The organism is Thioalkalivibrio sp. ALD1 (assembly GCF_000381245.1).
Taxonomy (GTDB): Bacteria; Pseudomonadota; Gammaproteobacteria; order Ectothiorhodospirales; family Ectothiorhodospiraceae; genus Thioalkalivibrio.
The window spans coordinates 1-225254 of record NZ_KB906241.1 but is presented as its reverse complement, the minus strand read 5'-3'; the positions used below and the strand labels follow the sequence as shown (position 1 = coordinate 225254).

Annotated in this window: 220 protein-coding genes, 4 tRNA genes and 1 riboswitch (1 of these 225 running past the window's edge); of the genes, 104 read left to right on the top strand and 120 right to left on the bottom strand. The window is 65.6% G+C overall.

Going from position 1 to position 225254, the window contains the following annotated elements:
* Positions 1-140 carry the 3' end of a pyridoxal-dependent decarboxylase, exosortase A system-associated gene (locus tag F623_RS0101120; RefSeq protein ID WP_018868145.1) on the top strand. 1066 nt of this gene lie to the left of the window's left edge, so only the last 140 of its 1206 coding nucleotides appear in the window; its start codon lies beyond the left edge, outside the window; it ends in the stop codon at positions 138-140.
* 8 nt (positions 141-148) lie between these two features.
* Here the strand turns inward: F623_RS0101120 and F623_RS0101115 are convergent, their stop codons facing one another.
* Positions 149-1948: an ABC transporter ATP-binding protein gene (locus F623_RS0101115; RefSeq protein ID WP_018868146.1), complete on the bottom strand. Its 1800-nt coding sequence runs from the start codon at positions 1946-1948 to the stop codon at positions 149-151.
* Positions 1949-2515: 567 nt separating this feature from the next.
* Between F623_RS0101115 and F623_RS0101110 the strand changes: the two genes are divergently transcribed.
* Positions 2516-4123 carry an amino acid adenylation domain-containing protein gene (locus tag F623_RS0101110; protein WP_018861137.1) on the top strand — a complete coding sequence of 536 codons (1608 nt, stop codon included), beginning with the start codon at positions 2516-2518 and terminating at the stop codon, positions 4121-4123.
* Positions 4124-4166: 43 nt separating this feature from the next.
* Positions 4167-4880: a class I SAM-dependent methyltransferase gene (locus F623_RS0101105; protein ID WP_018861138.1), complete on the top strand. Its 714-nt coding sequence runs from the start codon at positions 4167-4169 to the stop codon at positions 4878-4880.
* On the opposite strand, the gene F623_RS0101100 is transcribed toward F623_RS0101105, so the two are convergent.
* The 4 genes from F623_RS0101100 to F623_RS0101085 are packed head-to-tail and all read right to left on the bottom strand — an operon-like array spanning position 4877 to position 7847.
* Positions 4877-5878 carry a glycosyltransferase gene (locus F623_RS0101100; RefSeq protein ID WP_026278620.1) on the bottom strand — a complete coding sequence of 334 codons (1002 nt, stop codon included), beginning with the start codon at positions 5876-5878 and terminating at the stop codon, positions 4877-4879. The genes F623_RS0101105 and F623_RS0101100 overlap by 4 nt on opposite strands.
* Before the next feature lie 8 nt (positions 5879-5886).
* Positions 5887-6771, bottom strand: coding sequence for a hydrolase 1, exosortase A system-associated (locus F623_RS0101095; RefSeq protein WP_018868147.1), 885 nt, complete (start codon positions 6769-6771; stop codon positions 5887-5889).
* Positions 6768-7595, bottom strand: a complete 828-nt coding sequence (locus F623_RS0101090) for a hydrolase 2, exosortase A system-associated (RefSeq protein ID WP_018868148.1) — start codon at positions 7593-7595, stop codon at positions 6768-6770. Before F623_RS0101090 ends, F623_RS0101095 begins: the two co-directional genes overlap by 4 nt.
* On the bottom strand, positions 7596-7847 hold the full coding sequence (locus F623_RS0101085; RefSeq protein ID WP_018861142.1) for an acyl carrier protein: 252 nt from the start codon (positions 7845-7847) through the stop codon (positions 7596-7598).
* Between the two features lie 427 nt (positions 7848-8274).
* Between F623_RS0101085 and F623_RS0101080 the strand changes: the two genes are divergently transcribed.
* Positions 8275-9987 carry an asparagine synthetase B gene (locus F623_RS0101080; protein ID WP_026279345.1) on the top strand — a complete coding sequence of 571 codons (1713 nt, stop codon included), beginning with the start codon at positions 8275-8277 and terminating at the stop codon, positions 9985-9987.
* Here the strand turns inward: F623_RS0101080 and F623_RS0101075 are convergent.
* From F623_RS0101075 to F623_RS0101010, 14 genes are all read right to left on the bottom strand, one after another.
* Positions 9981-11327, bottom strand: a complete 1347-nt coding sequence (locus tag F623_RS0101075; RefSeq protein ID WP_018868150.1) for a phenylacetate--CoA ligase family protein — start codon at positions 11325-11327, stop codon at positions 9981-9983. The two genes, F623_RS0101080 and F623_RS0101075, sit on opposite strands and share 7 nt — an antisense overlap.
* 2 nt (positions 11328-11329) lie before the next feature.
* Positions 11330-12565, bottom strand: coding sequence for a glycosyltransferase (locus F623_RS0101070; RefSeq protein WP_018868151.1), 1236 nt, complete (start codon positions 12563-12565; stop codon positions 11330-11332).
* Complete coding sequence (locus F623_RS0101065; RefSeq protein ID WP_018868152.1) at positions 12555-13772, bottom strand: TIGR04063 family PEP-CTERM/XrtA system glycosyltransferase; 1218 nt, start codon at positions 13770-13772, stop codon at positions 12555-12557. Before F623_RS0101065 ends, F623_RS0101070 begins: the two co-directional genes overlap by 11 nt.
* Entirely contained in the window at positions 13769-14716 is a 948-nt protein-coding gene (locus F623_RS0101060; RefSeq protein ID WP_018861147.1) for a methyltransferase domain-containing protein, read from the bottom strand. Before F623_RS0101060 ends, F623_RS0101065 begins: the two co-directional genes overlap by 4 nt.
* Before the next feature lie 2 nt (positions 14717-14718).
* Positions 14719-16650, bottom strand: coding sequence for an XrtA/PEP-CTERM system amidotransferase (locus F623_RS0101055; protein WP_018868153.1), 1932 nt, complete (start codon positions 16648-16650; stop codon positions 14719-14721).
* Between the two features lies 1 nt (position 16651).
* On the bottom strand, positions 16652-17887 hold the full coding sequence (locus F623_RS0101050; protein ID WP_018868154.1) for a TIGR03088 family PEP-CTERM/XrtA system glycosyltransferase: 1236 nt from the start codon (positions 17885-17887) through the stop codon (positions 16652-16654).
* A complete protein-coding gene (gene xrtA, locus F623_RS0101045; protein ID WP_026279346.1) occupies positions 17884-19428 on the bottom strand; it encodes an exosortase A in 1545 nt (514 codons plus the stop codon). The genes F623_RS0101050 and xrtA overlap by 4 nt, the downstream gene beginning before the upstream one ends.
* Entirely contained in the window at positions 19425-20666 is a 1242-nt protein-coding gene (locus F623_RS0101040; RefSeq protein WP_018861151.1) for a TIGR03087 family PEP-CTERM/XrtA system glycosyltransferase, read from the bottom strand. The genes xrtA and F623_RS0101040 overlap by 4 nt, the downstream gene beginning before the upstream one ends.
* Positions 20667-20756: 90 nt before the next feature.
* Positions 20757-21827, bottom strand: coding sequence for a FemAB family XrtA/PEP-CTERM system-associated protein (locus tag F623_RS0101035; RefSeq protein WP_018861152.1), 1071 nt, complete (start codon positions 21825-21827; stop codon positions 20757-20759).
* Entirely contained in the window at positions 21811-22728 is a 918-nt protein-coding gene (locus F623_RS0101030; RefSeq protein ID WP_018861153.1) for an XrtA system polysaccharide deacetylase, read from the bottom strand. Before F623_RS0101030 ends, F623_RS0101035 begins: the two co-directional genes overlap by 17 nt.
* 17 nt (positions 22729-22745) lie before the next feature.
* On the bottom strand, positions 22746-23828 hold the full coding sequence (locus F623_RS0101025; protein WP_018868156.1) for an XrtA/PEP-CTERM system-associated ATPase: 1083 nt from the start codon (positions 23826-23828) through the stop codon (positions 22746-22748).
* A gap of 2 nt (positions 23829-23830) precedes the next feature.
* Positions 23831-25261 carry a TIGR03016 family PEP-CTERM system-associated outer membrane protein gene (locus F623_RS0101020; protein WP_018861155.1) on the bottom strand — a complete coding sequence of 477 codons (1431 nt, stop codon included), beginning with the start codon at positions 25259-25261 and terminating at the stop codon, positions 23831-23833.
* 94 nt (positions 25262-25355) lie between these two features.
* Entirely contained in the window at positions 25356-26246 is an 891-nt protein-coding gene (locus tag F623_RS0101015) for an XrtA-associated tyrosine autokinase (RefSeq protein ID WP_018868157.1), read from the bottom strand.
* A 120-nt stretch (positions 26247-26366) separates the two neighbouring features.
* Complete coding sequence (locus F623_RS0101010) at positions 26367-27920, bottom strand: XrtA system polysaccharide chain length determinant (RefSeq protein ID WP_018861157.1); 1554 nt, start codon at positions 27918-27920, stop codon at positions 26367-26369.
* Positions 27921-28275: 355 nt separating this feature from the next.
* Between F623_RS0101010 and F623_RS0101005 the strand changes: the two genes are divergently transcribed.
* The 4 genes from F623_RS0101005 (at position 28276) to F623_RS0100990 (ending at position 31635) form a co-directional block, all read left to right on the top strand.
* Positions 28276-28869: a PilZ domain-containing protein gene (locus F623_RS0101005; RefSeq protein ID WP_018868158.1), complete on the top strand. Its 594-nt coding sequence runs from the start codon at positions 28276-28278 to the stop codon at positions 28867-28869.
* Between the two features lie 40 nt (positions 28870-28909).
* On the top strand, positions 28910-29728 hold the full coding sequence (locus F623_RS0101000) for an acyl-homoserine-lactone synthase (protein ID WP_026278623.1): 819 nt from the start codon (positions 28910-28912) through the stop codon (positions 29726-29728).
* A complete protein-coding gene (locus tag F623_RS0100995) occupies positions 29718-30488 on the top strand; it encodes a PEP-CTERM/exosortase system-associated acyltransferase (protein WP_018861160.1) in 771 nt (256 codons plus the stop codon). The genes F623_RS0101000 and F623_RS0100995 overlap by 11 nt, the downstream gene beginning before the upstream one ends.
* A 271-nt stretch (positions 30489-30759) precedes the next feature.
* Positions 30760-31635: a ThiF family adenylyltransferase gene (locus F623_RS0100990; RefSeq protein ID WP_018861161.1), complete on the top strand. Its 876-nt coding sequence runs from the start codon at positions 30760-30762 to the stop codon at positions 31633-31635.
* A 128-nt stretch (positions 31636-31763) separates the two neighbouring features.
* Here F623_RS0100990 and pepA read toward each other — a convergent pair whose 3' ends face one another.
* Entirely contained in the window at positions 31764-32600 is an 837-nt protein-coding gene (gene pepA, locus F623_RS0100985; protein WP_018861162.1) for a flocculation-associated PEP-CTERM protein PepA, read from the bottom strand.
* A 229-nt stretch (positions 32601-32829) separates the two neighbouring features.
* Between pepA and F623_RS0100980 the strand changes: the two genes are divergently transcribed.
* Positions 32830-33498 (top strand): class I SAM-dependent methyltransferase, encoded by a 669-nt coding sequence (locus F623_RS0100980; protein ID WP_018868160.1) that lies wholly within the window; start codon positions 32830-32832, stop codon positions 33496-33498.
* Between the two features lie 90 nt (positions 33499-33588).
* Here F623_RS0100980 and prsT read toward each other — a convergent pair whose 3' ends face one another.
* The 5 genes from prsT to F623_RS0100955 all read right to left on the bottom strand — a co-directional run bounded on the left by prsT (position 33589) and on the right by F623_RS0100955 (position 42007).
* Positions 33589-36369: an XrtA/PEP-CTERM system TPR-repeat protein PrsT gene (gene prsT / locus F623_RS0100975; RefSeq protein ID WP_018861164.1), complete on the bottom strand. Its 2781-nt coding sequence runs from the start codon at positions 36367-36369 to the stop codon at positions 33589-33591.
* Positions 36370-36403: 34 nt separating this feature from the next.
* Complete coding sequence (prsR, locus tag F623_RS0100970) at positions 36404-37741, bottom strand: PEP-CTERM-box response regulator transcription factor (RefSeq protein ID WP_018861165.1); 1338 nt, start codon at positions 37739-37741, stop codon at positions 36404-36406.
* A gap of 26 nt (positions 37742-37767) precedes the next feature.
* Positions 37768-39834 carry an XrtA/PEP-CTERM system histidine kinase PrsK gene (gene prsK, locus F623_RS0100965; protein WP_018861166.1) on the bottom strand — a complete coding sequence of 689 codons (2067 nt, stop codon included), beginning with the start codon at positions 39832-39834 and terminating at the stop codon, positions 37768-37770.
* A 3-nt stretch (positions 39835-39837) separates the two neighbouring features.
* Positions 39838-41232 (bottom strand): TIGR03013 family XrtA/PEP-CTERM system glycosyltransferase, encoded by a 1395-nt coding sequence (locus F623_RS0100960; protein ID WP_018861167.1) that lies wholly within the window; start codon positions 41230-41232, stop codon positions 39838-39840.
* A gap of 136 nt (positions 41233-41368) precedes the next feature.
* Positions 41369-42007: an XrtA/PEP-CTERM system exopolysaccharide export protein gene (locus F623_RS0100955; protein ID WP_018861168.1), complete on the bottom strand. Its 639-nt coding sequence runs from the start codon at positions 42005-42007 to the stop codon at positions 41369-41371.
* A 494-nt stretch (positions 42008-42501) separates the two neighbouring features.
* Here F623_RS0100955 and F623_RS0100950 point away from each other — a divergent pair, with 494 nt between their 5' ends.
* A complete protein-coding gene (locus F623_RS0100950) occupies positions 42502-43083 on the top strand; it encodes a YdcF family protein (protein ID WP_018861169.1) in 582 nt (193 codons plus the stop codon).
* Between the two features lie 59 nt (positions 43084-43142).
* Positions 43143-44195: a UDP-glucose 4-epimerase GalE gene (galE, locus tag F623_RS0100945; RefSeq protein WP_018868162.1), complete on the top strand. Its 1053-nt coding sequence runs from the start codon at positions 43143-43145 to the stop codon at positions 44193-44195.
* Positions 44196-44346: 151 nt separating this feature from the next.
* Here galE and def read toward each other — a convergent pair whose 3' ends face one another.
* Positions 44347-44883 (bottom strand): peptide deformylase, encoded by a 537-nt coding sequence (gene def, locus F623_RS0100940; protein ID WP_019572131.1) that lies wholly within the window; start codon positions 44881-44883, stop codon positions 44347-44349.
* A gap of 92 nt (positions 44884-44975) precedes the next feature.
* Here def and F623_RS0100935 point away from each other — a divergent pair, with 92 nt between their 5' ends.
* Positions 44976-45257, top strand: coding sequence for a type II toxin-antitoxin system mRNA interferase toxin, RelE/StbE family (locus tag F623_RS0100935; protein WP_018863439.1), 282 nt, complete (start codon positions 44976-44978; stop codon positions 45255-45257).
* A gap of 1 nt (position 45258) precedes the next feature.
* Entirely contained in the window at positions 45259-45519 is a 261-nt protein-coding gene (locus tag F623_RS0100930) for a helix-turn-helix transcriptional regulator (RefSeq protein ID WP_019572130.1), read from the top strand.
* A gap of 127 nt (positions 45520-45646) precedes the next feature.
* Here F623_RS0100930 and F623_RS0100925 read toward each other — a convergent pair.
* From F623_RS0100925 to moaC, 5 genes are all read right to left on the bottom strand, one after another.
* Positions 45647-45722 (bottom strand) — tRNA-Phe (locus F623_RS0100925).
* A gap of 92 nt (positions 45723-45814) precedes the next feature.
* Positions 45815-46090, bottom strand: coding sequence for an oxidative damage protection protein (locus F623_RS0100920; protein WP_038040088.1), 276 nt, complete (start codon positions 46088-46090; stop codon positions 45815-45817).
* A complete protein-coding gene (gene mutY, locus F623_RS0100915) occupies positions 46074-47129 on the bottom strand; it encodes an A/G-specific adenine glycosylase (protein WP_018868165.1) in 1056 nt (351 codons plus the stop codon). Before mutY ends, F623_RS0100920 begins: the two co-directional genes overlap by 17 nt.
* 70 nt (positions 47130-47199) lie before the next feature.
* Positions 47200-49425 (bottom strand): AsmA family protein, encoded by a 2226-nt coding sequence (locus tag F623_RS0100910; RefSeq protein WP_018868166.1) that lies wholly within the window; start codon positions 49423-49425, stop codon positions 47200-47202.
* Positions 49425-49913 (bottom strand): cyclic pyranopterin monophosphate synthase MoaC, encoded by a 489-nt coding sequence (moaC, locus tag F623_RS0100905; protein WP_018861185.1) that lies wholly within the window; start codon positions 49911-49913, stop codon positions 49425-49427. The genes F623_RS0100910 and moaC overlap by 1 nt, the downstream gene beginning before the upstream one ends.
* Positions 49914-49958: 45 nt before the next feature.
* On the opposite strand from moaC, the gene moaD reads away from it, so the two are divergent.
* Positions 49959-50192: a molybdopterin converting factor subunit 1 gene (moaD, locus tag F623_RS0100900; protein ID WP_018861186.1), complete on the top strand. Its 234-nt coding sequence runs from the start codon at positions 49959-49961 to the stop codon at positions 50190-50192.
* A 1-nt stretch (position 50193) separates the two neighbouring features.
* Positions 50194-50631, top strand: a complete 438-nt coding sequence (locus tag F623_RS0100895) for a molybdenum cofactor biosynthesis protein MoaE (RefSeq protein ID WP_018861187.1) — start codon at positions 50194-50196, stop codon at positions 50629-50631.
* Positions 50632-50710: 79 nt separating this feature from the next.
* Here F623_RS0100895 and F623_RS0100890 read toward each other — a convergent pair whose 3' ends face one another.
* The 5 genes from F623_RS0100890 to F623_RS0100870 form a co-directional block, all read right to left on the bottom strand.
* On the bottom strand, positions 50711-52063 hold the full coding sequence (locus F623_RS0100890) for a DegQ family serine endoprotease (RefSeq protein WP_018868168.1): 1353 nt from the start codon (positions 52061-52063) through the stop codon (positions 50711-50713).
* A 23-nt stretch (positions 52064-52086) separates the two neighbouring features.
* Positions 52087-53001 (bottom strand): DnaJ C-terminal domain-containing protein, encoded by a 915-nt coding sequence (locus tag F623_RS0100885; protein WP_018868169.1) that lies wholly within the window; start codon positions 52999-53001, stop codon positions 52087-52089.
* 242 nt (positions 53002-53243) lie between these two features.
* Positions 53244-53675 (bottom strand): Hsp20/alpha crystallin family protein, encoded by a 432-nt coding sequence (locus tag F623_RS0100880; protein WP_018861190.1) that lies wholly within the window; start codon positions 53673-53675, stop codon positions 53244-53246.
* Between the two features lie 99 nt (positions 53676-53774).
* A complete protein-coding gene (locus F623_RS0100875) occupies positions 53775-54002 on the bottom strand; it encodes a DUF2835 family protein (protein WP_018861191.1) in 228 nt (75 codons plus the stop codon).
* A gap of 13 nt (positions 54003-54015) precedes the next feature.
* The gene (locus F623_RS0100870) at positions 54016-54879 is read right to left on the bottom strand and encodes a YicC/YloC family endoribonuclease (RefSeq protein WP_018868170.1); all 864 of its coding nucleotides are present in this window, start codon (positions 54877-54879) and stop codon (positions 54016-54018) included.
* 154 nt (positions 54880-55033) lie between these two features.
* Between F623_RS0100870 and rph the strand changes: the two genes are divergently transcribed.
* The 5 genes from rph to F623_RS0100845 are packed head-to-tail and all read left to right on the top strand — an operon-like array spanning position 55034 to position 58027.
* Positions 55034-55753, top strand: coding sequence for a ribonuclease PH (gene rph / locus F623_RS0100865; protein WP_018868171.1), 720 nt, complete (start codon positions 55034-55036; stop codon positions 55751-55753).
* Positions 55754-55755: 2 nt separating this feature from the next.
* Complete coding sequence (rdgB, locus tag F623_RS0100860) at positions 55756-56367, top strand: RdgB/HAM1 family non-canonical purine NTP pyrophosphatase (protein WP_018861194.1); 612 nt, start codon at positions 55756-55758, stop codon at positions 56365-56367.
* Between the two features lie 21 nt (positions 56368-56388).
* On the top strand, positions 56389-57588 hold the full coding sequence (gene hemW / locus F623_RS0100855; RefSeq protein WP_018861195.1) for a radical SAM family heme chaperone HemW: 1200 nt from the start codon (positions 56389-56391) through the stop codon (positions 57586-57588).
* Positions 57588-57782 (top strand): CPXCG motif-containing cysteine-rich protein, encoded by a 195-nt coding sequence (locus tag F623_RS0100850; protein ID WP_018861196.1) that lies wholly within the window; start codon positions 57588-57590, stop codon positions 57780-57782. The genes hemW and F623_RS0100850 overlap by 1 nt, the downstream gene beginning before the upstream one ends.
* A complete protein-coding gene (locus F623_RS0100845; RefSeq protein ID WP_018861197.1) occupies positions 57779-58027 on the top strand; it encodes a transcriptional antiterminator, Rof in 249 nt (82 codons plus the stop codon). Before F623_RS0100850 ends, F623_RS0100845 begins: the two co-directional genes overlap by 4 nt.
* Before the next feature lie 88 nt (positions 58028-58115).
* Here F623_RS0100845 and rho read toward each other — a convergent pair whose 3' ends face one another.
* Entirely contained in the window at positions 58116-59375 is a 1260-nt protein-coding gene (gene rho, locus F623_RS0100840) for a transcription termination factor Rho (RefSeq protein ID WP_018861198.1), read from the bottom strand.
* A gap of 210 nt (positions 59376-59585) precedes the next feature.
* Positions 59586-59912 carry a thioredoxin TrxA gene (gene trxA, locus F623_RS0100835; protein ID WP_012983830.1) on the bottom strand — a complete coding sequence of 109 codons (327 nt, stop codon included), beginning with the start codon at positions 59910-59912 and terminating at the stop codon, positions 59586-59588.
* A 106-nt stretch (positions 59913-60018) separates the two neighbouring features.
* On the opposite strand from trxA, the gene rhlB reads away from it, so the two are divergent.
* The gene (gene rhlB / locus F623_RS0100830; protein ID WP_018861199.1) at positions 60019-61359 is read left to right on the top strand and encodes an ATP-dependent RNA helicase RhlB; all 1341 of its coding nucleotides are present in this window, start codon (positions 60019-60021) and stop codon (positions 61357-61359) included.
* A gap of 38 nt (positions 61360-61397) precedes the next feature.
* Here rhlB and F623_RS0100825 read toward each other — a convergent pair.
* The 3 genes from F623_RS0100825 to F623_RS0100815 form a co-directional block, all read right to left on the bottom strand.
* Positions 61398-61473, bottom strand: a tRNA-Thr gene (locus tag F623_RS0100825).
* Between the two features lie 107 nt (positions 61474-61580).
* Positions 61581-62018 carry a Fur family transcriptional regulator gene (locus F623_RS0100820; protein ID WP_018861200.1) on the bottom strand — a complete coding sequence of 146 codons (438 nt, stop codon included), beginning with the start codon at positions 62016-62018 and terminating at the stop codon, positions 61581-61583.
* 73 nt (positions 62019-62091) lie between these two features.
* Positions 62092-62165 (bottom strand) — tRNA-Gly (locus tag F623_RS0100815).
* Between the two features lie 66 nt (positions 62166-62231).
* Between F623_RS0100815 and thiS the strand changes: the two genes are divergently transcribed.
* Genes thiS through trmB form a run of 3 tightly spaced genes read left to right on the top strand, consistent with a single transcriptional unit; the run spans position 62232 to position 64012 of the window.
* The gene (thiS, locus tag F623_RS0100810; RefSeq protein ID WP_018861201.1) at positions 62232-62438 is read left to right on the top strand and encodes a sulfur carrier protein ThiS; all 207 of its coding nucleotides are present in this window, start codon (positions 62232-62234) and stop codon (positions 62436-62438) included.
* Positions 62439-62480: 42 nt separating this feature from the next.
* The gene (locus tag F623_RS0100805) at positions 62481-63287 is read left to right on the top strand and encodes a thiazole synthase (RefSeq protein ID WP_018868173.1); all 807 of its coding nucleotides are present in this window, start codon (positions 62481-62483) and stop codon (positions 63285-63287) included.
* 2 nt (positions 63288-63289) lie between these two features.
* On the top strand, positions 63290-64012 hold the full coding sequence (gene trmB / locus F623_RS0100800; RefSeq protein WP_018868174.1) for a tRNA (guanosine(46)-N7)-methyltransferase TrmB: 723 nt from the start codon (positions 63290-63292) through the stop codon (positions 64010-64012).
* 6 nt (positions 64013-64018) lie between these two features.
* Here trmB and F623_RS0100795 read toward each other — a convergent pair whose 3' ends face one another.
* The 9 genes from F623_RS0100795 to F623_RS0100755 all read right to left on the bottom strand — a co-directional run bounded on the left by F623_RS0100795 (position 64019) and on the right by F623_RS0100755 (position 72626).
* On the bottom strand, positions 64019-65359 hold the full coding sequence (locus F623_RS0100795; RefSeq protein ID WP_018868175.1) for an MFS transporter: 1341 nt from the start codon (positions 65357-65359) through the stop codon (positions 64019-64021).
* A gap of 133 nt (positions 65360-65492) precedes the next feature.
* A complete protein-coding gene (locus F623_RS0100790) occupies positions 65493-66563 on the bottom strand; it encodes a homoserine O-succinyltransferase (protein ID WP_018861205.1) in 1071 nt (356 codons plus the stop codon).
* Positions 66563-67414 (bottom strand): hypothetical protein, encoded by an 852-nt coding sequence (locus F623_RS0100785; RefSeq protein WP_018868176.1) that lies wholly within the window; start codon positions 67412-67414, stop codon positions 66563-66565. Before F623_RS0100785 ends, F623_RS0100790 begins: the two co-directional genes overlap by 1 nt.
* 10 nt (positions 67415-67424) lie before the next feature.
* Positions 67425-67565: a hypothetical protein gene (locus F623_RS13455; protein WP_196799362.1), complete on the bottom strand. Its 141-nt coding sequence runs from the start codon at positions 67563-67565 to the stop codon at positions 67425-67427.
* A gap of 30 nt (positions 67566-67595) precedes the next feature.
* A complete protein-coding gene (locus tag F623_RS0100775; protein ID WP_018868177.1) occupies positions 67596-68159 on the bottom strand; it encodes an isochorismatase family protein in 564 nt (187 codons plus the stop codon).
* Positions 68156-69508 carry a TolC family outer membrane protein gene (locus F623_RS0100770; protein WP_018861208.1) on the bottom strand — a complete coding sequence of 451 codons (1353 nt, stop codon included), beginning with the start codon at positions 69506-69508 and terminating at the stop codon, positions 68156-68158. The genes F623_RS0100775 and F623_RS0100770 overlap by 4 nt, the downstream gene beginning before the upstream one ends.
* Before the next feature lie 118 nt (positions 69509-69626).
* Positions 69627-70283: a protein-L-isoaspartate O-methyltransferase gene (locus F623_RS0100765; protein WP_018868178.1), complete on the bottom strand. Its 657-nt coding sequence runs from the start codon at positions 70281-70283 to the stop codon at positions 69627-69629.
* A 131-nt stretch (positions 70284-70414) separates the two neighbouring features.
* Positions 70415-71647 carry a multifunctional CCA addition/repair protein gene (locus tag F623_RS0100760; protein WP_018868179.1) on the bottom strand — a complete coding sequence of 411 codons (1233 nt, stop codon included), beginning with the start codon at positions 71645-71647 and terminating at the stop codon, positions 70415-70417.
* Between the two features lie 16 nt (positions 71648-71663).
* Positions 71664-72626, bottom strand: a complete 963-nt coding sequence (locus F623_RS0100755) for a complex I NDUFA9 subunit family protein (RefSeq protein WP_018861211.1) — start codon at positions 72624-72626, stop codon at positions 71664-71666.
* 369 nt (positions 72627-72995) lie between these two features.
* Between F623_RS0100755 and F623_RS0100750 the strand changes: the two genes are divergently transcribed.
* The gene (locus F623_RS0100750) at positions 72996-74363 is read left to right on the top strand and encodes an NAD-dependent succinate-semialdehyde dehydrogenase (RefSeq protein ID WP_018861212.1); all 1368 of its coding nucleotides are present in this window, start codon (positions 72996-72998) and stop codon (positions 74361-74363) included.
* A gap of 32 nt (positions 74364-74395) precedes the next feature.
* Here F623_RS0100750 and F623_RS0100745 read toward each other — a convergent pair whose 3' ends face one another.
* The 12 genes from F623_RS0100745 to F623_RS0100690 all read right to left on the bottom strand — a co-directional run bounded on the left by F623_RS0100745 (position 74396) and on the right by F623_RS0100690 (position 85669).
* Positions 74396-74809 (bottom strand): HIRAN domain-containing protein, encoded by a 414-nt coding sequence (locus F623_RS0100745; RefSeq protein WP_018861213.1) that lies wholly within the window; start codon positions 74807-74809, stop codon positions 74396-74398.
* 90 nt (positions 74810-74899) lie between these two features.
* Complete coding sequence (locus F623_RS0100740; RefSeq protein WP_018868180.1) at positions 74900-76009, bottom strand: sugar-transfer associated ATP-grasp domain-containing protein; 1110 nt, start codon at positions 76007-76009, stop codon at positions 74900-74902.
* 262 nt (positions 76010-76271) lie between these two features.
* Positions 76272-77231: a YafY family protein gene (locus F623_RS0100735; protein WP_018868181.1), complete on the bottom strand. Its 960-nt coding sequence runs from the start codon at positions 77229-77231 to the stop codon at positions 76272-76274.
* Between the two features lie 281 nt (positions 77232-77512).
* The gene (locus tag F623_RS0100730) at positions 77513-78283 is read right to left on the bottom strand and encodes a metal ABC transporter permease (RefSeq protein ID WP_018868182.1); all 771 of its coding nucleotides are present in this window, start codon (positions 78281-78283) and stop codon (positions 77513-77515) included.
* Positions 78273-78881 (bottom strand): ABC transporter ATP-binding protein, encoded by a 609-nt coding sequence (locus tag F623_RS0100725; protein WP_018868183.1) that lies wholly within the window; start codon positions 78879-78881, stop codon positions 78273-78275. The genes F623_RS0100730 and F623_RS0100725 overlap by 11 nt, the downstream gene beginning before the upstream one ends.
* Positions 78882-78970: 89 nt before the next feature.
* Positions 78971-79897 (bottom strand): metal ABC transporter substrate-binding protein, encoded by a 927-nt coding sequence (locus F623_RS0100720; RefSeq protein WP_018868184.1) that lies wholly within the window; start codon positions 79895-79897, stop codon positions 78971-78973.
* Positions 79898-79980: 83 nt separating this feature from the next.
* Positions 79981-81309, bottom strand: coding sequence for a hypothetical protein (locus F623_RS0100715; RefSeq protein ID WP_018868185.1), 1329 nt, complete (start codon positions 81307-81309; stop codon positions 79981-79983).
* A gap of 127 nt (positions 81310-81436) precedes the next feature.
* On the bottom strand, positions 81437-81949 hold the full coding sequence (locus F623_RS0100710; RefSeq protein WP_018868186.1) for a DNA-deoxyinosine glycosylase: 513 nt from the start codon (positions 81947-81949) through the stop codon (positions 81437-81439).
* Positions 81950-81959: 10 nt separating this feature from the next.
* Positions 81960-82427 carry a transcriptional repressor gene (locus F623_RS0100705; protein WP_018861227.1) on the bottom strand — a complete coding sequence of 156 codons (468 nt, stop codon included), beginning with the start codon at positions 82425-82427 and terminating at the stop codon, positions 81960-81962.
* A 95-nt stretch (positions 82428-82522) separates the two neighbouring features.
* Positions 82523-83578, bottom strand: a complete 1056-nt coding sequence (locus tag F623_RS0100700) for an alpha-L-glutamate ligase-like protein (protein WP_018861228.1) — start codon at positions 83576-83578, stop codon at positions 82523-82525.
* 1 nt (position 83579) lies between these two features.
* The gene (locus F623_RS0100695; protein WP_018861229.1) at positions 83580-85130 is read right to left on the bottom strand and encodes an inactive transglutaminase family protein; all 1551 of its coding nucleotides are present in this window, start codon (positions 85128-85130) and stop codon (positions 83580-83582) included.
* Positions 85127-85669 (bottom strand): RimK/LysX family protein, encoded by a 543-nt coding sequence (locus tag F623_RS0100690; protein WP_051074679.1) that lies wholly within the window; start codon positions 85667-85669, stop codon positions 85127-85129. Before F623_RS0100690 ends, F623_RS0100695 begins: the two co-directional genes overlap by 4 nt.
* Before the next feature lie 104 nt (positions 85670-85773).
* Here F623_RS0100690 and ppsA point away from each other — a divergent pair, with 104 nt between their 5' ends.
* The 4 genes from ppsA to F623_RS0100670 all read left to right on the top strand — a co-directional run bounded on the left by ppsA (position 85774) and on the right by F623_RS0100670 (position 90233).
* Positions 85774-88134 carry a phosphoenolpyruvate synthase gene (ppsA, locus tag F623_RS0100685; protein WP_018861231.1) on the top strand — a complete coding sequence of 787 codons (2361 nt, stop codon included), beginning with the start codon at positions 85774-85776 and terminating at the stop codon, positions 88132-88134.
* 3 nt (positions 88135-88137) lie between these two features.
* The gene (locus tag F623_RS0100680) at positions 88138-88962 is read left to right on the top strand and encodes a pyruvate, water dikinase regulatory protein (protein ID WP_018861232.1); all 825 of its coding nucleotides are present in this window, start codon (positions 88138-88140) and stop codon (positions 88960-88962) included.
* Between the two features lie 108 nt (positions 88963-89070).
* Positions 89071-89634, top strand: a complete 564-nt coding sequence (locus tag F623_RS0100675; protein WP_018861233.1) for a YggT family protein — start codon at positions 89071-89073, stop codon at positions 89632-89634.
* Between the two features lie 146 nt (positions 89635-89780).
* Entirely contained in the window at positions 89781-90233 is a 453-nt protein-coding gene (locus F623_RS0100670; RefSeq protein WP_018861234.1) for a DUF4426 domain-containing protein, read from the top strand.
* Positions 90234-90263: 30 nt separating this feature from the next.
* On the opposite strand, the gene F623_RS0100665 is transcribed toward F623_RS0100670, so the two are convergent.
* Together F623_RS0100665 and F623_RS0100660 are read right to left on the bottom strand one after the other, a co-directional pair.
* Positions 90264-90926 (bottom strand): sulfite exporter TauE/SafE family protein, encoded by a 663-nt coding sequence (locus F623_RS0100665; RefSeq protein WP_018868187.1) that lies wholly within the window; start codon positions 90924-90926, stop codon positions 90264-90266.
* Between the two features lie 15 nt (positions 90927-90941).
* A complete protein-coding gene (locus tag F623_RS0100660; RefSeq protein WP_018861236.1) occupies positions 90942-91415 on the bottom strand; it encodes a TerB family tellurite resistance protein in 474 nt (157 codons plus the stop codon).
* A gap of 44 nt (positions 91416-91459) precedes the next feature.
* Between F623_RS0100660 and F623_RS0100655 the strand changes: the two genes are divergently transcribed.
* Together F623_RS0100655 and F623_RS0100650 are read left to right on the top strand one after the other, a co-directional pair.
* Positions 91460-92113 (top strand): 7-cyano-7-deazaguanine synthase, encoded by a 654-nt coding sequence (locus tag F623_RS0100655; protein ID WP_018868188.1) that lies wholly within the window; start codon positions 91460-91462, stop codon positions 92111-92113.
* Positions 92110-92349, top strand: coding sequence for a hypothetical protein (locus F623_RS0100650; RefSeq protein ID WP_018861238.1), 240 nt, complete (start codon positions 92110-92112; stop codon positions 92347-92349). The genes F623_RS0100655 and F623_RS0100650 overlap by 4 nt, the downstream gene beginning before the upstream one ends.
* Here F623_RS0100650 and F623_RS0100645 read toward each other — a convergent pair.
* Positions 92342-93025 carry an HAD family hydrolase gene (locus F623_RS0100645; protein WP_018861239.1) on the bottom strand — a complete coding sequence of 228 codons (684 nt, stop codon included), beginning with the start codon at positions 93023-93025 and terminating at the stop codon, positions 92342-92344. The two genes, F623_RS0100650 and F623_RS0100645, sit on opposite strands and share 8 nt — an antisense overlap.
* A gap of 89 nt (positions 93026-93114) precedes the next feature.
* Between F623_RS0100645 and F623_RS0100640 the strand changes: the two genes are divergently transcribed.
* The 3 genes from F623_RS0100640 to cysQ are packed head-to-tail and all read left to right on the top strand — an operon-like array spanning position 93115 to position 95270.
* Positions 93115-93828, top strand: coding sequence for a hypothetical protein (locus F623_RS0100640; RefSeq protein ID WP_026278628.1), 714 nt, complete (start codon positions 93115-93117; stop codon positions 93826-93828).
* A 7-nt stretch (positions 93829-93835) separates the two neighbouring features.
* Positions 93836-94381, top strand: a complete 546-nt coding sequence (nudE, locus tag F623_RS0100635; protein ID WP_018868189.1) for an ADP compounds hydrolase NudE — start codon at positions 93836-93838, stop codon at positions 94379-94381.
* A gap of 55 nt (positions 94382-94436) precedes the next feature.
* Positions 94437-95270 carry a 3'(2'),5'-bisphosphate nucleotidase CysQ gene (gene cysQ / locus F623_RS0100630; RefSeq protein WP_018861242.1) on the top strand — a complete coding sequence of 278 codons (834 nt, stop codon included), beginning with the start codon at positions 94437-94439 and terminating at the stop codon, positions 95268-95270.
* Between the two features lie 628 nt (positions 95271-95898).
* Here cysQ and proC read toward each other — a convergent pair.
* Together proC and F623_RS0100620 are read right to left on the bottom strand one after the other, a co-directional pair.
* The gene (gene proC, locus F623_RS0100625; protein WP_018861243.1) at positions 95899-96717 is read right to left on the bottom strand and encodes a pyrroline-5-carboxylate reductase; all 819 of its coding nucleotides are present in this window, start codon (positions 96715-96717) and stop codon (positions 95899-95901) included.
* Positions 96714-97445 (bottom strand): YggS family pyridoxal phosphate-dependent enzyme, encoded by a 732-nt coding sequence (locus F623_RS0100620; RefSeq protein WP_018861244.1) that lies wholly within the window; start codon positions 97443-97445, stop codon positions 96714-96716. Before F623_RS0100620 ends, proC begins: the two co-directional genes overlap by 4 nt.
* A gap of 143 nt (positions 97446-97588) precedes the next feature.
* On the opposite strand from F623_RS0100620, the gene F623_RS0100615 reads away from it, so the two are divergent.
* From F623_RS0100615 to F623_RS0100605, 3 genes are read left to right on the top strand one after another with little or no spacing between them, the layout of a single operon-like run.
* A complete protein-coding gene (locus F623_RS0100615; protein WP_018861245.1) occupies positions 97589-98623 on the top strand; it encodes a type IV pilus twitching motility protein PilT in 1035 nt (344 codons plus the stop codon).
* Between the two features lie 42 nt (positions 98624-98665).
* Complete coding sequence (locus F623_RS0100610; RefSeq protein ID WP_018861246.1) at positions 98666-99838, top strand: PilT/PilU family type 4a pilus ATPase; 1173 nt, start codon at positions 98666-98668, stop codon at positions 99836-99838.
* A gap of 27 nt (positions 99839-99865) precedes the next feature.
* Positions 99866-100984 (top strand): PilT/PilU family type 4a pilus ATPase, encoded by a 1119-nt coding sequence (locus F623_RS0100605; protein WP_018861247.1) that lies wholly within the window; start codon positions 99866-99868, stop codon positions 100982-100984.
* Between the two features lie 106 nt (positions 100985-101090).
* On the opposite strand, the gene F623_RS0100600 is transcribed toward F623_RS0100605, so the two are convergent.
* The 11 genes from F623_RS0100600 to gshB form a co-directional block, all read right to left on the bottom strand.
* Positions 101091-101996, bottom strand: a complete 906-nt coding sequence (locus tag F623_RS0100600; protein WP_018861248.1) for a dihydroorotate dehydrogenase electron transfer subunit — start codon at positions 101994-101996, stop codon at positions 101091-101093.
* 292 nt (positions 101997-102288) lie between these two features.
* Positions 102289-103584: a dihydroorotase gene (locus F623_RS0100595; protein ID WP_018861249.1), complete on the bottom strand. Its 1296-nt coding sequence runs from the start codon at positions 103582-103584 to the stop codon at positions 102289-102291.
* Positions 103581-104603, bottom strand: coding sequence for an aspartate carbamoyltransferase catalytic subunit (locus F623_RS0100590; RefSeq protein WP_018861250.1), 1023 nt, complete (start codon positions 104601-104603; stop codon positions 103581-103583). The genes F623_RS0100595 and F623_RS0100590 overlap by 4 nt, the downstream gene beginning before the upstream one ends.
* The gene (pyrR, locus tag F623_RS0100585; RefSeq protein ID WP_018861251.1) at positions 104600-105124 is read right to left on the bottom strand and encodes a bifunctional pyr operon transcriptional regulator/uracil phosphoribosyltransferase PyrR; all 525 of its coding nucleotides are present in this window, start codon (positions 105122-105124) and stop codon (positions 104600-104602) included. The genes F623_RS0100590 and pyrR overlap by 4 nt, the downstream gene beginning before the upstream one ends.
* Positions 105121-105513: a Holliday junction resolvase RuvX gene (gene ruvX / locus F623_RS0100580; protein ID WP_018861252.1), complete on the bottom strand. Its 393-nt coding sequence runs from the start codon at positions 105511-105513 to the stop codon at positions 105121-105123. Before ruvX ends, pyrR begins: the two co-directional genes overlap by 4 nt.
* A gap of 19 nt (positions 105514-105532) precedes the next feature.
* The gene (locus F623_RS0100575) at positions 105533-106111 is read right to left on the bottom strand and encodes a YqgE/AlgH family protein (protein ID WP_018868190.1); all 579 of its coding nucleotides are present in this window, start codon (positions 106109-106111) and stop codon (positions 105533-105535) included.
* A 366-nt stretch (positions 106112-106477) separates the two neighbouring features.
* Positions 106478-107410: an energy transducer TonB gene (locus F623_RS0100570; RefSeq protein ID WP_018868191.1), complete on the bottom strand. Its 933-nt coding sequence runs from the start codon at positions 107408-107410 to the stop codon at positions 106478-106480.
* A complete protein-coding gene (locus F623_RS0100565) occupies positions 107385-107930 on the bottom strand; it encodes a Gx transporter family protein (protein WP_018868192.1) in 546 nt (181 codons plus the stop codon). Before F623_RS0100565 ends, F623_RS0100570 begins: the two co-directional genes overlap by 26 nt.
* A 7-nt stretch (positions 107931-107937) precedes the next feature.
* Complete coding sequence (locus F623_RS0100560; RefSeq protein ID WP_018868193.1) at positions 107938-108312, bottom strand: NusG domain II-containing protein; 375 nt, start codon at positions 108310-108312, stop codon at positions 107938-107940.
* Positions 108309-109361, bottom strand: a complete 1053-nt coding sequence (locus tag F623_RS0100555) for an FAD:protein FMN transferase (RefSeq protein ID WP_018868194.1) — start codon at positions 109359-109361, stop codon at positions 108309-108311. The genes F623_RS0100560 and F623_RS0100555 overlap by 4 nt, the downstream gene beginning before the upstream one ends.
* Before the next feature lie 18 nt (positions 109362-109379).
* On the bottom strand, positions 109380-110321 hold the full coding sequence (gshB, locus tag F623_RS0100550; protein WP_018861258.1) for a glutathione synthase: 942 nt from the start codon (positions 110319-110321) through the stop codon (positions 109380-109382).
* A 204-nt stretch (positions 110322-110525) separates the two neighbouring features.
* Here gshB and F623_RS0100545 point away from each other — a divergent pair, with 204 nt between their 5' ends.
* From F623_RS0100545 to F623_RS0100520, 6 genes are read left to right on the top strand one after another with little or no spacing between them, the layout of a single operon-like run.
* Entirely contained in the window at positions 110526-110945 is a 420-nt protein-coding gene (locus tag F623_RS0100545; RefSeq protein WP_018861259.1) for a PleD family two-component system response regulator, read from the top strand.
* A 37-nt stretch (positions 110946-110982) separates the two neighbouring features.
* On the top strand, positions 110983-111348 hold the full coding sequence (locus tag F623_RS0100540; RefSeq protein WP_018861260.1) for a PleD family two-component system response regulator: 366 nt from the start codon (positions 110983-110985) through the stop codon (positions 111346-111348).
* Positions 111345-111923, top strand: a complete 579-nt coding sequence (locus F623_RS0100535; protein ID WP_018861261.1) for a chemotaxis protein CheW — start codon at positions 111345-111347, stop codon at positions 111921-111923. The genes F623_RS0100540 and F623_RS0100535 overlap by 4 nt, the downstream gene beginning before the upstream one ends.
* A gap of 35 nt (positions 111924-111958) precedes the next feature.
* Positions 111959-114037, top strand: coding sequence for a methyl-accepting chemotaxis protein (locus F623_RS0100530; RefSeq protein WP_038040085.1), 2079 nt, complete (start codon positions 111959-111961; stop codon positions 114035-114037).
* Positions 114038-114052: 15 nt separating this feature from the next.
* Positions 114053-119455, top strand: coding sequence for an Hpt domain-containing protein (locus F623_RS0100525; RefSeq protein ID WP_018861263.1), 5403 nt, complete (start codon positions 114053-114055; stop codon positions 119453-119455).
* The gene (locus tag F623_RS0100520; protein ID WP_018861264.1) at positions 119452-119943 is read left to right on the top strand and encodes a hypothetical protein; all 492 of its coding nucleotides are present in this window, start codon (positions 119452-119454) and stop codon (positions 119941-119943) included. The genes F623_RS0100525 and F623_RS0100520 overlap by 4 nt, the downstream gene beginning before the upstream one ends.
* 327 nt (positions 119944-120270) lie before the next feature.
* On the opposite strand, the gene F623_RS0100515 is transcribed toward F623_RS0100520, so the two are convergent.
* From F623_RS0100515 to metK, 4 genes are all read right to left on the bottom strand, one after another.
* Positions 120271-121029 carry a 16S rRNA (uracil(1498)-N(3))-methyltransferase gene (locus F623_RS0100515; protein WP_018862619.1) on the bottom strand — a complete coding sequence of 253 codons (759 nt, stop codon included), beginning with the start codon at positions 121027-121029 and terminating at the stop codon, positions 120271-120273.
* A 6-nt stretch (positions 121030-121035) separates the two neighbouring features.
* The gene (gene metF, locus F623_RS0100510; RefSeq protein ID WP_018862620.1) at positions 121036-121890 is read right to left on the bottom strand and encodes a methylenetetrahydrofolate reductase [NAD(P)H]; all 855 of its coding nucleotides are present in this window, start codon (positions 121888-121890) and stop codon (positions 121036-121038) included.
* A gap of 95 nt (positions 121891-121985) precedes the next feature.
* Positions 121986-123398 carry an adenosylhomocysteinase gene (gene ahcY / locus F623_RS0100505; RefSeq protein ID WP_018862621.1) on the bottom strand — a complete coding sequence of 471 codons (1413 nt, stop codon included), beginning with the start codon at positions 123396-123398 and terminating at the stop codon, positions 121986-121988.
* A gap of 18 nt (positions 123399-123416) precedes the next feature.
* A riboswitch (S-adenosyl-L-homocysteine riboswitch) is annotated at positions 123417-123496 on the bottom strand.
* A 32-nt stretch (positions 123497-123528) separates the two neighbouring features.
* Positions 123529-124701 carry a methionine adenosyltransferase gene (gene metK / locus F623_RS0100500; protein WP_018862622.1) on the bottom strand — a complete coding sequence of 391 codons (1173 nt, stop codon included), beginning with the start codon at positions 124699-124701 and terminating at the stop codon, positions 123529-123531.
* A gap of 358 nt (positions 124702-125059) precedes the next feature.
* Here metK and tkt point away from each other — a divergent pair, with 358 nt between their 5' ends.
* The 6 genes from tkt (at position 125060) to F623_RS0100470 (ending at position 132922) form a co-directional block, all read left to right on the top strand.
* A complete protein-coding gene (gene tkt / locus F623_RS0100495) occupies positions 125060-127060 on the top strand; it encodes a transketolase (protein WP_018868696.1) in 2001 nt (666 codons plus the stop codon).
* 50 nt (positions 127061-127110) lie between these two features.
* Positions 127111-128109, top strand: a complete 999-nt coding sequence (gap, locus tag F623_RS0100490; RefSeq protein ID WP_018862624.1) for a type I glyceraldehyde-3-phosphate dehydrogenase — start codon at positions 127111-127113, stop codon at positions 128107-128109.
* Between the two features lie 136 nt (positions 128110-128245).
* Complete coding sequence (locus tag F623_RS0100485) at positions 128246-129424, top strand: phosphoglycerate kinase (protein WP_018862625.1); 1179 nt, start codon at positions 128246-128248, stop codon at positions 129422-129424.
* 38 nt (positions 129425-129462) lie between these two features.
* Complete coding sequence (gene pyk, locus F623_RS0100480) at positions 129463-130893, top strand: pyruvate kinase (protein WP_018862626.1); 1431 nt, start codon at positions 129463-129465, stop codon at positions 130891-130893.
* A 69-nt stretch (positions 130894-130962) separates the two neighbouring features.
* Entirely contained in the window at positions 130963-132027 is a 1065-nt protein-coding gene (gene fba, locus F623_RS0100475; protein WP_018862627.1) for a class II fructose-bisphosphate aldolase, read from the top strand.
* A 91-nt stretch (positions 132028-132118) separates the two neighbouring features.
* On the top strand, positions 132119-132922 hold the full coding sequence (locus tag F623_RS0100470) for a lipid-binding SYLF domain-containing protein (protein WP_018862628.1): 804 nt from the start codon (positions 132119-132121) through the stop codon (positions 132920-132922).
* Here F623_RS0100470 and bioD read toward each other — a convergent pair.
* From bioD to rimO, 3 genes are read right to left on the bottom strand one after another with little or no spacing between them, the layout of a single operon-like run.
* Positions 132850-133563, bottom strand: a complete 714-nt coding sequence (gene bioD, locus F623_RS0100465; protein WP_018862629.1) for a dethiobiotin synthase — start codon at positions 133561-133563, stop codon at positions 132850-132852. The genes F623_RS0100470 and bioD overlap by 73 nt on opposite strands.
* Complete coding sequence (locus tag F623_RS0100460) at positions 133560-134456, bottom strand: phosphoribosylaminoimidazolesuccinocarboxamide synthase (protein WP_018868697.1); 897 nt, start codon at positions 134454-134456, stop codon at positions 133560-133562. The genes bioD and F623_RS0100460 overlap by 4 nt, the downstream gene beginning before the upstream one ends.
* Before the next feature lie 27 nt (positions 134457-134483).
* Positions 134484-135839: a 30S ribosomal protein S12 methylthiotransferase RimO gene (rimO, locus tag F623_RS0100455; RefSeq protein WP_018868698.1), complete on the bottom strand. Its 1356-nt coding sequence runs from the start codon at positions 135837-135839 to the stop codon at positions 134484-134486.
* 337 nt (positions 135840-136176) lie between these two features.
* Here rimO and rpmE point away from each other — a divergent pair, with 337 nt between their 5' ends.
* The 9 genes from rpmE (at position 136177) to F623_RS0100410 (ending at position 144702) form a co-directional block, all read left to right on the top strand.
* Entirely contained in the window at positions 136177-136380 is a 204-nt protein-coding gene (gene rpmE, locus F623_RS0100450; RefSeq protein ID WP_012983743.1) for a 50S ribosomal protein L31, read from the top strand.
* A 99-nt stretch (positions 136381-136479) separates the two neighbouring features.
* Positions 136480-137256 carry a thermonuclease family protein gene (locus F623_RS0100445; RefSeq protein ID WP_026279400.1) on the top strand — a complete coding sequence of 259 codons (777 nt, stop codon included), beginning with the start codon at positions 136480-136482 and terminating at the stop codon, positions 137254-137256.
* Entirely contained in the window at positions 137253-138110 is an 858-nt protein-coding gene (locus F623_RS0100440; protein ID WP_018868700.1) for a M48 family metallopeptidase, read from the top strand. Before F623_RS0100445 ends, F623_RS0100440 begins: the two co-directional genes overlap by 4 nt.
* Before the next feature lie 79 nt (positions 138111-138189).
* Positions 138190-139410 (top strand): malic enzyme-like NAD(P)-binding protein, encoded by a 1221-nt coding sequence (locus F623_RS0100435; protein ID WP_018862634.1) that lies wholly within the window; start codon positions 138190-138192, stop codon positions 139408-139410.
* A gap of 33 nt (positions 139411-139443) precedes the next feature.
* Positions 139444-140367, top strand: coding sequence for a malate dehydrogenase (gene mdh / locus F623_RS0100430; protein ID WP_018862635.1), 924 nt, complete (start codon positions 139444-139446; stop codon positions 140365-140367).
* Positions 140351-141298: a 5'-3' exonuclease H3TH domain-containing protein gene (locus tag F623_RS0100425; protein ID WP_018862636.1), complete on the top strand. Its 948-nt coding sequence runs from the start codon at positions 140351-140353 to the stop codon at positions 141296-141298. Before mdh ends, F623_RS0100425 begins: the two co-directional genes overlap by 17 nt.
* Complete coding sequence (locus tag F623_RS0100420) at positions 141295-141957, top strand: DUF1007 family protein (RefSeq protein ID WP_018862637.1); 663 nt, start codon at positions 141295-141297, stop codon at positions 141955-141957. The genes F623_RS0100425 and F623_RS0100420 overlap by 4 nt, the downstream gene beginning before the upstream one ends.
* Positions 141957-142499: a pseudouridine synthase gene (locus F623_RS0100415; RefSeq protein WP_038040077.1), complete on the top strand. Its 543-nt coding sequence runs from the start codon at positions 141957-141959 to the stop codon at positions 142497-142499. The genes F623_RS0100420 and F623_RS0100415 overlap by 1 nt, the downstream gene beginning before the upstream one ends.
* A 142-nt stretch (positions 142500-142641) precedes the next feature.
* On the top strand, positions 142642-144702 hold the full coding sequence (locus tag F623_RS0100410) for a transglycosylase SLT domain-containing protein (RefSeq protein ID WP_018862639.1): 2061 nt from the start codon (positions 142642-142644) through the stop codon (positions 144700-144702).
* Between the two features lie 879 nt (positions 144703-145581).
* Here the strand turns inward: F623_RS0100410 and F623_RS0100405 are convergent.
* Positions 145582-145962: a group III truncated hemoglobin gene (locus F623_RS0100405; RefSeq protein ID WP_018862640.1), complete on the bottom strand. Its 381-nt coding sequence runs from the start codon at positions 145960-145962 to the stop codon at positions 145582-145584.
* Between the two features lie 71 nt (positions 145963-146033).
* Here F623_RS0100405 and F623_RS0100400 point away from each other — a divergent pair, with 71 nt between their 5' ends.
* The 13 genes from F623_RS0100400 to trpC all read left to right on the top strand — a co-directional run bounded on the left by F623_RS0100400 (position 146034) and on the right by trpC (position 158001).
* Positions 146034-146945 carry a fructosamine kinase family protein gene (locus tag F623_RS0100400; RefSeq protein ID WP_018862641.1) on the top strand — a complete coding sequence of 304 codons (912 nt, stop codon included), beginning with the start codon at positions 146034-146036 and terminating at the stop codon, positions 146943-146945.
* Positions 146946-147048: 103 nt separating this feature from the next.
* A complete protein-coding gene (gene purE, locus F623_RS0100395) occupies positions 147049-147564 on the top strand; it encodes a 5-(carboxyamino)imidazole ribonucleotide mutase (protein WP_018862642.1) in 516 nt (171 codons plus the stop codon).
* Positions 147561-148724 (top strand): 5-(carboxyamino)imidazole ribonucleotide synthase, encoded by a 1164-nt coding sequence (locus F623_RS0100390; protein WP_018862643.1) that lies wholly within the window; start codon positions 147561-147563, stop codon positions 148722-148724. Before purE ends, F623_RS0100390 begins: the two co-directional genes overlap by 4 nt.
* Positions 148721-149338 carry a class I SAM-dependent methyltransferase gene (locus F623_RS0100385; RefSeq protein WP_018862644.1) on the top strand — a complete coding sequence of 206 codons (618 nt, stop codon included), beginning with the start codon at positions 148721-148723 and terminating at the stop codon, positions 149336-149338. The genes F623_RS0100390 and F623_RS0100385 overlap by 4 nt, the downstream gene beginning before the upstream one ends.
* Before the next feature lie 2 nt (positions 149339-149340).
* Positions 149341-150006 (top strand): energy-coupling factor ABC transporter permease, encoded by a 666-nt coding sequence (locus tag F623_RS0100380; protein ID WP_018862645.1) that lies wholly within the window; start codon positions 149341-149343, stop codon positions 150004-150006.
* A 127-nt stretch (positions 150007-150133) separates the two neighbouring features.
* A complete protein-coding gene (locus tag F623_RS0100375) occupies positions 150134-150457 on the top strand; it encodes a cytochrome c (protein ID WP_018862646.1) in 324 nt (107 codons plus the stop codon).
* Positions 150458-150637: 180 nt separating this feature from the next.
* Positions 150638-151327 (top strand): ribulose-phosphate 3-epimerase, encoded by a 690-nt coding sequence (gene rpe / locus F623_RS0100370; protein ID WP_018862647.1) that lies wholly within the window; start codon positions 150638-150640, stop codon positions 151325-151327.
* Between the two features lie 23 nt (positions 151328-151350).
* Positions 151351-152034, top strand: a complete 684-nt coding sequence (locus tag F623_RS0100365; protein WP_018862648.1) for a phosphoglycolate phosphatase — start codon at positions 151351-151353, stop codon at positions 152032-152034.
* A 93-nt stretch (positions 152035-152127) separates the two neighbouring features.
* Positions 152128-153615: an anthranilate synthase component I gene (gene trpE / locus F623_RS0100360; RefSeq protein ID WP_018862649.1), complete on the top strand. Its 1488-nt coding sequence runs from the start codon at positions 152128-152130 to the stop codon at positions 153613-153615.
* 114 nt (positions 153616-153729) lie between these two features.
* Entirely contained in the window at positions 153730-154323 is a 594-nt protein-coding gene (locus F623_RS0100355) for an aminodeoxychorismate/anthranilate synthase component II (RefSeq protein ID WP_018862650.1), read from the top strand.
* Positions 154324-154624: 301 nt separating this feature from the next.
* Positions 154625-155824 carry a multidrug effflux MFS transporter gene (locus F623_RS0100350; RefSeq protein ID WP_018862651.1) on the top strand — a complete coding sequence of 400 codons (1200 nt, stop codon included), beginning with the start codon at positions 154625-154627 and terminating at the stop codon, positions 155822-155824.
* A 333-nt stretch (positions 155825-156157) separates the two neighbouring features.
* On the top strand, positions 156158-157195 hold the full coding sequence (trpD, locus tag F623_RS0100345; RefSeq protein WP_018862652.1) for an anthranilate phosphoribosyltransferase: 1038 nt from the start codon (positions 156158-156160) through the stop codon (positions 157193-157195).
* Complete coding sequence (gene trpC / locus F623_RS0100340) at positions 157195-158001, top strand: indole-3-glycerol phosphate synthase TrpC (RefSeq protein ID WP_018862653.1); 807 nt, start codon at positions 157195-157197, stop codon at positions 157999-158001. Before trpD ends, trpC begins: the two co-directional genes overlap by 1 nt.
* A gap of 78 nt (positions 158002-158079) precedes the next feature.
* On the opposite strand, the gene crp is transcribed toward trpC, so the two are convergent.
* Positions 158080-158718 carry a cAMP-activated global transcriptional regulator CRP gene (crp, locus tag F623_RS0100335; protein WP_018862654.1) on the bottom strand — a complete coding sequence of 213 codons (639 nt, stop codon included), beginning with the start codon at positions 158716-158718 and terminating at the stop codon, positions 158080-158082.
* A gap of 223 nt (positions 158719-158941) precedes the next feature.
* Here crp and F623_RS0100330 point away from each other — a divergent pair, with 223 nt between their 5' ends.
* The 6 genes from F623_RS0100330 to F623_RS0100305 all read left to right on the top strand — a co-directional run bounded on the left by F623_RS0100330 (position 158942) and on the right by F623_RS0100305 (position 164150).
* Positions 158942-159370 (top strand): OsmC family protein, encoded by a 429-nt coding sequence (locus F623_RS0100330; RefSeq protein ID WP_018862655.1) that lies wholly within the window; start codon positions 158942-158944, stop codon positions 159368-159370.
* 111 nt (positions 159371-159481) lie between these two features.
* Positions 159482-160291: an adenosylmethionine decarboxylase gene (gene speD / locus F623_RS0100325; RefSeq protein ID WP_018862656.1), complete on the top strand. Its 810-nt coding sequence runs from the start codon at positions 159482-159484 to the stop codon at positions 160289-160291.
* Positions 160292-160398: 107 nt separating this feature from the next.
* Positions 160399-160791, top strand: coding sequence for a PH domain-containing protein (locus F623_RS0100320; protein WP_018862657.1), 393 nt, complete (start codon positions 160399-160401; stop codon positions 160789-160791).
* On the top strand, positions 160788-161111 hold the full coding sequence (locus tag F623_RS0100315; RefSeq protein WP_018862658.1) for a hypothetical protein: 324 nt from the start codon (positions 160788-160790) through the stop codon (positions 161109-161111). Before F623_RS0100320 ends, F623_RS0100315 begins: the two co-directional genes overlap by 4 nt.
* Positions 161112-161154: 43 nt before the next feature.
* Positions 161155-162708, top strand: coding sequence for a bifunctional GNAT family N-acetyltransferase/carbon-nitrogen hydrolase family protein (locus tag F623_RS0100310; RefSeq protein ID WP_018862659.1), 1554 nt, complete (start codon positions 161155-161157; stop codon positions 162706-162708).
* Positions 162709-162851: 143 nt separating this feature from the next.
* Positions 162852-164150, top strand: a complete 1299-nt coding sequence (locus tag F623_RS0100305) for a response regulator (protein ID WP_018862660.1) — start codon at positions 162852-162854, stop codon at positions 164148-164150.
* Between the two features lie 79 nt (positions 164151-164229).
* On the opposite strand, the gene F623_RS0100300 is transcribed toward F623_RS0100305, so the two are convergent.
* Complete coding sequence (locus F623_RS0100300) at positions 164230-165009, bottom strand: dienelactone hydrolase family protein (protein WP_018862661.1); 780 nt, start codon at positions 165007-165009, stop codon at positions 164230-164232.
* 159 nt (positions 165010-165168) lie between these two features.
* Between F623_RS0100300 and F623_RS0100295 the strand changes: the two genes are divergently transcribed.
* From F623_RS0100295 to F623_RS0100280, 4 genes are all read left to right on the top strand, one after another.
* A complete protein-coding gene (locus F623_RS0100295; protein ID WP_018868701.1) occupies positions 165169-166050 on the top strand; it encodes an HDOD domain-containing protein in 882 nt (293 codons plus the stop codon).
* Between the two features lie 37 nt (positions 166051-166087).
* Complete coding sequence (locus tag F623_RS0100290) at positions 166088-166660, top strand: Slp family lipoprotein (protein ID WP_026278779.1); 573 nt, start codon at positions 166088-166090, stop codon at positions 166658-166660.
* Positions 166641-167156 (top strand): Slp family lipoprotein, encoded by a 516-nt coding sequence (locus F623_RS0100285; protein ID WP_081616607.1) that lies wholly within the window; start codon positions 166641-166643, stop codon positions 167154-167156. Before F623_RS0100290 ends, F623_RS0100285 begins: the two co-directional genes overlap by 20 nt.
* Positions 167157-167228: 72 nt before the next feature.
* Positions 167229-168227: a zinc-binding dehydrogenase gene (locus F623_RS0100280; protein WP_018862665.1), complete on the top strand. Its 999-nt coding sequence runs from the start codon at positions 167229-167231 to the stop codon at positions 168225-168227.
* Positions 168228-168235: 8 nt separating this feature from the next.
* Here the strand turns inward: F623_RS0100280 and F623_RS0100275 are convergent, their stop codons facing one another.
* The 4 genes from F623_RS0100275 to F623_RS0100260 form a co-directional block, all read right to left on the bottom strand.
* Positions 168236-169450 (bottom strand): TraB/GumN family protein, encoded by a 1215-nt coding sequence (locus F623_RS0100275; RefSeq protein ID WP_018862666.1) that lies wholly within the window; start codon positions 169448-169450, stop codon positions 168236-168238.
* A 131-nt stretch (positions 169451-169581) separates the two neighbouring features.
* The gene (locus tag F623_RS0100270; RefSeq protein ID WP_018862667.1) at positions 169582-170736 is read right to left on the bottom strand and encodes a hypothetical protein; all 1155 of its coding nucleotides are present in this window, start codon (positions 170734-170736) and stop codon (positions 169582-169584) included.
* Positions 170736-172100: an adenylate/guanylate cyclase domain-containing protein gene (locus F623_RS0100265; RefSeq protein WP_026278781.1), complete on the bottom strand. Its 1365-nt coding sequence runs from the start codon at positions 172098-172100 to the stop codon at positions 170736-170738. Before F623_RS0100265 ends, F623_RS0100270 begins: the two co-directional genes overlap by 1 nt.
* A gap of 26 nt (positions 172101-172126) precedes the next feature.
* Positions 172127-172960, bottom strand: coding sequence for an inositol monophosphatase family protein (locus tag F623_RS0100260; protein WP_018862669.1), 834 nt, complete (start codon positions 172958-172960; stop codon positions 172127-172129).
* Between the two features lie 60 nt (positions 172961-173020).
* Here F623_RS0100260 and F623_RS0100255 point away from each other — a divergent pair, with 60 nt between their 5' ends.
* Together F623_RS0100255 and F623_RS0100250 are read left to right on the top strand one after the other, a co-directional pair.
* A complete protein-coding gene (locus F623_RS0100255) occupies positions 173021-173374 on the top strand; it encodes a DUF3301 domain-containing protein (protein WP_019572126.1) in 354 nt (117 codons plus the stop codon).
* A complete protein-coding gene (locus F623_RS0100250) occupies positions 173371-174312 on the top strand; it encodes a hydrogen peroxide-inducible genes activator (protein ID WP_018862671.1) in 942 nt (313 codons plus the stop codon). Before F623_RS0100255 ends, F623_RS0100250 begins: the two co-directional genes overlap by 4 nt.
* Positions 174313-174361: 49 nt before the next feature.
* Here F623_RS0100250 and F623_RS0100245 read toward each other — a convergent pair whose 3' ends face one another.
* Positions 174362-175285: a GGDEF domain-containing protein gene (locus F623_RS0100245; protein ID WP_018868702.1), complete on the bottom strand. Its 924-nt coding sequence runs from the start codon at positions 175283-175285 to the stop codon at positions 174362-174364.
* Positions 175286-175545: 260 nt separating this feature from the next.
* Between F623_RS0100245 and F623_RS0100240 the strand changes: the two genes are divergently transcribed.
* Positions 175546-177453 carry an ABC-F family ATP-binding cassette domain-containing protein gene (locus F623_RS0100240; protein ID WP_018868703.1) on the top strand — a complete coding sequence of 636 codons (1908 nt, stop codon included), beginning with the start codon at positions 175546-175548 and terminating at the stop codon, positions 177451-177453.
* A gap of 76 nt (positions 177454-177529) precedes the next feature.
* Complete coding sequence (locus F623_RS0100235; RefSeq protein ID WP_018862674.1) at positions 177530-177826, top strand: hypothetical protein; 297 nt, start codon at positions 177530-177532, stop codon at positions 177824-177826.
* A 105-nt stretch (positions 177827-177931) separates the two neighbouring features.
* Here F623_RS0100235 and fliL read toward each other — a convergent pair whose 3' ends face one another.
* The 3 genes from fliL to F623_RS0100220 all read right to left on the bottom strand — a co-directional run bounded on the left by fliL (position 177932) and on the right by F623_RS0100220 (position 179972).
* Positions 177932-178330: a flagellar basal body-associated protein FliL gene (gene fliL, locus F623_RS0100230; protein ID WP_018862675.1), complete on the bottom strand. Its 399-nt coding sequence runs from the start codon at positions 178328-178330 to the stop codon at positions 177932-177934.
* Positions 178327-179163 (bottom strand): zinc-dependent peptidase, encoded by an 837-nt coding sequence (locus tag F623_RS0100225; protein ID WP_018868704.1) that lies wholly within the window; start codon positions 179161-179163, stop codon positions 178327-178329. The genes fliL and F623_RS0100225 overlap by 4 nt, the downstream gene beginning before the upstream one ends.
* A 161-nt stretch (positions 179164-179324) precedes the next feature.
* On the bottom strand, positions 179325-179972 hold the full coding sequence (locus F623_RS0100220) for an outer membrane protein (protein ID WP_018868705.1): 648 nt from the start codon (positions 179970-179972) through the stop codon (positions 179325-179327).
* 169 nt (positions 179973-180141) lie between these two features.
* Here F623_RS0100220 and F623_RS0100215 point away from each other — a divergent pair, with 169 nt between their 5' ends.
* Positions 180142-180504 (top strand): hypothetical protein, encoded by a 363-nt coding sequence (locus tag F623_RS0100215; RefSeq protein WP_018862678.1) that lies wholly within the window; start codon positions 180142-180144, stop codon positions 180502-180504.
* 36 nt (positions 180505-180540) lie between these two features.
* Here F623_RS0100215 and F623_RS0100210 read toward each other — a convergent pair whose 3' ends face one another.
* From F623_RS0100210 to budA, 6 genes are all read right to left on the bottom strand, one after another.
* Complete coding sequence (locus F623_RS0100210; RefSeq protein ID WP_018862679.1) at positions 180541-182226, bottom strand: alpha/beta-hydrolase family protein; 1686 nt, start codon at positions 182224-182226, stop codon at positions 180541-180543.
* Positions 182227-182332: 106 nt separating this feature from the next.
* The gene (locus F623_RS0100205; RefSeq protein WP_018862680.1) at positions 182333-182725 is read right to left on the bottom strand and encodes a hypothetical protein; all 393 of its coding nucleotides are present in this window, start codon (positions 182723-182725) and stop codon (positions 182333-182335) included.
* Between the two features lie 188 nt (positions 182726-182913).
* On the bottom strand, positions 182914-183381 hold the full coding sequence (locus tag F623_RS0100200) for a DUF302 domain-containing protein (RefSeq protein WP_018862681.1): 468 nt from the start codon (positions 183379-183381) through the stop codon (positions 182914-182916).
* A gap of 19 nt (positions 183382-183400) precedes the next feature.
* Positions 183401-183757 (bottom strand): group 1 truncated hemoglobin, encoded by a 357-nt coding sequence (locus F623_RS0100195; protein WP_018862682.1) that lies wholly within the window; start codon positions 183755-183757, stop codon positions 183401-183403.
* Between the two features lie 74 nt (positions 183758-183831).
* Positions 183832-184734, bottom strand: coding sequence for a helix-turn-helix domain-containing protein (locus F623_RS12780; RefSeq protein ID WP_051074687.1), 903 nt, complete (start codon positions 184732-184734; stop codon positions 183832-183834).
* Positions 184735-184863: 129 nt separating this feature from the next.
* The gene (budA, locus tag F623_RS0100185; protein WP_026278782.1) at positions 184864-185676 is read right to left on the bottom strand and encodes an acetolactate decarboxylase; all 813 of its coding nucleotides are present in this window, start codon (positions 185674-185676) and stop codon (positions 184864-184866) included.
* A 147-nt stretch (positions 185677-185823) separates the two neighbouring features.
* On the opposite strand from budA, the gene gshA reads away from it, so the two are divergent.
* The 4 genes from gshA (at position 185824) to F623_RS0100165 (ending at position 192913) form a co-directional block, all read left to right on the top strand.
* Positions 185824-187416: a glutamate--cysteine ligase gene (gene gshA, locus F623_RS0100180; RefSeq protein ID WP_018868706.1), complete on the top strand. Its 1593-nt coding sequence runs from the start codon at positions 185824-185826 to the stop codon at positions 187414-187416.
* 133 nt (positions 187417-187549) lie between these two features.
* Entirely contained in the window at positions 187550-188566 is a 1017-nt protein-coding gene (locus F623_RS0100175; RefSeq protein WP_026278783.1) for a glutathione S-transferase family protein, read from the top strand.
* A 76-nt stretch (positions 188567-188642) separates the two neighbouring features.
* Positions 188643-189758, top strand: a complete 1116-nt coding sequence (locus F623_RS0100170) for an efflux RND transporter periplasmic adaptor subunit (protein WP_018868707.1) — start codon at positions 188643-188645, stop codon at positions 189756-189758.
* Positions 189755-192913, top strand: coding sequence for an efflux RND transporter permease subunit (locus F623_RS0100165; protein WP_018862688.1), 3159 nt, complete (start codon positions 189755-189757; stop codon positions 192911-192913). The genes F623_RS0100170 and F623_RS0100165 overlap by 4 nt, the downstream gene beginning before the upstream one ends.
* Before the next feature lie 66 nt (positions 192914-192979).
* Here F623_RS0100165 and F623_RS0100160 read toward each other — a convergent pair whose 3' ends face one another.
* Together F623_RS0100160 and msrB are read right to left on the bottom strand one after the other, a co-directional pair.
* Positions 192980-194179 (bottom strand): MFS transporter, encoded by a 1200-nt coding sequence (locus F623_RS0100160; RefSeq protein WP_018868708.1) that lies wholly within the window; start codon positions 194177-194179, stop codon positions 192980-192982.
* A 30-nt stretch (positions 194180-194209) separates the two neighbouring features.
* Positions 194210-194605: a peptide-methionine (R)-S-oxide reductase MsrB gene (gene msrB / locus F623_RS0100155; protein WP_018868709.1), complete on the bottom strand. Its 396-nt coding sequence runs from the start codon at positions 194603-194605 to the stop codon at positions 194210-194212.
* Between the two features lie 106 nt (positions 194606-194711).
* Here msrB and F623_RS0100150 point away from each other — a divergent pair, with 106 nt between their 5' ends.
* On the top strand, positions 194712-195791 hold the full coding sequence (locus F623_RS0100150) for an EAL domain-containing protein (RefSeq protein WP_018868710.1): 1080 nt from the start codon (positions 194712-194714) through the stop codon (positions 195789-195791).
* Here F623_RS0100150 and F623_RS0100145 read toward each other — a convergent pair.
* The 4 genes from F623_RS0100145 to F623_RS0100130 are packed head-to-tail and all read right to left on the bottom strand — an operon-like array spanning position 195786 to position 201138.
* Positions 195786-198881, bottom strand: a complete 3096-nt coding sequence (locus tag F623_RS0100145; RefSeq protein ID WP_018868711.1) for an efflux RND transporter permease subunit — start codon at positions 198879-198881, stop codon at positions 195786-195788. The two genes, F623_RS0100150 and F623_RS0100145, sit on opposite strands and share 6 nt — an antisense overlap.
* Positions 198878-200017, bottom strand: a complete 1140-nt coding sequence (locus tag F623_RS0100140) for an efflux RND transporter periplasmic adaptor subunit (protein WP_018868712.1) — start codon at positions 200015-200017, stop codon at positions 198878-198880. The genes F623_RS0100145 and F623_RS0100140 overlap by 4 nt, the downstream gene beginning before the upstream one ends.
* Positions 200018-200024: 7 nt before the next feature.
* A complete protein-coding gene (locus F623_RS0100135) occupies positions 200025-200480 on the bottom strand; it encodes a cytochrome c (protein WP_018868713.1) in 456 nt (151 codons plus the stop codon).
* A 31-nt stretch (positions 200481-200511) separates the two neighbouring features.
* Positions 200512-201138 carry a TetR/AcrR family transcriptional regulator gene (locus F623_RS0100130; RefSeq protein ID WP_018868714.1) on the bottom strand — a complete coding sequence of 209 codons (627 nt, stop codon included), beginning with the start codon at positions 201136-201138 and terminating at the stop codon, positions 200512-200514.
* Between the two features lie 114 nt (positions 201139-201252).
* Between F623_RS0100130 and F623_RS0100125 the strand changes: the two genes are divergently transcribed.
* Both F623_RS0100125 and F623_RS0100120 read left to right on the top strand, forming a co-directional pair.
* Positions 201253-202650, top strand: coding sequence for a glycoside hydrolase 100 family protein (locus F623_RS0100125; protein WP_018868715.1), 1398 nt, complete (start codon positions 201253-201255; stop codon positions 202648-202650).
* A gap of 13 nt (positions 202651-202663) precedes the next feature.
* Positions 202664-204844 carry an HAD-IIB family hydrolase gene (locus tag F623_RS0100120; RefSeq protein ID WP_018868716.1) on the top strand — a complete coding sequence of 727 codons (2181 nt, stop codon included), beginning with the start codon at positions 202664-202666 and terminating at the stop codon, positions 204842-204844.
* 16 nt (positions 204845-204860) lie between these two features.
* On the opposite strand, the gene coq7 is transcribed toward F623_RS0100120, so the two are convergent.
* On the bottom strand, positions 204861-205499 hold the full coding sequence (gene coq7, locus F623_RS0100115; RefSeq protein ID WP_018868717.1) for a 2-polyprenyl-3-methyl-6-methoxy-1,4-benzoquinone monooxygenase: 639 nt from the start codon (positions 205497-205499) through the stop codon (positions 204861-204863).
* A gap of 55 nt (positions 205500-205554) precedes the next feature.
* The gene (locus F623_RS0100110) at positions 205555-206739 is read right to left on the bottom strand and encodes a (Fe-S)-binding protein (protein WP_018868718.1); all 1185 of its coding nucleotides are present in this window, start codon (positions 206737-206739) and stop codon (positions 205555-205557) included.
* A 106-nt stretch (positions 206740-206845) separates the two neighbouring features.
* Between F623_RS0100110 and F623_RS0100105 the strand changes: the two genes are divergently transcribed.
* The 5 genes from F623_RS0100105 to F623_RS0100085 all read left to right on the top strand — a co-directional run bounded on the left by F623_RS0100105 (position 206846) and on the right by F623_RS0100085 (position 210868).
* Complete coding sequence (locus F623_RS0100105; RefSeq protein WP_018862700.1) at positions 206846-207580, top strand: YdiY family protein; 735 nt, start codon at positions 206846-206848, stop codon at positions 207578-207580.
* A gap of 54 nt (positions 207581-207634) precedes the next feature.
* Positions 207635-207940, top strand: a complete 306-nt coding sequence (locus F623_RS0100100; RefSeq protein ID WP_018862701.1) for a ferredoxin — start codon at positions 207635-207637, stop codon at positions 207938-207940.
* A gap of 60 nt (positions 207941-208000) precedes the next feature.
* Positions 208001-208077 (top strand) — tRNA-Met (locus F623_RS0100095).
* 139 nt (positions 208078-208216) lie between these two features.
* Positions 208217-208426, top strand: a complete 210-nt coding sequence (locus F623_RS0100090) for a hypothetical protein (protein ID WP_018862702.1) — start codon at positions 208217-208219, stop codon at positions 208424-208426.
* Between the two features lie 210 nt (positions 208427-208636).
* Positions 208637-210868, top strand: a complete 2232-nt coding sequence (locus F623_RS0100085) for a hypothetical protein (protein WP_026278786.1) — start codon at positions 208637-208639, stop codon at positions 210866-210868.
* Positions 210869-210913: 45 nt separating this feature from the next.
* Here the strand turns inward: F623_RS0100085 and F623_RS0100080 are convergent, their stop codons facing one another.
* The 3 genes from F623_RS0100080 to F623_RS0100070 are packed head-to-tail and all read right to left on the bottom strand — an operon-like array spanning position 210914 to position 213818.
* A complete protein-coding gene (locus F623_RS0100080) occupies positions 210914-211927 on the bottom strand; it encodes a M14 family metallopeptidase (protein ID WP_018862704.1) in 1014 nt (337 codons plus the stop codon).
* Between the two features lie 8 nt (positions 211928-211935).
* Positions 211936-213372, bottom strand: coding sequence for a glutamate--cysteine ligase GCS2 (locus F623_RS0100075; RefSeq protein ID WP_018862705.1), 1437 nt, complete (start codon positions 213370-213372; stop codon positions 211936-211938).
* Positions 213373-213374: 2 nt separating this feature from the next.
* On the bottom strand, positions 213375-213818 hold the full coding sequence (locus F623_RS0100070) for a hypothetical protein (protein WP_018862706.1): 444 nt from the start codon (positions 213816-213818) through the stop codon (positions 213375-213377).
* Positions 213819-213963: 145 nt separating this feature from the next.
* Between F623_RS0100070 and F623_RS0100065 the strand changes: the two genes are divergently transcribed.
* The 3 genes from F623_RS0100065 to F623_RS0100055 are packed head-to-tail and all read left to right on the top strand — an operon-like array spanning position 213964 to position 215858.
* Positions 213964-214524 carry an RNA polymerase sigma factor gene (locus tag F623_RS0100065; protein WP_018862707.1) on the top strand — a complete coding sequence of 187 codons (561 nt, stop codon included), beginning with the start codon at positions 213964-213966 and terminating at the stop codon, positions 214522-214524.
* A complete protein-coding gene (locus F623_RS0100060; RefSeq protein WP_018862708.1) occupies positions 214517-215332 on the top strand; it encodes a hypothetical protein in 816 nt (271 codons plus the stop codon). Before F623_RS0100065 ends, F623_RS0100060 begins: the two co-directional genes overlap by 8 nt.
* A gap of 40 nt (positions 215333-215372) precedes the next feature.
* Positions 215373-215858 (top strand): DsrE family protein, encoded by a 486-nt coding sequence (locus F623_RS0100055; protein WP_018862709.1) that lies wholly within the window; start codon positions 215373-215375, stop codon positions 215856-215858.
* On the opposite strand, the gene murU is transcribed toward F623_RS0100055, so the two are convergent.
* From murU to F623_RS0100040, 3 genes are read right to left on the bottom strand one after another with little or no spacing between them, the layout of a single operon-like run.
* The gene (gene murU, locus F623_RS0100050; protein WP_018862710.1) at positions 215843-216535 is read right to left on the bottom strand and encodes an N-acetylmuramate alpha-1-phosphate uridylyltransferase MurU; all 693 of its coding nucleotides are present in this window, start codon (positions 216533-216535) and stop codon (positions 215843-215845) included. The genes F623_RS0100055 and murU overlap by 16 nt on opposite strands.
* Positions 216535-217521 carry an aminoglycoside phosphotransferase family protein gene (locus tag F623_RS0100045; protein WP_018868719.1) on the bottom strand — a complete coding sequence of 329 codons (987 nt, stop codon included), beginning with the start codon at positions 217519-217521 and terminating at the stop codon, positions 216535-216537. The genes murU and F623_RS0100045 overlap by 1 nt, the downstream gene beginning before the upstream one ends.
* Complete coding sequence (locus F623_RS0100040) at positions 217518-218315, bottom strand: phosphodiesterase (protein WP_019572124.1); 798 nt, start codon at positions 218313-218315, stop codon at positions 217518-217520. The genes F623_RS0100045 and F623_RS0100040 overlap by 4 nt, the downstream gene beginning before the upstream one ends.
* Before the next feature lie 141 nt (positions 218316-218456).
* Here F623_RS0100040 and dksA point away from each other — a divergent pair, with 141 nt between their 5' ends.
* Together dksA and F623_RS0100030 are read left to right on the top strand one after the other, a co-directional pair.
* Entirely contained in the window at positions 218457-218882 is a 426-nt protein-coding gene (gene dksA / locus F623_RS0100035; RefSeq protein WP_012983659.1) for an RNA polymerase-binding protein DksA, read from the top strand.
* 45 nt (positions 218883-218927) lie between these two features.
* A complete protein-coding gene (locus F623_RS0100030) occupies positions 218928-219806 on the top strand; it encodes a sterol desaturase family protein (RefSeq protein WP_018862713.1) in 879 nt (292 codons plus the stop codon).
* Between the two features lie 27 nt (positions 219807-219833).
* On the opposite strand, the gene argA is transcribed toward F623_RS0100030, so the two are convergent.
* The 3 genes from argA to F623_RS0100015 form a co-directional block, all read right to left on the bottom strand.
* Positions 219834-221204: an amino-acid N-acetyltransferase gene (argA, locus tag F623_RS0100025; RefSeq protein WP_081616609.1), complete on the bottom strand. Its 1371-nt coding sequence runs from the start codon at positions 221202-221204 to the stop codon at positions 219834-219836.
* 78 nt (positions 221205-221282) lie between these two features.
* On the bottom strand, positions 221283-221753 hold the full coding sequence (locus F623_RS0100020) for a DUF192 domain-containing protein (RefSeq protein WP_018862715.1): 471 nt from the start codon (positions 221751-221753) through the stop codon (positions 221283-221285).
* 15 nt (positions 221754-221768) lie between these two features.
* Positions 221769-222041: a heavy-metal-associated domain-containing protein gene (locus F623_RS0100015; RefSeq protein WP_018862716.1), complete on the bottom strand. Its 273-nt coding sequence runs from the start codon at positions 222039-222041 to the stop codon at positions 221769-221771.
* An 82-nt stretch (positions 222042-222123) separates the two neighbouring features.
* Here F623_RS0100015 and ilvD point away from each other — a divergent pair, with 82 nt between their 5' ends.
* Positions 222124-224028 (top strand): dihydroxy-acid dehydratase, encoded by a 1905-nt coding sequence (gene ilvD, locus F623_RS0100010; RefSeq protein ID WP_018862717.1) that lies wholly within the window; start codon positions 222124-222126, stop codon positions 224026-224028.
* Positions 224029-224066: 38 nt separating this feature from the next.
* On the opposite strand, the gene F623_RS0100005 is transcribed toward ilvD, so the two are convergent.
* Positions 224067-225059 (bottom strand): IS110 family transposase, encoded by a 993-nt coding sequence (locus F623_RS0100005; protein WP_018862131.1) that lies wholly within the window; start codon positions 225057-225059, stop codon positions 224067-224069.
* Between the last annotated feature and the right edge of the window lie 195 nt (positions 225060-225254).

The window sequence follows — 225254 nt, the reverse complement described above, 5'->3', positions numbered from 1 at the left end:
ACGTCCTTGGCCAGCAGGTGGAACTGCCCCGCGCGGAGATTGGCGATCTGGTGGTGGTTTTCCAGTCCGGTGCCTACGGGTACACGGCCAGCCCCAGAGGCTTTCTTAGCCACCCGGAACCCGCGGAGATCCTGGTCTGAGGCAGCCGTCAGGCGTGACCGGCGGCCAGTTGCTGGAAGTGCGTGCTGCCATCGGCGAGCATCTCCCAGCTGCCCTGGTCGACCAGCCGTCCGTCCTTGAGCACGTAAATACGGTTGCAGGGCTTGACGGTGCTGAGCCGGTGCGCGACCAGGATGATCGTTTTGTTTCCGCTCAGGTTGTGGATGGCGTCCATCACGGCACGCTCCGTGGCGTTGTCCAGGGCGCTGGTCGCCTCGTCGAAGAACAGCACCGCCGGGTCGCGGTAGAGGGCCCGGGCGATGCCGATCCGCTGGCGCTGCCCGCCGGACAGGCGTGTCCCGCGTTCGCCGATCAGGGTGTCGTAACCCTGCGGGAGGTCGTTCACCACGAAGTCATGCAGGTTCGCCAGGCGTGCGGCCCGCTCCACCGCAGCATGATCAATCTCGGCCTCCGGTACGCCCAGAGCGATATTGGCGGCGACGCTCTGGTCGGCCAGAAAGATGTGCTGCGGAACATACCCGAGCGCCGCCTGCCATTGGCGCACGCTCGCTGCGGTTAGTGGCTGGCCGTCGACGAGAATCGTGCCCTCGTCGGGTTCCAGCAGTCCCAGCAGCAAGTCCACCAGTGTGCTCTTGCCGGCCCCGGATGATCCCACCAGGCCAATGGTCGTGCGGGCGGGGATTTCCAGCGAGAGTTTGTCCAGCGCGGGGCGGTCATGCTGTGGATAGCGATACGTCACGCCCTCGACCCGAATCGCCCGTTGCAAGGCCAGCGCAGGAGCGGCCCCGTCGTGCAGGGGCAGGACGTCGCCGCCGCGGTCGCCCAGATCCTTAAGGATGTTGTCGACGGCCGCAAAGTTGAAGCGCAGGGCCGCCACGTTCTGAAAGACCTTCTGGAAAGCGGGAATCAGCTGCTTGCCCGCCAGCGCATACAGGCCGAGCAGGGGGAGGGCCTGGGCCAGCCCCCCGTCGCCTGCCATCAGGTACAGCACGAGCAGCAGTACGCCGCCGAAGGCGATCGCCTCGATTGCGTATTGCGGGGTGTCCTGCAGGAGCACCGCATTCGCCTGGTGCCGGGCATAGCGCCTGGACGGGTGGCGGTAGCGTTCCAGGTAGTCACGCTCGCGTCCCAGCAGTCGGATCTCCTTGGCGCCCGCGAAGGCCTCGGCCGCTGCGGTGAAGCGTTCGCGGTTGGCCTCTACCCGGTCTTGCCCGATCCGGTTCAGCCAGATCCGGGCCACGACGTAGATGGCCGCATAGACGCTGCCCAGGCCCAGGGCCACGGTGAGCGCGAGCCACGGCTCCACCAGGATGAGCAGGACGATAATCGAGAGCGCCAGGAGGCCCTGACTGACCAGACGCATGGCCGGCATCAGCGCGCCACTGATCGCGTGCGTGGTCTCCTGCAGGATCGTCTTGGCCAGATCGCCGGAATTGCGGTGCAGAAAGAAGGTAAAGGGCCGCCGCAGGTAGTCGCCCATTAGGCGGCGCGACAGCTCGTATTGCTGCATGTGGGAGAAGCGGGTGATCGACCACTGCGTCAGCGCTTGCAGCAGCGTCCCGAGCATGAACATTACAAATGCTGCCACGCCCAGAAAGTAGAGGAACTCTCCGGTCGACCCGAACCCGAGGGTGCTGTACGCCTGACTCAAGAGTGCGTGTTCATGAACCATGTCAGGGTCCGACAACACGGCGAGAAACGGCATGATCGCAGCGACACCCACGGTCTGCATGAATGCCGTGATGATCATCAGGATCACCAGGAGCCCTACCTTGCGCCGATCCCGGGGGTGCAAAAGTGCATTCAGCTTGCGCAAGGTCCTGAACATGAATCAACCGGTTTTCGTTGTCGCGATCCTTACGACGTATAGCGTTTTTTTGCCGTCGAGGAAACGGAAAAGTCGGGTCTGGCGGGGTGGAATGGACTGTAAATTAAAAAACTCATGCAACTGTCCGGTCCGGATCATCAGGTAAATCCCTCGCACTCGGGATTGCGTGATTTCACGGGTTTTTGGATCCTCCAGTTAGGGAAACACTGATTAATGTACACACTCGCGTTGGTACCCCAGGTTTTCCGAGACAAGGCGCGTCGTGCAGCGGGTAGTGGTTCTACCCGCAAGGGGCGCAACGCAGGATCGGGGAACCTGGGGTACCAACCCCAAGGGGCTCGGCCGCTTTTGCGCGGGAACGGCGTTGCGGCTCCCTTGTGCAGAGTGACTGCACGGCGGGCGCCGCGCCTTGTTCGCACGCAAAAGCGACTCGAGCGCGAGTGTGTACATTAATCAGTGTTTCCCTAGGGGATGGACAGACAGGTGCCGGCGATCAGGTTGCATGGAGTCTCGCCACAAGCCGCGACTGCCACCCCATGCCTGTTTACGATTTCAAGGGGTGGTCGGATGGCCATGGACGCGTTCGGTTTGCATGCCGGGTTCCTGAGTTCGGCAAGGGGGTTCCCGGAACGTCCGGCGCTGGATGTGGAGGGTAGTGCCACTTCCTACCGGGATCTCTACGCCGCCAGTGCAAACCTGGCCTCGGATCTGCAAGCCGTTTTGCCCGCGGGCGGGCCGCACACGATCGGGATCCTGGCACAGCGCTCGCGGATCATGTACCAGGGGCTGCTCGGGGTTCTGATGGCCGGTCACACGGTGGTTCCGCTGAATCCCTCGTTCCCCTCCGACCGCACGCGCCGGATGATCGAGCTGGCGGAGCTGGCGGCCCTGGTCGTGGATGCCACGGGGGTGGAGTCACTGGATGCCCTGCTGGGGCCGGAGATCTCCGATTGTGCGATCTGGCTCCCTACCCTGGAGGATTGCAAGGCCTTCGGGCCCCGCTGGCCCGGCCATGCGTTCCATGCCCTGGACGAGAGCTCGCGGCCCGAGGAGTGGGCTCCCGCCGAGGTCAACCCCGATGATCTCGCCTGTCTGTTCTTCACCTCGGGCAGTACCGGCGTGCCCAAGGGCGTGGGCGTGCGCCATCGCAATGCGGCGCGGTTCGTGGCCATGTCGCGGGAGCGCTACGATGCGCTCGGCCTGAGTCAAGAGGATCGCTTTTCGCAGTTCTACGACATTACGTTCGACTCCTCGATGTTCGACCTGTATGTGGGCTGGGCCTACGGGGCATGCCTTTGCTGCCCCTCCGCTCGCGAGTGGTTCAACCCCAACCGGTATATCGTCGACAAGGCCCTGACCGTCATCGACATCACGCCTTCGGCCGGCCATGGCATGAGTCGCCGCAACGGCTGGGCCCCTGGCCGGTTCCCCCAACTGCGGCTTTGTCGCTTTGGCGGCGAGGCCCTGTCGGCGGAACTGGCAAGGATCATGGAGAGCGCGGCCCCCAACGCTGCGATCGACAATGCCTACGGGCCGACCGAATGCACCGTCGATGCCTGCTTTTACCGCTGGGATCCCGAGCGGTCGCCGGCGGAGTGCATACACGGGATGGCCCCCATCGGCTATCCGGGCAATCAGGTCGGGGTTCTTGTGGTCGACGAGGCCTTTCACGAGGTACCGGAAGGGGGCGAGGGCGAACTCCTGATCAGCGGGCCGCAGGTCAGCGCCGGGTACTGGAAGGACCCGGAGCGCACCGCGGCCGCATTTATCCGGCTCGGGGACGACAGCACCCTGTATTACCGCACGGGTGATCTCGTGCGGTGCCCGTATCCCGGAGAGCCCCTGCAGTTCCTCGGGCGCTTCGATCACCAGATCAAGATTGGCGGCGTGCGCATCGAGCTGGGAGAAATCGAACAGGCCCTGCGCGAGGCTGCGGCGACCGACCAGGCTGTTGCGATCGGCTGGCCGCGTACCGCGAGTGGGGCCTCCGGCATCATCGCGTTCGTGGTGGCCGAACACGCCGACGTCGAGGGGATTCGGGAAAAACTGAGGCAGCGGCTCCCCACCGTGATGGTGCCACGGGAGATCCATCTTCTGGACGAGCTGCCACTGAATGCGAATGGCAAGGTCGACCGCAAGATGCTCGTCGAGACGCTGCAGGCGGCCGAAGCGTGAATAGCTCAGTGCTTTCAGACTCTGCCACTGCGGGTACCGCGAGATGATGGATGCGCTGGTTCAGTTGCGCTCCTCCCTGCACCGGCACGGCTGGTGGCGCACCCTGGCCCTCATCCCGCGGAACATCCTGTTCCGGCTGACGGACTTCGACCGCAAGCATGGCACCAATACCGGCATGCAGGCCGAAGACGATGCGGGCCTGCCGCAGGAGCACGAGGGCTACGAGGGCGCCCCACCGCGCTTGTTCCATCGGATCATCTGGTCCCTGGATATTGCCCCGGCGCGCTACGCGTTCATCGATCTGGGGTCGGGCAAGGGCAAGGCGCTGCTGCTGGCCTCCCACCATCCGTTTCGCCGGATCATCGGAGTCGAGTACAACGCCCGTCTGGATGCGATCGCCGCCGCGAATGCGCGGATCTATCGGCACCCCGAGCGCTGCATGCACCGGATCGAAACCGTCTGCGGTGACGCCGGTGCATTCGAGTTGCCGCCGGGCGACCTGCTGATCTACCTGTTCAATCCCTTCAAGGCCGTGATCATGGAGCGCGTGCTGGCGAACCTCGAGAGCGCCCTGCAGGCCGACGCCGAGCGGGACGTGCTGGTGGTGTACCAGAACCCGACCCAGAGAAGGCTGCTGGACGAGGCGCCGTTTCTGGAGCGGGTGGCCTACCGGGAATACCGCACCAGGCGGCTGCGAAAGATGCCGATCGGCCGTGTCGCGGTTTATCGAAATCGCTGGAGCCCTGCTCGCGCTTAGCTACGCGCGAGCAGGGCCTTCACCGTACTGGCCCCCAGATACCCCCAGGTCTTCATGCGTCCCGGTCGGCGGACCAGGGCCTGAAAGAACGCGCGCCGGGCGATCCGTGCGTCTCCCTCCCAGTAGTGGTGGTAGCCGAAGGTGAAACAGGCATCGCCCAGGCGCTCGCGGACCCGGGACCAGGGGGTCGTTTCGCCATTGGGTCCCACCAGACCCCAGCGGCCCAGCGCCCGCTGGACCACTTCGACCTCGTAGTTCACATCCGGGTACTTGGTCATGCAGCCACGCCCGTGCAGGCGATAAAGGGCGGTGACCCGGTCCAGCTGGCGGTATTCGGTCAATCGCGAGGCTCGAATCCAGTAGTCATAGTCCTGGCCGCGTTTGAGCTGCGGATCGAACGAGCCGACCTGTTCCACCAGCTCCCGCCGCATCATTACCGTGATGGTATGCGGCAGGGATTCCATCAGCAGCTGGTTGTACACCCAGCCCGAACCCTCCGGGACAATTCCCGGCGCCTCGGTCACCGGGACCGGGGGGTCGGCCAGGGTATGGGCCGGGGCGAACTGCCCGCTGGCATCCGGCTTCCACGCCAGAAAATCCGTGTGCACCAGACCGATCTCCGGGTGCTGCTGCATATACAGCACCTGGGCTGTGAGCTTGCCGGGCAGCCAGACATCGTCGGAATCGATAAAGGCGATGAAGTCGCCCCGCGCCATTGCGATGCCGGCATTGCGGGCCACGGCTGCCCCCTGGTTCTGCTGGGTCAGCAGCGTCAGGCGGTTGCCATACCCGCGCAGGATTTCGATCGTTCCGTCGGTCGAGCCGTCGTCCACCACGATCAGTTCGATGCTGGGGTAGTCCTGATCCAGAACGCTGTCGACGGATTCCGCAATGTAGGCCGCCGTGTTGTAGGCCGGCATGATCACCGACACCAGTGGCTTGTGCAGGCGGGTCTCCGGTTCGGCCGGGACTGTACTGTGCGCCAGGGACGTTTCCACGGGTGACATCATCCCGCGCTGCGCTCTGGCGACCGGTGCAGCCAGTCATGCGTCCATATGGCCACCTGGTCGCGCCATTCGCGGCGGGCAAAGGTGTGGTTGGCGTCGGGCAGTTCGCGCAGGGTAACCCGTGGTTGTCGCAGCAGGCCGCTCCATGCCGGTGCGCTGGTGGCGACATCTCGAAATTCGGCGGCTGTCAGGTCTTCTCCACTCAGAATCACCAGGATCGGCCCCTGGAAGCGGCGCCACCCCTCGGCCATACGGTCCGGCAGGGGGGCAGGCTGGATACCGTTGGTGTCATGGTCGCCCGAGTCTCGGGAGCCCCCCGCACGAGGGCCCACGACCGTACCGACCATTCGTCCCAGAGAGCGCAAGGATACCCAGGGGTTGAAACGCCCCTTCAGGGCGCCCGACCAGAAGTCGCGCGAGAACAGTCGCTGGAGGTAGTAGGTCTTCAGGTAGGCGCGGGCCAGCCCCTCGTCGGTGCGGACCCAGGGGTTGGCCAGCACAAGGCCCGCTACGCGAGGGTCCCGCCAGGCATAGAACAAGGCCGCAGAGGCCGCACCGCACAGGCCCCAGATCGTCACCTCGCTCATCTCCGGCACCTCGGACGAGAAGGTATCCATCGCCGCGCGCAGGTCATCGTGCACCGCTTCGTAGTCGCGCTGGGGGCCGGAAGAGTCGCCCATGCCGCGGAAGTCGAAACGGAATACCGGGATCCCCTGGGCCGCCAGGTAGCGGGCCAGGAGCAGAAACTGGCGATGACTGCCGACGCGATACTGCGGGCCGCCCACGGCGATCAGCACACCTCGCGTGGCCCCGGCGGCACCGGGGTGGAGGATGCCGAGCAGCTCATCCTCGCCCAGCCGGAAGGTGACGGCCCGTTCGCTCATGCCGCACGTCCCAGACTGGCCGAACGCCGCAGGCAGCCCATGGTGTGGTCCAGCAGTTCCGGGGCCTCGAGGATGTCCGGCGCGTTCCAGAAGGGCTCGCCGGCTATGACCGATGCGTGGACCTCGACGCCCTGCTGGCGCCACGCCTCCAGCACTCGAGTACTCGCCGGCGACAGGGCGGCGCCTTCGATGTCGTTGATCTCGCACCAGTGCAGCGGTCCATTCTGCGGTGGTGCCAGGCGGGCCTTCGCCAGGGCGGCCGCCAGCTCCGGCGCGAGGGTATAGCCGGCGACTTCGACGGCTTCTCCGGATTCCAGGCGGGCGCGCAGCTGTCCCGTGCTTTCCTTGTCACCACCCATCATTGCGGCCGCCATGCGCAGGCGAAGGAACTGGGTCAGGTGCTGCTCGCCGTTGGTGATCGGTTGCCACAGCACGGTGGCCGCCACGGGCGGGGCGTGTGTGGCCAGAAGGTCGCTGATCAGCAAAGCGCCCGCGCGCAGTCCCCAAAGGATCACAGGACTCTCGTCGCCCGATGCGGACTCCAGGTGATCCAGGCAGCAAGTGAGGTCATCGAGCCAGATCTCCCAGCGCGCATCGCTGAAGTCGCCGCCGCTGTCCCCGCAGCCGTACAGGTCGGGCAGCAAGACCGCGAACCCCTCGTGGGCCATGCGCCGTGCCTGCAGTGCCACCATGCGTCGTGCCTTGTTCAGTTCCTCGGCGAACGGGGGGACAAACAGAACCCGTCCACGGACCGGGGTCCGGGATGCCGGGTGCAGTACATAAAAGATCGGGCTGGCGCAGCCCTGCAGGAAACCGGCTTCCACCTAGCCACCATTCTTGTGTTCAACGAAATCGACCAGGGCGCCGACGGTCTCGAAGGTCTCCGCACTGACGTCGTCATCATCGATCACGATGTCGAACTGTTCCTCCATCTCGTTGATCAAGGAAACCACCGCCATGGAGTCCAGCTCGGGGACCCCGCCCAGCAGAGGTGTGGAGCGGTCAAAGTTCTGGGCGCGGCCGTTCAGGCCGAGGGCGCTGTCAAGCAAGGCCTTGATGTGCTCGAGCGTCGACATGATGCAGATCTCCTGTTCCCTGGGGGCGCAATCCGTACAAAATCCGGAATCCCTATTCTGAAAGCATATGGCCGACAACTGGAGGCCTTCTGGGTACCAAATAATCAATACTTTAAAGTGGTCGGCAGCCCCTCCATCATTGAGTTTTACCTTTTGGCGGCATTTCTTTGCTGGAGGGTAAACGCGGAAACTTGTATATCGGCATGCCCACGGGAGCCATCACAGGCGGGCACTTGCTGCTGTTTCCTTAACGCCACTTCAGGCGACAGGAAGGCCAATGGCGGGACTATGTGGATGGTTTGGTGCGCCCAGGGAGGCGACGGGCGATATTCTCGGCCTGCAGGAGGCCGGGCTCCCTTCGGTCCCGGGTGAGTCCAGCGCGCGCTGCGATGGCCCCCGGGGCGGGTGTCTGGTCCAGGGCGGCTGGGTGGCCCAGGCCCCGGATGGGCTGATCGCGGGCATCACCGGCCATCCCCGGTGGCGGGAACAAGGCCTGCAGCGCCTGGCGCTGGAACAGTCGCCCGCGCATGCCTTGCTGGATGCCTATCGGCGTTTTGGCGAGGCCCTGTTCAGTCAGCTCGCGGGCGATTTTGTCGTGGCGATCCTGGACCCGGAGCGGCCGCGCCTGCTTGCGGGCGTAGACCGCATGGGACAGGCCTCGCTGCACTGGGCGGCGGTGCCGGGCGGGGTCGTCTTCGGGACAACGGCCGGCAGTGTGGTTCGCTATCCCGGTCTGAGTCGCGAGCCGACCCCTTCGGGGCTTTATCACTACCTCTTCTTCCATATGCTGCCCGCACCGGTCAGTGTGTTCGCGGGCGTCGAGAAGCTGCGCGCCGCGCACTACCTGGAACGCCAGGCGGACACAATCCGCGTGAAGCCGTACTGGCTCCCGCATTTCCGCGAGGCGCGCATGGGCAATGCCGCCGAGATGGGGACGGCCCTGCGGGATCAGCTGCGCAATGCCGTCAAGCAGCAGCGGGAGACGCCGAAGCCTGGGGCTTTTCTCAGCGGAGGGCTGGACAGCTCGACCGTGGCCGGGCTCCTGGCCGAGACCACCCCCGAGCCGCCGCCGACATTCAGCATCGGTTTCGATGCCCCGGGTTACGACGAGATGGAGTATGCACGCATCGCGGCCCGGCACTTTGCGACCCAGGCGAACGAATATTACGTGACGCCGGACGATGTCGTCGCCGCCGTGCCCCTGATTGCCGGCAGTTACGACGAGCCCTTTGGCAACTCCTCGGCACTTCCCGCCTATTTCTGTGCACGCATGGCGGCACAGGCGGGCGTGACCCGGATGCTGGCTGGCGATGGTGGTGACGAGCTGTTTGCCGGCAACGCGCGTTATGCCAAGCAGGGCCTGTTCGAGCACTGGCAGCGTCTGCCGCGCCCATTGCGCCAGGGCATGCTGGAGCCCCTGATGACGCGCATCCCGCAACAGGCGGGGTGGCTGGGCAAGGCGCGTCGCTACGTGGAGCAGGCGCGTATCCCGCTGCCCGATCGGCTGCAGACCTACAACTACCTGTATCACCTGTCGCCCACGAGCATGTTCGAGCCGGAGTTTCTCGCGGCGGTGGACACGCGGGCGCCATGGGATTTGATGCGCGAGATCCACGATCAGCCGGCGCACGCCTCGCCGCTCAATCGCATGATGTACCTGGACTGGCAGCAGACCCTGGCCGACAACGACCTGCGCAAGGTGACGCGCATGTGCGAGCTGGCCGGCGTGGATGTCGTCTTTCCGATGCTGGATGACGACGTGGTGGAGTTCTCTCTGGGCATCCCGTCCGACCAGAAACTGCGCGGGCAGCGGCTGCGCCACTTCTACAAGGAGGCGATGCAGGGGTTCCTGCCCGACGCCATCATCGACAAGAAGAAGCATGGCTTTGGTCTGCCCTTCGGGGTGTGGATGCACGACCACGCGCCGCTACGCGAACTGGCCTATGACAGCCTGCTGCGGCTCAAGGGGCAGGGCTTTCTGCGGCCGCAGTTCATCGACGAACTCATTTCGCTGCACCGCGACGGACACGCGGCCTACTACGGCGACATGGTGTGGGTGCTGATGATGCTGGATCTCTGGCTGCACGCCCCGTCGAGCGAGATGCCAGCCGAAGCGCGCGCCCAGGCGGGCGGTTACTGAACCCGACAGACCACGTGCCGGTGCTTGCCACCGGCTTCCGGGGCGATCGCCTCGACTTGGCGGACCTCCACCGTCAGGGGGTCCCCCAGGGTCTGCGTGAAGGCGCGCCGCAGGCGCTGCTCCACGGCCTCGGGCAGTGGCTTGTCGAGGACCAGCAACAGCTCGATCCGGTCCGGCGCGTGCTGGATGATCTTGTAGGAGCGCAGGCCCGCGATCTCGCGCAGGCAGTAATTGAAATGACTGCCGTGTACCCAGCGGCCATCGAGCGCGATCAGGCCGTCGTTGGCCCGCCCCTCGATCTCCCGCAACAGGGGCAGGCCGCGGCCGCAGGGGCAGGGCGCCGGGTCCAGCGCGCCACGATCATCGGTGCGGTAGCGGATGAAGGGATACTCCGGACCCATCAGATTGGTGACCACGATCTGCCCGGTCTCGCCGGCCGGAAGTGGTCGCCCGGCATCGTCCAGGATCTCGACGATCAGTGCCTCGGCGGTCAGGTGCAGCCCGCCATGCGGGCATTCGCGTGCGATCAGGCCGGCATCCCGGCCACCATACTCGTTCGCGACCCCACAACCCAGTACGTCGGTAATGATCGCTCGCCACTCCGGGCGCAGGACCTCCGACGTGGTAAAGGCCACCCGAATGCCCAGGTCATCCAGGCGCCGGCCCTGTTCCCGCGCGTGCGCGCAGACCCGTGCCAGCACGGAGGGATAGCCGAAGATCATGCGCGGGCGGAACTCGCGAATCTGGTCAATGATGGCATCGACCCGTGCCCGGTCGAGGTCGCGGGCCGGGACCAGGCGCGAGCGCAGCACGCGGTCGCGCCAGGACCGCAGGCGATTCTGCGCGTCGGTCTCGTTCGGCGCGCCCCACAGGACCAACTCGCGATCGCCAATGTCGACATCCCACCACCGGGTCGCGCGCCACTTGGCGGCGATGTCCATCGCAATGCGCTCGCGCCCCAGCCAGAAGGCCAGCGGTTCGCCGGTCGAACCGCTGGTACGTTGCGCGACCAGGCCTTGTGCCCCGTCCGCTCGCCACTCATGGCCTGCCTGGCGCAGCACGGCCTTGTCGATGACCGGCAGGCGCTCAAGATCCGCAAGGCACGTCAGCGCGCGGGGTGACCAGTCCTGGTCGGCGAACCACTGGCGATAGAACGGAATCTGTTGTGCCACGCGTTCGAGCAGGATCTGCAGGCGGGTCAGCTGCAGGTTCTCCAGCGCCTCGGGCGTCCACCACTGGGTCGCCTCCAGCGCCTTGCGCAGGGGCACCGTCGGGTGCCCCTTCAGCCGTTCGTGCACGGGAAAGGCGCCATGTGCGACCAGCGATGTGTACAGCCCCATCTTCAGGCGCGCCGTGGCAGGCGATGTCCGACGGGTCCGGCGATCGTTTCGAAGGCCGCGACCAGTTCCGGAATCCGCACCCGCCAGTCATTCGCCCGTGCATGGGACAGGATCACCGAGCGGTCCCATTCGCGACCCAGGGCCTCGTGGATCGCTGAGCGCAGTGCGTCATGATCCCCGTACGGGACGATCAGCCCCACCTGCTCCGAGGCGACCACCTCGGCGTTGCCTCCCACATCCGTGGTGACGATGGGCAGCCCGCAGGCCGAGGCCTCCAGGAAGACATTCGCCCAGCCTTCAAAACGCGTGGCAAGCACGAACAAGTCCCCTGCGGAGTACACGAACCGCAGCTCGTCGGGCGCGACGGGCCCGAGGAACCACACCCGGTCCTGCAGCCCCAGTGACTGGACCTGCTGGCGCAGCTCGGGCTCGTTGTTTCCCTCGGGGGTGCCGCCTCCGGCAATCACCAGATGCAGGTCCGGGTGCTGTTGCAGCAACTCCGGCAGGGTCGCGATCACCCGGTGAAAGCCCTTGCGCTCGGACAGCCCGCCGACGGAGATCAGGAATTGCCCCTCAGCGGGCAGGCCCAGGCGCTTCCGGGCCTGGGCCCGCTCCTCCGGCTTGAAGCGGTCGAGATCGGCCCCGTTTCCCACGACCTGCACGTGGTCGGGCTCGATGCCCCAGTCCAGTGCCTCGTCGCGCAGCGCGCCGGCCACCGAGAACACTCGCGCTGCATCCTCCAGCGCCCGGCGAATCTGCACCCGGTGCAGCGGCCGGTTGCGGAAACGGTTCAGGCTGCCGCGCAGGGTGATGGTATAGGGGCGGTGCAACCAGCGTGACAGCCAGCGCGCGGCGACCCCGTCGGGATAGATGAAATGGGCATCGATCACGTCGAAGCCGAACTCGCGCTGCAGCCGGCGCATCAGGCGCAGACTGCCGAGCGCCTGAAAGAAACCGTCGGTCCACTTGAACAGGCCCGGGATACACAGGAAACGGGGGTGGTAGACGCGAATCGACCCCTGCATCTCGAAGGCCGGCAGCGGCGGTCGGGCGTGCGGACGCAGGCGTCCCAGCCAGTTCTGGAACGGGAACCAGGGCGCCGGGGCGACGACGACCAGATCGAGATGTTCGGCGACACGGCGCATGCGCTCGCGCACGAACAGCCCCAGATTGGGCTGCGCCGCGCTCGGGTACACGCGGGTGTAGACCACCAGACGTGGGCGCCCGTCATCCGGCACGCAGCACCTCCGGCCGGGCCCGCAGCCCGTCGTAGACCGACTGGTAGCGCGCGACACTCGCCGCCCAGGTGCGCTCCTGCTCCACGAAGCGCCGCCCGTTCTCCCGCACCCGTGGCCAGTGTTCCGAGTGCTCCAGCGTTTCCAGCACTCGGGCGGCCAGGGCCTCCGGGTTGTCGGCGGGGAACAGCCAGCCGGTCTCGCCATCCCGGATCAGTTCCCGGTGTCCGCCCACGTCCGATGCCACCAGCAGGCGTCCCTGGGCCATTGCCTCCAGTGGTTTCAGCGGCGTGACCAGATCGGTCAGGCGCATCGAATGGCGCGGATACACGAGCAGGTCGACCAGGTCGTAGTAGCGCTGCACCTGGTGATGCGGGACGCGCCCGGTGAAGATGACACGATCCTGGATGCCGAGGTGTTCGGCCCGGGCCTTCAGGCGCTCGGCTTGCGGCCCGCCCCCGACCAGCAGGATGCGGACATCGGGCGCTCGGGCCCGGATGCGCGGGTAGGCCTCGAGCAGGATATCGAGCCCCTCGTAGGCATAAAAGGACCCGAGAAAGCCGAGCACACGGGCGTCGCCCAGACCCAGTTCGGCCTTCAGGGCGGGATCGGGCTCACCGCCCAGGTGGAAGTCATCCGCGTCCACCGCATTGGGGATCACAGTGACCCGCTCGGCCGGGATGCCGCGCGCGATGATGTCGCGGCGCAGCCCCTCGCAGATGGTGGTGACATGTCCCACGCGCTTCAGGGCATAGGTCTCCAGCTCCCGCGTCAGGCGGTAGCGCAGGCCATGTTCGCGGGCGGTGCCATGGTCTACCGCGGCGTCCTCCCAGAATGCCCGCACCTCGTAGACCACCGGGATCCCCAGCCGGCGACCGGCACGCAGGGCCGGCAGGGCATTCAGTGCGGGCGAGTGGGCATGGATGATGTCGGGCGCGACCTGGCAGGCGACGCGGGTCAGCCGCTGGGTCAGTGCCTGCATCAACCCCCATTGTTCGATACCCGGGATCGCACTCGCGTTGTGGGCCGTTCGGTAAAAGTGCAGGCCGTCGATCGTCTCCTCGTCCGCCTGGGCCACCGTGTGCTTGGGGCTGGTCAGGTGAAAGGTCCGCCAGCCCCTGCGGCGTTGCTCGCGCAGGATGGCCGCGGTGCGAAAGGTGTACCCGCTGTGCAGTGGTATGGAGTGATCGAGGACGTGGAGGATTTTCATGCCGCAGCCCTCGCTTCGCCGCCCGGCACTGGTCGGGTCACTACGAGCCAGAATCCCAGGCAGCGTAGTGTGTCCGCGTCGAGCCGGCGAAACGGCTCGGCCAGATAAGGCGTCACTGCCGCCACATCCTCGTCCAGTGCCTCGGCCGTGGATTCGAAATGCCGTATCACCAGCCCTGCGTTCTTGATTGCATGCTGGTAGCGGTCCAGACGCCAGCGGTTCGGTACACCCTTGCCGGCATACATCCAGTGCCACAGACCGACCGGCCAGGTGAGAAAGTCGAGTGGGTTCTCGCGGTGCAGGCCGTGGCTCTTGAGGTCCACCTGGTGGACCGCCAGCCCCCCCGGTTTCAGGGCCGTCGCCATGTCGCGGAAGGTCGCGTCCAGGTCGTTGACGTGTTCCAGCACCGCGCGCGAATAGATCAGGTCGACCTCGGAGTTCAGGCCCGAAAGTCCATCCCGGGTCACGCGATATTCCAGTCGCTCGCTGCGAAAACCCGAGGCCGGATCGCCTGGGCGCTCAAAGCACGCGGCCGCCCGTTCATGGGCCTCGGGATCCAGGTTGTCCAGCAGGCACTGCAGGACCTCCAGCTGAAAGGGGCTGCGCTGCGACAGGGCAAAGCGGTCGACACAGGTCACCCGGGCCGCGCCATGGGCCAGCATCAGCAGCGCCACGCCGGGTACATCGCCGGGCCCGTACTCCAGCAGGTACTTGTCGCGAAGGCTGCCCTCGATCGCCTCGGGCGGGACCGCCAGCTGATCGAAGTAGTCGAAGAAACAGGTGGTGAAGTACTGCGCCACGGATTCCGCCGTCTCCGCGCCCCGACCACGGCCGGTCTCGTGGGTCAGTCGCACATAGAGCCCCGGGGCCCCTCGGGCCAGGAGGTTGCTGAGGATGGCGCGGGTGGCACGCGAGGCATCGGCAACGGGACGACGTCCATACATGGCTAGGCTCCAGGCAGGACACAGCCGCTGCGCGGGCTGGTCGGTTGCACCTTTTCCAGAAAGGTCTGGAACATCATCAGTGACCACAGCGCCGCGCTGTGATCGCGTGCGCCCCGGCCGTGCTCGTCGACCAGACGCCTGAGGGTGTGCTCGTCGAACAGCCCGGAATCACGCATCTGCTCGCCCAGCACCCGCTCGTGCATTGCCTCGCGCAGTGGCCCCCGGAACCAGTTGGCCAGGGGTACGGCGAAGCCCCGCTTGCGCCGATAGAGAATCGAGTGGGGCAGGTAGGGTTCCATCGCCTTTTTCAGGACCGCCTTGCCTTCGCCATCGCGCAGCTTCAGTTCCGGTGCGAGCGTGGAGGCCCACTCCACCAGCGGGTGATCCAGCAGTGGTACGCGAACCTCCAGTGAGTGCGCCATGCTGGCGCGGTCGACCTTGGTCAGGATGTCGCCCGGGAGGTAGGTCTTGAGGTCCAGGTACTGCACCAGCGAGAGCGGGTCATCGGTCGGGGCCCGCCCGGCATGGGCACGCAGCACCTCGACCGCCCCGTAGCCCTGCAACTCGCGCCGGAACGCCGGCGAGAATAGTGTGCTGCGCTGCTCGTCGCGCAGCACCGACACACCCTGGAAGTAGCCCTCGACCGCATCCCGCGCCAGTGCCTGGAAGGTGGCTCGGGCGCGCAGCGGACGCGGGGCCCAGTCCGCCTTGGGGTAGACCTGGGCCAGGCCGCCGAACAGCACGCGTCGCAGGCCCAGGGGCAGCGGGTTGCGCAGGCGTTCCTCGGCCAGGTGATGCCGATACCGGCGATAGCCCGCCAGGTTTTCGTCGCCCCCGTCGCCGGACAGCGCGACCACGACCTGTCGGCGCGCCTGCTCGCAGACGCGGTAGGTCGGCAGGGCCGAGCTGTCGGCAAACGGCTCGTCATAGAGATCGCCCAGGCGTTCCAGCAGCGCAAAGTCATCGGGGTCGACCTCGCGGTTGTGATGGTCCGTCGCGTAGCGCTCGGCGACCTCCCGGGCATAGCGCGACTCGTCATATACGGGGTCGGAAAAGCCGATGGAACAGGTGCGCACGGGCTCGGTGGAGAGCCCGGCCATCATCGCCACCACGGCGCTGGAATCCACGCCCCCCGACAGGAAGGCGCCCAGTGGCACCTCGGCAACCATGCGGATGCGTACGGCCTCGCGCAGGCGTTCGGTCAGCTCCTCTGCCGCCTCCGACATACCGATGGGGGCGGCTGTCGCAAAGGGGACATCCCAGTACGCACGCGGGCTGGCGGCGGAGCGCTGGTTGCGGCGTACGGTCAGCGTATGCCCCGGTGGCAGTTTGTGGACGCCGGCCAGAATGCTGCGCGGCTCGGGCACATAGCCAAAGGCGAAGTACTCCTCTACCGCGCAGGGGTCGAGCTCACGCGTCTGCCCGGGGTGGGCCAGCAGGACCTTCAGCTCGGAGCCAAAGATCAGCTGGTCATCTGGCAGCTCGCTGTAGTAAAGCGGTTTGATGCCCAGGCGATCGCGTGCCAGAAACAGGGTTTGGGTGTGGCGGTCCCAGAGGGCGAAGGCGAACATCCCGCGAAAGCGCTGCACGCAGTCTTCGCCCCATTCCTCCCAAGCGTGCACGATGACTTCCGTATCGCAGTGGGTACGAAAGCGATGGCCTGCCCGCTGGAGTTCGTGGGTCAGCTCCGGGAAGTTGTAGATCTCGCCGTTGTAGGTGACGACGACGCTCCCATCCTCGTTGAACAGCGGCTGCTGGCCACCTTTGAGGTCAATGATGGACAGGCGTCGATGCGCCAGCCCGACCCCCGGCTCCAGGTGGATACCGCCCTCGTCCGGGCCCCGGTGGAACTGGGTGGCGTTCATGCCCTCCAGGCAGGCGCGATCAATCGGGCGCCGTCCATGCAGATCGAAAATGCCTGCGATACCACACATGTCAGCGCCCCATCGTTCCGTGTTGTCGCCGGCGGCTCCCTGCCCGAACCGAGGGGGTCCGGGCGTTGGCCTTGTCCAGCAGGTTGTCGTAAACCCCGAGATAGCCCTCCACCATGGCATCCATGCTGAACTGCGCCTTGGCACGGGCGCGGGCCGCCTGACCCATGCGCTCGCGGGCATCGGGACTGGCGAGGCCGTCAGCAATGGCGTCGGCGAGGGCGGCAGGCATCCCAGCGGGCACCAGGGTCCCCGTTTCCCCCGGGGCCACCAGGTCGGGATTACCGCCCACCTTGGTCGCAATCACCGGCAGCCCGGAGGCCATGGCCTCGAGAATGGTGTTGCAGATGCCTTCGGCCAGTGACGGGAGGATAAAGAGGTCCATGGCTCGCAGGCACTGCGGAATATCCTCGCGGGCACCCGGTAGCCATGCCTGTTGCGCGACACCGGCGGCTTCCAGGCGCTGGAGGGCGCTTTCCCTCAAGGGACCCTCACCCACGATCACCAGGCGAAGGCGGTCGAAAGGCACAGGAGCGTTTTCGCGCAGGGCAATGAACGCCTCCACGAGATCCAGCGGGGCCTTCACCGCCTGCATCCGCATTACACTCCCGATCACGATGTCCTCGGGTCCGGCAAAGTTCGAGGGCCAAGGTCCGGTGCGCACACCCTCGCGTGGGTGGAAGCGCCGGGTATCCACCCCGTTGTAGATGTGCGTCAACCGCTCGGGGCTGACACCAATCCTCTGTTGCAGGTAGTCCATCTGGTGTCGCGACAAGGCGATATACCGGCCGACCAGGGGCCGCACCAGCCTTCGCATGTGGCGATGCTTGTCGCGGGAGCCGTCCAGGTCCGCGATATCCCATCCATGCTCGCCATGCACCCGGGCACGCACTCCGGCGAGCGTAGCGATGACCTGTGCCTCCAGCGTGGCGAGATTGCGGGTATGGACGATCGCCGGGCGCAGCTCGCGCAACAGCCGCCAAAGGCGCCGGTGCACGCCAAGGTCCTTGCCTTCGCGCTTGTGCAGGGCGTGCAGGGTGACGTCCTCGCGTTGCAGACGTTCGCTGAACCGCGTGTAGTCGGTCATGCAGATGATCGCGTGTCGGTAGCGCTCGGCCGGCATGTGGTTAAGCAGGTTGACCAGACCGTTCTCCATGCCGCCGACATCCAGGCGATGGATGACATGGGCCACGCATGGGCGCAGGTCAGAGGGGCTGTCCTGGGAGGCGCGGGCGTTCATCGCTGGTTGACGTCCTGCAGCTGTTCCAGCATCTGCGGCATTGCGGCTTCCACATAGGCCCGCATCGCGTCCTCGGCCGGCTGCGGGTCGTCGCGGTACTCGGCATAGATCACAATGAGTGCGGCATCGTCACGCCCGCCCAGCACGCGGCTGATGGCCTCGCGCGCCTTGACTTCGAAGGGACGGGTGGTGAGGTGCCCGTTCACCCAGTACCACTGCCAGGCCACCATTTGCTGGTGGCGGCCGCGCAGCAGGACTCGTTGCGGGTCGGGATATCCCGCCACCTCCGCATGGCCGCGGCGGGCCTGGCTCCATTCCGCCCGCTCGCGGCCTGCCAGCGTGTTGTGCCAGCCAAGCATGTTTCCGTGGCGTGCCTGTTCGCGGTAGAAGCCCAGGTGCATGCCGACCACCGCCCGAGAATCGTTCACGACCCAGCCGCCGCGCTCGGCGCGCATGAACTGATAGCCGGGCTGCCAGCCGGGCCGGTCCTGAGTGGGCACCGCGGCCCATCCCGATGGCACCACCGGTCCGCTGCCCAGCCCCTGCACCGGGCCGAGGTCCCGAGTGTCCATCCAGTAGGTGTATACAGGGCCCAGCGTGACCACCAGTGCGGCGATGACCGCCACATGGGCAAAGCTCATGGCTCCGGCCTGCGGGGTGTTCGCAGGGGCCCGGCGAGCGGGTTTTGTGGCTGCCCCATCCTCGCGCCAGATCGCGCCGATCCAGAACATCAGGAAGATCACGATGCCAAAGAAGACCCACCCGTAGATCAGGTGATCGGCGCCCGCGGCATACTCCATGCCGCTCAGGTGGCCCACCATTACGATCATGTATGCGCGCAGGCCATTGGCGACGATCGGCACGATGATCGCGACACCGACGAAGGCGAGCCGCCGCCAGAGGCTGCGGTACATCAGGTAGGCATACAGCGTCCCCAGCGCGACCGAGGCGATCAGATAGCGCACGCCGCTGCAGGCCTCGACCACCGACCAGCGTCCGGTCGGCAGCTCGAAATGCAGGCCGTCTCGGTAGATCGGTATCCCGGACAACTGCACGGCTGCAACGGTGAAATTCGCGGTGAAGTCCATCAGCGGGGGCACCAGAAATTCGCCAAAGGGGACGGCGAACAGCAGGTAGGCCAGGGGAAACTGCAGTACACGCACTACCGCGGTGCCCATCACGAGCCACACCAGGAAAGGGATCACCAGGGTCGCGGAGAACTGGCGTACCGAGGTGACATCCACCAGCTCGCCCATCACCCAGGCCAGCCCAAGCAGCACGATGGGGATCAACGCCAGGGGAAAGGGGTGGGGGGATGCAGCCGCCAGGTCATCACGCTTGAGATACATCAGAAACAGCACGATCGGCACGATCAGGAACCCGTGCGCGAAGGTGTCCGAACGCGCCCAGGTATCCACCATCGAGAGATAAGTGGGTGCGAACACGATCAGCACGATGGTGATCAGGGCAGTCAGGGCCAGCGCGGGCGCCCACCAGCGCTGTGCTTGTGGCCGGGTCATTACGGCAGGCGGTGCGCTCATGCATCCCCCCGGGAGGCGATGGCCTCGCTCTCGGGTGCCAGCCCGCTCTCGAGATAGTCGCGCAGGCGAGCGAGATTGTGCCCCCAGTCGTAGTCCGTAGTGATGCGTCGGCGGGCACGAGCGGCCATCTGGGGATCGGGCTGTTCCAGACACTGCAGGACCGCACGGGCGAAAACGTCGGGATCGGTCTCGGCCTCGATCACCTCGTCATTGCGTACGGCGGTGATTCCCTCGAGCGCCTGCGGGGAGGCGACGACCGGGCGTGCCAGGGCCATGGCTTCCAGCACCTTGTTCTGGACGCCGCGCGCAATCCGCAGGGGCGCCACCGAGACCGCGGCACCGCCGACCCAGGGGCGCATGTCCTCCACCGGCCCCACGACCTCGACGCCCGGCTGGCGTTCCAGTTCGCGGACCTCCGGCGCGGGCCGGCTGCCGACAATATAAAAACGCACATCCGGGTGTACCTGGCGAATGCGTGGCAGGACGGATTCCGCGAACCAGACCACCGCCTCCACGTTCGGCCAGTAGTCCATGGCCCCGCTGAACACGATCGGCTGGAAATGATCCGGATAGGGGCTCTTGTTCGGTAGCTGCTGTGGGTCGAAGTACGCCGCGTCCACGCCGTTGTTCAGTGCATGTACTCGATCGGCGCTTTCCGGTGCCAGGGCCCGGAACGCCGCGGCCTCGTCGGGAGACACAAACAGGCTGGCCTCGCTGCGCGCCGCGACCTGCCGTTCATAGCGCAACAGCTGGCGGCCCTCGCGGCGGTAGATCGCGCTCATTGGCCAGGGCTTGCTGGCGGCGTACTGGGTCCACTTGTCGGAGTCGACATCCACGAAGTCCACCACGCGCGTCAGGTCGGCCCGGTGCGGCAGGTATTGCGCCATCGCCGAGGAGAACACCAGCGCACGGGTGATCTCGTGCTGCCCCAGCACCTGGTCGACCCAGCGCTGCAGCTCCGCATCGCGATACCAGGGCAGGGTCAGTGGTTGCTGTGTCAGCAGGCCCCGCAGCGCACGCCATTTTGCGCGCCCCGGCGAGAGCGGCCGAACGCAGACGCCCTCGCAGCAGCGCTCCAGCTCTTCGACGTAAGCAGCGTCGGCCGGATCATCGATAAAGGTGCCCAGGTAGACCCGATAGCGCCGCGTCAGATCGCGCAGGATATGGTGCGAGCGAATCTTGTCGCCTTTGTTGGGCGGCCACGGGATTCGATGGGTCAGATAAAGTACGGCATCCATTACAAACTCACCCGCTGCTGCGGTCGAAACGGAAGCCCCAGTGCGACCCTTCCCCGGGTGTGCTGGGGTGTTGACTAACGATCACGAGCACTACCCGAGATTGCGGGACAGCCAGGGCCCCACGCGGTTGGCCACGCCCAACGGCAGTCGCTGCCACGCCTGGATGAAGTAGCGGTACTTCGGGTTGAGCGGGTTCACGTCGGGCATGGCCCGGGCACGCACCAGGTCGTACTCGTAGTACAGGGGCTGCGGTTCGAAGCCCCAGTTCTTCTTGAAGCTGAACGACCCGGTATCGCGCTTGCTGCGGCCAAAATCGAAGATGCGCCGCCCCGACTCGCAGGCTCGCCGCATCACCTCCCAGTACATGAAGTCATACCCGGCCACCTCGCGGGCGCGCGGTGTGCCGCCGCCGTAGTAGGGCAGGACCTGGTCGCGGAAGTAGAAGTTGAGCACGCTGGCCACAGGGGTCCCCGCGTCGGTGATCGTGAGAATCTGGCAGTCGTCGCCGAACACGGTGCGCAGGATGCGGAAGTAGCGCCGGCTGAACACGGGCGTCCCCATGCGGTGCACGTTGGCCGCATAGATCGGGAAGAAGCGATCGATGTCCTGGTCGATCTCGCTGACCAGGCCGGCCTTGATGCCCTTGCGCACCATGCGCCGCTGTTTGCGCGGTATCGCCTCCAGGTTCTCTTCGACCTCTTTCGCCATCTCCTTGCGAAAGGTCACATACAGGTGCTTGGTCGGCCGATCCGGGTGGTAGGGCGCCATATGGCGGTACTCGAGATAATCCACCTTGTACTGCCGCGCGAGCTCCCGGGCCCGGTTGTCCAGGGCCAAGAATGCCTCTTCCGTACGTGCGGCGATGCCGCCATACACGCAGAAGGGCAGCGAAACCAGGGAATGGCCGAAAAACAGACTGCGTACGCGCGCCAGGGGCAGGACCCCTTCGATCCCGTTCGGGCCCTCGGCAAACAGGAAGTGCGTCGAGTGTCCGAAGGCCCGTTCGATCACCGTCTGCCAGCCCGCTCGGTGGAAGAACGTCGCCACCGGACAGGTCTCGACGAAGGCGTCCCAACGCGCCACATCGGCGGGTCCGAGTTCCTGGACCCGAATCGTGGATGCGGGCGCCACCGTGGGATGCTGGTCAGTGGACTTGAGCATGGCTTTTCGCTGTCGTTGGGGTTGGTGCTGGCGCCGGCGTCGGGCGGGCGAGCAGATGGGCAAAGACTTGATCCATGCGATCCCAGCGGAAGTCCTGCAGCAGCCGTTGCAGCCGTTGCTCCGTTCGTCCCAGGTTGAGGTAGTGACGAAAGCGGGTCTTGACACTGACCCCGGGGATACGCGGCTGCCCCGGGTCGATCTCCCAGGGGTGGAAGTAGAACACCCCGGACAGCCCGTCCCGGGTGTTGATCCTCCGCAATGCCTGCCGCGAGACGGCATACGGCAACAGCCGAAAGTAGCCACCTCCGGCCGCCGGCAGATTGCGGCCGGCCACGCGCAGGGTGGCCGGTGGGAGTTCCAGCACGCCTTGGGGCCCCCGCGGACGGTAGGGGTGGCGCGGCGCGGTCGGCGTGCCGTAGTGGTCGTGCTGCACCGGATAGATGCTCGAACTGTAGGTGTGTCCCGTCTCGGCCAGCAGGTCGAGTGCCCAGAGGTTGTCCTCGCCGATCGAGAAGCTGGGGGCGCGGTAGCCACGCACCTCGACTCCGGCGATGTCCTCCAGGATGGCCTTGGCGCGGACCACGTCTTCGCGAAACGTCTGGGGCCCCAGCTCGGTCACCCGCTGGTGGCCGTATCCGTGGCTGGCCAGCTCGTGTCCGGCGTCGACGATCCGGCGAACCGCCTGCGGGTAGCGCTCGGCGATCCAGCCAAGGGTAAAGAAGGTCGCGCGCACCTGGTGATGATCGAACAGCGCCAGGATCCGCTCGAGGTTGTATTCCACACGGCACTCCTGGTTCTCCCAGCAATGCCTCGGGAAATGCGGCGCCAGCGCCGAGACCTGAAAGTAGTCTTCTACATCGACGGTCAGGGCATTGGATACGGGAGGCTGCGCGGACGACATGGCGGATTCCCCGGGCACTAGTGCCGGGCGACCTCCTTGTGATTGAGGTCCGAGAACTTGTTCAGCGAGTCCAGCGTGTCGAGGATGCGCTGGGACTGCCGGAAGCTGATCGCCAGGGCGTGTTCGATCCGGTCCAGGCGTTTTTCCATGACCTCGAAGCTGTCTTCCAGGCGAATCAGGGTCAGTTCGTTGGCAACGGCTCGGTCGGGATCGACAGCACCATTGAGGGCCCCGGTGGCGGCCCCGGTGGCGGCCCCGTTCGGTCCTGTTGCGGCGGCTTCTTCCCTACCGAAGTCTTCCTCGATCTCTTCGATCACCCGGTGTGCTTCGTCGGCGTCGAGGTCGTAGCGCTCCTCGAGATAGCCCATCAGCAACAGGCGGTCGCACAGGGTGTTCACCTTGCGCGGGATGCCGCCGGTGAACTCGTGAATCACAGGCCAGATATCGGTGGCGAAGTGGGGCGTTCCCTCCCATCCCACGCGCGACAGGCGGTGTTCGACGTAGGCGCGGGTATCGCCCTCGTCCATCGGGCCCAGGTGATAGGTGGCGATCACCCGCTGGCGCAGCTGCTGCATGTTTTCGCTGCGAAGGATGTCGCGAAACTCCGGCTGGCCCAGCAGGAAGCTCTGCAGCAGCGGCCCGTCAATGCCCTGAAAATTGGACAGCATCCGCAGCTCTTCCACTGCATCCATGCTCAGGTTCTGCGCCTCGTCCACCACCAGCAGCGCCCGCTGCCCCCGTGAACGCGTGTTCAGCAGGAAGCGTTCCATGTGGCGCAGCTGGCTGGCCTTGTCGTCGCCGGTTCCTTCCAGGCCGAAGGCCAGACACACCGAACGCAGCAGGTTCTCGGCATCGAGCTGGGTGCTGACCAGTTGTGCCGCGAGTACCCGCTTGGTGCCGAGTGTCTCGAACAGACTGCGCACCAGAGTCGTCTTGCCGGCCCCGACCTCGCCGGTGATGACGATGAATCCCTCTTCCTGCTGCACGCCGTATTCGAGGTAGGCCATGGCACGGCGATGGCCCTTGCTGGCGTAGAAGAATTTCGGGTCCGGGCTCAGGGCGAATGGTTTGCCCTGCAGCCCATAGAAGTTCTCGTACATGCTCAGAACTCCTTAGTGATCAGCGCGAGAATCGAGTTCTCCCGGTATTCGTTGACCCGGCTGTTCGAATCCCGCTGCTGGTAGCGGTACGCCAGACTGCCCCGCAGGTCGGGGGCGAACTGGCGGTTCAGGCTGGCGCGGAAATAGAAAAAGTCGTCTTCGCGGTCGCTGCCAAGAAACTCCGTGCGCGAGATCCCGGAGCTCAGCTCCGTGGTGGTGCGCGGTCCCAGCGTCAGCTCCCAGAACGCAATCACGCCGGTGCGTCGGTGGTCGTCCTCGAACAGCCCTTCTCCGACCTGAAATTCCGCCTCGCGTCGGGTCTGGTAGCCGGTAACTCCGACCACACTGCGACCGGTGTCGTAACGCCAGTTCGCGCGCACGCTGCGCGTCAGGTAGAAGCCCTGGACGAGCGCCTCCTGCGTGATGATCGGGTTGTTCAACAGAAAGGCGATCTCCTCCAGTGTGTACTGGTCAAAGAGTTCATCGATGGTCATCCCCTCGAGTGCCGCCAGTTGGTTGAACTGGAATTCGCGACGATCGCGGGTCGAGGTAATGCCTTCGGTGTAGCTGATCCCGTAGCTGTGGCGGCGACTGCGATGCGTCGCGCTGAGGGCGCGTGTCTTGCCGAAAAAGCGCTCGCCATAGCGGGCCTCGACCGAAGTCACTGGCGTCGGGGTCCAGCCCACACCCACTTCCCAGAAGCTGCCGTCGTTCTCGTCGCGCAGGGTTTCGTAATCGTTGAATTCCTCGCCCACGACTCCGAATACGCGCACGGTGCGCCCGATGTGGTAACCCAGAGTCGCGCTGATCTCGCTGAACTCGCCCTCCAGACCGTCCTCGTACTTCAGCCGGTCGTAGAAGCCCGCCAGCTGCCAGAACACCTGATCGAACAGCGGACCGCTGTCCAGGGTGTACTCGGCCCGGTTGCCGGTGCTGCTGGCGCGGTTGCTTCGGTGGTAATGCCGTTCGTCGTAGGTGTAGCGAATGTCCTGGCGGGCAAAGGTGCCGAACTCGTTTTGCAGGTTGGGCGACACGCTGTAATAAGAGGTCTCTTCGATGTTGCGGCGCGGGGTGCTGCCGCCAACGCCGACCGGATCCAGCAGCGAGGTGGCCTGTTCCCGGCGCGAGGCGGTCACATCGACGAAGAACGTGTCCTGTATGACTTCGGTCTGGTTGTGAGCGCGCAGCATGTGCGTCGTGCGGTCTTCGCTCGACTCGGACAGGTGCCTGCGGTGGTTGAGCTGATAATCCACTCGGGTGTCATTGCGTACGCCGTCCCGGCGCAGGGTAAAACCCGGGCGTGCATGCCCGATCAGGTCGGCATCTTCCTGTCCCCGCGGCGCCAGGCGGACGTTGTCGGTGACCTCCGCCCCCACGGTTACCCGTGGCGTAAAATCCCATCCGGTCGCCAGGGCCGTGGTGGGCAGTGCCATCGAACTCCCGCCCAGTGCGGCCAGAAGGCAAACGGCACGGCCTCGCCGCTGTATCGAGGTCCCTTTCGCAGTCGCAGAATGTACCCATCCCTGGTTAGTGCTCATGACTCACCTCTCCATACGGGCGGTCGTGGTAGTAGCCGCCATCGCCAAAGCCCGGAGTGGAGGGCGCCCGGTTGAGCGCGGTCAGCACCACGTCGCAGCCAGCAAGCTGCTGCATCGCGTTTTCCACCGAGGCGGCCGGCGTGCGGTCGGCGTCGACCACCATCACGACCTGCCCCATCCCGGCAGCCAGCACACCCGGTTCACTGGTGGCCAGCAGCGGCGGGGAGTCGAAGAGGATGATGCGGTCCTGATAGCGATCGTGGAGTTCATCGAGCAATGTCCGCATGGCATCGCTGGCCAGGATCTCGGTGGACCGACCGTGCGGGCGACCGGCGGGCAGTACGCTGAGGTTCTCGATGCTGGTCCGCAGAAGGACATCGGGGATGGTCAGATCCGGGTCGGTGAGGACATCCATCAGCCCGCGATCGGCCTCGAATCCGAGGACCCTGGGGATCGATGGGTGGGCCACGTCGGCATCCACCAGCAACACCGTGCGATCGATCTCCATGGCCATGCTGATCGCCAGGTTGGTGGCCAGAAAGGTCTTGCCCTCGCGGGGTAGCGCACTGGTCATCATGATCAGCCGGCCGCGAGGAATCCGCATGGCCGAATGACGCCCGAACGCGTTGTTCAGCAGTGGCCGTTTCATCATCCGAATCTCTTCGGCCAGATTGGAACGCTGGTCGCCGGGCACGATCAGTCCCTGCCGTCGCAGGTGTCCAAAATCGATACGCGCCGATACCGGGTGTTCGCCGTGCGCGGGTGTCGGGGTGGCGGGGCTGCCCGCGTCCTGGTCCGGGTGTTCGGGTTGAGCTCCGGCGGGCGAGGGACGCAAGGGCGCCGATCGGTTCTTGTCCAGGGCTTTTTCAATGATGCTCATGTTTGTCTGGCTCCCCTTGCCGTGCGCCGGTCCCGGTCCGCAGGACCGGCGCCTCCATGGAACAAATGCATCCCACTCCCCGATGCCCCGCATGCAGTGCCGGGCCGGCGTCGTGGCTGCTCATCGCAGCAGGCTCAGAAGTTCGTCGAGAACACCGGCCGACCCGGTGAGGTAAAGGGCCATTACCACCGCGTACACCAGAAGGAGTGTCGCCAGGGCCATCGTGAAGGCCGACAGTTCCAGTCTGCGACGGCGCCGTGTCTGCGGAGTGCGCACGGGGGATACCGTGCCCAGCACCGGGCGCCCGGCGATTTCCGCGAGCTGCCGGCGATTACTGATCGTCCGCCGTAATTGCGAAAGCAGGAAGGCGAACCCGGTGCCTGCGCCCAGCCCGACCAGCAGAATGCCGGTGGCCAGCAGCGGACGGTCGGGTGCGGAGGGCGCGGCCGGTCGGCGCGGTGGCTCGAGCACGCGGAAATCGACCGAGTCGGTCTCCGACTCCACCGCACCCGACATGATCGCCTGCTCGCGCCGGCTCTGGAGCTGACGATAGGAATCGCGAAGGACGTCATAATTGCGCGTCAGGGCGGTGAGTTCGGACTCCACGGCTGGTGCCCGATCGACGTCCTGTTCCAGTCGCGCGACACGCGCCTGGAACTCCTCGATGCGGGTCTCGAGCATCGCGATTTCACTTTCGGTATCGGTAATCGCGGCTTGCAGGGCGTCGTTTCCGCCGCCGGCGATGGGTACCATCGACGGGTTGCGGGCATGTTCGGCGGCTTCGCGTGAACGGCGTTCTTCCAGCTCGGACAGGATGCGCCGTGCGGCGACGATGTCCGGGTGGTCGTCGGTATACCGATGCCGCATGGAATCGATGTTTTCCTGCAGGTCGTTGATCCGCCGGTCCAGTTCCGGGTTGCGGTATTGCGCTCTCACCGTGCCTCCGCCCGATCGGTTCTCCTCGGCGCGGCGTTGCAATGCGGCCAGACGGCTGTGCGCTTCGCGCAGTTGCAGTTCCGCCTGCGCCACCTGATCGCGGGTACGTTCCAGACGCGAGTAGAAGTTGCCGTCGCCGCTGATAAAGCGCGCGTTCTGCCGCTTGAAGTCCTCGATCTCGGCTTCCTTGCTTCGCAACTGACGCTCGTAGGTCTCGATCTGACGTTCGATAAAACGCTGCGAAGTGCTCAGATCGAGCCGTGAATCGCCCAGTCCGCGCTCCATGAACAGATTTACCGTCTCGCGTACGACACGCTCGGCGACTTCCGGGTTGCTGTGCCGAAAACGCACGGTGTAGATGTTTTCGCGCCGCTCACCATCAAGGGACAGCCTGCTGCGCAGCAGATTGACTTGCGCGTCGAGGTTGGAGCCCCCCATGTACACGTCCAGGTCGCTTTGCTGGGCGATGGTCTCCAGGTTGTCGCGACTGAGCAGGGTGCGCGTCACCATGCGCAGCCGTTCTTCCGTATCCGGGCGCACGGTCATTCCGCGCAGCAGGGGATTGAGAACGGATTGGGTGTTTACAAACACCTGGGCATCGGCCTGATAGGTGTCAGGGAGGCTCTGGATGTAAGCCCATCCGCCTAGGCACACCACCCAGGCGATCGGAAGAATCCACCAGCGACGGCGCCAGGTGGCACGCGCCCGCTGTACGAAATCCTGAACAACTTTTTCCATCTTTCGTAGCCCCCTGTTAAACCCATTGACGCTTATCTTGACGCCCGCTGGGTCTTTCAAACGGAGTAACACTCGGCCGGGTAAAGAGGGTGCCTGGACAGCGGTTTTAACCGCTTTCCTTGGCCCCCACCCGGGAGACGTCTAGGGCTATTGAAGATGGTTTATTTCGGCTTGTCTACACGTGTCGAGAATGTTTACACCTCAGAAGATTTCATTGCTGAGTTTTCTAATAAATTTTCGTGGTTTTTTAACGGATCAGGGGGTTACGTTAACTGGTACGCAGTTTGCTGGGGTTTGTTCGATTAGGATCGAAACCGGCCGCGAGGGGGAGTGGCTGGATGGGAGAGATTCTCAAATGGACGACGATCTAAGCCAGAAAAGCCTCGCGCAGAATCTCGCGGATTTTTGGCATCCCGCCATGCTCAAGCGCAGCTGGGGCGAGAGGCTCGACTTGATGAACGACATCTACCAGCAGCTTCACCGGTTCAGCGCGAATGACGAGGAATACGAGTCTTGGGCCGGACAAGTGGTGGCGGCAGTCATCGAACGGCTGGGAGAACCCCCCATAACGGATCCGGATCAGGCCGATCTCTATGCCTGTTCGCTGGAGCCAAGGCACTGGTCCGCTGCGTTTGCCTGGCGGTACGGGCGCAAGTCACCCAACAGGCCTGACCAACGCTGCTGGCCACGATACGCGGTCAATCTTTTGACGGAGATCGGTATACGAAAGGAGTGGCACAAGTGTCGTCTGATCGACCTGTCAAGGGGGGGTGCGCGGATTGCACTGGTCAGACCATTTCCGTACCTGTCGCCCGATACCGCCCTGCAGCTGCTGATTCCCACCGCCGGGACCTTCGATGCCGTTGTGGTATCCGATCGCCGGGTTGGCCTGGGTCTTCGGTTCCTCAGGCGCAGTGGTCCCGGTCACCGCATCAACACGACGGCCTGAACCCGTGTCTCCCCGGCCGACCTTGTTACTCAAATGCGCAATGGAGGACGAACGTTTGTACACACATGCCGGCGTCGAGACTGGATGCCCCACTTCAGAACTTTGCCCGTCGGGCGAGGCCTCCCCGTCCTATCAGGTGTATCTCGCGACGGGTGCGCGGGCGCGCCACATTCACTACCGCATGCGCTATGCGGTGTATTGCCTGGAAACAGGCTTCGAAGCGGCCGAACAGTATCCGGGGGGCTTCGAACGCGATATCTATGACGAGCACGCCGCACATTTTCTGGTACGTCTGGGAGGACTGTACGCAGGTGGTCGCTGGGTCGGCGCCATGCGCCTGATCCGGCCGGACACGATGCCGCTCCCTACGATCGCCACCGGGCATCTGTTTCCGGATGCCTTCGCCAGGCCGCAGGCCGAATCCCCGCGGGTGCTCGAGGTCTCCCGCCTGATTGCCCGTGGCGCTCCGGACCGTGGTTCGCCGCTCCTGTTGTATCACCTTTGCCAGGCTGCCCAGTCGTATGCCAGGAATCATGGCTATGATTTTTTGTTGTTCATGATTCGGCCGGCACTTGCACGGCTGCTCCAGCGCCACCACATCCCGATTGAATTGTGTGGCGAGAAGTGTGATCACCGGGGGGTGCGTTTGCCGTTCCGGGCGCCCACCGACGAGTCGGGGGTAGCCCTTTCTGCCTGGCGCCGCCGTCTGGGACTGGGCGATGCATCGGAGCACTCCCACTATGCAGAGTTTGCCGGGAATCCGCCGTTCTCCAGCCGTGCGAAACCGGTTTACAAGCGTTGCTGGCGCAGGCGTCCGTATCGCGCCCCTGGGGCTATGGAAGTGCCCTGTGCAGGATGACCCGCTCATTACGGCCTTTTGTCGCTACTTCTCTCTGGTGCAGCCGGATGAGGAGCAGATGGAAGCCGTTTACCGGCTGCGCTACGAGGTCTACTGCCGCGAGTTCGGTTACGAATCCGAGGAAGACTGCCCTGACGAGCGCGAGATCGACGAATATGACGCCCAGTCGACACACTGCCTGCTGCAACATGTGGTGAGCGGTACCAGCGCGGGCTGTGTCCGCGTGGTGCATGTCGACGACGCCCGCCGGAAGTTGCAAGAACTGCCGATGGAACGGCATTGCCAGAACAGTTTTTACGAGACCGAGTATCGTCCGGACCGGATGGAGCGGGGCGACATATGCGAGGTTTCCCGGCTGGCGGTCAATGGCCTGTTCCGGCGACGTCTGGGTGAATCGGTCACCCCGGTGGGGGACCTTCACCTGTTGAATGTGCCCTTGGAACAGGCGCGCACCTTCCCGCTACTGGCGTTGAGCCTGTTCATGAGTGCGGTCGCGATGATGGAGATCCAGGGCCGTTCGCATGCCTTTGCCATGATGGAGCCATCGCTGGCGCGAATCCTTCGTCGCCATGGGCTGAAGGTCAAGCAAATCGGCACGGTCCAGAATTACCATGGTCGCCGCGCGCCGTTTCATATCAGTCTGCTCACGGCCCTGGCCGGGATTCACCGTTCGCCGTCGATGAGCCAGCTCTATGCGCACTCCTATGTGAACCTCTCCGATCCCCATCCCTCCGACTCTCTCTGGGATGCGGCTGCTTAACCAACGCCGATCAAGGCGCATGCCCGCGTAGGCCGTTCCTGTCTTTCCAGACGAGCGCGCCCGGAGCTTACGCACACTGCGCAGCGGGTAGCGGGTTCTGTTTGGCCGCTATGGATTGACTCGGCGTGCAACGCAGGACCGAAGCAGGGCGGACATCAACCCCGGAGCCATTCAACGGAAACCGGCTTGGCCAGCCACTGCGCCTTGTTCGTTCGCAATCGCGACGAAGCCGTGAACGTGTACACTGAATGGCGTTCCCGGGGGCGGCCTGATGCCTGAGTTCGACTATCACACGGCCTTTCGACGCACTCACGGCTGGGTCACCTGGCCCGAGCTGGAGCGCCTGCGTGGCTCACGGGTGGCCATTGCCGGCCTCGGCGGTGTTGGCGGGGCCCACCTGCTGACGCTGGCTCGTCTCGGGATCGGCCGGTTTCATATCGCAGATTTCGACTCCTTCGAGTTGCACAACCTGAACCGTCAGGCGGGGGCGGGTATGTCTCGCCTGGGCAGGCCCAAGGTCGAGGTCCTGCGCGAGATGGCGCTGGACATCAATCCGGAACTCGAGATCACCACATTCCCGGAAGGCATTGACCGCCACAATCTGGATGCCTTCCTGCAGGACGTCGATCTGTACGTCGACGGGCTCGACTTTTTCGTGTTTCAGGCGCGCCGCGAGGTCTTCGCCGCATCTGCCGACCGGGGCATCCCTGCGATCACCGTTGCCCCGCTTGGCATGGGGGCGGCCTTGCTGAATTTCCGCCCCGGCGGGTTGTCGTTCGATGATTACTTCGATCTGCGCGATGGGTTGCCCGACGAGGAGCTGGCCCTGCGTTTCATGATGGGGCTGGCCCCTTCGATGATGCAGATGGGGTACCTGGCCGATCCCGCGGCCGTTGACCTGGCGGCCCGGCATGGCCCGTCGACCGTGATGGCCTGTGAACTGTGTGCCGGAGTTATGGGCACCGAGGCCCTGAAGATCCTGCTGGGGCGGGGTCGCGTCGCCTGGGCGCCGCATGGAGTCCACTTCGATGCCTATCGCCAGCGCCTCGCCCGCACCTGGCGCCCTGGCGGCAATCGCAATCCCCTGCAGCAACTGTTTCTGGCGATCGGGCGTCGCCGGATGGCGCACCTCCGGGCAAAGGTCTAGAAAGCTTCTGTCCGGTCGTTCTTGTTGTAGTGCATGGTCCAGACACAAAAAAACCCCTCGTCCGAAGACGAGGGGCCGGGAGAGGACTTCCACCCAGGGGGGAGCAGAAGGCCCAACCACAAGGGCTGCTAGGCTTCCAGACCGGTCTCGCGGCGGCGTCGCGTGGCGACGAAGCCGAGCAGTACCAGCCCGGTTCCCAGCAGAAGCAGCATGGCCGGTTCCGGCACTTCCTGCCGTTCGGACCAGCGGGCGTCGGCCGAGCCGACCACCTCGAAGGTGGTGCGCTGGTCGACTTCCTCGAAGCCTTCGATGAAGTCGAACTGGCCGGTTACACGAACGTTCATGTAGAACGGCTCCGGACTGGTGAAGAATTGCTTGCCGTCGTCCGAAAGCATCCATTCGTTGAAGATCAGCGCGAAGCTGCCGATATCGTCCGAATCGGGATCGAAGGAACCCGCGCCCCGTTCGAACACGTCGGACCAGCCGACAAGGATGTCATCACCCGTGTTGCCAAGGGCGACACCGTCTGCGGCATCGTTCGAGTTGAACCCGAAGGAGGTATCCAGGTTCGGGTCCAGATAGAGCGCGATCGAGCCGCTTGCCCCGGTGAACTCACCTGTGGCTGCGTTGTAGTTGCCCGAGGACTCGAACACGGCATACAGGCCGTAGAACAGATCGGCATCGTCTCCCGAGGAACCCAGCCGGTTGCTTACTGACGTGCCTCCAAGGAAGTACTGACCGACGTTCCAGTAGGCCGCCGCATCGAAGGAGCCGTCGGCATCGAGGGTCAGCAGTTCCTCATAGCCACCGGTAATACGGTCGACCTGACGCTCACCTACCGGGATGTTCGTCAGCCCAAGCTGCGAATCATCAATGGTAAAGACGCCGGCGTGGGCGGTACCTGCAAGCCCCAGGCTGGCAACTGCCAGTACCGCGCCCAGCGCTGTTTGCTTGAACCTTTCCATGTTGAAATCCTCCACCTGTTAGTGTCTACGTGTTTGAAATTGCGTTTGCTTTCACTTTGGCTTGCTAGCCTTCCTGTCCTGCACTCGAAGTAAAGCAGGCTGCGTGCCAATCGATATAACTAACGGATAAATTTGGTATTTTTTGTTTTTTGTGCTGACTCGAGAAAGGCCCGTGTAAAAAAACCGGACAGCCGGGCAACGAGGCGCTTGAGTCGTTAAGGAGATGCTCATGTCCAAGCGCGCCAAGACCCGAGACGAGATTGCCGAGGCCTACAAATCGCCACCGTGGTGGTACGACGCTCGCGGCTTCCTGATCCTCACTTTTGCCTACAACAGCACGCTGGGCGCCCAGGTCCGGTTTTTTGGCCGAAACATGGGGGCCCGGCACCTGGAGATCGGCTGTGGCACGGGGACGCTGCTGGAAATGGCGATCAAGTGGCGCTGGCGGCGGAAGCTGCCGGAGAGCGAGGTGGTCGGTGTGGATTACGCCGAGTCCATGCTGGCGGGCGCGCGTCATCGTTTCGCAAAGGACGAGCACGTGACTGTCAAACACGCCGACGCCGCGGAGCTGCCGTTCGCCGACGGCGAGTTCGATACGGCCAACATCGCCAACTCCGTGCACTGCTTTCCGGATGTGGATGGCGCCATCCACGAGGCCCTTCGGGTGCTCAAGCCCGGGGGTACGCTGGCCGCGAACGTATTGCTGTATCCACGCACGCCCCAGCCGCTGAAGGTCATTGCCGAACGCATCAATCGCTGGGGCATGCGCAAGGGCATCCTGCACACGCCGTACGAGGCAAGGGATATCCTGAGCCGGTTCACCAGTGCCGGATTCCAGGTGGTCGACTCCTCGATCTCGGGCAACTGCTACAACCTGCTGTTAAAGCGACCGCAGTAGCCCCGGCGTCGATTTCATCGCTGGCTGGAAAAGCGAAAGCCCACGCGAACGTGGGCTTTCGCTCGGTATGTCGTTCTTGCTGTTCCGGCTTTACAGCGACTCGTGCAGCGACTGGGCCTGCTCGCGTTCCGGGAAGTCCTCGTGGGCGTCCAGTAGCTCCGTCAGCAGGGCGCGCGCCTGTTCGGTTTCGCCGCTGGCCTGGTAGGCCTGCGCCAGATGGAACCCGATATCCGGTGCCTGTGGGCTCATCCGATACGCCCGTCGCAGGGTCTCCAGGGCGCTTTCGGTATCACCACCCTCCAGCAGTACTACCCCCAGAGTGTCGAGAACGGCGGGTTGGTCCGGGGCCAGCTCGACGGCCCGCTGGGCGTACTCGCGGGCGCGGCGATTATCGGACTCTCGGGCCAGCCACGCCGCATTGTTCAGCGCGATGACATCGTTGGGGCGTTGTTCCAGCAAGGTTTCGTAGGTGTCCAGTGCCTCGGGCTCCCGTCCCGAGTTGATTTGCGCAGAACCGAGCAGGTGTCGTGCGGCCGTATCTTCGGGGTGATCCTGCAGCCAGCCCTGGAGGGTCTCGATTGCCGCCTCGGTCTGCCCGGCCCGTTGCTGCACCTGGTATTTCTCCACCAGCCAGTCGCGCCGGACTTCGCGTTCGAGTGCGCGTTCATAGCCCTCGATCGCCTGTTCAAGTTCACCGGCTTGTGCGTCGAACCATGCCTGTTGCGCGATGACCTGGGCCGCCTCGGGGGCACGCTCCGCGACAGGCTCGAAGACGCTGCGTGCCTCGTCTATCTCGCCGGCCAGGCTGAGGTGTCGGGTCAGCACCATGCGCGCACTCATGTGGCTGGAGTCGATCGACAACGTCTCGCGCAGGGCCGTGACGGCCTGCTCGGTCTCGCCCAGGGCGGCGAGGTTACGTGCCAGCCGGAAACGTACTTCCGCGGCCTCCGGCCGCAGCACGGCCAGATGTGCGAGCACTTCCGCCGCGCCCGCGAAATCCCGTTCGCGTTCCTGCAAGTCGACCAGCAGACCGAGTACGCGCGTGTCGTTGGGGTGGTGTGCGCGCGCCTTCTCCAGGGTGGAGCGGGCGGCTGAATAATCCTCCTGCTGGTTCTGCGCGCGGGCCAGCATCAGGTAGGGTTCGATCCGGTCAGGGTGTTCCTCGATCGCGCTTTGCAGCCAGCGCTTGCCGGCCTCCATCTCGCCCTGCTGAAAGTGCAGCGTTGCCAGCCGGATGGCCGAGGTGGGGTGCCCGGGCTCGCGTTCCTGCAGGTCCTCGAGAATCTCGCGGGCGGTGTCCAGGTTGCCCTGGCGTACCTCAAGCGAGCTCAGATTCAGGGCCAGGGGACTGTTGTCCGGATGGAGCGACAGACCTTCCTGATAGACCAGACGTGCTTCGTGGATTTCGCCGAGGCCCAGCAGGGCTGCCCCCATCAGGTTGTATCCCTGTGGGTTTTCCGGGTCCTTTTCGCGCAGGCGTTCGGTTGCCTCGAGCGCCTTGTCGTACTGCCCGTCCCGAATATGGGCCAGGGCAACCGAGTAGTCGGCCAGCCGTACATCGGTGCTCTCGATGGCGACACGTTGCAGGAGTTCCATCCCCTGTTCGTGATCCCCGTGCCGTACGAGGGCAATCCCCAGCATCTCCTGCAGTTCCGGCCGGTCGGCACGGTTGGCCAGTGCCTCGCGCAGGATTTCGATCCCGCTTTCGGTGTCCCCCTCGCCGATGTAGAGCGCGGCCAGCTGGTCCCCCAGGGCCTCGACCAGATCGGGTCGCTCGCTCAACGCGTCGGCCAGGATGCGTCGAGCCTCCTGGGGACGCCCTTGCTCGATGCGCAACTGGGCCAGCAGCCGATAGCTCATCGCGCTTGGTGGGCCCAGCGCATGGTGGCGCTCGAGCAGGCGCTCGGCCTGGGACCAGTTGCCTTCTTCCAGGCGAATGGCCGCCAGATAGGGCATCGCGAGGCGATAGTTGCCGGCTACCGCCAGCGTTTCTTCCAGATGGGGGCGAGCCGCCGCAGGCTCGCCGCTCTCGAACTCGACCAGGCCCAGCAGGAAGTGGCCGCCGGGGTTGTCCGGGGCGCCTTGCTGGAGAAACTTGCCGTCCTCGCGGGCCTTGTCGAAGTGCCCCAGTTCGACATGCATGAGCCCTCGTTTCAGGCGCTCGGCGATGGCGTCCGGACGCAGTTCAACGGCACGGTCGAATGCCTTGAGTGCGGCTTCGGGGTCGCCCTGCACCCGTTCCAGGTCGCCCTTGAGGGACCAGGCTGGCGAGAACTCGGGGTCGGCCTCCAGGGCCGCATCGGTCATCTTCATCGCCTGCTCGGCGTCTCCATCGGACATGGCCTTGTAGGCGCGCGCCAGGTGAATCTCCACCAGGTCGTCGCGTTTTTCCTCTGCCGCCGCCAGGTACTCCGCGCCGGTGGTGGCCTCCCCGGCCTGGAATGCCGCCAGCGCGCGGTAAGCCTGCAGGCGCGCGGCATCTTCGCCTTCCAGGTCGTCGGCCTCAGGGATCTCGCTGATCGCGCCACTGCCCCCCAGGGTGAACAGGAGCTGCGCCAGAGGCAGCGCATAAACGTTCGGGTCGGCTCCAGATTCCAGTGCTCGTTGCAGGTGGCGTACGGCTGGCTGAGGCTGCTGGTCGCGCAGATACGCGAGCCCCAGGCGGCCGCGCATCTCGGGGTCCGGATTGTGCTGCAGCGCATTGCGGTACTCGATGGTGGCCGCGGCGTATTCGCCTGCCTCCATATGGCGCTCGGCACGTTCCCGGTGTTCGGCCTCGGTCGGGGTGCCCAGGGCATCGCAACCGACGAGGGTCAGCGCCATCAGCAGCGGGGCCAGGCGTGGAAGGGTACGGCGGGGCGAGCCCACCACATGGCGTACAGGACGGAGAGTCTTCATGGCGGGTTTACCTCAGGCCAAATTTGTCGAGCAGGCTGTAGAGAGTGGGCCGCGTGATTCCGAGTTGATCCGCGGCCTGGGCAATGTTGTTCTTGCTGCGGGCCATCGCTTTCAGGATGGCTTCGTGTTCCGCGTGTTCGCGGATGTCGCGTAGTCGCACTGCCGGGACGTCGCCATGGGGGGGCTCCAGGCCCAGGTCCTTGGCGGTAATCATCTGGCCGTCGGCCATGATCACGGCGCGGCGGATCAGGTTTTCCATCTCGCGCACGTTGCCTGGCCAGTCGTAGGCCTCGATCGCGTTGGTGGCGTCCAGCGTGAAACCGCGTCGCGGTCGCCGCTGATCTTCGGTAAAGCGGTCGAGCAGATAGTGCGCCAGCAGGGTTGCGTCTCCCTTGCGCTCGCGCAGGGGAGGGATGGAGACCGAAATCTCGCTGATGCGGTAGTACAAGTCCTCGCGAAACTCGCCTTCCTGAATCAGTGCCTTCAGATCCTGATTCGTGGCGCCGATGATGCGGACGTTGACCGGGATCTCGGCGCGGCCGCCGAGGCGTTCGACCTTGCGCTCCTGCAGAAACCGCAGCAGCTTGGCCTGCAGGCTGTGTGGCAGGTCGCCGATCTCGTCCAGGAACAAGGTGCCGTTGTTGGCGTGCTCGATCTTGCCGATGGTCTGGCGCGAGGCCCCGGTGAAGGCACCTTTCTCGTAGCCGAACAGCTCGCTTTCCAGCAGGTTCTCCGGGATCGCGGCGCAGTTGATCGCTACGAAGCGCTCGTTCGCGCGACCGCTCAAGTCGTGCACTGCACGCGCCAGAACCTCCTTCCCTGTGCCGCTCTCGCCCAGCAACAGTACGGTGGCATCGGAGGGCGCGACACGCTCTACAACCCGACAGACATCCAGCATGCCCGGGTCGGCGGTGATGACTCCGCTAAGGGAGGCCCCAGGCCTGCGCGCCAGCTGGCGGTTTTCCGCCTCGAGTTCATACAGGTGCGCGGCGCGATCGACGATCATCCGCAGGAGGTCCGACTCGACTGGCTTGATGTAGTAGTCGTAGGCGCCCATGGCCACGGCCTTGAGCGCGTTCTCGCGATCATCGTTTCCGGTCACGACGATCACCTTGGTCTCGGGATCCATCGCCAGGATGTCCTGCAGCAGCGCCAGACCCTCGGAGGCGTTGGCCGGGTCGGGCGGCAATCCCAGGTCCAGCGTCACCAGTTCCGGCTGGTGGCGTCGTATCCTGGTCATGGCGCTTTCCCGGTCTTCCGCCTGCAGGATTTCGTATCCCTCGAAGCACCAGCTCAGCTGGCTGCGCAGACCCTGGTCGTCTTCAACGATGAGAAGCTTCAACATAGAACCCTCGCAATCACCAGCGGTCCTCATGACGGCTCGGCCAGCGCCGGAGCCACCTGCAAGGGGAGCTTCAGGGTAAACGTCGTTCCAACGCCGGCCTCGCTGTCCACCGAAATACGACCGCCCATGCGCGAAATGCGGTCTCGTGCCTCATATAAACCAATCCCCATCCCCGCGTTTCCCTTGGTGGTCTGAAAGGGTTTGAAAAGCCGATTCTTGAGAAATGCCGGGTCCATGCCGCTACCCGTGTCTTCGATTTGAACAATAGCCCAACCCTCTTCGGTGTAAAGATTGAGATTAATTGAGCCATCATCCGGCGTAGCTTCTTGAGCATTTCTTACAAGATTGAGTAGGACATTTTTAAGTCCTTCCTGGTCGCCTGTTACAGCGGCGGGTTCGCGAAGATCGAGCCGGGGCAGGGGCGAACGATGGCGGCTGGCCTCGGAGACCTCGGCCAGTAGTCGGTCCAGTGGGATGATGCGGCTCGGCGTCTCGGGTGTGGCCTGGGCATGGCGCAACTGGGCCAGTGTCCGTTCGAGCCGGTCGCGGGCATTGCCCACCGTGCGCAGGGCATCGCGGACAAAGTCCGGATTGGACAGATGTCGTTCCGCGTTGGAGCACACCAGGGACAGCTGGGCCGATACATTCTTGAGGTCGTGCACCAGAAACGCCGCCAGTCGGTGAAACGCCTCGAACTGACGGGCCTCCAGCAGGGCCTCGTCGGTTTGCACCAGCGCGACATAGATGGCGAGCTGGCGTCCGGCGGTCTTCAGGAGGTCACGCTCCTCCCAGTCGATCTTGCGCGGTGCCCGCGGGTGGGCGAGCACAACAAACCCCTGCAGCAGATCCCCCTTGAGCAGTGGCACCACCACCCACAGGCGCGCGTTGCCAACCAGCCATTCGGGCAGTTGCAGGCCCTGATACAACTCGGGATCCCGGCGGTATTCGTTGAGGTCGATCACCCACCCGGTGCGCGCCACGAACTCCACCAGCGCCCCGTCGGGCTCTTCCGGCGGGTAACTGGGGTCGCCCAGGTTCAGGACCCCCTCCAGGGCATAGGTGCCGTTGCGGTCGCGCACCCATAGCAGGCCTCCGGGGCTGTCCACCAGCTCGCCGATGGCCTGTATGGCGCGTTGGCGGAACGGGATCTCGTCGTCCTCGGCCGACAGGGTGCCGGTGAAACGCAGCCATTCCTGTCGATAGTCGAACGAGTAGCGAAAGAAATGCTTGGCCAGAAACACTCGCAGGCGGGAGCGCAGGCTGCCCGATGCGACGATGACGGCTAGCAGCAAGGCGGCGCCGAACAGGAAGACCACCTGCAGGAAGGCGCCCAGGTCGCCCCCAACATGCTGCAGGTAGTAGGCGGCCGCGCCGATGGCGAGCAGGTATAGCCCGGCCCCGATCAGCGCCGCGGTATGGAACAGGAGGTGCCGCGAGACCACCGGTGCCTCGCGTGCCTGTAGCGGCCGGCGGGCCAGCGAGATCGCGAGCAATGGTACGACCAGGGCATTCACCAGGCCGCGCGCCTGCCAGACCGGGCTGTTGATGGCCCCGAACAGCACGAGATCGGCATACAAGAACAGATCGAAGGCAAACATCGCCCCGAGGCCCAGGCTCAGAAACTTGATCTCCCAGCGCCGTTGCAGGGGCGTATTGCGAAAGACCTGTTCGACCAGCACCAAGCCCAGCACCACCATACCGAGCATCGCAATGCCCACCCAGGCGCCGAGGGGCAGGGCAACCGGCAGGGCAAGAGCCACGAACAACCCCGCCATCAGCGCCGCCGTGGCGATCATCGCCGCGCGCAATGGAGCCGGAGGCCTCGAGCCGGACTCGCCGCGACGAACCAGCAGGGCGAACAGGACTGCAAACCACCCGGCATTGCGCAGGACCTCGAAGGCCCCTCCGGAGACCGGGGTCTCGCCAATCTCGTGGGCCACGAACGCCATGTGCAGGGCCCAGATCACCGACAGCAGCGCCGCGACCGCGATCCACAGACTCCCCGGACGTTGTCGCCAGGTCCACAAGGCCAGCACCACCAGCACCAGGAAGGCGAGGGCAGCCAGCAGATAGCTTGGGGCGGCGAGGTTCATCGCTCAGCGGGCGCCGCGGCCAAACAGGACCACGCGGACCGTCTCGAACAGGATCATCAGATCCATGAACAGGCTGTGGTTCTTGACGTAGTACAGGTCGTACTGGAGTTTCTGGCGTGCATCCTCGACCGATGCGCCGTAGGCGTAGCGCACCTGGGCCCAGCCGGTAATGCCGGGGCGGATGCTGTGGCGGGCGAGGAAATACGGGATCTGCTCGCTGAGCTGTTCCACGAACACCGGGCGCTCCGGGCGCGGACCCACGAACGACATCCGCCCCTGAAACACGTTGATGATCTGCGGCAGTTCGTCGATGCGCAGCTTGCGTATCACGCGACCCACCCGCGTGATGCGGTCATCGTCGCCACTGGCCCAGCGGGCGACTCCGTCCCCTTCGGCGTCATCGCGCATGCTGCGGAACTTGCAGATCTCGAACGGGACATTGCCCAGGCCGATCCGGGTCTGCCAGTAGAGAACCGGCCCGGGGCTGTCGAGCTTGATCGCAATGGCCGTGATCAGCATGACCGGGAAGGTCACCACCAGCAGGGCGGTGCTCGCCAGCAGATCAAAGCCGCGCTTCACCACGGTGCGCGGCCAGTACTGGCGGAAACCATCGCCAAATACGAGCCAGCTGGTGTTGATTCCGTCCAGCTGGAGCTGTCGGTCCTCGCGTTCGAAGAACGACGACAGATCCGTAACGCGGATACCGTTGAGCTTGCACTCCAGAAGCTGATTGAGCGGCAGGTTCTCGCGGCGCTCGCGCATCCCCACCACGATCTCGTCCGCGCGCAGGGAACGTGCCACGTCCAGAAGGCTGGTCTGGGCATCCAGCACCCAGAGCCGCCGGTTGTCGACCAGCCGGTCGGTCTCGCGCTCGGTCGCGACATATCCCACGATCTGGTAGGTGGCGTCGCCCGCGCCGGGGTCTGACTGGCGTGCCTCCAGCGACCGGGAACGGCTCCCGGTGCCCAGAACCAGCACACGGCGCTTGAAGGCGTCGGTCTCGGACAAGCCGCGGAACAGGCTGCGTTCGGCTGTCAGACTTGCCAGCAGGATGACCGCGCTGCTGCCCACGATCGTGGGTGTAACGAGGCTGCTCGCCGTAAGCATCCCGAGGATCGCGAGCGCGACGCCGGCCAGGATCAAGGCACCGCCAAGGCGTACCACGGCAGAGCGCAAACTGAAGGTCGCCAGACACTCCTGCTCGTAAAGGCCCACCAGCATCACCGCGAACAGAACGACCGCCACCGCGATCAGGAGCTCCGGCATCCAGGGGTCCATCGCGCCCAGCGACAAGGTGAACAGGGCAAGTGTCAGATAGAGCGCGATGTAAATGGCGAGCAGCTCAAGCCCAACCAGCGCCAGAATCCGCCGCGATACATAGTGTCCAAGTATTCGCATGCTCAAAATGCCCCCCGGTCACCTCCCCAGCGATCAGGGAGATGATCGATGCCTGTTCCTTTCCCGAATATCCGGCCCGTTCACCCGAATGGTGGCTGGCGAGTGGGGCGAGTCGCCTCGCCGCACCCGTAGCCAGTCAGAAGCGGCGTTCCGGAATGATCAGGATGTCGCCCGGCAACATGGCCACGTTCGCCGAGATGTCGCCGCCGTAGATCAGGTCGTTCAGGCGGACCCGGTACTGCTTGCGTTCACCGTCTTCGTTACGTACCAGCACGGCCCGGTTGCCGGCTGCGAAATCGGTGATTCCGCCGACCGCGATCATCACGTCCATCACGGTCATTTCTTCGCGGTATTGCAGGGCCTGCGGCTCGGCGGCCTGCCCGATCACGCGCACCTGGCGGTCGTAGGGCCCGGCAAAGCTGGTCACCATCACTGTCACGATCGGGTCGCGCAGGAAGTCGGACAGCTTGTCTTCCATATCCCGTGCGAGTTGGCTGGGGGTCCTTCCGCTGGCCTGGACGTCCTCCACCAGGGGCGTGGTGATCTGGCCATCCGGCCGCACTGCCACCGAGGTGGACAGATCCGGGTTGTTGCGCACCGCGATGGTCAAGGTGTCGCCGGGCCCGATGATGTACTGGTCAATCGTGGTTTGTTCGACCGTGGACGGGGCATCCGGGTGAGGTGTGGTCGTGCATGCGCTGGTGGTCACCACGACAAATGCCACGGTCAAAATGAAAACAACAAAAGTGCTCTGTGGGCCGGTCTTGAGGGTCATCGCTCGTCTCCCCTTTTAGGCGTTGAGTCAGTCCAATTTGACACCGCCGACTTCGTTGTCCGGCGAAACCCGGACCAGGCCCGATCGTGCCCGGACCTGCTTCCGCTTAGCCTCGGAGCGGTGCGGGCAATAGCAACCACTTATTAGTATTGGCTATTCCCCTGGATAATCGATGGTAGACGTGCCCCACGCCCCGGGCTATCAGTCTTTAGACTGACGATGGGGTGTTTTTCGTTCGGTTTATTTGGTTCTTCTAAACCCGGTTGGTGGGCCCAAAATAGGGTCCTCGATTTTTCATCTACTACCGGGCAAAAACATTGGACCCCATTCCTCTGCGTCTGCTAGCCAATTGGCTTCTGCTACCTCCTTCTGGTCCTCTAATACTCGCCATTGTCGGGTGGGCCATTTACCGCACAAATGTTGGAAAAGGGCTGTTGGTAATCGGCCTTTTATTGAGCTATTCCTTTTCTACTCCAGCGGTCAGTTATGCGCTCATGAAGCCTTTACAAGAGGGCTTTTCGCCGCCCAGCGATGACCAGCTGACGGGCGTGCAGGCGATTGTGGTGCTGGGGGCGGGGTATCGCACTGGAGCCGAGGAGTTCTCGGGCGAGACCGTCCATGACCTCGCGCTGGTGCGCCTTCGTTATGCGGCGTATCTGCACAACCGCACCGGGTTGCCCGTGATGGTTTCGGGGGGTGGCCCGGAGGAGCGAGCTCCAGAAGCCGACTACATGGCAGAGGTACTAAAGGAATATGGCGTCCACCCGATCCTGCGGGAGCCCAATGCGCGCGACACCTGGGGCAATGCCCAGCATTCGGCGAAACAGCTGCGCGCAGAGGGGATCGAGCGCGTGGCACTCGTGAGCCATACCCACCACATGCCGAGGGCCACCTGGTCGTTCGAGCGTGCGGGGCTGGACGTTATCCCGGCCCCGACCGGTGCCTTTGTGCCACGTCATCCGCGTTGGTCCCTGGAGGCGTTCCGCCCGCAGGCCAGCGCGCTTTGGGCCAGCTGGCTGGCGCTTCACGAGTACTGGGGCATGGCCTGGTACCGCTGGCAGTACGGGCCGGGATAGCCCGGCGCGCCACCCATTTATTACAGCCGTTCGATTCAAGGCGAGGCGAAGGTTCGATTATGAAAATCCTGGTAACCGGTGGGGCGGGCTACATTGGTTCACACGTCGTGCGCCAGCTGCTGGCGGAAGGTCACGACGTCGTCGTCTACGACAATCTCAGTACAGGGCACCGCTGGGCCATCGGTCATGCCGCGCTGATCGTCGGCGACATGGCCGATCGACAGCGCCTGCAGACGGTCCTTGCGGAATACGCGTTCGACGGAGTTCTGCACTTTGCCGCCAGGATCGTGGTCCCGGAATCGCTGGCCGATCCACTCGGCTACTACGGCAGCAACACCCGCAACACCCTGAACCTCCTGGAGGGATGCCAGCGAACAGGGGTTCGCTTCCTGGTCTTTTCCTCGACGGCCGCGGTGTATGGCATCCCGGCGAAAAACCCCGTGGACGAAACCAGCCCACTGGCGCCGATCAACCCCTACGGCGCTTCCAAGGTCATGTCCGAGCGAATGATTGCCGACTTCGCCCAGGCGAGCGATCTGCGATATGTCTGCCTGCGCTACTTCAATGTGGCTGGCGCGGCCCCCGACGGCACGCTGGGCCAGGCCACCCCCAACGCGACCCACCTGATCAAGGTGGCCTGCCAGGCAGCCTTGGGCGAACGCGAAAGCATTACCGTGTTCGGGTCCGATTACCCAACCCGCGATGGCACCTGCGAGCGCGACTACATCCATGTCGAGGATCTTGCCGCAGCACATTTGCGGGCCATGGACTACCTGGTGGCCGGCGGCTCCTCGCAGGCGCTCAACTGTGGCTATGGTCACGGCTACAGCGTGCTGCAGGTCCTTGAATCCGTGCAGCGCATCAGCGGCTCCCGGTTCCCCGTCATCCATGGCCCCCGCCGAGCCGGCGATCCGCCCGCCCTGACTGCAGACGCATCGCGCATCCGCCAACTGCTGGACTGGTCCCCCGAATACGACGACCTGGACCTCATCGTCCGCCACGCCCTCACCTGGGAACGCCGCATGACCACCGCTGCCGCACCCCCTCTGGCCGTCCGACTCCACCCCCTGCCCATGCCGGAAACCACCGCCCACGCCTACGGCGCCCCCTGACCGGCGATGGATGGGGTTACGGACTCTTCGGTGGCCTGTGACTCGCATCCCACCACCAGGCGTAGCGCCTAATCCCAACCAACCGGCCGGGAGTGATGTCGCTGCGTATCGAGTCCCGGAGTGTCAGAGGTCTTTCGAGTGGGAGTAAGGGTCACGCCGGCGCATGGAACTCGCGATATTCGTCGAGGAAGGCGAGGCGGGTCGGATCGGTGACGCGATCAATGTAAAGCGTGCCGTCGAGGTGGTCGATCTCGTGCTGGAAGACGGTGGCGAGGAAGCCTTCGGGTTCCAGGTGGCGGTGCGTGCCGTCCGGTTCGCGGTAGTCGACAGCGATGTGGCGAGGGCGGGCGACTTCGCCGCGCAGGCCGGGGACGGAGAGGCAGCCTTCCCAGTAGCACTGCGGGGTTGCGTCCAGCACGGTGACCACCGGATTCACGAGGATCAGGCGGCCGGTCGGCACGGCGCCGGGGTAGCGGGTATTGCCCGGCTGGATCTCGATCACGGCAACACGTTTTGCCACGCCAATCTGGGTAGCCGCCAGACCAAGCCCTTCGCTGGAATGCATGGTATCGACGAGGTCGTCCACCAGGGCGTAGAGCCCGGGACTGTCAAAGTCCGAGTCGGGTACCGGGTCGCAGACGCGACGCAGGTCGGGGTGCCCCATGCGCAAAATACGGCGAACGCTCATCGGAAGGATGATGCCACGATGCCGTATCTTCCGCCCTCGCGTCGGGATGCCAAAGTTGACATACCATATTTGGCATACATACTCTATTTGGTATGTGGGATGTCTTTGAACACAAGAGGGTAGAAAAGAACCTGGCGGCCGCGCCTGCTGAAGTTCAGAAGCGGTACGAGAAGTGGAAGGACATCGTCACCATCTCCGGTCCGCAGGGGTTGCGGCATATTCGGGGCTTCAACGACGAAGCCTTGTCCGGTAAGTGGAAAGGCTTCCGATCGTCGCGACTGAATATCCAGTACCGCGTTATTTACCGGGTGGAGAAGGATAAGGTGCTCGTAGAAGTCGAGAAGATAACTCCCCACGATTACGGGAGGGCGTGACATGAGTGATTATCGCAAGGCAGACAGGAGGGTCGAGGTGTCGGTTGGCGAATCGGTCCGGATCCTGCGTGAGCTTCAGGAAATGAGCCAGAACGATCTGGCGAATGCCTCCGGGATCCCCCAGTCGACCATTTCGGCCATTGAGAATGACCGCGTACGACTCGGTGTTGATCGTGCCAAGGTCCTGGCAAGGGCATTGCGCTGCCACCCCGCCGTACTCGTATTCCCGGGCTGGGATGTCGAGCATGAGTCGGCCGCATAGCCATCAAGCCATTCGGGGACATTCAAAGTCGGATCAGGTACCAGGCCGAAGGCACGACGCACATCGGGGGTCCACGCGCAGGATACGGCGAACGCTCATGGGAAAGATGGTGCCACAGGAGAGATAATGGTGGCCGGGGACGGAATCGAACCGCCGACACGGGGATTTTCAATCCCCTGCTCTACCGACTGAGCTACCCGGCCATTTTTCGGAGGGATTCGCCCTTCGGGCGAAGGGCGGTATTAAAGCGGTCCGGGGCGTCCACGTCAAGCAAACGCGGCCGAACCGCCCGCAATCAGGACTGGTTCGGGTCGACGAAGCCTTCCGGCTTTTCCGAGCCATCTCCGAACAGGAATTTTTCCATTTCCTCTTCGAGGAACTTGCGCGCCTTGGGGTCGACCGGGGTCAGGCGGTATTCGTTGATCAGCATGGTCTGGTGCGCCAGCCAGGCATTCCAGGCTTCCTTGGAGACGTTCAGGTAGATCTTCTTGCCCATCTCGCCCGGGTAGGGCGGGTAGTCGAGGCCATCGGCCTCCTGGCCAAGCTTCACGCAGTTAACGGTTCGTGCCATTGCCGGAATCCTTGTAGTCGTGCAGGTAACGCTGGATGGGGGCCGGGATGCCGACCGCCCGTGATGTGCCGGGTTTATACCAAATCGCCCTCTCGCCTTCCATGATCCCACACGCGTTCGGCGGGAGGTGGTAGCGGTGGATACGCAGATCAAGGTGATAGTGGCTGAAGGTGTGACGCAGCCCGGTCGTGTCGTTTGCCTCGGCCTGGGGCCACTGGCTGAGTACCCACTGGTCCAGCTCGGGCGCATCCGCGGCTTCCGGGAGGCTGTACAGCCCGCCCCAGATGCCCTGTGCCTCGCGCTGCACGAGCAGGCTGCCGTGTTCGGTCTGCAGGTGGGCAGCGTGGCGGATGCGTGTGGGCAGGCCCTTGCGCGGGCGCTGCGCGGGTAACTGTCCGGTCCGATCCTGGGCCAGTGCCTGGCAGTCGCCGGCCACGGGACATTGCGGGCAATCGGGGCGGGAGCGGGTGCACAGCAGTGCGCCCAGATCCATGATGGCCTGGGTGTAGTCGGCGCAGCGTGTAGTCGGGGTGCGTGCCTCGGCCTCGACCCATAGCTCGCGTTGAACGGCGGGGCTGCCAGGCCAGCCTTCGATCGCCGCATGTCGGGCGAGGACGCGCTTGGCATTGCCATCCAGGATGGGTTCCGGGCGGTCGTGGGCCTGGGCGATGATGGCAGCGGCGGTGGAACGGCCGATGCCGGGGAGCTGTTCCAGGGCCTCGCGCGTATCCGGGAAGGCCCCGCCATGCTCGCTGACGACCTGCTGTGCTGCGCGATGCAGGTTGCGGGCTCGGGCGTAGTAGCCCAGGCCGGACCACAGGTGCAGGACCGTGTCCTGGTCGGCGGCCGCGAGTGATTCGACGTCGGGGAAGCGCTCCATGAAGCGCTGGAAGTACGGGATCACCGTCTCCACCCGCGTTTGCTGCAGCATGATCTCGGAGACCCAGACGCGATAGGGCGTGCGCGGGTGCTGCCAGGGGAGGTCACTACGCCCGTGCTGGTCGAACCAGCCGAGCAGGCGTTCGGCAAAGGGGGTCATCGCGGGGGTGTCGAAACGAAGCGGCCGGCCCCGAAGGCCGGCCGCTTGAATCCCGGGAGCACCGACACGATTAACGCAGGCGTTCGCGCAGGCCGCGCTCCAGCTCACGGCGCAGGTCGCGCTCGCCGGACTCTTCGGTGTCGCCTTCCGCATCGTCGCTGCTGCTGTCGAGGCGCTGCATCAGGCGGTCCCGCAGGCGGTCTTCTTCTTCGCGCAGGCGGTCGCGGACATCGCCCTCGAAGCGTTCGCGCAGGATGTCTTCCAGGTCGAGGCGAAAGCTCGGGTCGCTGAAGGTTCCGGTAATGCGGATCGGCAGGCGAATACCGCTCAGGTCTTCCAGGGGGCGGCCGCCCTGGCCCTCGATGGTGCCCACGATGGTGGTGTTCAGGAGGTAGTCGAGGGTGTCGTCCGTCAGGTCCGCGCTGCCTTCGCCACGCACGCGCAGGAGAGGGGAGTTGCCCTCCAGGTCGTCGCTGTTCACGACGCCGTCGCGAATGTCGAAGGTAGCGGTCAGATCGCTGAAGTCGGTCTGGTTGGGTTCGTCCTCTTCCAGGCGTTCGCCACGCAGGCGCGCCTCTGCGCGACGGATCACCTGGGCGACGTTGATACCGCGCACGGCACCGTCGGAGAACGCCAGGGAGCCGGAGCCGTTCAGCGCACTGCGCAGGGCATTGACGGTGTTGCCCCGGGTGGCGATGTCCAGCTCCAGGTCACCAATGCCCATAAGTCGTGCCTCGTCGCCCTGCATGTCTTCCAGCAGCGCGCCGATGTCCAGCTCGGACAGATCCGCCGCGAGTTCGTAGCGTGGCGTATCCTCGCGCACGTCCACCCGCACGCGACTGGTCAGCTGGCCGTCGTAGGCCTGAGCCTCCAGGGGGTCGATACGCCAGTCGCCTTCGTTGGCCCGGATCTCGAGCTGGATATTGCGCATCACCATGCCCAGGGCGTCCAGACGCTCCAGCGCCATCTCGCCCCGCACGTCGATCCCGCGCAGCAACTCAACGGGAAGCTCGATGGCGATGTCGTCATCGTCGTCGCGTTCGCCATTGGAGGGGCCCCCTTCGGTACGGGCCTGCTCCACCTCCGGTGGCAGGTAACGGTCAAGATTGAATTCGTTGCCGCTCAGGTCGAAGTCGAACAGCGGACGTTCGCCACTGGTATCCCAGCGGGCGTTGCCGGTCAGCCGGGTGTCGTCGATGGTCACCAGGAAGGGCCGCAGCTCCAGCGAGGTGAGGCTTCCCGTCGCTGACAGGTCCAGGGCGACGTGCTTGAGGGCGTCCGGATCGTTGGTTTGCGGCGGCTCGTAGCCCAGGTCTTCCATCAGGGCTGGCAGCGAGAAGGTATTGCTGCGCAGTTCGCTGCGTACGGCAAGGTCTTCGCTGGCGTCCAGACCCGTCAGCTCGGCAAAGCCGGTCACGCGCATATCTGCCAGGCCCACCGTCACGCGTTCGAAGCGCATGCTGGTCTTGTCGGCCAGTTCGAGTGCCACGTCGGTTTCCAGCGTGAAGCCGACAGGGCGCGGCAAGCCCGCCCCTTCCACGCCGAAGGTCGCGTTCAGTCGACGGATCGAATAACGATTACTCAGAAGGTCCACATTCAGCAGGCCTTCCAGGTCCATCGCGAATTCCACCGGCTCGTCCAGGTTGCCGCCTTCGGCATTGACCACGGCCTCCATCTCCAGCGGCGTTTCTACGCCGGGCCGGAAGCGCCCGACTTGCAGGCGGAACGGATCCAGCGTGGCTTCCAGCCCGGTCATGCGGTCATCCCAGTTCACCCGGGTGTTGGTCAGGGTGACGCCGGCAATGCCGATGCGCTCCATCGCCAGGCGGGATTCGGTGGTGGTGCGTTCCTCGCCATTGTCGCCGGTAACGGCTTCGTCGCGGGCCTGCTCGGCGCGCTCGGTAAGGTCGTCCCAGTTGGTGCGCCCGTCTTCGTCACGTGCCAGGTTCAGGCGGACGCCATCGCCTTCAATGTGCTGGACATCCAGCTCGCGGCGCAGCAACGGCAGCACAGCGACCGACACATCTACTACGTCAAGTTCGGCGAACGGCTCGTCGCCGAAGCCTTCGGCATTGCCGAAGCGGACCTCTTCCAGGCGCAGGCCGAGGTTGGGGAAGAACGTCAGGCCGATTGGGCCCTCCAGAGTCAGTTCGCGACCGGTAGCATCGCGGACTTCAGCCTCGATGCGCTCCTTGTAGTCGTTGGCGTCGAAAGTCGCGACCAGGTAGACGGCGACAATCACGGCCAGTAGCAACAGGATCGCGATCAGGGCCAGCAGGCGCTTGATCCATTTCATCAGGTGTCTCCTTGCGTCGTGTCCGCCCTCCAGGTGCCGCTGCGGCCGCCGCGCTTTTCCAGCAGGCGCACGCCATCGATCACCATGCCGCGGTCCACGGCCTTGCACATGTCATACACCGTCAGCAGCGCGGTGGAGACCGCGGTCAGGGCCTCCATCTCCACACCGGTCTTGGCGTGGACCTCGCAGGTCGCCTGCACGCGGACGGCGGTACTCTCGATATCCAGTTCCAGGGCCACCCGCGTCAGGCCGATCGGGTGGCACAGGGGGATCAGCTCACCGGTACGTTTGGCCCCCATGATACCCGCGACGCGGGCGATCCCCAGAACATCCCCCTTGGTATGACGGCCTTCGCGGATGCGCTGGAGCGTCTCCGGTTGCATGTGAATGCGGCCTTCGGCAATCGCCACCCGGTGAGTGACCGACTTGTCGCCGACGTCGACCATATGCGCATGGCCTTCGTCATCGAAGTGAGTGAGATCGTTCATCGTCGCTATAATGCTTGACTTGAACCCGTGATGACAGGGGCCCGCATGACCGTAACTGTTCACTACTTTGCACGTCTGCGCGAGGAAATGGGCCGCGCCGACGAGACCGCAGAGCTGCCTACCGAATCGATCTCCGTGGGCGATCTCTGGCGGCATCTGCATGGTGATGCGCCGCCGGAACGCCTGATGGTGGCGGTCAACCAGGAGCAGGCCGCGCTGGATACGCTTGTGCGGGATGGTGACGAGGTCGCGTATTTCCCGCCGGTGACCGGGGGCTAGGGTGGCCGTCGAACTCTACAGCGAAGACTTCGACCCCTGGGCGCTGGTCGCCCGTGCCGAGCGGGACATCCCGGCCCAGGCGCGCGGCGCGGCCAGCGTGTTTGTCGGGCGCATGCGCGACTTCAACGAGGATGACACCGTGACCGGGCTGTTCCTGGAGCACTATCCCGGCATGACCGAACGCGAACTGGAACGCATCGTCGCCGAGGCCGAGTCGCGCTGGCCGCTGCTGGGCTGCCTGGTCGCGCATCGTGTAGGGGACGTGCGACCCGGCGATGCCCTGGTCCTGGTGGCCACCTGGTCCGCGCACCGGATCGCCGCGCGCGATGCCTGCTCCGACATCCTGGAGCGCCTCAAGCACGAGGCCCCGTTCTGGAAGCGCGAACGCCTCGCCGACGGCAGCGACCGCTGGGTCGAGAAAAACACTCCCGGCTTCTGATCCTTCCACCGCACGCGGCGGAAGAACCCTTGTGGGAGCCCGCCTGCAGGCGAAGCTCTGCCAAAGCCGGAAGGGGGCTTTAGCGCAGAGTCAGGTAGAGCGTCTGGTTGCCGCGGCGCAACTGCAGCTCCAATGCCTGATGCGGCGATAGTTGGCGTGGCAGATCGGCCAGGTGCTCAACGCGCTGGCGGTTGACGGCCAGCAGCACGTCGCCGGGGCGAAGCCCCGCTCGGGCGCCCGGGGTGCCCGCCTCCACGTCGATGATCACGACACGGCTGCGGCTGGCACCGGGCGGTGTGTGCTCCGCCAGGCGCACGCCCTCCAACCGTGGGTGAATCGCCGCGCCCTCGGCCTGACGGACCTCGGGGCGTTCCAGGCGCGCGGTCAGGGTGCGCTCGCGCCCGTCGCGCAGGATATCCAGTCTCACCTCGCTTCCCACACGCAGCAGGCCCAGACGATTGCGCAGGTCGGCCGCATTGCGTACCGCTTGTCCGTCGACTTTCAGCACCACGTCGCCGGCCTCCATGCCGGCGCGGCTCGCGGCGGAGTCAGGTTGCACGTCGGTAATGACCGCGCCCTGGCTGACGTCGAGATCGAAGGCCTGCGCCAGCGCTGGCGTCAGGTCCTGGAAACCGACGCCCAGCGCGCCGCGCTCGACGCGGCCGTCGGCCACCAGCAGGTCCTGGATCTGGCGCGCCATGTTGGTCGGGATCGCGAAGCCGATACCGATGTTGCCGCCACCACGCGCCAGGATGGCGGTGTTGATGCCGACCAGTTCCCCGCGCAGGTTCACCAGCGCCCCGCCCGAGTTGCCTGGGTTGATGGAGGCGTCGGTCTGGATGAAGTCCTCGAAGCCGGAGCCGCCGAGTCCGCTGCGCCCCAGCGCGGAGACGATGCCGCTGGTGACCGTCTGGCCGAGGCCGAACGGGTTGCCGATCGCGACCACGAAGTCGCCGACGCGCAGGGCATCGGAGTCCGCCAGCGGGATGGCGCGCAGGTTCTCGGCGTCGATGCGGATCACGGCCACATCGGTCGCCGGGTCGGTACCGACCACCTCCGCCTCGTACTGGCGGCCGTCATACAGGGTGACGAGGATCTCGTCCGCGCGCGCGATCACATGGCTGTTGGTCAGGATGGTGCCTTCGGCCGCATCCACGATCACGCCTGAACCGAGCCCCTGGCGCTCGCGTTCACGCTGGCGCTCCGGCAGGTCGAAGAAACGGCGGAAAAAGGGATCGTCGAACAGCGGGCTGACGGACTCCACCACGCGGGCGCGGGTGGCGATATTGACGACGCCGGGGATGGTGCGCTCCAGCATCGGGGCCAGCGAGGGCAGGGGCTGGCCGTCGACTTCGGCGGGGAGCTGTGCCAGCGCCGGGCCGGTCCAGGCCAGGGTCGACAGCAGAATCAAAAAAGAGACCAGCCGACGCATGCGCGCTCCTTGGTGTTCGCTTGTTACGGGGTCAGCCCCGCGCGCGGCGCAAACGAGGACTGTTCCGCCATCTTGCGGTACCAGTCACCGGCTTCGTCCTCGGGCGGGGCCTGGATCATCAGCTTCAGGTACAGGTCGCCGGGCGGTTTGCCGGGCAGGCCCTTGCCCTTCAGGCGCATCTGCTTGCCGGATTGCGAACCCGGCGGAACCTTCAGGTTGACCCAGCCGTGCGGGGTGGGCACCTCGATGGTGGCCCCCAGTGCGGCCTCCCAGGGGGTGATCGGGATGTCGCGATAGAGGTTGCGGCCGTCGACGCGGTAGCGGCTGTCGGGCTTGATACGGATCTCCAGCAGCAGGTCGCCAGAGCCGCCGGTTCCCACGCCAGGATCGCCCTGACCGCGCACGCGCAGGCGCGAGCCGTCCTTTGCGCCGGCCGGGATGCGCACGCGCTGCACGCGCCCGTCGGCGTCGTTGACGGAGATCTCGGTGCCCTTCAGCGCCTGATCGAGCGTGATCTCGACCCGACCCTCGCGGTCGGCACCGCGCATGTTGAAACCACCCGAACCGCGGCGTCGGCCCGCGCCGCCCATCCCGGCACCGCCGAAGATGGACTCGAAGAAGTCGGAGAAGCCGCCGAAGTCGGCCCCGCCTCCCGGGCTGGCGCCACGGTGCTGGGTCCAGCCGTCCCATCCGGGCGGTGGACGAAAGTCCTGCCCCTGGCGCCAGTTGGATCCCAGCTGGTCGTAGGCCTTGCGCTTCTCCGGGTCACCGAGGGCCTCGTAGGCCTCGTTGACCTCCTTGATGCGCGTCTCGGCGTCCGGGTCCTTGCTGACGTCCGGGTGATACTTGCGCGCCAGCTTGCGGTACGCCTTCTTGATGGCGTCCTGGCTGGCGTCGCGGCTGACGCCGAGGATTTTGTAATAATCCTTGTATTCCATTGCACTCCCGGAGTTGCCTCTGTCCGATCCTCGGGGGACACCCGGATCCCTCCGTGGGCAATCGGTTCGTGTCCGATCCTTACCATCATAGCCGGGATCCGGCTGTCACCCGTGTATCGGTCTTGTGAATCGCCTCGCATGCATCCTTTGGTGACTTCCAAAAAACCGGGCGCCGCCCGCTCGCGCCGGCAGCGCCCGAATCGTCCGCAGCCAAGGCGGTTGCGGACGGGTATGGTGCCGGATCAGCTGGCGATCTCGATCCGCCGCGGCTGTACACGCGCCTGTTTCGGGATGCGGACCTCCAGCACCCCATTCTCGGAGCGTGCGGAGATGTTTTCGGCATCCGCCGTGTCCGGCAGCGAGAAGCGGCGGAAGAAGGTGCCGCGCACCCGCTCGATCCGCTTGTACCCGTTCTGCTCCTCTTCGCTTTCGTGCCTGCGCTCGCCCCGCAGGGTCAGCACGCCGTTTTCCATGTTGAGCTCGATGTCCTTCGGGTCCACGCCGGGGATGTCGGCGTGCAGTACGTAGGCATCGGTCTCTTCGCGGATATCCACAGCCGGCGCCCAGTCGGACGTCGCGGCGGAGTCGTCCGTGCCGGGCATATCCGGCATGCGGCCGAGTTCGCGCGACAGCTGACCCAGCAGGCTCCACGGTTCGTAACGCATCATTGTCATGGCTTTACCCTCCTCTTCCGGGTGTCAACTCTGACTCATCCATGGAGATAGGGGCCACGGAAGGAATTTCAAGAGGGTAAAGAACGCAATACGCCAACGTTATCGGTGCTCCAGTCGGCGAAAATCCAGCAGGCGATGCTGGTCGTCGGTGATTAGCTCGAACACGCCATAGACACCGCGCTGATCGAGGTGCTTGCGCAGCAGTCGGGCCGGAAACTGCACGCTGACCCCGCCTTCGGATTCGGCGTAGACGACCGCCGCGCGCCCGGTGTAGTAGTCCTCCATCTCGTGGCGCGAGATGGCCAGGTGCACCCGGTAGCGACGCATCGACGTTTCCGGGCTATTCGAGGTTCTGGACCTGTTCGCGCATCTGCTCGATCAGGACCTTCATCTCGACCGTGGCACGGGTGATTTCCAGATCATGCGACTTGGAGGCCAGGGTGTTGGTCTCGCGGTTGAACTCCTGCATCAGGAAATCCAGGCGGCGTCCACTGGGGCCGTCATTCGTCAGGATGTCGCGCACCGCCTTTACATGGCCTTCGATACGGTCGAGTTCCTCGGCGATGTCCAGCCGCTGCGCCAGCAACGCAACCTCCTGCTCCAGTCGCTTCGGGTCCAGGCTCAGGTCCAGCTCGTTGATGCGGGCAAGGGTGCGTTCACGCTGCTCGGCCAGCATGGGCTCACGCCGCTCGCGGATGAAGCCGACGTGCTCGGCTACGGCCTCCAGCCGTTCGCGCAGGCCATTGGCCAGCTCCTGGCCCTCGGTTTCGCGCATCGCGACGAGGGCATCGATCGCGGTATCGAGACCGGCAAGAACAGGAGCAGCGAGGCGGTCGGGATCGACTTTGGCGCCCTCCAGCACACCCGGCCAGGCCAGGATGTCCAGCGGCGACACGCTGGCATCGTGCTTCATGATGTCGGCGATCGACTCGGTTGCATCGATGAGTGACCGCACGCGGTCCGCATCAAATGCGGTGGGCGAGGCACCCGACTGGCCACGGTCGCGCAGCACTACATCGATCTTGCCGCGCGCCAGGTGCTTCTTGAGACGACTGCGCACCTCGGGCTCCAGCGCACGCAGGGCCTCCGGCAGATGGATGCGCAACTCAAGATAACGGTGGTTGACGCTTTTCAGCTCCCAGTCGTAGGCCCCCTCGTCCAGCGTCATTGGCTGCCGGGCAAAGCCCGTCATGCTCGCGATCATAAAGTCCCCTTGTGATAGCCCTGCGCGTGGATGTTTCGTCGGAGCCCGCCACCGCGCCTGGTCGCGACAACCCCCTCGCCGGGAAGACGCTCATATCAGAGCCTCCCTCGTCTCCCGTATACTGCGCGCCTCCCCAATCTAGCAAGGATGAAGCATGCGACCCAGTGGCCGACAAGCCGACGAGATGCGTCCGGTGCGTTTTACCCGCCATTTCACCCGGCACGCGGAGGGCTCCGTGCTGGTGGAATTCGGCGACACGCGGGTGCTGTGCAACGCGACCATCGAGTCGCGCGTGCCGCCGTGGCTGAAGAACAAGGGTCGCGGCTGGGTGACGGCGGAATACAGCATGCTGCCCCGCTCGACGCACGACCGCATGGTGCGCGAGGCCGCGCGCGGCAAGCTAGGTGGACGCACCATGGAGATCCAGCGCCTGATCGGCCGTTCCCTGCGCGCCGTGGTTGACCTGGAGGCCCTGGGCGAGCGCCAGATCATTGTCGACTGTGACGTGATCCAGGCCGATGGCGGGACCCGTACCGCCTCGATCAGCGGTGCCTATGTCGCCCTGCGCGACGCGATCCGCAAGGCGCGCGAGCAGGGCATGATCCGCAAGGACCCGCTGCACGGGCACTTGGCGGCGATCTCCGTGGGCATCTTTAACGGCACGCCGGTACTCGATCTCGATTACGACGAGGACTCCCAGGCGGAGACTGACCTGAACCTGGTGATGAACGAGGCCGGTGGCGTGATCGAGATCCAGGGGACGGCCGAGGGCCATGCCTTCCGCCGCGACGAGCTCAACCAGATGCTGGATCTCGGCGAGAAGGGCATCCAGCAGATCGTCGAGGCCCAGCGGGCGGCGCTGGCCGAGGGCTGATCATGGACTCCTCCCGTCGCGTCGTCCTCGCCACCGGCAATCCCGGCAAGCTGCGCGAGATCCGGGCCCTGCTGGAACCGCTGGGGCTGGCGATCGAGCCGCAGTCGGAACACGCGGTGCCCGAGGCCGACGAAACCGGGCTGACCTTCGTCGAGAACGCGATCCTCAAGGCGCGCAACGCCGCGCAGCATACCGGCCTGCCCGCGATTGCCGATGACTCCGGCCTGGAGGTCGATGCCCTGCGTGGCCAGCCGGGCATCTACTCCGCACGTTATGCAGGGCCGGAGGCGGACGATGCCGCGAACAACGCCAGGCTGCTGGAGGCGCTCGCGGGCGTTCCCGAGGCGCAGCGAACCGCGCGGTTTCGCGCGGTTGTTGTGTTTCTGGACCACGCCGAGGACCCTTCTCCGCTGATCGCCGAGGGTGTCTGGCCGGGCCGCATCGTCGAGCAGCCCAGCGGTGCCAACGGGTTCGGCTATGACCCGCTGTTCTTTGTACCGGAGGAGGGCTGCACCTCGGCCGAATTGCCCCCGGAGACGAAGAATCGCCTGAGCCATCGCGGTCAGGCCCTGGCCAAACTGGTGACGCAACTGCGGGAACGTGCCGATCACTGAGCCGGCACCTATGCTCCCGGGATGAACATATCCCCGATCCCGCTGGCCCTGTACGTGCACCTGCCCTGGTGCGTGCGCAAGTGCCCGTACTGCGATTTCAACTCCCACGAGCCGCGGGGCGAGGCCCCGTTCGACGCGTATGTCGAGGCGCTGATGCGCGACCTCGAGTCGCAGCTGCCGGATGTCTGGGGGCGGCGCGTGGACAGCGTGTTCATCGGCGGCGGCACGCCCAGCCTGTTCCCGCCCGAGGCGCTGGCCGATCTGCTCTCCGGAATGCGTGCGCGGCTGCCCCTGCGCGCGGATGCCGAGATCACGCTGGAGGCCAACCCCGGGACCGCGGACCGCGCCTACTTCCGTGGTTACCGCGAGGCCGGGGTCAACCGGCTGTCGCTGGGCATCCAGAGCTTCGACGACGTCATGCTCGAGCGCCTGGGACGCATCCACGGCGGGGCCGAGGCCCATGCCGCGGTCGAGCATGCCCGCGGCGCGGGGTTCGACAACATCAACCTGGATCTCATGTTCGGCCTGCCGCAGCAGTCTGTCGAGGCAGGGCTGGCGGATCTCCGGGCCGCGATCGAACAGGAACCCGAGCACATTTCCTGGTATCAGCTGACCCTGGAGCCGAATACCTATTTCGCGGCCCGGCCTCCGGTGTTGCCACCGGATTCCACGATCGAGGAATTGTTCACACAAGGACAATGTGTGCTCGCTGCGGCTGGCTATACTCGATACGAGGTTTCCGCGTATGCCACGAGGGGGCGGGAATGCCGGCACAACCGCAATTACTGGACGTTCGGCGACTACCTCGGTATCGGGGCCGGGGCGCACGGCAAGCTGACGTTGCCGTCCCAGGGGCGGGTGCTGCGGCGGACCAAGCCGCGCCAGCCCGCGGCCTACCTGGAGACGCCCGACCAGCACCGCGACCAGGCGGTCCCCGAGGCCGAGCTCCCGTTCGAATTTATGCTCAATGCGTTGCGTCTGGTGGAGGGGGTGTCCGCGCATCGCTTCGAAGAACGCTGCGGTCTGGACCTGACTACGCTGGAACCGGCACTGGGCGCGTTGCGGACGGAGGGTCTGCTGGTATCCGATCCGCAGCGCCTGCAGCCGACGGAACAAGGGCTGGCCTTTCTCAATGAGATTCTGGAGCGGTTTTTGCCGACGGATGCGGCGGATGTGACAGCCGGGACCCAGGTAATTGTGGGTCCGGAGGAGGTGCGGTGATGCGACCGGTGGAGTTTGTCGGCTTTACCTGCCCCTGGTGTGGCGAACCGGGCGAGACGACGGTGGACATGGTCAGCGCGGACGGTGAATGGATCGAAGACTGCGGGGTGTGCTGCGCGCCGATCGTGTTTCGGCGTGTCGAGGCCCCGGATGCCGAGATCCCGCAGGTAGAAGCCATTCGGGAGGGGGAATGAGCGTGACCCCACCGTATACCCCGATTGCCTGTGAACGCTATTCCGAACTGGAGCTCGCGATCCTGCGCGGGCAGCACCTGCGTACCCACTGGCGCCGGGGCGAAATGGATCGGATCGCGGTGGTGCGGCCGCTGGATCTGCGCACGCGGCGCGGGGCCGAATATCTGATACTGCGCGACACCGAGGGTCGGCGGCAGTGGTGGCGGCTGGACCGCCTGGTCAGCTTCGAGCCGGTGCCTGGCTGATACGCCGTCCTTGCGCGGCGCGCGCCTGGCGCGGCTCTGGAGATTGCCGCGCTCGCGCTGACGAAAGGCGGGCGGAGCCGGCTTTCCGTCAGCTGCGCTTCATCTGGTCGAAGAACTCGGAGTTGGTCTTCGAGGACTGCATGCGGCCGAGCAGGAATTCCATCGCCTCGATGTCGTCCATGCCGTGCAGGAACTTGCGCAGGATCCAGAGCTTTTGCAGCTCGTCCGGCGCGGTCAGTAGTTCTTCGCGACGGGTGCCGGAGCGGTTCACGTTGATCGCCGGGTAGATGCGCTTCTCGGCGATGCGGCGCTCCAGGTGCACTTCCATGTTGCCGGTGCCCTTGAACTCTTCGTAGATCACCTCGTCCATCTTCGACCCGGTCTCGACCAGCGCGGTGGCGAGGATGGTCAGGCTGCCGCCTTCCTCCACGTTGCGCGCGGCACCGAAGAAGCGCTTCGGGCGGTGCAGGGCGTTGGCGTCCACACCGCCGGTCAGCACCTTGCCGGAGCTGGGTGCGACGGTGTTGTAGGCGCGCGCCAGGCGGGTGATCGAGTCCAGCAGGATGACCACGTCGCGTTTGTGCTCGACCAGGCGCTTGGCCTTCTCGATCACCATCTCGGCGACCTGCACATGGCGCTGGGCCGGTTCGTCGAAGGTGGAGGAGACCACCTCGCCCTGGACCATGCGGTCCATCTCGGTCACTTCTTCCGGGCGCTCGTCGATCAGCAGTACGATCAGGTAGCACTCGGGGTAGTTGGTCGCGATGCTCTGGGCGATGTTCTGCAGCATCAGCGTCTTGCCCGCCTTGGGCGGGGAGACGATCAGGCCACGTTGGCCCTTTCCGAACGGCGACACGATGTCGATGACGCGGGCGGTGATGTCTTCGGTGGAGCCGTTGCCGCGCTCCATGCGCATGCGCTCGGAGGGGTGCAGCGGCGTGAGGTTCTCGAACAGCACCTTGTGTCGGGCATTCTCCGGCGGCTCGAAGTTGATCTCCGCGACCTTCAGCAGGGCGAAGTAGCGCTCGTTGTCCTTCGGCGGGCGGATCTTGCCGGCGATGGTGTCGCCGGTGCGCAGCCCGAAGCGCCGGATCTGGCTGGGGGAGACGTAGACGTCGTCCGGCCCGGCCTGGTAGGAGCTGTCGGCGCTGCGCAGGAATCCGAAGCCGTCGGAGAGGATCTCCAGGACTCCGTCACCGTAGATGGCTTCGCCGCTTTTGGCGTGGGCTTTGAGCAGGGCAAATATGATGTCCTGCTTGCGGGCGCGAGACATGTTCTCGATGCCTTTTTCTTCAGCAAAGGCGACGAGATCGGCAGCGGACATCCGCTTCAGTTCGGTCAGGTTCATTCGTGGGGTGCTGTTTTCAACGTGGATGATCGGCGACCGGGGATGGCCGCTCGGCTTGCCTTGGATTGAATATCGGGGGCAGGTAGCGGTCTGGCGACCGCCTGAACAGAACCGATGGTAAGCGACGCGCCCGACTGGGGCAAGGCCTGAAGCAGTTTTTTGGTGCTTGTTGTGCCCCGGGCCGTTCAGGCCGGCCCGGGGCGCGCAGGATCAGAGGTGCTGGTCCAGGAAGGCGGTCAGTTGCGACTTGGACAGCGCGCCGACCTTGGTGGCTTCGACGTCGCCATTCTTGAACAGCATCAGTGTCGGGATCCCGCGGATGCCGTACTTCGGCGGTGTGGACGGGTTCTCGTCGATGTTCAGTTTGGCGACTTTGACCTTGCCGGCGTATTCTTCGGCGATTTCATCCAGAATGGGCGCGATCATCTTGCAGGGCCCGCACCATTCGGCCCAGTAGTCCACCAGGACCGGCTGATCCGCCTTCAGGACGTCCTCGTCGAAACCGGCGTCCGACGTGTACACAATTTTGTCGCTCACTCCGAGCCCTCATTACTTGGGTTGGGGGGAACAGCCCGCAACGCCGGCTGCACGGCTCTTACTATCGACGATGATCGCCAGACAGTTCAAGTAATAGAGGATTCCCATGACCGATCCCGCGCAGGAAACGCTCCGCTTCGACCAGCTCGATCTGCCCGAGGCCGTACAGGCGGGCATCCGCGCCACCGGTTTCGAGACCTGTACTCCGATCCAGGCGTTGACCCTGCCGATTGCGCTGGACGGACGCGATGTCGCCGGGCAGGCGCAGACCGGTACGGGCAAGACGGCGGCCTTCCTGATCGCCACCTTCAATCGCCTGTTGCGCCAGGCCCCTGCGCCCGATCGCCGAGCGACCGATGTGCGCGCCCTGATCGTGGCCCCGACACGGGAGCTGGCCATCCAGATTCACAAGGATGCCGAGATGCTGGGGCGCGAGACGGGGCTCAAGCTGGCGCTGGCCTATGGCGGTACCGGCTACGACAGCCAGCGCGAACAGCTGGAGGCCGGGGCCGACATCCTGATCGGCACGCCGGGGCGGATCATCGACTACTTCAAGCAGAAGGTGTTCGGGCTCAAGCACACCGAGGTGGTGGTGCTGGACGAGGCCGACCGCATGTTCGATCTTGGCTTCATCAAGGACGTACGCTTCCTGATGCGTCGCTGTGCGCCGGCCAGCGAGCGGCTGTCGATGCTGTTCTCGGCCACGCTGTCGCTGCGCGTGATGGAGCTGGCCTACGAGCACATGGACAACCCGGAAAAGGTCCAGGTCGAGGCCGAGACCCTAACCGCGGATCGTGTGCGCCAGATGATCTACTACCCGGCGAACGAAGAAAAAATCCCGCTGCTGCTGGGGCTGGCACGTGATCTCAAGCCCGATCGGGCCATTGTGTTCGTGAACACCAAGCACGGTGCCGAGAAGGTCTGCGACTGGCTGAATACGAATGGCCAGAAGGCCGCGCTGCTCTCCGGCGACGTCCCGCAGAAAAAGCGCACAAGCCTGCTGGAACGCTTCACTGCGGGCGAGTACACCTTCCTGGTGGCGACCGACGTCGCGGCACGCGGGCTGCACATTCCGGCGGTGACCCATGTGTTCAACTTTGATTTGCCGCAATCGGGCGAGGACTACGTGCACCGCATCGGGCGCACGGCGCGCGCCGGGGCCGAGGGCGATGCCATTAGTTTCGGCTGTGAGGACTCCGCGTTCTATCTGCCGGACATCGAGTCGTATCTCGGCGAGCGGATCCCCACCGAGAGCGTGGACCCGGAGGCCCTGTTCAGCGACCCGGTGCGCCCCAAACCGCGCCCGCGCAAGCCGCGCGATGACCGGCGCGGTGGTGGTCGCGGGCGCGGCGATGCGCGCGGATCGGGCAAACCATCGGGAGGCGGCGGCCATCGTCGGCGCAGCGGGGGCGGCAAGCCCACGGGGGCTCCCAGCGGCGGCGCATAGAGGCCGGTGCCAGCAGGCGAAACGGGAACAGACGGAAATGGTGCCGACGGCAGGAGTCGAACCTGCGACCTATCGATTACGAATCGATTGCTCTACCAACTGAGCTACGTCGGCGAAGCGCGCCATAATAGCGGGGGTGGGGCTCGACAACAATCCCGCGCGGCCACAGGGAAACTCTGATGAGTGTTTCCCTGTGTGTCGCTGGCGGCGCGGGTGACGGATCAGGCCTTGCGGCCGCTGACCCGGATAACGACGTCTACTCCCAGCAGTTCCTTGTCTTCCGGTAGCGGGGGCAGGTTCGAGATATCGACCCGCGCCGGGTCGACATCTTCCAGCTCGCCGGTATCGGTGTGGAACAGGTGGTGGTGCGGATTCAGGTTGGAGTCGTAGAACAGCTTGGTCGGGTCGATCACGACCTCGCGCACCAGGCCCTTCTCCGCGAACAGCTTGAGCGTGTTGTAGACCGTCGCCTTGGATACGCGTGACGAATGCTGCACCAGACGACCAAGGATCTGCTCGGCGCTCAGGTGTTGATGACGCGCAAACATAACCCGCGCGATTTCCACGCGCTGCTCCGTCGGCGAGATCGAGTGTTCGCGCAGCAGGGCGCGCGCACCATCGACGTCCAGCAGATTCGGATTGTCAGATGTAGCAGACATATTCCGGACAATATAACAGCTGCTGGATCACGTCCAGATCACGGGGGTTCGATGGGGCAAGTATTTGATAGAATGGAGCGGGTGATGGGAATCGAACCCACGTTCTCAGCTTGGGAAGCTGATGTTCTACCATTGAACTACACCCGCTTGAGCCGGCGATTGTAGGCCCTGCCGGCCTTTGGCTCAACGGTACACGATCCTGACCGAGTAACCATGCAGATCCAGTTGAACGGTGAACCCTTCGAACTCCCCGACAAAGGCGAGGCTACGCTGGCTGCGCTGATCGAGGCGCGTGGCCTGAGTGGTCGCCGTCTGGCGGTGGAGGTCAACGAGGAGTTGGTGCCGCGCAGCGAGCACGCCGCGCATCCGTTGCGTCCTGGCGATCGTGTGGAAATCGTGCAGGCGATCGGGGGCGGCTGAGTCCGAGTCCCCGCCCGTAACTCTTTCAACGAAGGAATCACCATGACCGAATCGGCCGCCGCGTCTGCCGACGACCTCTTCCGCGTGGGCACACGCGAGTTCACCTCCCGCCTGCTGGTGGGGACCGGCAAGTACCGCGATCTCGACCAGACCCGCGATGCCATCGAGGCCAGCGGAGCCGAGATCGTCACGGTCGCGATCCGTCGCACCAACATCGGCCAGAACCCGGACGAGCCCAACCTGCTGGACGTGATCTCGCCGGATCGCTACACGCTGCTGCCGAACACGGCCGGCTGTTTTACGGCCGATGACGCGATCCGCACCTGCCGTCTGGCGCGCGAGCTGCTGGACGGGCATAACCTGGTGAAGCTGGAGGTGCTGGGTGACGAAAAGACCCTGTACCCGGACGTGTTCGAGACCGTGAAGGCCGCGGAGATCCTGGTGGCCGAGGGTTTCGACGTGATGGTCTACACGACCGACGACCCCCTGCTGGCGAAGCGCCTGGAAGAAATCGGCTGCCTGGCAATCATGCCACTGGCCGCCCCGATCGGCTCCGGGCTGGGTATCCAGAACCGCTACAACATCCGCGAGATCGTCGAAAACGCCGACGTTCCGGTGCTGGTCGATGCCGGCGTGGGCACGGCCTCGGATGCCTCGATCGCGATGGAACTGGGCTGCGACGGGGTGCTGATGAACACCGCCATTGCGGCCGCCGACGACCCGGTGATGATGGCCTCGGCCATGCGCCACGCGATTATAGCCGGGCGCCAGGCCTACCGTGCCGGGCGCATGGCGCCGCGCCGTTACGCCTCGGCCTCCTCGCCGCAGACCGGCCTGTTCTTCAGCTGAGCATGAGTGAGTCTGCCGATTCGACTTCCGGCGACAAGCCCTTCTATCGGCGTATCCGCAGTTTCGTGCGCCGCGAGGGGCGGCTGACGCCGGGGCAGCAGCGCGCCCTGGACGAGCTGTTGCCGCGCTTCGGGCTCGCACTGCCGGAGCCCGCGGCGCCGCTGGACCTGGCGGCCGTCTTTGGTCGCGAGGCGCCGGTCACGCTGGAGATCGGTTTTGGCGATGGCGAGAGCCTGGCCGAGCAGGCCGCGCAGAACCCGGGGTGCGATTACATCGGCACCGAGGTCCATCGCCCGGGCGTGGGTCACCTGCTGCGCGAAGTAGAACAGCGCAGCCTGACCAACGTGCGCGTCTCCGATCACGATGCCGTGGAGCTTCTGGAACACTACATCTCGCCGGCGGCCCTGGACGGCGTGCAGGTGTATTTCCCCGACCCCTGGCACAAGAAGCGCCACCACAAGCGCCGCCTGATCCAGCCACCGTTCGTACGCCTGCTGGCCTCGCGCATACGTCCGGGCGGGCGGCTGCACCTGGCGACCGACTGGGCCGATTACGCCGAGCACATGATGGCGGTAATGGGGGAATGCGCGCCGTGGTTCGAGCCGGACGGCCCGGTGCCGGCCCCGGGGCGGCCGCCGGAACGCCCGGTGACCAAGTTCGAACGGCGCGGTGAGCGGCGCGGACACGCGGTGGCCGACCTGCTCTACCGGCGCGCCGACGCCTGACGGGCCTCAGGCCTCGCTCATCCACCAGGCGCTGACCGCGCCGGCCAGGCTCATCAGGGCGAGCACGAAGATCGCAAACTCGGTGCCCGCCAGTTGAGCCAGCAGCCCGAACAGCCCGCCCACGAGCAGCAGCGCCCCGATCACGGTATTGCTGACGGCGGTGAATGCGGCGCGGGTCTTCTCGGTGGCCATGTCCACCAGATAGGTCTTGCGCCCCAGCCGCACGCCGGCATGGCTGACCCCCAGCAGGAAGAACAGCAGGGCAAAGACCACCCCTCCCGGCACCAGCGCCGAGTCGGTATCCACCGGCGCGAACCAGACACTCAGGGCCACCAGGACGCCGAGCCCGGCGGCCAGCAGGCCCGAAAGGATCAGCACCCAGCGAGCGGAACGATCGGAAAGGCGTCCCCAGATCGGGGCGCTGACCGCCGAAGCCAGGCCGCTGGCGAGGATCAGCAGTCCCAGTGTGCCCAGATCACCCGAGGTCGCATCTTCCGCCAGCAGTACATAGAACGGCAGCGCCAGGGCCGTGCTCATCAGCAGCGCGCGGGTGAACACGAAATGCCCGAACGCCCGGTCGGTCCACAGCAGGCGCACCGAGGACAGCGCCTGGGTGATCGCGTTGCCGCCGCCCTCGGTGGAGCCCGGCGCCTCGTGCAGGCGGGTAAAGGTCGCGGCCGCCACCCACCAGGCGCCGGCGGAGGCGGCCAGCAGGGCGACGAACACGCCAATGCCGGCATCCTCCAGGTTCGCCAGGGTCAGATAGACCCCCAGCCCCAGTGTGAAGAAACCGGCCAGCGAGGCGGCATAGCCCATCACGGTGCCACGGCGCTGCTTGGCGATTGTCTTGCCGAGCACGTCCTTCGCGGCTACCGAGTTGATGCCGCGCGCCAGCGCGAACACGGCCAGCAGCCCGAGGATCGCCCAGCCCGCCGCCGTGCCCTCCAGGGTCACGGCGACGATCGCCATCCCGGCGACCGCCAGCCCGGAGAGGGCTGAGCCCAGGATCCAGAACCCCTTGCGGATGGCGCGGCGGCGAATGGAGGCGGCGACGAACAGCTGCGGGAGCAGCGACCCGGATTCGCGGATCGGAACCAGGAATCCGGCAAACGCGGCCGGGGCGCCCAGTGCCCCCAGTAGCCAGGCCAGCACCAGCCGCGCCGATGCCAGCTCGTCGCCGATCTTGCTGAGCGTGTTGGAGACCAGGTGGACGAAGAAGTTGACCGGCTGCGCGCGGCAGGCATCCTCCGGGATGTCCTTGCAGACGCGCGCGTCCTCGTCCCCGGCGATGGTCTCGTACAGGTGCAGGATCGGACGCGGCAGCTTTTCCGAAGCGGTCTCGGCCATGGGTACCTTTGGTTACAAGAAGCCTCTCGTTATTGCGAGGCCCCGGGCGCAGCAATTGACGAAAACTGACGCCCGGGTGGAAGTCGGTGGCCCCGGGAAGTGACAGCCCGCTTGGCCCGCCTTCTCGGCTGCCTTAGCGCCGGCCGGCGAGCGGGTCGTTCGGGTCGACGCTGTCGCGAAACGGCTTGCGCCGGTCGAGGTTCGTCAACTGGTAGACGTTGCCCAGCCAGTTGTTCATCACCGCCAGTGCCGTGTCGTGCCAGGTGTTGTCCAGGCGGTCGAGCAGCAGTGCCTCCGGCAGTGCCGGGATTTCGGTGCAGTGCTCGACCGCGACCTGCACATGCTCGCGGTGCTCGTCGAGGATCGCTGCCGCCTGCGGCAGCAGGTAGTTCTCCGGCAGGGGCGGATAGCTCTCGCGCTCGCCCTGGATGTAGCGCACGACCTCGCGCTTGTACTCCTTGAGCAGGCTGATCGAGTCGTACTCCGGGTGGCCCTGGAAGAAGACCATGCGGAAACCATCCGGCGATGCACCCAGATGGATGCCGGACAGCTCGCTCTCCACCAGCACACGCAGGCCGTGGCGTTCGAATTGCTCGCGCGAGACATCGTTATAGCGCGAGTGTGGCACGTCGAAACGCGTGTTCACGCCGGTGACCAGCGGGTGGCCGCGGTCCACCACGCGATGGGGAAACACGCCCCACAGCTTCTCGCCCATGTGCCGGCGATGCTCGCCGTAGCGGGCCTGCAGCACGGCGTGGGTGGCGAGGCAGGAACAAAGAGTGGACGTCACGTTGTCCCAGGCCCAGTCGACGACCTCCGCCAGGGGCTCCCAGAAGGGCTCCAGCGCCAGATCGGGCTGGGTCACATTGGCCCCGGTGATGATCAGCGCGTCGAGGCCCTCCTTCTTCAGGTCCTCGAAGTCCTCGTAGTACTGCTTGATGTGATCGCGCCCCTTTGGCCCGCGCTTGAGCTGCGGCAGGGTGAAGGGGTGGATGTAGAACTGCGCGATCTGGTTGCTCTCGCCGATCAGGCGGAAGAACTGGCGCTCGGTGGCCGCCAGGGCGGCGTCCGGCATCATGTTCAACAGCCCGATATGCAGCGCGCGGATCTCCTGCTGCTGAGCGAAGTCGCTGGGCAGTACGGTCTCGCCCTCGCTCTTCAGGCGGGCGAAGGTGGGCAGATCGGAGTGGGCAACGAGTGGCATTACAGTCGTGCCTCCCGTTCCAGTGCCATGCAGACCAGGTCGTCGAAGTCCGCGGCGTTGCGGACCTGCGCGAGCTCCGTGGTGCTGATGGTGTAACCGTGCGCCTCGGCGATCGCCTCGTAACGTGGCAGGCGTGCACGAAACAGGCGCGAGAACACCCAGCGCACGAAGGCGTCCGGGTCGATCTGGGCGACATAGTCCAGTCCCTCGTCGCGCATGTATTCGGCCAGTTGCTGGTCGAGGAAGGCCTCGCGGTAGTACAGCGGTTTCGGATCGCGTTCCGCGCGCTCGATCAACTGGCGCTCGTCTTCGTCGGTCGCCTTGATGTAGAGGATCAACGTGTGCTCGGAGAGAGTCTCCAGCACGCCGGGGCTGTCCAGCTCGCAGACCGACCCGCCGGCATCGTTGACGAAATGCGGATAGCCAAACAGCGTCTGCGCCTTGTGGATGAAGTCGGGCACGTCAAGCATCGCCTGCACCTCGGCCTCGTGGTGCAGGTTCTGGCGCCGCTTGAACTCGGTCAGGGGCAGACCGCCCAACTCCGGGTTGCCGAGCTTGCCGAGAAAGCTCGCGACCGGGTGCAGGTTGTCCACCGTGATGTTGTTGATGATCTGGATCGAGTCCGAGCGCAGCAGGTCGCGCAGAAACGGAACGGCCATCGCCTGGGCCTTGATGTTGTCCAGGATCGGCTCGCTCAGGTAGCGCGTACCGATGCGATAGTCACCCGAGTAGTGGAACCATTCCTCGCGCCGGAGCATGTTGGACAGGCGCGTCTTGCCGACACCGGACATCCCCAGCAGGGTGATCCGGCGGTGGTCCAGTTGGCGGTATTCTTCGGGCGAAAGGCGCATGGCGGCTCGATTAACGTCGCAGGATGAACAGGATACCTGCGATCACGGCCAGACCGCTGATCACATAGTGGTCGTACTGAAACTGAAGGCCCAGCAGGCCGCGCAGGCCGAACAGGATCAGCCACGCGCCCAGCAGAATGTTTCCTAGCATGCGCATCCCTGCGTTTCTCCCTGTTATTGGTTAGCGGATCAGTTGGCTGAGCTCGCGGAACTGTGGGTCGGCCGCGTCGCGCAGCCACTCGAACAGCACCGATTCGTGGTTGGTGATGATCGCGCCCGCCGCGCGCAGGCGCTCCAGTCCGTTGCGTTTGCGCGTCGCGTCACGCGAGCAGACGCCGTCCTCGACGACGAATACGGTAACACCTGCGTCCAGCAGTTCCAGCGCGGTCTGTGTGACGCAGATATGCGCTTCGGCCCCGGTCAGGATGACCTGGTCGCCGCCGGTCAGGCGCGCGTGCAGGTCATCTTCTGCACAGCAGGAGAAGGCCGTCTTGTCGGTCAGTATGCCGTGGCCGTCCAGCGCCTGCTGCAGACTCGCGGCGACCTCGCCCAGCCCCTTCGGATACTGGCGCGAGACTTCGATCGGGATTTCCAGCTTGCGCGCGGCCTTGACGAGCCGAGCTGTGTGGCGTTCCACTGCCTCGCGCTCGTTGTCCGGCATCGCCGCTAGCAGCCGCTCCTGCAGGTCGATCAGGACCAGGCGGGAACGGGCACGGTCGCAGCGGGCGCGTGGATCGGCCGTCATCGCTCCAGCAACTGGTTGATCGATTCCAGGTCCGCGACACTGAGGCGGCCCGCGGCGCGCTGAAGGCGCAGGGAGTCGGTGAGGAATCCGTAGCGCGCCTCGGCGTAGTCCCGCTCGGCGCGGAACACCTCGCGCAGGGCCAGCAGCACGTCGACCTGCGTGCGCGTACCAACCTCGAACCCGGCCTCGGCCGCTTCAAAGGCGGACTGGGTAGAGATCAGCGCCTGTTCCAGGGCGCGCACGCGCGAGCTGTTGGCGATGACCGACAGGTAGGCGTTACGGGTGTCCTGCGTCGTACGGCGTTCCACCAACGACTGGCTTTCCTGTGCAGCCTGGAAGTCCTCGCGGGCCTGTCGTGTGAGTGCGTTTACACGCCCGCCCGAGTAGAGGGGGAACTCCAGGCGCACACCCACCTGTGCCTCGGTCCCCTCGTTGAAGAACGGGCCCACACCCTGCTGAGTTGTGCCACCGTCATCGATGCCGTGGAAGCGGTTTTCGCTGACCGATGCGTTGAGGTTCAGCCTTGGGTAGCCCTCGGCGCGCTGACGATCGATCTGTTCGCGGGCCGTCTCCGTGGTCAAGCGCTGGGCGGCCAGTTCCAGGTTGTTCTCGAGCGCGATATCCACCCAGGCTTGGGGGTCGGCCGGGTCCGGCGGGGTCAGCTCGGCATCCTCGCGCAGGATGTCGAGCTCGTCCCAGTAGGTGTTCGTGATCACCGCGAGCTGTTCGCGCGCCACATCCAACTGATTTTCGGCGGCGATGCGCTCGGCCTCGGCAATGTCGCGCTGGGCCTGGGCCTCTTTCACGTCGGTGCTGGCGATAAGGCCCACCTCGAAGCGGCGTTCGGTCTGTTCCAGTTGTTGACCAATGGCCTCGAGCTCCGCCTCGCGAAAGGCCAGCGTCTCCTGCGCGATCAATACATCGAAATAGGCTTCGGATACCCGCAGGATCAGGTCCTGGCGGGCCGCGTCCAGCTCGGCCTCCGCCCGCGCAATCTCGAGATCCGCCTGTGCCAGCTCAATGTAGTTGCGCCGGTCGTAGAGGCTCTGCACCAGGGAGACGCCAAAGCTTGTCTGGCGTCCGTCGAAACTGTCCTGGCCACGATAGTCGTTGTAGAAGGCACCGGCCTCGGCATCGCCGGTGATCTGCGGCCGGAACGCGGAGCGGGCAAGCGGGCGGCGCTCCAGAATGCTGCGATACTCGGCTTTGGCTGCACGCAGCTCGGCGTCCTCGGTGGCGGCGCGTTCGTAGACCTCAAGCAGGCTGGCGGCAGGGGCGGGGCTCGCCACCAGCAGGGCAATGCCGGCGACAGCCAGCACGGAAGAGATGCGTTTGACGGACCAGTTCATCGGCGCGGTTTCCTGAGCGGACAGGGAAAGCCCCATCGTAGGGAAACGCCAATCAATGTGCACGCGGATCGGCGTTTCCGTGATGAAAGCCCAGCAGGTGAGCCCCGAAGCAGGGGGTTCAGAACTCGAAGGCGGGCTTCGGTTCGAAACCGACCAGCGGCTTTACGCGGGTTTCGAACAGGACGTCGTGGCGGACGCTGTCCTCGGTGGTGCGGGTGATCAGGTTGGCCTGCATGATCGGGCCGTCACCCGTAATTACGAATAGCCGGCCACCGAGGGTCAGATAGCGCTCGAGGAAGTCGTTGTAGTCGGTCATCGCGCCGGTCAGCACGATCACATCATAGCGCTCGCGCGGAGGTGCCCACTCAGGGGTCACAGTGGCGGTGCGCAGGCTGGAGTTCTCCAGACCCAGGTCGACCAGTGTGTTGCGGGCATTCAGGCGTAACTCGTCGACGCGCTCGATGGATTCGACGTGCGCGGCCAGACGCGCCAGGCAGGCGGTGACATAGCCGGATCCGGTGCCGATCTCCAGCACCGTCTCGGTCGGTTGTGCCGCGACAGCCTGCAACAGCCGTCCGATTACTACGGGTGGCAGGGTGTGCGCGCCGTGGCCCAGCGGGATCTCGGAATCCGCGTACGCCAGGGCCTTGTAGGCGTCTGGCATGAAACGCTCGCGCGGGAGCGTCTCCATCACGTCCAGCACGCGCATGTCCAGCACCTCCCAGGGGCGGACCTGCTGTTCGACCATGTTTAACCGGGCCTTGGCGAAATCCATCGCGGTGTCCTCGAGTACATCAATAGCCGCGAAAGAGTACGTTCGCGCGCTCGTCCAGGCAAGTTGTAGGAGGCCAGCCCTCTGGCCGATGGGATGTTGATCAGGCCCCATTCGGCCAGAGGGCTGGCCTCCTACGGGTTCGGGGCGGTGTGCAGGGCATCCTCGATCGCCCGGATACGGTCGCGCTCCAGGGCCTCGCCAAGGGCCTTGCCCTTGTGTCCTTCGGCCATCAGGGGCTGTATGTCGACCCCCTGTGCGGCGGCCACGGCGCGGCGTACTGCATTGGCCTGCGGATAGGGCTTGTCCTCCCAGCCGGTGCGGCCGCGAAAATCCGCCTCCACCGCGAGCAGGAAGGGCTCGACGTTCTCCGGCCGACGCAGGGCATCCAGTCCGTCCACCAGTTTCATCACCGTCTTCGGGCGCAGGTCGAAGACCCGGTGCACCAGTCCGTGGTAGCGCGCGACCCGTACGGCCAGGTCGCGATACCGGTTGGGGATGCGCAGGCGTTCGGCCAGCGCGCGGATCAGCACGACTCCGCGTTCCTCGTGGCCGTGGTGGCTGGGCAGGATCTCGGGGTCGGTATTGCCCTTGCCAAGGTCGTGTACCAGCGCGGCGAAGCGGACCTCCGGGGCCTTGGACAGGCGGGTGGCCTGGTCCAGCACCATCAGGGTATGCACGCCGGTGTCGATCTCCGGGTGATAGCGCGCCGGCTGCGGGACACCAAACAGGCATTCGACCTCGGGAAACAGTCGGCCCAGCGCCCCGGCCTCGCGCAGGACTTCGATAAAGCGGCGCGGGGCGGGACTCTTCAGGGCCTTTTCGCATTCGGCCCAGACGCGTTCCGGCACCAGGGCGTCGACCTCGCCGGAGGTGACCAGATCGCGCATCAGCTCCCGCGTGTCGTCGGCGACCCGAAAACCCCACGGCTCCAGCTGCGCGGCAAAGCGCGCCACGCGCAGCAGCCGCACGGGGTCCTCGGAAAAAGCGGGGGAGACATGGCGCAGCAGGCGTGCCTTCAGGTCGGCCTGCCCGTTGTAGGGGTCGATCAGGTGGCCGTCGGTGTCCTCCGCCATCGCGTTAATGGTGAGGTCACGGCGCTCGAGGTCGTCTTCCAGCGGGACCTCGGGCGAGGCGTTGAACTGGAAACCGTGGTAGCCGCGCGCGGTCTTGCGCTCGGTGCGCGCCAGCGCGTATTCCTCGTGCGTATCGGGGTGCAGAAAGACCGGGAAGTCGCGCCCCACCGGGCGGAAACCGGCGGCCTCCATCGCCTCCGGCGTGGCGCCGACCACCACGTAGTCGCGTTCGTGCACCGGGCGCCCCAGCAGCCGGTCGCGCACCGCGCCCCCGACGAGATAGGTCTGCATGGCGCTCGCGCGGCCGCTAGCCGCGATCGACCTCGCGCGTATGGGTACGCAGGGCCTGCTTGCGCGCTTCGAGGCCGCCACCGAGATACTCCGGTGCGATCGACTCGAGCCGTGTCGGGCAGGGCAGGCGGGAATCGCCTTCGCAGACGCTGTCGATGGTCAGCGAGGCGAAGTTGTCACGCGACAGCGGCTTGCCGGGCACGAACTCGAACACGCTGGCCTGCAGTTTGCCGGCCCAGTCGGGCAGCGCGATGACCGGGCGGCGATGGCCGATCAGACGGCCGACATAGCGCACCAGTTCTTCCAGGCTGTAGGTCTGCGGGCCGCATAGCTCAAAGCCCTCGCCGAAGGTCTCGGGGTTGTCCAGGGCATCCACGAAATGCTCGGCGACGTCGCCCACGTAGACGGGCGCGAATTTCGCATCCGCGCGCGCCAGCGGCATGACCGGCGAGATCTTCAGCAGGGTAGCGAAGCGGTTCAGGAGGGAGTCATCGCGTCCGAAGATCACCGAGGGGCGAAACACCGTGACCGGGAAGGCCTCGCAGGCGAGCGCCAGCTGTTCCGCCTCGCCCTTGGTCCGCAGGTAGTGGCTCGGCGGATTCTCCATGTCGGCGTTCAGCGCGCTCATCTGCAGGAAGCGGCGGACCCCGCAGCTTTCGGCGGCCGCCAGAGCCTTTTGTGTCAGCTCCACATGTGCGGCGCGAAAGCCGGAGCCGTTGCGTCCGCGCTCGTTCAGGATGCCGACGAGGTTGATCACCGCGTCTTGTCCGGCGAAGACGCGTTCCAGCGTGGCCGGGTCGTGGGCGCTGCCCTCGATCAGATCGACCTCGGGGTTCACCAGCAGGTCACGGTGGCGGTGCGGGCGGCGCGACAGTACGCGCACGCGGATACCGCGGTCGATCAGGCGGCGGATGATCTGATGGCCGACAAAGCCGGTGCCGCCGAGCAGGCAGACAGAGCGAATCGAATCAATCGACATGGTCCCAAGGTCCTTCCGAAAGCCAGTGGGGGTGGTCTTATACTCGGGTGACTGTCAATCTTCAAACCGGGTTCCGTCAGGGAAACACTGATCAATGTACTCACTCGCGTTGGTACCCCAGGTTTTCCGAGACAAGGCGCGCCGTGCAGCGGGTAGTGGTTCTACCCGCAAGCGGCGCAACGCAGGATCGGGGAACCTGGGGTGCCAACCCCGAAGGGGCTCGGCCGCTATTGCGTGGGAACGGCGTTGCGGTTCCCTTGTGCAGAATGACTGCACGGCAGTTACCGCGCCTTGTTCTCACGCAATAGCGACGAAGCAGCGAGCGTGTACATTGATCAGTGTTTCCCTTGTTCATTCCGAGGCCTCGACATGACCGACCTGACCGCGATCAATCCCGCCACTGGCGAAACCCTGGCCCAGTACCCGCGCATGGGTCCCGAGGCCCTGGAGGCCGCGCTGGCCCGGGCGGCCAGCGCTCAGCAGGACTGGGCGGCGCATCCGGCATCGGTACGGGCTCAGTGTCTGCGCGACCTGGCCACTGTGTTGCGTGATCAGCGCGAGGTGCTGGCGCGCACCGCCACGCAGGAGATGGGCAAACGCCTGATCGAGGCGCGCGCCGAGGTCGACAAGTGCGCGAATGCCTGCGAGTACTACGCCGACCGCGGGCCGGACTTTCTCCAGGACACGATGATCGCCTCGGACGCGAGCCGCTCCTTCATCGCCTGGCAGCCGTTGGGTACCGTCCTGCTGGTCATGCCCTGGAACTTCCCCTACTGGCAGGCGTTTCGTCAGGCACTCCCGGCGACCCTGGCCGGCAACACCGTGCTGCTCAAGCATGCCTCCAATGTCCCCGGCTGCGCGGAGCATCTGGGGCGTGTGTTCACTGAAGCCGGTATGCCCGAGGGCGTGTTCCAGAACCTGCCGGTGGGGTCGGACGCGGTGGAAGGCATCATCGCCGACGCCCGCGTGCAGGGTGTGAGCCTGACGGGGTCGGAGCGCGCTGGGCGCGCGGTGGGCGCGGCCGCCGGCAAGGCACTCAAGACCTCGGTACTGGAACTGGGCGGCTCGGATGCCTTTGTCGTGCTGGCGGACGCCGATCTCGACCACACCGTCGAACAGGCGGTGCGCGGGCGTTTCCAGAACAACGGCGAGACCTGCATCGCCGCCAAGCGCTTCATCGTCGAGGAATCGATCGCGGACGCCTTTGTCGAGCGATTCCGGACGGCCATCGAGGCGCTGGTAATCGGCGATCCGATGAGCGACGACACGAATATCGGGCCGCTGGCGCGCGGCGACCTGCGCGACGAACTGCACGACCAGGTCAGGCGTACGGTCAACGCCGGCGCGCGGCTCGTGAGCGGCGGCGAGTCGCTGGATCGCGCGGGTTTCTTCTATCCGCCCACGCTACTGGACGCGGTCGAGCCGGGCATGCCCGCCTTCGACGAGGAGACCTTCGGCCCGGTGGCCGCGGTGACCCGGGCGCGTAACGCCGATCACGCGGTTACCCTCGCCAACCGCTCGCGTTTCGGCCTGGGCGGCAGTGTCTGGACCGCCGACCCGGTCCGTGGCGAGGCTCTGGCCCGGCGCCTGGAATGCGGCTGCGCCTTCGTCAACGGCATCGTCAAGAGCGATCCGCGCCTGCCCTTCGGCGGGGTCAAGGACTCCGGTTACGGCCGCGAACTCTCCGAGCTCGGCATCCGCGAGTTCCAGAACGCCAAGACCATCTGGGTGGGCTAGAGCCCCTCGGATCACTGATGCCGTCTGGGCCGTTAGTGTGCAGCGGCCCGCCGTGGTCTGGCGCGGTACAGGCCGAGTTCCAGGCGGCTGTGGCGGTCGGCGTGATCGCGCTTTTCCAGGATGCGGGCCACCAGGGGCTCGTCGCGGTCCAGTAGCTCGGCGGCCAGGCTGTTCCGATCACGCGGCAGGTAACCAAGTTGATGGTCGACCCAGTCGATGGCGACGGCCTTGTCATCGTGCGGGTTCAGCCGTTCCCGGCGCAGGGTCAGGGCCTGGCCGCGCTTCAGCGCGTTCCACAGCTTCGGGGCGTCGTGGTGGCGGAAGCCGGCTAGCGGGATGGTCTGCAGCAGTTCCTCGGTGGTCGCGGTCGCGCTGTAGCGCCCGCGTTTGGCGTAGTAGCCGCGCAGGGTGGGGATCGGGCGGGCTTGCTGGGTCTTGTTGGGCATCTCGGACTCCGTTCTTGTCTGTATCAGGAGTCCGTTGTAGCACCGGGGGTGGCTCACAGAATGAGCCACCGGGCCTGAGGGCGTTCTCGCTCAGGCGGGTTTGGGCCGCGGCTTGGCGGTAATGGGGGCCTTGACCTTGTTGCCGGGTGGGTCTTGCAGGGGAGGGGTTGCGGGGGCGGGGCGTTGTTCCGGCGGGCGCCAGAGGTCCTCCCAGTCGAGGCCGGTGAAACAGGGGCCCATGGCGGCCTCGGCGAAGGTAATCGCCGGCAATCGTGCATTCCACTCGAGCAGGCGAACCTCGCCCTGGCGGCTGATGGCGACATCCCAGCCGATGCAGCCGACATGGGGGATCCGGTTGTGGAGTTTCTCCACGACCGAGACGGCCTCGCGGAAGGCGGGGACCTCGAGACCCGCGAACATGATGCCGGATACGGGGTGGCGTTCTGTCTCGGTCCAGTCAGGGAGATAGCCGAAGGCGCCCAGACGTCCGGTATCGACCGAGACGGGGATGTACAGTTCTTCCAGCTCCCCCGTGGCATGATTCAGCGGAATACAGAAGTCGGCCGCCTGTGGAGCGTGCTGGTTGGGGTCGATACCCGTGCGCAGGAACGCGGCGCGGGCGCGAGCCTGGCCATCGGGATGCAGGACGGTGGTGATGCGCAGCGTGGTTACAAACCCGGGGGCGATGCGGTCGAACAGTTCATGCTGGACCACGAACTCCTGCAGGGTGCCGTCGGGCAGCGTCCGTAGGCGTTCACGGTCCAGTGACTGGGCGTCCAGCAACATCACCCCGCTGCTCTCGCGGCCGCCGTCGGGTTTGAATACGACACGACTGGAATGGCGGAATAGCGTGCGTTCCCAGGCATCGTCCGGGATTGGGCGAAAGGATGGCGACATCAGCCGACCGTTCATCACGTGGGCGCGATCGGGAAAGTGAGGGCTGCGAAAGAGATGCCGCGACAGCGAGCGGATGCTGGAGATCTGACCCGCCTTGCGGTTGACGGTCGGCAATACCACCTGGCTGTAGTAGTTGCCGGGAATCCATCCCTCGCGAAATTCTCCGGCCACGGCCGCGTACACCTGAAGCCAGTCGGCATAGCCGCTCCAGCCGAGCACTTCGGTGGCGTACTCTCGCGTCTGGCGGCGGACTGAGCTGGGCAGGCGCCCCTTTTGTCTCTCGATCGGCCGCAGCAGTTTCATCGCTTCCCTGCGATGCACCCGGTAAAGCCGATAGCGGCCATAGCGCCTTTTTATTGATCGATATGCGCGCCACATCCCTGAGGTTCCTCCGCCTTTGTTAGACGCTGTCCACGTGTATTTCGAATGCTAGGGATCGTGGCGGAGGTAGAGAAGCAGCTGGATGAACGAAAGTTCACAAAACTTCCTTGCCGCTCGCGGGCATGCCTCCGTTTTGTGACTTCGCATGCGCGGCGCCGGTCTGGTGATTGCGCAGCGTCGGCTCTTACGGGTACTGACTGGCCGCTTCCCTGAGGGCCGAGGCGACGCGCATGCGCAGGCTGGCGGGGGCGAGCACCTCGACGCCGGGCCCATGGCGAAGGATCTCCTGGATCAGTTCGGTCGGGTCGGCATAGGGGATTCGCAGGCGGTAGGCCTCGCCCTCGTATTCGCCGATCTGGTCCGGATGCCAGGTCTCGTCGGCGACCCAGCGCGCGTGTTCCGGGGTGAAGCGCAGCTCGGCCCATTCCCGTGCCGGGCCGGTAAAGATACCGAAGGCCGAGCCGGTGTGGGCGTCCAGCGTGACCTCGTCGATGTCGCGATAGGTGCCCTCGGCCAGGGCTGTCGAACGGATGCGTTCCAGGGCAAAGGTGCGCAGGTCCTGTGCCTGCTCGCACCAGGCAATCAGATACCAGTTGTCGCGGTAATAAAGCAGGCGCTGTGGATGCACGACGCGCTGGGTCGCGGTGTCGCGGGCGCGACCGTGGTACTCGATCGCGATCGGCTGCTCGTCCAGCGTGGCGGTGGCCACGGCCTGAAAGCCCTCGCTGCGGCCGCCGCGCTGCGCCAGCGGCTGGATGCGGATGCGGCGGCGCACGGCGTCCGGCTGGTGCCCGCCGCTGGCAAGCAAGTCGCGAATGCGGTCCTTCAGCGGGCCCAGTGTGGGCGCCAGCAGACCCGGCTGCACATCCTCCAGCAACTGCTCCATGGTCAGAAGCGCCAGCAACTCGGACTCGTTGAACCACAGCCCGGGCAGTTCGAAGGCCGGGGCGTCCTGCTCGTATCGGTAGCCGTTGGTCTGCGGGTCGTATTCGATCGGCGCCTGCATGAAATCGCGCATGTACTCGATGTCACGCTTGATCGTGGCGCGCGAGACCTCGAGCCGTTCCATCAGGTCCGCCAGCGACGGCGGGCGCCGCGCCTGCAGCAGACGGTGCAGATGAAAGATGCGTTCGGCGCGGTTCACCGGGTCAGCAGGGAGAGGGACATTCTGGAACGCTAAGCGTAACGGTGGTTGTTGCGCAACAGCACGGACTCGGTAGCGGACTCGAACGCTTCGAGTCGAGATGGCAAAAAAACCGCCGGATGATTCATCCGGCGGTAACGCTTAACGGAGGTTGGAGAGACCAAAGGCAGCAGGCCGCCTTTCGTCCTGGCGACATACAGCTGTCCGGGCTGCACATCTAAGTGAGAATCATACTCATATGTATTTGCGTGTCAATAGTCGTGTTGTCCTCACGGCCAGGATTAGCGCAGCAAGGCTGAGAGGCGGGCGCCGAGCGCGAGCATGACGTTGACCAGGACCAGCACCGGTGCAAAGGGCTGATCCAGCGGCAGGCTGATGGTCCAGGCGACCAGGAAACCGAACAGGGCGATGCCCTGCGTCCAGAGCACGAGCCCGGTGAGGTTGCGAGCCAGCCAGGCCGCACCCCAGGCCGGCAGCAGCAGGGTGGCCAGGGCAGCCGGAAGACCCAGGACCATGCTCCCCAGCACGATCGCGGCGACAAGCCAAACCACTTCGCCCAGATGCTGCCAGACCGCCGGCCTGCTTGCCGCCGACACATCCGGTGCGATCTGGGCATGCAGCCAAACGCGGAGCAGTGCCGGGACCATAAGGACGGTCAGCAGGCCCAGACCGATCGTGGCCCAGAGTTCGTTGGGGCCGGCAAAGTAGAGCTGCCCTTCGGCCCAGGCAGCGGCCGCCAGGCTGGCCTGAGCAAAGTTGGCGGCCAGTAGCGTGACCGCCGCCAGGCCGGCGAGGAAAACGGCCAGGGGCAGGCGCTCCCGATCCCGGCTGCGCTGCAGCAGTGCCATGACGCCGCCACCCAGCAGCAGCGCCACGGGCAGCACCGGCCAGTGCAGGACGGAGGCGAGCACCCCGCCCACAGCCGCCCATTGCCCCAGGGCCAGCGCCTGCCAGACAGAGCCGCGCAGGAACAGACCGGCCCCGGCGAGCGCCAGCGCCATGGTGACGAGCACGCCGGCAATGAAGGGTGTCAGCAGCAGGTCACCCGGCATCCAGGTACTCCGCAAGTGGGTGTCTCTCCAGGCCGAGCGCCTGCAGGAAGTCATCGTCGTGGCTGGTGATCAGCAAGGTCGTCTCGGCCGGGACGGCCTTGATCAGTTCCACCGCGTCGGCACGAACCTCGGCATCCAGGTGATTGGCGGGTTCATCCAGCAGGATCAACGGCCGCGCGGACGCGTCTTCACCTCGGCTGGTCAGTACGGCGGCCAGACGCAGGAGTTGCCACTGGCCGCCGCTCAGGCGGTCCAGCCGCCGATCCAGCAGGGCCCGAACTCCTTCATGTTCGGGCACGCTGGCTCCCATCGCGCGCAGCCAGTCGTGTCCGGACAGGGGCCAGGGCTGCGGGCGGGCGTGGTCCTGAGCCAGCAGGCTGGGTCGCGTACGGGGGGCGAGTTCAAAACGCCCGCCGTGAACGCGGGCCTGTCCGGTGATGGCTTTCAGCAGCAACGACTTGCCCACCCCGTTGGGTCCGGTCAGGGCCCAGCGGGCACCTGTCGGGATCTCCAGGGACAAAGGCCCGATCACCGGACGGTCGAACCCCAGGAGGGCCGACTGGGTATGCAGGATGGGCGGGACTGGCTCGGGTGGCATGCAGGTTCGCGCGAATGGGGCGGTGGCCAATGATAACGGACCCGAAAAGCGCCTTTCCGGGTCCGTCGTGACAGCGACTTCTGCTTTCTTCAGCGCTGGGGCAGGGCCTGCGCCCAGGTGCTCATCAGTTCGAGGTAGCCATCGAGGCCGGAGTCCGCCGGTGGATCCAGTGGTACGGCGTGCGTCGGCCAGCCCAGGTTACGTTCCAGGAATTCGGCGCCGCGAGGCGGCTGAAACTCGGCGTACAGGACAGTGCCCTCGGTGCCTTCGAGATCATCCACGAGACTGCGCAGATGGCGCGCGGTGGGCGGGATCCCCGGCGCCGGTTCCAGATAGCCGACGATCTCGACCGGCAGCCACTCTTCCAGATAGTCGAGGTCCTCGTGGTAGACCACGATGCGCTGGTCTGGCTCCACACGCTCGGCCAGCTTCTCGGCGTGTTCGCGCAGGCGTTCGGCGGCCGCCTCTGCGCGCTGCACGAAGGCCTCGGCGTGAACCGGGTGCAGCTCGCCCATGCGTTCGGCCAGCGCGAGCCCGATCTCGGCCATGCGTAGGGGGTCGGCATTGAAATGCGGATTGCCCTCCTCGTGCACGTGGCCCATGTTCGGCCCGTCCATGGTGATGGAACGGCGCAGTTCGACCTTGTCGGCTGCGCGGAAGTGGCCCGGCTGCCCCGAGTTGATTGCGCGGTTGTTGGCGCCGCGCTGGGCGGCGGGCAGCCAGCCTTCCTCGAGGCCGGCCCCGATCTCCAGCAGCATGTCGGCCCGGCGCAGGGCGGCCATGAAGCTGGGGCGGGCGTCCAGGTAATGTGCATCGCGGTCCGGCGGCGCGAGCACACGGACGTCGGCCTCGTCACCACCGATCTCGCGGGCCAGGGCTCCTAGGCTGGAGGTGGTGGCCACGATGTTCAGTCCGGCGGCCGCGTGCGCGGGTAGCAGGATGAGGGCAAGTGCCGCCACCGAGGCAACGGCGGCGAGGGTCCGGGTGATCCGGGTGCGAGTCTTGCTAAAAGGCATGCGGGACTCCTGGTGATATCGGGGTACGGATAGGGCCGGCAGGGTGTTGAAGGTCCTGCCAGCCCTGAACAAGGCAAGGGTGATCAGAAGCGGTGGGCGCCGTGCGCGCCGAGCGCCACGTTCAGCTGCAGCATGAACTCCAGCCCGCGGTCGCGATCACCGTCCTCGTCGACGAAGTCGTTCTGCGACAGCTGCGCGCGCAGGAATACCGGCTCCACGGGGCGGAAGGTCACCTGGGCGGAGTGGCGGTAGCTCGTGCCGAACGAGGGTTCCGCAAAGTTGCGCTCGCTGCCTTCGTTCGTGGGCAGGCCGCGGTTGGTCAGGCCCAGGGCCTCGGAACGCAGGCCGACCTCCCAGCGTGGTGCGAAGCCGTACACCCCCTGGATATAGAGACCATCCTGGCGCGCCTTGCCCCTACCCTGGGCGTTGCCGGCGATGGTGGTCTGGTCCTCCCGACGCTGGTAGTCGACGTCGATCTCGCGATAGAAGTACTCGCCCTGCAGCCGCCAGTCGCCGTGGCCGTAGGCGCGGCCCGAGCTGTACTTGTAGACGGCGTCCAGCCCTGCGAACCAGGCATCGCCATCCCATTCCTCCAGGCCCGAACCGTGTTCGGTCTCTTCCTGCCAGGTGCGGGCATAGCCACCGGAGATGCCGAACTGCATGGCATGATCCGGCCCCAGGTCGGGCCCGAACTTGGCGAAGGCAGTGATCAGACGCGGACCCGACACACTGGAGAACGAGGAGCGAATCTCGTCGCCGTCGTTGGTGGTATGCGAGCCGCCCGAGCCCTGATAGGGGATGAAGCTGTTGTCGCCCTGGAGGAGCTCCACCCCGAGTTTGGTGTAGGTCTCGGTCGGGGCGAGCCAGGTCGCCTGGACGCCCGTTTCCTGCAGGCCGTGGTCGCCAAACAGGTATTCGTTGACCAGCGGGCGGTCGACGAAATCCCAGTCGTGGCCGTGGCGGCTGTTGATGTAGCCGATGTCGGAGAAGAACTTGCCGGCCTTGATCTGGAAGCCGCCGGGCAGGGCCCGGGTGGTCAGGTAGGCCTCTTCGACGTCGAGGTGGTCCTCGTCGAACCCGAGCATCAGGAACCCGTCGAACAGGTCGCCGAGATTGGCCTCGAAGGCCAGTTCGTTGTGTCCGAGGTTGAACCCGTCGTCGAAGCCGTGATCATGCCCGTTTCCGTGGTCGTGACCATGGTCATGGCCGTCCGAGAAGCCAGCCGGATCGCTGATCCCGTGCGACATCTCGTTGTAGTAGATCCCCTCTAGGATCAGCGAGATGTCCAGCCCCCAGTTGCGGTCTCCCGCGCGCGTCTCCCACTGCTGGGCGGTGGCGCTGGTCGGCACGGCGAGTGCCAAGGCGGTCAGTCCGCCCAGGGCAGGGCGGAGCAGGTGCGTGTTGTGCGGCATGACGGACTCCCAAACATGTACAGGCACGCCGAAGGCCTCGGCGTGAACGGTTTGTTATATCGTTACACGGCGACGTCACGTTATAAGATAACGTTTTAGGGCGCAACCCCGACGGAGGCCGGAGGGGCTACAGGTGCCTGGGAATCCCGACGCTTGTCAGTGCTTTGGCCCAGGCCTCGAGCTTGGCCTCGAAGCTCCATCGGGCGTTGGCCGGGCTGGTCGATGGCATGCGCAGGGCTTCGACGCCGAGTGCCCGGGTCTCGTGCAGACGACGCGCGCTCTCCGCGCCGTTGTGCAGGACGAGGCGCAGTTCCGGCGCCTCCCGTGTCAGCCGAGTGAGGTCGTTGGGTACGGCGGCACGGATGGCGCTGTCCAGGCTGCCCTCGCGCTGGCAGGCGCCGTAGACATCCCACAGGCCGATGCGGTGTTCGAGTAGGCGGTGGATGCGCTCGGGGTATTCAAGATCGGGCAAGGGTTCGCCGAGGATGGCGGCCATGATCGGCCAGAACTGATTGCGCGGGTTCGCGTAGTACGCCTGGGCCTGGAGGGAGGCCACGCCGGGGAAGCTGCCCAGCACGACCGCGCGGGTGCGGGTGTTCAGGACCGGAGGGAACGCCTGGAGGGTGGCGGGCGCGGCCATGGCGGGCCGGTCAGGCGTTGCGACAGTCCGCGCAGTGCCCGTGTAGCTCGACCATGCGCGAGTCGATGGCAAAGCCCTGGGCGGTGGCCTCGGCCTCGAGTGCCTGGGTGGCCGGATCGGGGGTGTGGAACTCGGTGATCTGGCCACAGCCGTCGCAGATCATAAGAGCCGATTCATGGCGCTCGCCAGGGTGGGAGCAGGCCACGAAGCCGTTGAGGCTCTCGATGCGGTGGATCAGTCCCTGCTCCAGCAAGAAGGCCAGTGTCCGGTAGACCGTCGGCGGCTTGATGCTGTGGTCGTCCGAGGACAGGGCATGGATCAGGTCGTAGGCCTTGATCACGCCGTCGGTGCGCAGGATTTGTTCGAGGATGCGGCGGCGCTGCTCGGTCAACCGTGCCCCGCGCATGGCGCATACGCGCTCGGCATCCGCCAGGGCCTGTTCGATATCTGCCGGGCTGTGGGAGTGTGCGGTGGTCATGGGCCCTAGGATAGCGAAAAGTGGGGCGGGCCTCCCGGGGGTGCGACAAACTCGGGCCTGAGTCCGGGGAGCGGGAGCTTCCGGTCAGTGTTTCCCTAGCGCGCCTCCGTGACGGTCTGTCTGGTGCCTTCTGGGGGCAATTCCTCCGGGACGGCTTGCGGTGGGGACGCTTCCGTCGCCTCGGGGCGGGCGAAGACCTCGGCTGCCCAGTGGGCGCGCTGCTCGGGTGCCTCGGTGCCTTCGCGTCCGACCAGGTGGGCGTCGACGGCGAGCAGTCGGCTCTCGAGCCCCTCCCCATTGGCAATCTGGATGGCGAGCCCCGGGCGGGCATTGAGTTCGAGGATCAAGGGTCCGCGGTCCTGATCAATCACCACGTCGACACCCAGATACCCCAGCCTGCTGAGCTCGTAACATCCCGCCGCCAGTTGCATCAGGTCATCCCAGCCGGGGATTTTCAGACCCACGATGGTGTGCTCGGTGTCCGGGTGTTCCCAGACAGGGCGGTTGTACTGCACCCCGCCAATGGTTCTTCCGGATCCCAGATCGACGCCGGTGCCGACGGCACCTTGATGCAGGTTGGCCTTGCCGTCGGAATCCTGGGTGGGCATACGCATCATGGCCATGACCGGGTAGCCCCGGTAGACGACTGTCCGGATGTCGGGCACACCACGGTAGGTGACCTGATCGAAGGCGGACGAAAAGCGCACCCTCTGCTCGATCATCGCCATGTCCGGGCGGCCGCCCAGACTGTACATCCCGGACAGAATGTTGGAGCAGTGGTCATGCAGTTCGCTCAACTCTATCGTGCGCCCGCTGGCGCGCTTCAGCCGATCTCCACGCCATCCGTTGATCACCAGGATGCCGTCACCAGCAGCCCCATGCGCCGGTTTGATCACGAACCCGTCCGGGTAGGCGCGGAGCATCCGGTCGAGCTTGCGAATCTCGTGATGCGAGCGGACGACGCCGTAGAGTTCGGGTACTGACAACCCGGCCTCCAGGGCGAGGCGCTTGGTTTCGAGCTTGTCGTCCACGCGGGGATAGAAACGTCGCGGATTGTACTGGGCAATAAAGCGGGCATTGCGCGCGTTCATCCCGACGATGCCCTGCTCGCGTAGGGTCCGGGGCAGCACGAACCGCGGCAGCCAGCCCATGCTAGCGATTCTCCGTTCGGTTCGATGACTGCATGGCGTCCTGTATGCGGCCGAAGCGGAACAGCTCGCTCAGTCGGTAGCCCGTATAGCGCCCGAGCAGCAGGGTTATCGCCAGCAGTACCAGGAGCAGTTCGGGGAAGACGAACAGCAGGTGTTCCAGGTGGTAATTGGCCATCAGGCCATACGCGGCCGCCGCGACGACCAGGCTGCCGATACCCTGGGTAATCGCATCCGAGGGTCCGTGTTCCTCCCAGACTACCGACATGCGCTCGATGGTCATGGCGAGGATGACCATCGGGAACAGCGACAGTGCCAGCGCGCGTTCGAATCCGAGTTGGTGCGAAAGGATGCTGATCCCGAGCATCAGCATGATGACCACGCTGACGACGGCAGCCAGCCGGGGTACGAGCAGTAATCGCAGGTGTTCGAGATAGAAGCGTACGGCCAGGCCGAGCGACACAATCAGCGTAAACAGGATGATCCCGGCCAGCAGCTGTGTCTCGCGAAACGACAGCGCGATCAGTACCGGCATGAAGGTACCGAAAGTCTGGATCCCGATTACGTTGCGCAGGAACACGATAATCATGGCTCCCAGGGGCACCATGAGCAGCACGCGATAGGTGTTCTGGGTTCCCAGGGGAAGGTTCAGGGTGGAGAACTCCATGAACTGAGCGTTGACAGTCTCGCCGAATCGCTGCGCGGTGGTCAGGGCGTCCTGCACGCCTCGCGAGACGGCAAAGCGGACCTCTGCGTCGCGTCCGTTGGAGACCTCCAGCAGTGGTGTGGATCCATGGGCCCAGACGACTACGTCGTTGGGATATTCGATCTCGCCCGTTAGCGGGTGGATGGGAACCCATCGCCGTGTGTTGTGAACCTCGATCCAGGTTTCCGGGCGTATGTCTCGGCGGCCGTCGCGCAGATGCAGGGTCGTCACAATGCGCGCGGGGATTCGGGCAGTGGCCAGGAGCTCAATCAGGGTCTCACTGCGTCTCGCGCGATCGCCGTTGTCATCGGCGAATACCGCAGCATTCGACGCGGGCGCGGCGTGGGCGAGATCGTTCACCAGCACCGAGGCGAAGGTCTGGATATCGGACGAGCGACTGCGGACGTCCTCGATCAGTGCGTCCGCCGCGGAGCGGTAGGGCTCGGTCCATTCGGGGGATGCAACGGGGCCGGGGTAGTCGGCATCGGAACGGTCATCGCCGTCGCGGTAGAGGGTGGCGCGGTAGTACAGCACCTGCTCCCCGCTCGGCTGGCGTGTTGTCCATTGCGCGATTCGGTCATCCTGGCCACGCAGCGTGTTCAGGCCGTAGCCGCGCGAGACGAAGTTCTCGTCCAGGATGGCGAAATTGGGCAAGCGGTCCGGGATGCGCAGTTGCACATTGGCGGCACCGCCCGTGGGCTGATACCGGACCCGGGCTTCAACCTGCCAGGTCTCGGCCGATGCCCCGGGCATGACGGGCATGTCCAGCGCGATGACCTTGTAGGCGAAGATCCCGAGTCCGATCGTGCTCAACAGCACGATCAGAATCGGGAGATGAAAGCGTTTCACGAATCCTCGTCTCCGCAATCGGGCCGATGTGTATGTTCGGCCCCAGAGTCGACCAGAATATGTCCGGCGAGGTGGGTGCGGCCAATGAGGGCCTGATACGTGAGGTTAGTGCGGTCAATGAGGGTCGTGTCGCCCTTGATGCGCTGATCACCGATGCAGAACTCCATCGAGATCACCGGACGCTCCTGGCTTTCGCCACTGTGCTGGCGGATTCGGACGTTGCGTTCGATCGGGCGCTCGAGGGTGATGTAGGCATCTTCGTCATCCGGGTCGACGACGTCGAAACGGATCCACTCGTCGCCGTCGCGTTCGAACTTTTCCTTGTTGAGTGCGTTCAACGACGACGAAGTCGCGCCGGTGTCCAGGCGTGCCTCCAGCACAATGCCCTCGGCCGGGATCTTGACGTCTTCGACCGTGCCCAGAATGGCCAGCGAAGAGGGGTCGTCCTTGGCGTGAGCGGGGGCCAGGGCAAGGGTCAAGCCGAGCAGCGCTCCCCCGAGGGCGGTTTTCGTTAAGCTGGATGAAAGGGTTTGACGCATGGACACGTGGCCTCCTCAGGTATGGGGTCAAAAATAGATTCAGTCTATCCCAGTGGCGTCACTAACCCGTGTTAGACAGTTCACAAACCTTTTCTGGAGGCGCAATGCGCTGGGTAGTCGATCTCGACGATCTGAGTATGGACGATGTGGCCAAAGTGGGGGGCAAGAACGCCTCCCTGGGCGAGCTTTTGCGTGAGTTGGGGCGGGCGGGTGTGCGCGTGCCCGGCGGGTTCGCGACCACGGCCGACGCCTTCCGCGCGCATCTGGAGCACGAGAACCTCGCTGCCCGGATCAAGGAGCGCCTGGCCGATCTCGACATCAACGACATCGAGGCCCTGCGTGAGGCGGGGCGCGAGGTGCGTGGGTGGATCGAGGCGGCGCCACTGCCGGACGAACTGGAACAAGAGGTGCGCGAGCACTACGAAAAGCTGGGCGATGACGTGCCCGTCGCCGTGCGCTCGTCGGCCACGGCCGAGGACTTGCCCGAGGCCTCGTTTGCCGGGCAGCAGGAGACGTTTCTGAACGTGCGCGGTATCGATGCGCTGCTCGCCCGACTGCGCGAGTGCTTTGCCAGCCTCTACAACGACCGTGCGATTGCCTACCGCGTGCACAACAACTTCGCCCACGACGAGGTCGCCCTCAGCGCCGGGGTGCAGCGCATGGTGCGTTCCGATGTCGGCGCGAGCGGGGTGATCTTTACCCTCGATACCGAGAGCGGGTTCCGTGACGCGGTGTTTATCACCGGGGCCTGGGGGTTGGGCGAGACGGTCGTGCAGGGTGCGGTCAATCCGGACGAGTATCAGGTCTACAAGCCGGCCCTCGCGGCCGGCAAGCGGGCGATCATCGGCCGCACCCTCGGCACCAAGGCCATTCGCATGGTCCTGGACGAGGGCGGCACACGCACCGAAGACACACCGCGGGACCTGCGCGAGCGCTTCTGCCTCAGCGATGCCGATGCCGAGCAGCTGGGCCGCTTCGCGGTCGCGATCGAACAGCACTACGGCCGGCCCATGGATATCGAGTGGGCCCAGGACGGCGAGACCGGCGAGCTGTTCATCGTCCAGGCTCGCCCGGAGACGGTGGAGAGCCGCGTCGAGCTCGGTGCGGGAGAGCGCTACGAGCTGGCCCCGCACAGCGAGACGCCGCTGGTCACTGGAAGGGCGATCGGTTCGAAGGTCGGCGCCGGTGTCGTGCGCGTGCTGGATTCGCCGGATTCCATGCACACCATGGAGGAGGGCGACATCCTCGTGGCGGATATGACCGACCCGGACTGGGAACCGGTGATGAAGCGTGCCGCCGCGATCGTGACCAACCGCGGCGGGCGCACCTGCCACGCGGCGATCATCGCCCGCGAAATGGGGATCCCGGCGGTGGTCGGCTGCGCCGATGCGACCGAGGCGCTGTCCGATGGCATGGAGGCCACCGTCTCCTGTGCCGAGGGTGACGATGGCCATGTCTACGCCGGTCGGCTCGACTACTCGGTCAAGAAGACCGATGTCGGCGAGCTGCCGGAGCTGCCCGTTAAGCTGATGCTGAACGTCGCCAACCCGGGGCGTGCCTATGCCTTCTCGCAGCTGCCGCATGCCGGGATCGGGCTCGCGCGGCTGGAATTCATCATCAACGGCACCATCGGCGTCCATCCGCTGGCACTGCTGGACTATGCCGAGGACCCGGAGCGGCTGGATGCCGATGTGCAGGAGCGTATCGCCGAGCGCCTGCGCGGGTTCGACGACGGCCCGCGCGAGTACTTCGTGCGCAAGCTCTCCGAGGGCATCGCCACACTGGCGGCGGCCTTCGCCCCGGAGCCGGTGATCGTGCGCCTGTCGGACTTCAAGTCCAACGAATATGCCCATCTGATCGGGGGTTCGGGCTACGAGCCGGAGGAGGAGAACCCGATGCTCGGGTTCCGCGGCGCCTCGCGCTACCGCTCCGACACCTTCCGCCCCGCCTTTGCGATGGAGTGCGAGGCCCTGCGCCGCGTACGCGAAGAGATGGGGCTCGAGAACGTGCAGATCATGGTCCCGTTCGTGCGTACGCTGACCGAGGCCGAGGACGTGATTCGCGTGCTCGGCGAGGAGGGGCTGCGCCGGGGCGAGAATGGTCTGAAGGTCGTGATGATGTGCGAGATCCCGTCGAACGCCCTGTTGGCGGCGCGCTTCCTGGAGCACTTCGACGGCTTCTCGATCGGCTCCAACGACCTGACGCAGCTCACCCTGGGGGTCGATCGTGACTCCGGCCTGGTGGCGGATTCCTTCGACGAGCGCGACGATGCGGTAAAGGCGTTGCTGACCATGGCAATCCGCGCTGCGAAGGATGTCGACAAGTACGTCGGGATCTGCGGACAGGCCCCGTCCGACTACCCCGAGATGGCCGCGTGGCTGATGGACGAAGGCATCGATTCCTTGTCGTTGAACCCGGATGCGCTACTCTCCACCTGGGAGCAACTGGCGAAGGTGAGGGAATAGCTCATGGCGGATCCGAGCTGCCCGCAGGTATATCTGATCTCCGACGGGACCGGGATCACCGCGGAGACGCTGGCGCGCTCGCTGTTCACGCAGTTCCCGGACCTGGCCCCGGCCTGGCACCGGCTGCCTTTTGTGCAGACCCCGGGCCGGCTGTCCAGCGTGTTTGCGCGTGTCGAGGCCGGGCCGCAGCCGGCGGTGGTGGTGGCCACTCTGGCCAACGCCGACCTGCGCCAGGATCTGCGCCACAGCCCGGTTCCGGTTATCGACGTGTTCGGTGAGCAAGTCAGTCGACTGGAGGAGATTCTTGGCGTCCCGGCCCAATCGGTATCCGGACGCGCTCATGGCATGGGGGATGTGACGCGCTACGACCGACGCATCGAGGCCCTGAACTACACGTTGTCGCACGACGATGGCCTGTCCACCCAGGATTTGTCCGTGGCCGATGTGGTGCTGCTGGGCGCTTCGCGCTCGGGCAAGACGCCCACCAGTCTCTATCTGGCGATGAACTACGGTCTGTTCGCGGCGAACTATCCGCTGGTGCCCGAGGATCTGGGTCAGGACGACACGCCGCACATGCCGCGTAGCCTGCGCGGTCTTGGCCAGCGCATGGTTGGCCTGACCATTACCCCCCAGCGCCTGTCCCAGATCCGCGAGGGCCGCCGGCCAGGGAGTCAGTACGCAAGCCTCAACCAGTGTCGGGCGGAATGCACCGCGATTCAGGAGTTTCTCGAAACCTGGAGCATCCCCCACCTGGATGTCACCGAGCTGTCCATCGAGGAGATCGCGACCCAGGTGCGCGATACCCTGGACCGGGTTCAGGGTAACTGAGCGAGTCCCCGGAAGAACGCTGGATTCAGTCAGCGCCTCCCTTGGCATCCCGTCGGGCATGCCGGAGAATGTCGCGGACTTTCCGTCGAACTGCAGCAAGGAGCCCGCATGAACGCCGCCGGACCCGGACAAGAGATCGCCATCTTCCTGATCAGCGTCGTCTTCGGGATCTACATCATCCTGTTGATCCTGCGCACGATCTTCGGGCTGGTGCGGGCGGAATACCACAACCCGATCTCGCAGACGATCGTGATGCTGACCGACCCGCCGCTGCGCATCCTGCGACGGGTGATCCCCTCGGTCGGTCGGGTCGATCTGGCCGCGATCGTGCTGATTGTCGTGCTCAAGTGCGTCGAATTGTGGTTGCGTGCGGCGATCCTCGGGGCAGATGTGGGGCTTGGCGTGATCTTCTACGTCGCCATCCGCGAGGTCCTGACCACCGTGATCTGGGTGTTCATCATCGCCCTGATTGTCGAGGTCGTGATGAGCTGGATTCAGGCTGGCGGCGGTGGTGGGGGCCACAACCCCATCCTGCGACTGGTCGGCGACGTCAATCGACCCATTCTCGGCCCCCTTCGCCGGACCCTGCCGCGGGCCGGCGCGATTGATTTTTCCCCGATGGTCGCCCTGGTGGGGTTGTACATCTTGCTGATTCTCGTGCGCTCTTTTTGATCGAGATCATCCAGACCCGGAAACCCTCCTGTTTTGCCGGTTTCATCCGCACGAAAAGGCGCTAGACTCGAAGACAGGGTGTGGTGCCATCCGCCTTGGTGGTGGTGGGCTACCCCCTTATACCCTCAACGGCAGAGGAGTCAGCCATGGTAAAAGTGCATCGGGTCATCACCGGCTTCATCGTCGCCCTGGCGGCGGTTGTTCTCGGCAGCTCGATGGCGTCCGCCAACGAGGCGGAGTTTGATAACTACGTGGTCTACTACAACGTCATCAATACCACCTTCCTCTCCCCCGAGGTCGCTCAGGCTTACGATGTGCGCCGCAGCGCCAACCGCGCAATGGTCAACGTGACCGTGATGGAGCGCACCGATGACGGGCTGAAGGCCGTATCCGCGAATCTTAGCGGTACTGCGACCAACATGAACGACCAGATGCGCAATCTGCGCTTTCGGGAGATTCAGGATGGCGATGCCATCTATCAGCTTTCCGAGGTGACCGTTCGCCGCGGCGAGACCCTTGAGTTCGCGCTCGAGGTGACGCCGGAAGGCAGCGAGCGGGCCCTGCCCATCAGTTTCAGTCGCGAATTCTTCGCCGACTGAGTCAAGCGTACCCCCGCCAGGTGGCGGGGGTTACATTGCCAGCCGCAACAGCATCCAGCCGCCGTAGAGGAGGATCGCGGTTCCCGCCAGGGTTCGAACCCAGCGCTGCTGAACAAACGCAGCCATGCGCGCCGCGAAAACTCCCATTAGCAGCAGGTTTGGCAGCGTACCCAGCGCGAAGGCCGCCATCAGCAGCGCACCTTCGGTGGCTCCGCCGGCGCTGAGCGACCAGGCCAGCACGCTGTAGACCAGCCCGCAGGGCAGCCAGCCCCACAGCCCGCCAACCAGAAGCGCCTGGCCGGCATGCCGCACCGGTAGCAATCGCCTTCCCAGCGGCTCGATACGACGCCACACCACGCCGCCGGCCTGTTCCAGGCGTGCGAGGACCGGCCACCAGCCGCCGATGTACAGCCCCAGCAGGATCAGGAAGGCTGCGGCAAACCCCTGCAGGATCGCCTGCCCGGCCGGCAGCCCCCCCAGCAGGGTGGCACCCAGCCAGCCGGCGAGGGCCCCGGCGATCACATAGCTGCCCATGCGCCCGAGGTTGTAGGCCAGGAGCAGGTCAAACCCCGGACCCCGGCGGCCATGCCCGAGCGAGATCGCGCCCACGATGCCGCCGCACATCCCGAGGCAGTGAACACCTCCCAGGATGCCCACCGCAAGGGCGGCAAGCAGTGTGCCCGGGTCACCCATCAGTTCCCCTTCCTGTCAGTCCGGGTCGGCGGCATCACCCAGGACCTCGTGCTTGGTGCGGATGAACGTCGAGTGCGGGACATACAGGAGATCGGCCAGGTGCCGGATCACGGCCTCCTGACGCTTGTGCAGGTCTTGATTGGCCCACGCGGCGCGCCACAGCGCGCGCATGATGTCAGCCTTCTGGCCGGCGTCGAAGGCCGCGTTGACCTCGCGCACCATCGGGTGGATCGACACGAGTTCGTCGCTCTTCTCGCGGGCGATCTCGAGCAGGCCGTCAGCGGTGTCCGCATCCAGTTCGAACAGCTCGATCAGGCTGGCGCGCACGGAGTCGAGTTCAACCTCGTGCAGTTCGAAATCGGCGCGGCAGACCTCCATGATCAGCGCGGCCGCCGCGCGCTCCAGGCGGTGTTCGTTGTCGCCGGATTCGTCGTCGCTCAGATCCGTGCGCATCAGGCGCTGCCAGTGGCGGCGCAGTTCGTCGATCATCGGGGCTCCTTTCTGCAGGCGGGTGCTTTGCGTATGGTGCCCGAATGCACGCTACGGACAAGTACACGGGCGAAGCGCCCCCCGATCTGCTCCTGCTGTCCGGCGGTATCGAGAGCAGCGCCCTGCTGGTGCAACAGCATGCGCAGACCCGGTCGCTGCGCGCCCTGTGGGTGGATTATGGCCAGCGCAATGCCGAGCGCGAGCGGGCCGCGATCCGCGCCCTGGGCGCGGATTGTGGTGTCGAGCCCGTCGAGATGGATCTGCGCGCGTTGCGACAGGCGTTTGCCAGGCGTTCGGAGTGGGTCGCGCATGTGCCGCTGCCGCAGCGCAACCTGCTGGTGCTGGCGCTGGCGATCAATCTCGCCGAGCACCAGGGAGCGGGGCGCATCCTGCTGGCCCTCAATCGCGAGGACCAGGGGCATGGCCCGGGCTCGCGCCCTTCCTTTATCGGGCATCTCGCGACGCTGGCGGACGAGCTGGTACCGGGGCTGGCGATCGAGGCCCCGCTGATCGAGCGGTCCAAGGCCGAGATCATCCGCGACACCGATCCGCTGGGGATCGACTGGTCCCGCACCTGGAGCTGCCTTCTGGCACAATCACTTCACTGTGGACGCTGCCCGCAGTGCCAGGCGCGTCGCGCGGCCTTTGCCGCGGCGAGCGTGCCCGATCCGACCAGCTACCGCGAACCACCCCGATGACCGAGTCCGTTCTTCCCAAGCATGTGATCGAGCGCCTGGAGATCGCCATCCTCACGGGCGAGACCCTGCAGCTGAACTGGGCCGAGCCCGATTCCAGTCAGGCGTGGTGGGGCAAGGTGATCCCGCGCGAGGTCCGCGAGGCGGACGGGTATCACTGGCTGGACGGCGAGTGCGATGGCCGCGATGTACAGATCCGGCTGGATCTGATCCGCAACCTTCCGACTCCCGTCAAGTAGCGGGCCGTGACCGGCCCGGCAGCCCGGGCAGCAGGTCGGCCAGTGATTCCAGCAGCAGGAAATCCCGCGAGTCCATCGGCTCCCCGCGTTCGTCCGGGTAGCGCATGCCGCGCAGCTCGGACAGGCCCTGCAGCGCTGCGCTGGCCAGGGCCAGCAGGTTGTCGTCGACCAGCAGTGTGCGGGCCGGATTGTAGGGGGCCACGCGCTGCAGGCGTTCCCAGAAGTCGGTGTCCTCCTTGGCACACTCGAGATCGTGGGCAGAGACGATTGTGTCCAGGTGGTCCCCGATCCGCGTGAGTTGGTGCTTGAAGTTGTAGACCTTCGGATGGGCGTTGGTCACCAGGACGCGTCGACGACCGCTACGCTGCAGGGCGTCCAGCAGGGCCTCGGCATGCGGCTTGATCGTGACGTGGTGGGCCAGTTCGCGCTTCAGCCCCAGCACGTCGAGCCCGGTGAAGCGGGTCCAGTGGTCCACGCAGTACCATTCGAGCTTGCCGCGCACGCGCTGCATCTCGTCTTCCAGGCGCCGGCGGGCGCACTCCGGGTCGTCCGGCTGGCAGCGGATGTACTCGGCGGGGATCAGCTCGCGCCAGAAGCGGTTGTCAAAGTGCAGATCGAGCAGCGTGCCGTCCATGTCGAACAGCACCGTGTCGATGTGCGACCAGTCGACATGCACCGATGATTCCTGCGGATTCGGATTTTTTTCGGGGTTTTTGGGGTCCACAGCGAACGGAACCTCAAAGAGGGTGAATTGCGATGGCCTCCATAGTACCCGAATACCGTCTGACCCCCGGTCCCCTGTTTTTGGCGCTGGCCTCTCTGGCGCTGCTGCCGCTTTCCGCACAGGCGATGGATCCGGACGACCCCGATTACGACCCCTTTGAGGACGACAGCCTGTGGGGCGAGACCGTGTCGCCGGACGAGACCCAGACGACCAGCCCCGATCTCAAGTTCCTGACCGAGGAGCCAGAGAAGGTTCCCCATCACCACCAGAATCAGATCACGCTGAGCCAGTCTTCGCTGGAGGACGGCTGGGTGGAATTACGCCAGTGCCATAACGACATTACGCCGATCCGGCGCATGGTGATTGTATACAATGAGGAGCGAATCGATGACCTTCAGGTCGAATCCACAACGAATATCGACCGCGCCGAGGCGCTGGGTGATCGCGTCGATCTGCGCGGAGTGGAGAAGGGCTCCGAGGTCTGCATCACGGCGCGCATGCGCGTGATCGAACATGAGGGGGATGGCATCTACAAGATGGAGAACGGTCCGTTCGTGCGGCGTTTTCTCGACGGCTATTTCCCCATGCGGGTGACCATGGCCGTGAACTGGGGTGACCTGGATCTGCGTCTCGAGGACACCCGGCCCGAGGCTCAGGACGGTTTCGAGGTCGTCGAGTCCGATCATGGCATCATCCTCGACACCCTGTTCGAGGGCGAGCTGAGAACCCAGGTACGCCTGCGCAACGCCGAATGAAGGACGCATGAGTCGAGACAAACCGGATGTCCAGAGTCGTCGCACGGTCGCCCGTAGTCGGCTTTTCGAGGTCGAGGAGCTGGATCTTGAGTTCAGCAACGGGGCACGTACCTGCTTTGAACGCCTGATCAGTCGAGGATACGGCTCGGTCATCGTCGCCCCGGTGCAGGCCGATCGAACCGTGTTGCTGATCCGCGAATACGCGGCCGGTACCCACCGCTACGAACTCGGACTGCCCAAGGGCCGCATCGAGGCACGCGAAGACATTCTGGTCGCCGCTAACCGCGAGATCATGGAGGAGGTCGGGTATGGCGGTCACCGCCTGACCCACCTCGGCGCGTTGACCGTCGCGCCCGGCTACATGTCGCACGAGACGCACCTCATTGTCGCGGAGGACCTCTACCCCCAGGGCGCAGAGGGTGACGAGCCGGAGGCCATCGATGTCGTCCCCTGGTCACTGGACCGGCTGGGTGAACTGGTCGCCCGTGAGGATTGCACCGAGGCGCGCTCTATCGCGGCGCTCTACATGGTGCGTGATTTTCTCGACGCCTGAGCCGGGTTCTGCCAAGGTACGCGCATCCCGTACCACCCGACAGAAAGGATCCCCAATGATCGAACCGCCCAGGGACGCGGCCCTGACCGCCCTGATGCAGGAAGTGGGTGGTCTAGCCGAGGATGCTGGCCGTGCCATCCTCGAGATCTACGAGACCCGCTTCGCGGTCACCGAGAAGGATGACCGTTCCCCGTTGACCGAGGCCGACCTGGCCGCGCACCGCGTGATCGCACAGGGGCTGCGCGAAATTGCGCCGGAGTGGCCGGTGCTGTCCGAGGAGGGGCAGGATGTCCCGTTCGAGCGCCGCCAGCAGTGGCGGACCTACTGGCTGATCGATCCCCTCGATGGTACCCGCGAGTTCGTGAAGCGCACGGGCGAGTTCACGGTCAATATCGCTCTGATTCATGAGCACGAGCCGCTGATGGGGGTGGTCTGGAGCCCGGTCCTGCAGCGGCTGTACGCAGGCCACGCCGGGGGCGGCGCCATCCGGCGTGATGGTTCGGAGGCCCCGCGCACCATCGAAGTGGCGCGCGACCGTATCGACACCGAGCACCCGCTGGTGGCAGGCAGTCGTTCGCACGGGGCCGAGCGGCTGAATGCCGTGCTCGAACGCCTGGGGCCGCACGACCTGGTGAGTCTGGGCAGCTCGATGAAGCTATGCATGGTGGCCGAGGGGGCCGCGGACATCTATCCGCGGCTGGGGCCTACCAGCGAGTGGGATACCGCGGCGGCGCACGCGGTAGTGCGGGCCGCGGGCGGGCATGTGACGGACCTCCGCGGGCAGGAGCTTCGCTACAACACCAAGGAGAGCATGCTCAATCCCGAGTTTCTGGTCTGCGCCGGCAATCCGGCGCGCTGGCTGCGCCGCCTCGGCCTCCCCGACGACTAGCCTTCTCCCGCCCACCAGCTAGCGGGCCTTGATGTGCCCTGGTTGGCCCTCAGCGTCGCTGAGGCTGGGCTTGGTTCGGCCTCTGGAGTTTACGGTGCCTTCGGTCCACCGCCTGCCAAAAGTCCCGCGCTGTAGGGTGCTGTTGAGCGTAGCGAAACGCACCGTTCCGACGCCGGGGAAACCCTGATGCGATTCGCTGCGCTCATCGGCATCCTACATGGGGTCTGGCGCCCGCCGGCGGGCGCGGCACGCCATGGCCGCAGGCCGAGCGTGCCTAGATGTGGGAACACCTAGCCTTCAACCATTGCCACGAATGTCAGGATTGCCGTTGTCTTGACCTTCTCCCCCCGTATGCAGCCCCTTGCGGAAGGGTTCTCGGGACGGAAGAGAGGCGCTGACTGTCTGAGCGAAGCGACAGCGTAGCGAGTTTCAGCGCCGCCGGCCCGAGGGCCCTGGAGCAAGGTTCCCGGGCGGAATCCGGGTGCCCTTCTTTGGGTACTTTCTTGGGCAAGCAAGAAAGTACCTCGCGGCGCGCTCGCGAGTGAGCGCAGGCAGGCGGCTAGACGAAGGCACGTAAACACCGGATGACGAACCAAGCCCAGCCTGAAAAGCGGTGGCGCGGAGCGCTCTACTGTCCGAGTTCGCGCGAGCGCTCGGCCGCTGCCGCCATCGCGCGGCGCATAAGTCCGCGCAGGTCGCCGTCCTCCAGCACCTGCAGGGCCCGCTCGGTGGTGCCGCCCGGTGACGTCACGCGGTGACGCAGTTCGGCGGGTGGCTCGTCGCTTTCGGCGGCCAGCCGGGTCGCACCCGCCAGTGTGCCGAGGGTCAACTCCAGGGCGGTGTCGGGTGGCAGCCCGAGCGACTGCGCGGCGTCCTGCATCGCCTCGATCATCATGAAGACGTAGGCCGGGCCGCTGCCCGAGGTCGCCGTGACCGCGTGCATCAGCTCCTCGTCCGCTACCGGGATCGCCCGCCCCACTGACTCCAGCAGGCGATTGGCGGTGTCACGGTCCTCGGCGGTGGCCGTGGGGGCGGCGAACAGGCCGGTCACGCCGGCGCCGACCAGGGCCGGTGTATTGGGCATGGCGCGCACGAGGCGAGTGTCGTCACCGAGCCAGCCGGCCAGTTGGGCCGTCGTTATGCCGGCGGCTACCGAGATCACCAGGGGTTGCCCGCGGGCGACTGCCTCGCGCAGCGTGGGAGCCAGGTCCGGCAGGGTCTGTGGCTTGACCGCGAGCACCAGCGTGGCGCTGCCCTCGGCGAGCGTCTCGGGGTTCGCGGCCTGCAGCCCGGGATAGCGGGCCTGGAGATCGCGCACGCGTTCGGCGCTCTTGTCGGCGATCGCGATGCGTTCGGCATCGTGGCCGGACTGGACCAGCCCCTGCAGCAGGGCTTCCCCCATGTTGCCGGCGCCGACAAAGCCGACTTCGAAGCGATGTTCCGTCATGCGGACTCCTGTGTTGATGGGTTACTGGCTGGCGCCGCTCGTGGGCCAAACAAGGCGGTGCCAATGCGAATCACAGTGGCACCCTCGAGAATTGCGGCCTCAAGATCGCCCGACATGCCCATGGACAGGGTGTCCAGGGAGTGCCCCCGCGCATTGAGTTCGTCCTGCAGCTGGCGCAGCCGGGCAAACGGCTGACGCTGGCACTCGCGATCACTTTCCGCGGCCGGCAGGGTCATCAGGCCGCGCAGCGTCAGCCCGGGCAGGTTCGCGACGGTGTCGGCCAGCGCGGCGGCGGCCTCCGGAGGGACACCCGCCTTCTGGCTCTCGTCCGAGACATTGATCTGCAGGCAGACCTGCAAGGGCGGCAGGTCTGCCGGGCGCTGTTCCGACAGGCGGCGGGCAATGCGCTCGCGGTCGATGGTGTGTACCCAGTGAGCGCGCTCGGCGACCGGGCGGGTCTTGTTGCTCTGCAGCGCGCCGATGTAGTGCCACTCGAGCCCCAGGGGCTCCGGGCCGGTCTCGAGTGCGTCGAACTTGTCGACCAGTTCCTGCACATAGTTCTCGCCGAACGCTGTCTGTCCGAGGGTGTGCAGCGCGCGGATGTCGTCGGCCGCACGGGTCTTGGATACGGCCAGCAGCTGCACCGTGTCGGGGTCGCGTCCGGCCTGCTCGCAGGCATGAACCATGCGTTCGCGAACGGCCTTCAGTGCGTGGTCTGGTGCGCTCATGGCCCTATGATATAGTCCGATGAAACGTAAGGGCACCGCCGTCAGGCGGGTGGTGTCCGCCACACGCTGGGGGGCCCGGCAGGGCGCCGCCCGGGATGGGGCGCTGGGGCTGGCGGCCTGTCTCCGGCTGGACAGGGGGATGCATGGATATCACGCAGCTGCTGGCCTTTTCGGTCAAGAACGGGGCCTCGGATCTGCACATCTCGGCGGGCATGCCGCCGATGGTGCGCATCGACGGCGATATGCGCCGCGTGAATGTGCCGGTCATGGACCACAAGGAGGTCCAGGGCCTGATCTACGACATCATGAACGACCGCCAGCGCAAGGACTACGAGGAGTTCCTGGAGACGGACTTCTCGTTCGAGGTCTCGGGGCTGGCGCGTTTTCGTGTCAACGCGTTCAACCAGGACCGGGGCGCTGCGGCGGTCTTTCGTACCATTCCCTCCAAGGTGCTCACGCTGGAAGAACTGGCGGCACCGCGTATCTTCGAGGAGATCGCCAACTATCCGCGTGGCATTGTGCTGGTGACCGGCCCGACCGGTTCGGGCAAGTCGACCACGCTGGCGGGCATGGTCAACCACCGCAACGAAAACGATTACGGGCACATCCTGACGATCGAGGACCCGATCGAATTCGTGCACGAATCGAAGAAGTCGCTGGTGAACCAGCGCGAAGTGCACCGCGATACCCATGGCTTTTCCGAGGCGCTGCGTTCGGCCCTGCGCGAGGATCCCGACACCATCCTGGTCGGCGAGCTGCGTGATCTCGAGACGATCCGCCTTGCGCTGACTGCGGCCGAGACCGGTCACCTGGTCTTTGGAACCCTGCATACCAGTTCCGCCGCCAAGACGATCGACCGTATTGTTGATGTGTTCCCGGCGGCCGAGAAGGACATGGTGCGAGCGATGCTGTCCGAGTCGTTGCGCGCGGTGATTGCGCAGACCCTGATGAAGAAGATTGGGGGTGGTCGTGTCGCGGCGCACGAGATCATGCTTGGAACACCGGCCATTCGAAACCTGATCCGCGAGAACAAAATCGCGCAAATGTACTCGACTATCCAGACCAGTGCCGGAACCGGTATGCAGACCCTCGACCAGTGCCTGAAGGACATGCTGGCCCAGGGCGTGATCAGTCGCGACGACGCCAAGCGCAAGGCCTCCAACCCGGATTCGTTCTGAGCCCCCATCCCGGGTTGGGGATCTGACAACGGGAGAAGCACCATGGATCGTGACAAGGCGATCAAGTACATGCATGACCTGCTGCGGGCCCTGGTGGACCGTGGTGGCTCGGACCTGTTCATCACCGTCGGCATGCCCCCGGCGGCGAAGATCGACGGTCGTGTGGTGCCGATGACGGAGCAGAAACTCACACCGTCGCACACCCAGGCACTGGTGCGTGCGTTGATGAACGACAAGCAGTCGGCGGAGTTCGAGCGACACCAGGAGTGCAACTTCGCGATTGGCTTGCAGGGGGTCTCGCGTTTTCGCGTGAATGTGTTCACCCAGCGTGGCAGCCCCGGAATGGTGCTGCGTACGATCAACTCGGTGATTCCTAGATTCGAGGACATCCAGATGCCCCCGCAGCTGGAGGAGATCACCCAGGAGCGCCGAGGCCTGGTGATCTTTGTCGGCGGCACCGGCTCGGGGAAGTCGACCTCGCTGGCCGCCATGATCGGTTATCGCAACCGCACCTCCGCGGATCACATTGTCACTATCGAGGACCCGATCGAGTTCGTCCACGAGCATGACAAGAGCATCATCACCCAGCGCGAGGTGGGCGTGGACACCGAGGGTTACGAGATCGCGCTGAAGAACACCCTGCGCCAGGCGCCGGATGTCATCCTGATTGGCGAGATCCGCGACCGCGAGACGATGGATTATGCCATCGCCTTTGCCGAGACCGGGCACCTGTGCCTGTCCACCCTGCATGCCAACAGCACCAACCAGGCGCTGGACCGCATCATCAACTTCTTCCCCGAGGACCGGCGCGAACAACTGCTGATGGATCTGTCGCTGAACCTGAAAGCGGTGATCTCGCAGCGCCTGGTGCGGCAGGAACATGGCGAGGGCCGCGTGCCGGCGGTGGAGATCCTGATCAACACCCCGCTGATGGCCGATCTGATGCTGAAGGGTGCGGTGCACGAGATGAAGGAACTGATGTCGCGCTCCCGCGAGCAGGGCATGCAGACCTTTGACCAGGCACTGTTCGACCTCTACGAGACCCGCAAGATTAGTTACGAGGAGGCCCTGCGCAACGCCGATTCGGTGAACGACCTGCGCCTGCGTATCAAGCTCGATTCACGGCGTGCACAGGACGATGGTGCTCCGGCGGTGTCCGACGAGGGCGAGGGTCTGGCGGTGGACGAACGTCCAGAGGACTACAGCGTCCGCTGACGGCCTGCGCCGACCGGGAGATCACTAATGAGCCAGATGCAGATCGAACCGTACCTGAGTCTGATGGCGCAGAAGAGGGCCTCGGATCTGTTTTTCGTGACCGGTGCGCCCGCGAGTATCAAGGTCGACGGGATCCTGCAGCCGATCTCGCGCAAGGCCCTTGCCCCCGGTCAGGCGGAGGCCATCGCGCGCGAGATGATGAACGAGCACCAGGCCGAGATCTTCGACCGCGAGACGGCGGTCAACTTCGGCATTTCGCGCTCCGGGCTGGGACGCTTTCGCGTGAACGTCTATCGCCAGCGCAGCGAGGTTGCGATGGTGATCCGCTTTATCCGCATGTCCATTCCGACCATCGAACAACTCGGGCTGCCCGCAGTCTTGCAGGAGTTTGTCGCGCACCAGGATGGGCTGATCCTGATCGTCGGCGCCACCGGAACGGGGAAATCCACCACGCTGGCTTCGATGATCGATCATCGCAATACGCATTCCAGCGGTCACATCCTCACTGTCGAGGACCCGATCGAGTTTCTCTTTACACACAAGCGTTCGATCGTCGGGCAGCGTGAGGTGGGGATCGACACGCCGAGCTATGATCACGCCCTGCAGGAGGGTATGCGCGAGGCCCCGGACGTGATCATGATTGGCGAGGTGCGTTCGCGCGAGACTATGCGCGCGGCGCTGACCTATGCCGACACCGGCCACCTCGTACTGACGACCCTGCACGCGACCAATGCCAGTCAGGCCTTGGATCGCGTGATCAACCTGTTCCCCGAAGACAACCGTTCGCAGATCCTCTCGGATCTGTCGCTGAACCTGCGCGCGATCATCGCCCAGCGGCTGTTGCAGACCAAGGACGGGCAGCGTGTGGCCGCGCTGGAAATCATGGTGAACACGCCGTATATCGCCGAACTGATCCGTGACGAGAAGATCAGCGAGATCAAGGAGATCATGGCCAAGGGCAGCTCGGTGGGTATGCAGACCTTCGATCAGGCCATCGTCAAGCTGTTCAAGGGCGGCCGGGTCATGCTGGACGAGGCCCTGAACAAGGCGGATTCGCGCGCCGATCTTGAATGGCGCCTCAACTTCGGTGGCGGCGTCTCCGCAGCCGACGAGGCCGAGGAAGACCTTCAACTCCCCGAGCGGTAGGATGCGCTGAGCGAAGCGAACCGCATCACCCTCCGTTCCTGCAACTCAGACTCCGGATCGTCTCCGTGAGCTTTACGGGGTGAAGGTCTCGGTCGGGGTTCGCCCCTCAGGCCCGCGCCGGCTCCGGGAATACGTCGGCGGCGGCGAATACCGGGCCATCCACGCAGACTCGCTTCATCGCGACTCCGTCGGGGGAGCGCACCGGTACCGTGCAGCCGGCGCAGCCGCCCACTGCGCAGGCCATGAATTCCTCCAACGAAACCTGACAGGGCAGGCCGAACTCTGCCGCCAGTTCCGCGCAGGCCTCGAGCATCGGGTGCGGGCCGCAGGCATAGAGCTCGACCTGATCACGTTCCGCAGGCGAGAGCGTCTTGAGCCAGGCCCGGCCAAGATCGGTCACGAAGCCGTCGTGGGCGCCGGGGATACCGGCCTTCGAGGTCAGGCGGCAGGCCACGCCCCAGTCCTCCAGCAGCGGCAGGGTCGCGATCGCCCCGTCCGGCAGCCCTGGCCAGAGGATTTCCGAGGGTTTGGCGCGAAACGGGAACGGCACCTCGGAGCCTAGGATCGCGCGGGTCTGGCCCGCCTCGCCCTGGCGGCGCAGGTGGTCGGCCAGAAAGATCATTGGAGGGATGCCGACGCCCCCTCCGAGCAGCAGCCGCAGCGGGCGTTCGGGATTCAGCCGGAACGGGACCCCGATCGGCCCCAGCACACTCAGAGAGTCGCCCACCGGTTGCTGCGAGAGCGCCCGTGTGCCGTCGCCCACCACCTTGTAGAGGAACTCGACCCATCCGGCGTCGCGGTCGACCCGCTGGATCGACAGGGGGCGCCGCATCGGCAGATTCGGCGAACACTGGATGTGGGCAAACTGCCCGGGCGCGGCATGGCGCGCGCATTCGGGCGCCTCGACGCGCAAGATCCACTGCTCGGCCCCGGCATCCTGGTGGTCCAGTATGCGGGCGGCCTCCTGGAAGATTGTGCCGCGGTGGGGGCGTTCGGTGCCGGTGGCGGTCATGCGTTGTCCTTAGGGAAACACTGAATAATGTACACGCTCGCGCTCGAGTCGCTTTTGCGTGCGAACAAGGCGCGGTGACTGCCGTGCAGTGACTCTGCACAAGGGAGCCGCAACGCCGTGCGCATGCAAAAGCGGCCGAGCCCCTGCTGTAATGGCTTGTGGGGTTGGCACCCCAGGTTCCCCGATCCAGCGTTGCGCCCCGAATCAGTTAGAAACGGGCGGGTAGAACCACTACCCGCTGCGCGACGCGCCTTGTCTCGGAAAACCTGGGGTGCCAACGCGAGCGTGTACATTATTCAGTGTTTCCCTCAGTGGGCTGAGTCCAGGCCGGACGGCCCGCCACCCAGGTCTCGCGGACCTGGCCGGAGAAGGTCCAGCCGAAAAACGGCGAGTTGCGCCCGGTGCTCAGCCAGTCCTGCTTTCGCATCTCGTGCAGTGCGGCGGGATCGTACAGCACGAAATCGGCGCGCGCACCGGCGCCCAGACGGCCCTGTTCGAACCCAAGGATTTCCGCGGGTCCGGACGTCACGCGCGCCAGCGCCTCGCCCAAACTCAGCAGACCATCCTCGACCAGGCGCAGGGTCAGGGGGAGCAGGGTCTCCAGGGCCGAGATCCCGGGCTCGGTCCCCGCAAACGGCCCGAGTTTGGCGTCCGCCTCATGCGGCTGGTGGTCCGAGCAAATGGCGCTGATCTCGCCGCGCGCGACGGCCGCGCGCAGACCGTCACGGTCGCGCTGGGCACGCAGCGGCGGGATCACATGGCCGTTCGGGTCATACTCGGCCACATCGACCTCGGTCAGGAACAGCTGGTGGGCGGCGACATCGGCGGTGACCGGCAGGCCCTCGGCGCGTGCCTTGGCGATCATCTCGGCCCCGCGGCGCGTCGACAGCCGCGCGACGTGCACGCGTGCCCCGGTCTGTTCGACCAGGGCCAGGATGGCGCCCAGTGCGGCGGTTTCGGCCGCCTCCGGGATGCCCGACAGGCCCAGGCGCGTGGAGACCGCACCCTCGTGCATGCAGCCCGACCCGGTCAGCGACAGGTCCTGGGCGGGCAGTACGATCGTCAGACCGAAAGTGGTCGCATATTCCAGGGCTCGGCGCAGCACCAGCAGGCTGGCCAGCGGCCTGTGGGCGTTGCTCACACCGCGGGCCCCCGCCTGCTGCAGCGCCGCCATCTCGGCAAGCTGCTGGCCCTCCAGACGTTGTGTGAGGGCACCGAGGGTATAGACCCGCACCCCGCAGGCCTGCCGCGCGCGGCGCGCGATTAGCTCGATCTCGGCCGGGGAGTCGATCGGTGGATCGGTATCCGGGGGAATCACGACGCTGGTGATGCCCCCGCGCGCGGCGGCCAGCGTCTCGCTGGCGATGGTGGCCTTGTGCTCCTCGCCGGGCTCGCGCATGCGCGCGGACAGGTCGATCAGGCCGGGGAACACCCAAAGCCCGGTGCCATCGATGCGCCGGCGCGGTTCGAAGCCGTCCGGTATCTGGCCCCGTGCGAGAATCTCGGCGCCCTGCAGGCAGAGCGCCCCGACCTCGTCGTAGTCGTCCGCCGGGTCGATGATTCGTACATTCTCGATCAGCACACTCACGACTGGTGCGCCCCCATCACCATGGACATCACGGCCTGGCGGACCGAGATGCCGTAGGTCACCTGCTGCAGGATCACCGAGTGCGGGCCGTCCGCCACGGCGGACTCGATCTCCACGCCGCGGTTGGCCGGGCCCGGGTGCATCACCAGGCAGGTGGGATGGGCCAGTTGCAGGCGCCGCGAGGTCAGGCCGAACAGCTGGTAGTACTCGTGTTCGGAGGGCAGGTGGGCGTTCTCCATGCGTTCGCGCTGCAGGCGCAGCATGATGATTACGTCGACATCCTTCAGCCCTGCGTCGAGGTCGTTGTAGACGTGCACGCCGAGCTGGTCGACATCCGCCGGCAGCAGTGAGCAGGGCGCGACCACGCGCACCTCGCCGGTCTGCAGGATGTTGAGCGCGTGGATCTGCGAGCGCGCGACGCGCGAGTGCAGGATGTCACCGACGATCGCGACCTTCAGCTTGGTGAAGTCGCCCTTGTGCCGGCGGATGGTGAACATGTCCAGCAGGGCCTGGGTGGGGTGCGCGTGGCGGCCGTCGCCGGCATTGAGCACGCTGATGCCCGGGGCGACATGGCGGGCGATGAAATGCGCGGTTCCGCTCTCCTCGTGGCGCACAACAAACATGTCCACGTTCATCGCCTCGAGGTTGCGCAGGGTGTCCAGCAGGCTCTCGCCCTTGACCGCCGAGGAGGTGCTGATGTTGATGTTGAGTACGTCCGCGGACAGGCGCTTGGCGGCCAGTTCGAAGGTGGTGCGGGTGCGGGTGCTGGCCTCGAAGAACAGATTGACGATGGTCTTGCCGCGCAGCAGCGGCACCTTCTTGACCGCCTTTTCGTTCATGTTCGCGAACGACTCGGCGGTATCCAGGATCTCGTTCAGGAGGTCGCGGTTGAGGCCCTCGATGGTGAGCAGGTGGCGCAGCTGGCCGTCATCGGTCAGCTGCAGGCGATTGGGCAACGGGCCCGGCTCCGGCAGGCGGGCAGCGCCGGCCAGGGACGGGGTGACCACGGCATCGCTCATGCGTCGGCGTCTCCATCGCTCTCGAGGGTGACGCGCTCCAGGCGCAGGGGTTCGGGGCCTCGCAGCTTGATCTGTTCCCGGTCGCCCAGTTCCATGTGTTCCCCGACGATCGCGGCGGAAATGGGCAGCTCGCGCCCATCGCGCTCGACCAGCACGGCGAGGGTGACCGAGGCAGGACGCCCGTAGTCGAACAGTTCATTCAGGGCGGCGCGTATTGTACGCCCGGTGTACAGCACGTCATCCACCAGGAGGACGTGCACGCCGTCCAGGTCCTCCGGCAGCTCGGACGGGCGGACCTGCGGATGCATGCCGATGCGCGAGAAGTCGTCGCGGTAGAAGCTGATATCCAGCTTGCCCAGCGGCCTTTCCACCCCGAGGCGTTCGCGCAGGTGCTCGGCGATCCAGACACCGCCAGAGTGGATGCCGACCACCATCGGGTTGTCCATGTCGTGTCTGGCCAGGTACTGGCGCGCCTGTTCGGCCATGCGGTCGAGCAGGGTTGGGACGTCCGGCGTCATCATGCGTTCTCCTGAAACCAGCCTTCTAGGATGACCGCGGCAGCGTGGGCGTCCAGCCCCGGGTCGTGGCGTCCCCGCCCGCTGCGCTCGCGGGCCAGGTGCGATGTCAGATGCTCGTCGTACCAGTATACCGGCTGGTCGTAGCGTGCTTCGAGGGCCGCCCCGAATGCGCGGATCCGTTTGGCCAGCGGGGTGGGTTTCCCGTCCGCCTGGGTGGGCCAGCCGACCACAAAGCCCTCGGGCGCCCACTCGCTTACCAGGCTGTCGATCACGGGCCACAGCTCCGGTGAGTCGGTGTTGAGCGTGCGCAGTCCGCGCGCCGCGCCGGTGAGTTCCTCGCCCACCGCGATCCCGATCCGTCGGCGGCCGTAGTCGAAGGCCAGAAGCCCCATCGCGTTGTCTCGGCCCGCCTCAGGCGTGGCCGGGCGCTGAACTGATCAGGTTGACGTCGATCCCGATCAACTGCGCGGCCGCGGCCCAGCGCTCGGCGCTGGGGTGGTCGAACAGGATGTTGGCATGGGCGCGGGTGGTCAGCCAGGCGTTCTCGGCCAGCTCGCTCTCGAGCTGCCCCGGCCCCCAGCCGGCGTGCCCCAGGGCAATGAGGACGCGGCTTGGGCCGCGGCCCTCGTTGATGGCCTCCAGGATGTCGCGCGAGGTGGTCAGCACGATGGAGTCGGTGATGGGCTGGCTGCCCCGCCATTCGGGCTTTCCAGTGTGCAGCACGAACCCGTGCTCGGGTTGTACCGGGCCGCCCCGGTAGACTGGGATCTCCGGCAGCTCGTCTCGGGGTTCGAGATCGACGTGCTGCAGCAGGTCGCGCAGCGACAGCTCGGTTGGCTGGTTGATCACGAGGCCCAAAGCCCCTTCGGCGTCGTGATCGCAGATATAGGTGACCGCATGGCTGAAATAGCCATCGTTCAGGCTCGGCATCGCGATCAGGAAGTGATCGCGCAGGCTGGCCGCGCTCGAGCTGGAAGGAGCTTGCGTCATGTGTTCAGTATCGGCGCTGCTCCGTTATGCCGCAAGGAACCCGGCCCCGGCACCAGTCGCATCGCTGCTAGGGAAACACTGGTTAATGTACACGCTCGTGTTGGCACCCCAGGTTCTCCGAGACAAGGCGCGGTGCGCAGCCGGTAGTGGTTCTACCGGCCCGTTTTTGACGGATGCGGGCCGCAACGCAGGATCGGGGAGCCTGGGGTGCCAACCCCACACCCCATTGAATGCCGGGGCTCGGCCGCTTTTGCGCGGGAATGGCGTTGCGGCTCCCTTGTGTAGAATGACTGCACGGCAGTCACCGCGCCTTGTTCACACGCAAAAGCGACTCGAGCACGAGCGTGTACATTGATCAGTGTTTCCCTAACGAATCTGCTCCATCTGGTCGCGGCGAAAGGCCCAGGTCCGGGTGATCACGAGTTCGTCGTATTCCTCGCGCATCTGCTCGGTGAAGGGGGCATAAGGGGCGGCTAGTTCCACGATGCGCATCGCGGCCTGGTCGAGCACCGGCTCGCCGGAGCTGCGGGCGATCTCGATGTTCATCAACTCGCCCTCCGGGTTCAGGCGCACCGACAGCACCAGTGTGCCGGACAGGCCCCGGCGGCGGGCCTCGTCGGGGTAGTTCAGGTTGCCCACGCGTTCGACCTTGTTGATCCAGGCCTGCAGGTAGGCGGCCTCCGGTGCGCTGCGCGCGGCGAGGCTGTCGAGATAGCGGGTACGGGTGGCACGCGTGGAGAATTCGCGGCGCTCCTCGGCCGGGGCCGCGCGTGCTGTATCCAGACCCCGGTTCATCAGTGCGGCAGCCGATGGCCGCTCCTCCGCCTGCGGGGACTCGATCGGTTCGGGTTCGGCGACCTCGGGGGTTGCCGGCTCGGCTTCGTCCGTCTCGGCCTCCACGGCTTCGGGCTCCGGTTCGGGTTCCGGTTGGGCGGGCTCCATGACCAGCGGGCCCGCGTCCGGCAGCGGGGCATCGATCCCCTCGGGCTCCGGTTCGCCGACGCCTTCGGCCTCGGCCTCCGGTGCCAGTGCCTCCTGCACTTCCTCGCCTTCGCCGCTGGCGGCCTGGTCTTCGGTGGCGATGCGTTCGACCTCTTCCGGCTCCGGCGCCTGTGCGTCCGGGTCGGTCACCCAGGTCACGTCCAGGGGCTCGCGGGAAGGGGTATCCAGCGGGTCGACGGTGAACCCGATGCCCAGGATGACCAGGGCATGCGCGACCACGGCCAGAAACAGCATCGGGCCCAGTTGGCCGCGACGCTGCGGAGATTCGGGTTCAAGGATGCCGTGCGAGACGGACATGGCGCTGGATCCGGGGGTCTGCGAGCACGTGTGTTGCCAGTATACCGGTCACGCTGCCGGCAATCAGAGCGGCCAGCAACAGTGGGGGTAGCACCAGTGGCAGGTTCGGGTGGGGGATGATCACGCCCCAGGCCAGCAGGAACTGGCCGGTGATGTGCGCCATCGCGGCGGCGATGGCCAGGCCCAGGGCGCCAACGTGTCGCGGCGTCAGTGGGCGCAGCAGACCGAGCGCGGCCAGGGCGGCCAGGGCGCCGGCCAGCGACAGCCAGAAAGCGGGGCTCAGCAGCGTGCCGAGCAGTAGGGCGGCGCCGACGACCCGGATCAGGGTGACGGCGACCGCCGCGCGCCAGCCGAGGGTCAGCAGGGCGATCAGGGTCACGATGTTCGCAAGCCCTGGTTTGATACCGGGTACCGGGCTTGGGATCGCCGCCTCCAGGACCTGGACACCGATGGCGATAGCGGCCAGCGCGGCGATCGCGCGGTCGCGCTGTGTCAGCGTGTCGGGGGTGGAGGCGGTCACGCCGGGCTCAGTAGTGAAGGCTGTCGTAGCCGGGGCCGCGACCCTGGACCTGCAGGGTCAGCCGGTTAGGCAGGCTGACCGCGACCTCGCCGTGGCGCTGCAGCCAGCCGCTGTTCTCGCAGATGTTGCGGGTCCCGGGGGAGTCGGCACAGCGGGCCCGCCCCGGCTCGATCTGGACGCGGGTGATGCCGGCCGGGCCATGGATCTCGATCTCGCGGGCGCGGTCCAACGGTTCCTGCCGCGGCGGCTCGCCGGTCTGGGTGATGACCAGCATGGAGGCCTCGCTATCTGGAAGATAGGCGAGGGCAAAGGCCGCGACCACAACGCCACTGGCCAGGGCGGCGATCACCCCGTCACCCCAGCGCAGGTTAGAAAGCGTCACGGCAGTTCGCGCTCCTCGAGGGCGGGCTGGCCGTCTTCCAGACGCACGCGTTCGGCCATCGCCGGTGTCGCCTCGATGCGGTCATCGAGTACTACGAGGGCGGCTTCGATACCCATCTTGCGGGCGTAGCGGGGCCATTCCTCGGGGCCGGCAATCATCAGTGTGGTCGCGGCGGCGTCGGCCAGGGCGGGGTCGCTGTGCAACACGGTCGTGCCGTGGATGCCTTCGCTGGGGCGCCCGGTGCGCGGGTCGATCACATGGTGGATGTGTTCGCCCTCCCATTCGTAGCCGCGCTCATAGTCGCCGGAGCTGAACAGTGCCTCGCCTGCATCAAGCTCGATGCTCCCGAGAATGCCGCCCTGGGGATGCCGGATCGCGACGCGCCAGGGTCGATCGGCAGGCCGTCCGAGGGTCATTAAATCGCCACCAGCGTTGAAGATCGCGGCCTCTACACCTTGATCCTGAAGCAGGTCGAGCATGCGTTCGACGGCGAGCCCCTTGGCGAGCCCCCCGAAATCCAGCTGCAGGTCCGCGTGCTGGCCGCGCAGACGCACCCCGTTGCGCTCGACGTCGCGCATGCTGGGCGGATCCTCTAGCAGCGCCTCCAGGGTTTCGTCGTCCGGTGGCGGGCCCTCGGGCTCGTCCTGATGAAAGCCCCAAGCGGCGATCAGTTTGCCCAGCGCCGGGTTGAACAGACCGTCGCTCAGCTCTTCCATCTCCTTGCCACGTTCGATCAGCGGCAGTACGGAGGGTGGGGCGCTGAACTCGCCCCGAAGCGCCAGCAGTTCATTGGTGCGCCCGAGTGACCCGGGCTCCCAGGCATGCCAGGAGGTATGCAGGATCTCCAGTTCGGCCTGCAGTTCGGATTCCAGCGCCTCCAGATCGTAGGCCCCGGCGGGGTAGAGCGTGACGTCCACGATCGTGCCAAAGGCGTAGAAATTCAGTGTTTCGGTGTCCGGTGTGTCGCGGTCGCAGCCGGTCAGGGCCAGCGCGGCGAGCAGGATCGGTCCGAGGAGGGCCTGGCGGGTGCGCGGAAACGGAATCGGCATGGGCATCACCTCGCGAGGTCAGGGGTGGGTCAGGAAGTCGATGAATTGGCCGGCGAGGTCATCGCCGCGGGCGGCATCGAGCTCGCGCACGCCGGTGGGGCTGGTGACGTTGATCTCGGTCAGGTAATCGCCGATCACGTCGATGCCGACGAAGTCCAGGCCGCGGCGTTTCAGTTCCGGGGCGATCTGCGCGCAGATCCAGCGGTCACGATCGGTCAGGGGTACGGCCTCGCCACGCCCGCCGGCGGCCAGGTTGGCTCGGGTCTCGCCCTCGGCCGGGATCCGTGCCAGCGCGTAATCGTAGGGTTCGCCCCCGATCAGGATGATGCGCTTGTCGCCGGCGGTGTATTCCGGCAGGAAGCGCTGGGCGACGATGGTGCGTTGGTCGAATTCGGTCATGGTTTCGAGGATCACCGAGAGGTTGGGGTCGCCCTCGCGGATGCGGAATACCGAGGCCCCGCCCATGCCGTCCAGCGGCTTGACCACGATGTCGCCGTGGCGCTCGAGGAAGGCGCGGATGCGGCTGCGGTCGCGAGTGATCAGGGTCGGCGGCCCGCAGTCGACGAAATGCGTGGCGAAGGCCTTCTCGTTCACGTCGCGCAGGGCCCCGGGTCGATTGACTACCCGTACGCCGTCCCGCTCGGCCAGGTCCAGGGCGTAGGTGGCGTAGATGTATTCGAGGTCGAAGGGCGGGTCCTTGCGCATCAGCAGGAGATCGAAGCGGCTGGCGGCGCCCTCTTCTTCCGAGCCCAGGGTGTAGTAGTCCTCGCGCTGGTCGCGCACCTCCACCGGGCGGCTGCGGGCGTGTGCGCGTCCTTCTTCAATCCACAGATCGCCGGGTTCCAGGTAGTGCAGGCGATGCCCTCGCGCCTGGGCGGCGAGCAGCATGGCGAAGGTGGTGTCCTTCCAGGGCTTGATGCCGACGATTGGGTCCATCAGGACAGCGATGTCATGCGCCACGAGCGGTTCCGCGGTGTCGAAGTGTGGCTCGAGTATGCCATGTCATTGCGGCGCTCATGGATTCCCGTGGAGGCAGGGCAAATGTGTGTTCGCTTGCGCTCCTTGCGCTGCTCGCGGGGGCACGCAATATCATTGTGCGCTGTTTGTCATGGACTCGAGCTTCCGCTAGATTCGGGGGCGCAGAGGGCCTTCAGGGGGAGCAGGGTGGCGAACGCACTGGCAGAAGCGGACTCGGCTGCCGAGTTTCAGGGGCTGAAAGTCATGGTGATTGATGACAGCAAGACGATTCGGCGCACCGCCGAATCCTTGCTGCAAAAGCACGGTGCGGACGTGATCACGGCCGTCGATGGCTTCGAGGCTTTGTCCAAGGTGGTCAATTCCAACCCCGATATCATCTTCATCGATGTAATGATGCCGCGTCTGGATGGCTACCAGACCTGTGCCCTGATCAAGAACAACAAGCGGTTCCGGGCCACGCCGATCATCATGCTGTCGAGCAAGGACAGCGTATTCGACAAGGCCAAGGGCCGCGTGGTTGGCTCCGAGGATTACCTGACCAAGCCCTTCACCCGGGATGACCTCCTGGGTGCGATGCGTCAGTACACCCGCCCGGCAGGAAGCTGAATCCGCCGCACTACAAGATGCCGACAAGGAACGACCCATGGCCCGCATCCTGATCGTTGATGATTCCCCGACCGAGATCCATGTCCTGCGCACCATGCTGGAAAAGCATGGCCACGCCGTGACGACGGCTCAAAGCGGCGAGGAGGGCGTGGCCGCGGCCAAGGCGCAGGTCCCGGACCTGGTGCTGATGGACGTGGTGATGCCGGGGCTCAATGGCTTCCAGGCCACCCGCGAGCTGTCGAAAGCCGACGAGACTTCGCATGTGCCGGTGGTCGTGGTGTCGACCAAGGATCAGGCCACGGACCGGGTCTGGGCCATGCGCCAGGGGGCTCGGGATTACATCACCAAGCCGGTGGCGGAAAAGGATCTGCTGCAGACGATTGGAAAGTACCTGAACGCATGAAGATTGACCGGTCCACGCCCTATGCCCTGCTCGCGAGTCTCGATCGCGAAGGGCGTCGCGTGAACCGCGAACTGCGACGGGACATTGGCACGGGCTGGCGCGGGGTGTTGCTCCGCGTCGCTGATTTCCGTTTTCTGGTCGACATGGACTCGATTGCCGAGGTGGCCGATCCGCTGTCGCTGACGCGTGTGCCACTGGCGGATCCGGCGGTGCTGGGTGTGGGGAACCTGCGCGGGCTGGTCCTGCCGGTGTTCGACATGGGCAAGCTGTTGCTGGACACCCCCTTGCCACACGATGCGACCGGGCAGCGCGTGGTGGTGGCGCCTCAGGGGCACGGCATGGCCGGATTGCTGGTGAGCCAGGTCGAGGGCATGCGGCGTTGCATCCCGTCGCAACGGCGGCTGGAGGTGACAGTGCCTGACAGCGTGCGCCCCTTTATTACCGGCGGGTTCGATCTAGGGCACCGGCTGCACCCGGTGCTGGATCTGGATCTGCTATTGAACGACACCAATCGCTTTGCCGGCATGGAGCTGGCTGGGGCATCGAATGCCGAACAGGCCGCGGCCGCTGTGTAAGCGGGTCCGACGGACTGCAACAGGGGGTATGACGTATGGGATCGAGTCGCCGCTTGCGCAATATCGTCCTCGGGGGGCTGCTGGTACTGGCCCTGATCGCGACGGGCGTGGCCTTTACCTACCACGAATTCGAACAAAGCCAGTATCGCGATCGTATCGCCCTGGCCAGCGAGATGCAGTTGCTGTCGCAACGGCTGGCGACCGGCACCCTGGAGGCCGCCGCCGGTTCCGAACAGGCGATCACCGACATCACCGAGTTGCGCAACCGTTTCGACGACCAGCTCGAACGGCTGCGCGATGGGGGAGACGGTCTGTTGCCCCTGCCCGAAGCGGTATCCGGCGAGCTGTCGGACGTCAACCGCGAGTGGTCGCTTTATCGCGATGATGTCACCACCGTCATCGTGGGCTCCGATGACATCGAGCAGGTGACGGAATTCTCCGAGGCGGTGGAGGCCTTCTCCCCGGAACTTGCGCGCCTGTCCGACGATGTCGTGCGGCGCATGGTCCAGATCGGCGAATCCCCGGAACAGGTCTATGTGGCCTCGCGCCAGACCATGTTGATCCAGCGCATCGCCAACAACCTCAACCAGGTGTTGCAGGGGGGTGCTGCGGCGGCCACCGCGATCGAGCGCTTCGAGCGTGATGCCACGCTGTATGGGCGCGTGCTCGATGGCCTGATCGAGGGGTTCGAGCCGTTGGGTATCGAGCGCGTCGATGATGCCGAGACTCAGCGCATGCTGCAGGAGATCGCCACCTTGTTTGTCGCCTTTAGCGAGGCGGTCGAAGGGGTGCTGGACACGTCGTCGCAGATTTTCGAGATCAACGCGGCGGCCTCCTCCGTGGAGGCCCGATCGGGGGCGATGCTGGGGGTGACCGGCGGGCTGGAGGCGGCCCTGAACCGCGAAGCCGAACAGGCGGGCGTGATCGCTCTGGTCGGCTTTGCCCTCGGTGGACTGGCGCTGCTGCTGCTGATCGCGATGGGCCTGTTCCTGTATCGCGATACCAAGCGCGAACTGGCCGAAACCGAGGCGCAGAACGAGCGTAACCAGCAGGCGATCCTGCGTTTGCTCGACGAGATGATGAACCTCGCGGACGGCGACCTCACCGTCAACGCAACCGTCACCGAGGACTTCACCGGCGCGATCGCGGACTCGATGAACTACGCGATTGAGAACCTGCGTACCCTGGTCGCGACCATCAACACGGTGGCTGCGGACATCAGCGAGTCCTCGGCTGCCACCCGCTCGCAGGTGCTGGGGCTGGCCGAGAAGTCCGAGGAGCAGGCCCGCGAGATCCAGCAGGCGAACGACGCGATCGACGAGGTGAGCCAGTCGGTCGACAAGGTCGCGCAGGATGCCGGGCAGTCGGCCCAGGTGGCACGAAACTCGGTGGAAATCGCATCCAAGGGGGCGGCCACGGTGCGCCGCTCGATCGAGGGGATGGACACCATCCGCGAACAGATCCAGGAGACCGCGAAACGGATCAAGCGCCTGGGTGAGTCCTCGCAGGAGATCGGCGACATCATCGGGCTGATCAACGACATTGCCGAACAGACCAACGTGCTCGCGCTGAACGCGGCGATCCAGGCCTCCGCTGCAGGCGAGGCGGGCCGCGGATTCGCGGTGGTGGCGGACGAAGTCCAGCGCCTCGCGGAGCGTTCCTCCGGGGCAACCCGACAGGTCGAGGGTCTGGTCAAGGCGATCCAGGCGGATACCAGCGAAGCGGTCTCGTCGATGGAGCAAAGTACCGCCAACGTGGTGTCCGGGGCCGAGATGGCACAGGCGGCGGGCGAGGCGCTGGCCGAGATCGAGCAGGTCTCGGCGGACCTCGCGGACCTGATCGACGGGATCGCCAACTCGGCGCGCCAGCAGTCCGAGATGGCGCGCAACGTGACCTCGATCATGGGGCAAATTCGCGAGATCACCTCGGAGACTACCCAGGGCACCCAGTCCACCGCAGCCGCTATCGGCGACCTGGCGCAACTGTCCGCGCAGCTTCAGTCCTCGGTATCGGACTTCAAGCTCCCCGACCCGACGCTGCCCGACCCTGGCGACGACGCCAACGAGCCTGACGCGCCGTCCGAGGAAACCGTCCCGAACGAGCAGCGCGCCTGACGCCGGGCCGCAGATATGGCACCCAGCGCACTCAATTGGGTCCGCGATGAGCTCGACAAGCTGTTTGTCGAGCTCCAGGACGCTTTGCGGCGTTATGCCGAGAATCCCGCCTGCGAAGAGTGTCTGGACGATGCCCGGGCAGGGCTGGAGCAGATCCGTGGCACGCTGACCATGGTGCAGGTGGACAGCGTGGTCCTGATCTGCGACGAGATGCTGCAGGTGATGGATCTCCAGCAGGGTGCGGAGCCACCCGATCCGGAGGCGACCGAAGCCCTGTTGCGCGCTGCCCTGCAGCTTCCCGACTACCTCGAACAGGAGGGCGATACGGAGCTGCCCTCGCCGATGATCCTGGTGCCGTTGCTCAACGAGCTGCGCGCGGTCCGGGGAGCCACTCTCCTGATGGACGTCGCGGCCTTGATGCCGGATCTCCAGCCCGTGGATGATGATCAGGTCGGATCCGGTGGCGAGGCGCCACACCCGCAGGAGCGCGCACGGCGCCTGCAGGAGGCCCGCAGGGGGTTTCAGCGCGAGCTACTGGAGCTGGTTCGCGGGGACGTGATTGCGGCTGCCCGCCGCCTGCAGCCAATCGCGCACCAGATCGAGGAGGCGGTCCCGCCCGGTGATATCCGGCGTTTGTTCTGGATCGCGGGTGGCATCCTGGAGTCGCTCGCCGACCAGGGTCTCGAAGCCAGCACCGACATTCGTCGGCTGATTGGGCGCGTGGACCGGGAACTCGGCCGCTATGTGGGCATCCTCACCGAGCATTGCGAATCGAGCGACGATGGTTCGGAGCCCGAGTATGCCGTCCCGGATGACCTGATCAAGACCCTGCTGTTTCACCTGGCGGGTGCCAACTCCGATGGCGAGCAGACACGCGCCGTGCGCGAGGTGTTCGGCCTGCACGCGCTGGATGGCGATGAGGGCGGGGGTGTTGGTCAGGCCGTCTATCAGAATCTGCGTGCCGCCCTGGAGGACGACCTCGCCGAAGTGCGGGAGCGTCTGGATGTACTGATGCGCTCGGAGCACCGTGGGCACGAGGATCTCGCCAGTCTGAGCGAACAGGTCGAGCGGATTGGCTCGACCCTGAGCCTGCTGGGCCTGGATGACGGACAGCGCCATACAGAGGCCCTGCTCGAGACCCTGACGCCGGAACGTGCCGGGGAGCCCGATGAGCACGTCGACATGGAACTTGCCGAGCACCTGCTGGCGCTGGAGTCGCTGCTCGACTCGGGCCTGAGGCGGCGGGCGGCCGGCGGTCCACGCGCCGAGTTTGACCGTCACCTGGCGGCGGCGATCTATCAGGAAGCGCTGGTCGACGTGCGACGCGTGCGTGACACCCTGCTCGGATACCTGTCAGGGGAGGGGGTGGACAACGGATTGCGTGAGGCCCGTGGCGCGTTGGAACGGGTCGATGGCGCGATGTCGATCGGCGGGTTCGAAACCCTGCAGGCCCTGCTGCAGCCACTGATCCGCCATCTGGATTCCCGTGTCGATGCCGGTCCAGCGGCGCAGGATCTGCGCGAGGAGGAGGTCGAGGCCCTGGCCGAGGTGCTGAGCTCGATCGAGCTGGCGCTCGAGTCCTCCGGACAGCCCTGGCGCGAACTGGACAGCGTCCATGAACGGGGCGTGGCGGCGCTGCAGCGTCTGGGTGCGATTTCCGGGGGGGATGCCGGTGCCCGTCCTTCTGTGATTGTCGAGCGGGCACCGGAAAGTGCCGACGGCGCGAGTCAGGCAGCCCCGCCCACTGCACCCGGCGATGCCGAGGCGCTCCCGACCGAGGAGGTTGCCGCCGAGACTTCGAGGTCGTCTGTGCCGACACGGGGAGTCGCAACCCCGGAACGCCTGCATTACGACGAGACGGTATTGTCCACTCAGGTCCGGGGGCCGGATATCGATCCCGAGATCCTCGATATCTTCCTGGAAGAGGCTGAGGAGGAGATCGCCAGCCTGCGTGAACAGTTCCCGCGCTGGCAGGCCGCGCCGTCCGACATGGATGCGTTGACGGTGATCCGCCGTTCTTTCCATACGCTCAAGGGCTCCGGGCGACTGGCCGGTGCGTTGCGTCTGGGTGAATTCGCCTGGGTAGTCGAGTCGTTCCTGAATCGCCTGCTGGAAGGTGGCGAGGAGGCTGATATTGCGACCATCCAGGCGCTTGAGGATGCGATCGCGGTGTTGCCCGGGTTGGTGGCCGAGGTCCGCGACGACACCGGACCGGATACCCCCGTGCTGGATATCGCCTTGCGTCTCCAGGCCCTGCTCTCCGGAGATGCGGACCTGCCGGATGAGGCAGGCGATATGCCGGCCAGTGCCGAGGACGAGTTTGCCGAGCTGGTGCGCAGCATGGATGCGCTCGAAGTCGAGTCCGAGGTGGATCCGGAGATTCCCGCCGCTGCTGTTCCGGAGGCATCGGAAGATGATGCGGAGTCGCTCCAGCCCCTGGAGCCACCCACGCATGCGATGGGCGGGGTGCCCGAGGGCGAGTCCGAGGCCGAGACGGACCTGGAGCCTCTGGCGGAATCCGCATCCGAAACGGACGAGGAAACGCTCGAACTTCCGGAGAGCGCAGGCACCGATCAACAGCTCTGGGAGGTGTTTGCTGCCGAGGCGCGAACCCACCTGGCGACACTGCACGAGTGGATCGCCGAGTCCGGGGAACGCCCGGACCGGATTCCGAACCATGATCTGGAGCGTGCGCTGCACACCCTGAACGGTAGTGCCCGGACGGCCGATATCCGCGGCATCTATGCCGTCTGCGGACCGTTCGAGCGCATGGTGCGTATCCACCGGGAGATGGAATGGCCGTTGGCGGAACGGGCGCAGGCCCTGCTCGCCGAGCTTGCAGGCTACGTCGCCACCACGGTAGCCGATGAGCAGCCCGACCCGGCCAAGACCGACGAGCCACCTACCTGGTCGCCCGAGGTCTACGAACTCCTCGACCATGCCACTGCCGAACAGCTACTGCGCGCCGCCGATGCGGATGCGGCCGATCAGGTCCCCGAGACGGCCGACACGCAGTCCGAGGCGGCGCCGATGGAGCCCGCCGATGTGGAGCTGGAAGAGGGCCAGGATACCGAGCCAGAAGAGGAGATTGACCCGGAGTTCGCCGAGGTCTTCATCGAGGAGGCGCACGACATCCTGGAGGCGGCATTCGCGGCCCTTGGGGCCTGGCGTGCGGCCGGTGGGCGTCCGGGCCCGGATCAGAATGCCTTCCAGCGCGAGGTGCACACGCTCAAGGGCAGCGCCCGCATGGCCGGCTTTGAGGTGGTGGGGTCCATCGCCCATTCGCTGGAGAGTGCGCTGGGTGTCGAGACCGAGACGGGACTGGAACCACGCGAAGGCTTTTTCCGACTGGCCGAGCGCGCATTGACCGATGTCCAGCATCTGGTGGAGCGCGGAGTCGGCACCTGGCAGACGGACGAAGGTGCCAGCGAGATGCTGCCGGCCTTGCGTGACTGGGCCTCCGGTGGCGGCGACGAGCTGGAGATCCAGCCGGCCACTCGCGGCAACGACGAGCATACAGCGCCCGAGCCCGGTCAGGCGGATGACGGAGAGCTGGAGGCACTCACTCAGCCCCAGCCGATAGAAGAGGCGCGTCGAATTCAGGACCAGGTGCGCATGGATGCCGAGGTCCTGGACGCGCTGGTCAATCATGCCGGCGAACTTGCGACCTTCCATCGGCGTTTTGAGCAAACCGTGGGGCGCGTCGAGAGCCAGGTCGAGGAGCTGGAACGCACCATTGCCCGCCTGCGCGAGCAGCTGCGCAAGCTCGAGATCGAGACCGAGACCCAGATCCTGTTCCGGGTCGAGAAGGAAGGCGGTGACGAGGCAGTGGATTTCGATCCGCTGGAGATGGATCGGTATTCCGGAATTCAGCAGCTCTCGCGCGCCCTGGCCGAGAGTGTCAGTGACCTTGAAGCACTGAAGCAGGACGTCGGTGACGAACTGCAGAATGCGGGCGCGATTCTGTTGCAGCAGCGCCGGGTCGGGACCGATCTCCAGGACCAGCTCATGCGTCAGCGCATGGTGCGGTTTGCGCGCATGGCGCCACGCCTGCGGCGTGTGGTACGTCAGGCGGGTGATGACCTTGGGAAGCCGGTGCGGGTGGAGTTTGTTGGTCAGGGCGCCGAGCTTGACCGGGCATTGCTGGAGCGTCTGATTGCCCCACTCGAGCACCTGCTGCGCAATGCGATCGCGCACGGGATCGAAGATTCTGACGCGCGGCGCGCGGCCGGCAAACCGGAAGCCGGCCAGATTGGTGTCTCGCTGGAGCAGTCGGGCAGCGAGATCCGCCTGCAGGTGACGGATGACGGTGCCGGGATTGATGCCGACGCCATTCGTGCCCGGGCCGTTGAGCGAGGTCTGCTGGCGGCCGATGCGGAGATCACTGATCCTCAGGCTCTGCAGCTGATCCTGCAGTCGGGCTTTTCGACTGCCTCGGAGATCTCGCAGGTAGCCGGTCGCGGGGTGGGCCTGGACGTGGTCAACAGCGACGTCAAGCAGTTGGGTGGTACGCTGGAGATTGATTCCACGCCGGGTAAGGGATCGCGCTTTACCATGCGCCTGCCATTCACGCTGGCGATCTCGCAGGCGCTTCTGGTACAGGTCGGCGAGGAGACGTTTGCGGTACCCATGGCCTCCGTGGAGGGTGTGGTGCGCGCCCGCGCACAGGAGATCGTGGCCGATGATGAAGGGCACGTGAGCTATCCGTACGCGGGCCAGGACTATGCCGTACGGGCCCTGGGCGACCTGATGGGCGTCGAGACACAGGCCAGCGTAAGTCAGCTCCCGGATCACCCGTTCCCGTTGTTGCTGGTGCGGGCCGACGACCAGCGTGTGGCACTGCGGATCGACGGCCTGCTGGGCAGCCAGGAGGTGGTCGTGAAGTCAGTGGGCCCGGTTCTCAGCCGCATCCCTGGTGTGGCGGGGGCCACACTGCAGGGCGATGGCTCGGTCATGCTGATCCTCGACCTGAGCATGCTGGTGCGTTTTGCGGCGGCCACGGCCGGCGTTGTCGAGGCCGGCCCGGTGGGCGATATCGCCGGTGTACCGCGAATCATGGTCGTCGACGATTCGATCACGATCCGCAAGGTGACCGCGCGTCTGCTCGCCCGCCATGGCTACGACGTGGTCACGGCCCGTGACGGGCTGGACGCGGTCACGATGCTGGAGGAGAAACGGCCGCATCTGATTCTGCTGGACGTGGAAATGCCCCGCATGGACGGATTCGAGTTCGCCGCCCATGTCCGCGATCACCCGGAGTTGGGCCAGGTGCCGATCATCATGATCACCTCGCGCAGTGGCACGAAACATCGCGAACGCGCCTCGCGTCTGGGGGTTAACGGCTACTTGGGCAAGCCGTACCTGGAGAACGACTTGCTGGATGAGATCCGGCGTCATCTCGAAGAGGTCACCGTATGAGCGAGCAGACGCACGAACCGTCGGTCGAGTCGGTGATCGTACAACTGGACACTGGCTCCATTCTGCTGCCGCGCAGCACCTTTCTCGAGGTCACCACGCGAGCTGGGGCCCTGCAGACCGATCACGAGCATGTAGACATCCCGTGGCTGGAGCCCACGCTGATCTGGCAGGACGTCCAGGTACCCGTAGTCAATGTGCACCGCCTGCTGTATCCGGACGACCCCGCCGAGGATGCGCAGCGCCGGTTTACACGCCTGCTGGTCATGCAGGCGATTACGCAGCCCGAGCGGTTGCCGTTCTATGCGCTCGAAGTACGCGGTACTCCGCATCCGGTGCGTATCACGCCGCAAAATATCTATGCCGTCGACGACGCCGATAGCTCTCCGTGGGCATGGCGAGTGAAGGCCTCGGGCGTGACCAGCCACTTGCTGCGACTTGATGCGATCGAGGATCGCTTGCTGGAGCTCTCGCAGCCGGAAGCAGTGTAAGCGCGCTGGTCTCTAGGGAGACGCTGATTTAATCGCACGTCCGCGCTCGAGTCGCTTTTGCGTGCGAACAAGGCGCGGTGACTGCCGTGCAGTCATTCTGCACAAGGGAACCGCAACGCTGTGCGCGCGCCCGTTTTTGATCAACAACGGGCGGCCGAGCCCCTGCTTTCGATGGCTTGTGGGGTTGGTGCCCCCTGTTCCCCGATCCTGCGTTGCGCCCCGAATCCATCAAGAACGGGCGGGTAGAACCACTACCCGCTGCACGACGCGCCTTGTCTCGGAAAACAGGGGGCACCAACGCGGACGTGCGATTAAATCAGCGTCTCCCTAGGTGAGGGCGGTCCCGCTGTCGAGATCCCCGAGTTTCCATTGCACCAGGGTCAGAAGGCTGATGGCCGCCGTCTCCGTGCGCAGGGTGCGGGGGCCGATGGCGACTGGTTGAAAACCCGCCTTGAGCGTGTCGTGGCGTTCATCGTTTGTCAGCCCTCCTTCCGGCCCGATCAGTATCCGAACGGCATGTGGCGGGGTGGCCTCGTCCAGGATTCTGGACAGTGGTCGCCCCTGTTCGTCGGCGACCAGGTCTAGCGTGGGTGAAGTGGTACTCAGCGCCTCGTTCAACTCGGCAGGTGGGGCCAGAAAGGGCAACTCGTTGCGGCCGCACTGTTCGGCTGCGGCTTGGATGATCCCGGCCCAGTGGGCGTGGCGCTTCTCCAGCCCCCTGTGGGCGGCGGCCGAGCGGCTGCGTTCGCAGAGCACTGGCCGGATCACGCTGACACCCAGCTCTACCGCCTTTTGTACGGCCAGGTCCATATGGTCTCCGCGGGCAATGCCTTGGAGCAGTTCAATGGGGCGTGCGGGTGTGGTGGGGGCGGCGGCGCGGTCACCCAGATGCAAGGTGCCGGACCGACGTCCGGTGATCTCCAGGCGGGCGTGGAATTCGTTGCCCTGGCCGTCGAACACCCGGCAGGCGGTACCGTTTTTCAGACGCAGGACGTTGGTGGCGTAGTGCAGCCGGTCCTGCGACGCGGAAATGGACTGCCCCGCGGCCAGATCCGTGTCGGTGATCAGCAGCCGGGGGCAGCGCATCGGGCGTTACCGACGGTTGTCCAGGTCCAGATTCTTCCAGATGGTCTCGGTCGGACCGGCCTGGTTCATCGAGTAGAAGTGGATGCCCGGGGCACCTTTCTCGAGCACGTCGTCGGTCAGGCGCGTGGCGATCTCGATCCCGAATTTGCGGATCGACTCCTTGTCGTCGCCATAGGCCTCCATGCGCTTGCGGATGTAGCGCGGGATTTCGGCGCCGCACATCTCGGAGAAGCGCACGATCTGGGTGTAGTTGGTGATCGGCATGATCCCGACAATGATCGGGATGGTGATGCCCATCTTCTCCACCCGTTCCATGAAGGCTTCGTAGGCGTCCACGTTGTAGAAGTACTGGGTGATTGCGGCATCGGCGCCGGCATCCACCTTGGTCTTGAAGTTTTCCAGATCCTTCTCGGCATTCGGGGCCTGCGGATGGAATTCCGGATAGGCTGCGACCTCGATCTTGAACTGGTCGCCGAACTCGGCGCGCACGAACTCGACGAGTTCGGAGGCGTAACGGAAATCACCGCCGGAGTTCTTGGTGCCGGACGGCAGGTCGCCGCGCAGCGCGACGATGCGCTTGACCCCGATGTCACGGTAGGTCGCCAGCAGGTCATACAGCTCGCCTCGGGTAGAGGAGATGCAGGAGACATGCGGGGCGGCCGGGATGCCGTCCTTGTCGATGATGTCCCTGACCGTTTCCAGGGTGCGGTCGCGGGTGGAGCCGCCGGCACCAAAGGTGACGGAATAGAACTCGGGTTTCAGGGTGCCCAGGCGCTTGCGGGCCTTGGCCAGACGCTCGGCCCCGGCCTCGTCCTTGGGCGGGAAGAATTCAACGCTGAACACGCGTTTTTGGTCAGACATGTTTGTCCTCCAGACAAAAAGAAGGCGGACCGCACGAACATGCGGCCCGCCCCGGCGTTCACATTAACAACGAATTGAAATGTGAGGCTGGCCGATCAGTAGCGGTAGTGTTCCGGCTTGAACGGGCCATCCACCGGCAGACCCAGGTACTTGGCCTGATCGTCGGTCAGACGGGTCAGGTTGGCACCCAGCTTCTTCAGGTGCAGCTGAGCGACCTTCTCGTCCAGGTGCTTCGGCAGCACGTAGACGTTCTTGTCGTACTGGTCACCCTTGGTCCACAGCTCGATCTGAGCCAGGGTCTGGTTGGTGAAGGAGTTGGACATCACGAAGCTCGGATGACCGGTGCCGCAGCCCAGGTTCACCAGGCGGCCTTCGGCCAGCATGATGATCCGGTTGCCGTTCGGCAGGATGATGTGGTCAACCTGCGGCTTGATGTTTTCCCACTCGTACTTGCGCATCGCGGCCACGGCGATCTCGGAGTCGAAGTGACCGATGTTGCAGACGATGGCCTGGTCCTTCATGCGGGTCATGTGATCTTCGGTGATCACGTCCTTGTTACCGGTGGCGGTAACGAAGATCTCGGCCTTGTCGGCGGCCTCGTCCATCGTGACCACGCGGAAGCCTTCCATCGAGGCCTGCAGGGCGCAGATCGGGTCGATCTCGGTGATCCACACGGTGGCGCCGAGGCCGGCCAGCGACTGGGCGGCACCCTTGCCGACGTCGCCATAGCCGGCGACCACGGCGATCTTGCCCGCGATCATCACGTCGGTGGCGCGCTTGATGGAGTCCACGGTGGACTCGCGGCAGCCGTACAGGTTGTCGAACTTGGACTTGGTGACCGAGTCGTTGACGTTGATCGCCGGGAAGGCCAGTTCGCCGTCCTTCGCCATCTGGTACAGGCGATGGACACCGGTGGTGGTCTCTTCGGTCACACCCTGGATCTTGGCGAGCTGTTCGGAGTACCAGTTCGGCTGCTTGGCCAGACGATCCTTGATCGAGGCAAACAGGGCGACTTCTTCTTCGTTCTCCGGGTTGGAGATGACGGACTGGTCCTTCTCGGCCTTGGCGCCGATGTGCAGCAGCAGCGTGGCGTCACCGCCGTCGTCCAGGATCATGTTGGCACCGCCGTCGAATTCGAAGATGCGGTGGCAGTAGTCCCAGTACTCTTCCAGGGTCTCGCCCTTCACGGCGAAGACCGGGGTGCCGTTGTCGGCGATCGCGGCCGCGGCGTGGTCCTGGGTGGAGTAGATGTTGCAGGAGGCCCAGCGCACGTCCGCGCCCAGGGCTTCCAGGGTCTGGATCAGAACCGCGGTCTGGATGGTCATGTGCAGGGAGCCGGCAATCTTCGCGCCCTTCAGCGGCTTGGAGGCCGCGAATTCTTCACGCGTCTGAATCAGGCCGGGCATCTCGGTCTCGGCGATCGCAATTTCCTTGCGACCGAACTCGGCGAGATTGATGTCTTTAACGACGTAGTCGTTGGTCTTCTTAGCATCCATCACAGCATTCATGGATAACTTCTCCTATGGTCTGGATGAGCGCCGTATTCAAGTTTCAAGGGACATCCGGCTGAGCCTGACGGTAAACCGCTGCAGCGCTCCTCAGCCGGATGGGTGTTTCGCTTACCAAATATGGGTCTGTTTAGAGGCCCGCCATCTTCTTGAGTTCCTCGGCCTTGTCGGTGCGCTCCCAGGGGAGGTCGACGTCTTCGCGGCCGAAGTGACCGTAGGCGGCGGTCGCCTTGTAGATCGGGCGCAGCAGATCCATCATCTGGATCAGGCCCCACGGGCGCAGGTCAAAGGTATCGCGCACGAAGCCTTCGATCTTGCGGTCGTCGATCTTGCCGGTGCCGAAGGTGTCGATGGTGATCGAGGTCGGTTCGGCCACGCCGATGGCGTAGGAGACCTGGATCTCGCACTTGTCGGCCAGGCCGGCGGCGACGACGTTCTTGGCCACGTAGCGGCCGGCGTAGGCAGCGGAACGGTCCACCTTGGACGGGTCCTTGCCGGAGAACGCGCCACCACCATGACGGGCCATGCCGCCGTAGGTGTCGACGATGATCTTGCGGCCGGTCAGGCCGGCGTCACCCACCGGGCCCCCGATCTCGAACTTGCCGGTCGGGTTGATGTGGATCTTGTCGTCGGAGACCTGGCTCAGCCATTCGTTCGGCAGCACCTTCTTGAAGATCTCTTCGTAGATCGCTTCCTGCAGATCCTTCTGCGAGATGTCCGGGCTGTGCTGGGTGGACAGGACCACCGCATCCAGGCCGGCCGGCTTGCCGTCTTCGTAGCGCAGCGAGACCTGGGACTTGGCGTCCGGACGCAGCCACGGCAGCTTGCCGCTCTTCATCAGTTCGGACTGGATGCGCACCATCTTGTGGGCGTAGAAGATCGGGGCGGGCATCAGCGTATCGGTTTCGCGCGCGGCGTAGCCGAACATCAGGCCCTGGTCACCGGCGCCCTGGGTGGCGCGGTCGGAGACGTCGCGGTCCACACCCATGGCGATGTCCTGGGACTGTTCACCCAGCACGTTCAGCACAGCGCAGGTCTTGCCGTCGAAGCCGACGTCGGAATCGTTGTAGCCGATCTCGCAGACCGTATCGCGCACCAGCTTTTCGTAGTCGATCTGGGCACCGGTGGTGATCTCGCCCAGCAGCATGACCATGCCGGTCTTGGTGGCGGTTTCGCAGGCGATGCGCGCATGCGGATCCTGCTCGATGATGGCGTCGACGATGGTGTCGGAGACCAGGTCGGCCATCTTGTCGGGATGGCCCGCGGAAACCGATTCCGAGGTGAAGATGTAATCGTTGGACATTAGGCGTTCCTTTGTGGGTCGTTTCGATTTAGTTTTGCGCAAAACGACCAGTACTGTAACGCAACTCGGCGAGATTTTCTAAGCCCCCCTCCCGCTGTTTCTGCAGCCCCGGGTGGCGCGAATGACTTCGAGACCGCGTTCTGGTGCGCCCTGGGGCCGACTTGCCCCGATCGCGGAAAGTGGCCAAAATGCATCGCCTTTGCTGGGGCTGCTCGGACCGTTCCGTGTCTTTGAGCGCCGGCAGGACCAGAGTGCCCTCGATCGGTCGACCTGTCCGGGTCCGGCCGCCGCTGGCGCCCCGCGCCGCTGATCGCCGCCAGCCGAACCCAACACTATTTCGAAAGAGCAGGAGTTCAGCATGCCGACCCGTAGAGAGCTTGCCAATGCCATTCGCGCCCTGTCGATGGATGCCGTCCAGAAGGCCAATTCCGGCCACCCGGGCGCACCGATGGGGATGGCGGATATCGCCGAGGTGCTGTGGAACGACTACATGCAGCACAACCCGGCCAACCCGCACTGGCCTGACCGCGATCGCTTCGTGATGTCCAACGGCCACGGCTCCATGCTGGTCTACTCCCTGCTGCACCTGACCGGCTACGACCTGCCGATGGACGAGCTGAAGCAGTTCCGTCAGCTGCACTCCCAGACCCCGGGTCACCCGGAGTACGGCTACACCGCCGGCGTGGAGACCACGACCGGCCCGCTGGGCCAGGGGATTTCCAACGCGGTGGGCATGGCGCTGGCCGAAAAGGTCATGGCCGCGCACTTCAACCAGCCGGGCCACGACATCGTCGACCACCACACCTACGCCTTCCTCGGCGACGGCTGCATGATGGAAGGGATCTCCCACGAGACCTGCGCGCTGGCCGGCACCCTGGGCCTGGGCAAGCTGATCGCGTTCTGGGATGACAACGGCATCTCCATCGACGGCGAGGTCGAGGGCTGGTTCACCGACGACACCCCGGGCCGCTTCGAGGCCTACGGCTGGCACGTGGTGCGCGGCGTGGACGGCCACGACGCCGATGCGGTCAAGGCCGCGATCGAAGAGGCCCGCAAGGAAACCAGCAAGCCGAGCCTGATCTGCTGCCGCACCGTGATCGGCTTCGGTTCGCCGAACAAATGCGGCAAGGAAGAGTGCCACGGCGCTGCCCTGGGCGATGACGAAGTCGCGCTGACCCGCAAGGAACTCGGCTGGGAGCACGCCCCGTTCGAGATCCCGAACGACATCTACGAAGGCTGGAGCGCGAAGGACAAGGGTTCCAAGGCCGAGGCCGAGTGGAAGGAGCGCTTTGCCGCGTACAAGCAGGCGCATCCGGAGCTGGCCGCCGAGTTCGAGCGCCGCATGGCCGGCGACCTGCCGTCCGACTGGGCCGAAAAGGCCAACGCCTACATCAAGGAAACCGTCGAGAAGGCCGAGAAGGTCGCCTCGCGCAAGGCCTCGCAGAACGCGATCGCCGGCATGGCCCCGGCCGTCCCGGAGCTGCTGGGCGGCTCCGCCGACCTGGCCGGTTCCAACCTGACCATGTATTCCGGCTCCAAGGGCGTCAGCAAGGACGACGCCGCCGGCAACTACGTGTTCTACGGTGTGCGCGAGTTCGGCATGGCCGCGATCATGAACGGCATCGCCCTGCACGGCGGCTTCATCCCGTACGGCGGCACCTTCCTGATCTTCTCCGACTACGCCCGCAACGGCATCCGCATGTCGGCGCTGATGAAGCAGCGCGTGATGTACGTGCTGACCCATGACTCCATCGGCCTGGGCGAAGACGGCCCGACCCACCAGCCGGTCGAGCAGACCCCGAGCCTGCGCCTGATCCCCAACCTGAACGTCTGGCGCCCCTGCGATGCGGTCGAGACCGCGGTGGCCTGGAAGGCCGGCATCGAGCGTACCGATGGCCCGTCCGCGTTCATCCTGTCGCGTCAGGGCCTGCCGCACATGGAGCGTGATGGCGAGCAGCTCGCCAACATCGCCCGCGGTGGCTACATCCTGAAGGACTGCGACGGCACCCCGGACCTGATCTTCATCGCGACCGGCTCCGAGGTCGAGCTGGCGGTGAAGGCGGCCGAAGAGCTCGCCGGCGAGGGCAAGAAGGCGCGTGTCGTCTCCATGCCCTGCGTCGAGCTGTTCGAGCAGCAGGACCCCGCCTACCGGGAGGCCGTGCTGCCGGCCGCCGTGCGCAAGCGCGTGGCCGTCGAGGCCGGCGCCACGGCGGGCTGGTACAAGTTCACCGGTCTGGACGGCGCCGTGTTCGGCATGGATCGCTTCGGCGAGTCCGCCCCGGGTGGCGCCCTGTTCGACTACTTCGGCTTCAAGCCGGAGAACGTCGCCCAGATCGCCCGTGACGTGCTGAACGGCTAAGCTTACGTCCGCATCGATTTCGCATAAGCAAGAAAGAGAGGAGACATCCTATGTCGATCAAGGTTGGTATTAACGGCTTCGGTCGTATCGGCCGCATGGCCTTCCGTGCCATCGCCAAGGACTTCCCGAATCTGCAGGTGGTCGGTATCAACGACCTGCTGGATCCCGAGTACCTGGCCTACATGCTGCGCTACGACTCCGTGCACGGCCGCTTCGAGGGCGACATCAGCGTCGATGGCGATCACCTGGTGGTGAACGGCAACCGCATTCGCCTGACTGCCGAGAAGGACCCGGCCGCGCTGAAGTGGGGCGACATCGGCGCCGATATCGTGATCGAGTCCACCGGTCTGTTCCTGACCGCCGAGACCGCCCAGAAGCACCTGGACGCCGGCGCCAAGAAGGTCGTGATGTCCGCGCCGTCCAAGGACGACACCCCGATGTTCGTCTATGGCGTGAACCACGGCGACTACTCGGGCCAGAACATGGTTTCCGCGGCCTCTTGCACCACCAACGCCCTGGCCCCGGTGGCCAAGGTCCTGCATGACAACTACGGCATCAAGCGTGGCCTGATGACCACCGTGCACGCCGCCACCGCGACCCAGAAGACCGTTGACGGCCCGTCCATGAAGGACTGGCGTGGCGGTCGCGGCATCCTGGAGAACATCATCCCGTCCTCCACCGGTGCCGCCAAGGCCGTGGGCAAGGTGCTGCCGGATCTGAACGGCAAGCTGACCGGTATGGCCTTCCGTGTGCCGACCTCCGACGTGTCCGTGGTCGACCTGACCGTGGAACTGAACGGCGAAGCCAAGTACGACGACATCTGCGCGGCCATGAAGAAAGCGGCCGGTGGTGAACTGAAGGGCGTCTTGGACTACACCGACGAGCTGGTGGTCTCCACCGACTTCCGTGGCTACACCGCCCCGTCCGTGTTCGATGCCGGTGCCGGCATCCAGCTGGACTCGACCTTCGTGAAGGTCGTCGCCTGGTACGACAACGAGTACGGCTACACCTGCAACATGCTGCGCATGGTGGAGCACGTCGCCAAGTAAGGTCTGACGGTCGGGTCCCGACGGGCCCGGCCGTTTTCCCTGTCCCGGATTTTCCGGGGTCCAGAGGCCTGGGGCGAGCCTCGCACGGGGCTCGCCCGAAGCCTTTTTTCTCAACCGAATTTCGAGAGGTACTCCCATGTCTGTCATCAAGATGACCGATCTCGACCTGAACGGCCGCCGTGTGCTGGTGCGCCAGGACCTGAACGTGCCGGTGAAGGGCGGCAAGGTCACCTCCGACGCCCGCATTCGCGCGAGCCTCGAGACCGTGCAGAAGGCGCTGGACGGTGGTGCTGCGGTGATGCTGATGTCGCACCTGGGTCGCCCGACCGAGGGCGAGTTTTCCGAGGAGGATTCCCTGGCCCCGGTCGCCGAGCACATGGCCGGTCTGCTGGGCCGCGAAGTGCGCCTGGTGCGGGATTACCTCGACGGTGTGGACGCTAAGCCGGGTGAGGTCATCCTGCTCGAAAATGTCCGCTTCAATGCGGGCGAGAAGAAGGACGACGAGGCGCTGGCGAAGAAGTATGCGGCCCTGTGCGACGTGTTCGTGATGGATGCCTTCGGTACGGCCCACCGCGCCCAGGCCTCGACCCATGGCGTGGCGAAGTTTGCCCCGCAGGCCTGCGCCGGCCCGCTGCTGGCCAAGGAACTCGAGGCTTTGGGCAAGGCGCTTGAGACCCCGAAGCGTCCGCTGGTGGCCATCGTGGGCGGCTCCAAGGTCTCGACCAAGCTGACGGTGCTGGAGTCGCTGTCCAGTGTGGTCGACCAGCTGATCGTCGGTGGCGGCATCGCCAACACCTTCATCGCGGCCCAGGGCCACGGTGTCGGCAAGTCGCTGTACGAGGCCGATCTGGTCGACGAGTCCAAGCGCCTGATGGAGGCGGCCCGCGCCAAGGGCGGCGAGATCCCGGTGCCGACCGACGTGACCGTGGGCAAGGAATTCTCCGAGTCCACCCCGGCCGAGACCAAGTCTGTCGATGCCGTGGCCGATGACGACATGATTTTCGACGTTGGCCCCGAGACCGCGGCGACCTATGCCGAGGCCCTGCGCAACGCCGGTACGATCGTCTGGAACGGCCCGGTCGGCGTGTTCGAATTCGACCAGTTCGCCGCCGGTACCAAGGCCCTGGGCGAGGCCATCGCCGAGAGCAATGCGTTCTCCATCGCCGGCGGTGGTGACACCCTGGCCGCGATCGACAAGTACAACCTGGCCGATCGCATCAGCTATATCTCCACCGGTGGAGGCGCCTTCCTCGAGTTCCTGGAAGGCAAGACCCTGCCGGCCGTCGCCATCCTGGAAGAGCGCGCCCGCGGCTGATGCCTCGGCGCGCTCTCCGCTGACGGAGAACGACGCGGATGAGACGCACCAAGATCGTGGCCACTCTCGGGCCGGCCACGGATACCGACGAGGCCATGGAGGCCATCATCCGGGCCGGCGTGGACGTCGTCCGGTTGAACTTCTCGCATGGTGACCCGGACGACCATCGTGCCCGTCTCAAGCGCCTGCGCGCCGCGGCCGACCGCGCCGGTCGCTGTGTCGGTGTCCTTGGCGACCTCCAGGGTCCGAAGATCCGTATCGACCGATTCAGTGAAGGCAGGGTCCATTTGCAGGAGGGCGCGTCATTCGCGCTGGACGCGGATCTTGACCGCGACGCGGGCGATGCGACCCAGGTCGGCCTGACCTACAAGGAGCTGCCGCAGGACGTCCGTCCCGACGACATCCTGTTGCTGGATGACGGGCGCATCGTGCTCAAGGTCGGCGCCGTGAACGGCGGTCGCATCGAGACGACCGTCGTCGTAGGGGGGGAGCTGTCCAACAACAAGGGCATCAACCGCCAGGGTGGCGGCCTGTCCGCCCCCGCGATCACCGACAAGGACCGGGATGATATCCGTCTGGCGGCCGAGCTGCAGGTGGATTACCTGGCGGTTTCCTTCCCGCGCTCCGCCCAGGATCTGCATCTGGCACGCAGCCTGCTGAAGGATGCCGGCTGGGAGGCCGGTGTCTGCGCGAAGATCGAGCGCTCCGAGGCCCTGGAGGTGATCGACGAGATCATCGCGGCCTCGGAGGTGATCATGATCGCGCGCGGGGACCTGGGCGTGGAGATTGGCGACGCCGAGCTGCCCGGGGTGCAGAAGACCCTGATCTCGCGGGCGCGTACCCTCAATCGTCTGGTGATTACGGCCACCCAGATGATGGAGACCATGATCCAGAACCCGATCCCGACGCGTGCCGAGGTCTTCGATGTGGCCAACGCGGTGCTCGACGGGACGGACGCGGTGATGCTCTCCGGCGAGACCGCGACGGGTCGCTATCCGGCGCGGGTGGTCGAGAGCATGGACCGGATCTGCGAGGCCGCCGAGCGCCAGCGCGCCGCTCGCCAGTCGGATCACCGCATGGATTCGACCTTCGGTCGCGTGGACGAGGCCATCGCAATGGCCACGATGTACACGGCGAACCACCTCGACGTGGCGGCCATTGCCGCGCTGACCGAATCCGGTTCCACGGCCCTGTGGATGTCGCGCATCAGCTCCGGCATCCCGATCTATGCGCTGACTCAACATGAGTCCACCAGCCGCCGCATGACACTCTATCGAGGGGTGTATCCCGTGATCCTGGAACCGATTCCCGAAAGCCACGAGAGCCTGAACCGTGAGGCGGTCAACTTGCTCCAGGCCGAGGGCGTCGTGCAGGATGGCGGGCTGGTTATCATTACCAAGGGCGATTTGCAGGGCGAACATGGTGGTACGAACGCCATGAAGATCGTGCGCGTTGGCGATGAGTTGTGAGCACGCGCCGCCCCCTGGCAATACCAAGATTTTTCACTACGTCAGTCCGATCCCGTTAAGGAGGAACCCATGGCACTGATCTCCCTTCGCCAACTGCTGGACCATGCCGCCGAGCATGGCTACGGCATGCCGGCCTACAACGCGAACAACATGGAACAGATCCATTCGATCATGGAGGCGGCCGCCGAGGTCGACTCTCCGGTGATCATTCAGGCCTCCGCCGGTGCGCGCAAGTACGCCGGCGAGCCCTTCCTGCGTCGCATGATCGAGGCCGCCGCCGAGCAGTACCCGGACATCCCGATTGTCCTGCACCAGGACCACGGCGCCGAGCCGGCGGTCTGCCTGCGCTCGATCCAGTCAGGCTTCACCTCGGTGATGATGGACGGCTCCCTGATGCCCGACATGAAGACCCCGGCCAGCTACGACTACAACCGCGACGTGACCGCCAAGGTTTCCGAAATGGCGCACTCCTGCGGGGTGTCCGTGGAAGGTGAGCTGGGCTGCCTGGGTTCGCTGGAAACCGGTATGGCCGGCGAGGAAGATGGCTCCGGTGCCGAGGGCAAACTCTCCCACGACCAGCTGCTGACGGATCCGGACGAGGCCGCCGACTTTGTGAAGAACACCAAGTGCGACGCCCTGGCGATCGCCATTGGTACCTCTCACGGGGCCTATAAGTTCACCCGTCCGCCGACCGGTGACATCCTGGCGATCGAGCGCATCAAGGAGATCCACAACCGTATCCCGGATACCCATCTGGTCATGCACGGTTCCTCCTCGGTGCCGCAGGAGTGGCTGGAGATCATCAACAAGTACGGCGGCGACATGGGCGAGACCTATGGCGTGCCGGTCGAAGAGATCCAGGAAGGCATCAAGCACGGCGTGCGCAAGGTCAACATCGACACCGACCTGCGCATGGCCTCCACCGGCGCGGTGCGCAAGTTCCTGGCGGAAAACCAGAAGGAATTCGATCCGCGCAAATTCCTGAAGGCCTCCACCGCGGCCATGAAGGACATCTGCAAGGCGCGTTACGAGGCCTTCGGCTGTGCCGGGATGGCGTCCAAGATCAAGCCGATCTCGCTGGACGACATGGTCGCCCGCTACAAGAGCGGCGAGCTGGATCCGAAGGTCAACTGATCTGCGGATCGCAGCACGGAAAAGGGGGCTTCGGCCCCCTTTTTTTATGCGATGATGTCGCCATTTCCGAACTATCCGGAGCGTTCACCCAATGCAGCGACTGATCCATCTTTGCCTGACCGCGCTGGTGGTGGCTGCGCTGTCCGCCACCGCCCACGCAAACCCGTTCAGCCGCGAGGTTGACCCACAGGACATCGTCGACCGGGCGAAGGTCACCCTGGAGCGTCTGGCCACACACCCTGAATACGAGCATCTCAAGGAAGACCTGCGCACCGCCCGCGGTGTCGTTATCTTCCCGCGTATCGCTCGTGGTGCCTTCCTCGTGGGCGGCTCCGGAGGCCTGGGTGTGTTCCTGGCCTGGGACGAGGACAAGGGCGACTATTCCCCGGTCGCCTTCTATTCCATGGGTTCCGTGAGCTTTGGTATGCAGTTCGGCGGTGATGCCGCCGAGGTGGTCATGGTGGCGCGTACCCAGGATGCGGTCGACTCGATGTTCGGTTCGGCCATCCGTCTGGGGGCCGATGCCTCGGTTGCGGCCGGACCGGTCGGGGCCGGGCGCGGGTCCACGCCGACCGCGGACTTCCTGTCCTATTCGCGCGCGCGAGGGGCCTATCTGGGCATGAGCTTCTCCGGTTCACGCCTGACCGTGCGCGACGACTTCAACGACGCGTACTACGGCGAGTCGCAGCGGCCGGTACACATCATTGAGAGCCGGCGTGTGGATCATGCCGGGACGCGCGAGCTGCGCGATCTGCTGGTCTCGTTCCGACAGGCCGAGGACACTGCCGAGCCTGCCGCCGGGAATGGCGATATGCGCCCGGATCAAACCCTCGACGAGGTCCCCCCCGGCGAGGGCGGTATCCGCCGTGACGACTTCCAGGTCGAGAGCTTCTGAGTCGCGCCCTCCGGGCTGATCCCCTCCGGCAGCGACAGTATTGGCGCGGGGGTGTAACGGGTCAGCGCGCTTGCGTTGTCCAGCAACGGATCGGTATCGGCCCGGCGCCGATTCAGCACGATCCCGGCCAGTCGCAGACCGCGCCGTTCCAACGCCTCCAGTGTCAGCAGACAGGTGTTCAGTATTCCCAGTCGATCCTCGGCGACCAGCAGCACCGGAAGGCCCAGCGCCTGCGCCAGATCGGCGTTCAGGCCATCGCTACACAGCGGTGAATAGAAACCACCCGCGCCCTCCACTAGCAGGGGGGCACCATCCGCATCGCAGGCCCGGGCGAGTTCCGCGACGGTCAGCTGCACCCCTTGGCGTGCCGCGGCCTGATCGGGCGCCAGGGCATCGGGAAACCGCCAGGGCGTTACGTCCTTTACGGCCGTCTCCGGCAGGCCAGCCGCTGCGGTCAGGGCGGCGCCATCCTCGGGGAACAGAGTGCCGCCGCGTTCGGGGCAGCCGGATTCCACCGGCTTGCGCGGCTGCGGGGCCAGACCCTCGGCGCGCCAGGCCGCCAGCAGGGCACAGGCAACAAAGGTCTTGCCGACCCCGGTGTCGCTCCCGGTAACGAACAGGCCTTGTGGTATTTCGATCATGCGTCGCGGGTCAGGCGTTCCAGGGCCTCGTGGTAGCGCGCGGCTGTTTGTTCGGCGACATCGGGCGGTAGCTCGGGTCCGGGGGCGGTCTTGTCCCAGTCCAGGGTCTCGAGATAATCCCGCACGTACTGCTTGTCGAAGGACTCGGGGCTGCGGCCCGGCGCGTATTGATCGGCCGGCCAGAAGCGCGAGGAGTCGGGGGTGAGGACCTCGTCGATCAGATGCAGGGTCCCGTTGGCGTCCACCCCGAACTCGAATTTCGTGTCTGCAATGATGATCCCGCGTTCGGCCGCGTAGTCGCGCGCCATCGCGTAGATCGCCAGCGCGGCGTCGCGTACCTGTCGGGCCCGTTCCTTGCCGATCGTGTCCACCACGGTGGCGAAGTCAATGTTCGCGTCGTGATCGCCAACCGCCGCCTTGGTGCTGGGGGTGAAGATGGCCTCCGGCAGCTTCGAGGCCAGTTCTAGGCCGGCCGGCAGCGGGATGCCGCACACCATGCCGCTGGTCTGGTAGTCCTTCCAGCCGGACCCGATCAGGTACCCGCGCACCACGGCCTCCACCGGCAGCGCCTCAAGCCGGCGAATCACCAGGCTGCGACCCTCCAGTGGTGCCCGGATCGCCGGGTCGGGGATCACTTGTTCCAGCGGGACGTCGGTCAACTGGTTGGGAATGTCCAGCTCACGTTCGACCTTGCGCATCCAGAACTCGGTGATCGCGGTCAGCATGCGCCCCTTGCCCGGGATCGGGGTGGGCAGGACCACGTCAAAGGCCGACAGGCGGTCCGTGGTGACCATCAGCCAGTGGTCGGCGTCGACCGCGTACAGGTCGCGCACCTTGCCGCGATGGACGAGTTCGAGATCGGGGAGATCGCTTTCCAGCAGGGCATCGCTCATCAGTGCTTCCGTTCGGTCAGCTTGTTGTCAGTCGTCAGGGAGTTCGGCGATCAGGTCATGTTCGTCCGTGCGGGTGATCGAGACCTCGATGAAGTCCCCGATATCCACCGACTCCGGGTCGACCCCGGCCACGCGGATTACGCCGTCGATCTCCGGGGCCTCCGCGGCGGAGCGGGCGATTACGGTCCCGTCCGTGTGCACCTCGTCGACCAGCGCCACCGGCTGGCTGCCGATCCGGCGGCGCAGCCGTTCGGCGCTGATCCGGGCCTGCACGTCCATAAAGCGGGCCAGGCGCTCCTCGCGCACGGCCTCCGGCACCGGGTCTGGCAGGTCGTTGGCCGCTGCGCCCTCCACGGGCGAGTAGGCAAAGGCCCCGACGCGGTCGAGCTGCGCCTCGTGCAGGAACTCCAGCAGGGTCTCGAACTCAGCCTCGGTCTCGCCGGGAAAGCCTACGATAAACGTCGAACGCAGGGTCAGGTCGGGGACCTGCTCGCGCCAGCTCGCAATGCGTTCCAGCACGCGCTCGGCGGCGGCCGGGCGGCGCATCGCCTTGAGTACCCGGGGGTGGCCATGCTGCAGCGGCATGTCCAGGTACGGCAGGATCCCGCCTTCCTCGCCCGAACCCATCAGCGGGATCAGTCGATCCACGTGCGGGTAGGGGTAGACGTAATGCAGGCGCACCCAGATGCCGAGCTGGCCCAGCGCCTCGGCCAGGTGGGCGATGTCGGAACGGACCGGGCGACCGCCATGGAATCCGGTGCGGTACTTCACGTCCACGCCATAGGCCGAAGTATCCTGCGAGATCACCAGGATTTCGCGCACGCCGGCCGCGGCCAGGCGCTCCGCCTCGGCCAGTACCTCGCCGATCGGGCGGCTGACCAGGTCGCCGCGCAGGCTGGGGATGATGCAGAAGCTGCAGCGGTGATTGCAGCCCTCGGAGATCTTCAGGTACGCGTAGTGGCGCGGCGTCAGGCGGATCCCCTGCGGCGGCACCAGTGACTCGAACGGGATTGCCGGCGGCGGCAGGTGTTCGTGCACCGCGCCGACGACTTCCTCGTAGGCATGCGGTCCGGTGACGGCGAGCACGCCCGGGTGGGTCTCGTGGATGCGCTCGGCATCCTTGCCCAGGCAGCCGGTGACGATCACCCGGCCATTGGCATCCATGGCCTCGCCGATTGCGTCCAGGGATTCGGCCACCGCATCGTCGATAAAGCCGCAGGTATTGACCACCACCAGGTCCGCGCCGTCGTAGTCGGCGGCGATCTCGTAGCCTTCGGCGCGCAGGCGCGTCAGGATTTGTTCGGAGTCCACCAGGGCCTTCGGGCAGCCGAGGCTGACAAAGCCGACGCGCTGCGCGCTGTCCAGGGTATTGCTTTTATTCACAGTACGTTATCGCCTTCTGGGGCCAGTTCCAGGCGCGCCGGAATCTTGATGCGCCAGCCGGTGCCTATCCAGATTGTTCTTTTGATTTAACGGGTTGCGTGGCCAAGTAGTCGATCGAGAGCCGGTCGCCTTATGTCGCATGGTCCCGGTTGCCGGAGTCGCTGACAATTCGTCCACAAGGTTATCCACAGGCCTCCTCGAATGCCGCGAAGGGGCGCTATCTTCAGGGGCTTGCGTACACAGGGCTCGCCTCCCGCCCTTTACGGAGGACCTTGCAACAGCCCCGGGAAGGCGGCTATGCTATCGCACTTTTCGCCAGAACACGCGTGAGCCGACCATGAAAGCCGACATTCATCCGAACTACCACAACGTCAAGGTTATCTGCAGCTGCGGCACGCAGTTCGAGACCCGCTCCACCCTCTCGAAGGACGAGATGCACGTGGACGTGTGCTCGCAGTGCCATCCGTTCTACACCGGCAAGCAGAAGATCGTTGACACCGCCGGTCAGGTCGACAAGTTCAACCGCCGCTTCGCATTCTGAATGTATTCGCGCCCGATGGCGCGAGGCGGTTTCTGGCGGGGCGTCCAGCGGATGCTCGTGCCATTTGACGAGGGCGTCCCGCGGGGCGCCCTCGTTTGTTTGGTCGCGCTGTCGGCGTGGCTGCTTGCCCCGGGCGCCGTGGCGCAGTGCGCGCTGGAGGACCACGATCCGCGCGATCTGCAGCGCGTGACGGGCGAGCGTGTTTGGGCATCGGATGCCCTGGAGCTGGAAGACGGGCGACACATCCGTTTGCTGGGTCTGGCACCGGCAGCCCCGCTTCCGTCCGCCGCGCCACAGCTGCTGCCAGTGGGCTTCGGGCTGGACTTGCGAGAGTCCCTGAAGGCCCGCCTGCTCGATGTCGATCACCGCCTGGTGCTGTTGCCGGGACGTCCGGCCCGCGACGCCTATGGCCGCCTGCGCATGCACGTCTGGATCGATGACGGACCGCTGCTGGCCGCCAGTCTGATCGGGGAGGGCCTGGCCATGCCGCGTCCGGGGCCGGAACCGGATCCCCTGGATGAGTGCTACTACGGGGCCGAGACCGTGGCACGCGAAGAGTCACGAGGGCTCTGGCTGGAGCGGCTCGAGGCCTTCCCGGTCGACTGGCTGGAGCCGCCGCGCGAGCGCTCGCAGGGGCGGCTGCGGGTCCAGGGCGAGGTGATCGACGTGCGCGTGCGCGACCCGCACTGGGTCTTGGTCCTGAACGGTCCACTGGATCTGCTGATCTCCGGGGATGACCGCGATTTTTTCGAGGATCTGGAACCACGCTCACTGCTGGGTAACACCGTTGTTGCGCGCGGTGCGGTGTATCCTTGGAGGGAGCGAGGGCGGATGCGGATCCGCCACCCCTTTGATCTCGAGGTGCTTGATCCATGAACGCCCTGTCCCGCCTGTTTCCCCGTCGCTGGGCGGCGCTGGCCCTGACGCTGTTGATCGGCGCGGGTCTGGCCGTCGCGCTGCCGGGCTGCACCACCAATCCGGTCACCGGGCGCTCGCAGTTGATGCTGGTCTCCGAGAACCAGGCGATCGACGCCTCGCGTACCGCCTACGTGGAGATGCTCGCCCCGGCGCGAGAGGAGGGGAGAGTGGACGCCGACCCCGAGATGACCGCGCGCGTGCAGCAGATCACCGAGCGCGTGGTGGCACAGGCGGTCAAGTACCGCCCCGAGACCGCCAACTGGGAGTGGGAGATTCGCGTGATCGAAGCGCCGGACACGGTCAACGCCTTCGCCATGGCCGGTGGCAAGATGGCGATCTATTCCGGCATCATCGAGCAGCTGGAGCTGACCGATGACGAGCTGGCGCAGATCATCGGCCACGAGATCGCCCATGCGCTGTCCGCGCACACGGCCGAGAAGATGTCGGTGGCCCTGGCCAGCAATCTCGCAGTGGCGGGTTACGCGATGACTGGCGACCGCTCGCCCGTGGCGCTGACCGGTGCCGCCCTGGGGGCCGCACTCGCGGTGCAGCTGCCGCACAGCCGCCGGATGGAAGCGGAGGCCGACCGCATCGGGATCGAACTGGCCGCGCGGGCCGGTTATGATCCGGACGCGGCCGCGAGCCTGTGGCGCAAGATGGCGGAGCAGGCCAACGGCCGCCATCCGGTGTTCCTGAGTACGCACCCGGCGCCCGAGTCGCGCCAGCGCGACCTGACCCGCATGGCCGACGAATTTCGTCCGCTGTACGAACAGGCCCGGCGCTCCTCGGTGCCGACGCACCCGGTCAACTGACCGGTCGCGGGGCCGGTCCGGCCCCGGAGCCCCGCTGCATTCTGACAGTCACTGCTTGACCAAAAGGCCCCGCAACACCATGTCCAAGGATTTCACCCAGCGCGCGCTGGACTACCACGAACAGCAGCCGGCCGGGAAACTGGCCATCCATATCACCAAGCCCACGGCGACCCAGGACGACCTCTCCCTGGCGTATTCGCCGGGCGTGGCCGCGCCGGTGCGCGCGATTGCCTCCGACCCGGAGCTGGCCTACCGCTATACCGGCAAGGGCAACCTGGTCGCTGTGATCACCGATGGCACGGCGGTGCTGGGGCTGGGCAATGTCGGCGCGCTGGCAGCCAAGCCGGTGATGGAGGGCAAGGGGGTGTTGTTCAAGGCCTTCGCCAACATCGACGTCTACGACATTGAGGTGGATGCGCCGCAGCCGGAGGACTTCATCAACACCGTGGCCCGCATCGCCGGCGGTTTCGGCGGGATCAACCTCGAGGACATCGCCGCGCCGCACTGCTTCGAGATCGAGCGCCGCCTGTCCGAGCGCCTGGATATCCCCGTCTTTCACGACGACCAGCACGGCACGGCGGTTATCACCGCGGCCGGTCTGGTGAATGCCCTGGAGATCCAGGGCAAGAAGCTCAGTGACGCGAAGATCGTCTGTGTGGGCGCCGGGGCGGCCGGCATCGCCTCCATGCAGCTGCTGCTGCGCCTGGGGGCGAGCAAGAAGAACCTGTTCATGGTGGACCGCAAGGGCGTGATCCACAGCCAGCGCAACGACCTGAACGAATACAAGCAGATCTTCGCCGTCGATACCGAGGCACGCACGCTGGAGGACGCCTGCGAGGGTGCGGATGTCTTCATCGGGCTGTCGGGCCCCGATCTGCTGACACCCGGGATGCTGAAGTCCATGGCGCCGAAGCCGGTGATCTTCGCGCTGTCCAACCCGGATCCGGAGATCCGTCCGGAGCTGGCGCTCGAGACGCGCGACGACCTGATCATGGCGACAGGCCGTTCGGACTACCCCAACCAGGTCAACAACGTGCTGGGCTTCCCGTTCATCTTCCGCGGTGCGCTGGATGTGCGCGCGCGCCGGATCAATGACGAGATGCTGGTCGCGGCCGTGCATGCGCTGGCCGAACTGGCCCGCGAGCCGATCCCGCAGGCCGTGCTGGACGCCTACGGCCTGGAGGCGCTCGAGTTTGGTCCGCACTACATTCTGCCGACCCCGTTCGATCCGCGCCTGATTGATACCGTGCCGCAGGCGGTCGCACAGGCCGCGCGCGACAGCGGGGTTGCGCGCCGCTAACCCCAAACTCCACCTCCGTCAGACGAGGCAAGCATGCAGAAAATCGCCATCATCGGAGCCGGACGCGTCGGCGAATCCACCGCCCAGTTCCTGGCCCGGCGCGATGTCGCCCGCGAGATCGCGTTGCTGGACGTGCGCGAGGGTGCGGCAGCCGGTGCGGCGCTGGACATCCAGGAGACCGCGCCCCTGCTGCGCTTCGATACGCGCCTGAGCGGCAGTCACGAACCCTCGGTGATCGCCGGGGCGGAACTGGTGATCGTCACGGCCGGACTGCCGCGCAAGCCGGGCATGTCGCGCTCCGATGTCCTGGACAAGAACGTCGAGATCCTCGACCAGATCCTTCAGGACATCCTCGTCCATGCGCCGCAGAGCCGCATCCTGGTGGTGTCCAACCCGGTGGACGTGCTGACCTATCGCGCCTGGCAGAAGACCGGCTGGAGCCGCGATCGCATCTTCGGGCAGGCCGGGGTGCTGGATACCTCGCGCATGGAGGCCTTTATCGCCCTGGAGACGGGGTTGTCCACCCACGACATCCAGGCCCTGGTGCTGGGTGGCCATGGCGATGCGATGGTGCCGCTGTTGCGCTATTCCAGTGTCAACGGCGTGCCGCTGCACCACTTCATGGACCAGGCGACGCTCGACAACATCGTCGAGCGTACCCGCCACGGGGGTGCCGAGATCCTCGCCCTGAAGCAGACCTCCAGCGCCTATGGTGCACCGGCCGCGGCCATCGCCGAGATGGTGGAGGCGATCGCTGTGGATCGCCGGCGCGTGCTGCCGACCGTGGCCCTGCTGGAGGGCGAATACGGGGAACGCGACGTGGCCATGGGCGTGCCCTGCATCCTCGGCCAGGGCGGCATGGAACGGGTGATCGAGCTGGAACTGGACGCGGATGAACGCGCGGCCTTCGACCGGTCCATCGCCGGGGTGCGCAAGGACCTTGAGCGCCTGCACTGAGTCGCGCCCGGGGCCGCCGCGCCCGACCCTGACGCTGGTCGACTCCAGCATCTTTGTATTCCGTGCCTGGTTCGCGCGCGGGCTGGACCCGGATCCGCTCGGGCGGCCGGGCGGGGCTGTGCACGGGCTGGTGCATTCGCTCGGTCAGTGGCTGCCCGCCTGCGCCCCGGGTCCGATCGCCTTTTGTTTCGACGAGAGTCTGCGCCAGGGTTTTCGCCACCGGCTCGACCCCACCTACAAGGCCCACCGCCCGCCGGCGCCACCGGAACTGCGCGAGCAGTTCGCGCGTATCCGGGAGCTGCTCGGGCAACTCGGTTTCCGGACGCTGGCCCATCCCGAGTACGAGGCCGATGACCTGATCGCCAGCCTGGCGCGGGACGGACGGGCCGCGGGTTGTCGCATCGAGGTCAAGAGCGCGGACAAGGACCTGACCCAGGTCATCCTCGGTGACCAGGACCGGATGCATGATCCGGAGCGCGGGACCGCGCTGGATCGCCGCGCGATCGAGAAGCGCTTTCGCATCCGTCCGGAGCAGGTGGCCGACATGCTCGCCCTGGCGGGCGATGCCAGCGACAACATCCCGGGCATCGAGGGTGTGGGTCCCAGGACCGCGGCGCGGATCCTTCGCCGCCTGGGCGACCTGGAAACGGTGCTGGCCGATCCAACGGCCGTGGCGCGCTGCAATATCCGCCGGGCCGACGCCGTGGCCGCGCGCATTGCCGAGCAGCCGGACCGGCTGCGCCTGTCGCGCCGCCTGACCGGGCTGGCGGACCGCATCCCCGACCTGCCGGGGCTCGAGGCTCTGAGCCCTACCGGGCCGAAACCCGATGCCCCGCGCTGGCTCGCGGAACTCGGGGTGGCGCGCGATTATCATGGTCGCCTGCTGGCGGCCGCCGGTGCCTGGCGGTCCACGACCCCGGAGATTGCATGAGCCCACGTTCCCTTCTCTACGCCATCCTTGCCGCGGGCCTGGTGTGGCTGCTGGTCAGTGCGCCGGTACAGGCGCATCCGCATGCCTGGATCGACCTGGAGATCACGCTGGAGCGTGATGACGAGGGGCGCATTACCCACATGCTGCATCGCTGGCGCTTCGATCCGACCTACGGGCAGTACCTCTACGAGGATGCCCTGGCGCATCAGGAGGGCGCGACCGAAGACGAGAAACTGCAGGCGCTCGCCCGCGAGATCCTCGGCAACCTCGAGGAATACGAGTGGTACAGCCATGTCGAGGCCGGTGGGCGCGAGGTGGACGTCGCCGCCGAGTCCGATCCGTCCATGCGCATGGAAGACGGGCTGCTGTTCTTCCGTTTCCGCCTGGCGCTGGACGAGCCAGTCGATGTGGGTTCCGAGACCCTGGCGTACAAGGTCTACGACCCGACCTATTTCATCGAGCTCCTGCACGAGGAGCCGGCCGGTACGCGCATCGTCGAGGCCGACGGGCTCGCGGCCGCGGGCTGCAGCGCGGAGCTGGAGCGCCCCCGCCCGGATCCTCAACTCGTTGCCAAGGCCATGATGCTCGATTACGGGGCCACAGTGGACTATGACCTGGGGCGCCATTTCGCCCAGCGTGTAACCGTGCGCTGCGACTGATGCATCGAATCGTTTTGTTCCACAAGCCCTGGGGTGTGCTGCCGCAGTTCACCGATCCGGAAGGGCGCCCCACACTGGCGGATTACATCGACATCCCCGGGGTCTATCCGGCCGGGCGTCTGGATCGCGACAGCGAAGGACTGATGGTGCTGACCGACGACGGGCGCCTGAATGCCCGGCTGACCCAGCCGCGCCACCAGACCAGCAAGAGCTACTGGGTGCAGGTGGAGGGCGCGCCCGATGAGGCCGCGCTGGAGGCCCTGCGCACCGGGGTGGAGTTGAAGGACGGCCGCACGCAGCCGGCAAAGATCGAGCCCATGGAACCGCCCAACTTGCCGGAGCGCGACCCGCCCGTACGCTTTCGCAAGTCCATCCCGACCTCTTGGCTCGCGTTGACACTGCATGAGGGTCGCAACCGCCAGGTACGGCGCATGACGGCCGCGGTGGGACATCCGACCCTGCGCCTGGTGCGCTATCGTGTGGCCTCCTGGACCCTGGATGGCCTGGAACGCGGAGCATTTTCCGTGATCGAACGCGAGTGACGCCAGTCACCGGCAGCGCCACGCGACACCACGGTATTGTCGCGGAATGCGTCCAAAGGAGCGCGAAATCACCACAAGACCGTTGCGTCCTTCACCGGTGCTGCGGAATATGAACCGATCAGACAAGCGAGAAAGCCACCCGATGCGCCTGCCCAGGATACTCACCACGGGTCTGACCGGTCTGGTCATGGCCTTCGCCGCCGGGGCCCCGGCGGCCGACCCGGTTCCGGCCGGTATGCTCTTTGAGCGTAGCCTGTTCCTCCTTGCCGAACGTGCACTCAGCCGTGGCGACATGACGGCCTACCGCAATGCTCGCAGCACGCTGGAAGGTTATCCGCTGACGCCCTACCTGGATCATCGCGAACTGGCGCGCGATCTCGGCCGGGCCGATCCCGACGCCGTGCGTGACTTTATCGAGGAGCACGACGATACGCCGCTGGCCAGCCAGCTACGCAGCAACTACCTCTCCTATCTGGCCCGCGAAGAGGCCTGGTCGCGGTATCTCGACTTTGCCGACGACGGCCGCGATCTCTCCGTCACGCAGGACTGCCAGCGGCGCAAGGCACTGATCGAGACTGGCAATACCTCGGCGGCGATCGAAGATATGGAGTCCATCTGGCTGCACGGCCAGTCGCGCCCCAGTGCCTGTGACCCCGCACTCAAGGCCTGGCGGGATGCCGGTGGACTGACCGACGAGCTGGCCTGGGAGCGTTTCGCCCTGGCGATGCAGGCGCGCCAGACCGGGCTCGCGCGCTACCTCCGTCGCTATCTGGCGAGCGCCGATCGTGGCTGGGCGGAGCGCTGGCTGGAACTCGAGTCACGCCCCGCGCGCGTAGTCGAGGTCGACTTCCGTGCGGATGATCACCGTTCGGCCGAGGCGATGCTGGAGCAGGCATTCAAGCGCTGGATTCCGCAGGACCTGGACGCGGCACTGAAGGGTTGGGCCGAGCGTGGCGAGCGTCTGGGCTTCCCGGCCGAGACGGCCCGCGAGATCGAACACGCGCTCGCGTTGCGCCTTGCTCTGCGCTTCCGCTCCGAGACGCTGGAGTTCATGGAAGGGCTGGACGCGGAGGTCTTCGATGACCAGCTGCGCCAATGGCAGGTGCGTGCGGCGCTGCATGAACGCGACTGGGAGACGGTCAAGAGCGCGGTTCGGGCGATGAGCCGCGAGGCACGCGAAGAGACGGCCTGGCAGTACTGGTATGCCCGGGCGCTGGAGCAGCTCGGGGATGCCGACGAGGCACGCTTCTTCTACGAGCGTGCGGCGCGCGAGCGCAACTTCCATGGATTCCTGGCCGCCGACCGCCTAGGGCAGCCATATCGCATCGGACACCAGCCCCTGCAGCTAGCCGATGGTGCGCGTGAGTCGGTCAGCGGGCTACCCGCCATGCAGCGCATGCGCGAGCTGGTAGCACTGGGCCGCTACGCCGAGGCGCGGCGCGAGTGGACCCGCACGGTGGCCAACATGGAGACGCCCGAACTGGAGGCCGCGGCCGCGGCGTTCGCCGACTGGAACTGGTACGACCGCGCGATCTTCACCATTGCGCGGGCCCGCAACTGGGACGATATCGAGCTGCGCTTCCCGCTGGCCTTCGACTCGGTGATCGTCCCGGGCGCGGAGAAACAGGGCATCGACCCGGCCTGGGCGATGGCGATCGCCCGCCAGGAGAGCGCCTTTCTGCATGACGTGCGTTCCGGGGCCGGGGCGCTGGGCGTGATGCAGATCATGCCGGCGACCGGGCGCTCGATCGCCTCCAGCGCCGGGGTCCGGGTCAACTCCGACTGGGACATCCTCGACCCAGCGACCAATGCGACGCTGGGCACCTATTACCTGCGGCGCAACCTGGATCGCTTTGGCGGGCACAGCCTGCTGTCCACGGCGGCCTACAACGCCGGGGCGCATCGCGTGCGCTCCTGGCTGCCGGACGACGGCGAGATGGACGCCGATATCTGGGCCGAGCTGATCCCGTTCTCGGAGACCCGCGATTATGTGCGCCGGGTATATGCCTACCAGATCGTCTATGCGGTGCGTCTGGGGCAGGACCCGCCGTCGCTGTCGCAGCTGCTGTTCCCGGTAACGCCGCAGTCCAAGCTCGCGGCGAGCCGCGAGGATCACCTTCGAGCGTTGCGCAACATGCGCGAGGACCTCGCGCTCGGTCGCGCCTTCTGCGACGCGCCCGGCTACACCGATAACGCCTGCTGACGGGCCGGGGCTGCTTCACGCGCTGAGGCTGGGCCTGTTTGGGCCTCTGGTGTTTACGGTGCCTTCGTCCGGCCGCCTGCCATGCGCTCACTCGCGAGCGCGCCGCGCCCGTTTTTGATCAACAACTGGCTTTCTTGCTTGCCCAAGAAAGTACCCGTCGAGGCGCACCCGGATTCCGCCCGGGGACCTTGCTCCAGGGCCCTCGGGCCGGCGGCGCTGAAACTCGCTACGCTGTCGCTTCGCTCAGACAGTCAGCGCCTCTCTTCCGCCCCGAGAACCCTTCCGCAAGGGGCTTCATACGGGGGATAAGGTCAAGACAAGAGCCATTCCCCAACGTTTCGCCCAACTCCGACGCCGTAGGGTGCGGTTGAGCGCAGCGAAACGCACCGTTCCGACGTCGGGGCAACTCTGATGCGATTCGCTGCACTCATCCGCATCCTGCCCGCCCCCCAGCGCCCGCTGGCGGGCGCGGCACGCCACGGCCGCAGGCCGCGCGTGCCGAAGATGTCCGAAGACCTAGCCTCCATCTACAAGCAAAATCGCCGGGACAGCTGCTGTCTTGACCTTCACCCCCCGTTGTCGTCGCGCCGAGTGGAGAGGGTTTTCGCAGGAAGAGAGGCGCTGACTGTTTGAGCGGAGCGTAGCGCAGCGAGTTTCAGCGCCGCCCGCGAAAAGCCTCGGAGCGAGGGAAACCCCGGCCCGCACAGCGGGCCGGGGTCGCGGCAGTCGGGCGTGTTTCTTGGGTACTTCTTTGCACGAGCAAAGAAGTACCTCGCGGCGCGCTCGCGAGTGAGCGCATGGCAGGCGGCGGACCGAAGGCAAGTAAACACCGACGACGAACCAGGGCCAGCCTCAACAGGGCAGGCGGGTGGGAAGATGCTAGCGAATGATGTCCTCGCGCATCCGGCTGGCGATGCCATCCGCCAGCTGTTGCCACTCGGCCGCCAGTGGCGCCTCCAGGTGCTCCTCGGTGGTCGCCTTGAAATGCCGCATCCAGACTGCCAGGTCGTCGTCGGTCAGGTTCAGCGGGGCGTGCTTGCCAACCATGTCGATCGTGGGCGGTTGCTCCAGGCGGCCACCCAGGTTCATGTACCAGAAGTCCGAGATGCGCCGGACATGATCCTCGAAGTCCTGGATGCGCTCGAAATGGTGCCCGACGTCGGGGTCGCTGGACAGGCGGCGATAGAAGTCGTCGATGACCGAGCGGATGCGCTCGGCGCCGATCTTGTCGCACAGTGGCTCGAGTTTGCGAAAGGCCATGGGGTAGGTCTCCTGACGAATCCTGCGGTAACCGTTAACCTGCACGTTGATCAGCAAGCCGGATACCGAGGATGAACCGATTGGATTCTGCGGGCCCTGACGCCATCACGGCGGCGGTGGCCCAGTGCATCACGGACCATACCGCAAGCGCGTTCGAGCCGACAGGAAGCCAGGCCTGTTCCGGGGGCTCGATCAACCAGGCTCAGCGCGTGACCGGGACCGATGGTCGGACCTTTTTCGCGAAGCTCAACCGGGGCGCGATGGCCGAGGCGATGTTTGCGGCCGAGGCGCGCGGGCTTGAGGAGCTGGCCCGCTGCGAGCGAATGAAAATCCCCGCGGTGATCGGTACGGGCAAGGCGGGGGATGTCTGCTTCATCGTGCTGGAGGAACTGGACCTGGACGGCCGTCGCGACGGGGTCGCGCTGGGGCACGGGGTGGCCGACATGCACATGAAGATGGCGGCGCGCTTCGGGCTGGACCACGACAATTACATCGGCTCGACACCGCAGTCGAACCGCCAGCATGATGACTGGGTGTCGTTCTATCGCGACGAGCGCCTGGGCTTCCAGCGGGGTCTGGCGCGCGAGCGCGGGGCCGCGCATTCGCTGATCCAGGCGCTGGAATCGCTGGAAGCGAGTCTGGACGGGTTCTTCAGCGACTACCGCCCCGAGCCTTCACTGCTGCACGGGGACCTGTGGAGCGGCAACTGGGGCTTCCAGTCCGATGGTGCGGCCGTACTGTTCGATCCGGCCGTGTACTACGGGGATCCGGAGGCGGATCTGGCGATGATGGAGCTGTTCGGCCATCCCGGGCAGGACTTCTTCGATGCCTACGAGGAGATGCGCCCGGTCGACGCCGGCTACCCGGTGCGCAAGACGCTCTACAACCTCTACCACATCCTGAACCACGACCACCTGTTTGGCGGAGGGTATGGTTCCCAGGCCGAGCACATGATCCGCCAGTTGCTGGCGGAGCTTGGATGAGCGCCGCACGGGATGCGGATCGAGGGATGTCAGCCCGGGGCCGTGGGGATTGGGCCGCATCGCGGGCTTGTCGCCCCGGGGCGGGGCGGCTAAGGTTCCGTCCATGACGGCCAACAACGACAATACCGCTCCACGCGTGGGCGTGGTGATGGGCAGCACCTCCGACTGGGCGACGATGGAGCGTGCGGTGGAGGTGCTGGAGGAACTGGGCGTGCCCTACGAGGCGCGTGTGGTCTCCGCCCACCGCACCCCGGATCTCCTGTTCGAATATGCCGAACAGGCCCGCGAACGGGGCCTGGCCGCGATTATTGCCGGGGCCGGGGGCGCTGCGCACCTGCCCGGCATGCTGGCGGCCAAAACCTCGGTGCCGGTGCTTGGCGTGCCGGTGGCCTCACGCCATCTGAAGGGACAGGACTCGCTGCTGTCGATCGTGCAGATGCCGAAGGGGGTCCCGGTCGCGACCTTCGCCATTGGCGAGGCCGGCGCGGCCAATGCCGCGCTGTTTGCCGCCGCGATGCTGGCCAACTCCGACCCCGCCCTGTGCGAACGTCTGGATGCCTTCCGTCGCGCGCAGCGCGACACGGTGCTCAACCAGATCCTGCCGCCGGCCGCATCATGATCCTGCCTCCCGCCACATTGGGGCTGCTCGGCGGCGGGCAGCTCGGCCGCTACTTTGTGCGGGCCGCGCGCGAGATGGGTTATGCCGTGTGGGTGCTGGATCCCGACCCGCACAGCCCCGCCGGACAGGTCGCCACGCGTCATCTTTGTCAGCCCTACGAGGATGCGGAGACGCTGTCGGCCCTGACCGGCCAGTGCGCGGTGATTACCTGCGAGTTCGAGAACATCCCGCGCCCGGCACTGGAGTGGCTGGAGGCCAATGCCTGTCTGCGGCCCGGACTTTGCGCGCTGGGCGTGGCCCAGGACCGGCTGGAGGAGAAGCGCTTTCTCGCCGAGATCGGGGTAGCGGTCGCGCCGTGGCGTCCGGTGACAGCCGGTGGCGATGGTGGCGAGGACGCCACCGGCGCGCCATCCTTCCCGGCGATCCTGAAGACGGCCCGCCTGGGGTACGACGGCAAGGGGCAGCGCCCCATGGATCACATGGGCGATCTGGCGGCCGCGCATGCGGAGCTCGGTGGCGTGGACTGTGTGCTTGAGGAGCGGGTAGAGCTCGAGCGCGAACTGTCGGTCGTGGTGGCGCGCACGGCGGACGGTCGCAGCGAGGCCTTCCCTGTATCCGAAAATGTGCACCGCGATGGCATCCTGCACCTGAGCCGGGTACCGGCGCGCGTCGACGAGGAGCTGTCCGGGCGCGCGGTGGCGATCGCGCAGTTGATTGCCGATCGCCTGGACTATTGCGGGGTGCTGGCGGTCGAGTTCTTCCTGACCATGGGCGGGGATCTGGTGGTTAACGAGATCGCCCCGCGCCCGCACAACACCGGTCATTACACGCTGGACGCCTGCACCGTCTCCCAGTTCGAGCAGCAGGTGCGTGCGATCTGTGGTCTGGGGCTGGCCCCGGCGCGCCTGACCGCCCCGGTGGCGATGGTCAACCTGCTGGGGGATTTGTGGCCCGCGGACGGCAGCCCGGACTGGTCCGACGTGCTGGACGCCGGGCGTGCGCGCCTGCATCTGTATGGCAAGAGCGAGGCGCGGGCGGGGCGCAAGATGGGGCACCTGAGCGTGCTGGGCCTGCCTGGCGAGGACGATGCGATGGCCCCGGCGTCCACCGCCGAGGGGCTTTGGCAGGATCTGGCGCGGGCAGCCGGGGTGTCCGCGTGAGCGAGGCATTCCCGGACAGCCGTTCGCGCCGGGCGCGTCAGGCGGAGCTCAAGCGCGACCTGGAATTCGACGATGCCCTGGCGGGCGAGTCTCTGCGCTTTCGCACGACCTGGGGGCTTTTTTCGCCGCGCCGGATCGACGATGGCACGCGCATGCTGCTGGATCGCGTCGAGGTGCGTCCGACCGATGACTGTCTCGATCTGGGCTGTGGCTATGGCCCGATCGGCCTGACCCTCGCGCGCAAGGCCCCGCAGGGCACGACGATACTGGTGGATACCAATTTCCTGGCGGTCGAGTACAGCCGGCGCAACGCCGAGCTCAACGGCATCACCAACGTCGAGTGCATAAACAGCAACGGCTTTGCGCAGATCCGCGAGCGGCGCTTCGATCTCGTGGCCTCCAATCTGCCCGCCAAGGTAGGGCGGGAGATGCTCTACACCTACCTGCTGGATGCCCACGAGCAGATGAACCCCAGTGGCCGCATCTATGTCGTAACCATTACCGGATTGCGGCGTTTCATCGAGAAGGGGTTCAAGGAAGTGTTCGGCAACTACGACAAGGTCAAGCAGGGCCGCGAATACACCGTCGCGGCCGCCGAACGCGAGCCCGACTGACCATGGTCGAGGGAGTGGGCGAACTCCCGGTTGCGCTCCGCGTGTTGTCTGCGTTGCTCCTGGGGGCAGGGCTGCTGATCATGCTCCGGCGCATGCCCTGGGAGGCGTTTTTTGTTCCCGGGCGCACGCAACTAATTGTGATCGCCACTTTGTGTTTGCTGCTGATCTGGGGGCTGCGCGCGCAGACCCTTGAGGGACTGGCGCTGCACTTTCTCGGCGTGGCCACGATCACGCTGATGTTTGGCTGGCAGCTGGCGATCCTGATGGTGTTCCTGGTGGTCGCGGGACTGGCCCTGCTGGGGGCGCTGCCGCTTGCGGCCTTTCCGCTGACGGTGTTGCTGGCGGGCGTGCTGCCGGTGGCCGTGACCTGGGGTTTGCTGCGGGCAACCGAGACCTGGCTGCCACGCCACATGTTCATCTATCTATACGGGGTCGCCTTCCTCGGCGGGGCCCTGACGGTGGCGGCCACGGTATTGACCTCGGCCGTGATCTACGCGCTGTTCACCGACCTGGCCTGGGGCGATATCTATCGCGATTACGTGCGCTATCTGGCGCTGCTCGTACTGCCCGAGGCCGTCCTCAACGGCATGGTCGTGACCGGTCTGGTGATGGTGCGTCCCGAATGGTTGGCAACCTGGTCGGACGAGCGCTACGTGCACGGGCGCTGAGCACGCGGGAATCGGCATATCCCTATCGGTTTTTATGTTAATGCACCGTTCAGGGAAGCCCTGCTAACGTTCGCTTCAGATGGGGCCGCAACCCCGTTGGTGAGTTGCAAACGAGGAGACCACAACAATGAAAATCAAGCTGTTCGTTCTGGCCGGAATCGCAGGGGGTGCGCTGATGCTGTCCTCCGCCGCGCAAGCGGCCGACATCCAGGCTGGCCAGTCCAAGTACCAGTCGACCTGCCTGAGCTGCCATGGGGCCCAGGGCAAGGGTCAGGCGATCTTCCCCCCGCTGGCTGGTCGTGACGCCGAGTACGTGGCCGACAAGCTCGAGCGCTACCGTGCCGGTGAAGAGATCGGTTCTCATTCCGGTCTGATGCGCCCGCATGCCCAGGCGCTGAGCGATGACGACATCGCCAACGTGGCCGCCTTCATCGAATCCGAATTCAACTGATTCGGGCAACGAGGAAGTGGCAAGCCGACGGGCCGGGGTTTCCCCGGCCCGTTTGCGTTGGAGGACCTGTCGCATGCGCCGCCTTTTGCCTGCCATGGCGGCATCCGGTAAAGTTCCGCGGTTCCGAGAGCGTGGCCGATGGTCGGTCCCGCTATCCCAGAGATTTCTGCGAGGCTTCCCATGGCACAACCCGATTTCATTGCCCCGTCCATCCTCTCCGCCGACTTTGCCCGTCTGGGCGAGGAAGTCGACAACGTCCTGGCCTCCGGCGCGGACATCGTCCACTTCGACGTGATGGACAACCACTACGTGCCGAACCTGACCATCGGTCCGCTGGTCTGCGATGCCCTGCGCAAGCACGGCGTGACCGCGCCGATCGACGTGCACCTGATGGTCAAGCCGGTGGACCGCATCATCCCGGACTTCGCCCAGGCCGGCGCCAGCTACATCACCTTCCACCCGGAGGCCTCCGACCATATCGACCGCACCCTGCAGCTGATCCACTCCGAGGGCTGCAAGGCGGGTCTGGTGTTCAACCCGGCCACGCCGCTGTCGTATCTCGACTACGTGATGGACAAGGTCGACATGATCCTGCTGATGTCGGTGAACCCGGGCTTTGGCGGCCAGAAATTCATCCCGGCCACCCTCGACAAGCTGCGCGCCGCGCGCAAGATGATCGACGAATCCGGGCGTGACATCCGCCTCGAGATCGACGGCGGCGTGAAGGCCGACAACATCCGCGAGATCAAGGCCGCGGGTGCCGATACTTTCGTCGCCGGTTCCGCGATCTTCGGCGCGTCCAGCGACTCCGACGCGAACCGCTACAACAGCATCATCCAGCAGATGCGCGACGAGATGGCCAAGGCCTGAGCCTGACCGCCACGGAGACCGGGATGTCCCTGAAACGCCCCCGCATGATCCTGATCGACTTGGACGGCACGCTGATCGACAGCGTGCCGGACCTGGCGTTCAGCGTGGACGCGATGATGCGCGAGCTGGGTCTGCCCGAACGCGGCGAGCCGGCCGTACGCAACTGGGTCGGCAACGGGGTGGAGCGACTGGTCAAACGGGCGCTGGTGAACGACCTCGACGGCGAGCCAGACCCGGAAGCCTTCGAGCGCGCACTACCCGTCTTCATGCGCATCTACCAGGAGAACACCGCCGGGCGCTCGCCGCTGTACCCGGGGGTGCGCGAGGGGCTGGACCAGCTGAAGGCCGCCGGCTACCGCCTGGGCTGCGTGACCAACAAGGCCGAGCGCTTCACCGTGCCGCTGCTGCGTGAGAAGGGCATCCTCGACGACTTCGAGATCGTGGTCGCCGGCGACGCCCTGCCGCAGAAAAAGCCCGACCCGGCGCCGCTGCTGCACGCGGCGAAGGAACTGGGTGTCGACCCCTCCGAGTCGCTGATGGTCGGAGACTCGAAGAGCGACGTGAAGGCGGCACGCGCGGCCGGCTTCCAGATCGTCTGCATGACCTACGGGTACAATCACGGCGACGATATCCGCGACGAGCACCCGGATGCGGTGCTCGACCGGTTGGACGAACTCCCGGAACTGCTGCCCGCCCGGGCGGCCTGAGGATGATCGCAATGGACCGGACAATGGGGCGATGGCGAAACGGCGACTGATTGTTCGCGCCGTCTTCCCGCTCTCTTGTCAGGAACCATTGTGATGACCCCCGAACATTTCGACGCACTGGCCCGCGAGGGTTACAACCGCATCCCGCTGGTACGCGAGGTCCTGGCGGATCTCGAGACCCCGCTGTCCATCTTCCTGAAGCTGGCCAACCGGCCGTATTCCTACCTGTTCGAGTCGGTGCAGGGCGGGGAGCGCTGGGGCCGCTATTCCTTTATCGGCCTGCCGGCGCGGACCCGGGTGCGGGTGCACGGCCACGACATCACGGTGGAGACCGACGGTGACGTGGTCGAGCAGACCACCGAGACCGATCCGCTGGCCTGGGTCGAGGCCTACCAGGCGCGCTTCAAGGTCGCCGAACTGCCGGGCCTGCCGCGCTTCACCGGTGGCCTGGTCGGCTACTTCGGCTTCGAGACCGTACGCCTGATCGAGCCGCGCCTGGAGGGCCCGGAAAAGCCCGATGCGTTGGGGCTACCGGACATCCTGCTGATGGTCTCCGAGGAGGTCGTGGTCTACGACAATCTCTCCGGGCGGCTGTATCTGGTGGTGCATGCCGATACCTCGCGCCCCGACGGGCAGGCCGTGGCCGCGGAACGCCTCGACGAGCTGGAGAGCCGGATCGGCGAGCCGCTGGTGCCGCCGGAAGACCCACCGCACCCGCACGCGGTGCCGGAGTATGTGCCGGGCTGGTCGGCCGAGGGCTTTCAGGCGGCCGTGGCGCGGGCGCAGGAATACATCATGGACGGCGACGTGATGCAGGTGGTGCTGGCGCAGCGCATGAGCGTGCCGTTCTCGGCGCCACCGCTGAACCTCTACCGCGCGCTGCGGGCGCTGAACCCGTCGCCCTACATGTACTACCTGGACCTGGACGACCACCACGTGGTCGGGGCCTCCCCGGAGATCCTGGTGCGGCTGGAGGACGATCGCGTGACCGTGCGTCCGATCGCCGGCACCCGGCCGCGCGGGCGTACCGAGGAGGAGGACCGCGCGCTGGAGGTCGAGCTGTTGGCCGACCCGAAGGAGCGCGCCGAGCACCTGATGCTGATCGATCTCGGGCGCAACGATGTCGGCCGGGTCTGCGAGATCGGTTCGGTGGAGGTGACCGACACCATGAGCATCGAGCGCTACTCGCACGTGATGCACATCGTCTCCAATGTGGAGGGCCAGCTCGCCCCGGGGCACTCGCCGATGGACGTGCTGCGGGCGACCTTCCCGGCCGGCACGGTCTCCGGCGCGCCGAAGATCCGGGCGCTGGAGATCATCGACGAGCTGGAGCCGGTCAAGCGCGGGCCGTATTCCGGGGCGGTCGGTTACCTCTCCTGGTCCGGCAACATGGATACCGCGATCGCGATCCGCACGGCCGTGCTGCACGAGGGCGAGCTGCACATCCAGGCCGGGGCTGGCGTGGTGCACGACTCGGTGTCCGAGAACGAGTGGCAGGAAACCCTGAACAAGGGGCGTGCGGTCGTGCGTGCGGCCGAGCTGGCGTTGGGCGGGCTGGGGCCGCGCAGGCACCGTGGCTGAGGGCGTGATGACGGGCGCAGAACGGGCAGCGCGAGCGCGGTTGTCGGGCACGCCGGGTGCACTCGCGCTAGTCTGCGATTTGTACCGGTCCGGTGCGGCGGAGGGAATCCCGGCATGATCCTGATGATCGACAACTACGACTCGTTCACCTTCAATCTGGTCCAGTACCTGGGCGAGCTGGGGGCGGAGGTCGAGGTGCATCGCAACGACCAGATCACCCCCGACCAGGTCGACGAGCTGGCGCCCGCCGGGATCATGATCTCGCCCGGCCCGTGCACCCCGAACGAGGCGGGTGTGTCCATGGAGGTGATCCGCCGCTTTGCCGGGGAGATTCCGATCCTCGGGGTCTGTCTCGGGCATCAGGCGATCGGTCAGGTGTTCGGCGGGCGCGTGGTGCGGGCCCGCGAGATCATGCACGGCAAGACCTCCCCGGTGCATCACACCGGGGTGGGGGTCTTTGCGGGCCTCGAGAACCCGCTGGAGGCCACGCGCTATCACTCTCTGGTGGTGGAGTCGGCCTCGCTGCCCGATTGCCTGGAGGTCACCGCCTGGACCGAGCGCGAGGATGGCACCCGCGACGAGATCATGGGCCTGCGCCACCGTGAACTGGACGTCGAGGGCGTGCAGTTCCACCCCGAATCCATCCTGACCCGGCAGGGGCACGAGCTCCTCGACAACTTTCTGCGCCGCCTGCCCCAGCCGGCGTGAGCGGAGGGAAGCACTGGTCAATGTACGCACCCGCGTTGGTGCCCCATGTTTTCCGAGACCAGGAGCATCGTGCAGCGGGTAGTGGTTTTATCGGCCCGTTTTTGATTGATTCGGGGCGCAACGCAGGATCGGGGAACATGGGGCTCCAACCCCACAAGCTATTCAATGCGGGGGCTCGGCCGCCCGTTGTTATCAAAAACGGGTGTGCGCACGGCGTTGCGGCTCCCTTGTGCAGAATGACTGCACGGCGGTCACCGCGCCTTGTTCGCACGCAAAAGCGACTCGAGCGCGGGCGCGTACATTGACCGGTGCTTCCCTAGAACGCCGCACCCGGCTGCGTTTCGCGCTGCTGGTCGCGCCCTTGGCGCTGCTGGCGCCGTTTTCGCTCGATACCTACCTGCCGTCGTTTCCGGCGATGGCCGCGGATCTGGCCGTCGACGGTGCGGCGATGCAGGCGACGCTGTCCGCCTACCTGGTCGCGTTTGCCCTGGCCACCCTGGTGGCCGGGCCGCTGTCGGATGCCTTTGGCCGGCGTCCGGTCGTGCTGTGGGCCCTGGTGGCCTTTGTCGCGACATCCGCGCTGCTGGTGGTGGCGGTCGAGTACTGGCAGGTGATCGGGCTGCGTATCGGTCAGGGCTTCGCGGCGGCGGCGGGCGTTGTCGTAAGCCGTGCCCTGGTGCGCGATCGCTTCGACCCCATCGATGCCCGACGCGTATTCGCCATCGTGACGATCATGTTCGCGATGGGGCCCGCGATCGCGCCCATCCTGGGCGGCTATCTGCAATCCGCATTCGGGTGGCGCTCGGTGTTCGCGTTCCTGGTGCTCTACGGGGTCGTGCTGCTGCTGGCCGCGCGCCTGTGGCTGCCGGAGACGCTGCCCCCGGTCGGGCGTGTTTCCAGCCGGCCGCGACTGGTGCTTGGGCGCTACGCGGGCACGCTGCGCAATGTGCAGTTCCTGCAGCCGGTGCTGGTGCATACCACCCTGTTCGGGGCCAAGTTCCTGTTCGTCGCGGCCTCGCCTGCGCTGATCTATGTCCATCTCGGTGGGGGCGAGCGCGATTTCTGGTGGCTGTTCGCGCCCATGGTGGTCGGGCTGATGCTGGGGGGTGTGGCCTCCGGCTGGAGTGCCGGGCGCGTGGCGCCCGAGGTCACGGTCCGCATTGGTTTGCTGCTCACCGGTATTTCGCTGGCGCTGGTGGGCTGGGCCGCGCTGGCCTCGGAACCCCCGGTGGCAGCGGTCACCCTGCCGTTTGCGCTGTACAGCTTTGCCCTGGCCTTGGGGATGCCCTCGTTGACCCTGCTGGCGCTGGACTGCTATCCGGGCGCGCGCGGTATGGCGTCGGCGATGCAGGCCTTTATCCAGCTCGGGTTTGCAGCCCTGCTCACGCTCTTCGTGGTCGACTGGCTGGATGACGTACTGCTGCACCTGGTCGCCGGAGCGGCGCTGATTTGGCTATTCGCCGCTTTCGTCTGGTTTGGTGGGGGGTTAGGGAAACGCTGACCCATATGCACACTCGCGTTGGCACCCCAGGTTTTCCGAGGCAAGGCGCGGTGCGCAGCCGGTAGTGGTTCTACCGGCAAGGGCCGCAACGCAGGATCGGGGAACCTGGGGTGCCAACCCCACGATCCATTTAAAGCAGGGGCTCGGCCGCTTTTGCGCGGGAACGGCGTTGCGGTTCCCTTGTGCAGAATGCTGCACGGCAGTCACCGCGCCTAGTTCGCACGCAAAAGCGACTCGAGCGCGAGTGTGCATATGGGTCAGCGTTTCCCTGGTTCGTGCCGCGCGGGAGCGGGCGTTACACTAGCGCTCCGATTCCCCGACAGGAGCAGCCCTGTGACCGTGCAGCAAGCCATAGCGGCCCTGATCGAACGCCGCAATCTGGACGAAACCGCGATGACCGCGGTGATGCAGGCCGTGATGACCGGCGAGGCCACCGACGCCCAGATTGGCGGGCTGCTGGTGGCCCTGCGCATGAAGGGCGAGACCATCGAGGAGATCCGCGCGGCGGCCGGTGTGATGCGCGAGCTGGCCACACGCGTGGAGGTCCCGCGCACCGGGCTGGTCGATACCTGCGGCACCGGCGGCGATGCCTCCGGCACCTTCAATATCTCCACCGCCTCGGCGCTGGTCGCGGCGGCCGGTGGCGTGCGGGTGGCCAAGCACGGCAACCGTTCGGTGTCGTCGAAGTCCGGTTCCGCGGACGTGCTGGAGCACCTGGGGATCCATCTCGGGCTGTCGCCGGAGGCGGTCGGGTCCTGTATCGAGGAGGTCGGCGTCGGCTTCCTGTTTGCCCCGGCCCATCATGGCGCGATGAAGCACGCGATTGGCCCGCGCAAGGAGTTGGGTGTGCGCACGCTGTTCAATGTGCTGGGTCCGCTGACCAACCCTGCCGGGGCGCCGAATCAGGTGCTGGGCGTGTTCTCCGATGTCTGGGTGCGGCCGCTGGCCGAGGCCCTGAAGGGACTGGGCAGCGAGCATGTGCTGGTGGTGCACGCCGAGGACGGGCTGGACGAGATCAGCATCGGTGCCCCGACGCGGGTGGCCGAGCTGAAGGATGGCGCGATCGAGGAGTACACCGTGGTGCCCGAGGACTTCGGGCTGGCGCGGAGCGGGCTGGACGCGCTCCGGGTCGACAGTGTGGAGGCCTCGGCCGCGATGCTGCGCGGGGTGCTGGAGGGGCAGGCCGGCGCGGCCCGCGATATCGTCCTGCTGAACGCCGGGGCCGCGATCTACGCCGGGGGCGGCGCCGAGTCGCTGGCCGCGGGTGTTGGCCGCGCGGCCGAGGCGATCGATTCGGGTGCCGCCCGCGAGCGCCTGGAGCGGCTGCAGGCGACCAGTGCGCGACTGACCAATCAAGGAGCAGGAACCTGATGACTGACGTGCCGGACATCCTCAAGCGGATCCTCGAACGCAAGCGCGAGGAGCTGAAGGAACGCGAGGCCTACTGGCCCCTGCGCGAGCTGCGTGGCTGGATGGGGTCGGCCCCGGAGCCGCGCGGGTTCCGGGCTGCGCTACAGCGCGATATCGATGCCGGCCGCGCGGCCGTGATCGCGGAGATCAAGAAGGCCAGCCCCAGTCAGGGCCAGATTAGCCCGAACTTCAACCCCGAGGCCTTTGCCCGCAGCTACGAGGAACACGGCGCCACCTGCCTGTCGGTGTTGACCGACGTGGACTTCTTCAAGGGGCGCGACGGGGATCTGCGCGATGCGCGCGTGGCCTGCAAGCTGCCGATCCTGCGCAAGGACTTCGTGATCGACCTCTATCAGGTCTATGAGGCGCGGGTGCTGGGGGCGGACTGTGTGCTGCTGATCGCCGCCGCGCTGGATGACACCGCGCTGAATGAGCTGTACTTCCTGACCCGCGAGCTGGGCATGGATGCCCTGGTCGAGGTGCATGATGCCGAGGAGCTCGAGCGTGCGAAGAAGATCGGCGCGGACCTGATCGGCATCAACAACCGCGATCTACGCAGCTTCGAGACGCGGCTGGAGACCACGCTGGAGTTGAAGGCCCAGGTGCCCGAGGATGCGCTGCTGGTCACCGAGAGCGGTATCCATACCCGCGAAGACGTGGCACGCATGCAAGAGGCGGGGGTGAATGCCTTCCTGGTGGGCGAGGCCTTCATGCGGACCGAGGATCCGGGGCTGGCGCTGGGGCAGCTGTTCCGTGGCGAGGAATAAAACGCCACATCGTGCGGGGTTCCCCCCGGCGAAGCACCTGCCCGCGACTGGGCCGGGCAGGCCTCCGACAGGATGCCGTCAGCGGGTGCCGAATACCACGATGGTCTTGCCGTGGGCGGTAATCAGCCCACGTTCTTCCAGGTCCTTCAGTACGCGCCCGGCCATCTCGCGCGAGCAGCCGACGATGCGCGCGATCTCCTGGCGGGTGATGCGCAGCTGCATGCCGTCCGGGTGGGTCATGGCGTCGGGTTGGCGCGCCAGATCCAGCAGGGTGTGGGCAATGCGGCCGGTAACGTCGACAAAGGCCAAGTCCATCACCTTGCGCGAGGTCTGACGCAGGCGGGTGGCGATCTGGCTGGTCAGCAGCATCAGGATCTCCGGGTCGCGCTGCACGATCTCGCGGAACTGGGTGTAGGGGATCTCGGCGGTCTCCGTATCCTCGCGGGTGACGACCGTGGCCGAACGAGGGTCATCCTCGAACATGCCGAGCTCGCCAAAGAACTCGCCCTTGTTCAGGTAGGCCAGTACGAGTTCGTGACCGTTGTTTTCGCCCAACACAGAAACAGAACCGTTGACGACGTAGTACAACGTGTCCGGTACCGTGCCGGAGTGAATGATCGTCGTACGCTTGCGATAGTGCCGACGGTGGCAGTAACCGAGGAAGCGCTCCAGTGCCGGCGACGGCTGTGCCGGGCGATAGACGAACGGGTTATTCATAGTCATGGCATCCATGGCTTCTCACGTCTCGCTTGTTGAGGACGGTTTTCAGTGTAATTCAGCCCTCCGCGAGCGGGACCCGTGTGTCGGGATCGAGTCACAAAATCCGTCGAGCAGGATTTGATTTTGTGCTTTGAATCTCAAAGTTCATGCATTTTTTGTTGAGTATAGGCCACACAAGGCCTTCCAAAAGGGGCCGAATTGTGGGCAAAAGGAGACGCGCATGCAGGTCAGGGTGAAGTGGCTGGAGCAGGTGGCGTTTGTCGGCGAAACCGGCAGCGGTCACGCGATCGTGATGGATGGTCCTCCGGACGCCGGCGGTCGCAACCTGGGAGCTCGTCCGATGGAGATGCTGCTGCTGGGCTTGGGTGGATGCACCAGTTTCGATGTCGTGGCGATGCTCAAGAAAGGGCGTCAGGAGGTCCTCGACTGCGAGGTTACCGTGGACGGTACACGGGCTGAGACGGTGCCCAAGGTGTTTACTGATATCCATGTCCACTTTCGGGTGTATGGCCATGGCTTGTCGGAGAAGCAGGTGGGTCGCGCGGTGGAGTTGTCCGCAGAGAAGTACTGTTCGGCCTCGCTGATGCTTGGTGCGGCGGCCAGGGTCACCCACGATTTCGAGATTGTCGAGGGGCCGGCACCGCGCTGAGTCACCCGCGTCGGCAGCGGAAATTTCCGCCAGCAGGCGCGGCGTGTTTCCCTGACGAGCCGGTACGTCTACAATCCGCCGTTCCCTGCGCACCGGGCAAGAGGAAACGCCATGCCCCGTCACAAGAAGCAGATCAAGCTCCACGGGTTCAATAACCTGACCAAGAGCCTGAGCTTCAACATCTACGATATCTGCTACGCCTCCGGCGAACGCCATCGGGACGAGTACATTGCGTATATCGACGATGCCTACAACGCCCAGCGCTTGACGCAGATCCTGACGGACGTCGCTCACCTGATCGGGGCCAACATCCTGGATATCTCGCGCCAGGACTACGACCCGCAGGGCGCCTCGGTGACGATGCTGATCTCCGAGGAGCCGGTGGCGACCGAGATGATTGGGTACACCGAAGGTCCGGGCCCTCTACCGGAGACCGTTGTCGGGCACCTCGACAAGAGCCATATCACGGTTCATACCTATCCGGAAGCGCATCCTGAGGGCGGGATTGCCACCTTCCGCGCGGATATCGATGTCTCCACCTGCGGGCGCATCTCGCCGCTGCGGGCCCTGAACTACCTGATCCACAGCTTCGAGTCGGACATCGTGATCATGGACTATCGCGTGCGCGGCTTTACGCGCGATGTGCGCGGCAAGAAGCACTTCATCGACCACAAGATCAACTCCATCCAGGACTTCCTCTCGCGTGATACCAAGGAGAAGTATCAGATGGTGGACGTGAACGTGTACCAGGAATACCTGTTCCACACGAAGATGGTGCTCAAGGATTTCGATCTGGATACCTACCTGTTCGGTCTGGGCAAGGATGACTACTCGGCCAAGGAGGCCAAGCGCATCGCCAAGCTGCTCAAGCACGAGATGATGGAGATCTTCTACGGCAAGAACATGAGCCGCCCGGCCTGATCCCAACGCCGCGTTTATCGGTTGACGCGGCCGCATTTTCTGGCGATATCCGCGTCGGGCACTCCATCTGGCACACTGTCGGTACCTGTCCGCGAACCGGAGGCCCCATGACCAGTCGTGCCCCCGCGATCGACGCCCATCCGGCGATGTTTCGCAATCACCCGTTTGGTTTCCTCTTCAGTGTTTTGCTGATCGCGGCCTTTGGTCTTGGGCTCTTGATTCTGCTGTGGTGGTATCTGCAGACGCGGTCGGTGCGTCTGCGCATCGACGCCGACCAGGTGCATCTGGAAGAAGGGCTGCTCAGCAAATCCCATGTGGACCTGGATATCGGCCAGATCCGGACCGTGAAGGTCGACCAGAGCTTCTGGAATCGGATCTTCCGGGTCGGCGAGATTGCGGTGTACACCACCGGCGACAACCCGGAGTTCCGCGTTAGCGGTATCCCGGACCCGCACCGCGTGCGCGACTATGTGCGCGATCGTCGCGAGGCGGCCGCGTGAGTTCCGGCGATCGCCGCGACAGCCTTCTGGCGCTGCGAATCCTGTTCGGGACTTCGGCGCTGGCTGCATTGCTGGTGGCGTTGATTGTTCTGGGCGCGGCCGTCACCCTGCCTGGGTTGTCCGAGTGGGTTGCGAACACCTTCGATGATGGCATGGGCCTGCAGATGGCGGCCCTGGTGGCTGCGATCGTCTCGGTGTTGATCATGCTGGTGTTCGCACTGGCGGCCGGCGAAGGCGTCATTGGCGAGCTGCAGTTCATGATCCCCGGCTTTTTTCTGTTTTTTGTCTTTTTCTGGCTGCTGCTGGCCTGGATCTTCTGAATCGGTCGGCGGGTAGCCCCCACCACGACGGAGCACCGAACGCGTGAGCAATCAGCAAGACGCCGACCCCAACGCCCCGCATCGCCTGACACTGCGTCCGACGCGGATGGAGGACTACGACGACATCCGCGAGATCATGGAGCGGGTCTACCACGACCTCGACGGTGCCTGGAGCGAGGCCCAGTTTCGTTCGCAGATCTCCCGTTTCCCCGAAGGGCAGATCTGCATCGAGGACAAGGGCAAGGTGGTCGCGGCGGCGATCAGCCTGATCGTCGAGTACAAGCGTTTTGGCGATCAGCACAGCTACTGGCAGATCACCGGAAACGGGTTTCTGACAACCCACGACCCGGACGGCGACACCCTGTACGGCGTCGATATCTTCGTTCACCCCGACTATCGCGGTCTGCGTCTTGGCCGTCGTTTGTATGACGCGCGTAAAGAGCTGTGTCAGAAGCTCAATCTGCGCGCGATCGTGGCCGGTGGGCGCATCCCGGGCTACGAGCAGCACCGGGACGAGCTGACCCCGCAGCAGTACGTGGAGAAGGTCAAGAATCACGAGATCACCGATCCGATCCTGACCTTCCAGCTGGCCAACGATTTCCACGTTCGCAAGATCATCACCAACTACCTCCCGGACGACGAGAAATCGGGCGCCTACGCGACGCTGATCGAGTGGCTGAACATCTACTACGAGGAAAAGGAAAAGCTGATCGGGGGCAGCCGTTCGGACGTGCGCATCGGCGTGGTCCAGTGGCAGATGCGCCCGACACCGGACCTCGACTCGCTGTTTCAGCAAGTCGAGTACTTCGTGGATGCCGTCTCCGGCTACCGCTCTGACTGCGTGCTGTTCCCGGAGTTCTTCAATGGTCCGCTGATGGGCGCGTTCAACCAGGAGTATCCGGCCGAGGCCGTGCGGCACCTGGCCGAGTACACCGAGCAGATCCGCGAGGAGATGGTGCGCCTGGCGCTCGCCTACAACATCAACATCGTCGCCGGCTCGATGCCCGAGTACAGCGACGAGGTCCTGCGCAATGTCTCCTACCTGTGTCGTCGGGACGGGACCTGGGACCGGCAGTACAAGGTCCATGTCACCCCCGACGAGGTGGCCTACTGGGGGCTGCAGGGGGGCGACGAGGTGCACGTATTCGACACCGACTTCGGCAAGATCGGCATCCTGATCTGCTACGACGTGGAGTTCCCGGAGCTGCCCAGGGTAATGGCCGAGAAGGGGCTGCAGATCCTGTTCGTGCCGTTCTGGACCGATACCAAGAATGCCTACCTGCGGGTGCGCCGCTGTGCACAGGCGCGCGCGATCGAGAACGAGTGCTATGTCGTCATGTCGGGTTCCGTCGGCAACCTTCCCAAAGTCGAGAACATGGACATGCAGTACTCACAGGCGGCGGTGTTCACACCGTCCGACTTTGCGTTCCCGCACGATGCAGTAGCCGCCGAGGCGACGCCGAATACCGAGATGACCCTGATCGTCGATCTCGACCTCGATAACCTCAAGGAGCTGCGCAACCACGGGTCGGTGCGCAACCTGCGCGATCGTCGGCGGGATCTGTATGCGGTTCAGTGGAAGTCGAAGCCCGTCTGAGTCGGTGCGCAAAAACGTGACCTGGTTCGCGCTGGGGCTCGTGGTGTGCTGGCGCCGGGGCGGACGCATGCGTAACCTTCCCAAGGGGGCTCGAGTCTGCCCGTGCAGGGATGTATAGCCGCGACGGGCCCCGGGGGACTTTGATGACTGAACAGCAATCGCCAGCGATCCGCACCGCGATCCTGGTGGTGGATGACTCCAAGGTGATCCGGATTGCCCTGCAGCGCATCCTGCAGGGCGAGCGTGTGGTTTATGAAGCGGCGGATGGCGAAGAGGCCTGGTCGCTCCTGCAGCGCAACCCCGATGTCGGTCTGGTGCTGACGGACCTCTCCATGCCGGGCCTGGACGGACAGGATCTGTTGCTGCGCATCCGTGATGGCGTCGAAGGGCTCCCGGCCGATCTGCCGGTTGTCATTATCACCGGCCAGGAAAGCGACGAGTCCGCCAGCCGTGAATGGCTGGAGCTGGGTGCCAACGCCGTATTGATCAAGCCGTTCGTGCCCGGCCGTGTGCGCGACGTGGTCAATGACCTGCTGCCGCGTGCCCCCGAGGGCGGTGGCGACCAGGCACTGCGCCAGGAACTCGATCGGCTGCGTCGCGAACTGATGCTTCGCCAGCAATCGGCCGACGAGCGCGAAGCCCAGTACGAGATTGAACGCCTGCGTGCGGCGCTGGGTGAAGCCCGCGACGAGGCGACCGCTGCCCTGCAGCGGGCCGAAGACAGCGAACGTCAGCTGGCGGAGTTGCAGGCGACCGAGATGATCGTGGGCGAAGACCCGGACGAGTCGGCGCAGGTCTCGGATGCCGCAGAGCTGACCGATGAGGTGGAGGGATTGCGCGCTCGGTTGCGCGAATTCGAGAACGAGAACATCCGTCTTGACCACGAACTGGTGGAAGCCGACCGTCTGCGCGAGACCGTGCAAAAGGAGCGAGACCAGGCGTTGGAGGAGGCCGCCCGCCTGCGCCAGGAACGCAACCAGCAGTGCGAACGTGCGGCCGCGGCCGAGCGTGCGCGCGCCGATCTGGAGGCCCGTTGCACGGAACAGGATGGCTCGACCTCGGCCCTGGGTGAACGGCTGGCACAGCGTGAGCAGGAGTTGGCCGAGGCGCGCGAGCGCAACCAGGCCCTCCGGAGCCGGATCCGCGAACTGGAGCAGGGGGCGGCCCCGCTGGATGCCAGCGCGTCCCTTTCGGGGGAGGGAGGTGAAGTGCCCTCGACGCGCATGGAACAGCGCGAGCCCCTGGTGGCTCGGGCCGATGACGCGGTGCTGGCGGCGGGCCCGACCCTGGCGGCGGATGCACCCGCTCCCAGGACTTCATCGCGCAAGCGCCGCAGTCGTTCGGGGCGTTCGCGCGGCTGGCGCTGGCTGAAGCTGGCTATCCTGGTCATGGTTGCCGTCGTGGTAGGTCTGGGGACCCTGATCTTCTTCCGCAACTTCTGATTGAGCCGCCGGCCGTGCGTGGGCATGAATCGAGTGTGGCGGGCCGCGCCTGCCACACTCACGCAGCCTGGCACTCGAATTACATGCGCTCCAGGGCGCTTAGCAGGTGCTTCCAGGAGTCGCGGTCGGCCCGCTCGTCGTAGCCCACCGGCATGTCGAACTTCTCGGCGATCTCGTCGGCCCCGGGGTTGGTAAAACTGTGCACCACACCGGAGAAGTCGACGAAGGTGTAGGTGGCTTCGGCGTTGTCCATCTCCTCGCGGAAGTTGGCCACCTGTTCCGGCGGTACCATCGGGTCGGCCGCGCCGTTGAAGACCAGGACCTCTGCCTTGACGTCGCCCGTCCCCGCCGGGTGGTCAGTTGCCAGCGCGCCATGGAAGCTGGCCACCAGCGCCAGATCCATCCCCGCGCGTGCCGCTTCGAGAACCACGGTTCCGCCAAAGCAATAGCCGACTCCCGCCAGGGGCTGGTCGGCCGTGGCATCGTGCTCCTTGAGCCAGTCGTGCGCGGCGGTGAAACGGCCCAGCAAGAGTTCCCGGTTACCCCGAATCTGGCCGGCGAACTCTCCCGCCTCAGACGGATGGTCGGCCTTCTTGCCGCTGCCGTACATGTCCAGCGCGAACGCGGCATAGCCCTCGCGTGCCAGTTGCTCCGCCCGATCGCGAGCATATTCGTTGTGACCCCACCACTCATGGACGACCAGGACACCCGGGTGGGGTCCGTCGCTGTCGGGGTAGGCGAGATAGCCGGTCATTTCCTCGCCATCATGTTCGTATGTGACCTCTTCGGTCTGAATGCCGGCCAGCGCCAGGCCGGGGAGGGTAAAGGCCAGTAGTGCAGCGGTCAGTCGAAACGCCATGGGACAACCTCCATTGTGGGGGACAAGCAACAATTAACGACCCGAGTACCCGATTATGGTTCGTTCCGTCGTGATTTGCCCGCACTTCGTTTCCCTGGCGAGGGGCATGGGGCTACAGTAGATACCACGGGGCATAGGGCCCCGTTATGGAGAACCGGGATGTCCGAGATGAACGCAACGGAAAGCCTCAAGGCACGCGTCCAGTCGGCCGACAAGCTCCTGGCAATGCCGCAGGTCGTGTTCGACGTGGCGCGCCTGCTGGAAGATGACGCCAGCACACCGGGGCAGATCGCCAGCAGCCTCGGGCGTGACCCTGGCCTGGTGGCGCTGGTCCTGCGCCTGGCCAACAGCCCCGTTTACGCGCAGTCGCGCAGCGTGGATACGGTGGAACGGGCGGTAAATCTGCTCGGCCGGGATACCCTGCAGCGTCTGGTCGTCGCGGGTGCCATCACGCGTGCGACCGGCAATATTCCCGACCAGGAGCGTCTGCCACTGGAGGTGTTCTGGCGGCATTCTGCCTATTGCGCGGTAATCGCCCGTCACCTGGCCGACCGGGTCCTGCCCCGCCAGTCCGGCAGCGTGTTTCTCGCCGGGCTGCTGCACGATTTGGGCAAGCTCTTGCTGTTCACCCAGTCGCCGGAGGCGGCGCATCGTGCGTTCCTCTCCAGCCTCGATATCGGGGACGGCCTGAGCCCGCAGGGGGCCGAGCGTGAGCAGCTCGGGTTCGACCATGCGGAACTGGGTGGGGCCCTGGCTGCCCATTGGGGACTGCCGGATGGCCTGGTTGCCTGTGTGGCCGGGCACCATCATCCCCGTTCAGCGCCGGAGGCATACCGCACGGAAGTGACGCTGGTGCATCTCGCCAATACGGGAGCCCACCTGGCCGAGATCGACTCTCGCGACTGGGCCGACGCCCCGCCGGTTGATGCGAAGGTCTGGGAGATGGTCGGTCTCGGACCCGACGACTTGTTGCAGGCCGTGGAGGCGGCACAGCACGAGGTCGTGGATGTCGAAGCGCTTTGTGCGCCAGGCCCGGAGTGACACGAACCTTGCAGCGGTGAGGACGGTCTTAATGGACATGAATCCATGCCGCCATTTTTCTCTGCTGACCGGGTTGCTGCTCGGTGGGCTGCTCGTGGGCTGCGCGAGCATCCCCGAAGGGATTGAGCCGCTGCCGGAGGAGCCCCTGAGTCGTGCCGAGGTCCTCGCCGATCCCGAGGCGGCCAAGGGTCAGGCGGTGGTCTGGGGCGGCGTCATCGCACAGGTCGAGAACACCCGGGACGGCACCCGGCTCGAGATTGTAGCGCGCCCGCTCGGTCGCGAGGCCCGTCCGCGCGAAGTCGACCAGTCGGAAGGGCGTTTCCGCGCCTACATCGATGACTTCCTTGATCCCCAGGTCTACGAGGAGGGACGCGAGGTCACCGTTCGCGGACGGATCGACGGAGTCGAGGAAGGCTCGATCGGCGAGTTTGACTACCGCTTTGTTCGCATCGAGGCACAAACGGTACACCTGTGGGCCAAGCGTCCGCCGCCGCGCGACCGGTACTACTACGACCCGTGGGGCCCGCCGGGCTACATGGGCCCGTACTGGCGACCCCATCCCTACCACTGGCGTCACGACCCCTGGCGATATGATCCCTGGTACTGGTAACGCATGGCGCGCGCGAGTGGCTGCGCTGGTGCTGGTTGTTGCGCCGGTGCTGCTGGCTGGCTGTGCCTCGGGCCCGTTGGAGATCCCCGACGCGGTGGGTGACCCGGTACCCCCGCGCAGTGTGGCCGCCGACAGCCTGCCTGCCGAGGACCAGGTCTGGGGCGGGGTGATCGCGCGGGTCGACAATCGGGCGGACAGCACGGTGCTCGAGGTGGTCAGCTACCCGTTGCAGCGCCAGGAGCCCCAGACACGGCAAGCCAACACGGGGCGTTTTCGCCTCAAGCTCGATGGCTTTGCCGATCCGGTCGATTACCGTCCGGGGCGGCGTGTCACGGCGGTGGGTACGGTATCGGGGACCGAGGAGGGCTCGATTGGCGAGCTCGCGTATGTCTTTCCGCTGCTGGATGCCTACTCGGTGCATCTGTGGCCGGACCCGGAGCCGCCGCGCCCGTCGTCGGGCGTGCGTTTCGGGATCGGCATCGGGATTGGCCTCTAGCGCGTCTCTGGAAAGACTTCCCGAAGCGGTATCAAAATCCACAAGGCATGTTCAAACACGAGGAGTCGCTCGATGCGAGCAATCGTTTTCGACGAGCCCGGTGGGGCGGATGTCCTGGAAATGAGAGAGGTCCCCGAGCCCGAGCTTGAAGGGCCGGACGACGTCAAGATTCGGCTCCTGGCGGCCGGCGTGAACCCCGTCGATACCAAGGTCCGGGCGCGCGGCATGCTCGTCCCGGGAGCCGTGCGGAACACGCCCGGCTGTGACGGCGTCGGTGTGGTCGAGTCCTGTTCCAGTGGTGTGCGTCATGTGCGCCCGGGACAGCGTGTGGCGTTCTGCTTTGGTGGCGTGGGAGCGGATCCGGGTACCTATGCCGAGCAGGTAGTGGTCCCGGAGGCGGCCATCGTACCGGTGCCGGCCGCGGTAACCGACTTGCAGGCCGCCGCCTTGCCGCTGGCCTGGCTGACCGCCTGGGAAGCATTGTTCGAGCGTGCCGACCTGCAGCGTGGCCAGGCCGTGCTGGTGCATGCCGCCGCGGGTGGGGTGGGGCAGATGGCCGTACAGATCGCGCGCACTGCCGGAGCACGGGTCCTGGGGCTGGTGCGGCGCGAGGAGGCCAAGCGCCTGGTTACCGGCCTCGGCGGTGACGTGGTCGACCTGACCCAGTCCGACTCGGAGGAATCGATCCGGGCCTACACGGACGGTCGCGGCTTCGACATTGTGCTGGATACCGTGGGTGGGCCGGCCTTTCGCGAAGGACTCGCGCAGGTGGCCTACGGTGGCGATCTGATCACGCTTCTGGCACCGCCGGACGAGGTGGACTGGAACGCGGCGCGCCTGCGCAACCCGAGCATCAGCCTGGAACTGATGCTGACGCCGATGCTGGAAGGCGACCGGCGACGCCTGAAGCACCAGGCCACGCTGGTGGCCGAGGGGCTCGCGCGACTCGCCAGCGGGCGCCTGCAGGTGAATGTGGAGGACAGCCTGCCGCTGGCCGAGGCGGCGGAGGCGCATCGGCGCATCGAGGCCGCCGGGCGCAGCGGCAAGCTCGTCCTGCGGATTCCGGAGTAGGGTGCGGGTCAGCTGCCGAACAGGTGGCTGAACACGCGCGCACCGCCGATATAGGTGCCGGCGGCAGAGCCCAGTGTGGTCAGCAGGAAGACCAGCAGTACGCGCGAGACCCGATTGCGCCACCAGCCCCGCGGGGTGGTGGTGTCCTGGCGCAGGCGCGCAAAGTCGTCGACACGCGGTTTGCGCAGGAAAAGCTCGGCCGCGGCGGCGACGAAGCCGACCCCGATGGTCGGGTTCAGCGAGGTCAGCGGTGCGGCCAGCGCCGCGGTGACCACGGTCAGCGGGTGGGCCAGCGCGATGATTGCGCCGATGGCGGCGAGGCCGCCGTTGATCATTACCCAGTCCATCACCATCTGCAGGCCGATGTCCGGATTGCGCAGGAAGCCGATCACGAAGCCGGTCAGGATGACGGCGACGATGACCCACGGCAGGATCTTCGGCCAGCGCGCCTTGGGCGGTGGCTGGTCGAGGGAATCGAGGATGGCATCGGGGGGCGTCAGGTCATCGCCCGCCTGGGTCGCGATCCCGGACAGGTGCCCGGCACCGACCACGGCGAGGATGCGGCGGTGGTTGCCGGACTCGGCCAGGCGCCGCAGGTGGGCCGCCATGTACTGGTCGCGCTCGTGGATCAGTGTCCGGTAGAGGTCCTCCGACTGTTCGGCGAACTCGCTGAAGGTCGACTCCAGCATGTCGCCTTCCTTCAGCCGTTCGATCTCCGATTCGTCGATCTTCTCGCGCGAAAGTACCGAGCCGAACAGGCCGCCGATCAGACCCATGCGTTGCCACCAGGGCACCGCGCGATAGGTGCGCCGCAGTGTCAGGCCGAGGTCGCGGTCGATCAGCGCCAGCGGCAGGCCACGATCCAGTGCCACGTCCATGGCCGCACGCATCTCGGCACCCGGTTCGATCCCGTACTGCTCGGCCAGGCGCTGTTGATAGGCGCCCAGCGCGAGGCTTGCGGCGATCATCGGCGCCTGACCCTGACGCATCACGCTGAACAGGTCCATGCGCCGGACCGCGTCCGGGTCGAGCATCGCGCGCTGGCGGCTTTCGCACAGTTCGATCGCCACCGCGTCGAATTCGCCGGTGTCCACCAGTGCGCGCACCTTGTCGGCACTGGCGCGGGACACGTGGGCCGTGCCGAGCACGACCACCTCGGTATCGCCGAGCTGCAGAATGCGGTGGGGTTCGTCGGCGATCAGGTCGTGAACGGAGGCGGTCATCGCAAGCGGGTGGTCCGGTTGGGCGCGCGGGCTGCAGCGCGGCAATCCTAGGGAGACACCACTTGAATCGCAAGCTTGCGACTCAAGTGGTGTCCGGTTGGGGTCGCTTCAGGGCTGCGACCTCCTCAGGATCATTCTTCAGTGTCTTCCGCGTCCGTCTCGGGTGCATCCTCGGCATCGGACTCGGGCAACGGCGCCCCGTCGGGGCCTACCGGCATCGGGGCCTCGGGGATGCGCAGCGTGTCCAGGCGTTCGAGTACGCGCAGGGCCCGTTCCCGGGCTGTAGCCAGACCGGAGTGGTTGGGGGCCATCGCGAGCCCCTCCTCCCAGGTGTTGACTGCCTCCTGGATCTGGCCGGCGGTGTACTGGCGGCGCCCCTCCTCCAGCAGTTGCTCCGCGCGTGCATCGCGCTGTGCGCGCCATTCTTCGCACAAGGATATGCGCGCCCGCTGGGCGGCCTGGTCGGGATCCGAGGCGTCTTCGTCCAGCTGCAGATCCCCGCTCCGGCACCACTGGGAGGCCCGCTGCAGCTCGCCCGCCTCTAGGGCCTGACGCAGTTGCGCATTGATCGCGGACAGCCGTTCGGCCTCTTTTTCGCGATCCTCGTCTTCTTCGCGTGTGCGCAACTCTTCGTTGAGTTCGCGGATGCGGGTGGCACGTTCACTTGCGGGGGACAAGTCCTGCGCCAGACGCAACAGCTCCAGACGCTCCTGCCCTTCGCTGTCCTCGGCATAGCGTTCCAGATTCTCGGCCAGGGTAGGCGCACGTTCGTTCAGGGCGTCCGGGTCTGCAGGCAATTGGTTGGTCTCCTGCACCAGGGGACGCATGATTTCCAGCAGGCGCAATTGTTCGACCAGATTGCGGGCCTCGAGTATGTCGTGGCGTTGCTGCAGAGTACGCAGTCCGACCTGGCGCTGGCGCTCCAGCTGGTCCATAAAGCGTGTGCGCTCCTCGCTCTCGGGCAAGCGGGAGTCGGCATCCTCCAGGATCCCGAGGGCCTCGGCGACCGCGCCCTCGGCCGAAACCGCGCGCGCATCCTTCATTGCCTGATCGGCCGCCTCTTGCGCCAGGACTTCGATCTCTTCGCGTCGGGTGGCCCATTCGTTGGCCGGTTCAGGTTCGTACTCGTCGAGCAGTTCCAGAGCTCGCTGGTAGTGGCCCTCTTCGACAGCGGTTTCGATCTGGTCTTCCGCCGTCATGAAGGGCTGCATGCCGGCACAGCCCTGGAAAAACAACAGGGCGAGCGCCACCAGCAGCAGATCAAGCCGCGAGACCCGGAAACCCATCAATCGGCGTCCGCCACCGCGAGGACGCGAACGACCTCGACAGGTTCGCTGACACCGTGCAGTTCGTGGATTCCCCAATGCTCGGTCTCGAAATGCCCTTTCACCTGCTCATGCTCCATAAAGCAATTTGTGGTCACCATGCCGGCGGAAGGCGCGACCGTGACCAGGCGAGCCGCCACGTTGACGGTGTCGCCGACCACGGTGAACTGCATGCGGTCTTGCGCGCCCATATTGCCGGCCAGCATCTCGCCCGCATTCAGGCCAATGCGAAACTCGACGCGTTCCTCGCCCCGACCTTGCCGTTCGGCGTTGATCGCCGCGACCGTTTCCAGCAGGGCGAGGCCGGTTCGGGCGGCGGTCTGGCGGTGATTGTCATCCCCACCGAGGCCAAATACCGCCATGGTACAGTCGCCCATGTACTTGTCTACCGTCCCACCGTGACGGGCAATACATTCCGCCATTGGACCGAAGAATTCGTTCAGCATGCGGCCGAGTTCTTCGGGTGTGCAGCGTTCCGACAGCGAGGTGTAGCCCTTGATGTCCGCGAACAGCACTGAGCCCTCGACCGCACGCCCGCCGAGTTCGATCCGGTCCAGGTTTTCCAGGATGTCCTGCGCGATCGCATCGGAGACGTAGCGGCGCAGAGCCGATTCGACCTGGTCCTTGCGCAGCAGATCCTGGGCCATGTTATTGAAGGCGGCAGTCAGTTGGGCGATCTCGTCCTCGTGCACCATCGGCAGAGGTCGTCCGTGTTCATCCACGGGGCGGCGGATGCGTTCGCGCATGGCATGTGCCAGGCGTTCGAGTGGACGCACCAGGCGCTTGCTGATGTCGATTGCCAGGATCAGGCTGAGCAGAAACACACCGACGGCAGTCGCAATCCCTGCGTTGATGGTGTTGCGGATCAGCTCCTGCATCGGGGTGGTGTCGATATGCGCCTCGATGTACCCGACCTGGACATCCTGAAAGCGCACCTCGCGCTGGTAGGGCTCTGCCGAGGCGGCCAGTGGCCAGACTCCTTCCCCGATGCCCCCGGGAGATGGTGGGGTGCCGGCCGAGGCGATGACGCCGCGGTCGATGGCGTAGGCGGTCACGGACTCGACGCGGCCGTCCTCGACCAGGGAGTTCAGCAGGGTTTCCAGCGTCAGGTAGTCCTCGGCCAGCATCAGCTCGGCCGAGGTGCGGGCAACCGGCGCCAGGGTCAGTTCGGCCTGCGCGCGGACCTGGTTATTGAGGACGTTGGTGACCTGGTTCAGCACCACGACCGAGAGGGTGCCGATGCCAAGCAAGGTGAGGACGGCTACGACTGCGACGATCTTCCAGGCAATGGGCAGATAACGCGGGGTGAAGTCCCCCGCAGACAGGCGCCCGTTGCTGGGTTTTCTGGATTTCACGAAACAGAAGCCACGGAGGGTTGGCGGCGTGGGTTCAGCCATTCCCGCCATTGATCGAACAGCGCGGCCGAACGGGCCGCAATGGCGGAGCGCTTTTCCAAGGAGCGGTCAAACGCCGATGCACCGTCGAGGTTGCTCATCGTACCGCCCGCGCGGGCCAGCATCAGGCTCCCGGCGGCACTGTCCCACAGTGCCTGTCCTCCATGCAGATACACATCTGCCCGTCCGGTCGCCAGCCACGCCCATTCCAGGGCGCAGGCACCCAGGTTGCGTTGCGATCGGTACGGGGCGTCCGTGGCCATCGCACTGGCCAGGGCGGGGTCCAGGCGCTTGTAGTCGACCAGCGCGATCGCCTTGTCCAGGCGGCTGACCGGAGCGCGGTCGGCGGCCGGGGGTGGCGCCTCGTTCAGCAGTAATGGCCCGTCTTCGCGCGCGGTAAAGAGCTCGTCGCGTACTGGGTCATAGGTCGCGCCGTGGGTGACCCGGTCTCCCTCGATGCGGGCAACGGAGATCGCGAAGAAGGGCATGCCGCCCGCAAAGTTGCTGGTGCCGTCCAGTGGATCGACCAGCCAGAAGGCGGGTGCCTGCTCGAGCACGCGGGTCTGCTCCTGTCGGGATTGTTCCTCGCTCAGCACGGGCTCGTCCGTGACCGCGCACTCCAGCAGATTGCGCAGCCGTGCATCGACCGCGTGGTCGGCTTGGGTGATCACCGAGCCGTCCGCCTTGTAGTCCACAGCGATCCCGGCTTCGAAGCGCGGTAGCAGTTCGCTCTGGCCGATGGTGCGAAGCTCGGCGGCAAGTTGATTGAATGCAATGGCGCTAATGGACATGGGGCGTCGGGTCTGGGGCAATCGTCGGCGAAAAGTGGAATGTGGGTATCATACCGATCCATGACGCCTTTGCTGATAATCCTCGCGCTGGTTCTGGTGGCCTTTTACGTGAACGATTCCTGGCGCACGCACGAACGGGTCCGCCGGATCGCGCGGCGTAGTTGCGAACAGGCTGGTGTGCAGTTCCTGGATGGCAGCGTGGTGCGCACGCGCCAGGCCATCCGGCGCCAGCCCGGAGGGCTGGCCTGGCGGCGGCAGTACCGCTTTGAATTTGCCATTGACGGTTCCAGCCGGCATGTCGGCGAGATCTCGCTGGATGGGCGGCGCCTGCGCCAGGTCACCCTGGACCTGCCCGATGATGGGCGTCTCGTCGAGGGCAATGACAATGTCGGGCATCGGACTCCCGAACGATGACACTGAGCGAGCTGCGCTATGTCGTTGCGGTAGCCGACCGGCGTCATTTTGGCCGTGCGGCCGAGGCCTGTCATGTCAGTCAGCCATCTTTGTCCGTCGCCATTCGCAAACTCGAGGACGAACTGGGCGTCCCCCTGTTCGAGCGCGGTCGTGGCGAGGTCAGCGTGACCCCGGCTGGCGAGCAGGTGGTCGCCCAGGCCCGACGGGTGCTGACCGAGGTGGAACAGCTGCGCGCGGTGGCAGTGCAGAGTCAGGACCAGTTGACGGGGCCTCTGCGCCTGGGGGCGATCTACACCATTGGCCCCTATCTGCTGCCCGAGCTGATTCCGGCGCTGCGCGAACGGGCCCCCAGGATGCCGCTGGTCATCGAAGAGAACTATACCGCGCAGTTGCGTGAGCGTCTGAAGCATGGCGAACTGGACGCGATCATCATCTCGCTGCCATTCGAAGAGCCGGGTGTGGTTTCGCTGCCGTTGTACGACGAACCCTTCGTTGCGGTGCTTCCGGGTGGCCACCCGCTACAGGACAAGGAGACGCTGACCCTGGAAGACATGGCGGATGCCACCTTGCTGATGCTTGGCGCCGGGCACTGTTTCCGTGACCAGGTGCTGGAGCGGTGTGCCGCCTGTCAGCGGACCGTCACCGCGGATGGCAGTACGCCGCGTAACCTGGAGGGGTCTTCACTGGAGACCATTCGCCATATGGTGGCTTCGGGTATGGGGGTGACCATTCTGCCGTGCACTGCGGTGGGGGCTGATCGCTACGCCCAGCGCCTGCTGGCTGTGCGTCGGTTCGAGGAGCCGGTACCCAGTCGCCGGGTGGCACTGGCCTGGCGAACCAGCTTCCCGCGTCCGGAGGCAATCGAGGCCCTGCGCCAGGCGGTGCTGGCGACGGCGCTGACCTGTGTGGACTTCATTCAACCCGGTGAGAGCCCCTGAAGTTCCGGGCGGCGAGCTTCAGGCCCAAACCGTTCATGAAACGTTCGGCCTAGTGACTGGCCAGGACCCGGTTGCGGCCGGATTGCTTGGCGCCGTAAAGCGCCTCGTCGGCCTTCTGGTAGAGGGCCTGCAGTGACGTCGTGCGGCCAATGCTCGCGACCCCGATGCTGGCTGTGACCTTGACCGCGCCCTCGCTTTGCAGAGCCGACGCATCGTCGGCCGTCGCGGTGGTGCGGATGTTGCCAATTGCCAGGCGGATGCGCTCCGCGCATTCCATCGCGCAGGCCAGATCGGCGCCCGGCAGAACGGCCAGAAACTCCTCTCCGCCCATGCGTACGAGCAGATCGGACTGCCGAGTGGCGGTGCGCAGCGTATCGGCGACGCGGCGCAACAACTCGTCGCCCACGGAGTGGCCGTATTCGTCGTTGATTCGCTTGAAGTGATCCAGGTCGATCGCCAGCACGGACAAGGGGCGCTCCTGGCGCCGGCAGTCGGCCAGCCATTTGGCACCCTGGATCTCGAAGGCGCGGCGGTTACCCAGTCCTGTCAGTTCATCGGCCTCAAGGCTGGACATGAGCCGACGGAAACGGTGGGCGTTGTGCAGGGACGGTGCGGCAAGACCCAGCAATGCCTCGATCTGTTCTTGCTCTGCGTCGCTGAAGCGGCGCCCGCGCATCAGGATCAGCGAGCCCATGTTGACGCCGTTGTAGCTCAGGCCGTACTCGATACGGTGGCGGTCATCCTCGCCGCCCGACCAGCTCTGGTCGTCGCCCTCGGTGTAGAAGATCCACCCCGAGTGCTTCACGAGTGCGTGAAGCTGTTCGTGCAACCGCTGAAGGACGGTGTCGAACTCCAGCGTAGTGGTCAGGGACTGGACGAAGGCCAGCGCATCGAAGGGTGCCTCGGTGCGCTTGGTGGATTTTCCCTTGCCCGATACCAGGCGCAGATTCCCTGCGTTTCCGTCGCGATTCATGGCGGCCTCGCCGTGTCCTGACTCTTGGAGCCTGAGTCAAGCGATTTTTGTGCCACATTAAAAATGTAATTAATTATCAGTATCTTGTTGTTTATGGTTGTGGCTTGGTGACGAAAAAACGGCGCCGGTCTGCCGGGGTGGCAAAGGGGGGCCGCCCCGGCCGGCAAGGGTCGTCAATAATTTGACACATGGGTCCGGGGCAGGCCTTTGATCACGTACGCCCGCGTGTGTACTGGCAAGCGTTTCCCTAAACTGCTCCGATGATCCGACTTTCCGATATTGAATTGCGGCGTGGCCGGCAGGTGCTGCTGCAGCGCAGCGACCTGACCGTTCATGCCGGCTGGCGCGTGGGACTCACCGGTGCCAACGGCTGCGGCAAATCGTCACTGCTGGCCGCCTTGCAGGGCGAACTGTCAGTGGATGCCGGTAGTGTCGAGGTGCCGATGGAATGGGTGGTGGCCCACCTCCCGCAGGAGGTCCCGGGCAGCCCTCGCCGTGCGGTCGACTATGTACTCGATGGCGATGCCGAGCTGCGTGATCTGGAACGGCGGCTGGAGTCGGTCGAGGATGGTGCCGAGCACGCGCGGCTGTATGCGGCCATCGACGCGATCGATGGCTGGTCCGCCGAGGCGCGGGCGCGGCGCCTGCTGGCCGGCCTCGGTTTTGCGCCGGAGGATGCCGAGCGCCCGATGAGCGACTTTTCGGGCGGCTGGCGCATGCGCCTGGGTCTGGGGCGGACCCTGATGACCCGCTCGGACCTCCTGCTGCTGGACGAACCGACCAACCACCTCGACATGGAGGCCATACTCTGGCTGGAGGGCTGGCTGGCGCGCTATCCCGGTACCGTGATCGTGATTGCCCACGACCGGCGCTTCCTTGATGGGGTGGTCACGCACATCGCGCATATCGAACGCGGACAGATCGAGATCTACAGCGGGGGGTACACCCAGGCGGAGGCCCGACGCGCGGAGGTCGCGGCCCAAAGCGAGGCCGCGGCCGCGAAGGTCGCCGCCGAGCGTGCACACCTGGAGGATTTCGTGCGCCGTTTTCGCGCCAAGGCAAGCAAGGCGCGTCAGGCTCAGAGCCGGCTGAAGCGCCTCGAGCGGCTGGACGAAGTGGCCGTGATCCGCGCGGCGCGCCCGATCCACCTGGAGATCCCGACGCCGGAGCGCCTGCCCGATCCACTGCTGGCGCTGGAGGCGGCCGAGGTCTGTAACGGCGAGACCTGCCGCCTGCACGCGACCGACCTGCGGCTGCGCCCGGAAGATCGTATTGGTGTCCTGGGACCTAACGGCGCCGGCAAATCGACACTGTTGTCCCTGCTGGCAGGCGTGCTCGCGCCAACGGCGGGTGAGCGGCGTGTCGACCCCAGCCTGCGGGTGGGTTATTTCGCCCAGCATCAGCGCGAGCAACTGGATCTTGCGGCCTCGCCCCTGACCCATATGACGCGGCTGGATGCGGCTGCTCCCGAGCAGCGCCTGCGTGATTTTCTGGGTGGTATGGGATTCCCCGGCGAGCGCGCGGATGCACCCGTCGGGCAGTGCTCTGGCGGCGAACGGGTGCGCCTGGTGCTGGGTATGCTGATCTGGCAGGCACCCGCATTGTTGTTGCTCGATGAGCCGACCAACCACCTGGACCTCGATATGCGCGAGGCCCTCGCGGAGGCGCTGGAGAACTATGCTGGCGGGCTGGTCGTGGTGGCCCACGACCGTGAGTTGCTGGCACGCGTGTGCGACCGTTTCTGGCGGCTCGAAGGCGGCTGTCTGACGGAGTTCGACGGCGATCTGGACGACTACGCGCGCGAACTGCAACGCGAACGGGAGACGACGGCTGCCTCCGCGCCGCCGGCGTCGAATACGTCGGAAGCGCCGCTTTCGCAGAAGGAACGCCGCCAGCAGGCCGCGCAGGCGCGTGCGGCGTTACGCCCGATACAGAAGCGGGCCGATGCGGCGGAGCAGGCTTGTGGCGAATTACAACGGCGGCTAGAGACGATCGAGGGCGAGCTGGCCGATCCCGCGCTGTACACCGGAGACAGCGCGGGCCGTCTGGCGGAGCTTACCCGCGAGCAGGGCGAGCTGCGTACGCGCCTGGAGGCCGTCGAGGCGGAATGGATGGAGGCACTGGAGGAGCTCGAGTCGGCCCGCGGGCATTCTGTGGGTCAGGTCTAATGTCCGAGTCTTGAACTCAGGTATTCAGGCGTCTATACAAGTAGAGTGAATGCACCGGCAAGAGGAGTCATTCGCAATGAATGCACAGGAACTCAATCGTCGCTGTGTCGAACTCTTTCACCACCCGGACGCACAATTGCACTGCTGGCACCCCCGCATGTTCTGGGAGACCCATATGGTGGAAAACCCGAAGCCGGAGGACCTGCAGAAGCCGAAAGTGGACCTGCGCGAACTGGAGGTGCTGCTGGCCGAGGCCACGCACCAGGACTCGCAATGTGCCGCCGAGCTGGAGCAGGAGGCCCCCGGTCGGGCGACCCTGATCCGGCACATGGTCGAGCGCGGCGAGATGCCGTTGCTGCATCGGCCTCACTGATTTAACTGGGTCCCTGGCGGGACTCCGGCCCGGTCCTCCGTCGGGCAGCTTGGGCCCCGGCAGAACTGACTGCCGGGGCCTTCTTTATCCGGACGGAGGCGTGCGTTACTGGCGGATAAAGTCGGAGAAGTACAGGGCCTCGATGCGGGGGGCGCCAGTCAGTTCCTCGAGCAGTTCGTTGAGTTCCTCCAGTACCTCATGGCGCAGATCTTCGCGGGCCTCGCTGCCACGCAGGCTGTCCGGGGAGCGGCCTCCCATGATGCGAATGATGCGATCGCGGACGGCCGGGATATGTCCGCGGATCTCGCGGGCATCCTCCATCTCGGCCGCCTCGAGCTGAATCTTGGCCTGAAGGTAGCGGGCGCGGTCCGTCGCCTCCATGTTGACCACGATGGGTTCCAGCGTCACGTAGCGGCTGTCGAGATCATCGACCGCAAGGGCACTGCCGGGGACGATCCACCACAGCAGGGCGAGCAGGGAAAGGCTGAGTGACACAGTCTTCATGCGGAGATCTCGTGTGGCAAATGGGTCCCTTGCGTGGCGATGGTCGCCGCGCGACGGTGCGGTTCCTGGCGAAAATATCGGCTCAGATGATCATAGACCGCCGGAAGGGTCTCGCGCAGCCTCCGAGGTTCGAAGAAGAACACTTCCGCGGCCACGGCCAGGAACTCCTCCGGCGCGGTCGCGGCGTAGGGGTCCAGCGGTAGCTGGTCTTCGGGGGTATCGTTCTCCACGGCCTCGACAAATGCCTCGTAGGCGGAGGTGAAGTCGCGGGTCCAGTCTTCGGCGGAGTGATCGCGTTCCAGTGGCGGAAAGCCATTCACGTCGCCGTTGCCGGCATCCAGTACATGGGTCATTTCATGTACCACCACGGCACCATCGCGAATGACATCGGCCCAGGACAGGATCACCGGTCCGCGTTCCCAGACCTCGCCGGACTGCGGCATGGCCCCCTGATGCACGATGCCGTCCTCGTCCACCCATTCGTGTTCGGGCACGAACGTATCCGGATACAGCACCAGCGTGCGCCAGTCGCGGTAGGGCGCGAGTCCGAGCTCCAGTACGGGCAGTGCGGCGTAGGCGGCAATCATTCGGCACTGCCCGTGGGTGGGTTCCGACTCGATGCCCACAAACTCCCGGGTGCCCAGGATTTCTTCCACCAGTCCCTTCAGGCGTTCGGACTCCTCGGGCGACAGGGTTGCGACAAAGGGCACCTGACGGCGCAGGGTCTCCCATTCATCGGGACCTAGCGAGACTCGGCCGGCATGGCTTGCGGCAAAGGGCTCGATCAGCCGCTTGAGCAGGCCGCGCAACGGATAGTGGGGCGTGTCGTGCATAGCGACATCGTCGCATGTTTGTGGCCGGTCTGCCGACTGCAGGGGGACGACAAGCCTTGAGGTGCGGGGGTTCGCGTCATGTTTGACGGGGCAGGGGGGAGCGTTGGCCAATCCGTCCAAAAAAACCCGCCACCGGACACGGCGGCGGGGCGGCCAGTCGCCTAGAAGCGGTAGCCGAGGCCAACCATGAAGCGCTGGGCATCGGAGTCGAAGCGCAACGTCATTTCGTCCTCGATCCGATAGCGCTCGCGCTCGTAGAAGGTGTAGGAATACTCGGCGCGCATAAACAGCCGGCTGTCCAGTTGGTACTCGATGCCCACGCCGATCCGGGCGCCATTGGTGCTGTCCTTAAAACGGAGGGACATGTCCTCTTCCGTTTCGGTCAGGCGGTAATCGAATCGCGCGCGCTGGTACCCAGCCAGCCCGTAGAGCAGGACGCTGTCGTTTACCGTGGTCCCGAGGCGGCCGGTGATGCCGTAGCTGTATTTGCTGTCTACACCCAGCTCTGCATCATCAATCCGCACCGTCAGGTCGGCATCTTCGGTTTGCGCATCGAACTCGACGCCCAGATAGAGCCCGTTGTCCAGCACTGTCCCCCAACCGGTCATCACGCCTCCGGTCGCTCCGGAGGCACTCATGCCCGAAATGCGGCCATCGTCATTTTCGCGGTAGTCGATGTCGTAACCGACCCAGCCGAGCTGCCCGCCGACGTACCAGCCGTGAAAGGGACTGGCATGGGCGGATCCGGTCGCGGCCAGCAGTGTGAAGGTGCCGGCAAGGGCGACCCCGAGACGAGTCTTGTTGTGCATGGTTATGCTCCCAATTTTATTGTGAGTGCGGCGAGATTCGGATGTCCCGCGCGTGGCGAATGGTGGCACAGTTTCCGGTGGGGCGGGCACTGCATCGATGGTTCTATGCCAGAATCGCTCGCTCGGGTAGCCCCTGCGGCTGCAATACGCAAGCGATGGAGTTGAACGAATGCACAAGCAAACAGGAATCCTGGCAGCGCTGCTGATGGCGGTACTTTGGGGGGGCGTCGCGGCCGCGGGTGAGGTCCATACGGTCGAGCAACTGAATCAGGCGCCGGCGGAACTCGAGGGTGAAGAAGTGCGCCTGGAGGGGATCGTCGGCCGGGTCAACGAGGACATCATGGGTGTTAATTTCATTCACTTCGTTGACGGCACGGGCAACGAAGGTGATTACATCACCATTACCTCCAGCGAGTTGCCGGAGGTGGGCGATCGGGTCTCGGTGACCGGCATACTGGTCCTGGATCGCGACTTCGGCGCGGGCTACGCCTATCCCGTACTGATCGAGGAAGCAGAGTTTTCGAGCCAGTAACCGCGGTAGCTTAAGGAAGCACTGACCAGTGTTTCCTTAATCGGCAAGGTGGCGCTTCAGCCACTCGAGCTCTTCTTCCGGCCACTCCGTGGCCGTCACCGCCTGCCAGGCATCGATGTAGTGCTCGGTGGCATAGACGTGTCCGTAGCCGCGCGGCGCGGCATCGCCGATAGCCACGTCCACGGCTAGCTGCAGCATGGTGACCACCGGGTACCAAGTCAGGTCCGGCGAGACATCCGGGCCGCGTGGGTGCTGCATCCACTCGGGTTTGCGGTACAGCGCCTGTGGTTCGAAGAAGGTGATCGGATCGCTTGCATATTGCAGGTAGACGATGCGCATCGGGCCCCAGGAGGCGCCGGGGATGTCCAGATGATTCTCCTGATTGGTGAAGCGCACCACCGAGCTGTCGCGAAAACGCGGTAGCCAGGCCGGGGAATCCGGCTGGCGCTGGCGTGTGATGTCGCGCCAGGTCTCGCTGCGGAAAGGCGGCCCCGCCCATAACGCACCGTTGAACGGGTCACCGATTACGTCGTAGAGGTCCGCCGCGCGTTCGGAGTTCAGCGCGCCCAGGCTCAGGCCGTAGAGGTACAGTTCCGGACGGGCGTCCGCGGGGAGCTGTTTCCAGTAGCTGTATATCTCCGCGAATACGGCCTGGGCCGTCTCGTGACCGTACTGGGATTCGGACATCAGCGACAGCCAGCTGGGCAGGTAGGAGTACTGCACGGCGACGGTTGCGATGTCGCCGCCGTGCAGGTACTCCACCGGCGCGATCGCGCGGTTATCCACCCAGCCGCGCCCGGTGGGTGTGGCCAGGATCAGCACGGATCGCTCGAAGGCATTCGCCCGGACCAGTTCCTGTAGGGCCAGCCGTGCCCGGTCTTCGATGGTTTCGGCCGCGTTCAGCCCGACGTAGACCCGAATCGGATCCAGGGCTTCCTCGCCGGTGAATTCCGTGATGTCGGTGGCAGCAGGTGCATCGCCGACAAAGCGCTGCCCCTGGCGGCCAAGACCCTCTTCCCAGGAGACCAGCGACTCGGCACTGCCCGTGCGGGCGGAATTGGTCGGCTGTTCGGCGCCGGGGTACTCGCGTACGTCGAACTGTTGAAAGCTGCGATCGGCGGTGCGCAGGCCGTATTCCAGGACCACGCCGTCGATCACGGCCCAGAATACCGCGGCGGCGGCCACCACACCGATCACATTCGAAAGCCGACGCGGGATAAAGCGCCGCAGGTGCTGCGCTAGAAAGCGCACCAGTAGCTGGAACAGCCGGGCGACGGTCAGGGTCGCGGCGAACACGGCCGCGGCGATCAGCCCCAGGCGCACCGGGAAGCCCCCATCCACCGGCTCCTGATCCATCAACTCGCGAATGGTGTTCTGCCACTCGGTGGCCTGCCACAGAAAAGCCAGCACAATCAGTGCGGCGCCACCCCCGGCGATCAGCACCAGGGTGTTGTGCACGCGCTCGCTGGGTTCGGGCAGCTCCAGGTAGGACCACAGCCAGTGGAAAAACACGCCCAGCCCGTAGCCGGCGGCGAGCGACAGACCGGACAGGATGCCCTGCACGTCGTCGGTACGCGGGATCAAACTCGGGGTCAGCGAAGCGGCAAAGAATAAAGTGGCCAGTATCAGCCCCGGGATCGACAGTGACCCCAGGACACGGGTGGCCCAGCCCGGCCAGATGAAGCGCCGCAGGCGGGTTTGCAGACGGCCGACAACAGACATCGCGTGTGCGGTTCCTTCGCGGATGGAAAGCCTCATCCTGTCTGGCACACGGGCGGGGTTCAAGTCTCCCCGGCGAAGGCAGATGTGCTCTGCGATCTATTGACCGTTATGCCACCGTGCGAAAGCGAAAGGTGGCTTCGACCATGCGCAGGGCCACACCGAACAGGGCCACCTGCAGCAGCAGGCCTCCTGTCGCCGCCCCGGCCGTCAGGCCGGTGGCGAGCCCGAGCGCCATGAGCAGCATCAGGAGCGTGGCGGCGATGCGGCTGCGCAGCCAGCCGCCGACCACGGCGAGCAGTGCGACCAGAGTCCCCTCCATCATTGTCGGGGTGTGCTGGATCAGCAGGCCGAGTGCGACGACGACGGCGCCGGCCAGTGCCAGGACCCAACCGGCGACGCGGGCCAGGCGCTGTGCCTTTCCCGTCTCGTCGATCGTCTGCAGCAGAAGCCACAGGCCGGTTCCCGCTCCGGCCCAGTGGCGTGAACGTGAGTCCTTCATCGCGCCAGCGTACAACGCGAAGGTGACCGTTCTGTGACAAGCGGTTTTCGCGATTCAATCACCGCGGCCCTGAGGATGATTCCGGCGGACGGCTCTCCGGACAGAGAGTGTCCGGGCGGGCCATGTCTGTTGCCAGGCATGGCCCGCCCCATCGCGGATTACTGGCGTGCGGCTCTGGCGGCATTGCCTCACGGGCGTTGGTTCAGGGCATGGTCCAGCAACGCCTCGAAGGCCGGTTCGGCCCGTTCCACCGCACGCTCCAGACTCGGATGCGGCTGCAGCGTAGTCATGAATTTCGGATGCAGCATAGAGAGTTTCGTGTTGCCGTTCTCCTCGTACAGAGCGACGTGGCCGCAGGGCATCATCGCGCCGACGTGCAGTCCGGCATCCACGATGTCCGGGCCCAGTGGCAGATAGCAGACCTTCAGTGCCGTGATATCGCCACCGGCCAGGTCGAACTTCGCCAGAAAGATCCAGTCTTCTTCGTTTTCGGCAAACTCGCGAATCGTTCCTGCCAGTTGTTCGCGCGGTTGCTCGGCGTCGTGGATGATGAAGTGGTCGTCGGGTTCGGCAGCGACCGCCGGGCCGGTCAGGGCCAGGGTCGTGGCGGCGGCTAAGGACAGGGCAAGGGCCGTGAAAGGTGAATGCGTCGTCATGGTTCGTTTCTCCGTGATGTCAGACCCGCACGATCTCCGGCTTCAGCGACCAGGAGATCATCAGCAGTTCCTCCTTCTCGCGCTGGCCGACTTCGTGTTCGTCGAGGGCCTCGACGATGTCGTCGACCACCGCGACGAATTCCTCTTCGCTGATGTTCATGCCGCGATGGGTGGTCAGCATGTCGCGTCCGCTGTAGGCCTGGGGGCCGCCGGTACCGTTGCAGATGAATTCGGTCACCAGGCGAATCACTTCATCGCGATCCGTGTCGACGTAGCGCTTGCGGACGGTGGCGTTCTGCGTGTGCTTGTCGAAGATGGTGCTGGCGAGTTCGTGGATGCCTGTCTCGCCGCCCAGGCGTTCGTACAGGGAAGTCATTAACCGGCTCCAACGATTGGGATTGCCGTGAGACTAGCCAGCTCCCGGACAAGGCGCTGCTGCGATCTTGCGCTTCAGGACCGGATCTTGCGGTTTTCGCGGGGGCGGGATTCGCAGACACCTGCACGTTTTCGGTAGGCACCGGGGCTAAGGCCGGTCACCGCGCGGAAGTGACGCGCGAATTGCTGCGAGGAATAGCCGACTTCCGAGGCGACTGCGCCGATCGAAAGGGGAGTCCGTTCCAGGAGGTCGAGGGCGCACTGTATGCGCAACCCGATCAGAAAGCGGTGCGGAGGGATCCCATGCGTGGCGCGAAAGGCACGGGCGAAATGCCAGGGCGACAGGTCGCACAGCGCGGCGAGCTCAGAAAGGGTGATGCGCTGATCAAGGTGTGCCCGCATGTATTCGACGACGCGGGTCGAATGGTGGGGTGCCAGTCCGCCACACCGGACGTCGACGTCCGCGCTCTGCCCCGCCAGCCGTGCCAGCCGTATGACCAGTATGGCGATCATGCTCTCCACAAACACGCGAGCCGCTGGGTCCGGGCGGCCCATCTCCTGCCACAGGGCCGCCAGGGCCTGGCTTACCAGAGGGTCGGCCTGCACGCGGGTATGCAGGGAACCAAAATCCAGAGGGTCATCGGGGTCGCGTTCCAGGCAAGCGCGGGCGAGTTCCGTAGGTATGCCGAGAAAACGCATCCTGGCGGGGTCGTGCATCTGGCAGTAAGTAGGAACGTTGGGGGCGATCAGCACGAACTCCTTCGGGTGCGCCCAGCCGGAAAAAGCCCCGGCGCCGATATCGCAACGAAAGCGAAAGGGCGGCCCGCAGGTGTCGCTGATCATCAGCTCGCGCACCGGGGGCGTGCTCATGCGCCCGGGTGGATGGGCATTCTCGATCATCGGAACCGGTGGGTCCGTTCGCGCTCGCGCTTCCTTCAGGAACGGTGTGTTCCGCCCCCGAACAAAGAAGTCGAGCATGCTGCATGGATCTTGTGGCATCGTCGGCACCCCGGAGGTTCCATATAGGCCAGTTTTGGCCAATGTTCCACGCGCTACCGCATAAATGGGGACGGGGTGGAGGATTCGGCGATTATCCCGAACAGCAGATCAGTGTTCGGCCTCGTTCAGGTCCTCGGATGTGTCCCGCGACAGGTCCGCGGTCAGATAGTCCAGTGTCATGGGTAGGCCCAGGTCCACGCGTGGGAGGTGCTGCAGGGCGATACGGATGGATCGCGGGCGGGCCTCCAGCAGGTGACCGCCGCAGCGGCGGTCGGCGTCCACGAAATGCAGGTGGTAGCCGGGCACCGCAACCGACTGCATGAACTCGGGGGTCCAGAAGCCGGCCATCGAGCCCTCGATGCCCTCGAATTCGTATTCCGGCTGTTCGCGGGCAACCTCCACCAGCGGCCGGTAGGCATCCTGGCGCGGGACCGAGCGGGTGCGCACGTAATCGAACACGCCGTCTAGCCGGATCGCGTAGACCATGTTGTGCGACGGGATCAGTCGGTCGAACAGGGCGAGCAGCCCTTCGTAGTCCATCGGGGTATCGATGGTTTCCTCGCTCCACGGGCGAAAGCGCGTGACGCAGGCGAAGGGCGTGCGTGTCTCCGGTGTGACCGCGTAGGCGCGGCCATCCGAACGCAGCTGGAAGACCTCGCCATCCAGGACCACCATCTCGCCGTCGAGGTCGTTGAAGGTACCCAGCCCGAAATCGCCGCGATCGAGGATGTCGGCGATCGTCGTGTCCTCGCGATAAAGCCCCTCGACCAGAGCGTTCACCGGGGCCGAGACATACAGGCTGGCGGCGGTCGCCGGCGTCTCCAGCCAGCGCTCGAGCAGGACCTGTGGATCCACACCCTCGCGGCGGGCCCGCGCATTCAGGCGTTCCATTAATTCAGGGGGCAGCTTGTTACTGGACATCTCGGTGGCGTCCGGTCAGCGCAAACGGTTGCCGGCAAGGTTGCGCGGGCGCGGTGCTTCCCGCAACCCCGTGCCGGTTGCATGTGACCCGGGGGGCGCATTCCGGTATGTTCGCCGGGTTTGCAGACAGGCAGGAAACGCACCCCAGTGGGAACCGACGAACGCAATCTGCAGGGACTGGTCGCGCAGTTAGCGGAGCGCCTGGCGGGCATCGGCCTGCACGGACGCATTGGCCTGGAGAAGGAGACCCTGCGCGTGGGTCCCGAGGGCTCGCCTGCGGGCACGCCGCACCCTGTGGCTCTGGGCTCGGCGTTGACCCACCCGTTCATTACCACCGACTACTCCGAGGCCCTGCTGGAGCTGGTCACCCCGCCGTTCGAGGACGTGCGCGAGACGCTTGGCTTCCTGCATGACTTGCAGGCCTTCGCGGCAGCCAATGTCGGGGACGAGACGCTGTGGTCGACTTCCATGCCGTGCGTGACCGCTGATGACAACGCGATCCCGGTTGCGCTATACGGCACGTCCAACGCCGGACGCATGAAGACGGTCTATCGCATCGGGCTGGGCTACCGCTACGGGCGCAAGATGCAGGTAATCGCCGGGGTGCACTTCAATTACTCCCCGCGCCCCGAGTTCTGGCCGGCGCTCGCGCGGGTGCTGGGCGAAACCGACGGCCGTGCGTTCCGCGACGAGCGCATGATGGGCATGATCCGCAATCTGCTCCGCTTTGGCTGGCTGGTGCCATACCTGTTCGGGGCCTCGCCGGCCGTTTGCAATTCCTTCCTCGAGGGCCACGGGGCGGTGCTGGAGGAATTCGACGACGACACCTCCTATCTGCCGCATGCGACCAGCCTGCGCATGGGTGATATCGGCTACACCAACCGCAAGGAGGCCGATACCGGAATCAAGGCGGACTACAACTCCCTGGCCGGCTATGTCGACTCGCTGCGTTGTGCGATCAATACACCGAGCCCCGAGTGGGAACGTATCGGTGTCAAGGTCGACGGCGAGTACCGCCAGTTGAATGCCAACATCCTGCAGATCGAAAACGAATACTACTCCACCGTGCGCCCGAAGCAGCCGCTGGAGCGCTTCGAAAAGCCGACCGATGCGCTGGAGGCCCGCGGCATCGAGTACGTCGAGCTGCGCTCGGTGGACATTAATGCCCAGCACCCGTTGGGGGTCGACGAGACCCAACTGCGCTTTCTTGAAGTGTTCGCCCTGGCCTGCCTGCTGCAGCCCAGCCCATTGCTCGCCGATGGGGAGCTGGATGCGATCGACCGAAACCTGCTGGATGTGGCGCACTATGGGCGGCGCCCCGGACTGGAGTTGCGTCGGTCGGGCGGTACCGTGGGTTTGCAACAGTGGTCCCGCGAACTTCTCGCCCTGATGCGCCCAGTGGCGGCCATCCTGGACCAGGAATTGCCGGGCGACCCCTACCGTCGTGCGCTCAGCGAGCAGTGGGGCAAGGTGGAGCAGGCGGATCTGACGCCCTCGGCGCGCATGCTGGAAGACATGATGGCGCGCGAGGAGGGGTTCTACCGCTACGCCCGTCGCCTGTCCGAACAGCACCGCGAGGCGTTTCGCTTCAACGGCCCGCTCCCGCGCGCCGAAACGCTGGAGGCCCTGGCACGCCAGAGCCTGGGCGAGCAAGCCGAGATTGAGGCGAGCGATAACCTGGACTTCGATACGTTCCTGGAGCGCTATTTCTCCGGGACCTTGCGTGCCGTTGATGCTTGATCGTTCGGTTTTTGCGAACTGTCAGCGCAAATAAACGCGATTAAATTTCGATTTAATCGATGGGATGATCGAGGTCCGTCGATATCGTTCGTCCGACCCGGTGAGTGCGGGGCATGGCGAGCAGGGGAATCCGATGAGTCTCTTGGTGAATGGCGAACTGCGTGAAGGCTGGCTTGAGGAGGAATCCGACGACAGCGGCGAATTCGTGCGCCAGGATCAGCAGTACCGCAACTACGTGACCGCCGATGGAGCACCCGGGCCGCTGGGCGAGGGCGGTTACCCGGCCGAATCCGGGCGTTACCACCTGTATGTGTCCTATGCCTGTCCCTGGGCGCATCGGGCGTTGATCCTGCGCAAGCTCAAGGGGCTGGAGTCGCACATCGGGCTGTCGGTCGTGCACCACTACATGGGAGACGCCGGCTGGTCGTTTGATGGCTGCGACGGCTGTACCGGCGACCGGGTGCACGGCTCCGGCTACATGCACGAGCTCTACACACGAACTGACCCGAAATACACGGGCATCGTGACCGTGCCGGTACTGTTTGACCAAAAGACGGATCGCATCGTGAACAACGAGTCCGAGGATCTCGTGCGCATGTTCAACAGCGCGTTCGACCACATCACCGGCAACACCCTGGATTTCTATCCGGAAGACCTGCGCGAGGAGATCCACGCGGTCAACGACCGCATCTACGAAAACGTGAACAACGGGGTCTACCGCTCGGGTTTCGCGAGCACCCAGGCGGCCTATGAGGCCGCCTGGGATCGCCTGTTCGAGACTCTGGACTGGCTGGAGGAACGTCTTGCACGTCAGCCTTACCTGGTCGGCGAAAGGCTGACCGAAGCCGACTGGCGGTTGTTTACCACGCTGGTGCGGTTCGATCCGGTCTACTACAGCCATTTCAAGTGCAACCGCCAGCGTCTGATCGACTTCCCGCATCTGCATGCCTATATGCGCATGCTCTACCAGCGTCCCGGCGTGGCCGAGACGGTGCGTATGGACCACATCAAGGCGCACTACTACGGCAGTCACCCGATGCTGAATCCGAGCCGCATCGTGCCGAAGGGGCCGTCTCTCGATTACGGTGCCCCGCACGGGCGGCCGCTGGGAGATCTCCCAGCCGGACTTCGGAACGCTGCGGAAACGTGACGGTCGTTACACTATTGGCGCGGATCACGGTGGCCCGGCCTTGCCCGGGCCACCTTTGTATCGAGGGGTTGGCTGGGTGAAGGCGATTGGCTGGTTGCTGGGGTTGGTGGCCGTGGTGGCGCTCGGCGTGGCCGCCTGGTACGCGTTCGACGGCGAGTTTCCGGAATCCAACAGTGACGCGCAGGCCGCCGACGAAGCACCCGAGGAGACGGATCGTCGCACCCCCGTACGGACCTCGACTGTGCAACCGCGGACCTTCGAAACCATCGTGGAGTCCCTGGGGACCGTCCGGGCCAACGAGTCGGTGCTGGTGACGGCGAACGTGACCGAGCGCGTTGTGGAGGTCCTGTTCGACGACGGCGACGAGGTCGAGGCCGGGCAGGTCCTGGTGCGCCTGGACGCGGACGAGGCCGAGGCGGCCCTGCGCGAGGCGCGGGTACAGGTGGATGACGCCGAGCGCGAACTGGAACGCGTGCGGGATCGTGTAGCCGATGGCGTCGTGACGCAGCAGCAGGTCGATCAGCAGCGCTCGCGCCTGAGCGAGGCCGAAGCCCGGCTGGCGGCCGCCGAGGCGCGCGTGGCCAATCGTACGATCCGTGCCCCGTTTGCCGGCCGGCTGGGTATGCGCCAGGTAAGCCCTGGGTCACTGGTGAGCCCCGGAACCCCGATTGCGGAACTGGACGATATCGAGCGGGTGAGGATCGACTTTGCCGTACCCGAGCGGCATGCAGCCGCGATCCCACTGGGCAGCACGGTTTTCGGACGCAGTGCGGTCGGCGCATTCGAGGGCCAGGTCTCGGCGGTGAGTAACCGCATTGATGTGGCGACCCGCACGCTGACGGTGCGCGCGACCGTGGACAACCCCGAGCTCATTTTGCGTCCGGGAATGCTGGTCAACATGCGTCTATCGCTGGACCCGGTGGAACGCGTGGCTATCCCCGAGGGCGCGGTTCAGCAGGTTGCGGATCAGCACTTCACCTTCCGCTATCTGGATGACGGCACGGTAGAGCGCGTGCGCATTCGCATCGGTCGACGTATGCCGGGTTCTGCCGAGGTGCTCTCCGGGGTGGAAAGTGGGGATGTGGTTGTCTCCGAGGGCGTGTCCAGGGTGCGTGACGGGCAGTCCGTGCGTGTGCTGCCGCCGCGTGTGCCCGAGGTACTGGAAACCGGCGAGGCCGGCACCGTGCAATGATCATCTCGGATGTCGCCAACCGCCGTCCGGTCCTGGCGATTGTCTTCAATCTGCTGCTGATCACTTTCGGCCTGATCGCCTACGACAACCTGCCGCTGCGCGAGTACCCCGACGTGGACCCGCCAGTGGTCACGATCAATACGGTGTACCCCGGTGCCAGCGGCGAGATCATTGAACGCGAGGTCACTCAGCGGCTGGAAGACCGGGTGGCGGGGATCGAAGGCATACGCTTTGTCGAGTCCTCCAGCGAGGACGGGCAGTCCCGCATCACCATCGAGTTCAACCTGAATCGCGACCTGGACGCGGCCGCCAACGACGTGCGCGAGGCGGTGAGTCGTGCGATGCGGGATCTGCCCGAGGATATCGATCCGCCGGAGGTGACCAAGGCGGATGCCGATGCCAACCCGATCCTCTGGCTCAATCTGTCCAGCACAACGATGGACGCCCTGGAACTGGCGGATTACGCCGAACGCAATCTTATTGATCGCATCTCGGTAGTCGATGGTGTCGCGCTGGTTCGGCGAGGTGGCGCGCGCAGTTATGCCATGCGGATCTGGGCCGATCGCGAGGCCCTGGCCGCGCGCGAATTGACCGTGACCGACATCGCCGACGCACTGGAACAGGAGAACGTCGAACTGCCGGCCGGGCGTCTGGAATCGGTCGAACGGGAGTTCACGGTCCGCGTCGATCGCCAGTATCGAACACCGGAGGACTTCGCCAGTCTCGTGCTCAAGCGCGGTGAGGACGGGCAGCTGGTCCGGCTGGGCGACGTCGCCGACGTGAATATTGGCGCGGACACCGAGCGCAGCGAATTTCGCGGCAATGGCGAGGACATGATTGGGCTGGGGATCATCCGCCAGTCCAATGCCAACGTGCTCGAGGTCGCCAACGGGGTCAAGGCCCTGGCCGCCGATCTGCAGGACAGTCTGCCGGAAGGCACCTCGCTGGTGACTACCTACGACGAGTCGGTGTTCATCGAGGGGGCGATCCGCGAGGTCTACATCACCCTGGCCGTGGCAACCGCAGCGGTGGTGTTCGTGATCTGGTTGTTCCTGGGGAGCTGGCGGGCGACTCTCATCCCGGCGGTCACGGTGCCCGTGGCAATCACGGCGGCATTTATCGGTATCAACCTGTTCGGGTTCTCGGTCAACCTGCTGACCCTGCTGGCGCTGGTGCTTGCGGTCGGGTTGGTGGTGGATGACTCCATCGTGATGCTGGAGAACATCCACCGCCGCATCGAGCGTGGCGAACCCGGCCTGCTGGCCGCCTATCGCGGCGCCGGGCAGGTAGGGTTCGCCATCGTTGCGACTACCTCGGTGCTGATCGCGGTGTTCGTGCCGCTGGCCTTCCTTGAGGGCACGGTCGGGCGCCTGTTCACCGAGTTCGCGATCGCGATGGCGATCGCCGTGTTCTTCTCCAGTGTGGTCGCACTCACCCTCGCGCCGGTGCTGTCTGGGCGCCTGATGCACAAGGGCGACGACGACACCGGCGCGGCGCGCTTTATCAGCCGTGGCTTTTCCTACCTGGAACGCGGTTACGGGCGTGTGTTGCAGATCGGACTGAAGGGAGCCTGGCTGATCGTCCCGATCCTCGCCCTGGTGCTCGCGGCGGCCTGGTACCTGTTTGACACCCTGCCCGAAGAGTTCGCGCCGCATGAGGATCGCGGCGCCTTCTTCGTGATGGTGGACGGTCCCGAAGGTGCCAACTTCGACTACATGAGCCGACAGATGGCCGAGATCGAGACTCGCATCCAGCCACTGATCGAAGACGGCCCCATTCGCCGGGCCCTGGTGCGCACGCCCCGAGGATTCGGCGGGTCGGAGCTGATGAACAACGGTTTCGTGATTGCCATCCTCGAACACTGGGATGACCGCGACATGTCGGGGCAGGAGGTGATCGACGAGCTCCGGGCGATTATCGAAGAGATGCCGGGGGTCGAGGCGAGGGTGGTCATGCGCCAGGGCCTTTCGCGCGGGCGCATTGGTCCGCCAGTACAGTTCGTGATCTCCGGGCCGGACTACGACACCCTCGAGGAATGGGGCGAGATCATGCGTGAGGCGGCCGAGGGCATCGACGGGCTGACCCGCGTGGACCTCGACTACGAGCCCACGCAGCCACAGATCAACGTGCGCCTGGACCGCGATCGCGCCGGCGACCTCGGCGTATCCATGCGCGATGTCGGACGCACGCTCGACATCGTGCTCGGGGGTCGCGACGTGACCACCTTTGTCGATCGCGGCGAGGAGTACGACGTGATCATTGAGGGCCTGACCGACCAGCGCCGCACCCCGGGGGATATCGACAACCTCTACGTGCGTTCGGCGGCCGGCTCCATGGTGCCGCTGTCGAGCCTGGTCACCTACGAAGAGTTTGCCGGTCCCTCGTCGCTGGAGCGTTACAACCGGGCCCGCTCGGTCACCCTGACTGCTGGCCTGCAGGACGGGATGACGCTTGGCCAGGCCCTGGATGCCCTCGATGCCAAGGCCGCCGAGCTGCTCCCGGCCGACGCAGGGATCGACTACAAGGGCGAGTCGCTGGACCTGCGCACGGGCTCCGAGGCGATCCTGTTCGTCTTTGCACTGGCGCTGCTGGTGGTGTTTCTGGTGCTGGCCGCCCAGTTCGAGAGCTTCGTGCACCCGTTTGTGATCATGCTGACCGTGCCACTCGCGGTGGTCGGGGCATTACTTGGGCTGCATCTGACCGGCCAGACCCTGAATATCTACAGCCAGATCGGCATGGTCATGCTGATCGGGCTGGCGGCCAAGAACGGCATCCTGATTGTCGAGTTCGCCAACCAGCTGCGTGACCGCGGGCGCGACTTCGACACCGCTGTGGTCGAGGCGGCGCGGATGCGCCTGCGGCCGGTGCTGATGACCGCGCTGACCACCGTGGCCGGGTCGATTCCGCTGATTCTGGCCTCCGGGCCGGGCGAGGAGACGCGCTTCGTGATCGGGGTGGCGGTGTTCTCCGGTGTGCTGTTTGCCACGCTGTTTACGCTGTTCGTGATCCCGGCGGCCTACAGCCTGGTCGCGCGCGGCACCACCTCGCCGCTGGCGACCACCCGCCGCCTGCACGACCTCGACGCCGAAGTCACCGACGTCGACGGCGAACGCCATGGCGCACGAGCCTCATCCGCCCCCCGCGCCGAACCCTGATTTCCCGTTGCGGGGCCACCTGCCTTGTTGAGGCTGGTCCCTGGTTCGGCGTTCGCGTTCGGCGTTTCAGGTGCGCGCCGGGGCGCGGGTGTCGTCGAACCAGAGCCAGGCGATGGCAATGGTCAGCAGCGCGACGACCGACAGCATGGCCAGGTTCAGGCCGTCCCAGCCCAGTGGCCGCAGCAGCGCCCCGGCCAGCAGCGAGCCGGCGGTAACCAGCGTGAAGATGGTCAGGTCGTTCACCCCCTGGACCTTGCCTTTCTCGGTGGCGGTATGCGTGGTGGTCAGCAGCGTACTGCCGCCAATGAACAGGAAGTTCCAGCCGACCCCCAGCAGAAACAGCGCCAGCCAGAAATGCCCCAGCGTCTCCCCGTGCGCGGCGATCGCCACGCTGAACAGCACCAGTGCATTGCCGAGTGCCAGTATGCGGGTGACCCCGAAGCGGGTGATCAGGTGGCCGGTCACGAATGAGGGCGCGAACATCCCGAGCACATGCCACTGCATCACCAGTGCGATCTGGGCCATTTCGAATCCCGCCTGGCGCATGGCCAGCGGCGTCGCCGTCATCAGCAGCACCATGACCGCATAGCCCAATGCGGCAGAGGTGAGGGCCACGAGGAAACGCCCCTGCGGCAGGATCTCGCCCATTGGCCGGGCCGGCCCGCGTTCCTCCGGCGGCGGCGCAGGCACGCGCAGCCAGGCCAGCAGCGCCATCGCCAGCAGGGCCAGGGCGCCGAGGACCAGGTAGGGGCCGGCCTCCGGTGTGCCCGGCAACAGGGCCTGGGCGTGGTGGGCGTTCCAGGGGCCGAGGAAGGCGGCCACGACCCCGCCGGCCATCACCAGCGAAATCGCGCGCGGGCGGAACGCGGGGCTGGCCACGTCGGCTGCGGCAAAGCGGTAGTACATCGCGAACGCCTGGTAGGCCCCCAGCAGCAGATTGCCGAGCACGAACAGCCAGAAGGCCTCGGCGAAGACGCCGGCCGTGGCTAGTGCGGCGCCGCCGGCCCCGCCCACGCTGGTGCCCAGCAGGAAGCCGGTGCGCCGCCCGAAGCGCTTCATGAACAGCGAGGCCGGCAGGGTAGTGATCAGGGTGCCGACCATCATCGCGGCGACCGGCAGGGTGGCCAGGGTCGGATCGGCCGCCAGGCGTTCGCCGACCACGCCGCTCAGGGTCATTACCGTGACCGCGGCGATCAGGAACAGGGCCTGTGCCGTGGCCAGCAGCAGGACATTCACGCGTTCGCGCGGGGTGATCGAAGGCGACACGGGATTCCTTTCCACTGGGGTGAAGCCGATTTAACCGCGTGGGCGAAAATCGAGCACGGCCGAGTTGATGCAGTAGCGCAGACCGGTCGGGGGCGGGCCGTCGGGAAAGACGTGCCCCAGGTGCGAGTCGCAGCCCGCGCAGCGGACCTCCGTACGCTCCATGCCCAGCGAACGGTCGCGGTGTTCGGTGACCGCGTCGGGCGCGGCCGGGGCCGTGTAGCTGGGCCAGCCGGAGCCGGAATCGAACTTGGTGGTGGAGTCGAACAGAGCGGCGCCGCAGGCCACGCAGTGATAGATGCCATCGCCCTTGTGGTCGTGATAGACCCCGGTGAATGGGCGTTCGGTTCCGCCTTCGCGAGCAATCCGGTACTGCTCCGGGGTCAGGCGTGCGCGCAGGTCGTTGTCGGAAGGGTCTGGGTTGTTCATGGCAGCCTCCGGGGGGTGCTATGGTGCTTAGACACTGACAATGTCCGGGATCGTAGCACTGCCCGGGCCGTCTCGACCTGGACACGATGGACCGCGGGAGGTGGTCGTGGGTTGCCCGGATTGCGAACGTATCAATCTTCTGCCGATAGAATCCGGCACTCTGTATCTCGCGCCGGTTCTGGCGCATACGCGTGCCGCCTTGCGCAGCCGCTTAGTCGAAGAGCAATGGCCCTGTACCGAACCCGTATCGGGCATCCTCGCGATGCCCGTGAAGGGTGACGGGGGGCTGGGCGACACACTGGCGCGTCTGGAGCAGACCCTGAGCGGTTCGGAGCAATCCGGTTGTCGGGCAACCTTTGTACCTGGGGGCGAGACGTTCAGCCTCGCCCATCTGCAGGACACTCACTTGCTGTCGACGCTGATCGCACGCCACAACGCCCGCGATCTGGCGGCGATTCTGGATACTGACGCCCTGGATTTTCATTTTCAGCCGATCGTGCATGCAGCTGCCCCCGGCGAAGTCTTTGCCTACGAGGCACTGGTACGGGCGCGGACCCTCGGCGGTGACGTGATTGCACCCAACGAGCTGTTCAAGACGGCGCGTGCGGCCGAGCTGCTGTTTCACCTCGATCGTTCGGCGCGGATCAACGCGATCCGCCGCGCCACCGAGCGCGGGATCGGGAGCCGGCTGTTCATCAATTTCAATCCCACGGCGATTTACGACCCGGCGTTCTGTCTGGAGACGACCGTTCGCGAGATCCTGTCGCGTCCGGAGGGAGATGGCCCGAGCGGCTTCGTGTTCGAGGTAATCGAGAGCGACTATGTCACCGATGTGGACCACCTCTCGCGCATTGTCGATCGCTATCGCCGCGCGGGTTTCCAGGTGGCCTTGGACGACCTGGGTGCGGGGTATGCCTCGCTGAACATGCTGTCGCAACTGCGCCCGGACTACGTGAAGATCGACCGCCAGCTGGTGAGTGGCATCGACGGTGATATTTATCAGCAGAAGATTCTCGGCAAGATCGTCGAACTGGCGCGCGAGCTCGAGATCAAGACCGTCGCCGAGGGTATCGAGACGGTCGAGGAGTGGCGCTGGCTCAGGGACCAGGTCGACTACTGCCAGGGATACCTGTTCGCCCGTCCGGCCGCCGAGCCACCCATGCCCGCACATCCGGACGCCTCATAGCGCTTGCCTGGAGGTGCGGAGCTCGGGCCCAAACCGATGCAGCAGCACGAACAGGGCCGGAATCACCACCAGCGTTAGCAGGGTTGCGGCCAGGATGCCGCCGATGATTACGGTAGCGATTGGAGAGAACCGCTCTGCCCCGACCGCCATTTCCAACGCCAGCGGCAGCATGCCGGCGATCGTGGACAGGGCGGTCATCATGATGGGGCGCATGCGGGTTTCCACCGCCTCGGTGACGGCGGCGTATACGTCCAGGCCCTCGGCCAGTCGATGTCGGGCCAGGTCGAGCAGGATGATGCTGTTGTTCACCACGATGCCGATCAGCAGGATGATCCCGAGCAGCGCCGGCATGGATACGTACTTCCCGGCGATCAGCAGTGCCGCGACTACGCCGATGAACTGCAACGGAATGGCGGTCATGATGATGACCGGGTGGGCAAAGCTGCGGAACTGAACGACCAGCAGGAGGTAGACGGCCAGGGCGGCCAGCAGCAGCGCGCGCATCATGTGGTCACGGGCCTCGTCGAAGTCCGCCTGCTCGCCAGCGAGCGTCGCCGGATAGCCATCCGGGGCGGTGAACGTGTCCAGGCGCTGCTGCACGTCAGCCACCACCTCGGACAGTGGGCGTCCCAGGTGAAAGCCGAGGATGTCCAGGGTCCGCTGGCCGTTCTCCCGTGTGACAATGCGCGGGCCGAGGGTATGTTCAAGGCTTGCGATTTCGCCGAGGGCGACCGGTCCCTCGCGGGTGGGCAGCAGGATGCCCTCCAAGTCTTCCGGATAGCGGCGGTCCGAGGCTTGGTAGCGCACGACTACGTCCAGGTCCCGCTTTGGTGGCTGGCGGAAGCGTGTGGCCACGGCGCCGTCCATGGCCTGGTGGACCGAGCGCGCGAGCCCGGCCCCGGTCAGACCGAGCTCGGCTGCCCGGTCATGGTCGACACGGACGCGCACCTCGGGCGTGTCGAGGGCCCAGTCCTTGTACAGGTCGGTGATCCCGGGGATGCCGGCAAGATGGTCCAGTAGTTCGCTCGCCGTGCGGTCTAGGCTTTGCGCCTGCTCGCCCCTGATCCGGGCGATAATCGGGGCGGCGGTTGACGAGCGCGCGGTGCCGCCGAGTTCCCGGGGTACGGCCAGGGTTACGCCCGGGGTGGCCTCCAGGCGCTGGCGCACGTCGTCCATGATCTCCCACTGTGTGAGGGGGCGTTGCGTGCGCGGCACCAGCGTTACCGTGATTTCGGCCTGATTGACGCCCATGGCGCCGCGGTCGCCCATGGAGCGGGCGCCGGCTTCGTGGCCGAACTGGCTGCTGACATCCACGACGTATTCGTGTTCGGCCAGATACCGCTCGACGGGTTCCAGCGTTTCCAGCGTGGTCTCGAGCCGGGTGCCCGGCGCCATGTCGACCAGAACCTGGAAACTGCCCGAGTCGAAACGCGGCAGCATCTCGCTCCCAGTCATGCGGAGCATGCCCAGGCTGAGGGCCAGTAGCATGACCGCCACCACCAGCGTCGCCAGCGGACGCTGTAGCGCCAGGGTAAGCACGTCCAGATAGAGGTGACGGACGCCGCGTGCCGGTGCCTCCAGGGTCTCCCGCCAGCGCGGGGTGGCGGTGGAGTTGGCCGGCCGCAACCAATAAGTGGCCAGCAGCGGGATCAGGGTGACGGCCATCAGGAATGATGCGCTCAGGGCGAAGGCCAGGGTCAGCGCGAGGGGCCGGAACAGCTCTCCGATAAAGCCGCCCATGAATGCCAGGGGCAGCAGTACGCCGAGGGTGGTCAGGGTGCCGCCCAACTTGGCGCCGAAGACCTCGCCGACCCCCTGGATGGCCGCTTGGCGCGGGGGATGGCCCTCTTCGTCCAGGTGACGGTGGATGTTCTCGAGGATCACGATGCCGTCATCGACCAGCAGGCCGATCGCCAGGATCAGCGCCGACATGGTGACCATGTTCAGATCCAGGCCGGCCAGTTGCATCAGGCCGAAGGTCGCCAGGAACGCCGCCGGAATGGAGAGGGCGATGATCCCGGCCTGACGCAGATCGGCGAGAAAAAGCAGGACGATCACCATCGTCAGGGCGATGGCGATCATCACAGTTTGGGTCATGTCGGCGATCACTTTCTCGGTGAACACCGAATCATCGTCGGCGACGACGATATTCAGCTCGGGCGTGGCATCGCGCAGGGGTTCCAGCGCCTCGCGCACCCGTGCGGCCACCTCCACCGTGTTGGCATCGTCCCGCCGCAGCACCTGCACGGCGATCGCTGCCTGGCCGTCATGACGGTAGGCCGAGCGGGGCTCGCCGGGCTCCAGACGGACTCGGGCGATATCGCCCAGGCGCACACGCGTATCGCCGTCCGCGACGAGGATGATCTCGCGTGCATCGGCCTCGCTTCGCAGCGGCGCATCGAACCGCACCACACTCTCGAGTTCACCGATGCGGACACGACCGCCCGGCGCCATGAGATTCCAGTCGTCGAGGGCCTCCAGTACCTGGGGCATGTCGATCCCGAGGGCCTCGGTGCGCTCGGGATCGAGCGCAACATGAAGTTCCCTCTTGTGCCCGCCGACCACGTCGATCGCGGCGACGCCGGGGACCCATTCGAGCCGTTCCCGTATCGCGTTGTCGGCCTGCTCGCGGATCGCGTCGAGCGTCAGGATGTCGCTGGTCAAGGCGATGGTGACGATTGGCTTGTCGGCGGTGGAGAACTCCAGGATCTGCGGTTCTTCGATGGTGGCGGGCAGGTCCGGGCGCAACCGGCCGACGGCGTTCTGGACGTCCACGGCGGCAAAAGCGCTAGTGATGCCGTAGTCGAATTCCACCCGTGCCACGGACAGCCCGGTCTGGCTAGAGGAGCTGATCCGGGTGACGCCGTCGAGGCTGGCAAACTCCTCCTCCAGCAGGCGTGTGAGTTCACGATCGACATCCAGGGCCGCCATGCCGGGGTATTCCGTGATGACCGTGACGGTCGGCGGGTCGGTGTCGGGAAAGAGCTGGACGGGCAAGTCGAAGCGCGCCTGCAGGCCCAGGATCAGAACGGCAGCCAGAAGGGCCAGCACTGTGTGCCGATACCGCAGGAGGCCTTCGACCCAGGTCATCGGGGGCTGTCGTCCACGGCGTGCACGGGCATCCCGTCCTGGATCCGGCGATCCGGGGTCACGATGATGCGGTCACCGGGCTCGACGCCCTCGAGAATCGCCCGTTCTCCATTCGGCAAGGACCGTGTCACCACGTCCGTGTGGTAGGCGCGTCCGTCTTCCAGCCGATAGACCCATTGGCCCTTGGCGTCGCTCCAGATGGCATGGGCCGGTACCCGGATGGCGTGGTCCAGATGTTCTAGGACGACCCGTGCTTGTACGGCCATGCCGGGGCGCAGGGCCTCCGGTGGTTCGGGTAACCTCGTCTCAAAGCTCCCGCTACGCCGGTTGGTGTCCAGCGTGGGGTAGACCCGGTCAAGCCGGGACGTGACGGCATGATCCAGCGCGGGGATGGTCAACTCGACGTCCAGACCCGGCTTGAGTAGCAAGGTGTCGCGCTCCGGCACGCGCAGAACCGCATGCAGATCCGCGAGGCCCACCAGTTCGATCAAGGGCTGTCCCGAAGCCGCGAGATCGCCAGGGCGGACATGCGTGCGCCGAACCTGGGCGGTGAAGGGGGCCCGCTCCGTTGTGTACTCCAGGCGTTTGCGGGCCAGTTCCAGTGCTGACCGGTTTTCGCGGAGTTGGGCCTCCAGTGTGGCGACGCGCTGGCGAGCGTCGTCGATTTCACTTTCCGGAATCAGATCCCGGGAAAAGAGGTCCTGCTGGCGATCGAGGTTGCGCTGGGCGGTGGCGCGTTCTCCGTCCAGGCGCTGTTCGGCGGCCTCGCGCTGCTGGACCTCCAGGCGCGTCTCGTCGGTGTCCATGCGCACCAGGACTTCATCCTCCTCGACCCAGTCCCCGGCGTTCAGGTGGCTTTCAAGCACCCGGGCGGTGACTCTTGCCGAGACGGTGGTTTCGTCGCGGGTCTCGATGCTGCCCCGATAGGCAGCGCTGTAGAGTGTGACTCCCGTGGGTTCTGCGGAGATTGTGGTCACGGCCGGTGGTGGCGCCGCGCGCGCAGCCTCGGGAGAAAACCGTTCCGACAGCCGGTCCGTCGCGCTCCAGACGGTCACGATTGCCACCCCGCCCAGCGCGAGGAGGCCCAGGGTCCGCCGCAGAACGCGGCGACGGCATACGGCGCGGGAGGCCTTCATGTCCCGCTCAGCGTTCCGGGGCGTTATCCGGCGACAGGCGTGACAGGCCGCTGCTCACCTTGTCGCGGAATGCGCTGTGGCAAGCGATGCATTCGGTCACCAGTCTGCCGTGGTAGCGGATGGCCCTGTCCAGGTCCTGCTCCCGCGCTGCATCGGCGAGCTGTTCGGCGGTGTCGTGCACCTGCTGATCCATCCCGCGGAACTCACTGACCCGGTTGCCAACGGCCGACAGGACACGCCGTCGCTCGCCGAGCGAGGGTTTCGGGTGGTCTGCGATCGCCTCGGCTGCCTCGGTGACGGTAGCGAAGTCCTCGACGAACAGCGCGGATTGCACCCGGTTCATGTCGTCCGCGAGCCCTTGCATCACGGATTGAAAGGTCTCGGCCGCCGCAGTGCTGGCCAGCGGCATGGCGAGGGCGGCGACGACTAGGGCAGTAAGGGTTACAGCACGGGTATGGGACATATCCAGACTCCTCGGGGTTGGTCGGGTGTATTCAGGTGCGGGTCGAGCCTCGTGGAGGCCGGGGCTCCGGTGTGCGCAATGCCGGTTCCAGCAAGCGCCACAGCACCTCACCCTGCTGGTCAAGCGGAAACTCGAAGTCGGAGAGCGACCAGCGCATGACCAGACCCTGGATCATCGCCACGATCAGGCGAGCGGTTTCGGCCGGTTGCAGGTCTTGACGAAAGCATCCCTGGCTGATCCCTTCCCGGAGCAACTCTTCCAGACGGGAGGTGTAGCGATCGATGATGTCGCGGACCACGGCCTTCAATTCGGGATCTTCCCGATGCAGTCGTTCGGAGAAGATCAAGCGGGGCAGCCCCTTGCGGCGGCTGATGAATCGCAATTGCCGGGCCAAGAGTTTGTGCAGGCGGGCATCTGCCGATCCCCGTCCGGAGAACATCGGCGTAAGTACGTCCAGGAGCTTGCGGCCGATAGAGTCCAGTGCTGCGCGGAAGATCGCATCGCGGTTCGGGAAGTGGCGGAAAATCGTGGGCTGTGCGATCCCGACCCGATCGGCAATGTCCTGAGTGGAGACATCCCGGGCACCGTGTTCGGCCGTCAGGTCAAGCAGTGCCTGAACGATCTCTTCGCGTCGTTCTTCGCCGGACTTGCGTTTCATGCAAGTAATTAATCACTTTCTTTTTAATGATGCAAGCGTCATGTAGTTTACTGGTACTAACCCAAGGGGAGGGGGTGCGTGCACAAGCGCACGCGTTTACATAGACTCGAGGGCATGAACCAGCTTCCACCTGATGCCCGCAACCCGACGCTGGAGGCGGCGTTCCAGTTGCTGCGCGATGCCGAGGTCCGCTACCAGAGCCGGACGGTCGGCACGGTCGCCAGCCTGGATGCCCGCGCCCCGGCCGAGAACTACGCCGACTGCTTCATCCGCGATTTCGTGCCCTCCGGGCTTGTCTATCTGCTGAACGACGAGCCCGAGGTCGTGCGCGAGTTTCTGTCGCTGATCCTGCAGATCCGCGATACCCAGGAAGAGATCGAAGGTCACCGCCGCCTGCCGCGCGTGATGCCGGCGAGCTTTCGCGTGTTTACCGACGAGAATGGTCGCGAGGGGCTGGCGGCCGACTTTGGTGACCGCGCGATCGGCCGTGTGGCCCCGGTGGATTCGATGATGTGGTGGGTGCTGTTGCTGCGCGCCTACCAGAACCGCACCGGAGATCACGACTTCATCAAGAGCCAGGATGTGCAGCGCGGCATCCGGCTGATCCTCAGCATCTGCCTGCAGGACCGTTTCGAGGTCTTCCCGACCCTGCTGGTGCCGGACGGCAGCTTCATGATCGACCGGCGCATGGGCGTGTTCGGTCACCCGCTGGAGATCCAGGCGCTCTTCTACGGCATGCTGAAGGCCTCGCTGGCGATGCTCGAGCCCTGCGATGCCGACTCCGAGCAGCTGTGCGCGCAGTCCGCGATCCGTACCCGGCAACTGTCCGATTACATCCGCCACTACTACTGGCTGGATCTTGAGCGCCTGAATCACATCCACCGCTACCGCACCGAGCACTTCGGCCACGAGTCGGAGAATGCGTTGAACATCTATCCCGAGAGCATCCCCGACTGGCTGGTGGACTGGCTGCCGTCGGAGAGCGGGTACCTGGTCGGCAACCTTGGCCCGGGGCGTATGGATTTTCGCTTCTTCAGCTTTGGCAACCTGCTGGCGGTCCTTTTCGGCCTGGCCGACGAGCAGGAATCCCGTTCGATCATGCAGACCTTCGAGCAGCGCTTCGAGGATCTGATCGGGACCATGCCGGTGAAGATCTGCTACCCGGCGATGAGCGGCGAGGAATGGCGCCTGCTGACCGGCTCCGATCCCAAGAACACGCCATGGTCCTATCACAATGGGGGCAACTGGCCGGCATTGCTGTGGGCGTTCACCGGTGCCGCGCTCCGGGTCGGGCGCCCGGATCTGGCGCGCAGCGTGCACGCGGTGGCGGCCGAACGCCTGCATCGCGACGACTGGCCGGAATACTACGATGGCCGTCACGGTCGTCTGATTGGTCGTCGCGCAAACTATCAGCAGACCTGGTCGGCCACTGCCGTGCTGGTATCGCAGGCCCTGCTCGACAACCCCGAGAACATGAGCCTGTTCGACAGCCCGGAACCCGAACTGCCATGAGGCGTATGCATTCATGAAAAAGACCCAGAGCAAGGCCCGGGATGGCGAGGGCCTGTACCTCGTCCTGGTCAGTGTCCATGGTTTGATCCGGGGGCGGGATCTGGAGCTCGGGCGTGACGCCGACACCGGCGGGCAGACGCTCTATGTGGTGGAGCTGGCACGGGCGCTGGCGCGACACCCGCAGGTGGGGCGGGTCGACCTGCTGACACGGCGTATTGTCGACAGCCGGGTTGCCGAGGACTATGCCCAGCGCGAGGAGCCGCTGGGCGACGGGGCTTTTGTCGTACGCCTGGACTGCGGTCCCAGGCGCTACCTGCGCAAGGAAAAGCTCTGGCCGTATCTCGACTGTTTTGCCGACAACGCCCTCGGGCACATCCGCGAGGTCGGGCTGCGCCCGGACGTGATTCACGGGCACTATGCCGATGCCGGGCATGTCGCGGTGCGCCTGTCCAACCTGCTGGGTGCACCGATGCTCCAGACCGGGCATTCCCTGGGGCGGGTCAAGCGCGAGCGACTGCGCGAGGGCGGGATGTCCGACGACGACATCGAGTCGCGCTACAACATCGCCACTCGCATCCACGCCGAGGAAGAGGCCCTGGCCCATGCCCACCGGGTGATCGCCAGTACGCGCCAGGAGATCGGGGAGCAGTACGCGACCTACGACAACTACCAGCCCGAGCGTATGGACGTCATCCCGCCGGGCACGGACCTGGAGCGCTTCCGACCGCCGAAGCGCGGCGACAGGAAGCCGCCGATCTGGCCCGAGATCCGGCGTTTCCTGCAAAAACCCGATCGCCCTTTGATCATGGCGCTCTCCAGGGCCGACGAACGCAAGAATATCCGTGCACTGGTCGAGGCCTATGCTGGTAATGAATGGCTGCAGGAGAACGCCAACCTGGTGATCGTGGCTGGCAATCGCGATGACATCCGCGACCTCGACAAGGGTGCGCGCGACGTTCTGACGGATTTGCTGCTGCGCATCGATCGCCATGATCTCTACGGCCGGGTGGCCTACCCGAAACACCACAGCCCGGAGGACGTGCCCGACCTCTACCGCCTGGTCGCATCCAGCAAGGGCGTGTTCGTCAACCCTGCTCTGACCGAACCGTTCGGCCTGACCCTGATCGAGGCCGCGGCCAGCGGTGCCCCGATCGTCGCCACCAACGACGGCGGCCCCGAGGAGATCATCTCGCGTTGCCACAACGGATTGCTGGTCGACCCGCTGGACCCGGAAGGGATCGCCGACGCGATCCAGGGCCTCCTCGCGGATCGTCCGCGCTGGCAGCGCTATTCGCGGGCGGGCCTGAAGGGTGTGCGCCAGCACTACTCCTGGGACGGGCACGCCGAGAAGTATGTCAAGCGGGTCAAGGCGCTCAGCAAGGAGGTGCGTCAGACACGGCGCGAACAGCGCTCGACCTCGGGCCGACTGGCCAAGGCCGATCGCGCGGTGATCACGGACATCGATAACACCCTGCTGGGTGACAACAAGGCCACGCGGGCCTTTGTCGCCTGGCTCAAGCGCCATCGCAAGCAGGTGGTCTTCGGCATTGCGACCGGGCGCCGACTGGACTCGGCCGCAGCGGTGCTGGACGAACACGGCGTACCCGCGCCGGATGTCTGGATCACCTCGGTGGGCAGCGAGATCCACTACGGTGCGGACCGCACCGAGGACCGGGGCTGGTCGCGTCATATCAGCCATCGCTGGGAACCCGATCGCCTGCGCGAATGCCTGCTGAAGGTGCCCGGGCTGGAGTTGCAGCCGTCGGAGGATCAGCGGGCGTTCAAGGTGAGTTTCTTCGTGGATCCCCCGGGGGAGCTGGAGGCCGAGAACATCGAGACCCGCCTGTATCGCGAAGACCTGCACGCCCGCGTGATCTATTCGCACAAGCGCTATCTGGACCTGCTGCCGGTACGGGCCTCCAAGGGGCTTGCGGTGCGTTACTTGTCCGACAAGTGGGGCATCCCGCTGGAGCATGTGCTGGTGGCCGGGGACTCCGGCAACGACGAGGACATGCTGCGCGGTCGCCTGCTCGGGGTCGTGGTCGGGAATCATCAGCCGGAGCTGGAGGGACTGCGGGGCTTCCAACGCATCTATTTCGCCGACGCCACCTATGCGCGCGGCATCCTGGAGGGCATCGAGCACTTCGATCTGCCCAACCGCTGCGATATCCCGGGAGGAGAGGGGGAGTCTTAAGACCCTCCAGGACGGGTCACAGCCAGTAGGCAGTACGCGTCATCACGCCCGAGGTGAGTGGCATCAGGACATTGCGTACCGGCCAGGGAGGCGGCTTGCCGCCGAGCGCCATCGCGTGTGCACCGTGTTCCACCTCGTCCTGTTTCATCTGCTCGAGGATGCGCGCGGAGGTCTCGTCGCTTTTGGGCAGGCGCTCCAGGTGGCGGTCGAGGTGGCGCTCGACCTGGCGCTCGGTTTCGTCAATAAAGCCCAGGCTCCGGGCATCCCCAGCCAAGCCCGCCACGGCCCCGAACCCGAACGCTCCGATATACCAGAACGGTCCCAGCAGGCTGGTGCGGCCGCCCAGTTCGTGTACCCGCTGGGCACACCAGTGCAGGTGATCGCCCTCCTCGCGTGAGGCCTGATCCAGGTGTGCGCGGATCTGCGGATTGCGCGCGGTCAGCATCTGGCCCTGGTACAGCCCCTGGGCGGCAACTTCGCCGGCATGGTTGACGCGCATCAGGCGCGTCGACAGCCGGCGGTCGTCCTCTTTCAGGTGCGGCCAGTCATCGCCCCCGGGCGACGGGCGTCCGGTGGAACGGGCATGGCCGGCCACGACCTTGACGAAGGCATCGGCCTGACCGATCAGGTGATCCAGGGGGCTGAGTTTGCGCATGGTGGTGCCCGTTTCGCAGGGAATGATTCAAGCCTAACGCAAGCGATTGCGGTCGTCAGGTCGTAGAGGCGCTGGAGTTTAGCCGGCTGGCGAGAAAGCGGGCCGGCGAGAGGACGGGCGGCCCCCCGCGATCTTCGGCCAGGGCGCGCAGGTGGACGCTGCAGCCGACATTTGCACTCACGATCACATCGGGGGTATCGGCGGTCAGCGCATCCAGGGTGGCCGTGCCCAGCCCGTCGGACATCTCGGGAAGCGCAAGCATCGCGGTGCCACCGGCGCCGCAGCAGTTCGGGGCATCGGATACGTCGGTCAGAATGATGCCCGGCAGTCGTTGCAGCAGTGCGGTCAGCTCGCGAGCCTCGCGGGTGACATTGCGCAGGGTGCAGGGGAAGTGCAGCGCGACGCGGACGGGGGTGTCGAGCCAGGACGGGGGAGTGGACTCGGCCGCCAGGTGTTCGCTCAGAAACCGAGTCAGGCTGACGCTGCGGCGGCCCAGGTCGCCTTCGGGGATTTCGCTCAGCGTGGCCTCGCACCCACTGTCCAGGGTGATCACCGGGGCCTCGCCGTCCAGGATCTCCTGATTGCGCTGTTGCAGGGTGCGTGCCGCCTGTGGCCGCCCGCCATGCTGTTCCAGTGCCCCGCAACAGACCTGTCCGCGCGGCACTGCGATCCGGAATCCGCGTTGTTGCAGTACGGCGAGCGCGGCCTCTAGGTCCGGTCCGGTAAAGAAGCGATCCATGCACCCGATAAACAGCAGGGCATCGGCGTGCTCCGGGGCGACGGTGCCCGTCAGCTGCGGCGCCGGTGCCAGCGAGGCACGGGTATGGTCCAGGATGCGCCACAGCGGCTGGCCGGAGCGCAGCCAGCGTTGCACCCCGGTCTTGCGGGCGACGCGGGCGGTCACGCCCCCGAGGGCACGCAGCGGCCCATGGCGCAGGGCAGCGGTCTGCAGGGACTGTCGCAATCTGAGACTGCCGGGGCGGGGCTTCGGTGGGTGGTCCTCAAGGATCTCGCGTGCGCGATCCATCAATGCGCCGAACGGGACACGTGCCGGACAGACGACCTCGCAGCTGCGGCAGCCGAGGCAGCCCTCCAGGTGCTCGCGCAGGCGGGATGATTGTGGCTCCAGCCGGCCCTGGGCCAGCCCCTGCATCAGGGTCAGGCGCCCGCGCGGCGAATCCCCTTCGACCCGGTGCCAGGCATAGGTGGGGCAGTGCGGCAGGCACAGTCCGCAGTGCACGCACTGATCGGCTGCGGAAAGACCCTGAAACCGTGGCGGTTGGTCCGAAGAACCGAGGGGCTTTGCTAGGGTTTCGCCCCAATTACTCTGCCTCGGGAGGTCTTCCATGCTGCGTTCGTCCCGCCCAGTTCGTTCCTCGCTTGCCCTGTTCATGCTGGTCAGCATACCAGCCCTGCCAGCCGTCGCCTGGGACGCAGAGGGCTGGGAAACCAGCATCGAGCTCGGGGCCTCCAAGACCACCGGCAACACCGATTCCACCAAGGCCCACGCGCGCTTCCGTTCGCAGCACACGAGCGAGGAGTGGCGTAACCGCCTGCGTCTGGACGGCTACTACCACGAGGAGGATGACGACACCACGGGGGAGCGCTATGTCGGGAGTTACCAACTGGATCGCAAGCTGGGTGAGCATGACTATCTGTTCGGTGCGGCGCGCTACGAGCGCGACCGATTCAGCAGCTATGTGTATCAGGGCTCGTTGACCACCGGCTATGGTCGTCGCCTGGTGGATCGCGAAACGGTCAAGCTGGATGCCGAAGCCGGCGGGGGTATGCGGCAGTATCGGAAGCGTACCGAAGGCGGCAGAGAGCGCGAGCCGGTCGCACGCTTTGGTGGCAACTTCCGTTGGGATCTCTCCGAAAACGCGCGCCTGACCGACGAGCTGCTAATCCTTTATGGTTCGGACAACACCGAGATCGAAAACATCCTTTCGCTCACCGCGGACATGACCAGTCGCCTGGCGCTACGCACCAGCTTTACGGTGAAGCACAACACCGACGTTGAACCAGGCACCGAAAACACCGACACCATCACCGATGTCACACTGGTCTATCGCTTCCACTAACCGGATCTTCCGCGCCCCGCGTTATCATGCGCTGATCGAATGACGGAGCACACGATGGGCTACTACGAACGCCACATCTTCTTTTGTACCAACTGTCGCGAGGACGGCAATTGCTGCGAGGACCATGGGGCGACCGAGATGCGCGCCTATGCGAAGGATCGCGCAAAGGCGATGGGAATCCACGGTAAGGGGCAGGTTCGGGTCAACACGGCTGGCTGTCTGGACCGATGCAATGAAGGGCCGATCGCCGTCGTCTACCCGGAGGGGGTCTGGTACACCTACCACGACGAGCACGATATCGACGAGATCCTCGAGGAACACCTGAAGAACGGGCGGGTTGTCGCGCGTTTGCAGATCTGACCTGCGTCGCGCATCAACTTGACTTTGTGCGGACAGCTCCGGAGAATTCGCAGCCCGCGTGGCTACGTAGCTCAGCTGGTTAGAGCACATCACTCATAATGATGGGGTCCCCTGTTCGAATCAGGGCGTAGCCACCACCGTCTTCATGAAAGGGCTGCCCAGGCAGCCCTTTTTTCGTTCCCGGGCTGTGGGCGGGCTTGTTGCTGGTCATCCGGGGCTCCGCTAGACTGCGCCTCGGCCGGCCCGGCTCATTGGGACCAACCTCGGACGAACTCCATGAAACGTTTCGGAATCCGCATCCGCCTGCCGGAAGGCAGCACCATGTCCATGCCGCATCTGCTGGGCCCCGACTGGGAGTCCTATCGCTGGTACGACAGCGAGCAGGCGCGCGAGAAGGCATTGGCCGACATGCAGCGCGAATTGCCGAACTACCGCAAGGGCGATCACGTCCAGCAGCTGCTCGAGCGCGTCGAACGCGAAGACTGAGTTTTCTGGCGCGTCGATCCGATCGTATCGCCATCCTTTGGTATGAGTCTCCTTCCGCCGGGAGAGCCCCTTTGCCTCGTCTGAAGCACCGCCGCCGCTCATCGGCGGCCCTGTCACTCCTGTCTGGTTGAAACCCCGCGTCTGCCATGCTTTAGTGCGAGGCGCAAGGAACCAGCACTCATTCTTGGTGATTCATACAGGAGTACAGGCATGTCCACATCCAGGCCCAGCGATACCGCGCCGGAGACCCCGTCCGAAGACACGGACAACGCAATGGGTGAAGGAGGGGGAGCCATGCCTGTCCGACCGCGCACGGCCATGCCGGCCGCCGGCGGCGGCCGAGCCTCGATGCGCACGACCCAGGAGCGCACGGAGCCACACTACTTTACCGAGCGCGACCTCGACCGAATCCTCGAGAATCTCGACCACCTGCGTAGCACGGTCTTCCCGCGGCTGACCAAGGGAGGCGCAGCAGACGAGCACAAGCAGCAGTGTTTCCCGTCGGTGTGTCTGATCGGTGTCGGGCGGTGTGGCTCCAATGTGGCCCTGGATGTCGCTGCTCTGGTCCACAGTGCTCGCTCGGAATACATGCGCGAGCTGGACAACGAGGAAAATGGCGGGCGCGAGAAGGAAATGCGGCCGCTGCGCTGGATTCGCAAGAGCCTGAACCTGCCGCCGTCCAATGCGGTGAAGCCGGTGTTCCTGATCGAACCGATGGTGATGCTGGGCGATCTGGACAAGGACATCGAGGGACGCATCCGCTTCTCCAGCCGTGCCGGGCAGGACAACTTCATCGACAACTACAACAAGATGAAGATCATGGATCTGTCCGAGGTGCATGCCGGTGGGGCCGGTAACGCGCCTATCCTGGGCCAGTACCTTGCGCGCATCATCCTGAACAAGGACACCGATCAGTTTTCCAACGAGGACTGGAAGTTCATCCACTCCTATCTGATCGACTCCTGTGGCATCAAGGCCAACCAGTCGCGGCTGTACTTCTACATCTTCAGCGCGGGCGGGGGTACGGGCTCCGGCATGGCCTCCGAATTCGGGCTGGCGCAGCAGTACTCCTACATGCGCAAGACCTTCGACCCGAAGCTGGAAAAGCGCGACAAGGCCAATCGTGACCACTCGTTCGTGTTCGAGCCGATCTTTGCCGCCGGTATCTGCATCCTGCCGAACATCCAGGACAACCGGGTGGAGATGTCCGAGGCGCTGCACATCAATGCCGGGCGCTTGCTGTGCAAGTATCTCGCGGAGGAATGGGACTTCTCCTACAACTTCGAGGCCGAGGAGACCCGCGATGAGGACATGATGCATCGTATCCGTCCCTGGAACGCGATGATGCTGATCTCCAACGACATCATGCGCTACGCGGAGGAGACCGACGACGGCAATATCCGCAATGTCGACGTCAACGCCATGGAGAAGTACGCCAACCAGTACATCTCCCAGCAGATCTTCAACATCCTGACCGCGCAGGCGGTTACCACGGACTACGACGAGGACTATTTCCGCCGCGCGGGGGTCGACATTGGCGAGACCATTCGCCTCGATGCGAACGATCTGTTCATGAGTCTTGCGGGGCCGGTCGCCGTGGCCTATGCGGAGTCCGAGGTGGCCACTGGCGAGCACGCCCCGGTCGGGCAGGGTCCGCTGGATATCGACGATCTGTTTTATCGGTCCATCGATCTGCCGCACTTCAACAAGCAGACCGAGGCGATCGAGGGCATCAGCCTGCTGCCGATCGATGCGCCGCGCTACCGCGAAGCCTTGAAGAAGTACAAGGAATCGAGCATGGACGCGGTCCACCTGCGCGACCTGCACTTCTTCAAGAATTGCTCGTCCATCGTCACGATCCTGTCGTTGCCGAAGGACTACAAGCTGTCCTACATGGACCTGAACCGGCTGAAGACGCACCTGAACGGGCTGTTCCCGAACACCACGCTCAAGCGTTATGCCCTGGTCATCGGGGCCTCGGCCAACCTGTCGCTGACGACCCTGGTGGTGAAGAGCCCCTGCCTGTCGGACGACTTCCTGACCCTGTTCGTGGCCTACATCAAGCGCTGCTTCGCCAATGACAAGACACGCTTCGACGACACCCTCGACCATGCGGTGCTGGATCTGATCCGGGCGGAGGAATTCGACGAGCAGCGCGTGGACGAAATGCTCAATGAGTTCGAGAACCCGACGCGCATCCTCGATACCAACTGGTACGCGATCAAGCCGATGTACGAGAAGAAGTATCGCGAGATGTGCAGCGACGAGAAAAGCTTTGTCTCGATCAACGACATCCGTCTTAGCCGCGAGAACGTCAAACAGGCGATTCGCTACCTGCGCGAGATCTACCGCCATCGCACCAGCAAGACGCAGATCATCAGCCTGAACGATGGCAAGACCGGCACCACCGCGGCCAAGCGCCGGGCCAGCAGCAAGAAGTAGCGCCAAGCGGGTCGCCCCGGGAAGTGCCAGGGGCGACCCAAAGTCTCAGGGCAGGGCCAGCGGTTCCATCAGATAGCACAGGCAGTCCTGCGCGATCACTCGTGTGTCCAGCGTCAACATCGACGGCATCGCTGCGCGCTTGAGCCGGATCTCGTCGCCGCGGGTTTCCAGATATTCCGCTGTCACTTCGCGTCCATCCTCGGCGATCGCCACCAGTGGGCTGTCCACCTCCGGACGGATACGCACCAGTGTCGAGCGGGCCGGCAGGAGCTGGAAGTTCAGGCGGTCCAGGTCGGGTTCGAGCCGGACATCGTGCTGCGCGTCCAGCCCGGCCTGCAGCCCGGGCCGCACGCGTACCTGGGCCACGGTGTGGAAGATTTCGATGTCGCCAGCGCGCGGCGGCTGTTCCGGGAAATGATCCAGGTGCAGCACTGCGTCCAGCATCTCGCAAGCGTGCTGGATGCCCGATTCGTCATTGGGCGGGCCGCACTCCAGCGTGACCGAGGGGGCAATGCTTGCCAGGGCCATCGAGGCCACACCTCGCGGGCGCGTGAAATAGACCACCGTGCGGCTGAACAGTGCCGCCAGGTTCATGAATGCCGGATCCAGGCGGTTGATGCAGGCGTAATGCGGGTTGCGTCCGGTGTTGTTGTGCAGGTCGACCGCGGCGAACAGGCCGTGCCGCTCCAGGCGGCGGCAGACCTCGGCCAATCGATCGGCCTCCGGCGACCCCGGCTGCTCTGTGCCGGGCCAGATGCGATTGAAATCCGGCTGCTCGTCGAGGTGGCGCTGGTTGACGGCCGCGGCGCGCGGGTTGCCGATGATCAGCGTCAGTGCCCGCGGGAGGGGCTTCCCGGTGTAGTGTCGCAACAGCCGCTGGATCGCCTGCAGGCCCACGGGCTCGTTCCCATGCAGCAGCAGGACGACTGCTACCGCCGGCGACCGTTGGCCCTCTAGGTGAATCAGGGTGGGCTCCGGTACGCACTCGTGCAGGTTCTCCGGGGTGGTGTCGAGAAAGCCCTCGGGCAGTTCGTGCAGTTCGTGCAGGGTCGTGTTCATGGTTCGAATCAGAGCCCCCAGGTGTGGACCGGCGAGCCGGTGTTCTGCCAGCCGCGATAGGCGCGCACGAGGCCGGCCCAGTCGCGTCCATGGCGTTCCACCCAGTCGCGTTGCCATTGCGCTCCGGTCTGCCGCGCCGCGGTGCGCGCCGCGATAATCCCGAGCAGACTGTTGGCCTCGGCCGGATCCACACCCAGGTGGTCCAGACCCGCGGCGGCCCGGGGCAGGAGCTGCCGCCGGATCAGGCGGGGGGCCGGTTCCGGCTCTGCGTGCCCCCAGCGTAGCCGGGAATCCAGCCCGTAGCGCGCGGCATTGTAGAAGTTGTCGCGTGCCTCCGAGAAGGGTGTGTCCAGTGTCCCGTCGGCCGATTCGTGAATCAGGTGCTCGGTGAGCCCCATCGCAAACGCTGTGTTCGCCAGCATGTCGATCAGGGTCGGGCCGGCTGGCAGGCAGCGGAACTCTAGGCGCAGGTTACGTCGACCGCGTTCGTCGACACCCACGATGGGACGGTTCCAGCGCCAGATGGTCCCGTTGTGCAGAGCTACATGACACAGTTCGCGGGGTGGCGCATCCAGCTGCGCCGGCAGCAGCACCGGAAAGTGCTCCAGGTTCTCGGTAAAGAGTTCGCCAATCGAGCGGTGCAGGTAGCCGGTGCCAAAGGTCACACGCCGGATCGGCCCGCGGGCGCTGTCGGCGAAGCCGCCGACCTCGACCGACTGCTCGAACACCGGGATACGGCTCTCGCACCACAGGTCGTGCCCGAACACAAACGGGGTGTTGCCGGCCGCAGCCAGTACGGGCGCGCTGGCCACCAGGCTCGCGTTGTAGGCGCGGTGGGCAATCGCCGGGCGGGTCTCCGTGTGGACCTGGAACGAGGTGGCCAGGGCCTCCAGCATCACGTCGCAATGAACGTGCTGCAGGTGCTCGCGACCGACGATGTCGAGCTTGAGTGGCCGTTGGGCCCGCTGTTCCAGTACGGCCGCGTTCAGGGCACGGTAACGCGCCTGGGGCGACATGTGATGCAGGCCGAGGTCCTCTGGCTGGAGGGTCGGGAGCGTGCCCGCCATCAACAACTCGGCATGCTGGTGGCGGGCGGCGCGGCGCGCCTGTCGCAGGGTCTCGTTCAATTCCGAAAAGATGGCTGCAAAACACCCGGGGCCCACACGGAAGACCGATGAGTTGAGTTCGAGGTTGAACCGCGCGAGCTCCAGAGTGGCCAGGGGGCTGTCCATGGACTCCAGGACTCCCTGATTGACGGGGAGGGGCCTCCCGGCGGTGTCGCAAAGCCAGGCTTCGATTTCGAACCCGAGCCGTGGCGGGGCTTCGGGACTATCCGCCTGTTGGTCCAGCCACTCGTGCAGCAGCGCCGTCTCACGAACCAGGGCAGTGCGAAACCGCTCGAAGTCCTGCGCGTCGAAGTGCTCGTCGGCGATCTCCTGGCCCAAGATCAGTCCTCGTCCGGCGCGTCGTCGTAGAGGCTTTCGAGGAGATCGCCCCAGGCCTGTTCGTGCTTTTCGAGGAAGGTCAGTAGCACCTTGCGAAACGCCAGGTAGTCGGACTCGAAGGCCGCGAAATCCTCGCCACCGTTCAGCAGTTTCGCCGCGCGGTCGGTCTGTTGCAGGCTGTCGCGCAGGTTGAGTGCGGCGGCCATCGCCCCCTTCACGCGTTCGCGCTCGTGCGGGATCCAGGCGCGGTCGGACAGCAGCGATCGCAGGTTTTCGCCCAGCTCCAGCAGGCGTTTGCGCAGGCGTGGCACGGCACCGATGGTTCCGGTCTTCAAATCGCCCCAGACGGCATTGGTGATCAGGCGCGACCAGCGTTCACGCAGATCGCTTGTGGTCTCTGGGTCGAACGCAAAAGAATCTTCCAGTTGTTGCGGATCGAAGGGCATTGGGTATCCTGAAGCTGGGGTTCGGGACACAGTCCACAAAGGGGAGGCTGTGTGGTCCGGAATAGCGCTGCGTTGGGTAGCGTCCTACAAGGTACAAGAACAAGCAAGGCCGCACGTACGGCCCTGCGGATGGAGGAAATACAACATGGCGACCTGGTTCGCGCAGAGGCGGCTGCGTCAGAAGGTCTGTGACCTTCGACCGCAGATGTACCGCATGGCATTTGCCTGGTGTCACGACGCCGCGCTGGCCGATGACCTGGTGCAGGAAGCGATGATGAAGGCCCTGACGCGGCTGAAGTCGCTGCAGGACGAGAGCGCCCTGAAGGCCTGGGTGTTCCGCATCATGACCAACTGTTACCGGGACTGGGGGAGACGACAGAAGGACACGGTGGATGTGGACAGCATGGAGCTGCCCTGCGAGGACTGTCCGGAGATGCAGACCGAACGCAACCGGATGGTGTCGGATGTCCACCGCGCGATGGCGCAGTTAAGCGCCGACCACCGACAGGTGGTGTCGCTCGTGGACCTGGAGGGGTTTGCGTATTCGGAAGTCTCGGAGGTGCTGGACGTACCGATCGGGACGGTCATGAGCCGCCTGAGCCGGGCTCGGGCGCAGCTGAAAAAGGTGTTGTTGGAGCAGCAGGCCGACAAGGGGCAAGCGGCCGATGGACCCCATCTTCAGGTAGTGAGGAATCGGCATGGCTGAACACCGTCTCAATGCGCAGGATCGCCCCAGCGAGGAGATTCTCAACGCGTTCGTCGATGGCGAATTCTCGCCCGAGGATCGCCTCAACACGCTGAAATTGATCTCGTCCAGCGAACGGCTGAGTCGCGAGGTCTGTGACATGCATCAGCTCAAGGAGCTGGTCAGCATGGCCTATGAGGACGTGCCGGCGGACCAGTCCGGTGCCGGCGGACGCTGTCGGATTTCGCAGGCACCGCGTTCTCATTGGTTTCCGTCGATGGCGGCCGGGGTCGTGGCGCTGGTGCTGGGGTCGCTGGCGGGCTACGAGATTACGCGCGATGCCGGCTTCCTCGGCAGCGGCGAGCCGACCGCCTGGATCGGTGGTGACGCTGGCGAGACGGCGCTGATTGCCCGCGGCGATCATGCTGGCGGCTACGCGCCGCAGGTCATCGCGGCGACCGAGACCGACCAGATCCTGCTGCATATCAACGAGGCCGACCCGAAATCCATGGCCGAGTTGCTGGACGACATCGAGGCGATGTACCGCGACGCGGCGGCCGATGGTCGCGAGTTGAACGTGCAGGTCGTGGTGCACAACAACGCGATGGACTTCCTGCGCACGGACCGGGCTCCTTATCCCGAGCGTGTCGCGGCGCTGAGCCAGGAATATTCGAGCCTGCGTTTCACGGCCTGTGCCCAGACGCTCGAACGTCTGGCGCGTGAGGAGGGCGGTACGGTGGACATTCTCCCGCAGGCGGAACGAATCGATTCCGGCGTGGCCGAGGCCGCGCGCCGCCAGGCCGAAGGCTGGATCTACATCAAGGTATGATCGGCCCGGTCGCGGGTAGTCTCGTCGGGCCAAGTTGGCGATGAAGGTCCTCTCTTTTCTCCTGCGCCGGGGCGGGCTGCTGGCCGGGGCGCTTTTCGTCCTGTCGCTGGGGGTCACCTGGGCGTTGTTTGCGCCCGAGCCAAACGGCGTTGCCGCTGATGCCGACGACACACTGCAGGTGGTCTACCACATCAACGCCGATGATCCGGCCCTGCACCTGAACGCCCTGCGCAATCTGCAAAACCATATCGACGGGAGCGGTGTGGATCGCCTGGAGATCAAGGTCGTGATGCACGGTGGCGGGGTCAACCTGTTGCAGTACGCGAACGATGAACCGGACCTTCGCGCAACGGTGGATACACTGAAGATGCAGGATGTCCGCTTTCTCGTGTGCGGCAACACGCTGGATAAGCGGGGAATCGGTCTGGACGACCTTTACGATGCCCAGCCCGAGGACCGTGTGCCCTCGGGTATTGGCGAGCTGACCCGACTCCAGCGTGCGGGGTATACCTACATCAAGCCGTGATGTCGGCGCCGGTCGATGTCCGTCTCCAGCGCCGCGAGGCGCTCGGGCGTGCCGATGTCGCGCCAGTCCCCCGTGTAGTGTTCCCCGCTCACCTGACCGTGGTCGACGGCCTCGCGCAGAAGGGGACCGAGCGGGCAGCGCCCTTCAGGCAGGCCTGCGAACAGCGCGGGGTGATACCAGCCAATGCCGCTGAAGGTCAGCGGTGTGCCCGTATCCAGTGATACTTGCCTGCCGGAGAGCCGAAAGTCGCCCCGGAGGTGGTGAGGCGGGTTGTCTACCAGCACCAGGTGCGCGAGCCGGCCGCCTTCCGCAAGGGCCTGTTCGGCGGGTGGGTCGAGGGGGTGTTCGCACCAGACATCGCCATTGACCACCAGAAACGGCCCGTCGCCCAGCATGGGCAGGGCCTGGCGAATGCCCCCCGCGGTTTCCAGTGCTCCCTCCGGCTCTTCGGAGTACAACAGCCGCGTGCCTGCATATTCGGCACCCAGCGTCTCGCGGATCTGTTCGCCCAAGTGTGCGGTGTTGATCACTACCGTGCGGTAGCCGGCCCGGGCCAGGCGTTCCAGGGTATAGGCGATCAGCGGGCGCCCGGCGACCGGGAGCAGTGGTTTCGGGCAATGGTCGGTGAGCGGGCGCATGCGTTCGCCGCGTCCGGCGGCCAGGATCATCGCTCGCATCAGGCGTGCTCCCTGTCCGTGTGGGCGGCGAACCAGCGAGCGACCGGCTCCAGCTCCGGGTGACGCAGGCCCTGTTCCAGTAGCCGGTGCAGGCGCGGCAGGTGCTCCAGATAGCGGGGTTTGCCGTCGCGTTCGGCCAGGCGCACGAAGATGCCCAGGATCTTCACCGTGCGCTGCACGCCAAGCACGCGATAGTGCGTCATGAACGACGCGCGGGGCATGTCCACCATGGACAGATAGTGTTCGAGCCCGTGGGTGACGGTGTCGGCCGAGACCTCGCGGCGCGCGTCTTCCAGTAGCGAGACCACGTCATAGGCGGGACTGCCGATGACCGCATCCTGAAAGTCCAGCAGCGCGCAGGCCTGTTTGTCGCCGGGGGGCAGCATCAGGTTGTCGACATGGAAATCGCGCAGCACCAGGGTTTCCGGGAGGTTCGGCAGGGCATCCAGGGCCTGGTGCCACGCGGCGTCGAAATCGGCGCGCATCGGTTCCGGCATCGCCCGGCCGTTCAATCGCGGCCAGTACCAGTCCGCGTACAGGCCCGTCTCTGCGAGCAGGCGCTCGTGGTTGTAGGGAGGGATGCCATCTGCGCGTCCGTTTTCCGGCCAGCGCTGATGGAGTGTAGCCAGCGTATCCAGGGCGTGCCGGTACAGCGGCCATTCGTCCGCCCCCTCGGCCAGGGCCCGGGTGAAGGTGCGGTCCCCCAGGTCCTCCAGCAGCACGAAGCCCGAGTCGGGATCGTGTTCCAGTACCCCGGGGGGGCGCAGCCCCAGATCCTCCAGAAGCCAGGCGATCCGCACGAAGGGCCCGGTCGCCTCGCGTTCGGGCGGGGCGTCCATGATCACCACCGACATCCCGTCCCGGCGTGCACGGAAATAGCGGCGAAAGCTCGCATCCGCGCGCAGCAGATGCAGACCCTCGAATTCCCCGGGCAGGGTATCCAGCCATCGCTGCAGCGCGTGGATGCGGGTGTCCTGAGTCCTCATGCCAAATGTCCCGCGGCTGTGTGGGTCCCGGGCACCCGGACCACCTGTGTCTTGAATCGCCCATCCGGGTACAGATCCAGGACGCGGTAGCCGGCGTCCAGGGCCGCATCCACGGCGAACTCTTCGGAGCCCGGTGAGAACTGGACGCAGGTCGACGGGCAACCGAGGAATTCGACTGTGCCCCGTCGGACCCGGAAATCCTGGTGGATGTGCCCGAACAGGCAGGCGCGCACCTGCGGATGGCGGTCGAGCACCGTGAACAGCGCGTCCGGATCGAGCAGCCCCAGCCGATCCATCCAGGCGCTGCCGATGGCCACCGGCGGATGGTGCAGCGCGACGATCGTGGGGCGGTCCGGATCGGCCGACAGGCTTCGTTCCAGTCGTTCGCACTCTGCCGCGTCCAGACGCCCGGCCGCCTCGCCGGGGGTGCTGGAATCCAGTCCGACCAGCTTCCAGGGGCCCAGCATCCTCTCGCCATGGACCTGGCAGGTTCCGGGCTCCAGTGCCGCGCGCAGGGTCTGCGAATCGTCGTGGTTACCGGCGAGCGCCAGCATCGATTCGTGGCGTGCTCGCAGCCGCTTCGTCAGCCGCGCGTAGGTGGCGGGTTCCGGGTCCTCGGCCAGATCGCCGCTCAGCAGCAGGACGTCCGCCGCCGGTTCCCGGGGCAGCGCGTCCAGAATTCGCGCCAGTTGGGTGTCGCTGTCCGGGTAACCGGCCCGGATCGGCCCGGGGTCGCGGCCCAGGTGGGTATCACTGATCTGGATCAGGCGCTGCATAGTCGTCATGGTGTGCATGGGTTCCCATGAAGTCCGGCGATTGTTGCGCGGCGGTTGCCGTCCGCGCGGGGAAGTGCCCTATACTGGATCGGGTGTACCTGTCGTCGTGCCGGGTCCGTTCCGACATGGGGTCGGAAGACGGTCCGGCGAGGGGCCGATATGAGCCAAGAAGCCGAAACCATCCTGGAGTCCGGGTATCGTCCGTCCGAGGACGAACCCTACATGAATCCGCGTCAGCTGGACTACTTTCGCGCCAAGCTCGAAGCCTGGCGTGCGGAGCTGATCGAGGAGTCCGAGCAGACGCTCGAACACCTGCGCACCGAGAGCTGGCAGGAACCGGACCCCAACGACCGCGCGACCCACGAGGCCGACGCCGGGCTGGAGCTGCGCACGCGGGATCGCTACCGCAAGCTGCTGAACAAGATCGATGCGGCCCTGGCACGTATTGATCTGGGTGAATACGGCTATTGCGAGGAGACCGGCGAGCCGATCGGCATCGCCCGCTTGGAGGCGCGCCCGATCGCCACGCTGAGCGTAGCTGCCCAGGAAGCCCATGAACGCAACGAGGCCCGCTTCGGTCAGTAGATACAGGCGCACCCTGGCGCCCATAGTGACACGTAGGGCACACGCATGACGGACTGGTTTCTGGCGCAGGAGCCGATTATTCGAATCGGTATCCTGTTGTCCGTTCTCGCGATCATGGCGACCTGGGAGATTCTGGGGCCGCGGCGCCCCCTGTCGGTGGGCAAGGCCTATCGCTGGTCGAACAACTGGGGTGTGGTAATTACCGGCACGCTGCTGACCCGGTTCCTGTTCCCGGCGGGTCTGGTGGGTCTGGGGCTCTTCGTCGAGACCCAGGGCTGGGGATTGTTGCAGGTGCTGGATCTGCCCTTCTGGCTGGTCGTGCTGATTGCGGTCGTGGTCCTCGATTTCGCGATCTGGGCGCAGCACGTGATGTTTCATGCCATCCCGTCGCTGTGGCGGCTGCATCGCATGCACCACGCCGATCTCGACTTCGACTTGACCACTGGCCTGCGCTTCCACCCCCTGGAGATCCTGCTGTCGTTCGGCATCAAGGCCATGGTGGTGGTCGCAATCGGCGCCCCGGCCCTGGCGGTACTGATCTTCGAGGTCATCCTCAGCTCGCTGGCTCTGTTCAACCACTCCAACGTGCGCATGCCGGCCCCGGTGGACCGGGTGTTGCGCTGGTTCGTCGTCACGCCGGACTTCCACCGTGTCCACCACTCCTGGTATCCGCACGAGACCAACTCGAACTTCGGATTCAACCTCTCGCTCTGGGATCGGGTTATGGGGACTTACCGGGCGCAGCCGCAGGACGGGCACGAGGGGATGACCATCGGGCTCAACCAGTTTCGCGATCCCACCTGGGAGCGGCTCGATCGCATGCTGATCCAGCCCTTCGTCGGGCCCGCCGACAGCTATCCGATCAATCGCCGGCCCGAGACCGAGCGGGGGTCGAGCGAGGAGGTCACCCACCGACGGCGCTGACGGCGCGGCTGCCGCGGGCGGCAGGGTTCAGGGCTGGAGCCGCTTCGTGTAGACCCGGGAGTTGCGCGCCTGGTTGTAGTGCGCGCGCCGCTCGGGCGGCAGATCGTTGACCTGGCCGGTCGTGTAGCCGCGCTCCTGAAACCACTGCGCGGTGCGGGTCGTCAATACGAACAGCTGCCGTGCGCCCTGTTCCCGCGCCAGTGACTCCATTGCCGCCAGCAGGCGGTCGCCCCGGCCGCTGCCACGATAGTCGGCGTGCAGGGCCAGACAGGCGATCTCCGCCGCCTGTTCGCCAAACGGATACAGCGCGGCGGTGCCGATGATCAGACCGTCGACATCCAGCACCTGGAAGCGCTCGATCTCCAGTTCCAGATGCTCGCGCGCACGATGGACCAGGATGCCCTCGGCCTCCAGCGGCTGCAGCAGGGCATGGATGCCGCCGACATCGTCGATCGTCGCCTGACGCAGCCGCTCCAGCGGTTCGCGCGAGACCAGCGTTCCGATCCCCTGGCGGGTGAACAGCTCGATCAGCAGCCCGCCATCGTCATGGCGATCCACCAGATGGACGCGCATCTCGCGCTGGCGGCAGGCATCGATCGCGCTCTTGAGGTGGTTGGCCAGCTCCTCCGGCAGATCGTCCGCTTCCGCCAGGAGCCGTTCCGCGGCGGGCACGGTCAGCTGGCCCAGGACCCCGTGTTCCGGATCGCGCAGGACCCCCGCCTCGGTCAGGAAGATCAGCTTGTCCGCGTTCAGGGCGATCGCGACCTGGGTCGCCACGTCCTCGCCCGAGAGGTTGAACACCTCGCCGGTGGGCGAGTACCCCAGCGGCGAAACCAGCGCCACCTGTTCCCGGTCCAGCAGGTTGCGCAGGGCCTCGGTATCGACCCCGCGCACCTCGCCGGTGTAGTGAAAGTCCACGCCGCCGCGCACGCCAAGGGGGCGCGCGGTGACGAAGTTACCGCTGGCCACGCGCAGTCGTGCATTGCCGGTGCCCGGCTGACCAAGGCTGCGCGACAGCAGCCCCTCGATCTGCAGGCGCAGCCGGCCGACTGCATCCAGCACTGCCTCCAGCGCCGGCGCGTCGGTGACCCGCAGGCCCTCCGCGTACTGCGGCGTCAGACCGCGCTCGGCGAGCCGGGCCTCGATCTGGGGGCGTACGCCATAGACCAGCACCACGCGCACCCCGAGGGCGTGCAGCTTGGCGATATCGCGCATCAGCTCCGGGAACTCCGGTGCCAGCGCGGCCTCGCCGGCCAGCGCGATAACCATCGTCCGACCCCGGTGAGCGGCGATATACGGCACCGCCCCGCGGAACCAGTCGAGTTCCGAGGGGTGCGGGGCGGCGCGGGTTTCGCTGGGCGCGCCGGGCGTGGCACTGGCGGTGGCGGGAGGGTTCACGGGCGTGTCCGCGCGCGGATGGGCTTGTCGGACAGTGTAGGGAAAGCGCGCCGCGCGCGCATCAGTGTGAGATCTGAGCTATTTCTTGCCCAGCGCGCGCGGGAGGTCGTCGATCCGGTCGCCGGCGCTGACGTCGTTTTCCTCAAACCAGCCCGCGTTGACCTCCAGCGCATAGAGCACGTCGCGTTTGGCTTCGTGCAGGGTGGTGGTCTGTGGTTCCATGGTCTCGATGTTGGTGATGCGGTAGTCGGCGTCGATGAACGCGACGTCCAGCGGGATGTAGGTGTTGCGCATCCACATCGCGTAGCGCGCCGGGTGATCCCATACGAACAGCATCCCCTGGTCGTCGGCCAGTTCCTCGCGGTGCATCAGGCCCTGACGGCGTGCCGGCTCGTCGGCCGCGATCTCCACGCTGAGCGTGCGCTCGCCGACCTTGAGCTCGGTGACCGGCAGGCCGGGCCCGGCCTGAGGCGAGCCCCACAGCAGCAGGACCCCCAGCAAAGCTGCGCCCGCCACGAGGGCGGGCGCAATACGCGGGATTGAGTGCATCTCGTCTGCTGCCGGTTAGTCGCCGCTCATGCGGCCCACGGCGCAGCTGGCGAAGGACTTGGCCTTGGCGCTGGCGGAGCGCAGACCGGAGACCGAGCCGGTCTCGGGGTAGCCCATGCTGGCGAGCTTGGCGGCCACCGCCTCGCGGGCGCTTTCCGGCGCGTCGACCTCGACCGCCCCGCCTTCAACATCGACCTTCGCGCTCTCCACACCCTCGACCTGCATCAGGCCCTTGCGGATGGAGTTCGCACAGCCACCGCACTTGATGTTTTCAACCTCAATTTTCATGGACTGCACCTCGGGATACTGGGGTTTGTACTGTTCATTATGTACGATTCCGCATCTGCATAAACGTTCACGAGACCCGACCATGCCCGCCTATCGTTCCCGCACCACCACCCACGGCCGCAACATGGCCGGCGCCCGTGCCCTGTGGCGCGCCACCGGCATGAAGGATGGCGACTTCGGCAAGCCGATCATCGCCATTGCCAACTCCTTCACCCAGTTCGTGCCCGGGCACGTGCACCTGAAGGATCTGGGCCAGTTGGTCGCCGGCGAGGTGGAGAAGGCCGGTGGTGTGGCCAAGGAGTTCAACACCATCGCGGTGGACGACGGCATCGCGATGGGTCACGGCGGGATGCTCTATTCGCTGCCCTCGCGCGAGATCATCGCCGATTCGGTGGAGTACATGGTCAATGCCCACTGCGCCGACGCGCTGGTGTGCATCTCCAACTGCGACAAGATCACCCCGGGGATGCTGATGGCCGCGATGCGCCTGAACATCCCGGTGGTGTTCGTCTCCGGCGGCCCGATGGAGGCCGGCAAGGTGCAGGCACCGGGCAGCGACAACGTGATCCACCTGGACCTGGTGGACGCGATGGTCAAGGCCGCAGACTCCAGCGCCAGCGACGAGGAGGTGGAGGCCATCGAGCGCTCCGCCTGCCCGACCTGCGGCTCCTGCTCCGGCATGTTCACCGCCAATTCGATGAACTGCCTGACCGAGGCCCTGGGCCTGTCGCTGCCGGGCAACGGCTCGCTGCTGGCCACCCATGCCGGGCGCAAGTCGCTGTTCGAACAGGCCGGCCGGCGCGTGGTCGAGCTCGCCAAGCGCTACTACGAGCAGGACGACGAATCCGTGCTGCCGCGTTCGATCGCCACCTTCGAGGCCTTCGAGAACGCGATGAGCCTGGACATCGCGATGGGCGGCTCCACCAATACCGTGCTGCACCTGCTGGCGGCCGCGCGCGAGGGCGACGTGGACTTCACCATGGCGGACATCGACCGCCTGTCGCGAAAGGTCCCGAACCTGTGCAAGGTGGCCCCGGCCACCCAGCTCTACCACATGGAAGACGTGCACCGCGCCGGCGGCGTGGTCGGCATCCTCGCGGAGCTGGATCGCGGCGGGCTGATCCACCGCGATGTCCCGACCGTACACGCCGACACTATGGGCCAGGCGCTGGAGCAGTGGGACGTGATGCTTCACGCCGCCGCTTCCGAGACGCTGTACAAGGCCGCGCCGGGCGGCGTGCCCACCCAAGTCGCGTTCAGCCAGGACAAGACCTGGGACAGCCTCGACATCGACCGCGAGAACGGCTGCATCCGCGACATCGAACATGCCTACTCGCAGGACGGCGGCCTGGCCGTGCTCTACGGCAACATGGCCCCGGACGGCTGCATCGTGAAGACCGCGGGCGTCGACGAGAGCATGTTCGAAACGCAGCAGCTGCGCTACACCACCAGCGTGCCCACTTCGACGATCCGTGTCTTCTCCGGCCCGGCCCGTATCTTCGAAAGTCAGGAATCGGCCGTCGAGGCTATCCTTGGTGACCAGATTCAGGCGGGTGACGTCGTGATCATCCGCTACGAGGGCCCGAAGGGCGGCCCCGGCATGCAGGAGATGCTCTACCCGACTTCGTATCTGAAGTCCAAGGGGCTGGGCAAGGAATGCGCGTTGATCACCGACGGGCGCTTCTCCGGGGGCACCTCCGGCCTGTCCATCGGCCACGTCTCGCCGGAGGCCGCGCAGGGCGGCGCGATCGGTCTGATCGAGGAGGGCGACACCATCGTGATCGACATCCCCGGGCGCGAGATCCGCATTGACGTCGACGACGCTACCCTGGCGGCCCGCCGCGCGGCGATGGAGGCCCGTGGCGCGAAGGCCTGGAAGCCCGAATCGCGCAAGCGTGAGGTCACCCAGGCCCTGCGTGCCTACGCCCTGATGACGACCTCCGCCGCCTTCGGCGCGGTGCGCGACATCTCCCGCTTCGAGGACTGACCGAGGGCTACCAGCAGGGTCGTAGATACCGTCTTGCCCTATGAGGTGCAAGGCGTGTCATTTCGGGGTTGATACGGAGTTTGCGACTTGAGGACGCCGAAGGCGATGTGCAGGAGCTTGCGCATGGCTGCCCCGATCGCGGCCATCTTGGCCTTGCCCCGCCTCAGAAGACGGTGGTACTGGTGCCGTACGTCCGGGTTGTGGCGGCTGGCCACGACGGCGGCCATGTAGAGCGTTTTGCGCAGCCGCCCCGAGCCGGCCTTCGCCAGCCGCGGGGGTCGCTGGACCGAGGTCCCGGACTCCTGCAGGACCGGTACCAGTCCATGGAACGCCGCCGCCTGCCGAGCACTCGTGAACGCACGGCTGCGCAACGTCGCGGCCATCGACGCCGACAACACCCGGCCGATGCCGGGGATGCTCTCCAGCAAGGCCCGATCCCGCTTGAGATGATCATGCGCGTCGAAGTGATCATCGATCTGCTGCTGTAGCCGACGGTATTCCTCGCGCAGGGCTTGCAGCACGTTGTCGATCGACGCCTGGGCGAGGGTGTCCTCGCTGAACTGCGCCTTCTCCAGGCGATTCTCCTCGCGCCGGATGTCCTGCTCAAGGGCTTCCAGCCGGCTGAGCAGGCGTTTGAGCTCCCGCACCTCGGGCGGCTCAGGTTGCCAGCGCCGTGGCGCGCGCTCGATGCCGTAACGCGCCAGCATCATGCTGTCCTTGCGATCCGTCTTGTTGCGCACCCCCATGCCTTGGGCGTGGAAGCGCACCTGAGCCGGGTTCAGCACATAGACCCGAACCCCCTGCTCATGCAGCCAGTAGGCTAGCGGTTCGTGATAGATGCCGGTGGCTTCCAGATACACCTGAAGCGTCTCGGGCGCTTCACCCGTGTTGCGCTGCAGCCAGCGCAGCAACTCCGGGTACTGGTCCTGGCGGTTCGGGAATACCTTCGGCTTGACCTTGCCCGCCTCCAGATCCCGGACCCACATGCAGTCGAGCTTGTTCTTGCTGACATCAATGCCAATATGAGCCATCTCGTCCTCTCACCTTGTCCGTACAGCCTCACCCGCCCTTCACGGGGAGCTTGGATACCGTTCAAACTTCGAGATGAAAAAGGACTCGGGGGCCCATCTACGGCACAGGTTCGTGACCTCAGGATGCGATCGGGTTACCCCGAGTCCGGTGCGGTCCATGGTAGCGATCCGTGAACCGCAAGACACAAGGATGCG

Bases quoted from the DNA above. Each gene is read 5' to 3' on its own strand.
- F623_RS0100660 (WP_018861236.1), bottom strand. From the start codon at position 91,415: ATGATCGACGAACTGCGCCGCCACTGGCAGCGCCTGATGCGCACGGAT.
- F623_RS0100260 (WP_018862669.1), bottom strand. From the start codon at position 172,960: ATGTCCATTAGCGCCATTGCATTCAATCAACTTGCCGCCGAGCTTCGC.
- F623_RS0101025 (WP_018868156.1), bottom strand. From the start codon at position 23,828: ATGTACGAGAACTTCTATGGGCTGCAGGGCAAACCATTCGCCCTGAGC.
- F623_RS0100045 (WP_018868719.1), bottom strand. From the start codon at position 217,521: ATGAGGACTCAGGACACCCGCATCCACGCGCTGCAGCGATGGCTGGAT.
- F623_RS0100120 (WP_018868716.1), top strand. From the start codon at position 202,664: ATGAAAAAGACCCAGAGCAAGGCCCGGGATGGCGAGGGCCTGTACCTC.
- F623_RS0100960 (WP_018861167.1), bottom strand. From the start codon at position 41,232: ATGCGAATACTTGGACACTATGTATCGCGGCGGATTCTGGCGCTGGTT.
- F623_RS0100375 (WP_018862646.1), top strand. From the start codon at position 150,134: ATGAAAATCAAGCTGTTCGTTCTGGCCGGAATCGCAGGGGGTGCGCTG.
- F623_RS0100590 (WP_018861250.1), bottom strand. From the start codon at position 104,603: ATGAGCGATGCCGTGGTCACCCCGTCCCTGGCCGGCGCTGCCCGCCTG.
- F623_RS0100870 (WP_018868170.1), bottom strand. From the start codon at position 54,879: ATGATCGCGAGCATGACGGGCTTTGCCCGGCAGCCAATGACGCTGGAC.
- mdh (WP_018862635.1), top strand. From the start codon at position 139,444: ATGCAGAAAATCGCCATCATCGGAGCCGGACGCGTCGGCGAATCCACC.
- gap (WP_018862624.1), top strand. From the start codon at position 127,111: ATGTCGATCAAGGTTGGTATTAACGGCTTCGGTCGTATCGGCCGCATG.
- F623_RS0100255 (WP_019572126.1), top strand. From the start codon at position 173,021: ATGACGCCTTTGCTGATAATCCTCGCGCTGGTTCTGGTGGCCTTTTAC.
- F623_RS0100320 (WP_018862657.1), top strand. From the start codon at position 160,399: ATGACCAGTCGTGCCCCCGCGATCGACGCCCATCCGGCGATGTTTCGC.
- F623_RS0101055 (WP_018868153.1), bottom strand. From the start codon at position 16,650: ATGTGTGGTATCGCAGGCATTTTCGATCTGCATGGACGGCGCCCGATT.
- F623_RS0100145 (WP_018868711.1), bottom strand. From the start codon at position 198,881: ATGACCTGGGTCGAAGGCCTCCTGCGGTATCGGCACACAGTGCTGGCC.
- F623_RS0100655 (WP_018868188.1), top strand. From the start codon at position 91,460: ATGCACGCTACGGACAAGTACACGGGCGAAGCGCCCCCCGATCTGCTC.
- crp (WP_018862654.1), bottom strand. From the start codon at position 158,718: ATGAATAACCCGTTCGTCTATCGCCCGGCACAGCCGTCGCCGGCACTG.
- F623_RS0100610 (WP_018861246.1), top strand. From the start codon at position 98,666: ATGGATCGTGACAAGGCGATCAAGTACATGCATGACCTGCTGCGGGCC.
- F623_RS0100675 (WP_018861233.1), top strand. From the start codon at position 89,071: ATGAACGCCGCCGGACCCGGACAAGAGATCGCCATCTTCCTGATCAGC.
- F623_RS0101000 (WP_026278623.1), top strand. From the start codon at position 28,910: ATGGAGGACGAACGTTTGTACACACATGCCGGCGTCGAGACTGGATGC.
- F623_RS0100040 (WP_019572124.1), bottom strand. From the start codon at position 218,315: ATGCACACCATGACGACTATGCAGCGCCTGATCCAGATCAGTGATACC.
- F623_RS0101095 (WP_018868147.1), bottom strand. From the start codon at position 6,771: ATGAGCGAACGGGCCGTCACCTTCCGGCTGGGCGAGGATGAGCTGCTC.
- F623_RS0100130 (WP_018868714.1), bottom strand. From the start codon at position 201,138: ATGAAACGCAAGTCCGGCGAAGAACGACGCGAAGAGATCGTTCAGGCA.
- F623_RS0100175 (WP_026278783.1), top strand. From the start codon at position 187,550: ATGAGTCTCTTGGTGAATGGCGAACTGCGTGAAGGCTGGCTTGAGGAG.
- F623_RS0100720 (WP_018868184.1), bottom strand. From the start codon at position 79,897: ATGCCTTTTAGCAAGACTCGCACCCGGATCACCCGGACCCTCGCCGCC.
- F623_RS0100460 (WP_018868697.1), bottom strand. From the start codon at position 134,456: ATGAGCGATGCCCTGCTGGAAAGCGATCTCCCCGATCTCGAACTCGTC.
- F623_RS0100015 (WP_018862716.1), bottom strand. From the start codon at position 222,041: ATGAAAATTGAGGTTGAAAACATCAAGTGCGGTGGCTGTGCGAACTCC.
- rpmE (WP_012983743.1), top strand. From the start codon at position 136,177: ATGAAAGCCGACATTCATCCGAACTACCACAACGTCAAGGTTATCTGC.
- tkt (WP_018868696.1), top strand. From the start codon at position 125,060: ATGCCGACCCGTAGAGAGCTTGCCAATGCCATTCGCGCCCTGTCGATG.
- F623_RS0100790 (WP_018861205.1), bottom strand. From the start codon at position 66,563: ATGCCACTCGTTGCCCACTCCGATCTGCCCACCTTCGCCCGCCTGAAG.
- F623_RS0100225 (WP_018868704.1), bottom strand. From the start codon at position 179,163: ATGCACGACACGCCCCACTATCCGTTGCGCGGCCTGCTCAAGCGGCTG.
- F623_RS0100405 (WP_018862640.1), bottom strand. From the start codon at position 145,962: ATGGCCTTTCGCAAACTCGAGCCACTGTGCGACAAGATCGGCGCCGAG.
- F623_RS0100070 (WP_018862706.1), bottom strand. From the start codon at position 213,818: ATGCCCTTCGATCCGCAACAACTGGAAGATTCTTTTGCGTTCGACCCA.
- F623_RS0101085 (WP_018861142.1), bottom strand. From the start codon at position 7,847: ATGTCGACGCTCGAGCACATCAAGGCCTTGCTTGACAGCGCCCTCGGC.
- F623_RS0100400 (WP_018862641.1), top strand. From the start codon at position 146,034: ATGAACCGATTGGATTCTGCGGGCCCTGACGCCATCACGGCGGCGGTG.
- F623_RS0100605 (WP_018861247.1), top strand. From the start codon at position 99,866: ATGAGCCAGATGCAGATCGAACCGTACCTGAGTCTGATGGCGCAGAAG.
- F623_RS0100715 (WP_018868185.1), bottom strand. From the start codon at position 81,309: ATGCCGCACAACACGCACCTGCTCCGCCCTGCCCTGGGCGGACTGACC.
- F623_RS0100680 (WP_018861232.1), top strand. From the start codon at position 88,138: ATGGCGGATCCGAGCTGCCCGCAGGTATATCTGATCTCCGACGGGACC.
- F623_RS0100725 (WP_018868183.1), bottom strand. From the start codon at position 78,881: ATGCCACCCGAGCCAGTCCCGCCCATCCTGCATACCCAGTCGGCCCTC.
- F623_RS0101060 (WP_018861147.1), bottom strand. From the start codon at position 14,716: ATGTATGGACGTCGTCCCGTTGCCGATGCCTCGCGTGCCACCCGCGCC.
- F623_RS0100520 (WP_018861264.1), top strand. From the start codon at position 119,452: ATGAGCGAGCAGACGCACGAACCGTCGGTCGAGTCGGTGATCGTACAA.
- F623_RS0101020 (WP_018861155.1), bottom strand. From the start codon at position 25,261: ATGGCACTGCCCACCACGGCCCTGGCGACCGGATGGGATTTTACGCCA.
- F623_RS0100005 (WP_018862131.1), bottom strand. From the start codon at position 225,059: ATGGCTCATATTGGCATTGATGTCAGCAAGAACAAGCTCGACTGCATG.
- prsR (WP_018861165.1), bottom strand. From the start codon at position 37,741: ATGTTGAAGCTTCTCATCGTTGAAGACGACCAGGGTCTGCGCAGCCAG.
- F623_RS0100235 (WP_018862674.1), top strand. From the start codon at position 177,530: ATGAATGCACAGGAACTCAATCGTCGCTGTGTCGAACTCTTTCACCAC.
- F623_RS0100705 (WP_018861227.1), bottom strand. From the start codon at position 82,427: ATGACCACCGCACACTCCCACAGCCCGGCAGATATCGAACAGGCCCTG.
- metF (WP_018862620.1), bottom strand. From the start codon at position 121,890: ATGTCTGACCAAAAACGCGTGTTCAGCGTTGAATTCTTCCCGCCCAAG.
- F623_RS0100620 (WP_018861244.1), bottom strand. From the start codon at position 97,445: ATGAGCGCACCAGACCACGCACTGAAGGCCGTTCGCGAACGCATGGTT.
- rho (WP_018861198.1), bottom strand. From the start codon at position 59,375: ATGAACCTGACCGAACTGAAGCGGATGTCCGCTGCCGATCTCGTCGCC.
- F623_RS0100420 (WP_018862637.1), top strand. From the start codon at position 141,295: ATGAGCCCACGTTCCCTTCTCTACGCCATCCTTGCCGCGGGCCTGGTG.
- F623_RS0100980 (WP_018868160.1), top strand. From the start codon at position 32,830: ATGTCCAAGCGCGCCAAGACCCGAGACGAGATTGCCGAGGCCTACAAA.
- F623_RS0100295 (WP_018868701.1), top strand. From the start codon at position 165,169: ATGTCCGAGATGAACGCAACGGAAAGCCTCAAGGCACGCGTCCAGTCG.
- F623_RS0100615 (WP_018861245.1), top strand. From the start codon at position 97,589: ATGGATATCACGCAGCTGCTGGCCTTTTCGGTCAAGAACGGGGCCTCG.
- F623_RS0100275 (WP_018862666.1), bottom strand. From the start codon at position 169,450: ATGACCGCCTCCGTTCACGACCTGATCGCCGACGAACCCCACCGCATT.
- F623_RS0101065 (WP_018868152.1), bottom strand. From the start codon at position 13,772: ATGAAAATCCTCCACGTCCTCGATCACTCCATACCACTGCACAGCGGG.
- F623_RS0100205 (WP_018862680.1), bottom strand. From the start codon at position 182,725: ATGAAGGACTCACGTTCACGCCACTGGGCCGGAGCGGGAACCGGCCTG.
- F623_RS0100250 (WP_018862671.1), top strand. From the start codon at position 173,371: ATGACACTGAGCGAGCTGCGCTATGTCGTTGCGGTAGCCGACCGGCGT.
- F623_RS0100365 (WP_018862648.1), top strand. From the start codon at position 151,351: ATGTCCCTGAAACGCCCCCGCATGATCCTGATCGACTTGGACGGCACG.
- F623_RS0100745 (WP_018861213.1), bottom strand. From the start codon at position 74,809: ATGCCCAACAAGACCCAGCAAGCCCGCCCGATCCCCACCCTGCGCGGC.
- F623_RS0100990 (WP_018861161.1), top strand. From the start codon at position 30,760: ATGCCTGAGTTCGACTATCACACGGCCTTTCGACGCACTCACGGCTGG.
- purE (WP_018862642.1), top strand. From the start codon at position 147,049: ATGACGGCCAACAACGACAATACCGCTCCACGCGTGGGCGTGGTGATG.
- moaC (WP_018861185.1), bottom strand. From the start codon at position 49,913: ATGAACGATCTCACTCACTTCGATGACGAAGGCCATGCGCATATGGTC.
- F623_RS0100820 (WP_018861200.1), bottom strand. From the start codon at position 62,018: ATGTCTGCTACATCTGACAATCCGAATCTGCTGGACGTCGATGGTGCG.
- F623_RS0100765 (WP_018868178.1), bottom strand. From the start codon at position 70,283: ATGGATTTCGCCAAGGCCCGGTTAAACATGGTCGAACAGCAGGTCCGC.
- bioD (WP_018862629.1), bottom strand. From the start codon at position 133,563: ATGATCGAAATACCACAAGGCCTGTTCGTTACCGGGAGCGACACCGGG.
- F623_RS0100885 (WP_018868169.1), bottom strand. From the start codon at position 53,001: ATGGAATACAAGGATTATTACAAAATCCTCGGCGTCAGCCGCGACGCC.
- F623_RS0100555 (WP_018868194.1), bottom strand. From the start codon at position 109,361: ATGCCGATTCCGTTTCCGCGCACCCGCCAGGCCCTCCTCGGACCGATC.
- speD (WP_018862656.1), top strand. From the start codon at position 159,482: ATGCCCCGTCACAAGAAGCAGATCAAGCTCCACGGGTTCAATAACCTG.
- F623_RS0100435 (WP_018862634.1), top strand. From the start codon at position 138,190: ATGTCCAAGGATTTCACCCAGCGCGCGCTGGACTACCACGAACAGCAG.
- nudE (WP_018868189.1), top strand. From the start codon at position 93,836: ATGAGTCGAGACAAACCGGATGTCCAGAGTCGTCGCACGGTCGCCCGT.
- F623_RS0101040 (WP_018861151.1), bottom strand. From the start codon at position 20,666: ATGGATGCCGTACTTTATCTGACCCATCGAATCCCGTGGCCGCCCAAC.
- F623_RS0100065 (WP_018862707.1), top strand. From the start codon at position 213,964: ATGGCGACCTGGTTCGCGCAGAGGCGGCTGCGTCAGAAGGTCTGTGAC.
- F623_RS0100805 (WP_018868173.1), top strand. From the start codon at position 62,481: ATGACCGAATCGGCCGCCGCGTCTGCCGACGACCTCTTCCGCGTGGGC.
- F623_RS0100540 (WP_018861260.1), top strand. From the start codon at position 110,983: ATGGCCCGCATCCTGATCGTTGATGATTCCCCGACCGAGATCCATGTC.
- F623_RS0100880 (WP_018861190.1), bottom strand. From the start codon at position 53,675: ATGACAATGATGCGTTACGAACCGTGGAGCCTGCTGGGTCAGCTGTCG.
- F623_RS0100140 (WP_018868712.1), bottom strand. From the start codon at position 200,017: ATGAAGGCCTCCCGCGCCGTATGCCGTCGCCGCGTTCTGCGGCGGACC.
- F623_RS0101030 (WP_018861153.1), bottom strand. From the start codon at position 22,728: ATGTCGTCCGCGCAGCCTCCCGTATCCAATGCCCTGACCGTCGATGTA.
- F623_RS0100750 (WP_018861212.1), top strand. From the start codon at position 72,996: ATGACCGACCTGACCGCGATCAATCCCGCCACTGGCGAAACCCTGGCC.
- prsK (WP_018861166.1), bottom strand. From the start codon at position 39,834: ATGAACCTCGCCGCCCCAAGCTATCTGCTGGCTGCCCTCGCCTTCCTG.
- F623_RS0101110 (WP_018861137.1), top strand. From the start codon at position 2,516: ATGGCCATGGACGCGTTCGGTTTGCATGCCGGGTTCCTGAGTTCGGCA.
- F623_RS0100100 (WP_018862701.1), top strand. From the start codon at position 207,635: ATGGGCTACTACGAACGCCACATCTTCTTTTGTACCAACTGTCGCGAG.
- F623_RS0100240 (WP_018868703.1), top strand. From the start codon at position 175,546: ATGATCCGACTTTCCGATATTGAATTGCGGCGTGGCCGGCAGGTGCTG.
- pyk (WP_018862626.1), top strand. From the start codon at position 129,463: ATGAGACGCACCAAGATCGTGGCCACTCTCGGGCCGGCCACGGATACC.
- trpC (WP_018862653.1), top strand. From the start codon at position 157,195: ATGACTGACGTGCCGGACATCCTCAAGCGGATCCTCGAACGCAAGCGC.
- moaD (WP_018861186.1), top strand. From the start codon at position 49,959: ATGACCGTAACTGTTCACTACTTTGCACGTCTGCGCGAGGAAATGGGC.
- F623_RS0100850 (WP_018861196.1), top strand. From the start codon at position 57,588: ATGCGACCGGTGGAGTTTGTCGGCTTTACCTGCCCCTGGTGTGGCGAA.
- F623_RS0100135 (WP_018868713.1), bottom strand. From the start codon at position 200,480: ATGTCCCATACCCGTGCTGTAACCCTTACTGCCCTAGTCGTCGCCGCC.
- F623_RS0100485 (WP_018862625.1), top strand. From the start codon at position 128,246: ATGTCTGTCATCAAGATGACCGATCTCGACCTGAACGGCCGCCGTGTG.
- F623_RS0100770 (WP_018861208.1), bottom strand. From the start codon at position 69,508: ATGAACTGGTCCGTCAAACGCATCTCTTCCGTGCTGGCTGTCGCCGGC.
- F623_RS0100670 (WP_018861234.1), top strand. From the start codon at position 89,781: ATGGTAAAAGTGCATCGGGTCATCACCGGCTTCATCGTCGCCCTGGCG.
- ahcY (WP_018862621.1), bottom strand. From the start codon at position 123,398: ATGAATGCTGTGATGGATGCTAAGAAGACCAACGACTACGTCGTTAAA.
- murU (WP_018862710.1), bottom strand. From the start codon at position 216,535: ATGCGAGCGATGATCCTGGCCGCCGGACGCGGCGAACGCATGCGCCCG.
- def (WP_019572131.1), bottom strand. From the start codon at position 44,883: ATGAGCGTTCGCCGTATTTTGCGCATGGGGCACCCCGACCTGCGTCGC.
- F623_RS0100060 (WP_018862708.1), top strand. From the start codon at position 214,517: ATGGCTGAACACCGTCTCAATGCGCAGGATCGCCCCAGCGAGGAGATT.
- F623_RS0100355 (WP_018862650.1), top strand. From the start codon at position 153,730: ATGATCCTGATGATCGACAACTACGACTCGTTCACCTTCAATCTGGTC.
- budA (WP_026278782.1), bottom strand. From the start codon at position 185,676: ATGTCCAGTAACAAGCTGCCCCCTGAATTAATGGAACGCCTGAATGCG.
- F623_RS0101010 (WP_018861157.1), bottom strand. From the start codon at position 27,920: ATGGAAAAAGTTGTTCAGGATTTCGTACAGCGGGCGCGTGCCACCTGG.
- mutY (WP_018868165.1), bottom strand. From the start codon at position 47,129: ATGACCCCCTTTGCCGAACGCCTGCTCGGCTGGTTCGACCAGCACGGG.
- F623_RS0100390 (WP_018862643.1), top strand. From the start codon at position 147,561: ATGATCCTGCCTCCCGCCACATTGGGGCTGCTCGGCGGCGGGCAGCTC.
- F623_RS0100535 (WP_018861261.1), top strand. From the start codon at position 111,345: ATGAAGATTGACCGGTCCACGCCCTATGCCCTGCTCGCGAGTCTCGAT.
- F623_RS0100875 (WP_018861191.1), bottom strand. From the start codon at position 54,002: ATGCGTCGCTACCGGGTGCACCTGGCCATCTCGCGCCACGAGATGGAG.
- F623_RS0100415 (WP_038040077.1), top strand. From the start codon at position 141,957: ATGCATCGAATCGTTTTGTTCCACAAGCCCTGGGGTGTGCTGCCGCAG.
- ilvD (WP_018862717.1), top strand. From the start codon at position 222,124: ATGCCCGCCTATCGTTCCCGCACCACCACCCACGGCCGCAACATGGCC.
- F623_RS0100080 (WP_018862704.1), bottom strand. From the start codon at position 211,927: ATGAACACGACCCTGCACGAACTGCACGAACTGCCCGAGGGCTTTCTC.
- F623_RS0100755 (WP_018861211.1), bottom strand. From the start codon at position 72,626: ATGTCGATTGATTCGATTCGCTCTGTCTGCCTGCTCGGCGGCACCGGC.
- F623_RS0100165 (WP_018862688.1), top strand. From the start codon at position 189,755: ATGATCATCTCGGATGTCGCCAACCGCCGTCCGGTCCTGGCGATTGTC.
- F623_RS0100215 (WP_018862678.1), top strand. From the start codon at position 180,142: ATGCACAAGCAAACAGGAATCCTGGCAGCGCTGCTGATGGCGGTACTT.
- F623_RS13455 (WP_196799362.1), bottom strand. From the start codon at position 67,565: ATGCTAGGAAACATTCTGCTGGGCGCGTGGCTGATCCTGTTCGGCCTG.
- F623_RS0100105 (WP_018862700.1), top strand. From the start codon at position 206,846: ATGCTGCGTTCGTCCCGCCCAGTTCGTTCCTCGCTTGCCCTGTTCATG.
- F623_RS0100515 (WP_018862619.1), bottom strand. From the start codon at position 121,029: ATGCGCTGCCCCCGGCTGCTGATCACCGACACGGATCTGGCCGCGGGG.
- F623_RS0100730 (WP_018868182.1), bottom strand. From the start codon at position 78,283: ATGCCGGGTGACCTGCTGCTGACACCCTTCATTGCCGGCGTGCTCGTC.
- dksA (WP_012983659.1), top strand. From the start codon at position 218,457: ATGAGCCAAGAAGCCGAAACCATCCTGGAGTCCGGGTATCGTCCGTCC.
- galE (WP_018868162.1), top strand. From the start codon at position 43,143: ATGAAAATCCTGGTAACCGGTGGGGCGGGCTACATTGGTTCACACGTC.
- F623_RS0100220 (WP_018868705.1), bottom strand. From the start codon at position 179,972: ATGCACAACAAGACTCGTCTCGGGGTCGCCCTTGCCGGCACCTTCACA.
- hemW (WP_018861195.1), top strand. From the start codon at position 56,389: ATGAACATATCCCCGATCCCGCTGGCCCTGTACGTGCACCTGCCCTGG.
- thiS (WP_018861201.1), top strand. From the start codon at position 62,232: ATGCAGATCCAGTTGAACGGTGAACCCTTCGAACTCCCCGACAAAGGC.
- rpe (WP_018862647.1), top strand. From the start codon at position 150,638: ATGGCACAACCCGATTTCATTGCCCCGTCCATCCTCTCCGCCGACTTT.
- F623_RS0100290 (WP_026278779.1), top strand. From the start codon at position 166,088: ATGAATCCATGCCGCCATTTTTCTCTGCTGACCGGGTTGCTGCTCGGT.
- F623_RS0100740 (WP_018868180.1), bottom strand. From the start codon at position 76,009: ATGAAACTGCTGCGGCCGATCGAGAGACAAAAGGGGCGCCTGCCCAGC.
- trpE (WP_018862649.1), top strand. From the start codon at position 152,128: ATGACCCCCGAACATTTCGACGCACTGGCCCGCGAGGGTTACAACCGC.
- F623_RS0100195 (WP_018862682.1), bottom strand. From the start codon at position 183,757: ATGACTTCCCTGTACGAACGCCTGGGCGGCGAGACAGGCATCCACGAA.
- F623_RS0100330 (WP_018862655.1), top strand. From the start codon at position 158,942: ATGCAGGTCAGGGTGAAGTGGCTGGAGCAGGTGGCGTTTGTCGGCGAA.
- metK (WP_018862622.1), bottom strand. From the start codon at position 124,701: ATGTCCAACGATTACATCTTCACCTCGGAATCGGTTTCCGCGGGCCAT.
- F623_RS0100955 (WP_018861168.1), bottom strand. From the start codon at position 42,007: ATGACCCTCAAGACCGGCCCACAGAGCACTTTTGTTGTTTTCATTTTG.
- fba (WP_018862627.1), top strand. From the start codon at position 130,963: ATGGCACTGATCTCCCTTCGCCAACTGCTGGACCATGCCGCCGAGCAT.
- pyrR (WP_018861251.1), bottom strand. From the start codon at position 105,124: ATGATGACGCCGGACGTCCCAACCCTGCTCGACCGCATGGCCGAACAG.
- F623_RS0100410 (WP_018862639.1), top strand. From the start codon at position 142,642: ATGCGCCTGCCCAGGATACTCACCACGGGTCTGACCGGTCTGGTCATG.
- pepA (WP_018861162.1), bottom strand. From the start codon at position 32,600: ATGGAAAGGTTCAAGCAAACAGCGCTGGGCGCGGTACTGGCAGTTGCC.
- ppsA (WP_018861231.1), top strand. From the start codon at position 85,774: ATGCGCTGGGTAGTCGATCTCGACGATCTGAGTATGGACGATGTGGCC.
- F623_RS0100285 (WP_081616607.1), top strand. From the start codon at position 166,641: ATGATCCCTGGTACTGGTAACGCATGGCGCGCGCGAGTGGCTGCGCTG.
- proC (WP_018861243.1), bottom strand. From the start codon at position 96,717: ATGACGGAACATCGCTTCGAAGTCGGCTTTGTCGGCGCCGGCAACATG.
- F623_RS0100795 (WP_018868175.1), bottom strand. From the start codon at position 65,359: ATGGCCGAGACCGCTTCGGAAAAGCTGCCGCGTCCGATCCTGCACCTG.
- F623_RS0100470 (WP_018862628.1), top strand. From the start codon at position 132,119: ATGCAGCGACTGATCCATCTTTGCCTGACCGCGCTGGTGGTGGCTGCG.
- rhlB (WP_018861199.1), top strand. From the start codon at position 60,019: ATGACCGATCCCGCGCAGGAAACGCTCCGCTTCGACCAGCTCGATCTG.
- msrB (WP_018868709.1), bottom strand. From the start codon at position 194,605: ATGAACAACCCAGACCCTTCCGACAACGACCTGCGCGCACGCCTGACC.
- F623_RS0100525 (WP_018861263.1), top strand. From the start codon at position 114,053: ATGGCACCCAGCGCACTCAATTGGGTCCGCGATGAGCTCGACAAGCTG.
- F623_RS0100305 (WP_018862660.1), top strand. From the start codon at position 162,852: ATGACTGAACAGCAATCGCCAGCGATCCGCACCGCGATCCTGGTGGTG.
- F623_RS0101005 (WP_018868158.1), top strand. From the start codon at position 28,276: ATGGACGACGATCTAAGCCAGAAAAGCCTCGCGCAGAATCTCGCGGAT.
- F623_RS0100890 (WP_018868168.1), bottom strand. From the start codon at position 52,063: ATGCGTCGGCTGGTCTCTTTTTTGATTCTGCTGTCGACCCTGGCCTGG.
- F623_RS0100020 (WP_018862715.1), bottom strand. From the start codon at position 221,753: ATGCACTCAATCCCGCGTATTGCGCCCGCCCTCGTGGCGGGCGCAGCT.
- F623_RS0100300 (WP_018862661.1), bottom strand. From the start codon at position 165,009: ATGGCGTTTCGACTGACCGCTGCACTACTGGCCTTTACCCTCCCCGGC.
- F623_RS0100575 (WP_018868190.1), bottom strand. From the start codon at position 106,111: ATGACGCAAGCTCCTTCCAGCTCGAGCGCGGCCAGCCTGCGCGATCAC.
- F623_RS0101035 (WP_018861152.1), bottom strand. From the start codon at position 21,827: ATGCTCAAGTCCACTGACCAGCATCCCACGGTGGCGCCCGCATCCACG.
- F623_RS0100440 (WP_018868700.1), top strand. From the start codon at position 137,253: ATGAACGCCCTGTCCCGCCTGTTTCCCCGTCGCTGGGCGGCGCTGGCC.
- F623_RS0100030 (WP_018862713.1), top strand. From the start codon at position 218,928: ATGACGGACTGGTTTCTGGCGCAGGAGCCGATTATTCGAATCGGTATC.
- F623_RS0100090 (WP_018862702.1), top strand. From the start codon at position 208,217: ATGAAACGTTTCGGAATCCGCATCCGCCTGCCGGAAGGCAGCACCATG.
- rph (WP_018868171.1), top strand. From the start codon at position 55,034: ATGCGACCCAGTGGCCGACAAGCCGACGAGATGCGTCCGGTGCGTTTT.
- F623_RS0100920 (WP_038040088.1), bottom strand. From the start codon at position 46,090: ATGGCACGAACCGTTAACTGCGTGAAGCTTGGCCAGGAGGCCGATGGC.
- F623_RS0101115 (WP_018868146.1), bottom strand. From the start codon at position 1,948: ATGTTCAGGACCTTGCGCAAGCTGAATGCACTTTTGCACCCCCGGGAT.
- F623_RS0100775 (WP_018868177.1), bottom strand. From the start codon at position 68,159: ATGACGGCCGATCCACGCGCCCGCTGCGACCGTGCCCGTTCCCGCCTG.
- F623_RS0100910 (WP_018868166.1), bottom strand. From the start codon at position 49,425: ATGAAATGGATCAAGCGCCTGCTGGCCCTGATCGCGATCCTGTTGCTA.
- F623_RS0101015 (WP_018868157.1), bottom strand. From the start codon at position 26,246: ATGAGCATCATTGAAAAAGCCCTGGACAAGAACCGATCGGCGCCCTTG.
- F623_RS0100055 (WP_018862709.1), top strand. From the start codon at position 215,373: ATGAAGGTCCTCTCTTTTCTCCTGCGCCGGGGCGGGCTGCTGGCCGGG.
- F623_RS0100950 (WP_018861169.1), top strand. From the start codon at position 42,502: ATGAAGCCTTTACAAGAGGGCTTTTCGCCGCCCAGCGATGACCAGCTG.
- F623_RS0100760 (WP_018868179.1), bottom strand. From the start codon at position 71,647: ATGCAGACCTATCTCGTCGGGGGCGCGGTGCGCGACCGGCTGCTGGGG.
- F623_RS0100785 (WP_018868176.1), bottom strand. From the start codon at position 67,414: ATGCGCCTTTCGCCCGAAGAATACCGCCAACTGGACCACCGCCGGATC.
- F623_RS0100530 (WP_038040085.1), top strand. From the start codon at position 111,959: ATGGGATCGAGTCGCCGCTTGCGCAATATCGTCCTCGGGGGGCTGCTG.
- F623_RS0101105 (WP_018861138.1), top strand. From the start codon at position 4,167: ATGATGGATGCGCTGGTTCAGTTGCGCTCCTCCCTGCACCGGCACGGC.
- F623_RS0100600 (WP_018861248.1), bottom strand. From the start codon at position 101,996: ATGACCGCCACCGGCACCGAACGCCCCCACCGCGGCACAATCTTCCAG.
- F623_RS0101075 (WP_018868150.1), bottom strand. From the start codon at position 11,327: ATGGGGCTGTACACATCGCTGGTCGCACATGGCGCCTTTCCCGTGCAC.
- F623_RS0100125 (WP_018868715.1), top strand. From the start codon at position 201,253: ATGAACCAGCTTCCACCTGATGCCCGCAACCCGACGCTGGAGGCGGCG.
- coq7 (WP_018868717.1), bottom strand. From the start codon at position 205,499: ATGCGCAAACTCAGCCCCCTGGATCACCTGATCGGTCAGGCCGATGCC.
- cysQ (WP_018861242.1), top strand. From the start codon at position 94,437: ATGATCGAACCGCCCAGGGACGCGGCCCTGACCGCCCTGATGCAGGAA.
- trmB (WP_018868174.1), top strand. From the start codon at position 63,290: ATGAGTGAGTCTGCCGATTCGACTTCCGGCGACAAGCCCTTCTATCGG.
- F623_RS0100845 (WP_018861197.1), top strand. From the start codon at position 57,779: ATGAGCGTGACCCCACCGTATACCCCGATTGCCTGTGAACGCTATTCC.
- F623_RS0100650 (WP_018861238.1), top strand. From the start codon at position 92,110: ATGACCGAGTCCGTTCTTCCCAAGCATGTGATCGAGCGCCTGGAGATC.
- xrtA (WP_026279346.1), bottom strand. From the start codon at position 19,428: ATGAGCGCACCGCCTGCCGTAATGACCCGGCCACAAGCACAGCGCTGG.
- F623_RS0101050 (WP_018868154.1), bottom strand. From the start codon at position 17,887: ATGAACGCCCGCGCCTCCCAGGACAGCCCCTCTGACCTGCGCCCATGC.
- F623_RS0100570 (WP_018868191.1), bottom strand. From the start codon at position 107,410: ATGTCCGTCTCGCACGGCATCCTTGAACCCGAATCTCCGCAGCGTCGC.
- F623_RS0100200 (WP_018862681.1), bottom strand. From the start codon at position 183,381: ATGACGACGCATTCACCTTTCACGGCCCTTGCCCTGTCCTTAGCCGCC.
- rdgB (WP_018861194.1), top strand. From the start codon at position 55,756: ATGGACTCCTCCCGTCGCGTCGTCCTCGCCACCGGCAATCCCGGCAAG.
- fliL (WP_018862675.1), bottom strand. From the start codon at position 178,330: ATGAAGACTGTGTCACTCAGCCTTTCCCTGCTCGCCCTGCTGTGGTGG.
- F623_RS0100700 (WP_018861228.1), bottom strand. From the start codon at position 83,578: ATGGGCTGGCTGCCGCGGTTCGTGCTGCCCCGGACCCTACGCGAGCAG.
- F623_RS0100085 (WP_026278786.1), top strand. From the start codon at position 208,637: ATGTCCACATCCAGGCCCAGCGATACCGCGCCGGAGACCCCGTCCGAA.
- F623_RS0100935 (WP_018863439.1), top strand. From the start codon at position 44,976: ATGTGGGATGTCTTTGAACACAAGAGGGTAGAAAAGAACCTGGCGGCC.
- F623_RS0100690 (WP_051074679.1), bottom strand. From the start codon at position 85,669: ATGCGTCAAACCCTTTCATCCAGCTTAACGAAAACCGCCCTCGGGGGA.
- F623_RS0100245 (WP_018868702.1), bottom strand. From the start codon at position 175,285: ATGAATCGCGACGGAAACGCAGGGAATCTGCGCCTGGTATCGGGCAAG.
- F623_RS12780 (WP_051074687.1), bottom strand. From the start codon at position 184,734: ATGCTCGACTTCTTTGTTCGGGGGCGGAACACACCGTTCCTGAAGGAA.
- ruvX (WP_018861252.1), bottom strand. From the start codon at position 105,513: ATGGGGCTTCTGGCCTTCGACTACGGCCGCCGACGGATCGGGATCGCG.
- F623_RS0100280 (WP_018862665.1), top strand. From the start codon at position 167,229: ATGCGAGCAATCGTTTTCGACGAGCCCGGTGGGGCGGATGTCCTGGAA.
- F623_RS0100930 (WP_019572130.1), top strand. From the start codon at position 45,259: ATGAGTGATTATCGCAAGGCAGACAGGAGGGTCGAGGTGTCGGTTGGC.
- F623_RS0100210 (WP_018862679.1), bottom strand. From the start codon at position 182,226: ATGTCTGTTGTCGGCCGTCTGCAAACCCGCCTGCGGCGCTTCATCTGG.
- F623_RS0100380 (WP_018862645.1), top strand. From the start codon at position 149,341: ATGGTCGAGGGAGTGGGCGAACTCCCGGTTGCGCTCCGCGTGTTGTCT.
- F623_RS0100270 (WP_018862667.1), bottom strand. From the start codon at position 170,736: ATGGGTTTCCGGGTCTCGCGGCTTGATCTGCTGCTGGTGGCGCTCGCC.
- F623_RS0100710 (WP_018868186.1), bottom strand. From the start codon at position 81,949: ATGGCCGCGCCCGCCACCCTCCAGGCGTTCCCTCCGGTCCTGAACACC.
- F623_RS0100665 (WP_018868187.1), bottom strand. From the start codon at position 90,926: ATGGGTGACCCGGGCACACTGCTTGCCGCCCTTGCGGTGGGCATCCTG.